Source organism: Novosphingobium sp. BL-S-19 (assembly GCF_055521675.1).
Map to the genome: position 1 here is coordinate 1,579,106 of NZ_CM145497.1, position 230,686 is coordinate 1,809,791.

The following is a 230,686-nucleotide window of genomic DNA, read 5'->3' on the forward strand; positions in this document are numbered from 1 at the left end:
ATGGATCAATCGCCCGGTTCTACCTCAAGATAGCCCCGGCGTTCCCCGGCCCAGGAGCTTGCGGACTTGCATTTCGGTTCCCAGCAACTCGATCCCCATTCTGCGCGCGATTCCGCGCGTGAGCGCGCGCGCGAGTCCCGGCTCTCCCACGACGCCGGCCCTGCGGCCGAAGGGAAAGGCGCCGCGTCCGCCACCGGTCAGAGCGACAAGGTGATAGACTTGGCCTGGATGGCCACGTTGGCCTGGCGGTACAAATGGGTCATGCTGGGCGTGATTGCCGCAATCATGGCGGTGACCATGCTGGCCTACATGCTGGCGCAAAAGGTCTACGACGCCAACGTGATCCTCGCGCTGGATCGCAACGACCAGCAGATCGTGCGGACGGAGCAGAGCGACCGGGATAACGTGATTGATTCGCCCGCCGTCGATACCGAAGTTCAGGTTCTGAGTTCCCCCGAAATCGCGCAGGCCGCCGTCGAACGGGCCAAGCTCAACACCAATCCCGCCTTCCTCCACGCCAAGGCCCGCGATGCCACCGGGCCGATTTCCGTCGAGGCAGCCGCCAACCTGGTCCGTTCAAGCCTGACGGTGGAACGCAAGGGGCTGTCCTACGCGATCAACCTCGCCTTCAGTTCCAACAACCCGCAAGTGTCCGCCATGGTCGCCAATGCCGTGGCGGATGCCTACGTCGGCGGGCAAGTGCAGGCCGCACAGGCCGCGCGGACGGTGGACATCCAGATGCTCCGCACCCGGCTGGATCAGCTGCGGGGCGATGTGCAGAAGGCCGAGGCAGACGTCGCCAGCTACAAGGCCAGCGCCAACCTCGTCAGTTCCAGCAACGACAATACGATCGGGCAGCAGGAACTCTCCACGCTGAATACCGAACTGGCTTCGGCCAAGGGCGATCTTGCCGCCGCACAGGGCCGGGCCAGCGCCAATGCCGGCGAAAGCGGCTCGATCGTCAACTCCAGCCCGGTGATCGCCGACTTGCGCAGCAAGGTCGCCACGCTGGAACAGAAGCTGGCGCAGCAGTCCGCCACGCTGGGCCCCAACCACCCTGACCGTATGCGGACGGAGGCGGAACTGGCCTCCACCCGTGCCTCGCTCAACCGCGAGATCGCGCGCGCCAGCGCCGGCGTAAATCAGGACATCCGCGTCGCCAGCCAGCGCGTCGGCGCGATCCAGAGCGTGATGGGCGGAACGCAGGGCCGTCTGGTGGCCGGCAACAATGCCTCGGTTCGCCTGGCCGAACTGGACCGCGTGGCGGAAAGTTCCCGCCAGCTCTACCAGACCTTCCTTGACCGCTATCGCGTCGAACTGGCCACACGCGGCACGGAAAAGAGCAAGGCCGACATCATTTCGCGCGCGCAGCCGCCCACGCTGCCCACTTCGCCCGATATTCTGGTCTATCTGCTGGCCGGCCTGATCGCCGGGATAATCGCCGCTGTGGTGCTGGCGCTGCTGCTGGAATGGCGTGAGCGCGGCATCCGCACCCGCACCGAAGCGGAGGAGTTCACCGGCTTCAAGGTCATCAGCAGCCTGCCCGATATCGGCACCATGGACGAGCCCGACTTCCACAAGGGCGAATTGCTCTCGGTGCCCGATTTCCTGATCAAGAACCGCGAATCCCCATTCTCGGAATCGGTCCGCGCGATCTGGACGGCCTTGCGCATCGGCCAGAAAGGCCAGTTGGCGCGAACCGTGGGCCTCACCTCCTCGATCCCGGACGAAGGCAAGACCAGCACCGCCATCGCACTCGCCCGATCTGCCGCTTTGGCGGGCCGCCGGACGCTGCTGGTGGACTGCGACTTCCGCCGCCTGGGCACCACACTCGCGCTGGGCCTGTCCGGCAGGTCCGGACTGGTGGAAGTGCTGTCGGGTCATGCCCGCCTGGACGACGTGATCCTGACGGATCCGGCCTCCGGCGCGCATGTGCTGCCGCTCAATACCTCCGGCGCCGGCAATTTCGACATCGTCCAGTCCGACGCAACCGTGGCGCTGCTGGAAAGCTGCAAGCAACGCTACGACCTGATCGTGCTGGACATCGCTCCCGCCATCCCGGTGGCGGAGGCGCGCGCCGTCGCTGCCATGGCCGACGCCGTGCTGATGGTGGTACGCTGGCGCACGACACCGCGCAGCGTGATCAAGACGGCACTACGCGAACTGGAACGGGCAGAGGCACACATCTTCGGCGTGGTGCTGACCCAGGTCGATACCCGCTCCGCCGCTGTGCTGGGCGAGGAAATGGCTTATTATCAGTACTACTACAGCCGGACTGCGACGACCTGAACGAGCCGGCTTAACGTCTTATGACGCCTCACTCGGCTCCGCTGTCGGAGGCGGCGGCCGAGGCGGCGTGCACGCTAGGTTGCCCCGTATCGCCCCCCTCTTCGCCCGCCAGTTCGGTGGCAAGGTCATAGCCGAAGAATGTCAGCACCTCTTCGGCTCCGGAAAGCTCATCCACCACCATTTCGCGCTCGTGCTCGGTCAGTTGGCGCGCGGTGTCAGGGGCGGTTCGCGTCATGCCGGGCGGCAGGGCTTGGGCGCCGCTCACGGGCCTTAGCGGATCGAGGCCGAAAGCTTCCGCGATCGCATCGGGGCGCTGGCAGAACGCCTCGTACGAAAGGCAAGGATAGCCATGGTCCCGCGCGGCCTGCATCAGCAGCCGGCTGCGCCATAGCCAGATCCGTGCGAGATGGCGCACCACCAGCGGACGGCGAGCGCCGTGGTATTCCTTGTACAGGTAGCGGCGGACTTGCGCCGCCACATTGGCCACCGGCCCGCGATTGTTCACCACCACCCGGTGATCGGGGAAGTATTCGAGAAGTTGCCGATGCCGGACAAGGTTCGCGGGGCTCTTTTCCAGCCAGTAGCCGTAGCGCCCTTCAGGATCGGCCTCGGCAATGCGGGCGCTCCACGCGCCCATCACGGCTTCGTAATCGACGAATTTCTCAGGCCACCAGCGGTCGCTGTCCATCAGCCCCTTGATCAGGCGCTGCCCTTCGAAACTGTGATGCAGCCCGCCGATGTCGCTGCGCTGGCTGAGATACCAGGCGATATCGGCAGAGCCCGATCCGGCGGGGTTGAGCAGGAAAAGAAACGGCTTGTCGATGCGTTTGGCCCGTGCTCGCGGCCAGTAGGGACGCTCGTCCAACTGGTCGAGTTCGTAGCCGAGCGGCTTGAGGAGCTTGTTGATGCGTGCCTTCATCGATCCCGGTCGACGGTTTCATCCCGTCTGGCAGGATAGCCCCAGCGGGCACGATCGCCCCTGCTATTGCGAGAAGCGCGCCATCTCTTTCGCGGTAATGGCGCTTTGCGGTCCGCCCCAGGGCGCGGTTTGGAAACGCATTTTCAGGCCGCGGCGACCGCTTCCACCCGAAACAGCGTGTCGGTGATCGACCGCATCTTGAACTGCAGGCGGGCGCCCGCTTCCACCGCGCCGGTCAGCGCCGCCACACGCGCGGGCGGCAGCGTCAGGTCGATCTCGATCCGGTCCTCATAGATCCGGCCGCTGCCCATGATCTGCGAATCCCGGAATGCCGTGCCCGGCGGGTTCAGGAACACGGTAACGTCCACGCCCGCCCGGATCAGACTATTGCCGGCGGCATCGTCCGTCACCCGGCCATCGATCCGCGCCGGCGACATCCGCAGGACGGTGACCTCCAGATCGGGACGATGCATCTGCCCGGCATTCTTCATGTTCTGGTTCTTGGGGCCCCGTGCGAGAATTGCACCACCACTGTCGCAGCAAGTGCAATTCCTTCGCCTAGCAAGCCCGGCAGGAACGAGAAAGTCCCTTCTTCACAATAATGTTCGCGGGGACGGAGGCCGGCCACGGAGGGCGAGCCGGGACGCCTGATTCAGCCAGCCGCCATCGCCGCGCCCACCTTCGCTTCGGCCATGCCGGCTTCGGCACGCCGCAACTGCATCAGTCGCCGTCGGGCCCGGATGGCCCCGGCATCGGTTTCGAGGATCGCCGGACGCGCCGCCCAGAAATCCTGCTCCCCCAGCGCTTCCTGCGCTGCCTCGATCATCGGCTCGTCCTCGTCCACGAAGACCTGACGGGCCAGCGCCTCGGCTTCCGGTGTCGCTTCGTGGTCGTAGAAGTAATGGCTGCTGGCGCGAGTTTCCGGCGTAATGATGTGCGGATTGACCATCATCGGCACCAGCATTTCGCCGCGGTCGGTCCCGGCTCTGGAAAGCCCCACCGTCAATGCCATCGCGGCCGGCGCGTGCCAGCGCATGTGCAGCCATTGATCTACTTGCTCGCCCTCTTTCAGCATGGGCGACGCCCACATCGGCGGCTTGACGGCTTCCATGTCCCAGTTGTTCCAGATCGCCCCGCTCTCGTCGGTGAGCACCGATTGCCGGCCGGCGAAGATGGAACCGTTCACGCCGAAGCTGGTGACATGCAGGAACTCCGCATGCGTCAGGTCCATCAGGTTATCCGTCACCAGTTCGTAGTTACCCTGGATGACAAGGCGGCTGCGCTGCATGCCCTGCCGGTCGACGAAGGCAAAGTCCGGGATCAGGGCGGGGTCGGCGCGGTCAGGATTGCCTGGCCAGAACCACAAGCCGCGATGGCGATGGACCACCGGCATCGTCCGCGCACGCACGTGGGCGGGCGGTGATGCCGGAAAGGGATTGTGCACGCAGGCCCCGGTCCTGTCGAAGCCAAGCCCGTGGTAGGGGCAATGGATCACGTCCTCCTGCAATCGCCCCTTGCTCAGCGGCACGAAGCGATGCGGGCAGCGGTCGGCCAGCATCGCATATGTTCCATCGGACAGGCTGGCGATCAGCCACTTTTCGTCAAGCAAAGTGCGGGACAACATGCCGGTTTGCGGCACTTCATGGTCCCAGGCGGCAAGATACCAGAGATTGCGGACGTAATCGGCCATGGTCTTCTCCCAATCGCTGACGAGGGAGACGGGCCGATGTGTTCACACGTTGCGCCGCCACCCCCGAAAGGGTCGTCCCGAAGGACAAAGCGGCCCGCAGCATGAAGGCGCGACCGGATGAGGCAGCGCCGACTTCCCAAGCGGAGAAACTCCGCTACCAGGCTCAGCCCGAACTCTAAATAGAATGGAAATTCCAGTCAAGCATCATGCTCAGGAAACAAGGGCGCGGGCAGCCGGAGCGCGAGCGCAAAGCAAAGCAGCATCAATCCTTCGATCGCGGCGATGGCAGGAAAGATCGCGCCCACTTTCCCTGTCGGCGCGCCCGCGAAAAAGGCGGTTCCGACCACCGCGATGCCCAGTGCCATGCCCAGTTCCTGCACCGTCTTGATCAGTCCGCTGGCCGCGCCGGCGTGGCTGCGGTCAACCCGCGCAAGGATCACGGGGGTTAGCGGGCCGCTGGTCATGCCCATGCCCGTCCCCGCCAGTGCGAGGCAGGGCAGCGCCCACCAGAACGGCACGCCGCTCTCGATCCACAGCAGCGTCCCGCCGGCGAACAGGGCCATCAGTGCAATACCGCCGACCAGCACCCATTTGCCATGGCTGGTCACCAATTTTCGGCCGAGGAAGGCGATTCCCAGCATGACGCCCGCGCTGAACGGAATATGCAGCAGGCCGGTTTCCAGTGGCGAAAACCCCAGCAACTTCTGCGCACCGAAAGCGAAGACGAACAGGAACCCGCCGGTCGCTGCACCAAAGGCCAGCGCGATGGTGAGTCCGATGGAAAACTGGCGCTGGTGGAACAGTTCGGGCGCGAAAAGCGTCGCCATCCCGGCCTTGGCGCGCCGGCCGGTCCGTTTCCAGACCCACGCCAGCAGCACGGGGGCGGCGATCAGCAGGGCCATATGCCACGGCTGCCAGCCCAGATCGTGCCCGCGCACCAGCGGGTAGAGCAGTGCCGCCATCGACGCGCCGAACGCCGCCGTGCCGCCCCCGTCGATGCCGCGCGCCGTGGCCGAGCGCGATGCCGGAAGCAGTCGCCAAGCCACTATCACTGCCACCACGCCCACCGGCACATTGATCAGGAACACGCTGCGCCAGCCAAGGTCGAACAGGTTCGCATGAATCAAGACGCCGCCGATGATCGGCCCGCAGATTGCCGAAAGACCGCCGATCACCCCCACCCACGCCAGCTTCGCCACGCGTTCGAGCGGTTCGAACAGCACCTGAATGAGCGCCATGACCTGCGGCGCCATCATCGCGCCGGCAGCCCCCTGCAATACGCGCGCAGCGATCAACTGGTCCGGACTGCCCGAGAGTCCGCAAAGCATGGAAGCGACCGTGAATCCTGCCACGCCGCCGATGAATAGCCGATTGTAGCCGAAGGCATCGCCCAACCGCCCGCCCAGCATCAGCAGTAGCGCGAAGGCCAAAGAGTAGCCCGCCGCCACCCACTGCGCCTGCGCCGCGGCGGCGCCGAAGTCCCGCTCGATCACCGGCAGCGCGGTATTGACGATGGTTACATCGACGATCTCCAGAACCAGCGCCACCATCAAGGTCAGGTAGGCGAGCGACTTCTGCCGATCTGTCAGGTCCATCGGGAACGCCGGCGAGGCAACCGCCGTCAAATCACGCCTTCCTTCAACATCGAGACCGCCGTCGCGCAGGCCCGCGCGGTTAGCGCCATGTAAGTGAGCGAGGGGTTCTGGCAGGCGGACGAACTCATCTGCGCGCCATCGGTGACGAACAGGTTCGGGATGTCGTGCGCCTGGCTCAGCCGGTTGAGAACGGAGGTCTTCGGATCCCAGCCCATGCGCGCGCCGCCCATCTCGTGAATGGACGTGCCGCCATGGCCCGGTTTGTCGAAACCCATGATGACATGGCCGCCCGCATCGGTGAGCATCTGCGTCGCTTCCTTATGCGCATCGGCAAGCGCGGCGATTTCCTCCTTGCCGTGCTCGAACGCGATCTCAAGCTGACGCACGCCGCGCGGGTCGGTGCGGTTGCTCAAGCTCAGGCGATTGCTGGCGCGCGGCATCGAATCCGCGAAAACCACCAGCACCATCGTCCAGGGGCCGATCTGGTGGAGCTGCTCCTTGTACTCCTTGCCGATGCCTCCCATCCGCTTGCCGCGTGTCCAGGTGCCCTGAAGCGCGCCGCCTTGGAACGAATAGCCGCGCGTGAAACCGTCTCCGTCAAGCGTGTCGAGATTGCGGAAGCGCGGGATGACGATGCCGGTGGGACGGTTGCCGAAGCTGGTTCGCCCCTCGAACCCCGGCACTACCGCCATGGCCGCCATCGTATTGGCGTGGTCCATGATATGCGTGCCCAGCACGCCGCTGGAATTGGCGAGGCCATGCGGCATCGCCTCATTGGCCGAATTGAGCATGAGGTGGACGGAGTTGAACGCCCCGGCGTTCAGGAACACCACGCGGGCATAGGCCACCTTGTGCTCGCCGGTCTTGGTATCGATCCAGCGCACGCCGGTGACGCGGCCGGTCTTCGCATCGTAATCCATTTTGTGGACTTGCGCATCGGTGACGACGGTGAGCCGTCCGGTCTTCTTCGCCGCCGGCAAGGTGGCCGATTGCGTGGAGAAATAGGCGCCGTAGGAGCAGCCGCGCGCACAGATGCTGCGGTACTGGCAATGCGCGCGGCCCTGTTCCGGCCGCGCCTCGGTAAGATTGGCGGTGCGGCCGATGGTCATCACCCGGTCCGGGTACTTCGCGCGAATACGCTCCCGCATCGCGGATTCGACGCAGTTCAACTCCATCGGCGGCAGAAAGCGCCCGTCGGGAAGCTGCGGCAATCCCTCCGCCGCGCCGGAGACGCCGACGAATTCCTCCACCTTGTCGTACCAAGGGGCCAGATCGGCATAGCGGATCGGCCAGTCGGTGCCGAACCCGTCGCGCTTGTTGGCGCCAAAATCGTAGTCCGACCAGCGATAGCACTGCCGCCCCCAAGTCAGCGAGCGGCCGCCAAGCTGGTAGGAGCGGAACCAGTCAAAATCCTTGCCCGCTGCCTTCTGGTAAGGCTGATCGGCATCGTTGACGAAGTGGCCCTCGGTGAATTCATTGAAGTGCCGGTTCAGCATCTGCACCGGGTATTCCCGTGCATAAAGCTCGGCATCGCCCTGCCCGCGAAACTCCATTTCCCACGGGGCCTTGAGTTCGGTGTCGTAGCCCGTCTGATGCTCGATATTGCGGCCGCGTTCCACCATCAGGACGGTCAGGCCCGCCTCGGTCAGTTCCTTGGCCGCCCAGCCCCCGGTGATGCCGGAGCCGACGACGATAGCGTCGAATTGCGTATTGTTGGTCATTGTCAGCCGAAATCCACTGCGGTCCAGTCGCTGGAAAATGCGCGGTCGCCGGGCTGGATGGGGATGTCCCATTCCCATTTGCCGGGGACCAGTTCGTAACGAAGCTCCTGCGATCCGCCCGCTTCGCTGGTGTAGTAGCCGGTGAGGATCAGCCCCTTGATGGCGTTCCATGGCGAAGGCGGTGCGCCTTGGGCGAAGGCTGCATCGTCGAGAGCGGCCAGCAGGCGCGTACGCTCGGCAAGGTCATGCCGCAGGAAATCGCCGCCCGCCGCGCGGTCCAGCGTGTGTTCCAGCCAGGCGAGATGCCGCAGCGATCCGTCGCGGCGGCGAAAGGGCGCGATGGCCGCCGTCACCATTTCCGACGCCATCGGCGCGCGCGTTCCGGAAAGCCCGTGGGCCAGTGCCAGCACCACGAAATCGCCCACGCCCACGTCCATCGCGCCCGGCGTATCGGTGCGCGGGATGACCAGATCGGAAACGTCCGCGATCAGCCGGCGCTGGCGATCGCTGGGCAGATCGGCCGCATCGAGGTCGGTCAGCTTCACCCCGGCCACCGGAATGCCCAAAGCCAGCGCCAGCAGCGCTGCGCCCGCCGTGAACTCCCGGCGATTCCAGCCCGAATCGGCGCGACTCATATGCCGATTCCCATCGGCCGGGCGCTGAACACCCTATCCATGCCCATCTTCAGGCGCGCTTTCGTCATGCTTCCTCTCGCACAATTTATAATGATAGTTCTAATTTTAGATGAGCCGTTCGGTCAAGGCCTTCGATTGCATTGACCGCGATCAAAATCGTCGATAGGAAACAGGAATAGTAATTCTAATATAGCGCCGGTCAGCGGCGCGGGCGGAGAGGCATGAACCCGGTTTCCCGATTCTTCAGCAAGCTCACCATGAAGCCGCAGGGCATGACGATCGTCATCGCGGCCTTCCTTCCGATCTTCGCGATCGTATCGATGTTCCCGATCGTGGCGTCGATGATCGCGCATTTTCACACCGATCCGGACGCCGCCGCCAAAGTGCCGCTGATGGTCACCGCGCCGGGCCTTACCATCGCCATCCTTGCCCCTTTCGCGGGCTGGTTCGTGGACAAGTTCGGCCGCCGCCGGCTGCTGCTGATCTGCACGTTCTTCTATGGCCTGTTCGGCACCCTGCCGTTCTTCCTGGACGATCTGAACCAGATCTTCGCCAGCCGACTGGCGCTGGGCGTGTGCGAGGCGGGCATCCTGACCATCGTCAACACCCTGATCGGCGACTATTGGGACAATGAGAGCCGCCGCAACTGGCTGTTCCTGCAAGGCGTGATCGGGCCGTTCCTGGCCTCTGGCGTAATCCTGATGTCCGGCCTTGTCGCCTCGATGAAGTGGAACGGCGGCTTCCTTGTCTACCTGGTCGCCTTCCCGATCTACTTTGCGATGCTGGCCTTCCTATACGAGCCGAAGGGCCGCGCCGCGCATGACCACACAGTTGCAGAACCGAGCGGCGAAAAGGCCCGCTTCCCGCTGGGCGCCGCACTGGGCGTTGCCGCGCTGACGCTGTTTTCGGCCGCGCAGTACTACGTCTTCATAGTCAACGGCAGCATCGCTTTCGGCGAAGTGGGCGTGACCAACCCGGCCGACGTCGCCAAGATGAGCTTCCTGCCCAGCCTCTTCGTGATCCTGGGCGCGCTGCTGTTCCGCATCCTTTCGGGCCGTTCCAACGGCGTGCAGCTCGGCGCGTTCCTCGCGATCCTCGGCACCGGCCTTGCGGTAATCGGGCTGGCGCGCAATCCGGGTGAGATGATCGTCGGCCTGGCCATCCAGCAGACCGGCGCGGGCATGGCCGTGCCTTCGCTGATCGCCTGGGCCCAGACCAAGTTCCCCTTCGAACATCGCGGCCGGGGCATGGGCATCTGGACCGGATCGTTCTTCTTCGGCCAGTTCATCTCGCCCGTGCTCGTCCATCAGGCCAGCGGGGCGACGGGATCGATGCAGGGCGCTTTCGTCACGGCGGGCGTGGTATCGCTAGCCGTCGCCATCGGCGCGCTGAGCATGGGCATCACGCGGGGCAAAACGCCGCTTACGGTCTGACGGTACAGACTCGATAGCGGGTGTGGCAATGTCAGCCGCACCCGCTATAGGCACATCCATGGCCCGCAAGCACCGCAAACATGGATCCTTTGACGATTTCGGCAGCGAAGAGGAGGAAGCTCCCCCGCCGCCCGTCCCCTGCTGGCTCTGCGGCCGCCCCACGGGCGAGACCATCGTCTGGCACCATCCCGTTCCCAAGAGCCGGGGCGGGCGCGACGTGGTGCCGATGCACCCGATCTGCCAGCAAACGCTGATCGCCAACTTCACCAATTCCGAACTGCAGCGCCACGGCATGGACGTGGAGGGCCTGCTGGCCGATCCCGCCGTACGCAAATTCGTCGACTGGGTCGCCAACAAGGACCCGGACTTCACCGCGACCATCCCGAAGAAGAAGCGCTGACGCAGAGCGGCGTTTGGACAGACTGATCCGCGCAGCAACGCCAAAGACAAGAAAGGCCCGCCGGGATCGATCCCGACGGGCCTCTCTTTGCCTGCGATCAGCGCCCCCTAAACGAGAGCGGTGATCTCCATCTCGACGGTAATGCCCGCATCCTCGCAGTGCCGGGCGAGGCGCAGTGTCAGGCGGTCGGCAACCGGCTCCCAGCCCCCCTCCCCCCAACGCTGGAGTGCGCGCGGTTCCAGCGGAACGGCCACGCGGCGGCTCTCCCTGGCGGCGAGTTGGACGCGGGCAAAGCCCACCAGCGCGCATTCGGGGCTGTCACGATAGACCTGCACCACGTCGCTGCCCGCGCGATCGGACAGGTTGGTCACGGTCACATGCAGCACGTCGCCCTCGGCCGCTGCATCGAACCATGCGAAGCGCGCATAGCCCATGCCCGAACCGAACGGATGGCGCGCAGCCGTGCCCGCCGCGACCAGACCGCGATATCCCAGCAGAGTGCCTTCGGAATAGGCCAGAGAGCCATCGGCCGCAGGCTGCAGCGCGAAAGCGGGGTAGTCCACCTCGTTCGCCGCGATCGTCACCGGAAGGCGGCCGCCCGGCTCGCGCACGCCCGAAAGCACATCGGTCAGCGCGCGGGCGAAGCCTTCGCCCGGATACCAGACCGAAAGCAACGCCGCCGCCTTGTCTTCCCACGCACTGTCGAATGCATGGCCGACATTCACGATTACTGCCGTGCGCGGGTTTGCCGCTGTCACCGCCTCAATCAGACGCAACTGTTCGGCGGGCAGCAGAGTATCGGGCCGGTCCTTGCTCTCGACGCTTGAGTCGGACGTTTCGCCCACGATCAGGAACACCGCATCCGCAGCGCGAGCGGCATCGACGGCGGCCTGCAGCATTTCCTCCGCACTGCCCGGCCCGCGAAGGCCGTACCAGAGGCCCTGCACGCGCCCGCCGGTCCATGAGAACTCGACGGTGATCGTAACGTCCTGCCCTTCGGCAAGATCGAGGCTGACATGATCGGAATCCCCGCGCTTCAGCACGCCCATCACATCGCCTGCCGGGATCTCTCCACCCGCACGCAGCACTTCCTTGCCATCGACAAGGATGCGCGCCGCGCCGGTCGATCCCAGATGGAGCATGTGCGCTCCGCTGCGTGTCGCCGTGTAGCGGCCGCTCGCCCGTACTGAACCCGGCGTGGTGAAGTCCGCCTGATCGTGGACGCCCACGAACCAGACGAGCGAATTGGTGTCGCGCGTCTCGCGGGTGCGCACCTCGCCCGCGCAGTCCGGCGCGGCGAAGTATTCCAGCGTCATCCCGCGTGTGCAGCCGTCGCCGATATCCAGCGCGGGCGTCACGTTCATGTTCGGCAGGCGCGGCTGCGGATCGACGCCGGGTTCGAACAGAATATCGCACGAAGCACCGTAGGCCGCGCGCAGCGTTTCCACCGGTGTCGGCGCATCGGGAGAGATGGAAATCTTGGCGAACGTGCCGCCCTGAAAACACGGCGCCCAGGCGTTGGGGCCGATCACTGCCAGGGTCTTCACCGATCCCGGCGCCAGAGGCAGCATTTCGCCCTCATTGCGCAGCAGGGTGAACCCGGCCGCCGCCGCCTCGATCAGCAGCGCCTCCGCGTCGCCCTTCGGCATCGGCGGGGCCTTGTCCGCAGTGATCCGGCGCGCGACAGAGGCCACGCGCGATGCCGCGTCCTCGATGCGCGCCGGATCGACCGCCCCGGCAGCCACAGCCGTTTCCAGCTTGCCGCCCATGAACCGCGCCGGGCCCGGCATCTCCAGATCGAGCCCTGCGTTGATCGTGCCCTCACTGGAATGGGTGCCGAACCAGTCGCTCATGATCAGGCCGGGAAAGCCCCAGTCCTGCTTGACCACTTGGGTCAGGACATGCGCCTGTTCGGAACACCACGATCCGTTGACCCGGTTGTAAGCCGCCATCAACCCCACGCAGCCCGCATTGGCGGCATATTCAAAGGGCAGCAGATAGACTTCGCGCAAGGTCCGCTCATCCACGCGCACGTCGACTTCGTCGCGCGAGGTCTCGCTATCGTTGCAGACCATGTGCTTGGCGACCGATCCGGTGCCGGTCGATTGCAATCCCTGCACCCATTCCGCGCCCAGCACGCCGGTCAGCACCGGGTCTTCCGAGAAATACTCAAAGGCCCGCCCGGCCAGCGGGCTGCGCGCAAGGTTCAGGTTCGGCGCCAGCACCGCATCCACGCCGCGCGAAACCGCCTCGCTGCCCACCAGCGCGCCGATGCGGCGGGTAAGATCGCGGTCCCAGGTCGCGCCCAGCAAGGTCGAACAGGGACTGAGCAAAGCGATATCGCGCTCGTCCACTTTGCCGCTGGCAATGCCGAGCGGCCCGTCGGACATGGTGAAAGACGGAATTCCCGCCTCCGGCACTGCCAGCGTGGACCACATGGCGCCGCCGGCAGTGAGCGCGCAGGATTGCTGGAGAGTCACGTCGCTCATGCCGAAAACTCCATGCGGAAACCCATGATCTGCTCTGCCTGCGCACGCACCGCGCGGGCGACGCCTTCGTCGACCATCGATCCATCCGGGCCGAAAGGCTTCTGCTCCACCGAATTGACCGCGACGCCCACCGGCGTCGGCCAACCGCGCATGGCGTGAACGACGTCGCGCATGGCCGAAAGCGTGGTGCCGCAGGCCTGCCATCCCGCTGCCGTGACCACGAGGCCGACCGGGCGACCGTCGAAATAGACGCGCGTATCGCCGCGCAGGTCCTCCAGCAGATCGATGGCATTCTTGACGAGGCCGGAATAGCCGCCGTGATAGCCGGGGCTGCCGATAACGATACCGTCCGCCCCGCGCACCGCCTCTACCAACGCCTGCTGTTCCGGCGTGCGATCCGGGTTCTCGGGATTGAAATGCGGCTGGGCAGCGAGTGCGGGCCCGTCGAACATCGTGGTCTCAGCGCCCATGGCGGCACACTCGGCCAGCACCGCGCGCACGATCCGCTCGCTGGAAGAGGACTGACGGAACGTGCCACCCAGCCCGACGATCCGCCGCGGCGCGGCAGACGAAATCACGGTCATCGCTATCTCCTCAAGCGGCGCGGCCTTCTTGCGGGCCGCGCCGTTGTGTCATTCTTCAGGCCGGAACGACCGCCTTGAACGCAGGCATCACCTTTTCCGCCATCAGGCGCAGCGTCTGATCGCCGTAGGCAAGGCGCTCCTCGGTCAGCGGGCCGGTGGTCGTGCCGCAGAGCACGTTGCCGATGCCCAGTTCGGCATAAGGCGTCAGATGTTCCAGCACCGTTTCCGGCGATCCGTAGAGGCACCAGGTACCGATCCAGTCGTCGGTCAGCGCATCGGGCGTCTTGTCGGTCTTCTTGTTGGCTTCGTCGCTTTCGGCGCGGGCGTTGAACTCGGCCTCCCGCTCGATCGCTTCCTGATAGCTGCGCAGGATCACTTCCAATTCCTCGCGCGCCTGATCGTCGCTCTCCGCCACGTGGACCACCTGATAGGTGTGCGTCGTCCAGTCGAGCGCGGACTTCACAACTTCATCGCTGTGCCCGGCTTCGAGAAGGAAGCCCTTGTAGATATCGAACCACTTCTTCACGTGGATGAAAGGCTCGGTGCCGCCGATCTTGGGCGGGGTGAAGGCCGGGATGAACGCCGGCCAGCCATTCTCTGCCGCGCGGCGAGAACTGGCTTCCTTCATGGCCACCGGCATCAGCCGCGCATGGCCGGGCGAGTACGGCGAAGGCGTGATGCGCTGGAGCACGCGGCCCTTGTAGGGCCCGTTGTCGATCACCACCGCCGGATCTTCCATGCCCTTGGCCCAGAGCTGTTCGGCAATCGCCAGATTGTTCTCGGCAAGGGCGGCGGCGTCGCGGTAGTCCACTGCGAAGCCGATCATCTCTTCCGGCGTGGTGCCTGAACCGACACCCACCAGCAGCTTGCCGTCGGTCAGCTGGTCCAGGATGTTGATCCGCTCCGCAAAGCGCACCGGGTGATGCAGCGGCACCGAGACGACCGAGAAGCCGAAATGCATCTTCGGCATCTGCGCCGCGAGGTAAGCGGCGAAGATGAAGCTGTCGCTGGCCACCGGCATGTAACCGTTGAAGTGATGGTCCGGCAGGAAGATGGCGTCGTAGTCCAGATCGGCCGCCAGTTTCGCGTGCCCCTCAAGGTCCTTCATCAGCTTTCGGTCCTGCTCGGGGCCGAGCGAGCGGGCGTTCAGAAATACGGAAAAGCGCATCTTCCCCTCCCTTGGGGCATTGCCGCCGCCGCGATGGCGTGCGGTTTGTTTGAAACATGACTGAATTAGAATTGACGTTCGTATTTCGATAGGCTGTTTGTTGCTGCCATGTCAACACGCTCAAAACCCAAGGCCGCCAAAAAAGAGCTGGCCGTCGATTCCGTCAGCCGCACGCCGCAGCAGGGGCGCAGCAAGGCCTCGCTCGAACGCATGGTCACGGCCGCCGAAAAGCTGATGCTGGAACGGGGGAGCGAGGAGTTCACGCTTCAGGAGGTGAGCCAGACCGGCAATGTCTCGATCGGATCGATCTACTTGCGGTTCGAAAGCAAGGAGAACCTAGTCCGCGCGGTGATCGGCAACCATCTCAAGCGTATGGAAGAACGCGAAAATGAGATGATGGAGCGGGTGCGCGCGCAGTCCAGTTCGCTCGCAACGGTCGTTCCCGCTTTCGTCGAAAACTACGCCGAACTGCTGCGCGAGGAAGCGCCGCTGCTGCGCCAGAGCATGGCCCGCGCCGCGTTCGACCCGCTGGTGGCCGCACCCGGCCGCGAAAGCGCCAACCGCGCTGCCGCGCTGGGCATCGGGGCCATGCTGGAATATCGCGACCAGTTCGGCGGATCCGATCAGGAGCGCAAGGCCAATGCCGCCTACCAGATCATCTTCGCTACTCTGGCCCGGCAGCTGAGCCTCGGTTCGACCGGCGAGTCGGTGCACCCGCAGGACTGGAAGGAACTGAAGATAGAATTGGGCCGGATGTGCCTGGCCTATCTGACCACCGACCTTTGAAGTCTTGGCGAGGGCCTGCCGTTCACCGCGATCAGGCCCTCACCCCCCGCACGATTCGCGGATCACAAGCTCGGTCGGCAGGCGATCCACCGCCATGCGCGGGCGCGAATCGAACACGCTGGACACCAGTCGCCGCCCGGCAAGCTGGGTATCCTGCCGGATCGTGGTCAGCTTGGGCGTGCTGAGGCGGCTGAGCAGCATGTCGTCATAACCCACCACCGCAACATCGCGCGGGGTATCCAGCCCCGCGCGCTTCAGCGCCTGAATTGCCCCCAGCGCCAGCAGGTCGCTGGAGGCGACGATGCCGTCGAAGGCAATCCCATCCTCGATCAGGTGACTGACGGCGGCATCGGCGTGATCCAGTTCGAACTCCACCGTGACCATCAGCCGGGGATCGACATCGGCCCCAGCCTCCTCCAGCGCCTGCACATAGCCGCGCCGGCGCTGCTCCGCCTCGGGATCGGTGCCGCCCACGAAGACGATGCGGCGGCGGCCCAGCCGCACCAAGTGACTGGTCGCGCGGCGCCCGCCGAACAGATTGTCCGACCCGATCGAGCGATAGCGCTGGCCCGGCAGCTCCGCGCCCCAGACCACGAAAGGATGGTTGCTGTCCGCCAGCCGGTTGAAGGCTTCGTGCAATTCCCCCTGCCCCAGGAAGATCGCGCCCGTCGCCCGGCTGGTGGTGCTGGCGATGACCAGATCTTCGTAGCTGCCCGGCGAAACATGGCTGACGGTGAAATCGCATCCACGCGCGCGCGCCGCCTCACCAATGCTGGCCAGCAGTTCGAGGAAGAACGGGTGCGAAAGCGGCAGCGGCCGGCCGTGGGCATGGGGCGTGACGACAACGATACTGCCTTCCGATCCGATGGGCGCGGCGGGCATGGACATGCGGAACGGATAGTCGTGCTCATGGGCAAGGGCCCAGATCCGCTGCTTGGTACGCGAACTGATGAGCGGCTGATCGTTGAGCGCGCGCGACACGGTGGACACCGAAACGCCGGCCAGCCGCGCCAGATCCTCCAATGTCGTTTTCCGGGCATTCCCAAGTGTCATTCAGCCTCGCCCATACCAAATCGTTTCGACATCCTGTAGCGCATGAGACGGGGAGGATTGCAAGATGACCGATCCTGATCGTGCGCGCGTACCGGTAAAACCGGACGCCGCCCAAATCCGGGACAGTGCCGGAAACTGGGGTAAGGCCAGAATTCTGGACATGAGCGTCGGCCTGTTCGGCGTGCAAGTGGTCTGGGGGCTGCAGAACGTCAATACAAGCCGCATTTTCCAGAGTCTTGGCGCGGACCTGTCTGACCTGCCGCTGCTGTGGATCGCCGCGCCCATCACCGGGATGCTGGTGCAGCCGCTGGTCGGCCACTTCAGCGATCGGCTGGGCGGCGCGGATGCCGGGCGCTGGAGCCGCTGGGCCGGCCAATGGGGCCGCCGCCGACCCTTCATGGCCATCGGCTGCGTGCTCACGGTGATCGCCCTGCTGGTGATGGGCCATGCCACCAGCCTGCCGATGGCCATCGCCGGGCTGTGGATGTTAACCGCCTCCGTCAACCTGCTGATGCATCCCTTGCGCGCGCTGGCGGCGGATCAGCTGACCGCCGACGAACGTGCGCTGGGCTTTTCGATGCAAGTGCTGTTCATCGGCGCCGGCGCGGTTTTCGCATCGACGCTGCCCTGGGTGCTGGTGAACCTTTTCGGCGTTTCCGGAACGGCCGAGGACGGACTGCCCCGTTCGGTGGAACTGGCTTTCGAATTGAGTGCGCTGGCGGTCATCCTGACGGTGGGCTGGGCCCTGCTTCGCACCCGTGAGCAACCGGTAGCGACACCGGCGCACTTGGCCGCTTCGCCGAAGTCGCCTTCGCAAGCCTTGCCGGACGCCGGCGAAGGCGGCCATGTCGGGCTTGTCTCAATCGGGATCGCCATTGTCATCGCGGTAACTGCTGCGCTGGCACCACTGCGGCGGGAGGCCTTTTTGCTGGCGGCGGTGATCGGCGGCTTCGGCATTCTGCGCTTTTTCCGTGCTCGATTGGCAAGGATGGCAAAGGAGGACAGCAACGCCAGCCGGAATCGCGGCGTGCTGGTCATCCTGGATGACATCGCCGCAATGCCGCAGGCGATGCGGCGGCTGGCGATCACGCAGTTCCTCACGTGGTTCGCGCTGTTCATCGTCTGGGTCTATTCGGTGCCGGCGATAGCCCTGCGCCACTTCGGCACCAGCGACCCGCGTTCGGCCGCCTATGCCGCCAGTGCAGACTGGGTGGGCGTGCTGGCGGCGCTTTATGACGGGACGGCGGCCTTGGTGGCGTTGGGCTTTCCGCTGCTGGTCCGCGCCCTTGGCCTCAGGCTGATCCACGGGGCATGCCTGGCAACCGGGGCAATGGGCATTGCCGGGCTGCTGCTGGTCAATGGCCCCGGCATGTTGTGGATGCCGGCTTTCGCCATCGGCGTGGCCTGGGCATCGATACTGGCGGCGCCTTACGTGATCGTCGCCGAATCGGCCCCCGCCGCCAAAGTCGGCGTCTACATGGGCATCCACAACGTGTTCCTGGTGCTGCCACAGCTGTGCGGCGCGGCTTGCCTTGGGCTGGTGGTCGATAGCCTGCTTGGCGGCCGCGCCGACCTGATGCTGGTGGTGGCCACCGTCGCCATGGCCCTTGCCGCGGCGAGCAGCCTGTTGCTTCCGAAAACCGCAGACGGCGTGGCACCCGCCCCGGCGTAAGGCCCCTTCGAGTTATGCAAAACTTTGCATAACGATTTATGCAAAGTTTTGCATAAACATTACCAATAATCCCGAAAAGATTCGCAAATACCTTAGATTATTCGGCTATTTTCCCTCTTGCACGTTGCGCAAAATTGCGCAAATGTTGCAACCAGACCGGAACAAGCCCGGCAAGACAATGGGGAGGAAATATGCTCAGTCTGCAGCAGACGAAGCGTGCGCTCGCGTGCGGCGCATCGGCCACGGCACTGCTTTTCAGCGCAACCATCGCACAGGCCCAGGATCAGGCCGGCGCTCAGGTTGCCGCACCCACCGACAGCGACGCGAACGGCAATGACGGCAATGCCATCATTGTCACCGGCGTGCGCAGCGCGCTGGAAACATCGCAGCAGATCAAGAAAAACGCCGATACCTTCGTCGATTCCATCACCGCGACCGACATCGGCGCCTTTCCGGACAAGTCCGCGGCCGAAGCGCTTCAGCGCATCCCCGGCATCACGGTGAACCGCCTGCAGTCGGCCGACGACAGCACCCACCCCTCGGGCGAGCCGACCAGCGTGCTGATCCGCGGGTTGCCGATGGTGCGCACCGAATTCAACGGGCGTGACAGCTTCTCCGCAGACTCCGCGCGCGGGCTGCAATTCAACGACGTTTCGCCAGAACTGCTTGCCGGCATCGACGCCTACAAGAACCAGACGGCGGACATGATCGAAGGCGGCATCGCCGGCACCGTCAACCTGCGCACCCGCCTGCCGTTCGATCAGAAGGGCCTGCTGGTCACCGGCGTCGCCAAGCTGAACTACGGCACCCTGTCGCAGAAGGTTACGCCGGAGTTCTCCGGCCTCATCAGTAACACCTGGGATACCGACATGGGCCGCTTCGGCCTGCTGGCGGACTATGCCTGGAGCCACGTGATCACGCGCACGGAAAGCGTGATCATGGACAAGATCGATACCTACTGCACCTCCGGCTTCGGCACCCAGGACGCAGGGATCGTCAATTCGGACGGCAGCGTGGCCTGCACCGGCAACCCGTTCGGCGGCACCGGCTGGGCCTATGCGCCCGACGGCGTGCGCTATTCGCAGGTCGATTACGACCGCAAGCGCCACGGCCTTGCGCTTGCCGCGCAGTACGAAAGCCCGGGCGGCGATGTGCATGCCACCGTGCAGTACCTCGATTCCAAGTACAAGAACGCATGGTACGAACGCGCCAGCCACGTCATTTTCGACGGCAACTACTTCGGCACTGCCGCCTTCAATCCGCGCACCAGCACCATCCTCGGCCCGGCGGACGGCACCTCGCCCCTCGTGTTCGGATCGGACGGGATGCTGCAATCGGGCATCCTGACGCAGCCGCACGGCAGCTTCTCCGGCTCCTACGACAGCCTCGAAGCGGCGCTCAACGCCGGCTCGGCCATCCCCGGAGTGCCCTTCGTCAATTACTGCGGTGCCGGTGCGAACTGCTCCACCTTGCGCGACGGCATGTATTTCCAGAACGAGGCGCGCAAGTTCAACCACTCGGAAGGCACCAAGGACCTTTCCGCGCACATCGACTGGCAGGCGAACGACCGGCTGCGCTTCAGCGCCGACGCGCAGTACATCGATGCCTCCACCTACAACAACGACATCCTGGTCGCGACCGGGTCGATGGCCAACTTCGATTACAGCGTGAACAAGGATGGCACCCCGCAGGTTTCCCTGCTGCCGGGTGACAATGTGAACTACGCGGCGGGCGGGCTTGCCAATCCGCACAACTACTGGATCCCGTTCATCCAGGGCCATGTCGAGGATAACGACGCCAAGGAATTCGCCACCCGCGCCGATGCCGAATACAAGTTCGCCGATGGCAGCTGGCTGGACTCGCTTTCGGTCGGCGTGCGCTATTCGAACCGCAATCAGACGGTCCGCTATTCGACCTTCAACTGGACCTCGATCGCGGCGCCGTGGAACTGCAACGGCCCCGGCTTCAATGCCGACAATACCACTGGCGGCGCCTATCCCACCAATACCGGCAACTGCGCCGGCAATGCGGGCCATCCCGATTTCACCGGATACGGCGACGGGATCTGGGAATCCTACAGTTTGGGCAAGTTCTATTCGGGCGGGACCTACCCCAACGGCCAGCTGGTCTACCTCAACCGCAGCACGCTCAACGATTACGACCGCCTGATAAACTCGCTGGGCGGCACGCAGACCCATTCGCCGCTGGGCACCGGCTACACCGGCATTTGCGACCGTCCGGAAGCGACCGTGGACGAATGCTTCACCCCGGGTGAAGTGATGAAGGTGCGCGAAAAGACCTGGGCCGGTTACGCGATGCTGCGCTTCGGCGGGGACGACAAGTACATCGGCGGCATCAACGTGACCGGCAACATCGGCCTGCGCGTGGTCAACACCAAGACCCGTAGCGAAGGCAGCGTCGCTTTCCCGCAGTCCAATATCTTCGACAACCTGCAGCCCTGCGGCACCCCGCTTTCGGGCACCGACATCGTCAATCCCAGCTGCTACCTGACGGACGATGTGCGCAACTTCGCCAACGGCGCGGTTCAGCCGGATACCTACACGGGATCGCACACTGACTGGCTGCCCAGCTTCAACGTGCGACTGGGTCTGGATAGCCGCAACTTCGTGCGCTTCGCCTATTCCAAGGCGATTTCGCGGCCGGACTTCGGCCTGCTGCGCGATACGGTGGCAATCAACGCGCCGATCCTGAACACCGGGCCGGATTCGCCCTATGTGGTGCTCAATTCGCCGAATGCCGCACCGATCGCGGCCAACGTCGTCGGTTACAACTTCGTGTTCCGCGCCAATTCGGGCAATGCCGCGCTGAAGCCGGTATCGGCCGACCAGTTCGACATCTCGTTCGAACACTATGCCGGATCGACCACCTCGTTCACGTTCACGGCGTTCTACAAGAAGCTGAACAACTACATCACCTACGGCCAGTTCGACCGCGAGATCACCAACGGCACATCCACGCAGGAAGTGCAGATCATCGGCCCGCAGAATTCGAAGGGCGGCGGCAAGCTGAAGGGGTTCGAGGCTGCATTCCAGACCTTCTTCACCTTCCTGCCGGGCGCGCTGAAGGGGCTGGGTACGCAGATCAACTATACCTTCGTGGACCAGTCCGGCATCAGCAACTCCAACCTTATCACCGCATCGTCCAGCGGCGACGTGGGCGCATTCGGCGCGGGGCAGCAGGCGCTGGGCGGCACCGGTTCGGTGATCGACTCGCACCGCCTGGCCGGCATTTCGAAGAACACGTTCAACGTGGTGGGCCTCTACGAATACGGTCCGTTCGGCTTCCGCCTCGCCTACAACTGGCGCTCTCGCTACCTGACGCAGAACCTGGATTGCTGCATCGGCTTGCCGGTGTTCCAGAAGTCCGCCGGCTTCCTTGACGGCTCGATCCGCTGGTCGGTTACCGATTTTGCCGAAATCTCGCTGGAAGGGTCCAACCTGCTGGGCACCAAGTCGATCTACCAGCAGCAGATCTTCGGGGACTCGCCGCAGACGCCGGGCGCCAAGGCGGTTTACCGCGATGCCAACTGGAGCCGCGTGGACCGCCGCTTCCAGCTTGGCCTTCGCCTGAAATACTGACGGGCTCTCCCTGCCGCGCCGCCGACCGAACCCTTCGGCGGCGCGGCCCCTTTCCTGACGGGAGGACCGCGTGGATACGAATAGACAGGATCGGCAGCCGGCGGGGCCTCTTCGGGTCGTCATCCTCGGCGGAGGCACGGCCGGATGGATGGCGGCAGCGGGTCTCGCAAGCCAGCTTCCCGCGAACGACTACACGATCACGCTGATTGAATCGGATGAGATCGGCACGGTCGGCGTGGGCGAAGCGACGCTGCCGCACATCAAGCAATTCAACGACATGCTGGGGCTGGACGAAGCCGAGGTGCTGCGCGCCACGCAGGCGACGTTCAAGCTGGGCATCGAGTTCCGCGACTGGGACCGGCCCGGATCGAGCTACATTCACCCCTTCGGTACGTTCGGAGAGCCATGGGGCGGCATCGGTTTTCAGCACCACTGGCTGAGAGCGAAAGAACTGGGCCGCGATCCCGGCTCGCTGGAGGCCTATTCCTTCGCCGTCATGGCCGCGCGGGCAAACCGCTGCGCCATGCCCGATCCTGATCCGCGCGCGATCGCATCGACCTTCAGCTACGCCTATCACTTCGACGCCGCGCTCTATGCCGGATACTTGCGCGACTGGGCCATCGGCCAAGGCGTGACGCGCATCGAAGGCCGCATGTGCGCCGCCGAGCGCGACGGTGACAGCGGCGATCTGCGCGCCCTCACCCTCGCCACCGGCCAGCGCATCGAAGGCGATTTTTTCCTCGACTGCTCGGGCTTTCGCTCGCTGCTGCTGGGGGGCGAGTTCGGCGCGGAATGGGAGGACTGGTCGCACTGGCTCCCTTGCGACCGCGCCTTCGCCGTGCCCAGCGCGCATGGCGAGGCGTTCCTGCCCTATACCCGCGCCACCGCGCGGCTGGCGGGCTGGACCTGGCGCATTCCGCTGCAGCACCGCGTCGGCAACGGTTATGTCTTCTCCAGCCGCTACATCGAAGAGGACGCCGCGCGTGAGGCCCTGCTCGCCGGGCTGGAGGCAGAGCCCTTGGCCGAACCGCGCCTGCTGCGCTTTGCCCCCGGCCGACGCCGGCGGACATGGGCCGGCAACTGCGTGGCGATCGGGCTGGCAGGCGGTTTTCTGGAGCCGCTGGAATCGACCAGCATCTTCCTCATCCAGGCCGCCGTCACCGATCTCGCCCGCCTGATGCCCCGCACACCCGGACGCACGGATCCCGCGCTCGTCGCGGAATTCAACCGCCTGTCCGACCTACAATACGCGCGTATCCGCGATTTCCTGATCCTGCACTACACCGCCAACCGCCGCTTCGGTGAGCCACTGTGGGACCATGTCCGCGCCATGGAACTGCCCGAAACGCTGGTGCACAAACTGGACCTGTTTCTCAGACGCGCCACCCTGCCCGACTATCGCCACGGCCTGTTCTCCCGCGATAGCTGGCTTTCGGTGCTGGTAGGCCAAGGCATCGAGCCGGAGGCGTTCGATCCACTGGCGCAGACCATCCCGGCCGATGCCCTCACCGCCCGGCTCGGCGATCTGCGCGAGCGCATTGCCATCGGGGTTGCCGCCATGCCCGACCACGCCCGCTTCGTGCGCGATTACTGCAGCGCCGCACCGGCCCGCGAAGGATTGCCCGCATGAAGCGTCTGGTTATCGTCGGCCACGACGCCCCCCTGTGGCTCGCCGCCGCCGTGCTGCGCCGGGCGCTGCCGTCGGGCTTGGTGGACCTGACCCTGATCGCCCTTCCCGACCGGGACGGCGCGGCGAAAGTCCATGCCACGCAGCCGCCGCTGGAGGCGCTCCACGCCCGCATCGGGCTGGACGAAAGCACCCTCCTCGCCGCAACGGGCGGCACCTATTCGGCCGGGCAGAACGTGGTCGGCCCTGGTTCGCGACCGTTTTTCCATGCCTGGGCCGCCTATGGCGCGCCGATAGAGGGCCATGCCTTCTTCGCGCAGTGGCTCCGCGCGCGGGCCGACGGGCTCGATGCCGATCTGCAGCAATTCTGCCCCAGCGCGATCGCCGCCACCAATGGCCGCCTGATGCTGCCGGGCGCCGAAAGCGAGCGGTTCGGCCGCTGCGACTATGGCTATCACTTGCCCGCGCGCGCTTACGCCGCGCTGCTGCGCGCGCGTCTTGGCGAACTGACGGTCCACACCGCCAGCAAGGTCGATCCGGTGCTGACCGACGACCGGGAAATGGTCGCCGCCGTTCGGCTGGATGACGGCCAAAACATCGCGGGCGACCTGTTCATCGATCTCACGCAGGAAGCGCTGCTGCTGCGCCACCTGCCGTTCGCTCGGCGGATCGTCGCGGAAGCCCCGGCAACGCGGATGCTCACCGCGCTGGCGCCGCCCTTCACGCGCATTCCGGCATTTGCGGAACTGCGCGCCGGGCCTGAAGGTTGGATGCGCCTGAAACCCACCCGCACTGCGAGCGCGGCCGAATATGTCTTTGACGCCGATGAGGACGACGCCATCGCACTGGAAGCCGCCACCCGCCTCGCCGGCTGTGCAAGGCTGGAGGGCGTCTCCTTCCACGCGCAGGACAGCGCGCGGTTCGAGGATCCATGGGTCGCCAACTGCATCGCCATGGGCCGCGCGGCCGAAACCTTCGACCATTTCCACGATGTAGACCTGCACGCCCTTCAACTCGGCCTCGTCCATTTCCTGTCGCTACTGCCGACGGGACACGGCTTCGCGGCCGAGCGGGCCGAATACAACCGCATCATGGCCTCCTCCTTCGCGCGGATCCGCGATTTCCAGCATGCATTCCGCGCGCTGGCGCCGTGGCCGGGTGCCTTCTGGGAACGGGGCCGCGCCGCTCCCATCTCCGCTGAACTCGCGCACCGCATCGCCCTGTTCCGCGCGCGCGGGGAGATCGCCCCGCATGAAGACGAAAGCTTCTCCGAAGACAGCTGGCGCGCGATGTTCACCGGCCTTGGCCCAACGCCCGAGACATGGCCGCCCGCCGCAGACCGGCTCGATCCTGCACAATTGCGCGAGGGGCTGCGAACCATGCTCCGCTTCATCCGCGACGCCGTTCTGGCGCAACCCGACCATGGCCGGTGCCTGCCCCCTGCCGCACCCGCCGCCATCTGACCCCCTTTCAATAATGGAAAATGGAACCCCGATGATCCTGCGCACCGCGTTACTCCTCAGCGCGCTCGCCGTGCCCCTTTCGGCCCCTCTTGCCGCCGAAGCGCAGCAGCGCGCCTGTGCGCAGTCGCCGGGCAAAGTACTGGAAGTCTGCGTCGAAGTGCGTGACGGTCGCGCGACTTACGAAGTATCGCGCCGGGGCCAGCAAGTGCTCGCCCCCGCCACCCTGGGCCTTGGCTTCGCGGGCGAGGCACCGGTGCGCTATACCACGCTGTCTGATGTCCGCACGAACACCGTGGATACCAGCTGGGAACAGCCCTGGGGCGAGCAGCGCCTGATCCGCGACAACCACGCCGAACTGGGCCTTACGCTCAACGGCGATACCGCGCTCAATCGCCGCGTGGGGGTGACGTTCCGTATCTTCGACGAAGGCATCGGCCTTCGCTATGACTACAAGGACGTGCCCGCCGGCCAGAAGGTCGCCGTGGTCAGCGACGGCACGCAGTTCCGCCCACAGGGCCACTATACCGCCTGGTGGTATCCGGCGCTGGGTCAGGAGCGGGACGAATACCTCTACACCTCCACCGATGCCCGCCGCATCACCACCGCCGAAACGCCGCTGACGCTGGAGCGCGACGACGGCCTTTACCTCTCCTTCCACGAGGCTGCCCTGGTCGACTGGCCCAGCATGTTGCTGGCTGGCGACGGTGCCGGCACACTCTCCGCGCGCCTGATGCCTTGGCCCGACGGCACGCTGGCGTGGAAGACGGGGCCCTTCTCCACCCCCTGGCGCACCATTCTGATCACCGATTCCATCAGCACGCTGGCCGACAGCCGGATCGAACTGAACCTCAACGAACCCAACAAGCTGGGCGACGTTTCGTGGTTCAAGCCGGGCAAATACATCGGCGTCTGGTGGGAAATGCACCTGAAGCGCACGACCTGGGCCAGCGGGCCGCAGCACGGCGCCAACACCGCCAATGTCGAACGCTACATGGATTTCGCCGCGAAGTACGGGTTCGACGGTGTGCTGGTCGAAGGCTGGAACAAGGGCTGGGACGGCGACTGGACGGTGGAGGGTGACAAGTTCAGCTTCACTGAGGCCTATCCCGATTTCGACATGGACGCGATCGCCGCCTATGGACGCCAGCACGGCGTGCGCCTGATCGGCCATCATGAGACCGGCGGCGCGGTGGAGAACTACGCGCGCCAGATGGATGCCGCCTTCGATCTCTACAAGGCGCATGACGTGGGCGTGGTCAAGACCGGTTATGTCCGCCACAGCGGCAATATCGTCGATGCCGATGGCGGCCTGCAATGGTTCGCCGGGCAGTACATGGTCCGCCACGATCTTGCTGTGGTTGAAGCTGCCGCCAAGCGCCATATCGCCATCGACACGCATGAACCGGTGAAAGACACCGGCCTGCGCCGCACTTACCCCAACTGGATCAGCCGCGAAGGCGCGCGCGGGCAGGAATACAACGCCTGGGGCGATCCCACCAATCCGCCCGAGCACATGACGATCCTGCCCTTCACCCGCCTGCTGGGCGGCCCGATGGACTTCACTCCCGGCATCTTCGACATCACCCGTGGCGGCATCGAACTGACGCGCCGCGTGCAGTCCACTCTGGCGGTCCAGCTGGCCGAATATGTCGTGGTCTACAGCCCGGTGCAGATGGCGGCGGACTTGCCCGAGAACTACGAGAAGAACCCCGGCGCCTTCCAGTTCATCCGCGACGTACCGGCGGACTGGGAAATGACGCGCACCCTGCAGGGCAAGATCGGCGACTTTGTCGTGGTCGCCCGCCAGCAGCGCGGCGGCAAGGACTGGTATCTGGGCGCGATCACCGATGAAACCGCGCGCACGCTGCCCCAGAAGCTGGACTTCCTGGCACCCGGCCACCGTTACGAGGCGGAGATCTATGCGGATGGCCCCGGCGCGGATTACCGCACTAAGCCGGATGCGCTGACCATCACGCGCAAGGTGGTGACGGCGAAGGACTCGCTGGACCTGAACCTTGCCCCCGGCGGCGGCGCGGCGATCCGGTTCCGCGCGCTGGACTGATCCGCACATAGAAAAAAGGGAGCATGGATCAGTCGCCATGCTCCCTTTCAAGGTGTCCCGAACGATGATGCCCTACGCGCTCAAGGGGGACTAGAGGAGGAAAATGCACCCTCTCCCGCGCAGGATCGTCCGGAAACTCAGAAGTTCACGCCTCAGAAATTCACGCCTCAGAAATTCACACTGGCCCGCACGCCATAGGTGCGCGGCGGCTGGAACTGATAGTTGTCGGTAAACGACACGAAGTTCTGCTGTGCATAGGCCAGCACGTTCTTGTCGAAGATGTTGCGCACGAAGGCCTGTATCTTCCAGCCGCCCGAACCCGGCTCATAGCTGAGCGAGGCATTGGCCAGGAAGAAATCGTCCGATTCCACGTCCTTCAGGTTGAAGGCGGAGAAATAGAGGCTGGACGAATACTTGCCGTCCACATGCGCGGTAACCTTGCCGCTGCCCACGGCGAAGTCCTGATCGATCGATCCGGTGACGACGAAGCTGGGCGCGTTCGGCAGGCGGTTGCCGCTGATGTCCACCGGATCGCCATTGCCGTCGTTGACCACGATGTCGTCGCCGAACTTGGTGTGCAGATAGGCCGCATTCAGGCCGAGGCGGGTGTGTTCGGCCACCAGCACTTTGGCTTCGGCCTCGACGCCGATAATCTCTGCGCTGCCGACGTTGAAGGTGCCGCTGCCGCCATCGATCACGCTGGAGGTCTGCGATGCCTGATAACCGTCGTACTTCGAATAAAACACGTCTGCATTTAGCTGCAGGGTGTTGCCCATCAGCGAATTCTTGGTGCCGATCTCGAACGCGTCCAGCTTTTCCGGGCCATAGGGCACCGAAGCCGCGCTGCCGTTCGAGTTGAAGCCGCCGGACTTGTAGCCGCGATCGTACTTTGCATAGATCAACGTATCGGGTGTGGGGCGATAGTTCAGGCCCACGTGCCAGGTCGGCTGGCTTTCGCTGAGCTTGCCGTCACCCGGCGTGGTCAGCGTCAGGCCCGGCGCGAAGGGGCTGGCCAGGGCGGGCAGGAACAGAACGGCCTGGCCGGTGCGGGTCTTCTTATCCCACGTGTAGCGGCCGCCAAGGCTCAGTTCCAGCTTGTCGGTCAGGTCGTATTCCACCTGCCCGAATACCGCCTGCGAACGCGTCTTGATCCGGTAGTCGAACTTGATGCCGTACTGATCGGGCTGCCCCAATGCCTCAAGCGGACCGCCGGGGGCGAAATCGCCAGTCATGTCCAGATTGAACAGCCCGGAATCGACCGTGTTGTCTTCCTGGAACCGGAAGTAGCCGGCCTGGAAGAACAGGCGCGAGGCGGAATCGTTGCTGATACGGAATTCGTGGTTCCAGGTCTTCGGCGACTCGCTCTGGCGGAACTGGCGGTTGGCCGGATAGGAGGGCCCGGTCGCATCTAGGACGTTCTTCCAGTGCTGCTCGTCGTAGCCGCCAGCATAGACGAAGTTCAGCTTGCCCGGCGTTTCATAGGCCAGTTCCCAGCGCACCCGGTCGCCTTCGAGGCGGGTGGAGGTCAGCGTATCATTGGGGAACGGGTCGAGGTTCTTGAACGAAGGCTTCGGCCCGCCCAGCGTGGACTTCAACTGCGCATCGCCGTTCACCTTGCGGGAATCGTGCTGATAGGAAACCCAGGCCGAGAAGCCGCCGTTCTGGTAGAGCGCCTGCAGGCGGCCCGATGCGAAATCCTCGTCGTCGCCGTCCTTGGCCGGGCCGTCCAGCTTGCGGTAGCCGTCATGGGTGATGAACGTGCCCGATGCGCGCACCGCGAAGTGATCGCTGATGGCGACGTTGGCGCCCATCTCTCCGGTGAAGGCGTTGTAATTGCCGACTTCGACGGTGCTATAGCCGCCATTGGTGAAAGTGGGGCGGTTGGTGATGATGCTGATCAGGCCGCCGGTGGAATTGCGGCCGTTCAGCGTGCCCTGCGGGCCCTTCAGCACCTCGATACGGGCAAGGTCGTACATCGAGGCATTAATCGAGAAAGGACGGTTGGTGTAGAACCCGTCGCGCGCGATGGGCACCGAGGGGTCGCCGATCTCGGTCACGTCGGTGGAGGCAATGCCGCGGATCGCGACATAGGCCGCGCCGGCGGATGGCGAGATGTTCACGCTGGGATCGATCGCCGCCAGATCGCGCACCGAAGAGATGCCGGCATCGCGCAAGGCATCGCCCGAATAGACGTTGAGCGCGATCGGCGTGTCCTGTGCGGACGATGCGGTGCGGTTGGCGGTGACGATGATCTCGCCGAAGCCGCCCTGTTCCTGCTGCGGCGCCGTGTCGGCAGCCTGTGCGCCCGAAGCGGCTCCAGTAGCGGCCTGCGCATTGGCGGCCACAGGAGCGGCCAGCGCGGACGTCGCAAGAAGCACGAATGCCAGTCTCATTTCTCTCTCCCTCCAGGGCGGCGTCCTGTTTCGGACCCGCCTTTATAAAACCGGAATACGCATTCTAATTACGGAGCGAATCGGATCGCGTCAAGCGGGTGAATTGCGGCCGTTCGGGGCGGCCGGGTTGCAGGCGCACAATGCAACTGGATCGAAAGAAAATTTCGCTGGCGGCGCACAACGCGCAGACGCTGCAACGCCTCAAAAAACGTGCTTATTTACAGCGTGATAGAATAAGATCGGGGGGCTCTAGCATGCAGCGGATTACCCGACATCTCCCGGAATCCCCTCCTCTCGGCATGTGAATTTGCTGCACCTGCGAACCATTGGGATCGTGCGCGGCCTATAACGATTGCATCAGCATCAAACCCCCAAGACCCGCGGCCCCGTCCTGCCAGCCCCCCTCAGGATCTGCATCAAAATGACCCGCCTTCACGCCTTCATCTCCCGCCAGTATCTGTCGACCAAAGTCACCCTGATGGCGGTCAGCGCCCTTGTCCTACTGGCCGCCATCCTGTTCGTCGGCACCCGCATCATGCTGGTCGACAGCGCCCGCAAGCAGGGCTCGGAACAGCTCGATTCCAATATGCGCGTCGCCTGGAACGTGCTCGAAAGCCAAGGCAAGGGCTACAGCCTGCGCGGCGGCGCGCTTTACGCCGGAGACACCCGGCTGGACGGCAACGACGCCGCCGTGGACCGGATCAAGGCGCTCGTCGGTGGCACTGCAACGATCTTTGCCGGCGACACCCGCGTCGCCACCAACGTCAAGAAGGACGACGGCACCCGCGCGGTCGGCACCCGGCTCGATCCCGGCCCGGCCCGCGAGGCGGTGCTGGGCCGCGGCGAGACCTATCGCGGCGAAACCCACATTCTCGACAAGCCCTACTTCGCGGCATATGACCCGATCCGCGATGCGCAGGGTCAGGTGATCGGCATACTCTATGTCGGCGTTCCCAAGGACAGCTTCTACGCGCAAGTGGACCGGCTGGGCTGGAATATCCTGCTGATCGCGCTGGTGCTCACCGCCCTCTGCGCCGCCGTCTGCATGCGCGTGGCCAAGCGCCTGTTCCAACCGCTGGAAACCGCCACCGAAACGATGGCCAGCCTCTCACGCGGGCAGAACGACATTGCCATCGCCGATACCGAACGGCCGGACGAGATCGGCAATATCGCCCGCGCCCTGCTGGTATTCCGCGACGCCGCCATAACCAAGGAACAGGCCGACAGGCAGCAGCGCGAGGTGGTGGAAACGCTTGCCGCGCGGCTGGAGCGTCTGTCCTCCGGCGACCTGACTGCCGAAATCGGGCAAGCATTCCCCGGATCCTACGAAGGGTTGCGGGTGAACTACAACTCTGCGCTGACCGGGCTACGCGGCCTGATCGGCGCCGCCACGGCCAGCACCCATGCGATCCGCGGCGGCTCCTCCGAAATCGCGCAGGCATCCGAAGACCTCGCGCGCCGTACAGAGGCAAGCGCCGCCAGCCTCGAACAGAGTTCGGCCGCACTGGTGGAGATCGACCAACGCCTGCGCGCCGGCTCGTCATCGGCGGCAGCGACGGTCGAGCGGGCCGATCAGGCCATGGCGACGGTCGGCGAAGGGCGCGAGGTTGCCGCGCGTGCCGTCGATGCCATGCGCAGCGTTGCCGATAGCGCGCAGGATATCGACAATGTGATCGAAGGACTGGACAAGATCGCCTTCCAGACCCGCGTTCTGGCCATGAATGCCGCGGTCGAAGCCGGTCAGGCGGGCGAGGCCGGGCGCGGTTTCGCGGTGGTGGCCGATCTGGTGTCCGCACTGGCGATCCGCTCCGAGGAAGAAGCCCGCAACGCGCGGGAGCAGCTCACCATGACGCGCACCGGCATTCTCACCGCAGTCGGTGCGGTCGAGCGCGTGGACGCCGCCTTCACCGGCATTGCCGCGGATGTCGGGCAGGTGCACGTCCTGCTGGGCGGCGTGGCGGGCGACAATGCCGCGGCGTCGAACTCGGTCAGCGAAGTCACTTCCGCCATTGGCGCCATGAACCTTGCCACCCAGCAGAACGCCGCAATGGTGGAGCAGGCCTCCGCCGCCGCGCGCAGCCTGACTGCGGAGGTCGACCGCCTTGCCGCGCAAGCCGCCAGCTTCAAGGTAGCCTGAGAGGCATCACAGCTTCGGAACTTTGTCTTGACGGTGGGTGGACGGGCAATATGCACGCCCCCTCACCGTCATGACCCTGTCCGTCTTCTGCATAGTCCTCTTCGCCGCCGCGCTTCATGCCGGCTGGAACGCCCTTGTCAAAGGGGGCGGGGACAAGCTGATGACCACGATCCTGGTCACCGCATCGGCCGCCGCGATCGCCATGGTCGCGCTGCCGTTCCTGCCGCCTCCCGCCCCGGCAAGCTGGCCGTTCATCGCCGCCTCGGCCGTGCTTCAGGTCATCTACTACAGCCTCGTCGCGCGGACTTATGCGCTTGCAGACATGAGCGCGACTTATCCGCTGATGCGCGGCACGGCCCCGCTGCTGGTAGCGCTGGCGACAGCAGGATTCCTGGGCGAACCGCTGGCGTTGAAGGCATGGCTGGGCGTCGCGGTGATCTGCATCGGCATCCTTTCGACCGCGATCCAGAAACGCGCCGGCCATGGCAGAGGCGTCGCACTGGCCCTGCTCAACGCGCTGGTGATCGCCAGCTATACCCTTGTGGACGGCTTCGGCGTGCGCCGATCCGGCGCGCCGGCCGCCTATACGCTCTGGATATTCCTGCTGACGGGCATCCCTCTGGTCGGTTGGGCCCTGTGGGCAAGGCGCGAGGCATTCCTGCGCCAGATCGCCGCCGGTTGGATGCCGGGCCTCGGCCGCGGTCTCGCCACCGTCGCCTCCTATGGCCTTGCGCTGTGGGCGATGACCTTCGCGCCAGTCGCAATGATCGCCGCGCTGCGCGAAACGTCCATCCTCTTCGCGACCGCGATTGCCGGACTGGTGCTCAAGGAACGGGTGGGGCCGGCGCGGGTAGCCGGCGCCGCCATGATCGCGCTGGGCGCGGTCCTTCTAAGACTAGCTTAGGCCAAGACCACCGTGCCCTTCGCCCCGATATCTTCCGCCACCGCCTCGATCCCCTGCGCAATCCCGCGCGTGAGGGCGGCCGGCAATTCCACCGCGAACCCGCGCGCGATCAGCCCATCGGCGGCCCAGCGCACGCAATAGTCGGCAGCGACCCCGACAACCGTCACTCTGGTGACGCCGGAAGCGGCAAGCCTTCTGAAAAAGCGATCGCGGTCGGCCTCCTCGCCATCAGCCAGCGAGCGAACGTGCAGAGCCGGCTCCTCCCACATGTCGAACACGCCCTTTTCCAGCGTGTAAACCGGGATGGCCGGATCGATCACGCCGGGATCGAGCACCGTTTCCCAGCCTTCGGTGCCACGCTCGCAGTGAATGGGGAACTGCTCCGCCTCTGCAGAGCCTTCGTAGATCGACGGAATATGGGTATCGAACGTCATCAGCACGCCTGCGGTTTCCGCCGGATCGAGCGCCCCCAGCCATTCCGACATGGGCGCAACGATCGCCTCCGCATCGGGGACGGGCAAGGCGCCGGACGCCATCACGAAGTCGTGCTGCATGTCCACCACGATCACGAAATTGCGCGTAAAACCGGGCATAAGACTTTCTCCATTCCGCCTCTCCATTGACTTATATCCGATACGAATATAAGTAAAGCGCAGTCTGCACATAAGGGTGCCGAATGACCGAGAGCGAACCCGCGTTTCTGACCGGATACGATCCTGCCGCCTACGACCGCCCCTCGGTCGCAGTGGATCTCGTGCTGATGTCGGTGATCGATGGCGCGCCCGCCGCGCTGCTGGTTCGGCGCGACGAGCATCCCTTTGCCGGTACCTGGTCGCTGCCCGGCGGTTTCGTGCACATGGACGAAGCGCTGGACGATGCCGCACGCCGGGTGCTGGAGGAAAAGGCGCATATGGCCCAGGTGGCGGGTGCCTATATGGAGCAGCTCTACACTTTTGGCGCGGTTCACCGCGATCCGCGCACGCGGGTGATCGCCATCGCCTATTTCGCCTTGCTCCCGGCGGATCGCTTCGCTGCCGCGCTGAAGGCCGATCCGGGCCTGTCGCTGGCGCGCCTCTGCCTCGATCCACAAGGACGCGCAGTGGCGGATTGCGAGGACGGCGCCCTTCCCCTTGCCTTCGATCACGCCGAAATCCTTGGCCTTGCGATCCAGCGCCTGCGCGGCAAGATCGACTACTCGCCGATCGCTTTCGCGCTGCTGCCCGAACGCTTCACGCTGCGCGCCCTGCAGGACGTGCACGAGGCGATACTGGGCACACCGCTGAACAAGCCCGCCTTCCGCCGCCGCATGCTCGATCGCGGCTGGCTGGAGGCCACCGGCGAACGCGAAACCGGATCTTCCTTCCGCCCCGCCGAACTCTTCCGCTTCCGCCCCTCCCCCACCGTTACCGGCTGAACAGGTTACCCATGGTCTATACCGACATCGCCACGCGCACCTACAACCACAACTGGCGGCTCGATCCGATCGTACGGAGCCTGCTCGATACCGATTTCTACAAGCTGCTGATGCTGCAGATGGTCCGCCATCTCTATCCGGACGTCCACGCCACGTTCGAGCTGATCAACCGCACGAAGACCGTCCGCCTGGCCGACGTGATCGATGAGGACGAACTGCGCGCGCAACTGGACCACGCGCGGTCGCTGCGGTTCGGCAAGAAGGAACTGATCTGGCTGGCGGGCAACAGCTTCTATGGCAAGCGGCAGATGTTCAGCCCCGATTTCATCCAATGGCTCGGTACATTCCAGCTGCCCGAATACGAGCTGCGCAAGGTGGACGGGCAATACGAACTGCGCTTCCACGGCCCCTGGACCCACACGATGATGTGGGAAATCCCGGCGCTGGCCATCGTCAACGAACTCCGCTCGCGCGCGGCGATGCGCGGACAGGGACGTTTCGCGCTGGACGTGCTCTATGCCCGCGGCAAGGCGAAGCTGTGGGAGAAGGTGGAGCGGCTGAGCCAGTTGCCGGACCTTGTGATTTCCGATTTCGGCACCCGTCGCCGTCACGGCTTTCTGTGGCAGCGCTGGTGCGTGGAGGCGCTGAAGGAAGGGCTGGGATCGCGTTTCATCGGATCGTCCAACGTGCTCCTCGCCATGGATGCCGATCTGGAGGCGATCGGCACCAATGCCCACGAACTGCCGATGGTGCTGGCCGCACTCGCCCCCGATGACGCGGCGCTGGCCGCCACGCCGTATCGCGTACTGAAGGACTGGCAGGACCACTATGCCGGAAATCTGCTGGTCGTCCTGCCCGATGCCTTCGGCACCGCCGCCTTCCTGCGCAATGCGCCGGACTGGGTGGCGGACTGGACCGGCTTCCGCCCGGACAGCGCTCCGCCCATCGAAGGCGGCGAACAGATCATCCGCTGGTGGCAGGAAAAGGGCCGCGACCCGCGCGAGAAGTTGCTGATCTTCTCCGACGGGATGGATATCGACAGCATAGAGGCGACCTATCGCCACTTCCACGGCCGCGTGCGGATGAGCTTCGGCTGGGGCACCAACCTCACCAACGACTTCCGCGGCTGCGCGCCCTTCCCCACCGAAGGGCTCGATCCGATCTCGCTGGTGTGCAAGGTGGTGGAGGCCGATGGCCATCCTGCGGTGAAGCTGTCGGACAATCCCGCCAAGGCCACCGGCGATCCGGCCGAAATCGAACGCTACTTGCGCGTCTTCGGCGAGGCGGGACGGCATGCCGCCGAAGTGACGGTGTAGCCCGGCTCTACTTCAGGGTTGCTTAGCTTTTCCGCCTTATTTCCGGGGTCGGGCGGAGGCGAGAGCGACTGTGACGATAATGACTGTCCTGCGAAAAATCATCGGCGCCGCCGTAGCGGTAGCGGCGGTGGTACCTTTCGCATTTCTGATCATGGTCATAGCAGACGTCGTGGCGCCTAGGCGACAGACCGCCGACCTGCAGACCACTATCTTCGCCTGCATCATCCTGATCCACATGATAGCATTTGCCATTTGGGCCGCGTGGATCATGCTGCGCCCCCAAGATACCGAGGCGATGCGAAGGCGGGAGGCATGGCGAACGGCCGAGGGGAAAGCGTTCAACCGGCAATGGTACGCGCTGCCTGTACTTACGCTGATGTTGCCCATCGCAACCGCCATAACAGTGCTGGGCGTTTTCGCGTGGGTCTCTGGGGTGACCCTGATATTCGCGGGAGACTTCAAATTGGGCAGCGGCATGATCGGCTTCGCGATTTGCGCCATCTTGCCGAGCTCTGTGTTGATGAAACAATTTACCCAACAGCTCCGGGGATGGGGCTCGCCGCTTGCCATTGTGGGCTCCAACGGTATCGGATTCCCAAGACAGCAGCCGGACTACTTGCGGTGGGATGACATCACCTCCATAAGCGTTTCCAGTTCCAGCAGGGGCATCAACCTCGTACTGGAACTGGCCGATCCCAGGCGCTTCTTTCCGGAAGAACCACGTCCATGGGGACCATGGTTTCGGCGCAAGGCTGTCATTCTTTCAATAGACGGCCCCGGCCTTCCACTAGCGGATGCCGCGCAGCAGGCTTACGACGCATGGCACGCCCGCGCCGCCAACGCTGACCTGCAAGCATCCGGCTGACAGAACGCCTTCACTTCATAAAATCGAGGGCCCGGACGATCCCGCCCAGGCCCTGCGAATATCGGGTGAATTCAGGAAATCAGGGGCACTTGGCGAACTTGCCCTTGTTCGGGCCGGCCGTGTAGCGGCACTTGCCGTCCTTGCCCTTGGTCACGCCGGTGGTCGTGGCCTTCGCGGTGGTCGCCGGACACTTGATGAATTTGCCGTGCGAATCCCGGCAGGAACTGGCCGCCAAAACGGGTGTCGCAGCGAGCATTCCCGCTGCGGCGGCTATCGCGATCATCTGGCGAATCATGGTTGCTCTCCTTCGATGCGCACCCACGCCGCCTCTGGTGCGCCTCCGGAGCTTTCGTGTCGATGAACTTCCGCTTCAGAACCGTCGGGACACGCCGAGGTAGACTTCCAGATCGTCGGCATCCCGGTCGAGCCCGGCATTGGCGCCCAGGTCGAACTGCATGTTGTCGCGCGGCTGCCAGGCAAGCGACAGGCCGGACAGATGCTGCACATTGTGCCCTGCAGGGTCATGATCGGCCAGCACCTGATATTCCGCGCTGGCCGAAAGCTTGTCGTTGAACGCAAACGAGGCGCCCACCGTCTCCGCCACGGCGAAATGGCGGCCATGGCCGTCTTCATCGACGGCCGCGTCCACTTCGGTGGTGCTGGCAAGGCTCCAGCGGTCGGACAGCTCGTAGGACATTGGCACCAGCGCGCCCGTGCCCCAGTCGCCCGCGCCAAGCGGATCGGTGCCCACCGGCAGCGAGACATAGGGCATCACCGCGATGGAAAAGCCCGATCCGTCCGGATTGGCCAGATTGCGGCGCAGCGCCAGCGTGACGTCGCCGGTGCCGGTCTGGTGCTGAATCGCCCCGGTCAGCTTGTCCCGCGTGCGGGCGAAGCCCACCATCGACCAGCCCACCTGCACTTCGGCATGATCGGCAACGCCGTAGCGCAGCAGCGCGTCGCCCACCGTGAACGTGTCTGTCCGCTGGGTATCGTCCTTGTTCAGCGTCCAGTCGCCCAAGCCCATTTCCAGCGAGAACTGCCCGGGTGACATCGTGCAGGCCGGCGTACCGATGCCGGGGCGATCCGGGCAGTAGTCGCGATCTTGCGCCCATGCCGCCGTGGGCAGGAGGGCAATGCTGAACAGGGCGATGGCAGGGAAACGCATGAACTAAACCTCATGACGGACTGCACGGAAATCCGCGAGGCCGGGCTGAGTTCCTTTATAGGATCACTTGCCCCCTCCCTGGCCCGGCGTTGCCGGCAGAACCGGAATTTCCCAGGACTGCCCGGCATCGAGCGTGCGGAACCGGTCCGCCGCCAAGCTCTGCCGCGCTGCGGCGGCGGCAAGGCGTTTCGGCGCATCGTCCACCGCCTCCTCGCCCAGTTCGAAAGTGCCCCAGTGCACGCCCAGCGCCCAGCCGGGATGGAGGATGCCAAACGCCGTCACCGCGCCATCGGGATCGATGTGGTTGCCGGTTTTCTGTTCGGTCAGCTTGTAAGGCGCAATGGGCAGGATCGCGAGGCGGATCGGGCGATCGTCCTGTTCGGCCTGATGGGCCCATATCATCTGTCCGTCGCCCGTGTCCCCCGCATAGTAGAGATCGCCGCCCGACGGTAAAGTGACACGGAAACCGCACCACAGCGCGCGGTCCCGATCGTCATACCAGCGCGCGCTCCAGTGGTGGGCGCGGGTGATCTCCACATCGATACCGGGACGGAATGCGAAGGACTGGCCCCAGTCCCCCGCCGTGGACTTGATATCGTGATCGGCCAGCACGGTGTCGTTGCCCAGCCCGGTGACGATCATCGGGTGATCGCGGCTGTAGATCTTCTTCAACGCCGTTACATCGAGATGGTCGTAGTGGTTGTGGCTGATCAGCACCAGGTCGATCTTCGGCAGGTCCCGCAGCTTCACGCCCGGCTTGCGCACCCGGACCGGCCCGGCGAACTGCACGGGGGAATCGCGGTGGGCCCAGACCGGGTCGATCAGGATGTTGATCCCTTGCGTCTGCACCAGCGTCGTCGCGTGGCCGATCCAGGTGACGACCATCTGCGCTCCATCGATGCGGCGCGCAGGAACGGTCTGCTCTACCGGAACGGAGGCGGGCCAGGTGTGATGGCCGCCCCTGCCCTCGGCGATGCGCAGGAACGTGCCCGGCCCGTCGCGCTGGGCGCCGCCGCTGCCGTCCTCTCCTTCCGGATTGAAGAAGTGCGCGCCGTCGAAGTGATCGCTTTTCGGCCCGTGGTAGTAGATCCGGGATTGCGGCGTGCGGTTGCGATCAAGGCAGCCGGACAGGATCAGCGGCGGCGCCAGCAGGGCCAATGCCAGAACGGCCCGCTTCATCGGAAAGTGTACTCCACGCCGATGGCCCCGCTCCACTGGTTCGCGCTGCCGACATCGGCAACGATAGGCGATCGCGCATAGACGCCCAGCAGGCGCTGATAGCCGCCAGTCACGAACAGGCCCATGCCGTGCAGCAGGTTGCCCGAAATCGAATGCACCGCCATCATGCTGAGATTCCAGTCCTTCCAGCCGGCCCTGTCCGCCTTGTCGTAGACCGGAAGGCCGCTGGCAAGACTGCCGGCCTGATCCACCGAGTAGTAATAGTTGCCGAACCCCGCCCCCACGTAATCGGCCGAGGCGGAGAGCGAAACGAAGGCATGTTCGGAAAGCGGCGTGTCGTAATCGATCTCCGGGCTGGCGATGTAGCTGGAATGGGCGCCCGCCACGTCATGTTGGTAGGACAGGCTGACCGACAGGGTATCGTAAGGGCTCGTGATTACCCCCGTCCGCTGCAGGCCCAGCGATCCGCCCAGTTCCACGGCCTTGTCCAGCCGGCCCAGCGCGCGCACGGCAACGTCGCCCACCTTGTTCGACCGATCCAGCCGCAGCGCCGCCAGCGGACCGGCTTCCAGTTTCCACCCCGGCTTGCCGCTGGAGGGGATGGCATCGACGTAGATCGCGGTGCCCTGCGTGTTGAAGCTGATGCCGGAAACCTGCCCCTGGATCGCTGCGGTCGGCACGATGGTGGAGGTGTCCGAACCGATGTAGGTCGGTGTCGCCGCCACACCGACGCCCACAGAAATGCGGTCTCCGCCGATCTTCAGATCGTCCGGCTTGCCCGATACGTCCTGCGCCTGCGCAGGCACGGCAAGCAGAGCGCCGAGGGCAATTCCCGCGAGCAAGATCCGCGTTCCGGCGCGCACCGGCCGGGCTGGTTTCGTCGATTTCAAGGCTGTTCCTTCCTTGCCCCGCCAGGCAAAGGTGTGGCGATAGGCGATGACGGCAGACCATCCCTGCCGCCGAATGGAGCGATCGGGTATCGGGTATCGGCTGCCCGCCCCTACCAGCCGCCGTCCGTGGAATTGTCATCCCACGAACCGTCGTCGGCGATCCCGAAATCGCTTCCGCCCATATCCTGATTGGTGCCCGTAAAGCCCGCGCCGAAGCTGCTGTCGGCTGGTCTTCCCTCCCGGCGTTCGCCGCCACCGAACATCCGGTCGATCACTTCCTCACCCGCCGCGAAGCCCGCACCCATGGCGGCCCCGCTGGCCAGATTGCCCAGCAGGCCGGATCCCATGCCGCCTGTATTCATGCCGCCCGCATTCATCCCTCCCGCCCACGGGCTCGGCGCCACCGTCTGCAGCGCCGGGGCGGATCGCCGACGAAACAACAGGAATGCCGCGAAGGCGAGCGCCGCCAGAACCGCGATCGACCCCCATGGCACATGCCGGGGCATTGCGGCCGCCTTCATGTCCACCGGCTGGGCCGGTGCCAAAGAAGGCCCCAGCGAGAGCTGCCGGTTCAGTTCCGCCACCGAATAGACGTCCGCAAAGGGCAGGCCCGGCGAAATCTGCTCCGCCTTGGCAAGTTCGCCGCGGCCCTGCGCCATCCTGCTTTCGCGGGCGTAGAGCTCCGCCTCCACGTAATGGGCCTTGGCGCTGTTCGGGTGGTCCTTCAGCACCCGGTTCATCATGGTCAGCGCCTGATCGACGTGACCGCCGGCGGCAAGGGCGTGGATCTGCTCGATGTTGGGATCGGCGCCCGCCGTATCGGCATCCTGAACGGCGGCAGACGCGGCAGTGGGGGCAAGCGCCAGAAGGGACAGGGCGGCAATCAGGGAACGAACTTCGCGCATGGCGGTCTCGGCATGGTCAGCTGCGTGGCACGGGCGGCCGGGATGGGGCCGCTGCGGCAACAACGGCCGGGGATCGGCCGCTGCCTACGCTGCTGCGCCCCGGAACATTGCCCGAAGATCGCCGCATTCTGAAGAATCCGTAATTTGCAGTCGCAATGCCTATGTCAGCGAAAAAGGCGGCCGCGCATCGACCGGCCAATCGTCACTGCAAGGCCCGCATGACCATCGCGCCAAGGCTTTCGAGCTGCACCGCATCGGCTCCGCCGCGCGCGGCCAGCCGGATGCCGCCGAAACTGGCGACAAGGTACGCCGCCGCCGCTTCGGGATCGACGGTGCCGGCCAGATCGCCTTCGATTTGCGCCTGCCGGATCTGCGAGACGATGGCCGCGCGCAGGGCCCGGTCGGCTGCCGCGTTGATGGCGTTGATGTCCCGGTTGGAACAGCCGAATTCCGCAATGGAACCGACGCCAAGGCAGGCCACCTCCGCCTCGCGCACCACCCGCGCCACCATTGCCGCAATGCCGTCCACCGCCCTTGGCCCGGTTTGCAGAGCGGTGCGATGCGCCAGTCCTTCGGCCAGGACGTAGCGGCGCAGCACCTGCTGGTAGAGCTGCCACTTGTCGCCGAAGGTATCGTAGAGGCTCTGCCGCCCGATCCCCATGGCCGAAACCAGCATCTGCGCGGATGTCCCTTCGTAACCATGCTCCCGAAACCCCGCGATGGCCGCATCCAGCGCGGCGTCCAGATCGAATGTTCTGGGTCTTGCCATCAGGACCGCATAAAGGTAATGGAACGGTCATTCAATAATTCAAACGAGCGATTCGAAACGATGTGATCCGCCCCTGACCGCAACGCTGCAGCCGCCACGCTGCCTTCTGCCTTGCCTTCAGGGAATCCTTGCCTCGTGTCTTCCGTTTCCTCGCACGCGCTTTCCGTGACCGATGTCTCCTGGTCCACGCCCGACGGCCACACCGTCCTTTCGCACCTTTCCGTCGATTTCGCGCGCGAACGCGCCGGGATCGTCGGCCGCAACGGCGTGGGCAAGTCCACGCTGCTGCGCCTGCTGTCCGGCGCGCTGGAGCCGGAGCGCGGGCGGATCGTCCGCGCCGGCACCGTGGGCACCATGCGCCAGATCGTGCAGGTCTCGCCCACCGAAACCATTGCCGACCTGATGGATGTGGCCCCCGCGCTTGCCGTGCTGAAGCGCGCCGAGGCCGGCTCCGCCACCCTGGACGAGCTTGCCGATGCCGACTGGACGCTGGAGGCCCGCATGGCGGAAGCGCTGGCGCAAGTGGGGCTGGACATGGCACCGGACACGCGCCTCGTCACGCTTTCCGGCGGCCAGCGCACCCGCGTCGCGCTGGCGGGCGCGGTCTTCGCGCAGCCCGATTTCCTGCTGCTGGACGAACCCACCAACGATCTCGACCGCGAAGGCCGCCGCGCCGTGCGGGATCTGCTGGCCGGCTGGCGCGCCGGCGCCGTGGTCGTCAGCCATGACCGCGAACTGTTGGAAGCGATGGACGCCATCGTCGAAATGACCACGCTGGGCACGTCCCGCTATGGCGGCAACTGGAGCGCCTATCGTGCCCGCAAAGCCGTGGAACTCGCCGCTGCCGAGGCTGACCTTGCCGTGGCGGAACGGCGCATCGGTGAAGTCCGCCGCAAGGCGCAAGTGGCGGTGGAACGCCAGCAGCGCCGCGATGCTGCCGGCAGTCGCAAGGCCGCAAAAGGCGACATGCCGCGCATCCTCATCGGCACGCGCCGGGATCGCGCCGAGAAATCCGGCGGAGAAAATGCCCGCCTTGCCGATCGGCTGGAAGCCGACGCCGCGCAGGCGCTGGATGCGGCCAAGGGCAAGGTCGAACGGCTGGAAACGCTTTCGGTCTCGCTCGCCTCCACCGGACTGCCCGCCGAACGGCAAGTGGTGAAAGCGCGCGATCTCCATTTCGGCCATGCGCCGGAGGCACCGCTGCTGCGGGGGCTGACCTTCACGCTCACCGGGCCGGAGCGCTTGGCGATCACCGGCCCGAACGGCACCGGCAAATCCACCCTGCTGGCGCTGATTGCCGGACGCCTGACGCCGTGGTCGGGCACGACGGAGGCGCTGGTGCCTTTCGCCTTTCTCGACCAGCGCCTGTCCCTGCTCGATCCAGCCGAAACCATCGAACAGAACTTTGCCCGGCTGAACCCCTACTCCCGTTCGGGCATGGACGAAAACGCCCGCCGCGCCGCGCTGGCCCGTTTCCAGTTCCGCGCGGCGGCGGCGGATCGGATGGTCGGCACGCTGTCCGGCGGCCAGACCCTGCGCGCGGCGCTTGCATGCGTGCTGGGGGGGACACGGCCCCCGCCCCTGCTGATGCTGGACGAGCCGACCAATCACCTCGATCTCGACTCCATCGCCGCGGTCGAAGCGGGCCTGCACGCCTATGACGGGGCGCTGCTGGTCGTCAGCCACGACGAAGCGTTTCTGGACGCGATCGGCATCACCCGGCGCCTGCCGCTATAGTACAGTGCCGGACTAGCCGGTCGGGAAGCCCGATGTCCGCTCTCCCCGACCGGCCGGCAGGCCCGTCAGAGGCCTGACACCGTATCGCGACCAAGGCTCGCGGCCGGGTCCACGCGCAAGTTGTTCTGCACGTGGCGCACGCCGGAAACGTGGTCGGCGATGTCTTCGGCGCGGCGCTTATCCTCACGGGAGTGGACCAGCCCGTCCAGCGTCACTTCCGCGTCGTTTACCGAAACCCGGACATGGCTGGCGTCCAGTTGCCAGTCGCGGGTCAGATCGTCGTTCACATCCTCGCGAATGCGGTCGTCCGACCGGGTGTAGTCGCTCGGCCCTCTGCCGCGATGGTCCTGCCGGTGGTCCTCCTCACGCCGGTGGGCGGCCTCGTGATCGCCGAACCAACTGGCGATTTCGTCGCCGGCGCGCCGCAGGAATCCCCGCCGTTCGCCATATTCGCGCCAATCGCCATAGTCGTCGCGGCGGAAGCTGAACGTCGGGCGGTAACTGTTGCTGGGGTGCATTCCCCCGCCGTACATGCCGCGCGGTGCCGAAAAATCGCGGCCACCGTAATCCTCACTGGTGAAGTCGGCGAAGCTGTTGCCGCCCGAAGCGTCGAAATTGTGCGTCGGGTAGAGCGGCTCTCGCCCCTCCTGCCGGCGTTCCGCCTCTTCAGCCTCCCGCTGGCGAGCGGCGGCGCGGGCCTCTTCCTCAGGATCGCGAAAGCCGCCGGCCTGGCGGCCCGTGTCATCCTGCCACTGGCCGGGTTGGCGGGGCAGGTCCCAGCGTCCTTCGGCGCTGCCGCCCGGTTGACCGTTGCGAGGGTCTGAATCGCGTCTGTTCATCGCTGCTCTCCTCGAATTGCGGCGCAGCGGAACGGGCCGCTCAGGCAGCCCAACAGTCGCTGCATCGTGCTCCAATTGGGAAACGCCGCAGAGGGCGAATCTTTCCTGCAAAAGGGCGCCTCTGGAGAAATTTCCTGGCGCCGCTCGTCGCCCGTTGATCCCGCTCGAACGAGCAAAAAATGGCCGCGCGAGCAATGGCTTCGCAGGATCGCAGTGCTATAGTGCGGCAGACGGCCACCCCCCGGCCGTTTTCCGCAAGGACGCTGATTCATGGCAGACACGACAGACGAAGCGATTCCGGCTGGTCAGACTGTCGAGGGCGTGGGCGATTATTCCGGCCCCGCCGGCGGATGGGGTGCGCTGGGCGCCGTCGCCCGCGCTGTGCGGGAACAGATGAAAGCCAGCACCCACACCCGCGCGCTGCTGGAAATGAACCAGCCCGACGGGTTCGACTGCCCCGGCTGCGCCTGGCCCGATCCCAAGCACACGTCCTCGTTCGAATTTTGCGAGAACGGCGCCAAGGCGGTCACTTGGGAAGCCACCGTCAGGCGGGTAGATCCGGATTTCTTCGCCCGCCACACGGTATCCGAACTGTGGCAGTGGAGCGATCATCAGCTGGAAGATGCCGGCCGCCTCACCCACCCGCTGCGCTACGACGCCGAAAGCGATCACTTCGTGCCGGTGACGTGGGACGAAGCGTTCTCGCGCGCCGGCGCAGCCATGCGCGCGCTCGCCCATCCGGACGAGGCGGAATTCTACTGCTCCGGCCGCGCCTCCAACGAATCCGCCTTCCTCTATCAGCTTTTCGCGCGTGAGTTCGGGACGAACAACTTCCCCGACTGTTCGAACATGTGTCACGAGGCGACCAGCGTAGGCCTGCCCAAGTCCATCGGCGTCGGCAAGGGCACGGTGACGCTGGAAGATTTCGACCATGCCGATGCGATCTTCTGCATCGGCCACAACCCGGGCACCAATCACCCGCGAATGCTGTCCACGCTCGCCGCAGCCTCCAAGCGCGGGGTTCCGATCGTGGTCGCCAATCCGATGCGCGAACGCGGTCTGGAACGGTTCAAGTCGCCCCAGCACCCCACGGAAATGCTGCGCCCGGGCCATGCCACTCCGCTCGCCTCGGCCTATCATCAGGTGAAGATCGGCGGCGATCTGGCCATGCTGAAGGGCATGATGAAGCTGGTGATCGCGGCCGATGCGCTGGACCATGCCTTCATCGCCGAACATACCGAGGGGCTGGAAACACTGCTAGCCGATCTGGACGCCACCTCGTGGGAATGGATCGAGGCATCCTCCGGCCTTGCCCGCGATGCCATAGAGGAAATGGCCGGTGTGTACATGCGCGCAGAGCGCGTGATCGTCTGCTACGGCATGGGCATCACCCAGCACCGCCACGGCACCCAGAACGTGCAGGCCATCGCCAACCTGTTGCTGCTGCGCGGCCATTTCGGGCGGCAGGGCGCCGGCATCTGTCCGCTGCGCGGACACAGCAATGTGCAGGGCGACCGCACCGTGGGGATCACCGAAATTCCCGCCGAAGCCATGCTCCAGCGGCTGGATGCCGCTTTCGGCATCGATAGCCCGCGCAAACACGGGCACAATGCGGTGGAAGCACTGCAGGCCATGCATGCCGGCCAATCGAAAGCGCTGATCTCGCTGGGCGGCAACCTTGCCGTCGCCATGCCCGATCCGGAAACCTGCTTTGCCGCCGTGCGGGGGCTGGACCTTTCGGTCAGCATTCTCACCAAGTTCAACCGCACCTGCCTGCTCACCGCGAAAGAGACGCTGGTCCTGCCTTGCCTCGGCCGCACCGAACTGGATCTTCAGAACGACCGCCCGCAATGGGTGACGGTGGAGGATAGCATGTCGATGGTGCACGCCTCACGCGGGAAGCTGCCCGCGCCGGGGCCGGAAGTGCGCTCCGAACTGGCCATCGTCGCCGGGCTGGCAAAAGCGACGATGCCGGCCAGCAAGGTCGATTGGGACGCGCTGGTCGCCGACTACGATCGCATTCGCGACAAGATAGAGGCGGTCTATCCCGATTTCCGCGATTTCAACCGGCGCGTGCGCGAACCCGGCGGATTCCGCCTGACCATCGCGCCGGACAAGCGCCAGTGGAACACGCCCAGCGGCAAGGCGCAGTTCCTTGCGGCGCCGCATGTCGATGAGCGCGGGGCCGCCCGGCTGCTGCTAACCACCATCCGCAGTCACGACCAGTACAACACTACGATCTACACGCTGGACGATCGCTACCGCGGCGTGACCGGACGGCGAGACGTGATCTTCGCCAATGCGGTGGACCTGTCGCAAATGGGCCTTGCCCATGGCGACGTGGTGGACGTGGAATCTGCTAGTGGCTCGGTGCTGCGCGGCTTCACGATCATCGCCCACGCCATCGCGCGCGGATCGCTGGCGGCCTATTATCCGGAGGCGAACTGCCTCGTCCCGCTCTCCGATCACGACCCCGCCAGCGGGACGCCGGCCTACAAATCGATCCCGGTGACGCTTCGCGCGGCGGCCTGAACGCCGCCGCGCCTTGCGGCATTCCCTGTCACATCTGGGGGACGCTTCTGCGAAATCAGGCCGAAACCGGCTCTCCGCGAACCAGCGGGGCGTGCCGGTCGACCAATATGGCGCTCGCCTCGTTCAGCCCTAAAAGCTCTACGGCAATGCCATGGCGGCGCAGCTTGGCCACCACATCTTCCAGCGCGCCGACGGCGGTAATGTCCCACAAGTGCGCATTGGTCAGATCGATCTGCACGCGGCGGGCGCTGTCTGAAAGGTCGAAACGATCGGCAAAAATGTCTGCGCTGGCGAAGAATATCTGCCCGGAAACCCTGTAGATGCGCGTGTCGCTGACGGCATCGTAGCTGGCCGAGACGTCCATCATCCGCGTAACCTTGAACGCGAAGAACACCCCGCTCAGCAGCACGCCCACGACCACGCCGGCAGCAAGATCGTGCGTGGCGACCGTGACCACCACGGTTGCCAGCATCACCGCACCGGAAACCTTGGGATGGCGGCCCAGATCGCGCAGCGAACCCCATGAGAACGTGCTGACCGAAACCATGACCATGATCGCCACCAACGCCGCCACCGGCACTTGCGCGACCCATGATCGCAGCGGCACCAGCACCACCAGCAGGAACACCCCGGCCGCCATCGTCGACAGCCGCCCGCGCCCGCCATAACGGACGTTGCCCACGGTCTGCCCGATCATCCCGCATCCGGCGATGCCCCCGAACAGGCCCGCCGCGATGTTGGCAAGGCCAAGCCCAGTGCATTCGCGCGCCTTGGAACTGGTCGTCTCGGTCAAGTCATCGACGACGCTGGCGGTCATCATCGATTCCAGCAAGCCGACCGCCGCGATCGCCAGCGAATAGGGGGCGATCACCTGCAGGGTTGCCCAATCCAGCGGCACGACCGGCAGCGCGAAGGATGGCAGCGAAGATGGCAGCTTCCCCAAATCCGATACCGTGTGGAGCGGCATCGGGAATGCCATGGCGATGCCGGTCAGCACGACGATGCAGATCAGCGGAGACGGGATCGCTTTGGTGATGCGCGGGGCCAGATAGATGATCGCCAGACCCAGCGCGATCATGGCGTAAGTATGCCAGGTAACGCCCAGTATTTGCGGCACTTGCGCGGAAAATATCATAATCGCCAGAGCATTGACGAAGCCCGTTCGCACCGACCGCGAAACGAAGCGCAGCAGAACGTCCAGCCGCAGCAGGCCGAACACGACCTGCAGCAATCCACCCAATACCGTGGCGGCGAGCAGATATTGCAGCCCGTGCGCATGAACCAGCGCGCCCACGACCAGCGCCACCGATCCCGCCGCGCCCGAGATCATCGCCGGGCGGCCGCCGGTAACGGCGATGACGATGCCGATCACGAACGAAGCGAAGAGGCCAACCTGGGGATCGACGCCGGCGACGAAGGAGAAGGCAATGACTTCCGGGATCAGCGCGAAGGTCGCCACCAGGCCGGCAAGAAGGTCGCGCAGGGCAGCGCCGGGGCCGCCGAACCACTCGGCGCGATAGCGAGCGAAAGAAGGTGCATTCATGAGTCAGGAAGGTCCGCGAAAATCGCAAGGCGGCCGCGGGCGGCGCGGTATGGCATCAAGGCTTGCGAAGTGCGTTGTCCGGCGGATCGGCGGCCGGAATAGCCACCCGGAATTTCACCGGGTCCTTGCGAATGGCCTTCCCTTAGCCCCTGAATTGGCCGGATTGCAAGCCGGTGCCATCTCCAGCGCGCCGGATTTCGCGCGGAGAAGCCCCGAACGCGGCACGTGCGAAGCGGGACATCACGGACTGTTCGGCAAAGCCCAGCTTCTCCGAAATCCGGGAAAAACGCATGTCCGTCCGCCGCAGGTAATAGAGCATGAAATCGCGGCGAACTTCGTCCTTGATCTCCTGAAAGGCGCAGTTTTCCTCGTGCAACCGGCGATGCAAGGTGCGGGGATGAAGGCCCAGTTCGCGGGCCACATCCTCGTTCGCGCAGTTCCCCGTCCACAGCAGTTGCATGATCACGCCGCGCACCTGGGCGTGAAACGGCGGGCGCTTGCGATCGAAATGCTGGTTCACGTGGCGAACCACCTCGCCCAGCGCGTCGGCATCGGCCGCGACGATGGGTTGCGCCAGATCGTCCAGCGTGAAGACCACGCCGTCCTCATTCTGGCAGAAATGGACGTCGCAGCCGAAGTGTCGCCGATAGGTGGCGCGCGGCGACTGCGCCTCGTGCCGGAAGTGAACGCGGCGAACCCGCGCCCTGCCCCCGGTCAGACCGACCGCGCCCAAATGTCCGGCCAGCAGCGCCTGCTCGATCGCCTGGCTGCGATTGGGCAAGTCCTCTCCCAGCAGTTCGTGCCCCATGAAAACGTGCGCACCCGATGCCGATCGCCCCATCCAGACGCGCACCGCCAGGCTATGCGCGGCATTGTGGGTAGCTACGTATTTCAGCGCATCACCCAAAGTCCGCGAATTGCGCATTACCGCGCCCAGCGGTCCGAACACATCGGAATCGCCCTGTTGGCGGGCCAGCAGCAGGCCGAAATCCGGCTTGCCCAGCACCACCGCCGCGCGTTCGAGCAAGGCCACCCACTGATGACAGGTCGCCGCGCCTACCCGGTCGCAAGCGGCTGCATCCAGCCCCACGCCGGCCAGCAGCGGCGCAGGATCTGCGCCCAGGCTGCGAACCAGCCTGGGAAAATGCCGCAGCAGCCGCGCCTGTAGCGGTTCGGAGGCCGGCTCGTTAACCGCCATACCCCTCGGCCCGGTTCCAGGAGGCGTCGCCCGCCGACCACAGCGGGCTTCCGCGCGTTTCCCGCAGGGAGGGGATCGTGCGGCCGTCCTTGTCGGTCACGCCATATTCCGCGGCGAGTTCGGCATTGATGAAGGTGCCGCCAGACCGCGCCTTGACCGCCGGATCCATGGCCAGCGCGGCGATGATCCGGCCGGGAAACTCGGGCGAGGATCCGGCCGCACTGTTGAGTTGGGCGGCCATGCCGGGAACTGCCTTCAGGTTCTCCGTCGCCCGCTCCGTATATGTGAACCCCTGCCAGAGCGAGACGGCGCTCACGCCGGTATCGCGCAGTTCATGCCCCATGTCGCGCATCATCCGGTCGGTCGCGGTCTTGGTGGTGCCGAACACGACGTCGTAAGTGTAGGTCACGCCCACATAGCCGGACAGCGCGGCGATCAGGCCCGAACCCTGCGGCACCATGATCCGTGCCGCGTGCCAGGCGGCGATATAGGCGGCGCGCATCCCGGTATCCCAGATTTCCCATTCGCTGAACGGCTTTTCCCAGAAACCGTCGCGCCGTGTCATCGCATCGGGAATGGCCATGGCGTTGTTGACCAGCAGGTCGAGCCGCCCCTCGTCACGGCGCACCTGTTCGAACAGCGCCGCGATCTGCGCGTCATCCTTCAGGTCGAGTGCCACGGCCATGCCTCGGCCACCACGAGCGTTCACCTCCGCCACCGTTTCGGCCAGCGTGCCAGGTAGAGGGTGCTGGCCCGCGCCGGTGGTCCGGCCGGTGACGTAGACGGTCGCCCCATGCTCTGCGAGCGCGCAGGCGATGCCCTTGCCGATGCCGCGCGTGGCGCCGGTGACGACTGCAACCTTGCCCAAGAGGCCATCCGAAAGGCGCGTCATCTCGTTCAAGCCTTCGCGGGGTTCTGCGGCGCACGCCGGTTGACGAGCGGGCGCTGATACGAAGGGTCCTCCCGGTTGCGGCTGGAAACGCCGTTCAGCGCGATATCGGGCACATCCGCGAAGGGGATCGGCATCGGCGAAGGCAGGCAGCCCCACTCGATCACATTGGTGCGCAGCGCGATCTTCCACTCGCCGCCGCGCCGCTCCAGCCGGTCGATGTAGCGGCCGCCCGCGATCCACAGGCTTTCATCCCGATTGCGGCCGACGAACTGGTAGTAGGTCTCGCTATGCGCGCTGTCGCCGTCCAGATCGATGGTGGTCTGCAGCAGCGCATGGTGGGTAACGATCTGCCCCGCCTCGTGCATCGGTACCGCCCAGTCCCAGCAATCCGCCGCAGAGCCCACGAAAGGCCCGGCCGCCATTTCGGCATCGTCCCAGAAGGCGGAAAGGTAGACGTCGCGGTCGAACCGATCCATTCCGCGCGAAAAGCGGGCGAGGCATTCGTGGATGTCCTGCTTGTCCAGCAGCGCGTCCAGACGCGCCGCGCGGTCCTGTGCGGCTTCACTTCCCACGGTAGTTCACCTCCGCAATCGGTTTCCAGATCGGCGATCCACGTGTGGCGCGGGCGGACTGGATCACTTGCCCGTCCACATCGGTAAGCCCGTATTCCTGCGCCAGTTCGGCGGTGACGAACTCCCCGCCCGAGCGCTTCATCACCTCGGGATCAGCGGCCAGTGCGGCGATCACGCGGCCGGGATGCTCCACACTGCTACCGTGCATCTGGGTGATGGAGGTAGTCATCCGGTCGCCCATCTTGGCAAGGTTATCCTTGGCCTTTTCGGTCAAGGTCAGCCCCTGCCACAGCGTCAGGGAGGCGACGCCGTGCGGCTCAAGCTCGATCGCCATGTCGCGCGCCATGCGGTCCACGGCGGACTTGGAGGTGCCGAAGATCACGCCATAAGTATAAGTGACCGCCGCAAAGCCCGAAATCGCGACGATCAGCCCCGATTTCTGCGGCGCCATGATCTTCGCGGCGTGCCACGCCGCCACGTAGTTGGAGCGGACGCCCACATCCCACATCTCCAGATTGGAGAGCGGCTTTTCCCAAAACCCCTTGGGCTCCAGCAAATCGTCGGAGAGCGAGAAGGCATTGTTGACGAGGATGTCGAGCCGGCCCTGCTCGGCCGCGATCCGTTCGAACAGCGCGGCGACGGCCGCATCGTCGCGATGATCGCAAGCGACGGCAATACCGCGCCCGCCGCTCTCCGCGCCGCGCGTGTCGCATTCGGCTGCGGTGCCGCCCACGGTTCCGGGCAGGTAATAGTCCCCCTCCCGCACCGTGCGCCCGGTGACGTAGACGGTCGCCCCCTGTTCCGCGAGGACCAGCGCGATGCCCTTGCCGATCCCCCGGCTCGCGCCGGTTACCAGCGCGACCTTACCGGCGAGCGGCGCGGTCATGCCGTCTCTCCGGCGAACCAGCGCTCGCTGAAATCGCCCTTCGCCCGCCCCGGGAAATGCTCCGCCGTGAAGGGATAGCCCATCACGCCCTTCGCCCAGTCGGCAGCAGTGCCCCAGTCCTGCTCCCAATCGTAGAGCATCACGCGGTCTGCGATGCGCCATTCGCCATCGCGCTTCTCGAACGTGTCGAGATAGCGCCCGCCGATGCAGGTATCGCGATCTCCATCCTTGTGCCCTTGGCCCATATCGATGCGGTGATAGGAAAAGACATGGCTTTCGACGCGCGCCTTATCGCCGTCCAGCACGATGACCGATTGGCCGATCAGGTGCTGCGTGTCCTTGATCGCATCGGCGCCGGGCACCACCCAGGCGAGATAAGTTTCGAAATCGCCGGCGTGGACCCCATAGTCGAACCGAGCCTCCGGCCACCAGCATGACCGGATCAGGTCCGCGCTGCGCCGGTCCTCGCCGCGCGCGAGGCGGGCGATGCAATCCCGGATCGCCTCGCGATCGAGCAGGGTCTGGATTTCTGGGGTCATGCGTCCTCTCTCGTTTTCGGCTTCAGGTCCGAATTTCACATTTCGATGCAGATCTTGCCGATCTGCCGGCCCGATCGCATGTGCGCGATGGCGTCCTGCAGACCGTGGAGCGGGAACACGCGGTCGATCGCGGGATGCAGGTCATGCGCCTCGATCGCGCGGACCATCTCGATCTGATCGCGCCGGCTGCCCACCGTCACCGCCTGCAGGCACAGCCGCTTGGCCTGCACCACCGCGAAAGGCATGGTATCGACATCGAACCCCGCAACCGCGCCGATGATCGCGACATGCGCGCCGGTCCGCGCCGCGCGTAAGCTTTGCGCCAGAGTGTTCGGACCGCCCACTTCGATCACATGCTCGGCGCCCAGCCCGCCCGTCAGGTCCAGCACCGCATCGCCCCATTCGGGCGTGGCGAGCCGGTCGATCACGTGATCGGCACCCAGTTCCAGCAGGCGCTCGTGCTTTTCCGGGGTCGATCCAATGGCGATGACCACCGCTCCGGCCGCCTTGGCGAACTGCAGCGCGAACAGCGATACCCCGCCCGTGCCCTGCACCAGCACATGCTGGCCGGGGCTGACGCGTCCGTCAGTGACCACTGCGCGCCACGCGGTAACCGCCGCGCAAGGCAGGCTTGCGGCCTCCACCAGCGAGAGATTGCCCGGCGCACGCGTGAAGTGCGATGCCGGCCGCACCGCCTCATCGCAGGCGAAGCCATCGGCCCGGCCGCCCGGCGAATTGTTCAGTTCCGCGCGGTCGACATGACCGTCACGCCAGTTGGGATGGAACAGGCTGATCACCCGGTCGCCGGGGGCAAGCTCGGTGACGCCCTCTGCCACTTCCACCACTTCGCCGGCCGCATCCGACAGCGGGATCAGTCCGGGCGGAGCGGGAAACACGCCGCCGATTACCAGGCCGTCGCGAAAGTTGACCGACGCGCCGCGCATGCGAACGCGTACCTCGCCGGGCCGGAGCGATACGGAAGGCAGGTCGACAAGTTCCAACCGCCCGTTCGTAAGGCGCATCGCCTTCATTGGGCAGGCTCCGCGCTGGCTTCAACGGCATCCGGCGCGAACACCGCAGCCCTGCGCATCGATTGCGGGCAAACCATCTGGACCTCTCCCATGCGCCGGACTCACGTGGCCGCATTCCCTGCATCGGCGCGCCGACGCGGCAAAAACTTGACCGATCCGGACAAAATGCGCGACCCCAGAGCATTCGCCCCAGCGATGCCCGCAGCAGCGCTCCAATCAGTAGGGCAATTGCACCTCGTTGACCGAAGTGACGACGGTCTTGCCGTCCTGATCGGTCATCCGCACTTCCACGCGCACCACTGGGAAGCCCCATTCGGAATTCTCGATCTTCTCCACGACCTCCCCCTCGATATAGGTGACGTCACCTTCGAAAGCGGGGCCGCGGAACTCGCTCTTGGCGTGGCGCACCATGCCGTCATGACCGGCCCAGAACGCAAGGTAGTCGGTATTCCAGGCCGCCATCGTCGCGCCGTAGCCATAGGCGCGGTGCATCCCGATCTCGCTGGCGCGGCCGTCGTCGATATGCCCGCGAGAGGGGCCGAGGTAGAGCCCGTCGCGCAGGCGCGGATCGGTCATCGCGCCCACTTCGTCGAACGAGAACCCTTCGATCCAGCCCATGTCCTGATTGACCCAGCAATCGGGAACGCCCTCGATCCCCTGCCAGTAAAAGCTGCCCCAGATGTTGAAGATGAAGGCGCGATATTCGGTGGTGAAGCTGGCGATCGAGTGGGGCCCGATCACCCGGCGCGGCAGTTTCTGCCCCACCCAGACTTCCTCGAAATGCGGCGATTTGCCCTCGCGGTTGGAGAGGAACCAGTCGCGGCGCACCTGATCGATTTCTGCCAGTTCGGCCGGCGTCCACTTGCGCGGCGCGCCGGCGCTGGAGGCATACATGCCGCGCTTTTCCGCCTCCTTCGCCAGATAGCGGATCACTGTGGGGCAGGATTTGGCGATCAGATCGCCGCGCTGGTTGCGGTGGATCGTATCGCCGCGCTGGAACAGGGTGGGGCCGGCGAAGCGCGTATCGGTCAGCTTGTAGCCGGTGAAGATCCGCTCATGGCTGAGATGGTCGCCGGGGCGGACATGGGTGCCGTACCACCACCACTCCTCGCCCCCGAAAATCATGTGCTGGCCCTCGATCCGGCCGACGCAGGCCTGATTGTTGCCATGCCCGTAATCGAGCGCGACGCAGATCGACTGCGGCGCGATGATGTCGCCGAACTTGGTCTGCTGCGCGAAACGCTGGTCCCAGTGCAGCGGGTTCACATAGTCCATCGCCATGACCCAGCGGCGGATATCGGTCTTGTTGCAGGGTTCCCACAGCTCCCCGCCGCCCACCTTGTGGCCAAGACGCCATTCGACGTCGCTGATATCCATGGTGACGGTGCCTTCATCGGCCGACATGCCCTGCTCCTTCAGGCGATTGCGCGTGCGGCCATGGTGGCGCAGGCGCAATCGGCAGGACTTGACCGATCGCGACAAAGTTTCCCCGTCAGTTCAGCCCATCAGCGCCCCTGCTTGAGGATGGCCGGGGCGATCTGCCGGTTGGCCACTTCCCGCAGCACGAAGCTGCTGCGGATGCGCGCGACATGCGGCAGGCACGACAGTTCCTTGCGGTAGATCGTGTCGTAGTCTTCCAGCGACTGGACATTGAGGATCATCAGGAAGTCGGTATCGCCGGTCACGAAGGCGCAGAACCGCATGGACGGGCTCTGGAGCACGGCCCGTTCGAAGTCCTGCAAAACGTTCTCTGCCTGCGACATGAGTTCGATGGAGACGACCACGAGGGTGCCGTATCCCAGCGCGCGCACGTCCAGATTGGCGGAATAGTGGGTGACATAGCCCGACTCTTCCAAAATCTTGCGCCGCCGCGCGACGGCGGTGCTGGACAGATGGACCTTTTCGCCCAGGCAGACGTCCGATGCGCGCCCCTCTGTCACCAGCGCGCGCATCAGCCGGTAGTCTGTTTCGTCCAATTGATGGTGGTGCCTTGCATGGGCGTCACCCGCCCCATGCAAGGCACTATGGCCGTGCGAATTATCCATGGCTGATTGCGACCTTTTGCCGTTTTTCGATGCCATGCTAGCCGATCTTCTCCAAAATCAAACCGTCGATTGCAATATTATGTCTCAATCCACCGGTTCGTCGAACCAACCTGTCTCGCCGCCGATAGGCATGCCTGCAGGAATTGCGGGACGGGGACGGCGGCCCTTTTCCAGTTCGGCGGCCAGACGCTGCGGATCGCCGAGGATTGCGGCGATCGAGCGCCGCCAATACCCGTCGTCGGCATTGGCGGAGGCTTTCCCGAAGCTCTTGCCGATTTCGCTGAGGAAGCCTTCCAGTTCTGCCGCGACATCCGCCGGTGTCGACGGATCGCGCGCGACGCCGGCAATGGCCAGGATCGTGCGCTGCGAAATGCGGCGGCCCACGGTGCCGGAATGCGCGGCGATCACTGGGCGCAGCTTGTCCAGCAAGGTGCCCACGCCGGGCTGCGAAGCGTCATAGCCATGCTGGATATGCAGGCGCGTGAGGCGGGCCGGCGCCAGCAGGCTGTCCAGCGTGATCTGCGCGGCAACATCCGCCGCCACCAGTGGGTCGAACACGGCCGAACCGGCACTCTGGAACACCTCCCGTGTCGACTGCACATCCGGCCGCGCGCTGGTGCCGCTGGAGAGCATCATGGCGACTGGGGCGGGAACCGTCAGTTCCTTTTCCGAGAGCGTGCCCACCAGCGCATCGATGGCGGCCAGCTGTTCGCCGGCCGGAACTGCCGTCGGTGCCGGGCGGCCCTCACCCGCCACGGCGTAGTCGTAGCGAACGCCGCCGACCAGCTTGCCCGTGGCGTCGATCGAATAGCGGTGGAACAGCCAGATCGGCACGAATTTCCGGCGCAGTTCCGCAAGCGGCTCACCCGCATGGAGCACGGCCGGGCCGAACGTGCCGAGCGCGATGCGGCGCACTTCCATCGTATGCGCCAGATCTTGCGGCGTATCCTGCCCTTCGGTCCACATGTTCACCCCCGGCAGGCCCAGATCGGCCGCGCGCCCATCGATATCGGTGCCGTAGAGCATGCCCGCCTTGTAAGCCGCATCGGCCTTGGCGGCGGCTGCGGTATCGGCATCGCCCCCCGGCGCGGGCTGGCCGTAGAGCCAGTCGATCGTGAACTTGTCCCACGTGCCGATACCCTTGGCATAAGCGTCGGACAGGTCGAGCTTGCCGTCTGCGATCTTCACCATCGGTCCGGGGTAATCCATCACCGAGGCGCGGTTCTGCAGGCTCGCCATGAAGTTGTGCACGAAGCCCAGCGAATGGCCGACTTCGTGGGCGCCAAGCTGGCGGATTCGGGCCAGCGAGACTTCCACCGGATCGTTGCCTGAGCCGGTATTGTCCTGCGCGGCGCCGACCAGCCCCTCGAAGATCGCGACATCCTGCCGCACGCGCAGCGCACCCAGCACGACGTTGCCCTTGATGATCTCTCCCGTGCGCGGATCGATCACGCCGCCGCCGTAGGACCAGCTGCGGTTCTGCCGGTCCGCCCAGTTGACCATGTTGTAGCGCACGTCCTGCGGATCGGCGCCAGGCGGCAGGATTTCCACCTTGAAGGCATCGAGGAAGCCTGCCGCGTCGAAGGCATCGGCCCACCAACGCACGCCATCGGCCAAAGCGCTGCGGATCGGTTCAGGGGCGGCGCTGTCGATGTAATAGACGATAGGCTTTTTCACACGCGACCGCGCGGCGCTGGGATCGACCTTCTCCAGTCGGAAATGATTGGCGTATTCGACCAGTACCGGGCTGCCCAGCGGCGTGCCGAAATCGTAGATCTGCGTCGCATGCGATCCGGAGCGAATGTCGAAACGGCGCGGCACGAAGCCCGGATCGGGCAGCGCGATGATCGAGGAGTGGACGGTGAAGCTGACCATCCGCCCGTCCGGCGCGATGATCTCCAGCTCCCGGCCTGCCGTGTCTGCCGTGAAAGTCTGCACGGTTTCCAGCTCGACGTTCTTGGGAAAGACCTTGTTCGTCGCCGGATCGACCGCGCTCAGCTTGTCGGACAGTTTGTAGCCCTTGCCGCCCTCTGCCAGCGCACCGGCCAGGTCCATGGCATCGGCCATCAGCAGCGGCGTGACGTCCACCGTCACCGATCCGCCCGCCGTCGCATCGCCCACCACATCGAGCATGGCGACGGTGCTGAACGGAAAGCTGCCGCGTGCGCCCTTGTTCACCTCGGCGTCGCCGGTCGCACGGAAGCGCGGGTTTTCGAAAACGGCGGCCACTTTGTTGCCCATGCGGCGGAACGCCAGCACCTTGGTATCGCCCTGCATGCCGCGATCGATGCGGATATCGGCCGAACCGAGCCCGGTCTTGATCGCCTGCGTGAACAAGTAGCGCCCGGCCACGCCGTCCGCGTCCGCCGGCGGCAGGACCAGCAGCACCTTGCCCTTTTCGGCATCGTAGGAAACCGGCATCAGCGCGCCGTCAGGCGAAGCTGCCACGCGCACCGGCGCCGCCATGGCCGCGGTGGCTGGCATAAGGGCGATCATGCCGGTGGCGGCGGCTCCAAGGACGAGGGCATGCTTGATTCTGACGGCGACGGACATTCGGCGATTCCCTGTTGGTGGATAGGCTTTTGCGGATAGGCCCCGGCCAAGGTCCGCAGGCGAACCTCAGGCGATCGGAACCACGTGATCGACCCCATGATGCCAAGCCTTGGAAGGGGGCGAACGCCCCGGCCCGGCACGATCAGACTAACAGAAAGGCCCGCGCAGGTTCCCCGATCATATCGGGCGATTTCGCGGATATGACGGTGAAATCCGGCGCCATGACCGATTTGTGCGCAGGAATCCAAACTTACGGAACGGAATCATGACGTTCCTGAACACGCGAAGGCCGATGCTGCACTGCATTTCCGAATCAGTATACGATGTTCATGTCAGAAACTGACGCCAGTAATACTCAAGGCGCACGATTGCTGCGCGAAACCTGAAATCTGCGATGACATCTATCAAAACTGTGTGAAAAAAGTGCCATCTTTCGTGGGATCACGCGAAGGTTCCTCGCTAAGATCGACCTGTCTCCGGCAGACGACCAAAGGCGCTGGTGGAGACGGAAGGGGCATCCGCGGTCAACGCGGGCAACGGGGCAATACGGCAGCAAATCATGGCTGGCCACCGCAAATGAGGGCGGTGCCTTTGCTGTGACCGACGGTGCGAACCGGCGGCCGATCTGGCTCGTCCTTCTCAAACCTCACTGGGACGAGGGTGCCTTCCGGCGAGAAGGTTCACGAAGGAGGTTTTTGCCATGTGCTCGATGCAGTGTTCCAAGCTGCCGATTTCCTCGTCCCGCGCCTGGGCACGCCGTTCGCTGCTCATGGCTTCGGTCGCTGTGCCGTTCGCGTTGGCCGCACCGGCCATGGCCCAGGATGCCGCCCACACGGACGATACCCAGCCTGCCAATGAAGTGGTCGTCACCGGCACCCGCATCGTCGGGGACGGCTACAACGCCCCCACTCCGGTCGCCGTATTGGGAGAGGCGGACATCGCCGCGCAGGCGCCCGCCAATATTTCCGACTTCGTGAACCAGATGCCTGCGATCGCCGGCAGCGGCACCTCCGGCACCCAGTCGGGCGGCCTGTCCAACGCGGCGGCGGGCATCAACTCGATCGGCCTGCGCGGGCTTGGCGTCGGCCGTACGCTGGTGCTGGTGGACGGGCAGCGCTCGGTCGCCTCCTCGGTGGGCGGCACGGTCGATATCAACACGATCCCGCAGGATCTGGTGAAGCGTGTCGAAGTCATCACCGGCGGCGCCTCTGCCGCCTATGGGTCGGACGCGGTGGGCGGTGTCGTCAACTTCATCCTCGACACCGGCTACAAGGGCGTGAAGCTGGCCGCCGATACCGGCATCTCGACGTACGGCGATGCGCCCAATTACCGGGTTTCCGCCACGGCCGGCTACTCGCTGCTCGATGGCCGGCTGCACATGCTGACCAACTTGTCCTACTTCCACCAGAAGCGGGAGGAAGGAATCAACCGCGACTGGAACGACAGCGGCTATTTCCAGATCAACAACCCCGCCTACAACGGCACCAATGGCCAGCCCCAGCGCCTTGTCGCCAGCGGGATCGGCCCCAATGGTTATACGGCGGGCGGCCTCATCACCAGCGGCCCGCTGAAGGGTACCTATTTCCTGGGCGCGGGCGAGACGGACCAGCTGACTTACGGCACCGTTTCCAGCCCATGGATGATCGGCGGCGACTGGCAGACCACGCTTGCCGGCCATGTCGGCACCAATACGCTGGTTCCGCTCGATGATCGCATCAGCGCCTTCCAGCGCGTCGGCTTCGATGTCACCCCCGATATCGAGATCTTCGGCCAGTTCTCGTACAACCGATCCAAGAGCGCGAGTTCCTATCAGCAGACCCCCAGCACCGGCGTCGTCATCAAGGCGGACAATGCCTACCTGCTGAGCCAGTACCCCACCGTTGCCGCGCAGATGGCGGCGCAGGGCCTGTCCTCGATCACCATCGGCACCTCCAACGCCGGTTTCCCGATCCCCGGCAGCGACAACAAGCGCGAAGTCTTCCGCTTCGTCGGCGGCGCCAAGGGCAGTGTGGGCCTGTTCGGCAATTCGATGAACTGGGACGCCTATTACCAGAAGGGCGTGACCAAGAGCCGCGAGGCGCTGGTCAACACCTGGAACAACGCCCGCATGGCCGATGCGCAGGACGCGGTGTTCGCGGCGGACGGCAGCATCGTCTGCCGCTCCACCCTGACCAACCCCGGCAACGGCTGCGTTCCCATCGACCGCCTCGGCACCGATGGCCCTTCGCAGGAAGCGCTGGACTACATCTTCTACAACGGCCAGCAGCCGCTGCGCCACCAGACCATCAAGCAGGACGTGGCCGCCGCGACGATCAGCGGCCCGCTCTTTGCCCTGCCCGCCGGCAACCTTTCGGTCGCGACCGGCGTGGAATGGCGGCGCGAGCAGATCAACGGCTCGGTAGACGACCTCTACACTTCCGGCTGGCTCTACGGGAACTACAAGGTCAACAAGGGCAAGTACGACGTCTACGAAGGCTTCCTGGAAGTAGACGTGCCGATCATCGACGGGCTGAACGTCAACGCCGCCGCGCGCGGCACGCATTACTCCACCTCGGGCTGGGTCGGCACCTGGAAGGTGGGCGCCAACTGGCAGGTGGTAGACGCGGTGCGCCTGCGCGGCAATATCAGCCACGACATTCGCGCGCCCAACCTTGAGGAACTGTTCGCCGCCGGCACCGCGCGCACCAACACCGTCATCATTCCCGACGATGCCGGAACCCCGGTCACCGGATCGCAGCAGTTCGTCCAGAACGCCTTCGGCAATCGCAACCTGAAGCCCGAAGTGGCGGATTCCTGGACGGTGGGCGGCGTCTTCACCCCCGGCTTCCTGCCCGGCTTCAGCGCCTCTTTCGACTATTACGACATCAAGATCGACAAGGCGATCGGATCGATCACCGCCCAGCAGACCGTGGATCTCTGCTATGACGAGGGCATCACGCCCTATTGCGACAACATCCACTTCGTGAACGGCGCGCTCAGCACGATCGACCTGATGCCGATCAACTTCGCGAAGCAGAAGACCAGCGGCTTCGATATCGAGGCCAGCTACGCCTTCCCGATCGGGCCCGGCCGCTTCCGCCTGCACGGGCAAGCCACGCACTACATCAAGAACGTGGTGGATGATGGCATCAGCTTCCCCATCGACTATGCCGGGGTGCTGGCGGGCGGCACTTATGCCTCGCCCGACTGGGTCTACCGCGTCAGCGCGTTCTACGACATCGATCCGATGACCTTCAACCTCGTCGCCCGCGGCTTCACCAATGGCGTTTACGGCAACGACTGGATCGAGTGCACCACCGACTGCCCGGCCAGCACCACCCAGTACCGCACGATCAACGACAACCACATCGACGGCGCCGTCTATTTCGACGCCTCGGTGGACTTCAAGTTCCCCGCCCTGAACGGCACCGGGCACCTGACCTTCATCGTCAACAACATGCTGAACAAGGATCCGGTGCTGGTCGGCAACGGGCCGGACGGCAACAACGTGCCCGCCTACGCCCAGACCAACCGCAGCCGTTACGAAGTGGTGGGCCGCACGTTCCGCATTGCCGCCAAGGTAGAGTTCTAAGGGTCGCGAGAGGAGTATCAGGATAATGCGCAAGTTCACCCGCACGATCGCCGCCATGGCGCTCGCCTCGTCCGCGATGGCCTTGGCCCCCGCCGCCCATGCCGAAGCGCCCAAGGCGCTGAAGGATGAAGTGGAGGCCGAGGTCGCCGCCCAGCGCAAGCAGATCCAGGTCATGGTAGACCAGATCTTCAGCTATGCCGAACCCGGCTTTCAGGAGGTTCGGACCAGCGAATACCTGACCGGCATCCTTGAAAAGAACGGTTTCACGGTGACGCGCGGCGTCGCCGGCATTCCCACCGCCTTCACCGCGACATGGGGCAAGGGCGGCCCGAAGATCGCATTGGGCAGCGATATCGACGACGTGCTGGGCGTCTCGCAAATGCCGGGCGTTCCGGTGCTGATGCCGATGGTCGAAGGCGCGCCGGGGCATGGCGAGGGCCATAACTCCGGCATGCCGCTGATGGTCGCCGCCGCCCTGGCGGTGAAGAAAGTGATGATCCGCCACAATATCCAGGGCCAGCTCATGCTCTGGCCGGGCGTGGCCGAGGAACTGCTCGCCACCAAGGCCTATTACGTGAAGGCCGGGTTGTTCAAGGATGTGGACGCGACGATCTTCGCCCACGTCAGTTCCGATTTCTCGACCGGGTACGGCGAGATGGGCGCCAACGGCATGGTCTCCGTCGAATACGACTTCAAGGGCAAGACCGCACACTCCGCCGGCATGCCCTGGGAAGGCCGCAGCGCGCTCGACGGCGCCGAGGTGATGGACGTCATGTGGAATTTCCGGCGGGAGCATCTGCCGGTGACGCAGCGCTCGCACATGGTCATCACCAATGGCGGCGGCCAGCCCAACGTGGTGCCGGACAAGGCCAGCATCTGGTACTACTTCCGCGACCGTACGTTCGAGACGATCCGTTCACTCTACGAAACCGGCAACACCATCGCCGATGCCGCCGCGATGGGCACCGGCACCACCGTCACCCACCGCATCCTCGGCTATGCCGCCCCCAACTTCGGCAACAAGCCGCTGGCGGAGGCCGCCTATGCCAATATCAAGGCGGTGGGCATGCCGCAGTGGAGCGCCGACGATCAGGCCTTCGCCAAAGCCGCGCAAACGTTGAACGATCGCAAGGTGGAACCGCTGAAGGCCGAAGTGGCGGAACTCTCCACCCCCGAAAACCGCGAACGCTCCATCGGCGGCGGGTCGGACGACGTGGGCGACATCATGTGGGCGGTGCCGACGATCACCATCCGCTACCCCTCCAACATCCCCAACATGATCGGCCACAACGCCACCTCCGCCTTCGCGATGGCGACCCCGATCGCGCACAAGGGCGTGGAAGCCGGCGCCAAGGCCGTGGCGATGACGGTGCTGGACCTGATGACGACGCCGCAGCTCATCACCGATGCCAAGACCTACTTCACCGACGTTCAGGCAAAGACGGCGAAGTACGACCCGATCCTCAACGAGAACGAGGGCCCCGCGATCTGGCTGAACAAGCGCGCCATGGACCTCTACCGCCCGCAGATGGAGAAGTATTACTACGATCCGAAGAAGTACGATACGTACCTTGACCAGCTCGGCATCAAGTACCCGACCCTGACCGCCCCCGGCGCCCCTGCCCCTGCCCCTGCGGCGAAGAAGTGAGGGCGACCATCATGAACAGGCATAAGAGAGCCCTCGGTGTCGCTCTGTCCCTCCTAGGTGGGGCTCTCGCGGGGGCGGCGCTTGCGCCCGCCCCCGCCTCGGCGGCGGCCGATCCCGCGCTGAAGAAGGAGGTCGCCGACGCGGTCGAGGTGCAGCGCAAGCAGATCCAGGTCATGGTGGATGAGATCTTCAGCTTCGCCGAACCCGGCTTTCAGGAGCAGCGGACCAGCGAATATCTGATCGGCATCCTCGAAAAGAATGGCTTCACGATCCAGCGCGGCATTGCCGGCGTGCCCACCGCCTTCACGGCATCGTGGGGCAGCGGCGGCCCGAAAATCGCGCTGGGCAGCGATATCGACGGTCTGCTCGGCGTCTCGCAGACGCCCGGCACGCCCGACCTTAAGCCACTGACCGAAGGCGCGCCGGGGCACGGCGAAGGGCACAATTCCGGCATGCCGCTTATGGTCGCCGCTGCCATCGCCACCAAGCAGGTGATGACGAAGCACCACATTCCCGGCCGCCTGATGCTCTGGCCCGGCGTGGCCGAGGAACTGCTGGGCACCAAGGCCTATTACGTGCGCGCGGGCGTGTTCAAGGACGTGGACGCCTCCATCTTCGCGCATGTCGGCACCGGGTTCGGCACCGGCTGGGGCGACCTTGGCCTCAACGGCATGATCTCGGTCGAATACCAGTTCAAGGGCAAGACCGCCCACTCCGCCGCGATGCCGTGGGACGGGCGCAGCGCGCTCGACGGGGTGGAGGTGATGGACGTCATGTGGAACTTCCGGCGCGAACACCTGCCGGTCAGCCAGCGGTCGCACAACGTGATCGTCAATGGCGGCGGCCAGCCCAACGTCGTGCCCGACAAGGCGGTGGACTGGTACTATTTCCGCGAACATGACTTCGCATCCCTGCGCACGCTCTACGAAACCGGCAACACCATCGCCGATGCGGCCGCATTGGGCACCGGCACCACCGTCACCCGCAAGGTGCTGGGCTTTGCCGCGCCCAACTATGCCAACCGCCCGCTGGCAGAGGCGCTTTACGCCAATATCGAAACGGTCGGCATGCCGCAGTGGTCTGCCGCCGATCAGGCCTTCACCAAGGCGGTGCAGACCCACAACAAGCTGAAGGTGGAACCGCTGCCCGACAAGGTCGCGCCGCTCTCCACGCCGGAACTGCGCGGCAAGGTCGGGTTCGGCGCGTCGGACGATATCGGCGATGTCATGTGGACGGTGCCCACCGTCACCATCCAGTACCCCGCCAACATCCCCAACGTGATCTTCCACCACGCCACCGCCGCGATGGCGATGGCCACGCCGATCGCGCACAAGGGCACCGTTGTCGGCGCCAAGGCGGTGGCGATGACGGTGCTGGATCTCATGACCACGCCCCAGATCATCACCGATGCCAAGGCCTGGTTCCACGACGTTCAGTTGAAGGACCAGAAGTACGACCCGCTGATCGCGCCGACGGACATGCCCGCGATCGACCGCAATGCCCGCACCATGCAGGAAATGCGGCCGCTGATGCAGGCCCGGTACTACGATCCCAAGAAGTACGACAGCTATCTGAAGCAGCTCGGCATCGATTACGACGCTGCGAAATATGATGGCCAGTAACGAAACCTGCGCGCGCTGACCTTCACCAGCGCCGACCGGCCGGGGCCATCCACCCGACAGACTGCCCCGGCCGGCCTTTTCCCCCAAATCTCCGCAGCATCGCTGGCGTTTCGACTGGAAATTTCCTGCCGGTTAACCAATTCTACCGGAATTACCCGGAGTATAGTTCGGGAAGGTCGCAAATTCCCAAGAAAGTCAAATGCTTCCCATTCTGCATTGCATTCGCGACGAACATGATTCGCCCCTCGTCCTGCTGGCAGCGCTGGTCTGCGTGCTGTCTACGGTCGGGACCGTCAGACTATGCCGGCAGGTCCGCTGGTCGCACGGGCACGGGCGCATCGGATGGCTGGCAACGGCGGGGCTCGTGGCCGGCCTGGGCATCTGGGCAACCCATTTCATTGCCATGCTGGGTTACAATCCGGGCTTCGTCTTCGGCTACGACCTGGCGGGAACAGTGGCATCGCTGGCCATCGTGCTGGCTACCTCGATCGCCGCGCTTGTCCTGGCCTCCCAATTCAATACCCGTGTCGGCATCGCCCTCGGCGCAGCGTTGATGGGCGGCGGGGTGGCGACCATGCATTACGTGGGCATGGCCGCGCTGGAAATGCCGGCGGTGATCCGCTGGAATCAGGGCTATGTGGCGGCCTCGCTGGTGCTTGCGATCGCGCCGCTGCTTCTGGCCATTCCGCTTGCTCTAAAAGGGCAGACCTTGCGAACCGGGGCCGCTGCGGCGGGGCTGATGACGCTTGCCGTCGTGCTGCTGCACTTCACCGGCATGACCGCGATCTCCCTGATCCCCTCGCGTACCGAGTTTTCGCCGGAAACGATGATGTCCCCCCGCGCGATGTCGCTGTGGGTCTTCGTCGTCGCTGCCTGCACTTTGGGTATAGCGGCTACTGCGGCGATGGTCAGTCGCCGTGCAGAAATCACCCGCCGCAACTCCGAGCGTCTCAACCGCGAACGCGTCGAACTCGTGGGCCGCCGGCTCGACATGGCGCTGGAGAACATGCACCAGGGCCTGTGCCTGTTCGGTGCCGACGGCCGGCTGATCCTGTGGAACCAGCGCTTCGTCGAGATGTACCACATGGCCCCGCACGAAATGCAGGTGGGCATGACCATGCGCGAGATGGCCCGCGTCGCCATCGGCAAGCGTGCGCCGGCCGGCGAACTGGACCACCGGGTCACGAAGGTTCTGCACAATCTGGAAGCCGCGCTGGAAGGCCGCACCCACGCGCCGGACGTTTCGGAATACGAAGACTTCATCGTCTCGGTCCGTTCCCGCCCCCTGCCCGATGGCGGCTGGGTTTCGACCTTCGACGACATTACCGAGCAGCGGAAGACCGAAGCCCATATCCAGCATCTTGCCTTGCACGATGGCCTTACCGGCCTGCCGAACCGCAGCAAGTTCAATGCCCTGGTAGACCGGTCGATAGCGATCGCCGCCCATTCCGGAGAACGGCTGGGCCTTGTCGTCCTGGACCTCGACGGTTTCAAGGAAATCAACGATTCACGCGGACACGCCGCAGGGGACGAGGCGCTTCGGGCCGTGGCAACCGCACTAAGCGGGGCCCTGCAGGAAGGCGAAGGGGCTGCCCGGCTTGGCGGGGACGAATTCGCCGCCACCATCCTGTTCCGCGAAACGCACGAACTGGCGGACTTCGTCCACCGCGTCGCCTCATGCTTCAACGGCGCGACAGCATCGGCCGCCGGCGATTTCGTCATCAAGGCCAGCCTCGGCGTCGCCGCCTATCCGGACGACGGGCAGGACCGCGAGCAGCTGTGCAACAACGCCGACCTTGCGATGTACCGCGCCAAGGACAACCTGGGCGAGCGCATCTGCTATTACGAAAAGGGCATGGACGAAAGCGCACGCCATCGCCGCCAGATGGCGGCTGACCTGCGCGGTGCCGCCGAACGTAACGAACTGGTGATCCTCTATCAGGTCCAGCGCTCGCTGAAGGATGAGTGCATCAACGGCTACGAAGCGCTGGTGCGTTGGCAGCATCCGGTTCGCGGTCTGGTCACCCCATGCGACTTCATCCCCATTGCCGAGGAGACGGGCGAGATTTTCGCGATCGGCGAGTGGGTTCTTCGCGAAGCCTGCCGGGAAGCTGCCCGCTGGCCCGATCACCAGATGGTGGCGGTGAACCTTTCCGCCGTTCAACTGGGTCAGGCGAACTTGCCCGAGATCGTTGCCGGCATTCTGGTGGAAACGGGCCTCTCGCCCCGCAGGCTCGAACTGGAGATCACCGAAACCGCGATCATCGGTGACAAGGTCCGGGCCCTGCATATCCTGCGCAAGCTGAAGAGCATGGGCGTCAGCATCGCCATCGACGATTTCGGCACCGGCTATTCGTCGCTCGACACGCTGAACTCGTTCCCGTTCGACAAGATCAAGATCGACAAGTCCTTCGTCACCGGGTCCGACGAACGGCCGCAGGCACGCGCAATCATCCGCGCGGTTCTGGCCCTGGGCCGCAGTCTGGACGTTCCGGTATTGGCCGAGGGCGTGGAGACGCATTCGCATGTCGATCTCCTCCAGGCGGAAGGGTGCGATCAGGTGCAGGGCTTCCTGTTCGGACGGCCGCAATCCGCGCCTAGCCTGGGACAGGCCGTAGTCAGCCTGAACGGCGTGAACCTGAACGAGCTGGAATTGGACGCCGGCAGCCTGTCGTAAAAGGCTGCGGCCTGATGGCGGCGTCCACACCGGCGAGGTGCTCCGGGCTTGACACCATCGCCGCGCGGTTGCTGAGAGCCGGATAGACCATGCTCCGGGCAGCCCTGCCCGCCAGACGAGGAAGCGCCCTTGCCCACTGCCGTCAGCCTTGCCCAAGGCGTCACTTTCGCCAACGATCGCCCGATGGTGCTGATCGGCGGCATGAACGTCATCGAAGGCCGCGACATCGTGCTGGAAGTCGCCGGGGAATTCGCGCGGCTGACCGGCGAACTCGGCATCCCCTATGTGTTCAAGGCCAGTTTCGACAAGGCGAACCGCTCGTCTATCAATTCATTCCGGGGCCCCGGCCTGGAAGCCGGTCTGGAAGTGCTGGCCGAAGTGCGCGAACGTTTCGGCGTGCCCGTGCTCACCGACGTTCACGAGCCTTACCAGGCAGACGCCGTCGCGCAGGTGGCGGACATCCTCCAGCTTCCGGCCTTCCTTGCGCGCCAGACCGATCTCGTCGTCGCGCTGGCCCGCACCGGCAAGGTGATCAACGTCAAGAAGCCGCAATTCCTCGCCCCGCACGAAATGCGGCACATCATCCGCAAGTGCGAGGAAGCCGGCAACGACCAGATCTTGCTGTGCGAGCGCGGCAGTGCTTTCGGCTACAACAACCTGGTGGTCGACATGCTGGGCATGGACGAAATGAAGGCCATGGCCCCCGTCGTCTTCGACGCGACCCACGCGCTGCAGCGTCCGGGCGGCCGAGAATCGAGTGCCGATGGCCGGCGCACGCAGGCAGCCGTGTTGGCCCGATCCGGCATGGCGGTGGGGATCGCCGGACTGTTTCTGGAAGCGCACCCAGACCCGGACAAGGCCCTTTGCGACGGGCCCTGCGCGCTGCCGCTCGACAAGCTGAGGCCCTACCTCGAACAGATGCAGGCGATCGACCGGCTGGTGAAGCAGTTCCCGGCGCTGGAAATCGACTAACGCGGGGCCATCTCAGAGTCCGTTTGAAAAATGCCCGCAGGGGCATTTTTGAGGCGGCACCGGCCCTCTCCCGTTCCGAAGAACACGAAAAGGTCCGGGGGACCTTTTCGCTGAGGGGGCCTACCACCCATCGGTAGTATCCTGCGGGTAGTAGGGTGGGGGAGAGGGCCGGTGCCGCAAAATTCGCATTTCGCGAATTTTCAAACGGTCTCTCAGGCCTTTGACGCAAGCACCGTTGTGGGCGTCAAAGGCCTATGCGCAGGAAGTCGTGCAAGTGGATGATACCGACCGGAAGCTGGTTTCCGGTCGCAAAACCTTCCTCCACCACGCTTATGCAGCGCTCCTCGTCGTCGGCGATGACGAAGGCGCAGGAAATCTTGGTATCGTTCAGGAAGCGCAGCGCATCTTCGGCCATCATGCCGGTGCGCACCACTTTCGGCCGCCGCGTCATCACGTCGCGCGCGCAAAGCTGATCCAGCGCACGGAAATGACGGCGCAAGTCGCCATCGGTGATGATGCCCACCAATCGCCCCGCCGCATCGACCACCCCGGCAATGCCGAACCCCATGGAGGTCATCTGCGAGATGACTTCTTCCATCGGCAGGTCCAGATCGACCAGCGGCAGCTTGTCCTGCCCGTGCATCAGTTCCCCCACCGAGGCGAGGCGTAAGCCGATCGTCCCGCCGGGGTGCAGTTCCTTGAAGCCATCGCGGGAGAAGCCGCTGGCATCCATCAGTACCATGGCCAGCGCATCGCCCAGCGCCAGTTGCTGCGCGGTGGAACTGGTAGGTGCGATGTTCGAAGTGCAGGCCTCCTTCGCCAGCGGCATCAGCACGCAAACGGTCGAGCGGCGCTCCACCATCGAGCCGGCGCCGGAAGTGAAACCCACCACGGGGATGCCGCGCCGTTCGGCGTGATCGTACAGCACCTGAAATTCGGCGGTATTGCCCGAATTGGACAGCGCCAGGATGACGTCGCCCTCCACGACCATGCCCAGATCGCCATGGGCCGCTTCGCCGGGGTGAAGGTAGATCGCGGGTGAACCCGTTGCCGCCAACGTCGCTGCGATCTTGCGCCCGACATGGCCGGATTTGCCGATGCCAGCGACCACGATGCGGCCGGTTGCGAGCCCCAGAAGTTCGCAGGCTGAAACGAAATTCCGGTCGAGCGACGCAGCCAGATGATCGAGCGTTCGCGCCTCGATGCGGATGACATCGCGCGCCCTCGCCAGAACCCTATCGCTTGCCCCTACGGCCTTCAGGACCACTGAAGATGCCAAAATGAACTCCCCTTTACGTTTCAAAGGAAGATAAGAATTTCGGTCCCCGCAAAAGGCCTGCAAAAAATAAGAAATAAAAGAGGGTGCGTCAGCCAACCAGGTTAACGGACGGCAATTCCAACTAATTACTGCGTAACCCTCACAATACAGTATGTAAATCCCCTCAAACCCTTAGACCGCCCGCTTCGTCGCAATTCCCGGTGCGTCCCTCGCAAACGGAATTGCGGCCATTGGATGCACGGAAGAATGGCTCGACTCGGGGTAAACCTCAGGATTTCTGCGGATCGCCGGTAGGAGTGCGCAGGCCCACGGGCCGCCAGGGCTGGCCGATCCAGCCGGCAAGACGATCCCGTGCCGCCCAGACCCATCCCACCCGGCGTTCGGCGATGCCGGGCAGGCTCAGCAGGTCGCCGCCCAGCCATGGGAGGAACGGGTTGCGCCGGGCATAGGACCATATTTCCACCCGCTCGATCGGCCGTACCGATGCCCCGCGTGCGTGAAACCCGATGGTGTCGGCCACGACCAGCGTATTGCCGGCAACCGCCAGCGCCTCACCATCCGCAAGCCCCATCGCCGCAAGCTCCTCTTCGCCGACGCGGGGCGAACCGCGCCCCGTAAGCCGGCTCATCTCGCGCGGGTCGGCCAGGCTTCGGCGATATTCCCAATCCATGCGCTCGGGCGTCAGGCGATGCGATCCGCGCACGTAAGTGAACGGCGCCTCGTCAGGCTCCACCGCGTTGAGAAACAGCCAAGCCTTCAGCGACGAGTGGAATGCGTCGGCATGCAGCGCCTCCTGCGGATCGACGTGATCGCCCTCGTCATGGGTGACGATCGTCTGGATATAGTGCAGTGGCGTGACGCGAAAACTGGCGACATAGTGGAACAGCGCCCGCAGATCGTCGCGATCGAGTTGTCGACGCAATTCGGGGATCGCGGCGAGCATGTCCGGATCGACCGCGAGCCGGCGCGTCACCGCATCGCCCTGCTGCATTTCGCGCGCCTCTCCCCGATAATCGAGGATTGCCTGCCGCAGTGCAGCGAAGGCATCGGGCGGGATGAAATCGGAAATCGCGACGAAGCCGTCCCGGTCGAACGCCTCACGCCAATCGGCGCGAACATGTCGGGCGAGTCGCCTCCGACGCCAAGCGCAAAGCGCGCCGGCCAGCTGCACGCGCGCCCGGTGAAGGCCGCGCCGATTCAGCCGCTGGGAACCGATCAGGGGATTGTCCAGGAAACTTTTCGCGCCCGTTCCAAGCTGGATTACCCAGATCGGGAACATAAAGAATAACTTGACCGACTTGAAAACAATCATGAAAACAGGACCAATCCTTCGGATCGCTCAATGGCCCCAACAAGGGGTATTTGGCAACTTCTTTCGCGGAGTCCGTCGCACGGAATGCCAGTTCCGTCGCATCGGCCGGTGCGGAAGCATTGTGCAAGGCGACGAATATAGATGACCACAGGCTCAAGCGCAGGGACCATTCTGGCGCTTATCGGCGCAATCGCCGCCACACCCGCCTTTGCCGAAGTTTCAGCTTCACCGGACGGCGCGCAAAACCCTATTTCCAAGCCGCATGGGACCCCGGCCGTCAGCTTGCCCGAGGCGGCAAATCCCGTTCCCTTGATCTCGCCAAAACCGCTTATCGGCATCGAGCCGATAAGCTGGAATCTCGCGCACCTGTCTTCCGATAGCGACGCGCCGGGAGTTTCGAGCGAAGTCACTGCCCTGGTCGCTGCGATGCCGGCTGGGGAAGCCGACAACTTCACGGCAGGAACCCTTCAGGCCGAACCGCAGAGCGATGTCGGGCCGCCTAGCATTGCCGATACACCTGAGCCGCCCCGGATGCGCTGGTCGGACCATCTTCCGCGGAGTGAGGCGCCCTATAACGGGTTCTTCGCGCAGGCGAGCACGGTGAAGACCGAAACCCTGCTGTTCACCGGCTATTTCATGGCCGTCAGCGCGCACAAGTTCTTCGAAGACCCCGTCCCGTTCCATTTCAAGGACGAAGGCTACTTCGGCAAGAACACCGACAATATCGGCGTCGACAAGCTGACCCATGCTTTCGACACTTATCTGATTGCCGAATTCCTACACAACCGCATTCACAACCGAACCGGCGCATCGCAAGGCGATGCCATCACCGCGGCCATCATCGCCTCTGGCCTGATGGCGTTCAACGAGATTTCGGACGCGATCGAGCCGGACAGCGGCTATTCGCTTCAGGATGTGTCGATGAATATCGCCGGCGCCGCCTTGTCCGTGCTGCGCAATACGGTGCCGGGAATGAAGGAGAAGTTCTCCTTTAAAGTGGAGATCATTCCCAACGACAAGATCTGGAGCATCCAGGGCAAGCCGCACTACGCGCAGCAGCGCTACATGTTCTCGCTGAAGGGCGCCGGCTTCGAAAAGCTGCACAACACCCCGCTGCGTTTCGTCGACCTGCAGGTGGGCTATTTCGCGTCGGACTTCCTCAACGAAGATCGTGCGGCGGGCAAGGAACCGAAGCGCCATCTCTTCGTCGGCGTGGGCCTGAACCTTGGCGAGCTTCTCTTCTCGAATTCGCGGTCGAAGATCGGCAGGATGGCCTACTCGGTGCTTGACTACGTCCAGATCCCTTATACTTCGGTGCGATACGACACCACGGGACAGTTCGACTTCTGATCGGTCGAACCTATCTGCCCGCCGGCAACCGACGGGAAGACACGATGACGGACCCGCTTTCGCACGCGGTCGAACAGGCCATGCGCGATGCGGCGCGGCTGGCGATCATGCCGCGTTTTCGCACGGCGGAGGCGCGTGTCCTGATCGACAAGGCCGGCGCGGATGAAGGCGGTGAAGAACCCGTCACCGCAGCCGACCGCGAGAGCGAAGAAATCCTTGCCGACCGGCTTGCAACACTGATCCCGGGCGCCGGCATCGTCGGCGAGGAGGCGGTCCATGCCGATCCCGATTTGCTCCAGCGCCTCCGCAGCGGCACATCGTGGCTGATCGACCCGCTGGACGGCACTGCCAATTTTGCCGCGGGCCAGGGCCCATTCGGCATGCTGGTCGCCCTTGTCGAGGATGGACTGCCGGTGGGCGGCTGGATTTTCGATCCGCTCTCCGGCCGCTTCTGCGCCGCGCGCGCGGGCCGGGGTGCCTGGATCGACGGGGAGGCGTTCACCGTACCGGAACCCGCACGCGAACGCCCGCTGGTTGCCGTGACACGCCTGTTCGCCGACCGGACCCTCCGTGCGGAAATGATCGCGGCTCTGGCGCTGGATCATGAGGTGGTGGACAGCCCGCGCTGCGCCGCCGACCAGTATCCGCGCATCGCGACCGGCGGCAACGACGTCACGCTGTTCACGCGCACGCTGCCGTGGGATCACGCGGCGGGCCTCGTTTTCCTGAACGCCGCCGGCGGGCGCGCCGCCCGGCCGAACGGAGCGCCCTATCGCAGCGATGAAAATGCCGAGGGCCTGATCGCCGCCACCTCCCCCAGGCAGTGGGATGCAGTGGCGCGCAGGCTTGAAGAATTGGGTTACGATCTTACCAAGGCGAATGTAACGTTGTGACCCCCGCGACCGATATTTCCATGAACACCGTTCCGTTCCTGCGCATCCCCCCCTTCCCCGGCCACCGCGCCCAGCCGCTTGCCGTGCCGCGACCGGAAGGCGCCGCACAGCAAGAGGCTAGGCCGGCAGACCTTTCCATCGCCGACAGGCTGGTGGCCGCCTTACGGCAGTTGCGGGTGGGCGGGTCGTTCTGGGGCGCGTGGCCCGCGCTCGCAGCCGACCGCGACGTGATCCTTGCAACCTCTTCAACCGAAAGTCTGTCTGCCTGCGTGGCCAGCGCCCGCTTGGCCGGACTGCTCGATCGGGCCGTTTCGGTCGGCCCGGTCGGTTCCGAGGCGGTCCCCAGCCTGCCTGCCGGCATCGATCCATGGCATGTCTGCGCTGGCGCCAGCCGCGTGATTGCCTCTGCCGATAACGAAATCGCATTGATTGCCGCCGTTCTCGGCCTGCCGCTCACCGTGGTCGGCGCGGGCCGCTTCGCCGCGCTTACCCGGCCCGAAGCGCTGGGGCCCGTGATCGCGCGGGAACTGTGCCAGCATTGGACCTACCGCGACCCGTTCACCGGCGGCGAGATAGACGCCCTCGAAGCCATCACCATCCTCGGCCGCTGGCGCGCGCTTATCGATGCGAACCGCACGGTCGCATCGGTGCTTGGTATTGCGCGCTGGAAGCGGATCACGGCGGACAATCTGCTGTGGGCCGGGTCCGGCCCGGTGCCGCATGATCGCAAGAACGTGTCTACCCCCGGCGCACAGGCGCTCGCCTGGATCACCCGCAGCGATCCTGCGGCCATTGCCGCGCTGGAAGCCAAAGGCGTGCCCGTCGGCGAGATCGAGGACGGGATGATCCGCTCGACCGGGCTCGGCGCCAATTGCGTGCCGCCGCTGTCGATCGTGGTCGATACGCAGGGGCCGCATTTCGATCCCGCGCAGGCCAGCATGCTGGAAACCCTGCTGGAAACCGCCGAGATCGATGCCCCGATGCTGTCCCGCGCCGCCGATCTGCGTCGGCGGCTGGTGCAGGCCGGGATCAGCAAGTACGAGAACGACGGCAACCGGGCCGCCTCCGCCGAAGATGGTCGGCGGGAAGGCCGGCTGGTTCTGGTCACCGGGCAAGTGGAGGATGACCGTGCCGTGCTCACCGGTGGCGGAGGGCTGGGCAATCTCGAACTGCTGCGCCGCGCCCGCGCGCAAGAACCCGGATCACGCATCGTCTTCAAACCGCATCCCGATGTGGAGGCCGGCCACCGCAAGGGCCACGTACCCGATGCGCAGGCGCTGGAATTCGCGGACGAGATCGACCGCACCTCCTCGATCGCGGCGCTGCTGGACCGCGTCGACGCCGTGCACGTCATCAGTTCGCTGGCCGGGTTCGAGGCTTTGATGCGCGGGCGCGAGGTCGTCACCCACGGCGTGCCGTTCTATGCCGGCTGGGGCCTTACCCGCGATCTCGGCCCGGTGCCGGAGCGGCGCACGCGCCGCCGCACGCTGGACGAATTGGTGGCGGCCACGCTCATTCTCTATCCGCGTTATCTCGACCCGGTCACCCGCCTGCCCTGCGAGGCGGAGGTGCTGGTGGAACGCATCGCGGCGGGCCAAGCCGTCGTTCGTTCGCCGCAGATCTGGCTGCGCGAATGGCAGGGTCGGCTGAACCGTTTGCTCGGGCGGCGATGACAGCGGCTCCATCGCTTGCCAATCGGCGCAGGCACTTGCTAAGCGCCTCCGCTCCTGAGGCACCTCCCCAACCGGACCAGATCTTGCCAGAAGCCCGCTCCTCCCGAAGTGACAGCCTTGCCTCTCGGCCCATCGTTCTCGATGTCAGCCGCCTGATCTGGCGTCTTTGGCGCGGGCGGCTGCCAACCGGGATCGACCGCGTGTGCCTGGCCTATCTGGACCATTTCGCCAGCCAGTCCTGCGCGTTCCTGCAATGGCGCGATCGCCGGATCGTGCTTGGGCCGAAAGATAGCGACCGCCTGTTCGCATTGTTGATGAACGGTATCGGCAAGCTGGATAAGCGGCGCCTCGTCCTGCTGCTGGCGCGGGCAATACCCCGCGCGATGCTGTGGGGGCCTGACCTTGCCGGGCGGATCTATCTGAACGTCGGCCATACCGGGCTGCATGTGGACAGCCTTCCCGATTGGCTGCGACAGCGCGGCCTGCGCCCGGTCTACCTGATCCATGACCTGATCCCTATCACCCACCCGGAATTCTGCCGCCCGGGCGAGAAGGACAAGCACGCCGTCCGCATGCGCAATGCCCTGCGCAGCGCCAATGGCATCATCCTCAATTCCGCCGATACCGGCCGGGCCCTGACGGAATTTGCCGAACAGGAAGGCATCGCCAATCCCGCCCAGCTGGTTGCCCATCTCGGCATCGAGCCGGCCGCGCCAAGCGGCAGCGCCGTCCCGCATTCCCGCCCCTATTTCCTCTCGATCGGCACGATAGAGGGGCGCAAGAACCACATGCTGCTGCTCGATGCGTGGGACAAGCTGCGCGCCAAGCTTGGCCCCGACGCGCCCGATCTCGTGCTCGTCGGCCAGCGCGGGTGGATGGCGGAGGCGACATTCGCCCGCCTCGACCAACCAGCGCCGGAACATGGGCGGGTGATCGAACTGGGTTCGTGCGAAGACGCGGAACTGGATGCCTGGATCACCCACGCGCGCGCCGTTCTGATGCCCAGCAAGGTCGAAGGGTATGGCCTGCCGGTGCTGGAGGCCATGCTGCGCCGCACCCCGGTGATCGCTGCAGACCTTGCGATCTATCACGAGATTGCGGCCGGCGTGCCGCTGCTTCTGGATGCCGACGATCCCGCCGCATGGGCCGCCGCCGCCCACGACTATCTGCACGACAGCGCCGATCGCAACCGGCAAACGGCAGCTCTAAAAAAGTTCCCGACGCCTGACTGGATCGATCATATGGCTTTGGTGGCCCCTTGGCTGGCAACCCTCGGGAAACCATAATAAAGCGCAGAATTCTGCGGTCTTCATGCCTAGATTAGGCTTGCTTTATGGTGTGGCCTATCCGTCACAGATTGGCGCCAATACCCATTCTGCGACTAATTTTAATGAAACCAAATCTTCGCCTTTCCAGTTGGGCAGCTAGCGACAACCAAAGGAAGTTGGCCATGATTACCAAATCCCTCACGCTCGCTGCGGTGATGATCGCAGGCATCGCATCTCAATCGGCTGCGGCCCAGGATACGGACACCACCACGACCTCATCTTCTTCCACCTCAACCAGCAGCAACGGCACCTCGTTCCGGGGCATCCGCGTCGAAGGCAACTTCGGTGGCGACCGCTTCCAGTCCGAAGGGACGCACAACGACAAGTTCGGCTATGGTGCCACGGTCGGTTTTGACGGCATGTATGGCGACAGGATCGTGATCGGCGCCGAAGGCAGCTATTGGCGCGCCAACAACTGGAACCAGAACTGCCAGTCGCTCCCCGACGACAACAGCATCTGCCACAAGGCGTTCGAGGAATGGGGCGCCGCCGTTCGCGCGGGTTACCTGTTCACCCCGCAGTTGCTGGTCTTCGCCAAGGGCGGCTACGTCAATTCCGAACAGCGCCGCCGGATCGATGCGCCGGACGGCAACCAGCTGGTCTACGACCACTATCGCGCCGATGGCTACCAGGTCGGCGGCGGCGTGGAATATACGCTGACGCAGGGCCGGATGCCGGTCTACCTCAACGCCCAGTACGTCTATTCGGACTATCACGGCCACACCGCACGCCAGCGCATCATGGGCGGCGTGGGCGTCCGCTTCAAATAGCACCTGCCGAGACGGAGGCATTCGCCCCCGTCTCCGCGCGCGCTCCCTGCCGGCTGGCAATCGTCGCTACCCCCTCGGCAGGGAGCACCGCCCGGATCGCCAATCTGGGCCGGATCGCTACATAGCCTCTCCGATGGCTTCCAGCGAACGCCGCTTGGTCTCCGGGAAGAAAACCGCCACCACCACGAATTGCAGCGCCATCATCGCCGCGAACAGCCAGAACGGCAGGGCCCGCGCATGGGCTGCCGCCAGCGGGAACCCGAAGGCGATCACTGCATCCATGAACCAGTGAACCGACGATCCCAGGCTCTGCCCGCGGGCGCGCACGTCGGTCGGGAAGATCTCGCTGATATAGACCCAGATCACTGCGCCCTGCGAAAAGGCGAAGAAGGCGATGAAGCCGATCAGCAGCCAGAGCAGCCAGTCCTGATGCGTGCCGCTGGAGAAGATCGCCGCCACACCGGCCAGCGCGGCCGTCAGCCCCACGGATCCGATCAGCAGCAGCGTCTTGCGGCCGATACGGTCGATCACCGTCAGCGCCAGTGCCGTGAAGATCAGGTTGCAGGCGCCGATCACGATGGCCTGCCGGTCTGCCGAAACGCCGCTGAAGCCGGCGGCCGCAAAAATGTCGTTGAGATAGTAGAGGATGGCATTGATGCCTGAGAGCTGGTTGAACCCGGCAATCGCAATCGCCAGCAGCATCGGCCGGTGATGACGCTTCCAGTTGAGGCGCGGGGCATGGGTTGCCCCCTCGGCCCGACGCCAACGCTCCATCTCGCCCGCAACGTCCGCATTGCCCAGCCTGCCGAGCACCGCCGCCGCCTCACCCTCTCGCCCCTTGGCGAACAGCCAGCGCGGGCTGTCCGGGATCGTGCGCATCATCACCAGCAGCAGCACCGCCGGAATGGCGGTAACGCCGAATTTCACGTGCCAATCCAGTGCGCCCAGTTGCAGGCTGGATACGAAGTAATTGCTGAGATAGGCGACAAGTATGCCCAGCACGACATTGAGCTGGAACGCCCCCACCATCATCCCGCGCCGCTCGGCCGGAGCGATTTCGGCGATATAGACCGGCGCGAGCACGGACGACGCCCCCACCGCGAAACCGGCAAGCACGCGCATGACCAGCAGCACCGGCCAGTTCGGCGCCAGAAGACAGCCGATGCCCGAAATGAGGTAGAGCAGAGCGATCACCGACAGCGAAGCGCGTGCGCCGAAGCGATCCCCGGGAACACCGGCCAGCAGCGCGCCGGCCAAGGTGCCCCAAAGCGCGCTCGAAACGGTAATGCCAACGCCGGTGGCGTCCAGTCCGAATGCCGTACGAATGCCCTCCGTCGTGCCGGCAATCACCGCCGTATCGAAGCCGAACAACAGTCCGGCCAAGGCCCCCACGAGCACCCCGCGAAACAGCGTAGAATTCATCAAGACATGCCCATCCCAATTAAATTTTTAATTTTGCGTTATAATTTTACCCTACGGGCTAAGCGAACTTCGCCAGTTGGTCAATCGCATCCATCTTCCGGCAATTCGCTAGGGAGACGCATCTTCCGTGTCCATCGTGAATCATGCCGCGATCAGGTTGGAAATTGGCTGGAACGTCAATCACAAACGGGCCCCGTACGTGATGAGCACTGGTCCGCACGGACACGAACCAGATACAGGGCGCGTTTTCGCCGACATTGCTGACATTGATGTGCGTGGTAGGTGGTAGTGATGAGTGAGAGTTACGAAGGCTTGCCGCCCGAAGATCGTGTCGGTTGCATTTCAGCGGCGGCCATTGGCGTACCCGTCCTGATACTCGATCTAGCCCGCGTGATGGGCGATGCAGGGCCGGAGCGAAACGGACTCATCGATCGCATTCCGATTTTCCTGCCCACTCTGTTCATTGTCATAGCCGTCTTTTTCATAAGCCGGGCGGTAGTTCGCCGCCTGAAATAGCGTGCCCGCTTCCCCGCTGCCCCCACCATTGGCAGCAACATTTGTGGCGCATTGCTGATACGTATCAATGCGTTGCTACATTGCAAGGCTTGCTATCCAGGTCATATTGCGAGTGACTCGCGATAGCAATCACTGTATCCGCCCCTGCGAATCAGGGAGCGACCCATTGAAAAACAGACTGTTGAACTCGGCCGGGGCCTTCGGCCTTGCGATCCTTTCCATGTATCCCGCGCAGGCGTGGTCCGAAGAAGCCGCTGAGGCGCCAGAACGGAACAGTGAAGGCGACATCATCGTATTGGGCAAGAGCTATGGCGGAGAGGTGGGCAAGACGGTCACCCCGCTGAAGGACATTCCGAATACTGTCACGCTTGTGGATCGGGAGCAGATCCAGGCGCAGAATCTCTTCACGCTGGAAGACGCGCTGACCGCCACGCCGGGCATCACCGTTACCGGTGTCGGCAGCGAAGACCCGTCCTACATGTCGCGCGGTTTCGCGATCAGCAATTACCTGATCGACGGCACGCCCACCCTTTCCTTCAACTTCCCCGCCGTCGTGCCGGACCTGTTCTTCTATGACCGGCTGGAAGTGCTGCGCGGCCCCGCGGGCCTGTTCAGCGGATCGGGCAACCCGGCCGGCAGCATCAACATGGTGCGCAAGCGCCCGCTGGACGAATTCAAGGCGCAAGGCTCGCTGGGCTACGGCAGCTATCAGAACTTCCGCGGGGAACTGGATATCTCCGCACCGCTGGCGCAGGGCGTGGCCGTGCGCGCGGGCGCCATGGTGCAGGATCAGGACCAGTTCTTCGACGTCGCCCACCGCAATCGTTTGGCGGTGTTCGGCACCGGCAAAGTCGATATCGGTTCGCGCACGACGGTGACTTTCGGCGTCAATTACGATCGCTTCAAGCCCGCGATCCAGTCCGGCCTGCCCGGCATCGCCGGTGGTTGGGATGGCAGCGAAGGTCAATTGCTCGACGTGCCGCGCTCCACCTACCTCGGCGCGGACTGGAACCGGTTCAAGTCGGAAATCTGGTCGGTCTTCGCCGATGTTACGCATCAGATCAGCGACCGGTGGACCCTGCGTGCCAGCGGCCTCTACACCGATACCGACCGTGTCGACGTCTACAGCTACATCGGCAACCAGCCGGTAACGCCCACCAACGGCGTGACCAACCACATCGCCTATCGCGGCGACAGCTTCATGAAGACCCATGCCTTCGATTTCAACGCGGTGGGCAGTTTCCCCGCGTTCGGGCGGGACCACACGCTGATCCTGGGCGTCGATTATCAGAGCAGTTCGTACCAGTCGTATTTCACGCGCCTGTCCAACTATGCGCGGATCGACGTCTACGATCCGGTTTCGCCGCTGGAGCCGCCGCTCAATCCCTATGGCCCGCTGCCCTACTATCCGGTGCAGGGCACCGGCGCGACTTGCCCGGACAGCACCACCGTCATCACCCCTGCCCCCGTCAACTGCGTGCTGCAGAGCTATGGCGGCAGCGACACCAAGGTTGAGCAATACGGCGCCTACGGCCAGCTTCGCTTCAATCCGGTGGAAGGGCTGACAGCCATCGGCGGCGGCCGCCTGACCTGGTGGGACACCGATACGCAGACGCTGCTGCCGGTGCTGGGCAAGAAGTCCGGCTATACCATCGATGCCCGCTTCACGCCTTACGCCGGCCTTGTCTGGGACGTGACGAAGGACTGGAACCTCTATGGCTCCTATGCCGACAGTTTCACGCCGCAGGCCGCCCCGGCAGGCCGCGCGCGTCCGGATGGGCGGCAGATCGAACCGCTGGTCGGCGCGCAGTACGAACTGGGCACCAAGCTTTCGCTGATGAACGACAAGCTGCTGCTGTCCGCCGCCGCCTATCAGATCGAACAGACCAACCGCCTGTTCAACGATCCGGACGACGCCACCGTCGTGCTGCAGATCGGCAAGGTCCGCGCGCGCGGGTTCGAGGCGGAGGCCGCGGGTGAGATCCTGCCCGGCTGGCGGATCAACGGCGGCTACAGCTTCACCAAGACCAAGTATCTGGAAGATGCCAATGCGCAGTTCGAAGGGCTGCCGCTGGTACCGATCATTCCGAAGCACTCGGTGAAGGCCTTCACCAATTACAAGGTGCCCAGCGGCCCTCTGAATGGCCTGAGCGTGGGCGGCGCGCTGACGTGGTTCAGCTCGACTTACGGCGGCAATCCGGCGGTTCGCAATGCGGCGGGCGTCGTCACCACCCGCTCCACCATCGTGCGCCAGGGCAGCTATGCCGTGGTGGACCTGCGCGCCGGGTACGATTTCGACGAGCGCATCTCGCTATCGGTCAACGTCAACAACCTGTTCGACAAGACCTATTACGCGCGCATCTCCTCCACCGGTCGCGGCAATTACTTCGGCAGCCCGCGCACCGTCTTCGCCACGCTGCGGTTCGCCTACCCGTGAGCGCTACGTCGGGCAGCAACCGTGCGGAGGCGTGGCGGCGGCGGGGCGACATGACCCTGCGCATCCTGGCGGCCGTGCCGCTGGGATATGCCGTCGCCAGCCTTTGGGCCATGGCACTGGCGCGGCTGCTGCCCGGCGACCGGGCGGAGGCGACGGTGGCGGCAACGCTGGTCGCCTTCGCCTTCTGCGCAGGCGCAGCGATGTGGGCCTTCGCCGCCCGCAGCGGCTGGCGCGCGGTGTGGACACTCGCGCTTGCCGGCGCCCTTGCCGGCGGGCTGACCTGGCTTTCGATCATGGGAACCGGACGGCTATGAGCAAGAGCTTCCGCCAATCGCAATCGTTCCTGCACACCTGGTCGGGCCTGCTGCTCGGCTGGGTGCTGTTCGTCATCTTCGCGGCCGGTACAATGGCCTTCTGGAGAGAAGGGCTGAACCGCTGGATGCGCCCGGAACTGGACCGGATCGAGCAGCCTTATACCGTACTCGCCGGGGCTCAGCGCTTCCTTCAGCACAAGGCACCGGACGCGAAAAGCTGGTACATTACGATGCCCAGCGACCGTTCGGCCGGTGCGCAAGTCTATTGGCAGCCGCAGCCGGAACCGGGCAAGGAACGGGGCCGACGCGGCGGGCGCCGCAGCCGCGACAATCAGGCGCTGATCGGCGCGGACGGCCAGCCTACGGTCGCCCGCGAAACGCGCGGCGGCGAGTTCTTCTACCGCTTCCATTTCGATCTTCACTACATGCCGGTGCTCTGGGCACGCTGGCTGGTGGGCATTTCGGCGATGGCGATGCTGGTCGCGATCCTGACCGGGATCGTCACGCACAAGAAGATCTTCAAGGACTTCTTCACCCTGCGCCGGGGCAAGGGCCAGCGTTCATGGCTGGACGGGCACAACGCCACCGCCGTGCTGGCACTGCCGTTTCACCTGATGATCACGTACACCGGCGTGGTCACGCTGATGGCGATGCTGATGCCATGGGCCTCGGTCGCCAACTATGCCGATCCCGAAAAGCTCTATGACCGCCTGTTCCCGCACGTCGAGGAACCCCTGCGCACCGGTGATCCTGCCCCCCTGACCCATATCACCCGCCTGGTCCGCGATGCCGAACATCGGCTGGGCGGACCGGCCGGTTCCATCAATGTAGCAGAACCCGGAGACGCTGCCGCCACCGTAACCGTCTCACGCGCGAACACTTCCATGCTGTCATCCCGCACGCCATCCGTGACCTATCGCGGCACCGACGGCGCGGTGATCTGGCAGTCTCCGCCACCGGGCGGCGCGAATGTGACGGCGGGGGCGATGATCGGCCTCCATGCCGGGCGCTTCGCGGACTACGGCCTGCGCTGGCTCTACTTCCTTTGCGGCGTGGGCGGCACTTTGATGGTGGCGAGCGGCCTTGTGCTCTGGACCGTCAAGCGGCGCGAGAAACTGCCAAATCCCGCACGCCCGCATCTGGGCTTTCGCATCGTGGCCTGGCTCAACGTGGCCGTGGTCGGCGGTTTCCCGCTCGGCATCGCCGCGATGCTCTGGGCGAACCGGGTGCTGCCGCTGGCCATGAAAGGCCGCGCGGACTGGGAAATCCACACCTTGTTCATCGCCTGGGCTCTCTCACTCGGGATTGCCGGCGTACTGCGTGAAGGACGGGCCTGGTCGGTGCTGCTGGCGGCCACCGGGGCCTTGCTGGCGACGATCCCGTTCTACGACATGCTGGCCACGCCGCGCGGCCTTCCGGCGACGCTGGCGGCGGGAGACTTCGTGCTGGCGGGCATCGATCTTGCCCTGATCGTCTTCGGCACGGCCTTTCTGGCGACGGCGTGGCGGGTCCACACCTATCGTCCGGCGGAGCGCCGCTCCAGGCGCCAGCGCCCACCGGCAACTGCAACGCGTGCGCCCGTGCTGGAGGCAGCGGAATGACGATTCTCTGCCTTCTCTGCGCCGTCGCCGCGTTCGCGCTGTTCGGCCTTGCCAGCGGCCAGCACTACCAACAACGCCTTGGTGCCCGCCCGTCACCGGAACGCAAGCGCGTGCTGAAATGTCTGGCATGGGTGGGAGTGGTGCTGTGCTTCGTGCTCGCCTTCGCGGCACAAGGCGCTGTCTACGGCGGGGTGCTCTGGCTGGGGGCGCTGAGCTTCGGGGCGGCTGCCGTGTTCCTCTTTCTCAACCTTGCCCCCACCGAGGCTGACCGGTCACGGCGTTCGAAATGACCTTCCCGGCAAGCGCAGGACGTGCAGGCTGCGAGGCGCCGGGGAGAACAAACGACCTGCCGCCGTTCCCCTCAAGGAACGTCCGCTCCGCCCACGCATTAGCAGGCAATGACCCTGCTTCGTCGGCGCATTTCGATTACTCTGGCGGTTCTCGCGGCATGTCTTGCCATCGCCACGCTATTCGCCGCGAGCTTTCCGGTGGGCTGGTTCAAGCAACTTGCCGAACGCAAGCTGAGCGCACAATTTGGCCGCCCGGTGACGATCGCAAGGATGTCGCGCGATAAAGCCTTCTCGTTCACCCCCGTCCTCAAGCTGAATGGCGTCGAAGTTCCGCAGGCGGCGTGGGCCGGTCCGGGCAAGCTTGCCTCGATCCGGCAGCTTCGTGTGCGCGTCGCGATATTGCCGATGCTGATCGGGCGCGGCAGCCCGGAACTGGTTTCCGCGGACGGCGTGATGCTTGACCTCGTTCGGGACGCGAACCACCGCGTCAACTGGAGCGACGGCAACAAGCGGGAAGGCGGATCGGGCCGCGCGATCTCACTTTCCGGGGTGGAATCGGCGCAGGGGCAGATCCGCTATCGAGACGCGCTGCGCAAGCGATCCGTGAACCTCCATTTCACCATCGATCCCCGAGGCGGGCTGGTGGCTTCCGGTCCCGGCGAGATCGACGGCAATGCGGTAGAGGTATCGATCAAGGGTCCGGCCACGGCGTCAAGCGCAGTCTGGCCGTTCGAGGCGCGCATTGCCGGATCCGCGATCGACATGCGCGCCAAGGGAACCATGGCTGGACCGCTGCGCACGGATGACATGCAGGTCGATGTAACGGCGCGGGCAAATGACCTGAAACTGATGGACCGCGTGATCGAGGCTGGCCTCTTCCACACGCAGCCGATCAGCCTGACCGCGCGCGTGCGGCACCAGTCGCAGGTCTGGACGGTCCGCGATCTCAAGGGCACGGTCGGCACCAGTCGGCTTTCCGCCAAGCTCTCGGTGGACAAGACTTCCGCTCGTACAAAACTCGATGGCGAAATCCGGTTCGAAACGCTGGATTTTGCCGATCTGGCGTCCGATCAAAGCCGGGCCGCCGCACACGCCCTCGAAAAGTCCCAGGGGGAGAGATTCGTCCCCAACACCCGGCTCAACATCCGCAAGATCGACAAGACCGACGGACGCATCGCCTTTCGGATCGACCGGATCATCGGCGCCGGCTCTTCACCGCTGCGCAGCGCGCAAGGCGTTCTGACGCTCGATCGCCGGCTGCTCGTCGCCAAACCCCTGACCCTGCGCCTCAGCCGCGGTGTCATCGGCGGCACGGTCACGGTGGATCAGCGACAGGGGCAGACCAAGCCGACGATCGCCCTGGCCCTCGATCTGCGGGGCAGCAGCATCGATGCGCTGGCGGGTGGCAGCGGAGAAATCGACGCAACCGTCGATGGGCGGGTTCGCCTGTCCGGCGTGGGAGACACGATCCGCGAAGCCGTCGGCACGTCTGACGGCACCATCGGGGTGATCGCGCATGACGGTATCCTGCCGGCAAAACTTGCCAGCCTGCTGGGCTTCGATGTCGGTAAAGGCCTCATTGCGGGCGACAATGAGCGGGCCACCTTGCGCTGCGCCGTCGCGCGCCTGGAAATGCATCGCGGAACCGGCACGGCGGCGCCAGTGCTGATCGATACCAGCGAAAGTCAGACGCGCGGCACGGGAACGATCGCCTTTCCCGACGAGCGTATCGCGCTCACGCTTACTGGCCTTCCCAAGAAAGGCGCCGTCTTGCGCCTGCCCGGTTCGATCCATGCGGGGGGGACGATCCGCAACCCGGCCGTTGTCATCCCGCGTGAGGTCAAATCCATCGGCAACGTCATCAAGGCGTTGGGCAAGGCCATCTCCGGCGAGCAATCGCCCAGGGCCGTCGATGCCGATTGCATGGCGCTACGGGCGCAGGCGCTGGCGGCCGAAGGGAACTGAGCACTATGCTCATGCGAAACGGTAGGGCCCGCCCTTCTCCAGCGCTGTTTCATAGGCCGGCCTTGCCTGTATCGTCTCCAGCCAGATATTCGTGATCGGCCGGCCGACCTCCAGGAAACCACGATCCCTTGCGGCTTCGAGCGGAAAGCTCATCATGATATCGGCGGCCGTGAAAGTATCTCCGGCAAACCAGGGCCTTGCGCTCAATTCCCGTTCGACAAAGTCCAGATGTACGTCGATCATGGGCTGAAGACGCTTCTGCGCCGCCTTGCCCACCACCGGTATCCGGCCGAGCACCAGATTGACCAGCAGCGGCGGCATCAGCGATCCTTCCGCATAATGCAGGAATTGGCGGTAACGCATCGCCGCATCCTCACCATAGGGTTTGCCAAGCAGCCCGTCCGCCTTATCGACGAGGTACTCGACGATCGCTCCGGTTTCCACGATGATACGGCTCGCGCCTGACGGATCGCGATCGACCAATACCGGCGATTTTCCAAGGGGGTGCACCGCGCGCAGTTCCGGCGGGGCCAGCATGGTTTTCCGATCGCGCTCATAGCGCTTGACTGTGTAGCGAAGACCAAGCTCTTCAAGCAGCCACAGCACCCGCTGCGACCGCGAATTCTCCAGATGGTGCACGGTAATCATCGCTATTGGGTTCCCCATTGGGTTCCATTGTCGGGCCACGATCGAACCAACGACCGGCCCCGCGCATGGTTGCACGCGTACGATTTGCCGGCGCGGCAAAGGGAACTCCGCCGTTTTCGGAATAGACGGGCTTCCACAAGCGCAATCCGGAGTTTCGCGTAGTCATTCAAGACAAAGACACGCTCTTCGAGAACGATAATGGTAGGTTGCGGCTGCTTGTTCGATCCCTTGTCAAACAAACCGAAATCACCCGCCCGACGATGCTGGCCAATGCCTGCTGTACCTATCCCGCAGGCCGCGCGAAAATCAGCTTTACTTGCCAAGAAATTGGGAAGACAACGGCTTCGTCCAACAAACCCCTTCAAGAGGGACCTTCCATGCCAGACACCGAGCAGACAGAGCTCACCCGCCTGACAGTTGAACTGTTGAGTGCATTCGTCTCGAACAACGCCGTATCGAGCGACGCGCTTCCCGGGTTGATCGAGGCGACGCGCACCGCGCTGGCCGGAAAGTCTTCCGCGGATGCGGATGAAGCCCCGGTGTTCAAACCCGCGGTTTCGGCCGAAGAGAGCCTGGCCTCACCCGATCACATTCTCAGCCTGATCGATGGAAAGCCGTACAAGGCGCTCAAGCGGCACTTGGCCAATAACGGTCTTACCCCAGAAGAGTATCGCGCGCGGTACAATCTTCCGGCCACTTATCCGATGGTTTCGAAAAGTTATTCCGAGCAGCGGCGGGCCTTCGCGAAAGCAGCAGGGCTGGGCGGCAGCAGGATGGCTGCAAGTTCGGTCGCGGCGGCTCCGGCCAAGGCTGCGGAAACTGCCCCCCCAACTAACGTGAAAACGGGCAAGGCAGCTGCGAAGAAAACGCCCGCAAGCGTCGCGGCGGCAACCAAGCCGGCCGCAAAGGCTTTCAGCAAGCGGCCGGGCAAGGCATCGCGGGCAACCGAAACTTTGACTTCGGCTTCAACTTCCGACGCCGCACCGATTACCAAGTCTGCGGGCACAACTTCTGCGCCCCCGAAGCCTCAAACCGCCAAATCTCCCGCCGCCAAGCCCAAAACGGCCGGTAAAGCGGCGCCCCGGTCCGCCGGCAAGCCAGCTCCCAAGGTGTCCGTCGGCGCTGCCGTCTCCAGCCCCGCGAAACGGGAAACCGAAAAGCCGGCTGTAGCGAAGAGCGCATCGACTGGCATCGTGGAACCCGCCAAAAAGCCGGCCCGCCGCATGGCGCGTACGCCGGGATCGGCCCCCGCAGCTGCGGCTGCGGTCAAGACCGAGCCCAGCCCCGCCCCTAAGGCGGTTGCGAAGCCGCGTACCCGTCAGGCTGCCAAGAAAGTGCCAGACGTTGCGGCAACCGCCACGCCGAAGCCTGCGACTGCCGAGCCTGCTGCAAAGAAGGCCGCGCAGACGGCAAAGCCCAAAGCAGTGAAGCCGAAAACCAAGGCGGCGGCCAAGACCAAGTCTTCGGCTTCCGGGAAAAGCCGTTCTAAGCTGGGGATCAAGGTCGCTGCTGTAGAGACGCCGGCGGCGGCTACTACCGCATCTCCGCAGCCGGCTTCGGCCAGCGAACTTGCGAAGGAGTAGACTACGCAAAAGCAGTGTTCGAAGGGCCAGCTCTTGCGGTGCCGGTCAATCGGCGCCGGAAAGCAGCAGCTGCGTATCGTCGTAACCCGGGCAGAGGCAATCTGCCTGGGTCCGGCTCCCCGAACCTGATCTTCTTTGACCGGATTCGGTCATTTCAACCGCCATCCTGCGGACCAATTTGCCTCTGACGCGCCGCCGGCAAAACCCGTCGATAGCGGCGTGACGCGACCTCCGATTGGGGGTAAGGCGCCCATCCCTCGAAGTTCAATTCGATAGGAAACACGTATGAACAACAATGATATCGCAGACGTCATCGCCACCGACAGCGGCCTCACCAAGGCCGATGCGCGCAAGATCGTCGATACCGTGTTCGCAGCAATCGGCGATGCCGCCGCCAAGGGCGAAGAAATCTCGCTCAACGGCTTCGGCAAGTTCAAGGTCAAGGACACGCCCGAGCGCGAAGGTCGCAATCCCGCGACCGGTGAGGCGATGACGATCAAGGCAGCCCGCAAGCTGAGCTTCACGCCTGCCAAGGCCGTCAAAGACAAGCTCAACGGCTGATCCATGGGATGCGGCGGCGCGCTTGCTGTGCCCGCCGCTCACCCCCTCTCCTTCCGCGTCCCGAACTGTTTCGATCGCCTGGAGCGTTCGCAAATCAGGCAAATCACCTGATGACTCGGAAAATACGACAAACCAAAAACTGAGAGCGGTCGAGCCGATGCAATCGGATCGGAAACCGCTCTAGCGCTCGATTTCGAAACAGGAATGCGGGCCCAGTACCTGCGTTCCGTTTATCCCGTGCGATGATGGGAACGCGTCCGGCGCAGAACTGACGGCCGAACTGACGATCGCGCCAATGCAGCTGTTCTGAAGGCCAAAGCCGCCTTCCCAAACCCGGACCATTGCACGCTTACGAAAGGGCAAAACCGCAGAACGGTTGCCCTTTCGTAGCTGATGCACGGAAAATATGCTCAGGCGGCTTTCCTGATGGCGTTTGAGCCGTTGCCCAAACGCCCGGATGGCCAAACCTTAATCCAGGAAAGCGCGCATGATGCGCGACCGGCTCGGGTGCTTGAGCTTGCGCAGCGCCTTCGCCTCGATCTGGCGAATACGTTCGCGGGTAACCGAGAACTGCTGGCCAACTTCTTCCAGCGTGTGATCGGTATGCATGCCGATGCCGAAGCGCATGCGCAGCACACGTTCCTCACGCGGGGTGAGCGACGACAGCGTGCGGGTAATCATTTCCTTCAGGTTCGCCTGAATCGCCGCATCCACCGGGATGACCGCGTTCGAATCCTGAATGAAATCGCCCAGGCTGCTGTCTTCCTCGTCGCCGATCGGCGTTTCGAGGGAGATCGGCTCCTTCGCGATCTTGAGAACCCGCTTCACCTTTTCGAGCGGCATCGACAGACGCTCGGCCATTTCCTCGGGCGTGGGCTCGCGGCCCTGCTCGTGCAGGAACTGGCGGCTGGTGCGGACCAGCTTGTTGATCGTCTCGATCATGTGGACCGGGATGCGGATCGTGCGCGCCTGATCCGCGATCGAGCGCGTGATCGCCTGCCTGATCCACCAGGTGGCGTAAGTCGAGAACTTGTAGCCGCGACGGTACTCGAACTTGTCGACCGCCTTCATCAGGCCGATGTTGCCTTCCTGGATAAGGTCCAGGAACTGCAACCCGCGGTTCGTGTACTTCTTGGCGATCGAGATCACCAGACGCAGGTTCGCCTCGACCATTTCCTTCTTGGCGATGCGCGCCTCGCGCTCACCCTTCTGGACCATGTTGACGATGCGGCGGAACTCGGCCAGCTGCATGCCGGTGGCTGCGGCAATGTCCGAGACTTCCAGGCGGATACGCTCCACCCCATTGGCCTCAGCCTCCGCAAAGGCGGCCCACTTCTTGTCCTTCTTGGACATGTCGGTAAGCCAGGTGTCGTCCAGCTCGCGCCCCATGTAGGAATCGAGGAAGTCGGCGCGCTTCACCTTGTGGCGCTCTGCCAGACGCAGCATCTGGCCGCCAAGGGCGGTCAGGCGGCGGTTGAAGGCATAGAGGTTGTCGACGAGGTATTCGATCTTTGCCGCGTGGAACTTCACCGATTCCACTTGCGCGGTCAGTTCCTCGCGCAGCGACTGGTACTGCTCTTCCTTGGCTGCGGGGAAATCGATACCCAGCGCCAATGCTTCGAGACGCTCCGACTGCAGGCGCTCGAAGGTCTGGAACAGCTCGGTGATGAGCGTGAACTTCTCAAGCGCTTCGGGCTTCAGCGCCGCTTCCATCTGGGCGAGGCTGAGGGTGTTGTCCTCTTCCTCTTCCTCGGCCCGGCGCTTGGGGATCGGGTTGCCGTCCTCGTCCACTTCCTCGGAGTTGTCCTCGTCGGAATCGTCCTCGTCCTTGAACGAGGGGCCGGCAGTGGCTTCGCTGATCTCGGCATCGTCGCCCTCTCCGTCCTCATTGAGGCTTTCGGGCGCGGGTTCCTTGGAAAGCATGGCGTCGAGATCGAGGATCTCGCGCAGCTGCATTTCGCCGTTGTTGAGCGCTTCGGACCACTGGATGATCGCGTGGAAGGTGATCGGGCTCTCGCAGAGGCCCAGGATCATCATATCCCGTCCGGCTTCGATACGCTTGGAAATCGCCGCTTCGCCCTCGCGGCTGAGCATTTCCGCAGCGCCCATTTCGCGCAGATAGAGGCGCACCGGATCGTCGCTGCGACCAAGCGCGTCGGCGCTCTTTTCGGCCACGCGGCGACGGGGCGCTTCGGGGCTCTCCCCGAATTCACCGTCGCCATCAATATCTTCGTCGGCATCGCGCTCAGCGTCGGACTCGGCGGTGTCGTCGTCGTCCTCGTTCTCGACGATCTTGACGCCCATTTCCGAGATCGCGGCCATAATGTCCTCGATCTGGTCGGTGGACATCTGATCCTGCGGCAGCGCAGCGTTCAACTCGTTGATGGATATGACGCCAAGACGCTTGGCCCGCGCGATCAGACGCTGGACCGAACCTCGGCTATTGTCGATCAGCGGTGCGTCGTTGTCCGCGCTGTGATCGTCGTTGCTCATTCATTCACCTTTGTCGGATGCGTCTCTGCCGTCACGTTCGCTCCATCGGCATAAAGGACGAGGGGCGGAAAAGTGCCCTTGCCTGACAGAATCGAAAAGCGCCAGCCGCTTTGCCCGATGAATTGGGCATACCTTGCCCATCTTACGAACTTCGCTTCCGACGTGCGCCAGCAAAACCTGCCGTTACCGATATTGCGCGTAGTCGGCTCGCCCTGCACAGCGCAGCGAAGCCAAACCGACCTTGCGGCTCACTCTTGCATCGCCGGCAACGATCCTTCGTTGTCTACGGCGATGAATTTCGGCTCTGATTTTCGTTTAGGATGAAGGCCTTGGCTCACAAAAGCGAGCCAAGGCCGGAAACCCTTAGCGCTGAACCAGATTCACCGCCGAAGACTTGCCGCGACGATCGATCTCGATTTCGAATTCGATCTGATCGCCTTCGTAAAGGCCGGACAGGCCCGAACGCTCGACAGCGCTGATGTGCACGAATGCGTCGGGCTGGCCATCATCGCGGGTGATGAAGCCGAAGCCCTTGGTCGCGTTGAAGAACTTGACCGTGCCGTTGGCGCGTTCGCCGGTCAGCTGGCGCTGGGCGGGAGCCGATTCGCGACGCGTGGCAACGATAACTTCGCCGACGATCGACAGGTTGGTGGCCGAAACCTTGCCGCCGCGATCGACCAGCTGGAATTCCAGCTGCTGACCTTCGGCCAGGGTCGTCAGGCCGGCATCCTGGACAGCGCTGATGTGCACGAACGCATCGTCACCGCCGTCTTCGCGCTGGATGAAGCCGAAGCCCTTATCCGGATTGAAGAACTTAACCACACCGCTGCCTTCGCCGATGACCTGGGCCGGCGCGCCGCCGCCACGCGGGCCGCCGAAGCCGCCACGCCCGCCGCCGCCACCGAAGCCGCCGCGCGAACCGCCGCCGCCGAATCGGTCACCGCCGCCGAATCGATCGTCACCGCCGAAGCGATCGTCGCCGCCACCGAAACGGCCATTGCCGCCTCCGAACCTGTCGCGGCCGTTACCGCGGTTTCCTCTGTCAAAAGACATGAATAAAAACGTACCTTCACTGCGCTCGGAGAAAATTGACCCGTGCGCGTGAACGCAGCACGCAGGGCGTCAGGACAATCAGCCCAGGCATTTAAATATGCCCTGACTGGATTCAGTGTATCTCATAAAGACGTCATGTTCAAAGGCTGTGATATCTCACCAGCATCTGGCGATCGTGACGTCAATTTTCTTGGGAAATGCAACCTCGGCCATACCGTTTCATAAGGCGGAAAAATTTTCCGCACCTGCGGCGCCTCTTCAGCGCCGGCAATCATCGCCTTGTTATCGTGAACAGTCCTGGAGGGTCGCACCGTAATTTGCGCGCCAGTTGGCGCTTGTCTCGCTGGCCCATAGCACCAACTCGTCGCCGCGGCTATCCCGCCCCATCCGGGGCCGCCCCCCCTGCCCGCCTTCCCTAATTGTCTCAGTCCACCATCGCAGCAACGAGGTGCTGCAAGTGCTGCTTGCTCAGCAGGCCCGTGGCCTGCACCGTCTGCAGCGCAGCAGTCCGCGTGGAATTTTGCGGACGGGTCTTGTGGGGCGCCTGTGCCCCGGTTCTGTAAATATGCATTCTAACCTGTATCGTGCGGCAAAACGCCGCGTCCTTCTTTAATTTAAAACCGCTGCGCGTAACGGCGGACCGGCCCGGAACGCCCGTTCAAGAACGATGCACTCCTTTAAGGCCATAAGACATCATTACTCCGTGGACCCGATCGCCGAGGACCGGCCGGATGCGAACTTGCGCATTTTCCCGCCAGTATGAGGCAATGATCCATGTCGAGGAGAACGGCGAAACGTCTATCGGGAGCAATCTCCACGACAGGCTCGTCCGCCGCTAACAACTCCTGATCAATCCGCGATATCCGTAGAATACCCGGCGAGCCACATTGCGATGCGGCAATCAGGAGTTCCTGCTGATAGATGAAAAAGGCCCGTTCATCAGGCCCATCGTCCGTCATTGACGACGCAGTGACGGCCATATAGCTGCAAGCCGGCGATTTTTCAATGGCCATCGGCGAATATCGATTTTCCGGCCCAGATGACCGGCCCTGCTCACACCTGATCACGCCAACTAACATGCGGCGCGGCGAAAGCGCTCTATGATCCGTCTCGTAGCAAGGAGATGCGTCATGACCGAACAACCGCCCGTCGTCGCCCGGCCCCGCCGCCGTGAGTTCATTGCAGGAGCGGCAACGCTGACCTCCGCCATGATGGCAGGCCTGGTGCCGGCCACAGCCTCCGCAGCAGTGCGCGCGCCGGCAGCGCGCCCCTTCGGGCCGGTGCGGCAGATCGCCGCAGGCGCGCTGAATATCGGCTATGTGGAGGTGGGACCGTCCGCCGGCCCGGCCGTGCTGCTGTTCCACGGCTGGCCTTACGACATTCACAGCTTCGCCGAAGTCGCACCGCTGCTGGCGGCGCAGGGCTACCGCGTGATCGTGCCCCATTTGCGCGGCTATGGCACGACGACCTTCCGCTCTGCCGACGCGGCGCGCAACGGACAGCAGGCCGCGCTGGCAACGGATGGGATCGCGCTGATGGACGCGCTGGGCATCCGGCAGGCGATCGTCGCCGGGTTCGACTGGGGCGCGCGCACGGCGGATATCATGGCAGTGCTCTGGCCGCAGCGATGCAAGGCGCTGGTTTCGGTCAGCGGTTATCTGATCGGCAGCCAGGCCGCCAATGCCAAGCCGCTGCCGCCCAAGGCCGAACTGCAGTGGTGGTATCAGTTCTACTTCGCCACCGAGCGCGGCCAGGAGGGCTACGCGGCCAACACCAAGGCGTTCAATCGCCTGATCTGGGAGCAGGCCTCGCCCCGCTGGGCCTTCGACGATGCGACTTACGACCTGTCGGCCGCGTCCTTCGCCAACCCGGACCATGTCGCCATCGTGATCCACAACTACCGCTGGCGGCTGGGCCTCGCGGAAGGCGAGCACCAGTTCGATGCGGCCGAAGCGCAGCTGGCCGCCGGGCCGCCGGTCACGATCCCGGCGATCACCATGGAGGGCGATGCCAACGGCGCGCCGCATCCCGATCCCTCTGCCTACCGCGCGAAGTTCGCCAGCGCCTACGAGCACCGCCTAATCACCGGCGGCATCGGCCACAACCTGCCGCAGGAAGCGCCAGCCGCCTTCGCCAAGGCCGTACTCGATGCCGGAAAGATGAGCGCATGATCCGCATCTCGACCTGCTGCCTTTTGTTGGCGACGACGGTGCTGGGCCTCTCCACTGTCGTCGCGGCGCGCGGGCGGGAGCCGGAGGCCGCACCCGTCTACGGCGTGAGGCTTCCCGCCGGATACCGGGACTGGAAACTGATCAGCGTCGCGCACGAGGCGGGCAAGAACAACGATATCCGCGCCATCCTTGGCAACGACATCGCAGCGCGGGCCTATCGCGACGGCACTCGCCCGTTTCCTGACGGCGCGGTGATCGTTCGGCTGGCGTGGCGATACGAGTCCTCTGCCCGAAACGACGCGGTGTTTCCCACGCCGCAGTCCTTCGTGGCAGGCGATCCGACCAATGTGCAAGTAAGCGTCAAGAACGCCCGCCGCTACGCCGCCAGCGGAGGCTGGGGCTACGGCCAGTTCGACAACGGCGAACCCAACCCGGACGAGGCGCTGACCCGATCCTGCGCGGCCTGCCATGCGAAGCTGGAGCCTGCGGACGACCAGGTCTTCACCGCCTATTCGCGTTAGGTGCGGAAGGCATTCGGCGGTTGTCAGCGAGTATCCAGGAGGCGCCGAAAGGCTGTAAGGTCAGCGGGAGCGGACAAACCTTCAAAGGTTCAGCACGATATTGTGGCTGTTGAGCCAACTGACCATCACCGGGCCAAGTAGGAATATCACCGCCGGAGCAGCAACCGCTCCGAAAACCGCATATTTCTTGGCATAGCCTTTATTGTCGTCGTTCTGCCAACTTGCTCCAAATGGCAAACGACCCCATCGCCTGACTGTCACGCCTCGTTTGGGCAAGGTGCCAATTGCCAGCCCCATTACTATGAAATTGCTCCAAAACATCAGAGCGCTGCTCGTTGCTTGGAATGCCGAGAAAAAGGTGATCCAGCCGTGCTCGTTATGCTGATATAGCTGGCCCAGTGCTTTGTCTGGGGCCGTGGGTGCCATATGCGCCCACCTCTGTTCTAAGATGATAAAGATGCAGAAAGCAGCTGAGAAATAGCCGGATAGGAAACCGCCCAACTTGTTCCTCAATTCAGAGCTGGGAAGTTGAACAGCCATTTGGCGCAAATTAGCGTCCACGGCAAATGTCCGCAATGTTGGCGGCTCCAAACAGACACTTTTCAGGTTAAAATCTTGAAAAACCGCCCTTCAGTTGAATGAGCGACCGCTCTTGGCTCCCGGATCAGGTGCCCTCAAAGTCGGAAAGGTCGGGGTTTCCGGTCATCCGCATTGGGGGCGCCAAGGTAATGCTCGGCAGCATGAGCAACTATTGTATCCATTTATAATGGTCGCCCGGATTTACTCTTTTTCGCTTCAATTTCCTTGGATGAAATCCCAATGCTGCAAGGTTTGCCAAAATTTCGGATCAAACGTGATGCCGAACTTTGGCTGAGCCGCTTCGGCAGGAGAGCCTTGGACGAGCCACGGAAGTCGACTGCCGATGGTATTGCTAATCCTATCACCAGTTATTTCAATTGCCACTTCGGACAATTCACAATCTCTACCAATACATTCACTGATATTCGAAGGATTTACCTCGATAACCGTGTCGCGCCTGCTAGTATCGTCGACGCACAGCAATGTCGGATATTGGTCACGTTTAAGAACCCCTTTTGTGCCAACCGGAAGAGATGCAAGATTATCAAGTGAAGTGGGGGAGACCATGTTCGATCCACCGATACGACTCGCGAATACAGCGTGCGGCATCGTGTAAGGCCAATCTGGACTTCCTGTTGCTGGTTCACGGAGAGTGAGAAAAAGGGTTCGTGCGCCTGGAATATCGATGGCCACGGCCTCGCCGTGAATCTTCCCGCTAATCCCATTCCACGTCTTAGCGCGAATTATTTCAATTACGCTAAATCCACTGTAATATGCTCCATCGCATTTCACGGAGCCGGTTAATTTGTATTTGTATCGCCATCTCTCTGGCAGCGACTGGCAGGCCGCCAAGTTAGGATATAGAGCTCCAGCTGTGAAAGCCGCCAGCAAATCCCTCCGTCTCATAGATTTATATCCTTGCGATATTTGAGGGATCATCGTTCCCTGCCAGCTTCTTTACGATCATTAACCGCCTTTTATGAGGAAGCCTTCCCATGCGGAATTAATGTCCGCAAAGTCAGCGTGTCCGGAAGAGCCGCTTTCGGATTAAAATCGCACAATCCTGCCATTCCGCTTTCGGGAGCCCTGCTCAGCGTCTCGGATGACCGTTACGTCGGGGGGAAGCACTTGTCCGGTCAGTCACGAAAGAACTTTCGCTCTTCGAAAAGGAAGCGGAATGCCCACACAAAAAAGAAAATTACAAAAGCGATGGATCCCCAGATTGGTACATCTTCGCCCTGATTTCGGAGGAACATAGCAGCCGCCATCACTACCCAAGCCGGGATGCCAACAAACAATTCAAGGCGCCGCGCCCACGACATTCGCAATCCCCCGCTCGACAAGCAGCGAAACACTACGACCTTTCCGAACATCCGCAATGTCGGCGTGTCCGGAACGGCAAGTTTCGGATTAAAACTCTGAAAATATCCCATTCCATTGTCGGGAGTGCCGCTCAGCGGGGCGTATCACCGGGATTAGCGGGAAAGCGCCCTGCCGCATGGGCTTCGACAAGCTCAGCCTGAGCGGGAGGAAAGTGGGCGGGGCTGTCGGCCGCTACCAGTTCTCTCGGTCGCCTGCACACTGATCGCCGCGTACCCGCACCTCACGTAAAACCCCCGGCCAGCCTTGTGGACTGACCGGGGGCAGCTGCGCGCCGCAGGGGGACGGGGGGCGTTGTCGGCGCGCGGCTTTGGCTTATGACGCTTTGGCCGCGCGCTCGATCAGTTGCGCCACCTGAACCGGGTGCGAGACCATGACGACGTGCGAGGCGCCCTTCACCACCACCGTCTCGCGCGCGCCGGCACGCTGGGCCATGAACTGCATCGCCGCCGGGGGAATGTTGCGGTCGGTATCGCCATAGACGAACCACGAAGGCACGTGCTTCCACGCCGGCGCGGTCGAGGCTTCCGAAAGTGCGGCATCGGCGATCGGGCGCTGTCCAGCGGCCATGAGCCGAGCTTCCGCCTCCGGAACGTCCGCGGCGAACTGGGCGGGGAAGCGGCTCTGCTGGATGTAGAGGTCGTTCCCGCCACCGGCCAGCGGCACCGGCGATGCCAGCGTCGGCCCCAGCGTGCTGCCGGGGAACTTGCCCGTCAGGCCAAGCGCGGTCTCGCCCGCCTCCGGCGCGAAAGCGGCGACATAGACCAGCGCCTTGACGTTGGCTGCGCCTTCGGCCGCCTCGCTGATCACCGATCCACCGTAGGAATGGCCGACCAGCACGACCGGGCCGACGATGCCCTTCACCACGTCCGCCACGACATCGGCGTCGGCGCGAACCCCGCGCAAGTTGTCCGGCGCGGCGACGACGGTGTAGCCGTCATGCTGGAGCGCGGCGATCACGCCGTTCCAGCTGGACGAATCCGCAAAAGCGCCGTGGACGAGAACCACGGTGGGCTTTGCGCTCGGCGGGGCGGGTTGCGCCTGAGCCGTGGGTGCGAGCAGGCCGGCGGCGAGCATCAGCCCGCCAGCGATAAGCGATTTCTTCATGGGCTGTTCTCCAATTCAGGCGAGCGTGACGACCGTGTCGATGTTGCCCTTCACCGCCTTCGAATAGGGGCAAGTGCGATGGGCAGCCTCGATGATCTGGCGGGCGAGGTCCGGGTCCAGACCGGGCACGCTGACGTCGAGCCTTGCGGCCAGTGCATAGCCATCGTCACCGTGGCGCAGTTCCACTTGCGCATCGATGGCGAGAGTTTCGGGAAGGTCCACGCCTTTGGACTTCGCGGCGATGGCCATTGCGCCTTCGAAGCAGGCGGACCAGCCGGCGGCGAACAGTTGCTCCGGATTGGTGCCCGCGCCGGATGTGCCGGGGGTGGACAGCTTCACGTCAAGGTGACCGTCGGAACTGCGGGCGGTGCCTTCGCGGCCTCCGGTCACGTGGACATGGGCGGTGTAGAGGGTCCTGGTGTCGGACATGGATTGTCTCCTGTCTTGTGGAGGGATCAGCGGAGCGGGCGGAAGGCGGCGCGCACTTCCTGTGCGAAGAGCGCGGGCTGTTCCCAGGCGGCGAAGTGGCCGCCATCGCGCGCTTCGTTGAAATAGAAGAGGTTCGTGTAGCAGCGCTCGGCCCAGCTCTTGGGCGCGCGGAAGATCTCGCCGGGGAAGACGCTGACGGCGACCGGCAGGTCGATCACGCCGCGTGCGTTGAAGTTGTTGCTGTGGTCCTCCCAGTAGATCCGTGCGGCGGAGGCGCCGGTGGCGGTCAGCCAGTAGAGCGAGATGTCGTCCAGGATCGCGTCACGGCCCAGCACGCGTTCGGGCTGGCCGTCGCTATAGGTCCACTGCGCGATCTTCTCGTACATCCACGCCGCCATGCCGACCGGCGAGTCCACCAGCGAATAGCCGATGGTCTGGGGCCGCGTGTTCATCATCGCGGCATAGGCGGCGTTGTCGCGGTAGAAGCCTTCCAGCTGGTCGAAGGCGGCGCGTTCCTTGGGGGAGAGGCTGGCCGGGGCGGGATCGCCGGCGGCAAGCGTGCGGGCCACATCGGCGGGCACGACCGCGGGCATGTTGAGGTGGATGCCCAGCAATCCCGGCACTTTCTGCAAGGCCATGCGCTGCGAGATCACCGATCCGCAGTCGCCGCCCTGGCTGACATAGCGGTCATAGCCAAGGCGCAGCATCAGCGTGGACCATGCCCGCCCGATCCGGTCCGAACCCCAGCCCGGCACCGTCGGTTTCGCGGAAAAGCCGAAGCCGGGGATCGAGGGGATGACGAGGTGAAAGGCATCCTCCGCCCGCCCGCCATGCGCGGTGGGATCGGTAAGCGGGGCGATCACGCTCAGGAATTCCAGCACCGAGCCCGGCCAGCCGTGCGTCAGGATCAGCGGCATGGCGTTTTCATGGCGAGAGCGGACGTGGATGAAGTGGATGTCCAACCCGTCGATCTCGGTCATGAACATCGGCAGGGCATTGAGCCGCGCTTCCACCTTGCGCCAATCGTAGGCCCCGGCCCAGTACTGCATCAGCGGCTGCAAGGTCTGTCGGCGCACGCCCTGGCTATCGTCGCTGACGGGCTGCGGGTCAGCCCAGCGGGTCTCGGCGATGCGGCGCTTCATGGCCACGATATCGGCGGCGGGAATGGCGATGCGGAACGGGCGGACGCTGCCTTGGGTGATAGCCGCGCGGGCCAGATCGGGCATGACGGTCATTATTCCGGCGAGCGCCACGCCCTCACCGATCCGGGCGACGAAATCGCGCCGCGATGGGGAGTATCCTGCAAACATTTCCTGGTCCTTCCAGCGATCATCCGATCCGATGGCTGGAAGATAGACGGGGTGTGCGCCCGGCGCCCGTTAGGTGGCGTAATGTGCTGTTAGGGTGTGCTTAGGTGCCTTTCAGTCACCTGCTAACGCCGCCCGTCAGCAACTGGCGTGAGGCGCGCGGGCGGACCTCCTAGATCCGTTTCCGGATCAACAGAGGATATCCGCCATGACCACGAACCGCTCGATAGGCTTCATCGCCGCTGCCCTGATGGCGGCGGGCACCACCACCGCGACGTGCTGGCGCGAGGCGCTGGCGCGCGCTCCGGCCGACGACGATGCCATTGCCTCCGCGCCAAGCGATGCAACGCCGCGCCCACTGCAAGTACTGCACGATGCACGCCCTTGGCTGGGCGGGGTCGCGCCCTCGCTGCGCGGCAAAGTGGTGGTGGTCAATTTCTGGACCTATTCGTGCATCAACTCGCTGCGCGCCCTGCCGTTCTTGCGCGGCTGGAACGCGCGGTACGGGGACAAGGGCCTGACCGTCATCGGCGTTCACGCGCCCGAGTTCGATTTCGAGCACGATCCCGCCAAAGTGCGCGCGGCCACGCAGGCGCTCGGGGTGAACTACCCCAACCTTCAGGACAACGACTATGCTGTTTGGCGCGCGTTCGGGAACGAGGGCTGGCCGGGGTTCTACATCATCGACGCCCACGGCCGCGTGCGCGGTTATACCGTGGGCGAAGGCAATTATGCCGAGGCGGAGCGACTGATCCGCAAGCTCCTGACCGAAGCCGGGCATGACATGTCTGGCCTACCCGTAGCTCCGATCGACGCGGCGGGCGTGGAGGCGCAGGCGGACTGGCCGAACCTGCAATCGCCCGAGGCCTATCTCGGCTATGCCAAGGCGCAGGCTTTCGCCTCCCCGGGCGGACTGCGCCGTAACGGTTCAGGCACCTACACTCCCGCGTCGTCGCTGCCGCTGAACCGCTGGGATCTGGCCGGAACCTGGACCGTCTCGCGCGAGTTTGCCCGGCTCGACCAGCCCGGCGGCGCGATCCGCTTTCATTTCCATGCGCGCGATGCCCATGCCGTGCTCGGGGCGCCGGCCGATGGGCAGCCGGTGCGCTTCCGGGTGACGATCGACGGCAAGGCCCCCGGCGCCGATCACGGAACCGACACCGACGCCGCCGGATGGGGTGAGTTGCGGCAGGACCGGCTCTATCAATTGGTCCGCCAGCGCGGGCCCGTTGCCGACCGCACCGTGCGTATAGAGTTCTCGCGTCCCGGCGTGCGTGCCTACTCGTTCACTTTCGGATGAATTGATCCCGTCGCCGATCCCAATAAAGCCCCTCCCACGACCGGCAACCATCGTATAGGTAGCCGGAACATGCCGCTCTGCGGTATGATAAAGTGCGGTATTTTAGTGAGGTAGGGGTAAAACGGCATCGTGGCGCAGGGTGAAAGTCAAATCCCGGATAGACCGGACCTGGGCGAGCAAATGGTCTTCGGCCGTTTCTGCCTCCATCCGGCCAAGCGCCTGCTGACGCGCGACGGGCAACCGGTCGAAATCGGCGGGCGCTCGTTCGACTTGCTCGTGGCATTGGCTGAACAGCCGGGCCGCGTGCTGTCAAAGCGTGAGCTGCTGAAGCGGGTCTGGCCCGACGTCGTCGTCGAGGATGGCAGTCTGCGCTTCCACATGGCGGGATTGCGCAAGCTGCTGGGCGAAGGTGACGGCAGCCGTTTCATCGCCACGCAAGTCGGCGTGGGTTACGCGTTTGTCGCCCCCGTAGAGCGGCTTGAGGGGGAACGGCAGGAGCATGTCGTCGCGGTTGCGCCAGCGGCTCCTGCTCCGGCGGCTTTTGCCACCAATATTCCCCCGCCGCTGCCGCATCTGATCGGCCGCGAGCGCGATCTCGACCTGCTGCTGGCCCGCGTGGTCGATACCCCGCTGTTCACGATTGCCGGCCCGGCGGGGGTCGGCAAGACTTCGCTGATGATCGAGATCGGCCACCGCCTGACCGCGCATTTCGCCGGGCAGGCGGCTTTCGTCGACTTCGGCATGCTGGAAAACCCCGCCCTGGTGCCGCCGATGATCGCCGGCGCCATGGGTATTTCGGTGCAGAGCGGCGATCCCGCCGCCGTCATCCTCGGCCACTTGCGCGGCGGGCCTTTCCTGCTCCTGCTCGACAATTGCGAGCATGTGATCGAACAGGCGGCCGAGATCGTCGAGCGCATCATCGAAGCGGCGCCGCAAGCCCGCATCGTCACCACCTCGCGCGAGCCGCTGCGGGCGCTAGGCGAACATGTCCACCGCCTGGATGCGCTGGACTATCCGCAGGAGGTAAAAGGACTGTCGCGCGAGGAACTGCTCGCCTACCCGGCCGTGGAGCTGTTTTGGGAACGTGCGCACGCCGCCGACAGCACGCTGGAAATCGGCGATGACGACGCCCGCCTGATCGCGGACATGTGCCAAAGGCTGGACGGGATGGCGCTGCCCATGGAACTGGCCGCCGTGCGCGTCGCCACGCACGGAATCGCGGCAACCGCGCGCCAGATCGGCGAGCGTTTCAGCCTGGCCTGGTCCGGCCGCCGCACCGCGCAGCCACGCCAGCAGACCCTGCGCGCGACGCTGGACTGGAGCTACGACCTGCTTTCCCCGATAGAGCGCACTGTATTGGACCGGCTGGGGGTCTTCGTCGGGCCGTTTTCCGTCGACGCGGCACTCGATGTGGTGACCGACGCGGCGCTGGGATATGACGAGGCGGCGATTGCGCTCGACGATCTGGCCGCCAAGTCGCTGATAACGGCGAACCGTGCGCGCGGGTCGGGCACTTATCGCCTGCTGGAAATGACCCGTGCCTATGCCCGCGAAAAACTGGCGGCATCCGGCAACGAGGCACACCGCGCCGCGACGCGCAGGCACGCCATGTTCTTCCTTTCGGAACTGGAAGCCATCGCCGCGCAGGACAGTGCCGCGTTTCAGGACACGCGTTCGCTGCGCCCGCAACTGGGCAATATCCGCAGCGCGCTGGACTGGGCCTTCGGGCCGGATGGCGATATCCGCCTTGCCGTGCGTCTGGCGACGGCGAGTATGCGGGTGTTCCTCAATCTTTCGCACTTGATCGAATGCCGCACCTGGGCCGCCCGTGCCATCGCCGCGCTGGAACCGGAACAGCGCGGCACGGCGATGGAACTGGAATTGCAGGGTGCGCTTGGCATCGCCCTGATGTTCACGCGGGGGAACAGCCCCGAAGCCGGCAAGGCGCTGGCCCGCGCGCTTGAAGTCGCCATTCTGGTGGAAGACCGCTGGAGCCGCCTGTGCATGCTGGGCCGTCTGCACATCTTTCATGAGCGGATCGGCGAATATGCCGTCGCCACGGCCCATGCCGAGCAGGCGATTGCGGTGGCGGAAGAGATCGGCGAACCGGAAGCGCTGGCGGTCGCCTGTTCGCTTTCGGGCATTTCCCATCACTTGGCCGGAAACCAGATCCGCGCGCGGGCCGATCTGGAGCGGGCGTTGGAGAACAGCGCCCCCTCACAGCGCAATCGCACGATCGCTTACGGCTTCGATCATCGCAACCGGTCCGCGATCGCGCTTGCCCGTGTGCTATGGCTGACGGGTGAGCCCGATGCGGCGCAGCGTCTGGCCGAGCAGACCGTGGCGGAAGCCGCGGCGCTGGATCACCCGGTCACGCATTGCATCGCGCTGATCTGGTCGCTGTCGGTTCACTTCTGGATGGGCGACATCGCGCGGGCTGAAATGGCGCTCGGCACATTCCGCGAATGCGCGCAGACCGATGCCCTGGGCCCCTATATCGCGGCGGCACAAGGCTTCGGGGGCGAATTGGCCATCGAACAGGGACGCTATGCCGAAGCCGTCGAAGCGCTGGAGGACAGCCTCTCGCAGTTACGCGGGGCGCGCTACGAACTTCTGACGACCCCGTTCTCGATCGCGCTTGCCCGCGGGCTGGCGGCAGCCGGCCGGCCAGCCGAAGCGCGCCGACTGGTGGAAACCACGATCACCCGGTGTACCGATACCGGCGAATTGATCGCCTTGCCCGAACTGCTCAGGGTCAAGGCGGCCATCGCCGGTGCCGGAGGTGCGGTGGAGGAAGCGCTTGCCGCACTGGAACAGGCGGGGTCAGTCGCCCGCCAGCAGGGCGCGCGCGCCTGGGAAATGCGCGTAGGCGCCGATCGGGCGGGGCTGATCGCCCACGCCGTCAGTCCGGAGCCAAGAGCGCGCTGAGCGCCTCACCTTCGGGGCCGCCGAACACGGTGGCGCGGCTGACGCCGAGCCATCGTGCATGCGCCTCGCGGCGCTCGGTTTCGGCGGCATCGAACGAGGCGAGCGCATCCGTGCCCAGCACCAGATGGGCGGGCACATCATCGCGGCGGGCAAGCTGGAGGATGACCTGCGCGATACGCGCCGGGTCGCCCACTTCGTTGCCCGCATAGGCCCTGATCCGCGCCAGCGTCGCGCCGACCGTTTCCTCATAGTCCGGCAGCACGGTGCTTGCAGCGGCATTGCCCGCGATATCGGCCCAGTCCGTGCGCATCCCGCCCGGTTCCAGCGAGACGATGCGGATGCCCAGATGCGCGACTTCGCCGCGCAGCACTTCGGTGAAGCCGCCGACTGCCCATTTCGCGGCCTGATAGGCCGAAAGCCCCGGCGTGCCGACGCGTCCGCCCACTGAGGACACATTGAGGATATGTCCCGAGCGACGCTCCCGCATGTAAGGCAGCACCGCGCGCGTCATGTTGACGACGCCGAACAGGTTGGTCTCCACTTCGGCGCGGAAATCGGCGGAGGATTTCTGCTCGAACGCTTCGAAATGGCCGTAGCCGGCATTGTTCACCAGCACGTCTATCTGCCCGAAAGCCGCGATCGCGGCAGCGGCGGCAACGCCGGCGCGGCCCTCGTCCGTCACATCCAGTGCGAAGGGTTCCAGGCGGCGGCCGTAAAGCGCCTTGAGGTCGGCAAGCTGCGCCGGGTCGCGGGCGGTGGCGAGCACGTTGTCGCCGCTTTCCAGCACGGCTGTCAGGATGGCGCGGCCAAGCCCGCGGGCACTTCCGGTGATGATCCAAGTCTTTTGCATGTCTTTTGCTTTCTATCGGGGGGACGGTTCAGGCAGCGGGCTTCAGGATCGCGCGCGGTTCGAGAAAGGCGTCGAGACCATAGGCGCCGATCTCTCGCCCAAGGCCGGATTGGCGGAAGCCCCCGAACGGAGCGCGGGGATCGTGCGGCGCGCCGTTGATGACGACGCGCCCGGCAATCAATTGCCGCGCAACACGAAGGGCACGGCCTTCGTCCGCAGAGAGGACATAGGCCTGAAGCCCGAAGTCGGAATCGTTGGCGATCGCGATGGCTTCGGCCTCATCCTCATAGGTGATGACGCTCAGGACCGGGCCGAATATCTCCTCCCGAGCGATGCGCATGGAATTGGTGACATCGGTGAAGATCGTCGGCCTTGCGAACCAGCCTCGGTCGAGCCCGGCAGGCCTCCCCTCACCGCCGGTGAGCAGGCTTGCGCCTTCCTCCAGACCAAGCCGGATCCAGCCCTGCACACGCTCCCAATGCGCGGCATTGGCGAGCGGGCCGATGCGCACTTCCGGATCGGTGGGGATGCCGACCTTGAGCCGTTCCGCCTCTTGCTTCAGCCGCGCGACGATCTCTTCCCGGCGCGCGCGCGGCACCAGAATGCGCGATCCGGCAACGCAGGCCTGGCCGCTGTTGGCAAAGCCGCTCATCAGCGCGATCGGGATCGCCGTGTCGAGATCGGCATCGTCAAGGATGATCGTCGGGCTCTTGCCGCCCAGTTCCAGCACCAGCCGCTTCATCGTCTCCAGCGCCGAACGCTGGATGATCTTCGCCGCCGGCGTCGATCCGGTGAAGGTGATCAGCGCCACATCGGGATGCGCCGTCAACGCCGCGCCGACTTCCGGGCCAGTGCCGTTCACGACATTGAGCACGCCCTTCGGCAACCCCGCCTCATGCAGACATTCGAGCAGAACCTGCGTCTGGATTGCGCTCTGCTCGGCTGGCTTGATGACGATCGTCGATCCCGAGCCGATGGCATGGGCCAGCTTGGTGGCGATGAAGCCGAAATTGCTGTTCCACGGGGTGATCGCCCCGATAACGCCGAGCGGCAGCATCGTCACCGCGCTGGAGCCTGCCATCCGATCGAAGGCATAGTCCTCCACCGACGCTGCCATGACTTCGAAGACCGAGGCGGTGTTCTGCACCGAAAACCCGGTGAAGTAGGCCGGCGCGCCATATTCTTCGGTCATCGCGGCGATCAGATCGCCGGTCCGGGCCGTCACGGCGTCCCGCAAACGATGAAGCATCGCTATCCGCTCCGCCTTCGTGGTGCGGGCCATGCCGGGGAACGCCCGCTTGGCTGCCGCGACCGCCAACCGGACATCCTCCGCGTCGCCCAGCCGCACGGAACCGATCCTGTCTTCGGTGGCGGGATTGAAGAGGTCGAAGCGTTCATCGCCGTGCGGCGTCACGAAAGCGCCGTCGATGTAGATCTTGTCGATATTCCGCATTGTCGGTCTCCATTGCTCGTTGGCGATATGGAACCGGCACGCTGTTCCGATTAGAAGGACAATAAGAGACAGGTTGATAAGGAATATCGCGCAATGCCCAAGGCAAGCCTGGCCGAACTGGAAGCCTTCGCCACCGTCGCTCGCCGGGGCGGCTTTCGCGCTGCCGGGCGCGAACTGGGGGTATCTTCCTCCGGCCTCAGCCATGCCATCGCCGCGTTGGAAGAGCGCATGAACGTGCGCCTGTTCAACCGAACCACGCGCAGTGTCGCACTGACCGCGGCGGGCGCGCAGTTTCTGGAAGACGTCCTTCCGGCGCTCGCCGCAATCGACAGCGCGATCGAGAACGCGGGGGAACATCTGGGCGAACCTTCGGGCCTGCTGCGCCTTAACATGGCGGCGGGCGCGGCGCGGTTCGTCATGGCCCCGCTGATCCGGGACTATCTTGCCCGCTACCCGCGCATGCAAGTGGAGATCGTCAGCGAAGCGGCACTGGTCGACGTCATCGGCAAAGGCTTCGACGCCGGGATACGCCTGCGGGACAGCGTTCCGCCCGACATGATCGCCGTGCCCATCGTTCCGGAGATACGCCTCGTCGTCCTCGGCTCACCGGACTACCTGCGCGATCGTCCGGTTCCGGTCGAGCCACGGGACCTGCTTGCGCACGAATGCATCCGCTACCGCATGGGGAACGGACGTATCTATCATTGGGAATTCGCGCGGGATGACCAGCGATTGGAACTGGACGTTCCCGGTCGTCTGATCCTCGACGACAGCGGGCTTATGCTCGACGCAGCGCTGGACGGGATGGGCCTCGCCTATGTGGCGGAGGAGACGGCAGCGCCGCATGTGCGGGAGGGACGCCTGACGCCGCTGCTCAGGGACTGGATGCCGGAAGAGCCGCCGCTCTGCCTCTACTATTCCGGACGGCGCCACGTTCCCGCCAAGCTGCGGGCCTTCATTGACCTTGCCCGCCTCCATGCCCGGCGGTCCTGACCCTAGAAGCGCAGGCTCAACCAGCCCGCGAGAAAATCCGAACTCCTGTATCCGGCATCGGTCAACGCGGGGCCGGCCTGAAGATGCTCGTAGCGGCCGGTGAACGAAACGCGCGGCGAGATCGTCCAGACGGCCTGCAGCCGCGCGAGTTCGGCGATCTTGCGGGCCCGGCCGTTCTGGGTGCCGGCAAACGGCTGACCATTGGCGCGATAGACGGCATCGGTGACATTGTCGCGCCACGCGAAGCGGTATTCCGCACTCACCTTCACGGACTTGAGCGGCGAAAAGCTGAAAGTGGGGGCGACGGAACGAATGTTCGTGGGCGTCAGATAGAGCTGATAGCTGAAGTAGACGTTGTTGCCGAACGGCGAATAGGCATCGCGCAGCTTGCCATCGCCATAGCCGCCGCCACCGCTGGCATAGTCCGCGCTCACGCCGATACGCGGGGCCGCCTTGTCCGATCCGAGGCGCAAGGACTGGGCGAGCAGAACCTGCCATGCGTCGATTTTCTGGTCCTTGAACTCGCCCCACTGGTGGTTCACCGTCCAATCGAGGTTGATCGGCCCGGCATCGCCATAGACATGTACGCCGCCGTAATAGCGCGTCGCAGGGCCGATCCGCCTTCCCCAAGTGCCAACGCCGTTCCGACGTCGCCAGAGGAAGGGATCGACGAAGATCTTTGAATCGCCAAGGAACGTCTTGGGCACCGCAAACCCCAACGTCACCCCGGAAAAGCGGCGCTCCGGATCGCTCTTGTCGTCGGCCAGGCCGTCCTCGCCATAAGCGGTGGGGCGAAGGTCGAACACATCCGCGCGCACGGATTTGCCGCGCACCCAGGCCCGCACGCCGTTCAGCGTGTAGTGGATCGTGTTATTGTCGCGCTGCGAGGTCAGCAGGTTGGGTCCGTCAACGAATTCCTGCCGGCCATAGCGGACACCTACGTCCAGCCCGGCTAGTTGCGCAGTGGCTTCCGCGAAATACTGCTGGGCGACCAGGCCGTTGCGAAAATTGCTGGACGGAACGCCAAGATTTTCGCCGCCAAGCCCGCCGTGCGCCAGCTCTCCGTAGAAGCGCAAGTGCGGGCCGACATGCAGGTCCGCGCCGGCCACCACGCGGGAGATGTCCTGCCGCTGTGCCTCAGCCTCGCGCAAGTTGGGATTGGTGGTCTGGTTCACGCGCAGGCGCAGTTCGCCCGAAAGTGTGAGGTAGATGTCACCGTCATCGTTCAGCGGCAGGAATTTCAAGCGGTCGAGCGGATCGTCGCGCTTGGTCTTGTCGGCCATGGCCTGCCAGTCCTCGGCCCAGCGAGAGATGCTGTAACCATTGATGACGGCGCCGTCGCCGTTGGCGGAAACCGGGTAGACCGGGGCCTTCACTTCTTCGGCATGGGCTGGCAGCGGCCCTATAACCGAGGCGCAACAAAGGGTGGCGGCAAGCAGCCGCGCAGGCACTGTCTTCATGTCTGTGGTTCCTGTGGGGGGTCTTAGCCCCCCGATCCGGTCAGGTCAGACGAGCGCGGGGCTCATCTCGGCGGCAGGCTCGCGATTGGCGAGCACGGCCTTGAACCGCTCGGTGTCGAGCTTGCCTTCCCATCGCGAGACGACCACCGTTGCCACGGCATTGCCGATGAAGTTCGTCAGGCTGCGGCATTCGGACATGAAGCGGTCCACGCCCAGGATCAGCGCCATGCCCGCGACCGGCACCGACGGCACGATGGACAGCGTGGCGGCCAACGTGATGAAGCCGGCGCCGGTAACGCCCGCCGCGCCCTTGGACGAAAGCATGGCCACGCCCAGCAGCAGGACCTGCTGGCCCAGCGTCAGTTCCACGTTGCAGGCCTGCGCGATGAACAGCGCGGCCAGGGTCATGTAGATATTGGTGCCATCGAGATTGAAGCTGTAGCCCGTCGGCACGACCAGGCCGACGATGCTCTTGGGGCAGCCGGCGCGCTCCATCTTCTCCATGAGCGAGGGCAGCGCGCTTTCAGAAGACGACGTGCCCAGCACCAGCAGCAATTCGGCCTTGAGGTAGGAAATCAGCGAGAAGATCGAGAATCCTGCCAGCCGGGCGACCACGCCCAGCACCACCACCACGAACAGCGCCGAGGTGAGATAGAACGTCGCCACCAGCCCGGCCAGATTGGCAAGGCTGCCGACGCCATACTTGCCGATGGTAAAGGCCATCGCGCCGAACGCTCCGACGGGGGCCGCCTTCATGACGATCGACACCAGCTTGAAGAAAACCAGCGAAATGGTCTCCAGCAGCGAGAGCGCAGGGGCGCCGCGATCGCCCAGCATGGCCAGTGAAATGCCGAAGAGGATGGCGATCACCAGGACCTGAAGGATATTCCCCTCGGTCATGGACGATAGGAACGTGTCCGGGATCATACCCATCAGGAACCCGGTGATCGTCGTTTCGTGTGCCTTCTCGGAGAAGAGTGCGACCTTCGAGGCATCAAGCGTGGCAGGATCGATATTCAGGCCGTGGCCGGGGCGAACCACATTCGCCACGACCAGCCCGACGATCAGCGCCAGGGTCGAGAAGAAGAAGAAATAGCCGAACGCCTTGCCCGCGACACGCCCGACCGAGCAGAGGTCGCGCATTGAGGCGATGCCGGTCACGATGGTCAGGAAGATGACGGGGGCGATCACCATCTTGACCAGCTTGATAAAGGCATCGCCCAACGGCTTCAGCGCCTCACCCGTGGCGGGCGCGAAGTGGCCGATCGTGACACCCGCCGCGATGGCGATAAGCACCTGCACGTAGAGATGACCATACCAGCGCGTGGGCGTGGACGACTCGTGTGTATCGGGCAATGGGGTGTGCATGGGCAGGCCTTTCTTCCTCTCTCTGCACGCGCAAGACTTATGCTTATCGCGGGCTGGGCAGAAACTGTTCGCTTTTACGCTGCGGCCAAAGACATTTTTGCAATCCATTTAAATGGCGGATTTCCGGCGATTTTGGCCTTTTGACGCCCGAGGCACTGGGCTGAAATCGGCACATTGCAGTGCAGCGATGTGCAGAAATTTGCACATCGCTGCGTGCATGTCTAACCTGACGCAGTGACTCGCCGCCTTGGCCTCTATTGGCTTCTTGCCGCCCTCGCCGCCGCGCTGATCGCAGGCGGCGTCGCAGGCGAAATTGTGCGCCGAAGTTCGACCGCCGCCTTCGCATCCTCGGTCAAGGCCGACGCCCGTTTGCGGCAGGCTCTGCTCGACAGTGAGATCGCCAGGTTCCGTCTACTACCGCAGGCCCTCGCCGACGACCGCGATGTGATCGCTGCCGCGCGCGCGGAACCGGGCGCCGTCAAACGGCTCGACGCCAAGTTCGAAGCTTTCGCCAATCGCATCGGCGCCTCTGCGATCTACCTTGTCGGCGCAGACGGCTTCGCGATCTCCGCCAGCAACTGGAACCGTCCCGACAGCTTCGTCGGCCGCGACTATCGCTTCCGGCGCTATTACCGCGACGCGCTGAGGACCGGGAACGGCTCCCAGTTCGCGCTCGGCACGGTCAGCCATCTTCCCGGCCTCTACCTCGCCCGCAGAGCGGCAGGGAACAGCGTGATCATCATCAAGCTGGACTTCGACCGGATCGAAGCTCAGTGGCGCATCGCCGGCGGCGAGACTTTCGTGACCAATTCCGACGGCGTGATCCTCGTCGCCAGTCGCTCCGCCTGGCGCTTCGCCATGACCCGCCCGATCGGAGCCATGGAACAAAAAGCAGTCGCCAGCGACATCGGCGCACCGGAACTGAAGCCCAGACCCTTTGCGATCGACCGCGACGGCCTGCTTCGGATGCCGGAGCGGACCGGCGCGCTTTTGCCTGCCGCCAGCCCACCCAATCGCGACGGATGGCAAGTCAACCTTGCACTGCCGATCCGGGTCGCGGTGACGACGCCAATGCGAAGTGCGCAGATCGTGGCCGCGCTTCTCGCGCTGGTGGCGATCGGTACGCTCCGCTGGCTTGTCCAGCGTAACCGCCAGAGCCGCGAACGCACCGCCGTGCTGGAAGCCGCCGTCACCGAACGCACCGCCGAATTGCGGCGGGAGATGGACGAGCGCGCCACGCTCGAACAGCGCGCGGCCCTGCTGCGCGAGGAACTGCGTCTGGCCAACCGTCTGGCCACGCTCGGGCAAGTGACCGCCAGCGTGGCGCACGAAACCGCCCAGCCGGTCGCCGCCATTCGCAACTATGCGGCGTCGGCGGGGCAGTTGCTGGATCGCGGAGCAGCCGCTGAAGTCCGTGAGAACCTCTCGGCTATCGACCGACTGGCCGAGCGCATCGGCGTCATCACCGCCCAGCTTCGGGGGTTCGCGCGGAAAGGCAGTGCCGGCGGCAACGGCAGCACGGGGATCGTCTCGCTTGCCGAAGTGCTCGACGGCGCCCGCCTGCTGCTCAAGGAACGCCTTGCGGCAGTGACCTTCGAAACGCCTGCAATACCTGAAGATCTCAAGGTCCGGGGTGACAAGGTCCGGCTGGAGCAAATTCTGGTGAATCTGCTCCAGAACGCCACCGAGGCGCTCGCCGGAAGACCCGATCCACATATCGTGCTGTCCCTCGCAACCGAGGGTGAAACGCTGCTGCTCACCATTGCCGACAACGGCCCCGGCATCGCACCGGACATCGCCGACCGCCTCTTCACCCCCTTCGCCACCAGCCGCGCCGAAGGGTTGGGTCTCGGCCTCGTGATCGCGCAGGACATTGCGCAGGAATTCGGCGGCTCGCTGCGCCTGAAGCCGAGCGAGACTGCATCCGATCAAACCGGCGCGACCTTCGAACTCCGCCTGAGACTTGCCTGATGACCGATACGCCGCATCTTGCCCCACGCATCGCACTCGTGGAAGACGATGACGATCTGGCGCGCTCGACCGCGCAGCTCCTGCGCCTTGCCGGTTTCGAGGTGGAGCACTTTCCCGCCGCCGTCCCGGCGCTGGCCGCAATCACGCCGGACTGGCCGGGCGTAGTCGTTACCGATGTGCGGATGCCGCTCGTTTCGGGTATCGACCTGTTCCACCAGCTTCACGAACGCGATCCCGAACTGCCCGTGATCCTCGTGACCGGTCACGGCGATATCGAAATGGCTGTGCAGATGCTCAAGGCCGGCGTGTGGGATTTCCTGACCAAGCCCTTCGCGCCTGACGCCCTGATCGCCGCCGTCAACCGTGCGGCCACCGCGCGCGCGCTCACGCTGGAAAATCGCCGCTTGCGCAGTCTGGCTGAGGCCGACGACGCGCCCGTCTTTCTGGGCGAAAGCCCTGCAATCCGCCGCCTGCGCGAAATGATTCCGGTTCTGGCCAATGCCGATATCGACCTTTTCATCGAAGGCGAAACGGGCACCGGCAAGGATCTCCTCGCCCGCCTGATCCATCGCGCGGGCAAGCGTGCGCGCCACCGCTTTCTGCCGCTGGCCTGTGCCAGCGTTCCCGAGGCGCTGGTCGATCCACTGTTCGCCTCCAGCGGGCATGCCGAGCCCGGCCTTGCAGCCGCGCATCGCGGCACGCTCTACCTCGACGACGTGGACCGCGCCCCACCCCATTTGCAGGAGCGCCTGCTGCCATTCGCCGAACAGCGCGTGCTGCGCCGACGGGACGAAGCGATGCCGATCGACGTCCGGATCATCTCCACCAGCCAGAACGCCGCCGAAGGCCCGCCCGCTGCGCTCCTGCCCCCGCTGTTCTATCGCCTTGCCGCCATGCGCCTGAGCGTTCCGCCGCTGCGCGACCGCCGGGAGGACATCCCGGCGCTCTTTGCCCGCTTTGCCGGCGATGCGGCAAGCCGCTTCGGCCGTGAACTGCCGACCGTTACCGCCCCGGTGCGCGCAATGCTGGAACGCCATGACTGGCCGGGCAACTTGCGTGAACTCGCAAATTTTGCGGAGCAGTTCGTGCTCGGCCTTGGCGACCCCTCCCCCGCGCCGTCACCGGGCACTGCCAAAGGTCTTACCGAACGCGTCGATGCTTTCGAACGCGAGGAAATCATCGCAGCCGTGCAAGCTTCGGGCGGCGAGATCGGCGCGGCCATTCGCGCACTCGATCTGCCGCGCAAGACATTCTATTACAAGGTGAACAAGCACGCGATCGATCTTGGCGCCTTGCGGCGAAAAGACTGACCGCGTCAGAATTCTCGGCCGCGGTAGACGACCACCCGATCGGCGGGCGGGGCTGCAACGGCAGCCGGCAGCGCGTCGGCGTTGACGGCGACAAAGCTGGCCGGCATCCCCACTTCCAGCCGGGGCACTTCCAGTCCGATCGCCCTCGCCGCCTCTTCGGTCGCCATGGCCAATGCAACGGCAAGATCTTCGTCGCGGTAGAAGCCTGAACGGTAGCCGATCAGCATCGCCCGCTGCAGCATGTCGCCATTGCCGTAGGGCCACCAGGCATCGCGGATGTTGTCGCTGCCGGTAAAGACCCGAACGCCATGCTGACGCAAGTGAAGAACCGGCGGGAAAGCGCGGTCTCCCGGTGCATTGGTCATGATCGCCACGCCTGCGTCGGCAAGCGCGCGGGCGGTGCCGTCGAGCACCGGACCGTCCACATCCCCCAGCGCATAGGCGTGGCTGACCACGACGCGCCCGGCTAGACCCAGCGCCTTCGTGCGCGCAGCGATGCGATGCAATTGCGCAATGCCGTCGGCGCCACCTTCATGAAGGTGGATGTCGATCCTGGCGCCGCGCCGGTCGGCAAGGCCGAACACCACATCGAGATGCCCATCGGAATCGCCGTCCATGCCCTGCGGATCGATCCCGCCCACCACCTCGACGCCGTCAGCGATCGCCGCCTCAAGAATTTCTGCCGTGCCCGGGCAGGTCAGGATGCCAGCCTGCGGGAAGGCGACCAGTTGGATGTCCACCCGATCGCGCCACTTTTCGCGCGCCTCCATCACGGCGTGGAGGTGGGAGAGGCCGGTGGTGGCGTCGACATCGACGTGGCTGCGCATGGCAACGGTGCCGAAGGCGGCGACTTGCGCGATCAGCGCATCGGCGCGCTGGGCGGTGGGGCGCATCCCGGCCAGCAGCGCTTTCTCGGCAGCGAGCCGCTCCCGCAGGCTCTCGGCTGGGCGATGGGGTTGCCAGGGCTCGCCGACGAAGCTCTTGTCGAGATGGATATGCCCGTCGACGAAGCCGGGCAGGACCAGCCTGCCGCCCAGATCGACCGTTTCCACCGCTGCGGGCAGGTGGGGCGCGATGGCGGCGAAGCGTCCATCCCGTACTGCAAGATCGACCGAGCGGCCGTCCGGCAGCAAGGCATTGGTGAAGAGGCGGTCGATCATTGCACCGCCCCTTCGGCAGCGTTCCATGCGGCAACCTTGGTGCGGGTTTCGGCCAGCATCCCGTCCAGCGCGGCGCGGTCGTACAGCTTGCCTCGCATCACGACCGCCCCGATCGCGCGCGTCGCGGAAATGTCCTTCAGCGGATCGCGGTCCAGCAGCACCAGATCGGCCGCCATGCCGCTCTTCACCGCGCCATAGCGGTCGAGCAGGCCGAACCATGCCGGCCCGGCGCGGGTCGCGGCGGAAAGTGCCTGCGCGGGGGTGAGTCCTTCCTTCACGAACAGCGAAAGCTCGTCATGCAGGCCGATGCCGGGATAGTTGAAGGAATTGAGGAAGCCCGCGTCGGTGCCCGCGATCACCGTCACGCCGGCCTTTTCCAGCATCGACAGCACGGCAGCCTCATGCTCGAAATGGGCGTGGCGCGCCTCGATCGCCGCCGCATCCGCCTGCGCCGCGCGCTGGATGCGCCAATCATAGGTCTTGCGCAGTTTCGGGCCGATATAGGCGAGGTAAGGGTCGTGGGCATGATCGTCCGCGTCCAGCCACGCGAGCACGCGGCCGCCGTTCAGCGTCGGCGTGACGAAGACGCCCTTCTGCGCAAAGTTGCGGTAGGACGCCATGGCCGTGGCGGGGTCGAACCCCTTGTCGAGCCGCCGGTTCGCTTCCGCCCGGTCGATGCGGCCGGCCGCGAAGTCCGCCGCGATGGCCGCCTCGTCCTTGACGCCGGCCTTGTAGGCATAGTCGATATGCTCGATCGAACTGATCCCCGCATCCACCGCCTGCCCGACGGTCAGCGCCATCGGGATGTGGCCGGAAGTGCGCAGCCCGCGCGCCTTCGCTTGCGATACGGCATAGAGGAACAGCTGCGGATCCAGCGTGCTGTCGGTGATCTTCACGAAGTCCACCTTGTCGCGGTCCTGCAGGCGGGCGAGCGCGGCATCGACATCGGCCTTGCTGCCTACTTCGATGGTGCCCTTCCACACCGGCTTGATGCCTTCGATCTTGGCGCCGGACGTCAGCAGGCGCGGGCCGAACAGCGTGCCATTGGCGATCTCGCCGCGCCACGCGAGAACCTGGTCTGGAAGGTCGCCCGAACAGTCGCGGATCGTGGTGATGCCATGCGCGACATAGAGCGGCAGCAGCGCCTTGTTCTCTTCGATCAGGTCCGGCCCGCCGCCGAAGTGGACATGCATGTCCCACAGCCCGGGAATCAGGAAGCGCCCCTTGCCCTCCACCACGTCCTGCGCGTGCCATTGGCGGGAGACTGCGGCATCGCCGCCCACGGCAACGATGTCCGCGCCGCGCAGTACGACGGCCTGATCCTTCACCTCGCGCGCATGTTCCACGTCGATCACGGTGACGTGGCGGATCATGAGGTCGCCTTCGCTAGCCGCCAGAGCGGGCGATGCGGAGGCCATGAGGCCGGCGATCAACGGGGCGAGAAACTTCATGGGCACCTGTCTCCTTTGTCGCTGTGATAGGAGACTGTGATTTCATTCACAAATTAGATGTCAAAATGCCTATCATTTGATATGTGAATGCTCGTCATGCTCGATCCCAGACTTCTGCGCAGTTTCGTGACCATCGTCGACACCGGCCATTTCACCCGCGCGGCGGAGCAACTGGGAATGACGCAGTCGACGATCAGCCAGCAACTAGGGCGGCTGGAGGAGGCAACAGGCCATCCGCTGATCGACAGGGCAGCGCGCCCGGTGTGCCCCACGGCCATGGGGGAGCGGCTGCTTGGCCATGCGCGGCGCATTCTTCAACTCGATGAGGAGGCACGCAACCTCCTGCGCGATCCGGCGGGAACGGCAAGCGTTTCCATCGGCCTGCCCGAAGATCTGGCGACACCGGCGATGGCGCAGCGCCTTGCCGGCTTCGCGGCGGCCCACAGCCGCATCCGCCTGGATGTCGTCACCGGCCTCAGCCGCGATCTTGCCGCGCGCTATCGGCAGGGCGAATTCGACCTTGTCGTCGTGAAAGAGGACCGCCCGGCGGCCGATTGCCGCGCCAGCTACCCGGAACCGCTTGGCTGGTTCGCCCCGCACGATCAGGCGGTGGAGGACCGCGATCCGGTGCCGCTGGTAACCTTCCCGCCTGGCGGCCTCTATCGCGAGACGATGTTCCGCGCGCTCGAAGCAGCAGGGCAGCGATGGTATGTCGCCTTTTCCGGCAGCAGCCTGCAGAGCGTTCTGGCTGCGACGGAAGCCGGCATGGGACTATCGCTACTGCCGCGCTCGGTGGTGAAAGGCAGGGCATTGCGCCAATTGGCCGGATTGGGCGAAGCGGCGCCGATGGTCGTCTCGCTCTATGCGCGCGAGAATGCAGAGCCGATTGCCGAACTCGTGCACATGACGCAGGCCGTGCTGGAACAGCGCACGCGGGCTTCACCCGGTGCCGGCAATGCTACGCCGGCAGGGCGCTGATCCGGATCGTCGATGCGACGGGCAGTGTGATATTTCAGAACGCGGCAAGAGCAGAGTCCGCGTCTTGTGCGTTTGACATGCGTATCCGATTTCAGAGGAACGCACTCATGACGAAGACGCTCAAGGATCTTTCCGAAAAGATGAAGGACATCGACTTCGCGATGCTGGCCACGCATACCCAGAACGGCGCGATCGCCGCGCGGCCCATGAGCAACAACCGCGAAGTCGAATACGATGGCGATGCCTGGTTCTTCACCGAAGAGAAGACCCGGATGGTTTCCGACATCGCAAGCAATGCGGCGGTCACGCTCAGCTATCAGGGCAAGTCAGGAATTCTTGGCCACCGTCCTTTCTTTCTCGCGGTCGAAGGCCGGGCCAGCCTGATCCGCGAAAGGTCTGCACTTGCCGAACACTGGACAGAAGGCCTCAATCGGTGGTGGCCGGACGGTGTGGAAACGCCCGGCCTCGTGCTGATCAAGGTCAGCGGCGAACGGGCGCACTACTGGGACGGAGAGGAAGAAGGCGAGGTCATGCTTGCCCAGTCCGCTCCTGCTGCTGGGTCTTAGGCTATCGACGCGGGGGGGTTTGATCCCGACAGGCATATGGAAGCAACGGCAGACTTTGTGCGGTATTGGAAATCTGACAAAGCCCGCAGCGTTGATCCATCAAGCTTGCAGCTTGCTTAGCCGCCAACAACAGCTAAGCGGTGGGAATGACTTCCTCCGACCTCGAACTTCTGCTTATCGCCCGCCTTATCCGGGAAAGAGGCGGCACATCGCAGACATGGCGGCGGGCGCTCGGCAAGATCATCGTGCGCGACACACAGACGCATGCTCATTGCAATTGGGATGTCAGGCTTGGTGGCACCGATGCCCAGCGCGCTGCGATTGAGCGACTGCTCGACGATGTGCGACTTGAATATTCCATCGTGTCAGCCGGTTGAACACCCAATAGGTTGCTCTCGCCGACGTAACGGCCGCCTTCATGCAATCTCATGGTCGCAACGCGCAGTGCCCGCCGTCGGATGACGGCGGGCGGGCGCTTGGGGACCACTGGAACCTTGGTCAGATCTGGACCTGACCGCCATCGACGAAGAGTTCCACTCCGTTGATGAAGCTTGCCTCTTCCGAGCTGAGGAACAGCACGGCCTTGGCGATTTCCGAGGGCTGGCCGATACGGCCGGCGGGGATCAGCCCGGCAAGATAGGCCTTCGTATTCTCGGCGTCCTCGCCGCCGCCGAACAGTTCATCGACACCCGGGGTATCGGTGACGCCGGGGCTGACAGCGTTCACGCGGATGCGGCGATCCTTCAGATCAAGGATCCAGTTACGCGCAAAGTTGCGCACGGCCGCCTTGCTGGCGCTGTAGACGCTCAGCGCCGGCGTGCCCGAGATGCTCACGGTCGAGGCGGTCAGCACCACTGAAGCGCCGTCACGCAGCAGCGGGAGAGCCTTCTGCACGGTGAACAGCACCCCCTTCACGTTGGTGTCGAAGGTCTTTTCGTAGTGTTCCTCAGTGATCGCGCCGAGCGGTGCAAACTCGCCGCCGCCGGCATTGGCGAAGATCACGTCGATGGCGGAGTGCTGCTGCTGGACCGCGTCGTAGAGACGGTCGACATCGGCCAGCTTGCTCATGTCGCCGCGTACACCGGTGACCTTGCCGCCGATCACCTTGACCGCCGCGTCGAGGGCTTCCTGCCGCCGTCCGGTGATGAACACCGATGCGCCTTCGTCTGCGAAGGCCTTGGCCGTCGCAAGACCAATCCCCGTCGTGCCGCCAGTGACCACGACGACCTTGTTTTCGAACCTGTTAGCCATGTCATTCTCCATTCGTGCATTCGGTGGGAACCGTTTCCCTGCCGCTGGAGAACAAATGCATCCGGAACGATCTTGGCTGTAGACAGCAAAATCGCTACTCATCGTTCCATCAGAAGAACGATGAGCGAAGGCATATGGCCGACTTCAACGATTACGCCTATTTCGCCGAAGTGGTGAAACACGGGGGTTTTGCGCCAGCCGGGCGGGCCTTGCGCACTCCGAAATCGAAACTCAGCCGGCGCGTTGCCGCGCTGGAGGAGCGCCTCGGCACCCGCCTCATCGAACGATCATCGCGCCGCTTTCGCGTCACCGAAGTCGGCGAGGCCTTCTACGCGCGCTGCCGCGCCATGCTGGAAGAGGCGGAACAGGCCGAGGCACTCGTCGCGCAGGCCCAGGCCGAACCGCAAGGCAGGGTCCGTTTCAGCTGCCCGCGCGGCATGGTGGAAGTGCTCTCGCCCCATATTCCCGCCTTTCTGGCGCGTTACCCCAAGGTGGCGCTGCAACTTATCGCCACGGATCGTGCCGTAGACCTCATCGCCGAGCGTATCGATGTCGCGTTGCGCGTGCGCGTGACGCTCGATACCGACGCTTCGCTCACGATGCGCACGCTCGGTCAGTCCCGGCGTATCCTCGTCGCCGGCCCTGCCCTCGCCGGAAGCCTTCGCGATGTGACGATCAGCCGCCTTGAAACGCTGCACACGCTGGGGTCGAGTGACCATATCGGCGAAGTGACCTGGCACCTCTCCGGCCCCGATGGCGCGACGCTCGACTACCGCCACGAGCCGCGCATGACCTGCGAGGACTTTGCCGCCCTGCGCGAGGCAGCCATGGCGAACCTGGGCGTTGCACTGCTACCCGACCATTCCTGCCGCGAAGATCTCGCCGCCGGCAGGCTGGTGCGGATATTGCCAGAGTGGGGAGGCCAGCTCGGCATCGTCCATCTGGTCTTCACCACGCGCCGCGGCCTTCCTCCAGCCGTGCGCGCCTTCATCGACCACCTCGCAACGACATTCCGCACCTTGGATGCCGTAAGCTGAGCAGCGCGGATCGTTGGCAAGCGGTAGCTCTGCCGATCCTGCCTGCCGCCATGATGCCCGCGACCATAATGAAGATGCAGTAAACCATTCCGGACGGCGGCATGGCCGCCGCCACGAACGGGCAACGTTATCTAAATCGGCATACTCGATTCAATAGATCCGATCTGAATTTTAAACAGATCGTCGATATTTCATTGAATAGATTGTCGTTTTACTCCTATGAAAGGGCGTGATCGACTCAGGACGATCCGATCCGGCATTTCCGATGTTAGTCGCAGGAGGCAGCGTGGCCGAATCGATTTCGCATTCGACAGGTCGAAGCAGAACTCCGCATCCGCGGTTATCCGGACCAGAACCCGCTTTCCGATCGCGCACGAAATTGCGGCAAGCCTTGCTGTGCGCCGCGGCCACCACGGTGCTGCTGCCCGTCGCCGCAGAGGAAGCCTTCGCACAACAATGTGTGTCCATAACCTCCGGCGTGGTGACGTGCTCCGGCTCAGTCGCGGGTGGATATTCGTCAAGCAACATGGATCTTATCGAGGAGATCCTTCCCGGCGCCACGCTGAACGGCCCACTGATCGCGCAGGGAACTGGCGATGTACAGATCAACAACGCCGGATCGATCCTGAATTTCCCTGCCGCCGTCACTCTGGACGGCGCAGGTGGGTTTACCAAGACGCTGAACAACAACGGCGTCATCAACGGCAATCTGGTCGGCACCGGGGCCGGACGCATCGTTTTCAACCAGAACGGGGACATGAACGGAACCGTCCAGATCGACGGCACCGGCATCAACGATATTACGATCGGAACCGGCCACAGCATCCAATCGGTGGACATCGTCGGCAGCGACAATTCGCTGGACAATTCCGGCGTCATCAACGGCCAGTTGTTGCTGGACGGAACCAGCGCGAACCTCGTGGTCAATCGGTCCGTCCTCAACGCGGTCGAAATCGATGGTGACGGGCAGAACACGCTGTTCAATATCGCCACGATCAACGGCACGGTGAACTTCAACAGCAACGGCAGCGTGTTCGTCCAGAATACCGGGCTGATCTCCAACAGCGTCCTCAGCACCGGCTCTTCGGCGGATTTCATCGACAATGCCGGCAATATCAGCGGAGCGGTCGAAACCGGGGATGGCAACGACGTGGTGATCAACCGCGTCGGGACGGTCAATACCACCCTCGGCCCGCAGCGCGGAATCAGCACCGGCGTCAATACCGGCGCCGGCGATGACGTGTTCATGATGCTGGGCGGTGAGATAAACGGCGCCGTCATGCTGGGCGAGGGCAAGGACTTTGCCTTCATGACCGGCGGCACGCTGACCAATCCGCTTCAGACGCAGGACGGGGACGATCTCCTCTATTGGTCGGGCGGCACGATGAATGCCGTCGACATGGGCAATGACAACGATACGGCTCTGTTCTTCCAGCTTACGCCCACCAACATGGCCAACAACATGCCGATCGATGGCGGCCTTGGCGACGACCGGCTGATTTTCGACCAGACCGCCGGGGACAGCGTCTCGCGCTTCTACAATTGGGAAGAGATCGACCTGATCAGCGGATCGTCGCTGACCTTTTCCAACTATGCGACGTTGCGGCTGGGCGATTCCGGCACCGGCACGGGGCAGCTCTATATCGATGCGACCAGCACCGTCTATGCGGGCGGAGGCACGCACAATGTGATGCCCTACCAGTCACAGAGTTTGGTGACGGTGGCCAATTACGGGCTGATCGACCTGACCAACGCCGGCGACAGCGTGACGGACCGCTTCGCGGTCTATGGCAATTACTATGGCGGCAGCGGCCGGCTGGCGATCCAGACGCAATTGGGGGACGACAATTCTCCGTCCGACCGGCTGGTGATCAGCGGCCAAGGTGCGCAAGGATATGGGTCGACCGCGATCAGCGTCACCAATGTCAACGGCCCCGGCGATCTGACGACGGCCGACGGTATCCGCGTCGTGGACGCGGCTAATGGCGCGCAGACCACGAATGGCGCCTTCTCGCTGGCCGCTCCGGTTGCCGCCGGCCTCTACGAATACCAACTCTATCGCGGCGGTGTGACGGCCGGCACCGAAAACAGCTGGTTCCTGCGCTCCGAGATCATCACGCCGACGCCAACGCCTGTGCCGGTACCAACTCCCACGCCTGTGCCGGTTCCAACCCCGACGCCCGTGCCGGTGCCAACTCCGACGCCCGTGCCGGTGCCAACTCCGACGCCCGTGCCGGTGCCAACTCCGACGCCCGTGCCGGTGCCGACCCCGACGCCCGTGCCGGTGCCGACCCCGACGCCCGTGCCGGTGCCGACCCCGACGCCCGTGCCGGTTCCAACGCCAACTCCAACTCCAACTCCAACTCCAACTCCAACTCCAACTCCGACTCCGACTCCGGTCCCAATACCGACGCCTACGCCGACACCCACTCCGCCACCTACCCCAACGCCCGTGCCGGTTCCAACGCCGACGCCCGTGCCGGTCCCAACCCCTACTCCAACGCCGCCGCCAACGCCGGTGCCAACGCCGATTCCGACAATCCGACCGGAGATCCCGTCCATTTCGCTCGTCCCGGCGATTGCGCAGGAATTGGGCCTCGGCGTGCTGGGAACTTTCCATGAGCGGCAGGGCGATCAGTTGATCAAGTCGGGCGACGGAATTGCTCCGTCAGTCTGGGGCCGCCTCTATGGAGACAGTCGCAAGCAAACCGCCGACCAGACCGTCGTGCGCGCCGATTACCAGCTTGCGCCGACGTTCGATGGTCACGTCTGGGGCATCCAGGCCGGTTTCGATGTCTATTCGCGCAACTACGCCGATGGCCAACAGGTGCGCTTCGGCGCGTTCTATGCCCACAGCGAGGCATCCGGAACCACGCGCGGCAACGTGCTGGGCGTGCAGGACGCGCTGGCCGGCAGCATGAACCTGAAATCGGAGAATGCGGGCGGCTATGCCACCTACATCGGCAGCAACCAGTGGTATGTGGACCTCGTCGGGATGTATTCCTGGCTGTCCGGCCACGGCGGATCGTATCGCGATGTGAATGCCCGGTTCAAGGGCCACTCCTATCTGTTCTCCGCAGAGGCGGGCTATCCGTTCAAGCTGGCGGATGACTGGACGCTGGAGGCGCAGGGCCAGTTCATCGTCCAGAATGTCTCGATCGACCCGACGGCGGACCTCTTTGCGGCCATCAATTTCGACGATGTTACCACCTATACCGGCCGCCTCACCGCGCGGATCGAGCATGTGGCGACCACCGAAACGGCATTTTTCCAGCCGTTCCTCCACGTCGATCTCTGGCACAACTTCGCGGGAAAGAACGACATTCTGTTCAACACCAATGTCCTGGAGCTACAGAGCGAGAGCACGACGCTGAAACTGGGAACGGGCTTCACCACCATGCTCCGGCCCGGCATCGAGCTGCACGCCGGTGTTGATTGGGCCAAGGGGCTGGCACAGGGGAAATACGATGCCATCGGCGGCAATATCGGCTTACGTATCGTCTGGTAGGGAGTGAGAGGGCACGGCCCTTTCGTTTACTGCTCACCCGATTACCATGGCGCTGGCTGAACTCGCCGCCGTACCGATTTGGGGATCGTCGCCTGCAATGAAGCTTACGTGTTACGTCTATTCGGGGTGGAAGCCGCGTATTCGCGCCGCGTCCCAGACGCGTGGCTGGATGGATGCCACGCCCGAGCGCTTCGCCTATCGCTGCCTGCCGCTGGACATCGCCAATTCCCATGGCTGGGAGATCTTGAGCCCGGTCGGCTTCGAAGCCGAGTGGAACGGCGGCAGCGACCCTGAAGACGTGATTATCCGCCGCGATCCTGGATACACGCGGGACGCATTGCCGGTCGCGCTATTCGGTACAGGCGTGCTTACCTTCCATGTCGAGGGACTGTTCCGCACCGAACCGGGCATCAATCTCTGGGCCGGCGGCCCGCCCAACGCCGCCAAGGACGGCATCGCGCCGCTTTCCGGCCTGATCGAGACGGATTGGTCGCCCTACAGTTTCACGATGAACTGGCGCTTCACACGGCCCAATCACGTGATCCGCTTCGAGGAAAACGAACCGTTCTGCTTCATCTTCCCGATCGGCCGTGCCGCGATCGAACAGGTAGAGCCGGAAATCCGCCCGATCGAGGAAGCGCCCGAACTCAAAGCGCAATTCGAATCCTGGAGCGCCGGCCGCGATGCCTTTCACGCCCGAATGGCGGCCGATCCTCCCTCTGCGCCGACGGACAAGTGGCAGAAATATTATTTTCGCGGCACTTACGCCTCCGGCGCGCCCGGCCCTGCCGATCACAAGACCAAGCTGCGGCTTGCCGAATTCAAGGGGGCGGAGGCGTTTCATGCCGGGCCGGCTCATGCCGATACGCCGCTGCATTCGAAATGCCCGCACGCCGCCGGCAATGGTACGCAGCAAGTGTCGCGACAGCCGGCCGGCAAGCTGGAATGGATCATGGAATCGATCCAGCGACTGGGCGCCCTTTCCGATAACCGCCAGATCCCGCGCTACGACGCGATCGACAGGCAGGCCTTCCTCGATCGCCACTATGCCGCCAACTGGCCGGCCCTGCTGACCGGAGAGCTTGCCGATTGGCCGGCCCTGCAGCGCTGGACGCCGGAGTACCTGAAAGCGAAGATCGGCGCCGCCCCGGTCGAAGTGCAGGCCGGTCGCAGCGGCAACGCCGACTTCGAACGCAGCATGGATGCGCACAAGACCACCATGCCGTTCGACATGTTCATAGATCGCATCAGTGCGCCGGGCGCGGGCAACGATCTCTATCTCACCGCCTACAATGCCGGGGCGAACGCGGCGGCGCTGGCACCGCTAACCGCCGATCTGGGCTTTCTGGACAAGTTCCTGACGCGGGAGGTCGAACGGCCGCACGGCATGACCTGGATCGGGCCGCTGGGAACCTTCACCCCGCTCCACCACGATCTGACCAACAACCTGCTGCTGCAATTGGCCGGCAGCAAGCGGATCCTGCTCGCCAGCCCGCTGGAAGGGCCGCGCATCCACAACGACTATCATGTCTACAGCGAGATCAAGGACCTGATGGAGCCGGACGTGATCGACCGCTTCCCCTCCCTAAAAGGCATGCGCGTCCATCAGGTCGATCTGATGGCGGGGGAAGCGCTGTTCATCCCGTTGGGCTGGTGGCACCAGGTCACCTCCACCGATTTCAGCGTGACCATCACCCACACCAATTTTCACTGGCCGAACGATTTCTATCGCAATTACCCGCAGGGCTAGATCAGGTAGACGCTCTACCCCAGCTTAGCAGCAGCGCCCACCATTCTTGCCGCCATACCGCGCCTCCTGCCGATCGCGGAAGAATGCCACGCGGTCCATCACCGGGCGCTCAGGATGGTGCGCGCGCATGTGGGCGAGGTAGTCCTCGTAATCGGGCAGGCCGACCATCAGGTGGAGCGACCGGCGCAGGGTGGTGAACGGGCCGCTCATGCCGTCACCACCGTTCCCACGACTTCGCTTGTGGTCGGCACCGCGCTGCGGCGGGAGGCGATGCAGGTGCGCAGGCTGAATATCAGCAACGCCAGCACCACCGCCAGGAACACCCCAACGAGTGCGGCGTCGATGCGGTCGTTGAAGATCACCTGCCGCATTTCGGCAAGCGACTTGGCCGGCGCCAGCACCTGCCCGGCATCGGCCGCCGCTTCGAACTTGGCAGCGTGGGCTAGGAAGCCGACTTTCGGGTCGGTAGCAAACAGCTTCAGCCATCCGGCCGTGCCGGTGCAGAGCAGCAACCATGCCGCCGGCAGTGCCGTCACCCAGACGTAGCGGTCCTGCTTCATGCGGAACAGCACCACGGTTCCCAGCATCAGCGCAATCGCCGCCAGCATCTGGTTGGCGATGCCGAACACCGGCCATAGCGTGTTCACCCCGCCCAGTGGATCGGACACGCCCTGATGCAGGAAGAAGCCCCAGGCCGCGACGCACAGGCCCGTTGCGACAAGGCCTGGGACCATGCCCTCATTCTTGCCGAAGCGCGGAACGGCGATGGCGATCAGGTCCTGCAGCATGAACCGCCCGGCACGCGTACCGGCATCGACGGCGGTTAGGATGAACAGCGCTTCGAACAGGATGGCGAAGTGATACCAGAACGCCTTCATCGCCGGCCCGCCGACCACGTGGGAGAAGATTTCGGCCATGGCGACGGCCAAAGTCGGCGCTCCGCCCGCGCGGGAGATGATCGTGTGCTCGCCCAGATCGCGCGCGGTCTGCACCAGCGTATCGGCGGACAGCGGATAGCCCATGGCGGTGACGGCCTGCGCCACCTGATGCGGGTCCGTGCCGATCACCGCGGCCGGGCTGTTCATTGCGAAGTAGATGCCGGGATCGAGGATGGAGGCACCGATCAGCGCCATGATCGCCACGAAGGCCTCCATCAGCATCGCGCCATAGCCGATCATCGGCGCGTCCGCCTCGGTGGCGATCAGCTTCGGCGTGGTGCCACTGGCGATCAGCGCGTGAAATCCGGAAACCGCGCCGCAGGCGATGGTGATGAACAAGAACGGAAACAGCGCGCCGGACCATACCGGCCCGCCATTGGCGGCAAAAGCGGTCAGTGCGGGCATGCGCAGCGGCGGCGCCATGATGACGATGCCCACCGCCAGCGCACAGATCGCGCCGATCTTCAGAAACGTCGAAAGATAGTCGCGCGGGGCCAGCAGCAGCCAGACCGGCAACACGGAGGCAATCGCGCCGTAGCCGATGAGGATCCAGCAAAGCTGTATCGGTGTCAGCGTGAACAGCGGCCCCCAGAACGGCGACTGTGCGACCCACTGCCCGCAGATCAGCGCGAAGATCAGGCCGATCAGCCCCAGTACGGAGACTTCGCCGATCCGCCCGGGCCGGATCCAGCGGGTATAGCCGCCCATCAGCAGCGCCAGCGGCACTGTCGCGGCGACCGTGAACAGGCCCCACGGGCTGGCCGCCAGCGCCTTGACGACGATCAGCGCCAGCACCGCAAGAATGATGATCATGATCAGGAACGCACCGAACAGCGCGATCACCCCGGCCGCCTGCCCCATCTCCATGCGCACGAGTTCGCCCAGCGAACGCCCGTCGCGCCGCATGGAGACGAACAGCACCATGAAGTCCTGCACCGCGCCTGCAAGCACGACGCCGACGATGATCCAGAGCGTTCCCGGCAGATAGCCCATCTGTGCGGCCAACACCGGCCCCACCAGCGGGCCGGCACCGGCAATCGCGGCAAAGTGGTGCCCGAACAGCACGCGCCGGTCCGTCGCCACATAGTCCAGCCCGTCCGCGCGGTATATCGCCGGGGTAGGCCGCGCGGGATCTATCCGCATGACCTTGCTGGCGATGAAACGCGCATAGAAGCGGTAGGCGACAAGGAAGGAGCAGACCGCCGCGATCAGGATCCACAAGGCATTGATCGGCTCCCCGCGCGACAGGCCGACGACTGCCAGCGAAACCGTGGCCACCAGGGCCATGACTATCCAGCCGATCCTGTGCACGGCGCGTTACCTCTTCCCTTGCCTCTTGAACCTCGGGTTTGCGCAGGAATGCACCGCGCCTGCAAGTGCTTGTGACGCGGAATGGTCAGTTCATCCGTCCGTGCGCTTTTCCAGGAACGGAATCGAAAGGCCCCGCTCGGGTCACCAGTTCATCTTCTTCACCTCGAACCGGGTCACCAGAATTTAGTCCGGCCATCGGCGCCCGGAAGGCGGCGGGACTCTCCCCGTTTCAAACTGTGGCGGCGGAAAACCACGCCACCGCGTCGCGCACCGTTTCGGACAGGGGTCGCGGCTTCCAGCCGAGTTCCCTCTGCGCTTTCTCGTGGCTGAGTTCCCGGAACGCGTCGGAAAGATAGACGGCATCGGTGCTGATCACATAGTCCTTGCGGCGCGTCAGCTTCATCAGGGTCTCTCCGATCCACGCAATGGCATAGGCCGCGCGATAGGGGAGGATGCGCGGCATCGGCAGCCCGCGCTGGGCCACGGCCAGGCCATAGAACTCGCGCGCGTGGACATATTCGTTGGCGATGATGTACCGCTCCCCCACCCGGCCCCGGGTTTCCGCCAGCAGCGCGGCTTCGGCAACGTCGCGGATATCGACCGTCGGCTGGCTGCAACTGACGACAAGCTTGTGCTTGCCTGATGCCACCTGCCACAGCGCACCGTTGTGCGGCGTCGGCTGATAGTCCTGCGGCCCGTAAGTATTGGCGACACACAAGGCCACGCCGGGCAGCCCCTTTTCGCGGCAATAGGCCAGGAAACGCTCTTCCGCCTCCAGACGGGCACGGATGTAAGGCGGCGCCCGGTCTCGCCAGTTGAAGGGGATGTCTTCCGTTACCGGGCCATCGGGATTGAGCCCCAGCGTACCCATCGTGCTGGTGAAGATGAAGCGCTCCACCCCGCAGGCCAGCGCGGCATCCATGCCGTTCACCAGCCCCTCCACATTGTTGCGGTAGATCGGCGTCTGGTCGGTCAACCAGAAGCGCGGGTCCACCACGCTGTAGAACACCGTGGCGCATCCCGTCATCGCAGCGCGCAGGGATGCGGGATCGAGCACATCGCCGTGGACGATCTCCACCGGCAAGCCTTCCAGTGCATCAGTCCGGCTGGTCTTGCGCAGCAGCACCCGCACCTTGCGACCGCGCTGCGTCAGCAGGCGCACGATATGGCTGCCCACAAAGCCGCTGGCCCCCGCCACCAGTACCGGCCTTTCGTCCACTTCGCCCATCGTCGCATCCCCGATCGTTTCGCGGAACTCCTCTTCACCTTGGCGGCCGATGCAATGGAGCATGGCGAACCATCGGTGCGACGATGCGGTTTAGAGTATTTTCTAATCAGGTGGAATCACCTGATGACTCGGAAAATACGACAAACCAAAAACTTAGCCGCAAATTCCCCACCCTCCCGGGCGGCGCATCGCCGTTACGGATATTGATGGATTGCATGACTCATTCCATGCTCTAACCGGATCGGGACAGCGACGGGAGTGGGGACGTGAAGATCAGGAAGCGGGGCGTTATCAATTACCTACTGAGCCCGCGGCAAACCAGCATCGCCCAACCCGGACCTGAAAAGTGATGCGGCGCACTTTCAACCTGGGGCCGTGCGTTGCTGCGATAGGCGCGCTGGCATTCTTCATCTGGAACATCGCACGCTTCTTCCCGAATGGAGCAGGTCGATTAGGGTACGACTACGGCCTGTTCATGCCGTGGTTCACCGCTGGATATTTCTGGCAGACAGTGAATGGCCCGCTGACACCGGCTGAGTACATTCCGTCATTCTGCGGCGGTGTACCGTTCCTTTTCAACCCGCAATCGGTATTCTGGTCACTGCCGCAAGCGCTGATGGCGATATTCACGCCCCTTACCAGCTTTGTCATTTCCTGGGTATTCTTCGGCCTTGCCGGAGCCGGCGGCATGTATGCGCTGCTGCGGCGTGTCTATGCCGTCTCGACGACCTCTGCGCTTTTGGGTTCCGCGCTCTTTCTGCTGAATGGTTTTTATACCACGCGCATGATCATCGGCCACGTGACCTTCCATGGCGTCATGCTTCTACCGCTAATCGCCCTGCTGGTCTTTGCCCGGCCTGTCGGTGCCATAAGTAGCAGTTCTCCCAGCGACGGATTCCGGACCAATGCCGAGCGAATGATCGGCCCTGCCGCGCGCTGTATTCTGGCCGGGTTACTATTGGCCTACCTGTTCTACAGCGGAGGGACCAACACCATCCTTCCGATGATGCTTGCCATGGTCACATTGGCGTTGCTGCTTGTTTACCGTGGAGGCTGGCATCGCGGTATTGCTCCGGTGGCTGTGATCGCCGCGCTGCTTTGCCTTGCCTTGTGCGCTTACAAGCTGCTGCCTGCCCTCGCCTTTGCCGGCCACGTCACGCGGCCAGTAAGCCTGCGCATGACTGGAAATCTCGTTGCCTTGGCAGGCGGGGCCGTCATGTCGCTGTTCGCGCCCCAGGCATTGGCCTTTCTCCCCGCCGACAAGCTTGTGCTTGATCGCGTGGAGTTTGAATATGGGGTCGGCATCGTCCCGCTGCTGGTTCTGGGCGCCGCCATCTGGGCTGCAGTCCGTCGCGGAGATCTGACAGCGCGCAGGGTGTTCAGGTCCTGGCCGCTGATCGTCGCGCTGGCGTTGGTGTTGACCATACCGATCTTGCTGAACTGGGATGCCTTGGGTTTGCGCTGGCTGGTTCTGCATCTTCCAGTTGTTAAGATGATGTCGGTTCTGCTGCGCTTCTGGTTCGTCTACATCCCTTTTCTGTGCGTTCTGACGGCATTGTTGATGGACTACCTCATCGCCGATCCGGACCGGCGCGCCTGGTGGGTCACCGCCGCCATCGCCTTGACGATCGCACAAGCCGCCGCCACCGATATGACTTACTACGAGACCCAGGGCTATGATCCCGCGCCGCTACTGGCCGCCTATTCTCGCGTCGCGGCCGGGGCCGCGGTGCCACAGATCGAACGGATCGCGGACCCATGGATGATCGGTGGACAGATCCGTTCCAATGACGCTGGCAGAAATGCCGCCATGGTCGACGGGACGAGTAGCTTCCCCTGCTATGAGCCGATGTTCGGGTATCGCATGGAGGTGTTCCGAAGGGCGCAGCTCACGACCGGTCCTGTGCTTGAAACGCACGGTCAATGGCTCAATCTCAAGAACCCCGCCTGCTACACCTATCCAACAGAAAACAGCTGCCGCCCCGGCGACGAATTCACATCCAATCAGCGCAAACAGGCAGAGGCATTCCGAAGCTATCGCCCGTTCGAGCACGCCTGGCCGGTGCGCCAGTATGTGGCGGCGTACGTCAGTCTCGCTGCGCTGGTCCTCAGCCTCCTTGCATTAGCGAGCTTCGCTCTAATGGCGATCATTCGCAACGCAGCAGGATCGCCCGCTCAACCGGTCGCCTCTCCTCCGGCCAATTAAAACCAGACAAAGGCGCGATAGGGCGAAGGAAAAACGCCTGTTTATCAATCCCGTCGCATCGCCCCTCGCGCCGACCGAAATGCTCAGAACGGTGCGTAACCGAACGGAGTTCGGCCACTGCCCGCGTCCCTCGTTCATTCCAACCCGTCATACACGGTGAAGGTCTAGACGCGCGCGATGAAGCGCGAATGCAACGTCTGCCTGCCGATCATCCCGCTCTTTTCCCCGCTCTGCGATTGTATCAGATCGACCGGTCCCTAAAAGGCGCTCGCATCGCCGGCACACGTCCCGCCGGGTCTGCAAGAAATGGAGATCGCCCGAATGCTCGCTAAAAGGCTGGCGCTGAAGTTCATGGCCTTGATGCTGATGGCGGTTTGCGTGCCGAGCGCGACGTTCGCGCAATCGTCTCCGCTGACATCCCTATCCTCGAACCTTGCGAAGGCAGAAACCGATATCCGGTCGGTCGATCAATCGATGGACGCGCGGATGAGCGACAGCGACCGGAAGCTGGCTTTGGCCAAGGTTCTGGCCGCCAAATCTTCGGCAGCCGACACCAGTGCCAAGCTGCAGGAACAGCTCACGCTGCTCGACGCGAAGCTGGAGGGCCTCGGTCCCCAGTCGAGCAGCGGGGAAGCGCCTGACATTCAGCGCCAGCGGGCAAGCCTTGCAAAACAGCGCTCCGCCATCGATTCCGCGATCAAGCGCGGTAACTTGCTGGCCGTTGAGGCCCAGCAGTTGGCCGACGAGATTTCGGAGAGCCAGGCGCAGCAACTGGGTGAGAAGCTTTCCGCACGCTCCCCCTCCCCGCTTGCGCCGGGTTTCTGGAACGCCCTTGCCCATGCCTGGCCCAGAGACAGCAGGCGAGTGGCCCTGTTCGTCCATCAGGGCCAAGCGCAACTGGCGTACAGTTTCGAGAAGGGCATGCCCTGGCTTGCTTTGCTAGGTCTTGCAGTCGGTTTTGTCATTCTGGTTCCGCTTCGCGCGATAGTGCGGCGCGCCGGGCGAAAGATGTTGACCGAAGGGTTTCCCGCGCGCTCCGTCCGCCGGTCGGCCAATGCCTTGTGGCGGGTTCTGGTCGGCACGCTTACGCCGCTCCTCGCCGCTCTGTCGCTCATTCAGGGTCTGCGGTGGGCCTCGATGGTACCCGAGGGCTGGGATACGCTGGCGGGCACGTTCGTTGCCGCTTCTGCATTCTCCGGCTTCACCATGTCGGTCTTGGGGGCGCTGCTGATGCGCAGCCAGCCCTCGTGGCGAATTGCGCGGCTCAGCGATGAGGCCGCCTCCCGTCTGCGGCCCTATACGATCGTTCTGGGATGCCTCGCGTTTTGCGCGATCATGCTGGGCGCGTTGAATCAGGCAATGGGGACCAGTGCGACGTCCACGGCCTGCACTCAGGCCATTCTCGCCCTCGGCCATATTCTCCTGATCGGCGCGACACTGATCACCCTCGGCCGTCTACGCTCCGCGAAGTCCGGCGGGGCCAGCGAGCAAGTCAATGCCGGGCTCGGGCTGGTCAACCTGCTGGCCTGGCTGGCCGTGAGCGGCGCTTTTCTGGCACTGCTTGCCGGATACTTCAGTCTCAGCCTTTTCGTGCTTCAGATGATCGCCTGGGCTGTCGTCCTCGCCGCCGGCGTCTACCTGTTGATGACAGCGATCGACGATGTCGCGTCTACGGTTTTTGACCGTTCCAGCCCTTTCGGAAACGCCCTGGTCCGCAGCCTGGGGTTGCGCGGGAGCGCGATCGACCAATTTGGCGTCCTGCTCTCGGGCGTCCTGCGCGTTACGGTTGCGATACTGGCACTCGGCATGCTGCTCTCCCCGTTCGGCGCAGGAAACGTGGACAGCCTGTTCGGCCGCCTTGGTCTCCTGGCACAAGGGTTCGAGGTCGGCGGCGTCAGCGTATCACCCGGTGCGCTGGTACGAGGGGGACTGGTCCTCTTCATGGGCCTTACCCTGGTCAAAGCCTTCATGCGCTGGCTCGATCATCGCTACTTGCCTGCCACCGACCTGGACGGCAGCGGGCGCAATTCGGTCAGTCTCGTCGCGCGCTACGTCGGCGTCGCGCTGGCCGTGATCTGGGGATTGGCGTCGCTCGGGATCGGCATTGAACGCATAGCCATTCTCCTGTCGGCACTCTCCGTCGGCATCGGCTTCGGTCTTCAGGCGATCACCCAGAATTTCGTATCCGGCCTCATTCTCCTCGCCGAACGGCCCATCAAGATCGGAGATCTCGTCCGCGTAGGTACGGACGAAGGCGACGTAAAACGTATCAGCGTCCGATCGACCGAGATCGAACTGGGCGATCACTCCACCCTGATCGTTCCGAATTCGGAACTCATCACGAAGACAGTCCTCAACAAAACGCTCGCCAGTCCACTGGGCCGCCTGCAAATCCAGTTTTCAGTGCCCATCGACGTCGATGCCGACGAAATTCGCAAGATCGTGCTCGAAACCTATGCGGGCGAAGAGAGCGTGCTCAGTGAACCCGCCCCTTCGGTCTTCATCGATTCCATCGCCGATGGGCGTATATTCTTCAACAGCTTCGCCCATGTGGCCACACCGCGCGCCGCCTACAGTGCCCGGAGCAACTCCTTTGCGACTCTCCTTCGCCGATTCCGCCAGGAAGGAATCCAGATCGGCACAGTTCCGCAGCGGCTGGAGCTTGTGGGCGCGTTGGCAAATGAGCAATCCGTCTGAATTCGCCGCTGTCCCGCCGCTTGCGTCTCCTCACTTTTATGTCACCGGGGCATAATCCATGGCTCGCAAGTCACTGAGGATATCTGGCCCGGTCGGCTGCCAGCGAAGCACTTGGCGCGTCCACGCACTGGATGCCGGCATGTCGAGGCTGGCGAACATCGCGAACCAGCCGAAGTGCGCAGCCGCATCCTCCGGCTTCAGCGCAACGAGCGGCAGGCCCAACCCCGTCGCGACCACTTCGGCAATCGACCGTGCGGAGATGCCTTCCTCTGCCACCGCGTGGTAGCGGGCGCCGGCCTCTCCGCGCTCCACAGCCGATACATAGAGCTTCGCCACGTCCAGCACATGTGCCGCCGGCCAGCGGTTCGCCCCCTCCCCGACATAAGCGACGACGCCCTTTTGGCGGGCGATGTCGATATAGGGGGAGATCAACCCCTGCCGCACCGTGTCATGGACCTGCGGCAGCCGCATGGCCGATACGTTCACACCGGCGTCGAGCAGGCCCTGCGCGGTGCGTTCCGATATCGTGCGGGGATTGGGATGGTCCAGATTGAACACATCCTCCCGCGCCAGCCCGCCATCTGCGGGCGTACCCATGCCGGTGCCGGAGGTGATGATCAGCGGACGGTCCGTGCCTTTCAGCACGGTGCCGAGCGCGGCGATTACCCGGCCGTCTTTTTCGCAATTGGCCACGAAGTTGGAAAAGTCGTGATCGAAAGCGGTGTGGATCACGGCGTCGGCATCGGCCGCACCGGCGGCAAGTTGCTCCGGATCCTCCAGCGATCCGAGATGCACTTCGGCACCCGTAGCCTTTAGGGAAGCAGCGCCCGCGTCGGACCGCGTGAGGCCGACAACCTGGCGGCCGGCGGCCAGCAGTTCGGGCACGATGCGAGAGCCGATGAAGCCGGTGGCACCTGTCAGGAATACGCGCATGAATGGAAACTCCGATTGGGGGAGTCGCTCTTTCGGCTTTCGCATCTTCCTGTTAAAGTAGTGACGTTATCATGGTATAGCCGTCAACAGGATCGCCCGTGCCGCAAAAGTCCGCCACCGCTGAAGACAACGCTCTTGGGACTTTTCTGCGCGATCGCCGGATGCGCCTCGACCCGGCAACTTTCGGCTTTCCTGCCGAACGTCGGCGCACGCCGGGCTTACGGCGCGAGGAAGTCGCGCAGCGCTCCAACATCAGCGCCACCTGGTACACCTGGCTTGAACAGGGCCGCGGCGGCGCGCCTTCCGCAGACGTGCTTGACCGGCTTGCCGCCGGCATGATGCTGACCGAGCCGGAGCGTGAGCACCTTTTCATCCTGGCTTTCGGTCATCCACCCGAAGCCCGTTACCGCCAGTCGGAAGGGATTACTCCGCGCCTGCAACGCGTGCTGGACGCCTTTCCGATTAGCCCGGCCATCATCCGCACCGCGACCTGGGACGTACTGGCCTGGAACGTGGCGGCGGCCGCCGTGCTGACCGACTATTCCACGCTCCCCCGCGAAGAACGCAATATCCTGCGGCTGATGTTCTCGAACGAACGCATTCAGGCCGCCCAGGAAGACTGGCGAACGGTGGCCCGATACGTCGTCGGCGCGTTTCGGGCCGATGCCGCGCGCGCCGGCGCAGGCTCGGAGATAATGCAACTGGTGGAGGAACTTTCCCGTCAGAGCCCCGAATTTGCGGCGCTGTGGCGGGACAATGAAGTCGTGGGGCACGGCGACGGCGTCAAGCGTCTTTCCCATCATATGATCGGCCCAATTGAGCTGGAATTCTCGACTTTCGCGGTGGAGGGACGCCCCGATCTCACCATGATGGTCTACAATCCGGCAACGGCGGAAACTGCCGGCCGACTGAAGAGATTGATTCAGGAAACTGCGGAAGCTGGACCAACACTTTCTGTTTGAAACCCGCCGGTCCATGTCCAGCTCGGCAACAACCGCCGACAGAGCGGTCGTTGACCACCTCATCTCGGTTTCCGGATAGCAGCCGTCGTCGTTCACGGGTGCGGCGTTAACAACCCACTTTGGGGCTGTGCCCTAAGCCCCTGAAGCAAACAAGATCACGGCAACCAAAGCCGCAAGCGCCACAAGCGCCAGAACGAGGCCCAGCATTATTGGAAAGAACTGTCGGTGCATCGTGATCGGTGAGCCCACCTGGTCGGAGGAACCCCTGCCAGATATTCTCGCCCGATTTGGGGCGCTCCAGTCATCGGTGGGAGATAGCATATCCGGACCGCTTACCTGACTTACAAGTGCAAGCCTTTCAAACGCGACCGCCATCCTTTGCTCGTCGATGTATTTGCAGATCGCTTGGGCTTCCAGATCATCGTTGGCCGATGTGGGCAGTCGCTGGAGAAGACGGCCGATCTGGGCATCCAGGTCATGCAGCCGGTCGATCGCTTCCAGCACGCCGCGCCTGTCGCCCTTTCTCAGAGCAAGCTGAAGCCGCGTGAGCGACAGACTGTTGGCCCGGCAGATCTGCAGTCCGAGATGAACGTCCTTATGGAGAGCGTCCTCGTCAGTGCGGGGAATATCGCGATCCCGGCGCTCCGGTGAACAGGTGCTCATAGTCGTCTCCGCTTTTCCATGCTCCCGCTAAAGCGAATAGGCGCCTTTGGAGAGACCGAAAGCGGTCTGAGATTGACTGAGCGCTCCTCAGGCCAAGACGGTGTGAATGCCGAAGGCTATCAGCCTCCTCTCTTGCCTTGAAGCGGACGCCTTGGCGGGAACCGGCCATTCATTCGGCAGACGCGGCGCGGGATCTCGCCTCGACAAGCAAAGCCTGCATTTCTTCTCCCGATCGCATCATTCGCTTTCCGTTTCGCTTGCTGGCTTCGCCTTGTCCGGAGAGGTCCCCGTGCCGTCGAAAGCGCTAATCCGGAATGCAAAGCGGGTGGGTTCGAGGCGGGTGCGGTATTGGGGCATGGGCTTGCCGAATTCGCTCCATTGCGTATCGCCGCCTACGCCCCACTGGGCACCGTCGATCAGCAAAGTGCCGTGGTCATGCGGCCTGATGTCGGTGGACTTCCACGTGCCGGGCGCGTGCCGGTCAAGATCCTCATAAGGGAAGGCCAGCGCATTCGCCATCAAAGGGCCGCTCCCTTCGACACGCAGGCCCGTGCCCGTGCCCGTGCCCGTGCCCGATACCTCGATCCAGCGCACGTCCACTTTGTTACCAGTCTCCTGCGGCCGGATGTAGTCATGGTTCTGCCCCGCCAAAGGCCCCCGCCAGAGGCCGATGGGCGCCGATGTCTTGCGGTCGACATAGCTTTCGTGCGGCCCGCGTCCGTACCATTCGACCGTATCCAGATCGGTTGGCAGGTTGAATTCCAGCCCCACCCGGAACGGCGGCGGTAATTGGGGATTGAGCGGTGTGAGTTCGCCCGAAACCGTAACGGAACCGTCACCCTCCATGCGGTAGCTGAGCGCAAAACGCGCGTCGCCCTTGCCCAGATCGTAGGTGACCGCGATCTCCCGCGCGCCGCCATCGACCGCGCGCGCCGTGACGGCCGTGACCTTGCGTTCGTGGCTCAAGGTCTTCCACACCGCCAGTTGGCGCTCTGTTCCGATGCCAATGTCGTTGTCCGTCACCGCACGCCAGAAGTTGGGCGTGCCTCCAGATGCCAACAGCTGGCCATTGCGGGCGTAAGACTTGAGCAACCCCGTCTTGCGGTCCACCGTCAAGCTGACACCGCCTGCCGAGAGTTCGATTACTCCGCCCTTTTCCGAAGTCGATACCGGCCCTGCGACCGCCGGCGCAAGGACACGTGCCCCCGGATTAAGCGCGAACTGCTCCCAGCCGATCACCCGCCCATCCTCCACCGCCGGCACGGCTAGTGCCTTGGCGTGAGCCCGGATGGTCACGAAATACTCCGCCCCGGCGCGGAGGGGGAACGTCCCGATCGGTAGCGTCAGCGTGCCCGCCTGATGAGCGGTCACGCCTGGAGCTGGCAGCACGCCTTGCGCCACGGCAATGCCGTTCTCCAGCAGTTCCCAATCGAACGTAAAGCCCGAAAGGTCGATGAAATCGTGCCTGTTGCGCACGGTGACACGGCCTGTCGCCGGATCGAATCCGTCGAACTGGATCGGCGCATAGACCTTGCGCACTTCGAACAGCGCCGGGTTCGGGGTACGATCCGATTGCAACAGCCCGTCGCCGAATTCGATATCCCCGCCCGGATTGGGGCCATATTCGCCGCCATCGCCCCAATATCGGCGCCCGTCCTTGGTATATCGGTACATCGACTGGTCCACCCAATCCCAGACGAAGCCGCCCTGCAGCTTGTTAGGATAAGCGTAGATCGTGTCCCAGTATTCCTTCAGATTTCCGCCCGAATTGCCCATCATGTGGGCATATTCGCACTGGATCATCGGCTGCTTGAAGTTCCAGTTCGTGGCATAGTCGACCATCTTTTCCACCGGATCGTACATCGGCGCATAGATGTCCGCGTACCAGTTGGGGCGATGGTCGCTGATCCCGTCCCATGTGCCCCACCCCAGATAGCTTACCAGACGGTCCGGATCGCGCGCCTTCACCGCTGCGGCGGCAGCGGCGAAGTTCGGACCGATGCCCGCCTCGTTCCCCAGCGACCAGAAGATGACCGAGGGGTGGTTCTTGTCCCGCTCCACCGTGTTCACCGCACGGCTGACATGCGCGTCCTTCCACGCAGGATCGAAGCCCAGCTGGAATTCCGCCCGATGTTCCGGATGCTTGTTGGCATAGTCCATGTAGGCATGGCTCTCCAGGTTCGCCTCATCCATGACATAGAGGCCATAGCGATCGGCAAGCTCATAGAGGCGTGGATCGTTCGGATAATGCGATGTGCGGATCGCGTTGATATTGTTTTGCTTCATCAACCGGATGTCGCGCTCCATCGACTCCAGCGAGATCACATGGAAGGTTTCCGGATCGTGCTCGTGCCGATTGACGCCGCGAATGGTGATCGGCTTGCCGTTCACAGTGACAAGGCCGTTCCGGATCGCGACATTGCGAAAGCCGATGCGTGCGTAAGTCGATTGGATGATGCGCCCCTTGGCGTCGTAGAGTTCGACCAGCAGGAAATAGAGGTTGGGGGTTTCCGCGGTCCACGGCTTCACGCCCGGCAGGCGGCCGGTGAGCGTGACCGCACGTTCGGCCTGTCCGGCAGAGACCTGCTGCCTCCCTTCCAGAACCGTGCGGTCTCCGTCCATCAGAACATAGCGCGCGCTCGTCGCCGCGCCGGGCGTGACCGCGACGTCGATAGCCAGCGTGCCGGTGGTAAAGCCGTCGTCCAGCCCGGCATGGACGAAGAAGTCTCGGATACGCGTTTTCGGCGCCGCCATCAGGAACACCTCACGCTCGATGCCCGAAACGCGCCAGAAATCCTGATCTTCGAGGTAGGACCCATCGGACCAGCGGAACACCTGGATGGCCACCGTATTGCGGCCCGCGTGGACGAAGCGCGTCACGTCGAATTCGGACGGCAGCTTGCTGTCTTCGGAGTAGCCGACCTTCTGACCGTTCACCCAGACATAGTAAGCCGATCCCGCCGCGCCGATGTGCAGGATCACGTCTTCTCCGCTCCATCCCGCCGGAACGTCGACGTCGCGGCGGTATGAGCCGACCGGATTGGTTGCGTGGGGGATCAGCGGGCGATTGGCCGGAAAGGGATACGTGATGTTGTTGTAGCGCGGCTGGTCGAACCCTTCCGCCTGCCAGTCGGCGGGAACCTTGATCGATTTCCAGCCCGACACGTCGTATTCGGGCTTTTCGAATCCGGCCGGCAGCGCATCGGCGTTGGGCGAGAGAGCGAACTTCCACTCGCCGTTCAACAGCAGGAACCGGGACGAGTGCGTACGATGGCCGGCAATGGCACGTTCGCGGCTTTCGAACGGGAACCCGGTCGCGCGGGGCGGCAGCTTGCCGATCGCGTTGACGGCAGGATTTTCCCAATCCGGACGGGACGGATCGACCTGCACCGGCTGCACTTGCGGCGGCTGGGCCTGCGCCGTGGTTGCAGCCGTCAATGCGATACCGGCTGCCGCCGCGCGCCAATTCCCCATGCGAGACACCTAATTCCCTCCCGTTATCGCAGCTGGCAGATGTCGAGGACGTCCATGTCCTCGTAATCCAGGTTCTCGCCCGCCATGGCCCAGATGAAGCTGTAGTTGCGCGTGCCCGCGCCCATGTGCACCGACCATGGGGGAGAGATCACCACATCCTCGTTTCCCATGACGATGTGGCGCAAGTCGTCCGGCCGGCCCATGTAGTGAAAGACCCGGTCGTCCTGCTCCAGATCGAAGTAGAGGTAGATTTCCGAGCGCCGCTCATGAACGTGCGGGGGCATCGTGTTCCATACGCTTCCCGGTTCCAGCCGGGTCAGTCCCAGGCAGATGGAGGCGCTCTGGCACGTATGCGGCAGGATCAACTGATAGATCGTGCGCGCATTGGAATTCTCCAGACTGCCGCGCTGCATGACATTGGCCTCCGCCGTGCCCACCTTGCGCAAGGGAAATGCCGCGTGCGCAGGCACGCTCAGCAGATAGAAGCGTGCACCCTCGCCTGCGAAGCTAAGCGTTTCGGTGCCCATCGGCACGTAGAGTGCCTCGTACTTGGCCAGCGAAAACGCCTGTCCATCGGCGTTGACCGTCCCCTCGCCCACGCCAATGTTGATCACCGTCAGCTCGCGTCGTTCCAGCAGTGAGTGCCCGGCGGCGCTTTCCGGTTCGGTCTGGCGCGGCAGCACCAGCGGCTCGCCCCCCGGCACGGCGCCGCCGATGATGAAGCGTTCGCCGTGCGAATAGGTCAGCACGATCTCACCCGCGCGGAACAGGCCCGAAACGAGATGCCGTTCCCGCAAGTCCTCGTTGCTAGCGCCCTGCATCATGCCGGGATGGATCCCGTAGTAGGTCTTTTCGAACAAGGATCGTCTCCGTCAGCGCGGCTTGCGGTCGAGTTCCGCCACCGCCGTCGCGGCAAGCAGGAAGGCGCCAACGCCGAAGTACTGGGTGTCGCTGGGCAGAACCTGATCGGGGCGATCGCCCACTTGCTGCACCCAGCCAAGGCGGCCGTCCGGCTGGATCGCGCGTTCCAGCGCCGCCCAGCCCTTGCGCACCACCGGTTCGTACTCATCCCTCGGCAGCAGTCCCTGATTGATGCCCCAGGCGATGCCATACGTGTAGAACGCCGTGCCGCTGGTTTCGGGCGGAGAGTTTTCCGGGGCAAGGAGCGAGGGTGCCCAGTAGCCGTCCGGCTTCTGCAAGCTTTTCACCTTGGCCGCCATGTCCTTGAACAGCGCCTCCATCCGCGTGCGGTCGGCGCTGCCGGTATCGAGTTGCGGGATCACCCGCGCCATGCCGCCGAACACCCAGCCGTTGCCACGGCTCCAGAACACCTTTCGGCCCTTGTCGCGCCGTTCGAAGAAGCGGCTGTCGCGGTAGTAGAGATGTTCGACCGGGTCATAGAGGAAGTCCGTGGTCGCCCAGAACTCCTTCATCGCGAAAGTCAGGTAACGGTTGTCGCCGGTCCGGCGGGACAATTCCACGAAAGCGGGCGGAGCCATGAACAATGCATCGCACCAGCACCAGCGCTTGAGGCACTCGGTCGCCCCATAGCCTTCGGGCGGGATGGCGAAGGCCAGAGTGGTGATCGCGGGCTTGTCTACCACGGTGTCGAAGGCGGCTCTGGTCGGTGCCAGCGCCGCCTCTCCGCCGCCGTGCCCGGCAGCCCAGACATAGGCCTGCGCGATGGCCTGATCGTCGGCGAAGTAGAGGTTGTCGCCCGGACGCCATGCGTTGCGGCGGCCCATCGCCAGCACCGCTTCGGTAATCCGGGGCGGCGCGCCGGCATCGGCGAGCGCAGTCATGCCGACCCAGAATACCGCCTGCTCCCACCCGCGGGTCTTGCGCGTCTCGTCCGTGGCGCGGGGGATGTGCGAGAGATCGTCGAGATGGGCGAGCTGCCAATCGGCGAGCTTCACCGCTGCGGCCAGCGGCGACTTTGCAGGCTGGGCCGCAACAGGCTTAGCAGCAGATTGGGGCGCTTGCGCGGCAAAAGCAGGTGTCGCCATGGCCGCACAGACGATCGCGGCGGGGATCAGGTTTCGGATAGTCACGAGGCAAGCTCTCCTGTCGGGGTCAGGCGGGGGCTGATGAGGTGAAGCGCCACTAGGGCGACGAGGTAGGCGCATCCGGCAACCATGAAGATCGGTGCATAGCTGCCGGTCAACTGCAGAACGGTGCCGACGAACTTGGCGATCAGCATACCGCCTATCGCACCGGCCGTACCGCCGATGCCGACGACCGAGCCCACGGCCGCGCGCGGGAACAGGTCTGACGGCAGCGTCAGGATATTCGCGGAGAAGGCCTGATGCCCGGCAGTCGCCAAGCCGATCAGCAGCACGGCCAGCCACAGATTGTTCACCGACTGGACGGTCATCACCGGCATCACCACCAGCGCGCAACCCAGCAGGGTCAGCTTGCGGGCGGCATTGACGCTCCAGCCCCGCGCGATCAGGCGCGAGGATATCCAGCCGCCCGCCACGCTGCCAAGGTCCGACATCAGGTAAATGACGACCAGCGGCGGGCCGAAGCTCTTGAGATCCAGCCCATAGCGTTTGCCCAGGAAGTCCGGCAGCCAGAACAGGAACATCCACCAGATGGGATCGATGCAGAACTTCGGGATAGCATAGGCCCAGGTCTGGCGCACCGCGAACAGCCGCCCCCAGGGCAGCCGCTCTGCCGGTTGGACGGGATCGCTGCGGATATAGGCCAGTTCTTCCGGCGAGACCCGTGGATGCTCCTCCGGCCGGCGATAGATCGCCAGCCATGCCGCCACCCATACCAGACTGGCCAGCCCCGTGGCGATGAACGCCGCCCGCCAGCCGTACGCGATCGCGATGGCCGGCACGATCAGCGGCGTGGCGATCGCGCCCACATTGGCACCGGCGTTGAACAGGCCGATCGCAAAGGCCCGCTCGCGCTGCGGGAACCAGTCTGCCACGACCTTCAGGCCGGCCGGGAAGTTCCCCGCTTCACCCACGCCCAATGCGAAGCGAACCACGATGAACTGGATGACGCTGCCGACCAGGCCATGCGCCGCATGCGCCAGCGTCCAGAACGTGAAGGCCACCGCATAGCCCAGCCGCGCGCCCACAGCATCGATGAAGCGCCCCATCGCCAGAAAGCCCAGCGCATAGGCGCACTGGAACCAGAACACGATGTCTGCATATTCGCGTTCGCTCCAGCCCAGATCGGCTTGCAGCACCGGCTTCAGCACGCCGATCATCTGGCGGTCGACATAGTTGATCGCAGTCGCCGCGAACAGCAGGCCGCAGATCGCCCAGCGATAGCGCCCGGCCCTGCCCGCGGCCCGTTCGACGACAGGCTGTTCCAAGATTTCCCGCGGCATTTGCTGCATTATCATCCCCTCGCGAAAGAGAGGACGCCCGAACCATGGACCCGGGCGCCCAGTTGGGAGTGGCTCAGAATTTGCCGCGAACCCCGAACGAGACAGTGGTGCCGTTGAAGAACGAATTGTCGCGCCGCGACTTGCCGTTGCCCTTCGGGCCGTCCGGATCGGAGTAGAAGATGTAGACGTTCTCGTTGGTGATATTCAGCGCATCGATCCGCAGCTCGATCATGTCGTTCAGCTTATAGCTGACCGTCCCGTCCAGGAAGCCTTGCGGCGCCGTGTAGGGAATTTGGTCGTTGCCGGTATTCTGCGAAGTAATGCCGGTCTTCGCGCGGTAGTTGTAGGAAGCGCGCACGGCGAAGGGACCCTTTTCGTAGAACGCGGTGGCGCTGTACGAATACTTCGGTACGAACTGGATCGGCACGCGGGTGCCCTCCATCGTGACGAAGTCATCGCCCTTCTGGTCGATCAGCGTCAGGCTTCCGGTGAAGCCCAGTCCGTCGAACGGCTTTGGCAGGAAGGTGAAGTTCTGCTGATAGGCAAATTCCAGGCCCTTCAGCTTCAGTTCGCCCTGATTGACGTATTGAGTCCGGCGGATCAGGAAATCGTCTGGAATATCCCCATCCGGAAAGCCCAACGCCACCGCGTTGAAGGCGCTGTCCGGCAGGCCGAGCGAGCCGAAGGTAACGAAGTCCTGCACCGCCATGGCGCGGTCTACGATGTCCTTCTTGAACGCGCCGATGCTGAGCAGGCCGCCCGGCGCGAAGTACCATTCAACGCCGGCGTCGAACTGCGTGGCCATCTGCGGCCGCAGGTTCGGATTGCCCACCGTCACGTCGGGGTTGAACACATTGGGCACGATGGTGCCGCCGGCAATCGCGGTCAACGCCGCGCGGGTAATCGTCTTGCCCGCGGAAGCGCGTACGACCACCTTGTCGGTAACATCATAGGCAAGGCTGGCAGAGGGTAGCCAGTTATCATAGCCGCCCTCCCGCCGCTGCGGCAGAAACACGCCTGAGCCTGCACTCTGGTAGTTGTGAATGATCGTGCGCGTGTTGGAATAACGCATGCCCACGTTGCCGCGCAGCTCGCGCCCGAAGACCGGCAGCGTGAAGTTGGCTTCGAAGAAGCCGGTCTTGACGATCTCGTTGGCTTTGAACGCGCCGTTGAGATTGACCGGCGCCGCCGCGTTGGCGGCATTGGCATCCAGATCGTCCATCACGAAAGAGCGCGGAAACGTCGCGAATTGTGAGGGATAGCCCGAGTTTCCGCCGTCACGGATCCGGCCGAACTGGATATACGGATCCATGTACGAGAACACATCGAGCCCGGCGAGCTGGGCAGAGGCAATGCTGCTTCCGTCCTGCTGCGAGATTTCCTTGCCGGTATCCACATAGCTGCCGCCCAGCTTGATCGCGAACGTGCGATCGCCATCGTCCACCGGCGTCCAGTCGAGCACGGCGCGGGCGGTCTTCTCCCTGTCGATCTCGCGATTGAGCGAGAAACCCAGCCCCGGCGCGGTGAAGTTGGCGGGGTCGGTAAAATCGACGGGCGAACTGATCGTCGGATACGTGACGTTCACCGTGGGGTCGAACGTGCTGGTGATGCCGTAGATATTGCTGGTGATGCGATTGGCGGTGTAGCGGGCATTGCTGTCGCTGAGATTGCCCTGCGCCGACAGTTTCAGATTGTCTGTCAGGTCGTAGACGGCGCGCACGATCCCATACTTGAACCGGGTCCGCGCGTTGCGGAAGAAGCTTTCCTGGATAAAGCTGGTGTTGCCGAACGTGCCGTAAAGATTGTTGAATTCGTCGATATGTACATCGAGCGGGATGATGCCCGAATTCGTGCCGACACCCGGCGCATTGGTGGTGCCCGGCACCGTGCGCGAATTGCGTACCGCCGCGCCGAAGGTGAATTCGTCCGCCTGATCCTTCAGTTCGGAGAAGATACCGTCCACGCTGACGTCCAGCCGATCGGTCTTGTACTGGATCGATCCGACCACGCCGATGCGTTCGCGCGTATTGTTCGATGTGAACACGCGGTAGAAGCGCGGCAAGTAGGCATTATTGATCTCGTCGCGGGTCAGATCGCCAAAGTTCGCCAGCGGATTGTCCAGGTCCATCTGGAACTGGAACGGACCGCCCACAGTGGTTGGCCCCTGATAGGCGAGGGAACCGATCGCGGACGAGTTGTAGCCGCCGGTCGACTGGAAGCCCGAACGCTCGTTGACGTTCTTGGCATAGGCCGCGCCCAGCAGGACGCCGAAATCGCCCCAGGTATCGCTGAACAACAGCGATCCGCGCGGCTGCCACTTCTTCGACTGGGTGTTGTAGTTGGCCTGCGCGGTATAGCGGATCACCCGGCCCGCGCTGTCGAACGGACGCGGCGTTTGCAGGTCGACATTGCCGCCGATACCGCCTTCCTCAAGATTGGCCAGCGGCGACTTGTAGACGTCCACCCGGCCGAACAGCTCCGACGGGAAGACGTCATAGTTGAAATCGCGTGTGGACGATCCGACGTTCTGCGATGACGTGGTGTGGACCGGCGCGCCATTGATAGTGGTAACGGTGAATTCCGAACCCAGACCGCGGATGCTGATGCGCTGCCCTTCGTTCGACGCGCCATCGCGGGACAGGAACACGCCGGGAATGCGCTGTAGCGAGTCCGCGACGTTCGCCTCGGGGAACTTGCCGATATCCTCCGCCACAATGGAATCGCGCACGCCCACGGCTTCGCGTTTCAGTTCGATGCCTTGCTGAAGGCTCTTGCGAAACCCGGTGACGACGATGTCCTCGGTCGTCGGCGGCGATGCGTCCGCCGATGCCCCGGCAGCCGGATCACCCGATGCCGTTGCCTCTTGCGCATGGGCTGCGTTGCTCGCCGCCAGGATTGCCAAAGCGCTCGCCGTCAATGCTGCGGCAGTAACCACCCTCATGAACATCCTCCCTCATCCGCGATTCGCCGCGTGATGAGAAAGTTGTCATACAACCATACCTATTTGTCAATTGTCGGACTACTTAAGACCTTCAATCGTGTCCGCACCCGTGATGGCATCGCTCAGTTCGGAATGGCGGATAAGGCTCTCCTGCATGTGCAGCCGCGCCGACGTGCGCGCCCCCTCGATGTCCATCCGGATGATCGCCTCCAGCAGCGCCTCGTGCTCGTCACGAACTTTGCCGACATAGGCCTGGTGCGCATCCTCGGACTGGTCGCGCAGATAAAGGCTACGCGGCGGGACCAGCCGCACACCCAGGAACTGTATGAATCTTACGAAATAATCGTTCTGCGTGGCCCGTGCGATCGCCAGATGGAACTCGGTGTCCGCTTGCGCGGAAGCCGTGGGATCGTCCCCAACGTCACGCATGCGACGCAGCGCCGCGCGCATTTCGGTGATATCGGCCTGGGTGCGCCGGGCGGCGGCCAGACCAGCCATTTCAGCCTCGATCGCCTGCCGCATCTCCAGCAGCTTGATAACGTCGGAAAGCTCCGTAAGCTCTTCTTTCGTCACCTGAAAGGCGCGATATTGGGCGTTTTCAGACACATAAACGCCTGACCCCTGCCGTGCCACCGCGAACCCTTGCGCCTCAAGCCGCGCCACCGCCTCCCGCACGACGGTCCGGCTCACTTCCTCGCGCTCGGCAATATCCTTCTGCGAAGGCAGCTTGGATCCGGCAGGTATGACCCCGGAGATGATCTCCTCCTCCAGTTTCGCGTAGAGGATATCGGCCAGGGAGGCGGCTTTTACCATGGGAAGTCTTTCGTCACCGGCGGAAGAAGAACCTCCCGCACTGTCCATTCCTACACGAAGCTCTTGGCAAACGACAGATAGCAATTTATCAGGTTGGCATACAACTTTCGCACATAGTCTTGGAGAGGACATGCGGCAAATTCGAAGATCGGCGCGCACCCTGGTTGCAGCGGGGCTGGCGATGGGCTGGGCATCGAGTGGTGCACTCGCCCAACAGCAGCAGGCTGACATGCAGCTGAAAATGGATAAGCCGCTTCCCGCGCCTGAGAGCAAGACTCCGGCGGCAGTGGCCCAATTCGCCCCCTATCGCTATGACGACCTGCTCTGGGAAAACGACAAGACCGCACACCGGATCTATGGCCGCGCTCTGGAAGCGGCGGAGCCGCCGTCCGGATCGGGCATCGACAGTTGGGGCAAGAACGTGCCCTGGCCGTTCGCAGACCGGCAACTGCGCAGCGGCGACCAGCACGGCTATCACGGCGAGGGTCTGGATTTCTACAACGTCGGCACTGCGCGCGGCGCCGGTGGGCTGGGCATCTGGCAGGACAACAAGCTGTGGACCTCACGCAATTACGTGCGTGCCCGCATCCTGAAATCCGGCGGAAAAGAAGCCGATTTCAGCGTGGACTATGCCCCCTGGCCGGTGGATGTGGATCGCAAGGTATGGGAAACGCGGCGCTTCACGCTGCCGCTGGGCACGCATTTCACCCGGCTGGTATCGACGCTGCAATCGGACTCCCCTGCCCCGCTGGTGGTCGGAATCGGTCTAGGCAAGCGCACGACCGGCGCGCGTGACGGCGAAGTGACCGTGGACCGCGCCAAGGGCCTGATTTCCTGGTGGGGCCCGGAAGACGGCGCGCATGGCCGCATGGCGATCGCGGTGCGCGTGGATCCCGGCATGATCGCCGACATCAGGCAGGATGCGGACAATTACCTCGTCCTGCTCAACGTGCAGCCCGGCAAGCCCTTCGTCTACTATTCGGGCAGCGCGTGGAGCAAAGGGCAGGACAGCTTCACGACGCGGGAGGCGTGGGACGCCTACGCCACTTCCCAGACGCTCGATTTCTCGATTCCGAAGGACTGAACATGACCATGAATCTGGATCGCCGCGCGATGCTGGCCGGCGCCGTGGCCGGCACTGCGGCGCTTTCGACCGGCGCGGCAACCGCCCGTGCCACTGCCCGCGTCGCAGGACAAAAACCGTTCGGCCAGGCCGTGCTTCATTCCGGCACCGAAGATCGCGCCTATATGCTGACGCTGTTGGAACGCATGGCAACGCCGGTGCTCTCACGCATGGCGAACGGGCGGCTCCAGCAGGAATGGACGCCGGAACTCAGCCCCACCTGGGACGGCCGCAATCCCAAGGTCGCCTATCTGGAGGCGTTCGGCCGGTTGATCGACGGGCTGGCGCCGTGGCTGACGCTGCCGGACGATGGCAGCGCGGAATCACGCCTGCGTGCCGGACTGCGCGAACAGGCGCTGGCCAGCTACGTCCACAGCGTCGACCCCAAGAGCCCGGACTACCTGCTGTGGAGCGCGGAGGGCCAGCCGCTGGTGGACTCCGCCTATTTCACCAGTGCGCTGCTGCGCGCGCCGCAGATCCTGTGGGAACCGCTGGACGCAACCACCAAGGCGCGGATCATCGCTGAAATCCAGGGCCTGCGCCGGGTAACCCCGCCCTATACGAACTGGCTGCTGTTCGCGGCCATGAACGAGGCCTTCCTGCTGTCGGTCGGCGCGCAGTGGGACCCCATTCGGATCGACCTTGCCATCCGCAAGTTCGGCGAGTGGTACGTTGGCGATGGCTGGTACGGCGATGGCGAACATTTCCACTTCGACATGTACAACAGCTATGTCATCCACCCGATGTTGACGCAGATACTGGACGTACTCGTCCGCACCGGGGTCAAGTTCAATAAGCTGAACCCCGAGGATAGGCTGGCCACGCAGATCAAGCGGATGCAGCGCTTCGGCGAAGCCCTGGAACGCATGATCGGCCCGGACGGCGCGTTTCCGCCGGTCGGGCGATCGCTGACGTACCGCACCGCGGTGCACCAGCCGCTAGCCTATCTGGCATGGAAGAAACTGCTTCATGCCAAACTGCCCGAAGGTCAGGTTCGCGCCGCCACACTGGCCACACAGCGCCGCATCTTTGCCGATCCCAGCAATTTCAATGCCCAGGGATTCCTGACGATCGGCTTCGCCCGTCATCAGCCCAGCCTGGGCGACGTCTATTCGAATGCCGGCAGCATGTATATCGCCGCCGAAAGCCTGCTCGCGCTCGGGCTGCCAGCCAGCAACAGCTATTGGCAAGCCGAAGGACAGCCCTGGACCATGCGCAAGGCCTATGGCGGAGCAGATTTTCCAAAGGATTATTACGTGGACTTCTGAAATCCTTAGAGACCGTTTGAAAATTCGCGAAATGCGAATTTTGCGGCACCGGCCCTCTCCCCCACCCTACCACCCATCGGTATTATCCTGCGGGTGGTAGGGTGGGGGAGAGGGCCGGTGCCGCCTCAAAAATGCCCCTGCGGGCATTTTTCAAACAGACTCTTAGGGGAGCGCAGGGGAACGCGATGGCGTGAGGTTCACCGCTTTTCGAGCGGCATGACGTAGACGTCCAGATGGCGGATCCGCTCGGCATCGTCGAATTCGTAGATCGTCACCGTGTTCGACACATCGGTTACGTCGCCGCGCGCATTGCGCTCCTCCAGTTCCAGGATCACCCGGCCCGGCTGCTCGGTTACGTGCCGCAGCGTTCCTTCCCAGCACGTTCCAGCAGCATATTGGGTGATATAGTACTTGTACTGGGCCCAATCGATCACTTCGGCCTGCGGGCCCAGGAACACGCCCATGCGGACGTAGCTCTCCACATCGACTAGGCGCTCGATGGCGGCCCAATCGGCGTCCTCAAGGGGTTGCGTCTTGGATTTCTCGACCAGCCCAGAGAACGCCTCGCTATATTCGATCACCTTGCGGGTAAGGCCGGAAAATTCGCTCGCCCCGGGCATTTCGTTCGCCATGTTCCTCTCCCTTTTTTTCCGATTTTTCATGCGGTTACGACATCACCAGACCGCCATCGACATTGATCGACTGCCCGGTGATCGTCCGCGCTTCGTCAGACGCCAGGAACAGCGCCATGCGCGCCACATCCTCCGGGCTGGAGAAAGTCTTCAGCGGCAGTCCGGCAACGAGACCTGCCTCCACTTCCTCATAGGTCTTTCCCTGCTCGCCCGCGACGCGCTTCATGTAGTTGACCATCAGGTCCGTGCCGATCGCGCCGGGCACCACGCAATTGCAGCGAATGCCGAACTCTCCCACCTCGCGCGCGATGGTCTTGGTTAGAATGCGCAGCGCGCCCTTAGCGGCGGAATAATGGCTCTTCCGCACCATCCCGTCCCACCCCGCGCTGGACGAGAAATTGACGATCGATCCTGTCCGCCGTTCCAGCATCGACCGGTTGAGCACCTCGCGCGTGCAGAGCATCGCGGCCATGCAGTCGGTGCGATAGGTGTCCAGGAAATTGTCGGCCGTCTGTTCCCAGATCCACTTGTCGGTGCCGGGAACCGCGGCGTTGTTCATCATCACGTCGACCTGACCCCAGCGGTCCATCGCCGCCTCTACCATGGCGGCAACGTCCGCCTCGTCGGTGACGTCGGCGCGCACCGCGATCGCGGCGGGGCCGATGGCGGCTGCGACTTCCTCCACCAGTTCAAGGCGCCTTGCCGCAAGCACCAATCGGGCGCCTTCCGCGGCCATCATCGTGGCCATGACTGGACCCAACCCGGTGCTGGCGCCGGTGATGATCGCCACTTTGCCCTCGAAGCGGCTCATATCCGCGCCACCTTCTGCATGATCTCGTGGCTGTCCGGCGAACCGTCCAATGCGCGGTTGACGCGTTCGGCGATGCGCCAGCCGTCCTCTGTCCGCACCAGAGTCCAGTGGTTCACCGCCGCGCGCCAGAGGAACCAGCGATCCTCCTCCTTCAGCACGACCACGGAGTAGCCGACGGCCTGCGCCGCATCGCCATCCACGGTGATCTTCGGCGTGGCGGTAAGATGGGCACAGCCGGTGTTCACCAGTTCAAGATGCCCCGGCCAGCTGTACATGTCTGCGATCTCTTCGGGGGCGGAAAGGCGCCGGGTGCCGCCATCGGGCAAAGTGAAGCTGTAGCCGCCGCCCTCCTGCCAAAGATCGGCGGCCGGGCCTGCCGTGGCACTGTCCACCAGCGGGCCGTAGGAGTTCAGCAAGTTGAGGATTTCCAGATGATCCTCTGCCTTGCGGCAGCGCGCCTCAAGCGCGGCCAGACGGGCTTCGACGTCCATTCCCATTCCTCTCCCCGTTTGATTTTGCCGGTTTCGTATCGAGGCTTGCCCGCAGCCTATGTCGCCATCCGCGAACCGTCCAGCACGGCACGCCAAACGGCGAAAACTTCACCGGGGCGGTAAGGGCAGAGTGAAGCGAGCTTGCGGAGATCGGCGATGCAAGGGACGAGCACGCCTCCCGAAGCAGATTTTTCTCTTATGTTTCCAGATTGTAGCGAAAGCGTCATCAACGCGTGGAATAGGCCCGCCCCGGAAAAGCAGCCGCCACGATCCGTGGAATCCATCGGCATTTTCGAAAAACATGGGGGCATGAATGTTGCAGAAGTCCGTTGTCGCGCTGGCGGTCGCCGCCAGTTTCACGGTATCCGTTCAGGCGCAGGCGCAAGATGCGGAGCCGGGCGCCACGGACGGCAGCGAAACTCACGACATCGTCGTGATCGGCAGTGGGCAGACCCGCTCCGTCTCCACCCTGCTGCCGGCAAACCTCGACGTGCTGCCGCCGGGCACCAGCGTGCAGAAGGCACTGAACTTCCTGCCGGGCGTCAGTGCTCAGTCGATCGACGCGCTGGGTGTCAACGAACAGTCGCTTTCGCTGCAAGTGCGCGGCTTCAGCACCACGCATCTGGGCTATACGCTGGACGGCATGCCGCTGGGCGACGGTGCCTACAACAACTACAACGGCCTTTCGATCAGCCGTGCGCTGATCTCCGAAAACCTTGGCCGGGCCGATCTGGCAACCGGCATCGCCGGGCTTGGCATCGCCTCCACCAGCAACCTTGGCGGCGCGCTGATCTACGTCAGCAGCGATCCGCGCAAGGACATGGGCGCATCGTTCAGCCAGAGCTTCGGCAGCGCGGACAGCCTGCGCACCTTCGTGCGTCTGGATACCGGCGAACATGGCGGCTTTTCGGCCTATGTTTCCGGCCAGTACAGCGAACAGGACCTGTTCGTGCACCAGCGCGCCTACAACCGCTCCACCGGCAAGCAGCTGAACGCCAAGGCGAAATACGAATTCACCGGCGGCACGATCACCGCCTTTGCAGACCTTTCGCGCACCAATCAGGCTGACGACGCCTACCTCTCGAAGGACATGCAGAGCCGTCTGGGCTGGGATTGGGGCGGCTATGCGCCGGACTGGGACTCCTACCTTGGCGTCGCCTATTGCTCGGTGACCGGGCCGACCGCGCCGACGAAGTGCGTCAACGCGCCGAAGCCGCAGAAAAATTCGGACGTCACCTTCACCAACGGCCAGATCCTGCGCAACGACAACCTGTTCTATCTCGCCGGCGATTTCGACGTGACCAGCACGCTGAAGGCGCATGCGCAGGTCTATCACCACACGGACAAGGGCGCGGGCAACAACTGGATCGTCGGCTGGTCCAAGCAGGGCACGACGACCACGGCTGACGACGTGCCGGTGCAGATCCGCGACACGCGCTACACCATCAACCGCACTGGCGCGCTTGGCAGCCTGAGCTGGGATCTGGCCTTCAACCACTTCCAGGCCGGCTTCTGGCTTGAGGAGAACAAGAGCAGCGCCGCCCGCTACATCTGGGCCAATGTTACTGGTCCGTTCGACATCGGGCAGTTCCTGAAGGGGCAGCCCGATACCGCGCAGTGGGTGCAGGAAACCAAGTGGAAGACGCGCCAGTTCTACGTGCAGGACACGGTGAATCTGCTGGATGATGCGCTGACCGTCGATTTCGGCTTCAAGGGCACTTATTCCCGTTCGGACGCCGAAGCGCAGAACGGGATCGCCAAGGCCGCGCCGCCTGCCTCCACGCAGTTCGCCACGGGTTCGCTGACCGCCAAGGACTACTTCCTGCCCGAAGTCGGCGTGCACTGGCAGGTCGCCCCGCGCCACGAACTCTACGCCAGCTATGCCGAGAACATGGCCATGTACCAGGGCGGCTTCAAGCTCGGCCCGCAGTCGGTCACCCAGACCGTGTGGGACGCGCAAGGCAAGACGCTGAAGCCGGAAACCTCCAAGAGCGTCGAAGGTGGCTACCGCTATGTCAGCGGCCCGCTGCAGGTGGCGCTCAGCGGCTACTGGGTGAAGTTCGACAACCGCCTGCTGCAGTACAATCCCTGCCCGACCAACCAGCAGCAGAACCCGGGTTGCGGCAACTCCTTCCACAACGCCGGCAGCGTCACCAGCCGCGGCGTGGAACTGGGCGTGCTGTGGAAGCCGGCGCCGTGGATGAGCTGGTACAACTCGGCATCCTACAACAAGTCCACCTACGACGATGACCTGAACTGGTGCACCACCACCTGCGTCGTGAAGGCGACCGCGGGCAAACAGCAGGTAGATACGCCGAAGGAAATGCTGGCCAGCGTGCTGACGCTGACGCAAGGCGCGGTTTCCGCCATGGTGCAGGGCAAGTATACCGGCCGCCGTTACTACACCTATACCAACGACCAGAGCTTCGGCGGCTACACCACGTTCGACCTTGGCCTTACCTACGATTTCGGCACCGTTGGCGTGGTAAAGGGCGCGAAGCTTGCGCTGAACGTCACCAACCTTACCAACAAGCGCTATGCGGCGAACCTCGACAACAGCGTGTTCGCGCCGGACGATGCGGCGGGCACTATCGTGGTGTTCCACTCTTCGGCACCGCGCCAGTTCTTCGGAACGCTCAGCGTTGATTTCTAAGGCACTGACGATCGGGCTTGCCGCATCGGCAGGCCTGTTCATGGCCCTCCCCGCCCTTGCCAGCGGGGAGGAGGCCATTACGCGGCCGCATCTCGATCAGGCTACCGGCGCGCAAGTGGTGACGCTGCGTGGGCGGACATATGCCAACCTGGGGCTGGTAGGCACCGGCACTGTCCCGGCGGGCACGATCGATTTCCTGGGCGACACGCTCGGCTCCTTCTCCTCGCTGCAGATCGCGCCGGGGAGTTGGAAGCGGGTTGGCGATCACTACGAAGGCGTGCTCTGGACGCTGCCGGATCGTGGGCGCAACGATCCCGCCGCGCGTCTCTTCTTCGATTATCCGGCGCGGCTGGAGCGTTTCCGCATCCGTTTTACGCCGGGTGACGGGCGGCTGGATATCGTGCCCGATGGCGGGCTTGAACTGCGGGACTTTCGCGGGCGACCGTTCACCGGGGCCGATCCGGGCACGGGTACTTTGACCGAGCGCGGCGTGTTGTTGCCGGCTCCGGCTGGCGGGACCGGCAGCGGGAAGGTGTCTCTCGACGCGGAATCCCTGCAGTTCACGCGCGATGGCAGCTTCTACGTCGGCGACGAATATACCGCGAATGTCTATTACTTCGATCGGCACGGCAGACTGCGCGGCGTGATCCAGCCGCCACCGGCGGTGGCACCGAAGCGGGGCGGCGCGGCCGATTTCGGTTCGCTGGAACCGCCCGAGACGGGCCGCCGCAACAACCAGGGGCCGGAGGGTATGTCACTCTCCCCAGACGGCCGCACTTTATTGGTAACGCTGCAGAGCGCCCTGATGCAGGACAGCGCCGCCGGCAATGCGGCCGGCCGCACCGCCATCCGCGTGCTGGCCTACGATGTGCACGCCTCACCCACGCCGGTACGGCCAGCCGCGCACTATGTGGTGCAACTGCCTGCCTACAACGACACGGGCGATGGCGGCGCGCCCAATCGCACCGCTGCGCAGAGCGAGATCCGCGCGCTGGACGATCACCGGTTCCTGATGCTTGCGCGCGATGCCGCCGGGCGCGGGGCGGACGGAGACCGGCCGATCGTCTACAAGTCCATACTGCTGGTGGACCTTGCAGGCGCGACGAACATCGCCGGCTCCGAGTACGAAACCGGCGTGGCATCGGTTCTGCAGAAACCGGACAGCACCGTCCTGCGGCCGGGCATCGTGCCTGCCGAGCGGGCCGAGTTCGTGAACTTGCTCAATCCGGCGCAACTGGGCCGCTTCGGATTGAGCATCACGGCGCTTTCCGAGAAATGGGAAGCGATGGACTTTGCGCCCGTGATGGATCCGGACCACCCGGCCGACTATTTCCTGTTCGTCGGCAACGACAACGATTTCATTGCCCGGCATTGCCGGATGTCCGGCCAGCCATGCGATTCCGACATCGACAATGACAACCGGATCCTCGTCTATCGTGTCAGGCTGCCGGAACCCTTGCTTTGATGGGCAGTTGGAAGCAAGGACCAAGCGACAAGCGATCCACCATTTGTCAGTCTTCGGTGCGGACCAGCGTCATTCCTGTATCGTCACCAAGCAGACTGAAGCCCGGCTGACGGATCACGATATCCCTGAAGTTCGCAAACCGCGGCGGCTTCAAGAGGTAACCCGCCGCGCCAAGCTCCGCAGATCGCCGCTGATCGGGTTCGTAGTCGGAGCCACTGCACATGATCACCGTCACCCGGCTCAGCGCAACGTCCTCCCGCATACGTTCCAGCAATTTGAAGCCATCGACATCGGGCATGTTGATGTCGAGCAGTATCAGATCCACGTCATTGTCAGGCTCGTAGAGAATGCGCTGCGCCTCTCTCCCGTCGCGTGCGCTGCGTAAGTTGCATCGCAATTTGGGCCGCCTGAACAGAGCTAGTTCGGTCAGTTCAAGATCCGCCTCCCGATCATCGACAATCAGGACATTTGCCATCGCGTCCCCCTCACTCGGCTGCGGGGCGCGGGGTTCCTCCGCGTCCGGCAGGGAAAATCGAAATTTTGCTCCGGATCCGGGCACGGTTTCACAACCAATCCGTCCACCGTACAAAGCCACAATACGCTGGCAGATCGCGAGGCCGAGCCCCGAGGTTTCGTTGTGATGCGACAGCCGGCGAAAGGGTTGAAATATCTGCTCAAACTGATCCTCGGGAATACCCGAGCCGTCATCACGGACGAAGAAGGCGTAGCCCCCTTCGGCGATCTCACAGCCGATTGTTACCGTCACCCCCGGTTCGTTGTGAAGGATGGCGTTGGCGATCAGGTTCTGGAACAACTGCCGCAAATGTACAGGATCGGCCAGGAGCTGCGGCAAAGGGCCGTGGACTAGCGTGGCGTTTCGCTCCGTGATGATGCGGTCGAGGCTCTGGCGCACCTCGGCGATCACATCGGTTAGCACGCAAACGACAGGCTCGTGATGCTCTGGTCCGTCCAGCCGTGTATACTGCGATACGGAGTCAATCAGCGCGCCCATCCGAATTGCAGATTCGCCAATGTATCGCAGATAAGTATCCTGGCTTTCCTCATCTTCCTGCGGATCGCGGAGCAGATTGGAAAACGAGATCAGCGTCCTGACCGGTTCTCGCAAATCGTGAGCCAATGCACGTGTGAAGACGCCCAGGCTCTCATGCTGCTCGCTGATGCGCTGCCGCTGTTTCTGCAGGGTGTGAACCATGCCCTGCAGACGTGCGTAGAGATCGGCACTCTCCAGCGCCACCGAAGTCGTATCGGCAAGGGCCTGCAGTATTGCCAGTTCCTCGGCAGACGGTATTCGACGACTGGACCAGTAATTGCCGATGGCACCGATTGGGGCGCTTTGGCGAATTGGCACCATCGCAAGACTTTTCACGAAGGTGGGGCGATAGGCTTCCACAGGAACACGCGGATCGTCGTAGATATCTTCGATGACCGCGCATTGCGCATTCAGCATGACCCAACCGCTGACGCAGATACTCATCGGAAATCGCTTGCCCTTCCATAGCGGGGCAATCGCGTTTTCCTCGGCGTAATAGCACTGGTCGCCATCGCGCAAGACGAAGGTGGCCCCATCCGCCCCGGTCAGGTTGCGGGCAGCATCCCGCACGACGGCCGTGACCGCGTTGATATCACGCGCCCGGGAAAGATCCTGAACGGCGGTTACCAGCCGCTCCATTGCCGCGACATATTCGGACGTCGAGCGGATCGAGGTAGCATCCATCGCTTGCGGCCTTGGCATCGACAAAATTGAGTCCAAGCCGAAAGATATCGCCGGGAAACTTCCAGCGATTTAATCAGATATACGCTGTTTTGCGGGGTTCGGGCTCCAGCTCGAAATCGTGCGCGGCTGCCGATGCCGAGCATTCCTCAGCTTCGGCATTGCGAACCCCACTGCCCTCTTAAACGGCCGGAGCGGCGGAAACGGTGACTCGCCTGGCGCGAAACCGGGCAATTTCACTGGCCTCCATCCGTTCGGCAACTATCGCGAATTGGTCGCCTTCCACGAGCACCTCCGGAGGCAACGCCCGGCAATTATACGTCGAGGCCATGGTAGCGCCGTAGGCGCCGACTGTGTGGAAGACCGCAAGATCGCCCGTTTCAACCCTGTCGATTTCTCGACCGATGGCAAAAGTGTCTCCTGTTTCGCAAATAGGCCCGACTATGTCGGCGACGATCCGCCGCCCACTGGGTTGCACGGCGGAAAATTCGTGCAGCGCATCGTAAAGCGCCGGGCGCATAAGATCGTTCATTGCGGCATCGACAATGACGAACCGGCGATTTGCGCCGGGTTTCGTCCAGATTACGCTGGTCAGCAATACGCCGGCCTCAGCGACAACAGACCGTCCGGGTTCGAACATCAAGACAACGTCCCAGCGCTGCGTAACCCGCGCAACCATCGCTCCATATCCTTCGATGTCGGCACCTGCCTCACCGCGGCGATAGCCAACGCCCAAGCCGCCTCCAAGGTCGACGTGGGTCACGCAATGGCCATGCTCCCGCAGCACAAAAAGCAATTCCCCCACCCGCTCGTAGGCGGCTTCCAGCGGAGCAAGGTCGACGATCTGGCTGCCGATATGTACCGCGATGCCCCGCAGATCGAGCCCGCCGAGCGGCGCAAGCCGATCGAATATCTCAAGCGCCTCATCGATCGGAACTCCGAACTTGCTGGCCCGCCGCCCTGTTGTGATCTTGGCATGCGTGCCGGCATCAATGTCCGGGTTAACCCGCAAGGTGACCGGCGCGCGAAGCCCCCGTTCGCTTGCCAGCCGCGAGATAAGGTGCCCCTCCGCCTCAAGTTCCAAGTTGAACTGGCCGATACCGGCATCAAGCGCGGCGGCGATCTCCCGGCGGGTTTTCCCAGTGCCTGAATAGATGATCGCATCCGCCGGTATTCCGGCATCAAGCGCCGCAGCCAGTTCCCCGCCGGATACGATGTCCGCCCCATAACCTTCGTCCGCCAGCAAGCGAAGGATGGCCGGGTTCGGATTTGCCTTTACCGCGAACGCAAGACGCTTCCGCGGGAGGGCTGCCAACGCAGAGCGGAACCGGCGCGCGGCACCCCGCAGCGCGCCAGCGGAATAGACGTAAGCGGGCGTGCCAACTGCCTCTGCAATTGCTGCCAGCGGCACACCTTCGGCGTGCATGACGCCGGCCTCGAAATGAAAGGATTTCATGGAAATATCCTGAAGGGGAGAGGGCCGGTGCCGCAAAATTCGCATTTCGCGAATTTTCAAACGGTCTCTAAGGCCGTCGCCTCATGCGCCGTTCGCGGCGACGCGACCTGATCATCGCCGGGAGCATTCGGTGCGGACTGCTTTCGACCCGCCATGCAAGAGCGACCTTTTTCCCTTGTACAAGCAGCACAAGGCCGAAAATCATCATCGCCATGCAAATCATGGTAACAGCCGTGCCTGCCCCCTCACCATCGGTTGCAGTGGACCACACGATGGACGGCGCTCCGATAAAGAGGAACCCACCCAGCCCGCGCCACAGCAAATCCCGGCGCGTCATGCGTAGCCTCTCTTTGGCGAAGGAGCGACGCGCAGCGTCAGGTCACCTGCCCGCCTTACAGCCTCTCGCAAGTGTTTGCCGGGATGGGCCGAGGCTTCGTACAGCAGGATATCAGCCGGAAATTCTGCCTCCACTTCAAGTTGGGCAAGCGGCTCACGAACCTCAAAGCTCAAGCCGATTGCAGAATCAACCGATCGAAGCGCGCGCTGGCACGCCTCCTCAATGGCATTGCAGTCCCGATCGATACCGAGGCACTCGATCGCGAGAAATCCCAATGAGCGAGCCTTCCTGGCGGCCGCGATAAGCAGGGCGCCGTTCCCGCAATTGATATCGACGATGCGCACAGATCGGCGCCCGCGCTTGCGCAGCGATTTCAAACGACCCAGAAGCGATCTCCAACGCGGATCGCTCTCGGCGGAAAGGGTCGCGCGGGGATCGAGCACGCTGGCTCCGATCGAAACGATCGGCCACGGCGATCCGGTCGGCAGAGATAGAGAATAGTGCATTGCCTTTCCCACCCTTCACGCCGCGCATTCTAGGTTCTGAGCCGATGCCGGCACAGGTTCGAATGGAATGGCCGGCACGATCCAGTCCGTCGTGAAGACGATGACGGCGCCAGGAAAGGCATGAACCTCGTCACGCGCAAATCGCCATGCAGCGTGGCGTGAAATGAAACGGCCTTCTAGAAGACCGTGGTTTTCCTGCACGAGCCAATGCCCGGCTTGATCCTGACCGACGTAAATCACCGACGCGCGTCGGTCAGGCTCCGGAGAGTTTGCGGATTCGATCACGAAGAGCTCCTTAAAGCTACGCAATTGTTCGGCCTGCAACTTAGCGACCGAGGTAGCGAAGTTATAAGTCTCTCCGTTTCAATTCCAGATCGACACCCATGAAAATCCATTGAATTTTTCATATGCCAAGACAGAACTGCCCAGACTGCCGCCATCTATAAAATTCAATGAAAATCATACGGTCCCAATTGGAAGCCTGTCTCGAATTCATATCCTTCCTTTCGTATTTACCCGTCTCCTTGACCCTCAGGAGACGCATTCATGTTCTCGGGCTCTATTCCCGCGATCCCCACACCTTTTCGGGATGACAGAATCGACGAAGCGGCGCTTCGCGATCACGTTGGCTGGCTGATCGAAGAAGGCTCATCCGGATTGGCCGCATGCGGCAGAGCGCTGCGCCCCTGACGCTTAATGTTGGACGAGGCCGTAAACTGGCGACGATTGCGATCGTGGTCCGGGAAGGACGCTTCGAGCAAGCTGGCGCCATGCCCCCAGTACGGAAAAAGAGCCCGGCACTCCTCCTATGCCGGGCTCTCCCCCGTTAGGGCATTTTCTAGTCAGGTGGGATCACCTGATGACTCGGAAAATGCGCCAAACCAGAATCTTAGAGCAGTCCATCCGACGCAGTCGGGTGGAAAACTGCTTTAGAATGCTGCCGTCAGAGAGGCGACGACGGCGGCATCGGCGATGGAACCGGTACCATCCTGGCCCTTGCTGAAGTTCGGCTGCAAGGCGGCCGATTCAGCGCGGGTAATGTCCGTATCGACATAGGAGAGGTTGAAGGTGAGGTTCCGCCACGCGGCATCCATGCCGATCGACCAGTCCCAATACGTGCCGGTCGGCGCCACGCTGGTCCCATTGGGGCCAAGACCGGGATTACCGTCCGAATAGCCGACATGCGCCTTGGCCGTCAGCGGGGTGCCTGCGATCGCAAATGCACCGTCACCCCAGAGGTACAGATTGTCCTCCTTCTGACCGCGACTGTTCGGCGCGTTTGACACGTTGGCAAGCGCGTACTGCTTCGGTGCATAGGCGATGCCGGCGGTCAGTGTTGCCGGGCCAGTTGTGCCCGACAGCTTCACATAAGGTTCGGCGAAGTCGGTATCGTCGGCACCGCCCGGATACATGTACCAGGTCAGGCCAACGTCCAGTGTCGCATGATCGCTCAGCTTGGCCTTGTAGCCGCCGATCAGGTCCAGTTCCATGTTGGCGCCGCCGAAAGTGCCCCAGCCGGAAAGGTTCGAGGCCCAGGTGCCGACATAGACGCCGCTGTCATGGCTTACGGTAAGTCCGCCCTGAATGGCCATGTTCTTGTCTGACTGCGAAACGCCGCGAAAGCGATAGTCCGAAGCGATCGTCGCCGAGCCGGAGACTGTTATGGCGCTGGGCGCCTCTTCCTGAGCCTGAGCGGCGAACGGAGCAAAACCGGCAAAAAGGGCGGCAGCAATAGCGATAGATTTCATTATGTCCTCATGGATTGCCCGCCATCTGGCGCGGCGATTCGAGGACGCCCAAGTAGATCAGTACCGCATTTGATATCGAGAGCGAGCAATCGGCAATCGAATAGTAATTTTATAATTTCACCACTCGCAGCTGAATATTTACGTCATGCAAAAATCCAACCTGAAAGACAGAAAAGGCTTCGATATTTCGAGATTCTATTGAGTATGTTTGCAACTCGAAAGGTCGAAAGAAGCTTGCTGGCTTTCCCGATCGGCACGTAGGGCATTCAGACCAGCAAGTTCATCTTGCCGGCCTTGATCTCACTTTCACGTTTCATGGTCAGGATTCCGCCGGTATCCGCTGAATCGCAGTAGGGGAAGATTTCGAATTCCCGCGACTCCGTGAGCGCCGCATGCCACCGTGCCGGAATCTCGACCTGCTTCCACAGTCCGGGGCCCACGAAGAACAGCGCATTGCCGACTACCAGCAGCATGACCAGAACAAGGCAAAGACCAAGCTCTGCGGCGCTCGCTTGCTGCGGCGGATGCAGATGGACGCGGGCGTAAAGCACCGATCCGACCCAATAGCCCACCCCCAGAACGGCAGCACCGCCCAAGCGCAAACCGATCTGCGCAGCCCAAGTTTCATGCCATCCGGCCATCGAGCGCCTCCCAAAAGAGGCTCTCCAATTAATCGGCAACGCATAGCAATTCGAGAGTGAGGAACGGCGCTCATCGTAGAGATTTCATTACTCTGGCGCCGTCTGAGCACATGAACCGTGCAATCATATGCAAATCATATGCGAATGGGTAACTGTCGAAAGCTGCTCCTGGCGTAGAGATTGCATAGGATTGTCAGTTGCGATTTCCGCCGGTCATTCGTCTTCCGGCAAGCGGAGGCGGTAGCCGATGCCAACGTCGTTGCTGATGATCTGGGGACGCTGGGGATCCACTTCGAGCTTCTGCCGCAATGTCCGCACCAGAACGCGCAGATACTCGACGTGGCGTTCGGATTCGTTCGGCCAGACATGCTGCATGATCTGATCATGCGTGATGACGCGCCCGGGATACTTTGCGAGTTGGGCCAGCACGGCATATTCCTTGGGCGTCAGATGCACTTCCTTGCCCGCCTTCATGATCTTGCGCTCAAGCAGGTTGATGGAAAGATCGCCAACCTCGATCGCCGGCACCCCGCCATCGCGGGTCATGCGGTTGCGCAGCGCCACGCGCACCCGGGCGAGAAGCTCGGCCGTATCGAAAGGCTTGGTCAAATAGTCGTCCGCGCCCAGATCCAGCGCGGTCACCTTTTCTTCGATCGCGTCACGCGCGGAAACGATGATCAGCGTGGTTTCGGCATTCTGCTTGATGATCGGAACCAGTTCCAGCCCGTCGCGATCGGGAAGGCCAAGGTCTAGCAACACGATCTCCGGACGTTCCTGCCGCAACCGGTCCAGCGCCTCTCGCGCATTCTCCGCCTCCAGCGTCGCGTAATCGGCACGGGCGAGCGCGGTCTGGATCAGGCGCCGGATGTGGGGTTCATCATCGACGATGAGAACCTTGTGGCGGATTTTCATAGGACTTCCTTATTGTCGAGGTGCGGTACGACCAGCGCCTCGGGAATGCGAATGGTAAAGCAGGCCCCCAATGGATCGTCATTGTTGCTGGCCTCCACCGAGAGCCCCATCGCCTCGGCAAAACCCTTGACGATCGCGAGGCCGAGCCCGGTGCCGTGGCGGACCCGGTCGGAGCCTTCGAGCCGTGTGAATGTCTCGAAGACGCGCTTTTCCTGACCCGGCGGAATGCCGGGCCCCTGGTCGATCACCGACAGCGCAAGGGCATCCGGCAGGCGGCGGCAGCGGATGAGGATCGGGGTGCCCGAATCGGCGTAACGGCCCGCATTGTCGAGCAGGTTGATCAGGCAGTGGTGCAGCAACACGGGATCGACCCGGACGAGCGGAATGTCCGGAACGATATCCACGTTCACACCGTGATCTTGCAGCGACGCACGCGTATCGTGAACCGCACCTGCCACCGCATCGAACAAGTCGGTCGCCTCCACTTTCAGTGGCAGCGCCCCCGCTTCGACCCGGGCCATGTCGAGCAGGTTGGCGACGAAACGGTTGAGCCGCTGTGCCTCCGTCTCGATCGCATCGGCCAGAGCGGCGGAGGGATGGCGCTTCATTTCCTGTGCAGCGGTCATGATGGTGGTGAGCGGCGTGCGCAGATCGTGGCTGACCGAGGAGAGCAACGCAGAGCGCAGGCGGTCCCGCTCGTCGATCTGGCGGGCGCGCATGTTCTCTTCTTCCAGCGTCATCCGGTCGAACGCGATCGAGGCCTGATCGAGCAAACTCATCAGCAGCGGCACCTGATCGGAGCGCAGAGGATCACGCGCGTCACTGCGCGCAATGCCCAGAACCCCCAGAACGCCGCGCGTGGTGCCCAGCGGATGGAACAGCCAGTCCGAAGCGGTCAGCGTGGCGGAGCTGCGGCCCGCCGGCTGTTCGTTGTCGATCACCCACTGGGCCGCCGCCATTTCGATCTGGTCCAGCTTGTCTTCCGGTGGGTAGGCGGCCCGAAGGTCGGGTCCGTTGGCCGAAGGCAGCAGGACCACCGCGCGCACGTCCAGCAGGCGCGCGACTTCCGCGCAGATTGCCTGCATCAGTTCATCGCGCGTGGGCGCTGTCGTAAGCTGGCGCGAAAAACTGGCCAGCGCAGCATTCTGTCGCGCGCTGGAACCGGCCAGATCCGCTTGCGCCCGAACGCGCGCGGCGAACTGGCTGGTGACGATCGCTACCCCCAGCAGCACCAGAATCGAGATCACGTTCTCGGGATTGTTGACGGTTAGCGTGCCCGTAGGCGGCAGGAAAAAGAAGTTATAGGCAAGGCTGGCCACGAGGCCGGCGAAGAGCCCTGCCCGCAATCCGAATGTCGCTGCCGCAAACATGACCGGGATCAGGAACAGCAACGCGATATTGCCAAGCGCGATCGCCTCTATGAGCAGCCGCCCGAGAATGGTGATGCCGGCCACCATCAACAACGACCAGACATAGTCGCTGGGCTGCCCCCAATGACCGCGCGGCGCCTCGCGCTTCTGCACGGTAGCGCCCTGCTCGGGACCGGAGGGCAGGACATGAATGGCGATATCGCCGACCGAGCGCACCAGTCGGTCCACAACCGAACCGTGGCGTTGCTCGAACCACCACGAGCGGTTCGATTTTCCGATGATGATTTGAGTCGCACGCGCATCGCGCGCAAAAATGCCAAGGCCTTCGACGACCGTTGTGGCGGGAATGCTGGCGGTCGACGCGCCCAATCGCGATGCAAGCGCCAGCGTATCGGCCAGTTGGCGCCTCTCGGCCTCGCTGAAATGCTGGTCGCGCTGGGTTTCGATATGCACCACGGTCCATGGGGCCTTCAGGGCATCGGCCATGCGCTTTCCCGCTCGCACCAATCCGGCGGCATGGGGATATTCGCTGATGGCAACGACGATGCGCTCGCCCGCCGCGAAGGTGCCGGCCAGGGCATTGGCGCGCACATGCTCCAGCATTTGCGCATCCACCGCCTGCGCCGCGCGGCGCAGCGCCAGTTCGCGCAAGGCGGTAAGATTGGATTTGGAGAAAAAGTGGCCCAGCGCCCGCGTCGCCTCATGCGGGATATAGACCTTGCCGTCCTTCAACCGCTCGATCAGTTCATCGGGCGGAATGTCGACGACCTCGATCTCGGCCTGTTCGAGGATGGAATCGGGCACCGTCTCGCGCACCCGCACCCGCGTGAACGAGGCGACGACATCGTTCAGGCTCTCGATGTGCTGAATATTGATCGTGGAATAGACATCGATCCCGGCATCGAGCAGTTCCTCGACATCCTGATACCGCTTGGGATGACGGCTGCCGGGGGCATTGGAGTGGGCCAGTTCGTCCACCAGCACCAGTCCGGGGTGCCGCGCGAGGATGGCGTCGATGTCCATCTCGCCAAGGCTGTGGCCCATGTGATCGACTTCGCGACGCGGGATCACGTCGTGGCCCTGCACCAGCGCCTCGGTCTCGCGCCGGCCATGCGTTTCGACAACGCCCACGATCACGTCCACCCCGGCATTGCGCCTCTGGTGTCCTTCGGTAAGCATTTCCCAGGTCTTGCCGACGCCGGGAGCGGCGCCCAGGAATATCTTGAGTCGGCCGCGGCCCTCCTGCGCGGCAGCGCGCAGGAGGGCCTCTGGAGATGGTCTGTCGTTATCGGTCACTTGCTTTGCTTAATGCCGATTCCGTCCAGTCGTCGATTAAGTTCGAACACGTTGACATGGGGCTCGCCAATGAAGCCGAGCAGCGGCTGCTCTACGCTCTCGTCCACCATATGCCGAAGCGTCCCCGGATCGATGCCGCGCACGCGCGCGACACGGTCAACCTGATAGTAGGCCGCCTCGGGCGTGATGTCGGGATCGAGGCCCGAGCCGGAGGTCGTCACGAGGTCTGCGGGGACGGGCTTGCCCGGCTCAGCCGCCTGCATCGTGGCGACCTGCTCCTTCACACGGTCATGCAACGCCTGCGAGGCCGGGCCAAGGTTCGAGCCGGAGGATGCCAGCCCGTCATAGCCCTTGCCCGCTGCCGAGGGGCGGGTTTGGAAATAGCGGTCGGAGGTGAAGGCCTGCCCGACTACCGTCGAACCGATCACCTTGCCGTTTTCCCGGACAAGGCTGCCATTTGCCTGACTGGGGAACACCGCTTGCCCGATGCCGGTCATTGCCAGCGGGTAAGCGATGCCCAGCAGCACGGCAAAAAGGCCGGTCATGACGAAGGCGGGGCGTAGCGAGGATACGATATCGTTGTTCATGGTTCGCCTCCTCAGGCGAGACCCAGGCCGTTAACGGCCAGGTCGATAAGCTTGATGCCGATGAACGGTGCGACGATGCCGCCAAGGCCGTATACTGCCAGGTTGCGCGCCAGCAGCGGGCCTGCCCCCATCGGCTTGTACTTCACGCCCTTCAGCGCCAGCGGCACCAGGCAGGGAATGATCAGCGCGTTGAAGATGATAGCGGACAGGATCGCGCTCTGCGGCGTGCCAAGATGCATGACGTTGAGCACCGCCAGCCCCGGATAGAGCACGATGAACATGGCCGGGATGATCGCGAAGTACTTGGCAACGTCATTGGCGACCGAGAACGTGGTCAGCGCGCCGCGCGTCATCAAGAGCTGCTTGCCGAGGCCGACAACCTCGATCAGCTTGGTCGGATCGCTATCGAGATCGACCATGTTGCCCGCCTCGCGCGCGGCCTGCGTTCCGGTGTTCATGGCCACGCCCACGTCCGCCTGCGCAAGGGCAGGAGCGTCGTTGGTACCGTCACCGCACATGGCGACAAGGCGGCCGCCTTGCTGTTCCTTGCGGATCAGCGCCAGCTTGTCCTCAGGCGTGGCTTCGGCAAGGAAGTCGTCCACGCCTGCCTCGGCCGCGATGGAGGCGGCGGTCAGCGGGTTGTCGCCGGTGATCATCACCGTGCGGATGCCCATGGTGCGCAGTTCGCCAAAGCGTTCGCGGATACCGGCCTTGACGATGTCCTTCAGGAAGATCGCGCCCAGCAGGCGGCCATCGGCGGCAACGGCAAGCGGGGTGCCGCCGGCGCGGCCGATCTCGTCGGTAATCCGGCGCAGTTCGGTAGCGGCTGCGGTGCTGCCCGCATCCGGGTTTGCCCGCAGGATCGCCTGCACAGCGCCCTTCTGGATCACGCGCCCGCCGGTATCGACACCGGAAATGCGGGTCTGCGCGGTGAACGGGATGATCTCGGTCCCTTCCGGCAGACGGGTGCCGGCAAAGCCGAACTTCTCGCGCGCCAGTACGACGATCGAGCGGCCTTCCGGCGTCTCGTCGGCAAGGCTGGCCAGCAGCGCCGCTTCGGCCAGTTCGCTCACGCTTGCCCCGCCGACCGGGCGGAACTCGGTGGCCTGACGGTCACCGATGGTGATCGTGCCCGTCTTGTCCAGCAGCAGCACATCGATATCGCCCGCCGCTTCCACCGCGCGGCCCGACTTGGCGAGCACGTTGAAGCGCACCAGACGGTCCATACCGGCAATGCCGATGGCCGAGAGCAGCGCCGCGATGGTCGTCGGGATCAGAGTGATCAGCAGCGCCGCCAGGATCGAGACCGGCACGGAGCCGCCCGCATAGCTGGCAAAGCCCGGAATGGTCGCGACGGCGATCAGGAAGATGATCGTCAGACCGACGAGCAGCAGGGTCAGGGCGATCTCGTTGGGCGTCTTCTGGCGCTCTGCCCCTTCGACCAGCGCAATCATGCGGTCGAGGAAGCCCTGCCCCGGATTGACGGTAACGCGCACGCGGATCTCGTCCGAGATGACGCGGGTGCCTGCCGTCACCGCCGAGCGGTCGCCGCCCGCCTCGCGGATCACCGGCGCAGACTCGCCGGTGATCGCGGCCTCGTTGACGGAGGCGACGCCAAGGATGACTTCGCCGTCCGAAGGGATCAGGTCGCCGGTCTGCACCAGCACCACGTCGCCCTTCTTGAGCTGGCTGGCGGCCACGCTGTCGAAGCGGGAACCGTCACCTTTCAGGCGCTTGGCGGTCAGTTCCGCCTTGGTGGCGCGCAGCGAAGCGGCCTGCGCCTTGCCGCGCCCTTCCGCCAGCGCTTCGGCAAAAGTGCCGAACAGCACGGTGAGCCAAAGCCACAGCACCAGCTGGATCTTGAAGCCGGCGGCAAGGCCGTCATGCCCGACGATCAGCAGCACGGTCAGCAGCGTGGCCACCACGGCAGTGGTGAACATCACCGGGTTACGGATCAGTTCCTTGGGATTGAGTTTGCGGAAGGCATCACCGATTGCCGGGGCAATCAGGTCTGCCGTGAACAGGGATTTGTTTTCTGAAGTCTTTGCGGACCGAGCCATATCGGTAAGTCCTTAGAAAAGCTGGCCACGGATCATCGCGAGATGATCGGCGATGGGACCAAGCGCGAGGCTGGGCAGGAAGGTCAGCCCGCCAACGATCAGCACAGTACCGATCAGCAGGCCGGTCCACAGCAGACCCGTGGTGGGGAAGCTGCCTGCAGTCTCGGGCGTGTACTTCTTGGCGGCAAGGCTGCCCGCGATCGCCAGCATCGGGATGATGACGAAGAAGCGGCCGAGCCACATGGCGACGCCCAGCATGCCGTTATAGAACGGCGTGCCCGCAGTCAGACCCGCAAAGGCCGAACCGTTATTGCCCACCGCGCTGGTGAAGCCGTAGAGGATCTCGGAGAACCCGTGCGGGCCCTTGTTCAGCGGACCTGCCAGACCAGCCGGCAGCACCGAGGCGATCGTCGTTCCGCCCAGGATGATCAGCGGCAGCACCGCAATCGCCAGAACGGCCAGCTTGACCTCGCGGCTCTCGATCTTCTTGCCGACGTATTCGGGGGTACGGCCCACCATCAGGCCGGCCACGAAGACGGCCAGGATCGCGAACAGCAGGAAGCCGTAGATGCCCGCGCCAACGCCGCCGACGACGACTTCGCCCAGCTGGATGTTGAACAGCGGGATCATGCCGCCCAGCGCGGTGAAGCTGTCATGCATGGCATTGACCGCGCCGCACGAGGCTGCCGTGGTCACCGCCGCGAAGAGCGAGGAGGCGACGATGCCGAAGCGGACTTCCTTGCCTTCCATGTTGCCGCCAGCGACGCCGAGGCTGTGAAGGATCGGATTGCCTGCAGATTCCTGCCAGTAGACCACGCCCACACCGACGAGGAAGATCGTCAGCATCGCAGCAAGGATCGCCCAGCCCTGGCGGGTATTGCCCACGGCCTTGCCGAAGCACCAGGTGAGGCCGACGCCGATCGCGAAGATCGACAGCATCTGCACCAGATTGGTCAGCGCAGTCGGGTTTTCGAACGGATGGGCCGAGTTGGCATTGAAGAAGCCGCCACCATTGGTGCCGAGCATCTTGATCGCTTCCTGCGAAGCCACCGGGCCCAGCGCCAGCGTCTGCTTGACGCCTTCCAGCGTCGATACGTCGACCGAGGCGGCAAGGGTCTGCGGCACGCCGCTGGCGATCAGATAGAGGCCATAGACGACGCAGAACGGCAGCAGCAGATAGAGCGTGACGCGCGTCATGTCGGCCCAGAAGTTACCGATGCCGGTGGCGCTGCGCCGCGCAAAGCCGCGGAAGAACGCGAAAGCCAGGGCTATGCCGGTCGCAGCCGAAAGGAAGTTGTGAATGGTCAGCGCGAGCATCTGCGAAAGATTGCTCATCGCCGCTTCGCCCGAATACCACTGCCAGTTGGTATTGGTGGTGAAGCTGACGGCGGTATTGAACGCGCCGTCGGCACCTATGCCGGCATAGCCCAGGCCATTGAGCGGCAGCAGACCCTGCGCGCGCAGCAGAACATAGGTCAACAGCAGCAGAGCAGCGTTGAACACCAGCATATGCACCGCATAACGGCGCCAGGACTGATCCTCATCGGGATCGATGCCCGAAAGCTTGTAGAACCCGCGCTCGACGGGGCCGAGAACGGCATGGAGCGGCGTGCGGCGCCCCTCGTAAAGCGCGTGAAGCCACATCCCCATCGGCTTGGTAAGCGCCAGCAGAATGCCGACGAAGGCTGCGATCAGCAGCCATCCCTGAACGGTCATGGAGGCGCTCCTAGAAGCGTTCGGGCCGCGCGAGCACGGCTACGAGATAGACGAGAAGGCCAAGCGCGGTGATTGCCGCCAGCCAGAGGTCGATGGTCATGATCGGGCGCCCCTCATGCCTTGTTGCACAGCGCGACGTAGCCAAGGCTACCCGCTAGCAACGCGAGGGTCAGGCCGATCCAGAGGATGTCCTGCATGGTATTGCTCCTGCAAGCTCACGTCGCGAGAAATACGATATGAGTCGAATGCAGCAGACCCACTAGGACAACTTGCCGTTAAAATTCGAGACGATGATCATCCGGAACACATAGTATTTTCATATGAATTGCCCCGGTATTTGCAGTTGAGCGCAAAAACTGCGGCGGCCGCCGTGCGATCGCCTGCCTCGAAACGGCAGAGCCATTATGAATTTTCTATGAGATCGGCGATTCGCCCGTCTGGAGAAAAAATGCCGGGCTGGGGCATATCGGATGCGTTCCGCCAACCGGCGGCACGAGCTCTCAACATCTTGTCGAGACTCTGATTCTGGACGGTCCGGCGCACAGCCGGCCCTGATGGGAGTTGGTTCATGGCCACGCGCCTACGTGTTCGACCGAAAGCACCTGCTTGCCCCGAAATTTCAACCGTTCTTGACGAGGTTGGCCGAAGCGCAACGGCGCGAGCCTACGATACCATCGGCAAGGGCTATCTCGACTATGCGGGCCGAGGTGCGCGAGGGCTTTTCGATTTCACCGGCCGCAGCAACTATGTCGACCGCCAGGTCTGGCAAAGAATCGACGCCTGCCTGCAGGAACTCTGGGCCGGCGGGCTGCGCCAGATCAGTATCCTGGATGCCGGATGCGGCCCGGGCACATGGCTGATGCGTGCAGTGCATCGCGCGCACGACATCGGGTTCCGCCAGATAACCGCGCGCGGCTTCGACATCTCTCCGGAAATGATCCGCCTTGCCCGCAAGCACATATTCTTCAGTGAGTGCAGCTTCGAGGTTGCCGACATCACCGCCCCGATCGACGCGCAAACCGGCAGCATCGATTTGACGCTCTGCCTTAACGGAGTGCTGAATCATCTGCCCGGAAAGACTCATGCCCAAGTGGCCACGGAACTCGCACGGATCACCGGCGGCCGCTTGCTGCTGACGGCACGCACGGTCGGCAGCCTGCCGACGATCTACATCGCCGACATCGAAAACGCGCGCGACTTCATCCAGGATCATGACCGCGAACAATTCGATGTCGACCTTGCAGATGGCCGGCACATCGAAACATCACTTTTGCGAGATCGTCACTTCGCCAATATCACCTCCCACGAAAGCATAGCCAGGCGCGGCATCGCCAGGATAATCGCCTACCGGTGATCCGCGATCGATCCCGACATCGAATGTCTCATCGATTGTAAAATAGGTCGGCAAGGTCATTGTCAGCTTGCCGGCATCCACCCTTTGCCCGTCGATATTCAAGGTGACGGCCGCCCCGCTCGCGAAGCCCGGCCCCTGATAGGCCACATCGACATCGATCTTATGCGCACCGGCGGAGAGCGGCGCGGCGCTACGAAGATCAAGCGTCTGCACGTCATAGGCCCGATAGCGGAACACCGCATGGTGGTCGGCGTCGAGGAAGATCGTCCAACCGGCGGACTCGCCGCCCACCGCGGCGATCACGCCCCGAGCAGTGGGATCCGTCCGCAAGGTCGCTGAAATGCACCAGGAGCGGTTCTGCACTTTGGGCAAGGCCGTTTCCGGTATTCCTGCGGCGCCGGCGTGGAAGGTTGCCTGTTTGACGCCCGCCGCAAGATCGGGAAGGCCACGGCCGAACAGCCTTGGCCCGGAGATGGGAAGAACCTGGTTGGCAGCCGCCTCCTGTTCGAACAGGCGCTTCATCTCCTCCAGTCTGCCCGGTTCTTTCGTGGCAAGGTCGGTCGATTCCGAAAAGTCGCTACGCAGATCGTAGAGTTGCCACACGTCCTTGGCCGGATCGGTATCCTGCAGCGCCACCTTCCAGGGCACGGGCCCGTGATTGGCCATGGCAAACCACCCGTCATGATAGATCGAACGACGCCCGAACACCTCGAAGTACTGCGTTGTATGCCGCTCCGCGGCCTTGGGCGCATCGAAGGTATACCTGAGGCTGACGCCGTTCATCGGCTTTTGCGCGATGCCATCCACACTCGCAGGCGCCGCGATGCCGACGATGTCCAGCAGGGTCGGAACCACATCGTTGATGTGCCCGAACTGGCTGCGGAGCCCCCCCTTGTCCTTGATGCCGTTGGGCCAGGTGATCACCATCGGATTGCGAATGGCACCAAGGTGCCCTGCCATCGACTTGCCCCATGGAAACGGCGTGTCCGTCGCCCAGGCCCATGCCGCGTTGACGTGGGCATAGGCGTTGCGCGTGCCGATATCGTCCAGTCGGGCATCGGTGACCGGCGGCGCGGGAAAGCCGATAAGGCCGCGCAGATAGCTGAGCGATCCCGCGGTTCCGCCCTCCATGCTCGCGCCGTTATCGCCCACGAGATAGACGATGACAGTGTTGTCGTACTGGCCGCTGTCCTTCAGTGCCTGAACCACTTTGCCGACTTGTGCATCGGTATGGGCAAGGTAGGCGGCATAGGCTTCCATCAGCCGTGAGGAGAATTTCTTCTCCTCGGCACTCAGGCTGTCCCACGCGGGAAGTTCGGCAGGGCGCGGCGTCAGCTTGGCGCCTTTCGGGATGACGCCAAGACGCTTTTCACGCGCGAAGATTTCTTCACGCAGTTTGTCCCAGCCCTGATCGAACTGGCCGCGATAGCGATCGATCCACGCCTTCGGCACCTGGATCGGGGCATGAATGCCACCCGTTGCCAGATAGAGGAAAAACGGCTTGTCCGGCGTCACCGAATGCTGGCGGCGCAGCCAGTCGACGGAGTGCGCGGCAAGGTCTTCGCTCAGGTGATAGCCGGCACCTGTCGGTCGCATAGTGGGCGTGGTCCCGTTGAACAGCGTGGGTTCGAACTCGCTCGTCTCGCCGCCGATGAAACCATAGAAGGATTCGAACCCTTCGCCGGTCGGCCAACGATCGAAGGGGCCGGAGGGCGACATTTCCCAATCTGGGGTCTGATGCCATTTGCCGAACGCCGCCGTACTGTAGCCGTTCTCACGCAGGATCTCGGCGATCGTCGCGGTATCCTTGCCGTGATAGCCGCTGTAGCCGGGGCGGGCGTCGGCCGTGTTCATGACCGCGCCAATGCCTGTGACATGGGGATTTCGCCCGGTCAGCAGCGCCGCGCGGCTTGGCGAGCAGATGCCGGCCGTATGGAAACGATTGAACCGCAGCCCGTCCTGCGCAAGCGCATCGAGTGCGGTGGTCTGGGCCGGCCCGCCGAATGTGGACGATGCCCCGAAGCCGACATCGTCCAACAGCACGATCAGGATGTTGGGCGCACCCTTTGGCGCCGGCTTCTGGATAAGGGGCGAGGCAGCAACCGGCGCCAGAGATGGGGCAGGAGGCGGCGCCGATTGCGCTAATGCACCCGTTATGGGTGTCAGCCCCGCAACGGTTAGCGAAACGGTTAGCAAGAGGCGGCGGCGAAGGATCATGGTTGCTCCCCTGAAGACGCTCCAGTTCCGGCGCATGGCCATGACGGCTCACGCGCGAAGGCGCTGCCGGAAAGGCCGGAACTAGATCGCAAAAATGGTGAATGCGTCTCCGGTGGACCGGTGCGCTGTGCCCCAGACCTAGCAGAGTGGGAGGCAATATCTAATGCATAACGAATGCCAAATTGATAACTTTGGGTAATGGATATCGATCTGACCAAACTTCGGCATGTCATTGCCGTTGCCGATTACCTCAGCTTTTCGAAGGCCGCCCAGGCACTGCGGCTGACGCAACCCGCGCTCAGCCGCAGCATTGCCCGCACGGAACAGCAGTTCGGCGTGACGATTTTCGACCGTGGGCGCAGCGGCGTATCGATAACCGGTCAAGGTGCGACCATCCTTGCGGAAATGCGCGATCTGATCGCCCACGCCCGCGAACTGGAAACCAATCTTCGTATCTACGGCCGTGGCGAGGCCGGCAGGGTCAAGCTTGGCATCGGTTCGCAGCCTGCCAGCATCTTTCTTGCGAAGCTGGCAGCATCCGTCATTAATTCCCGGCCACGGCTGGATTTGCAGGTAGAGATCCGCTCATCCGAACAGCTTTTGGAAGATGTCCGCGCAGATCGCGTGGACGCAGCCCTGATCACCGACTTCAACATGGACGCCGCCGGCTTGATAGTGGAATCTCTTTGCAAGCTTGATCGCGGCATTCTGGTGCGGCGGGATCATCCATTGGCCGGCCGCGTGCCATCGGCCGAAGATCTATATCGTTTCCCGGTCGCCTGCGGATCGCGCATTCCCATGCCCGCACGCCACGCAGGCCTGTTCGTCTGCAACAACGATCACATCGTTGGTGAAGTGGTGAAGCAATCCGACCTTGTGTGGTTCGCGTCGCCCAAGGTTGTCGAAAGCGAGATCGCGCGCGGTCACATCGTGGCGCTGGAACTGGACGACCTCGTGCATGGCACTCTTTCGGCGGTACTCGTGCGCCGAACCCACGGAGCACCTTCCCCCGCGCTGACATTTGTGATCGATGAACTGAAGCGGCTGTCCGGAGCGAATTGCCTTTCGGCCTAACGCTGAGAGCCTTTGTTGACGATGCCCTTTCGCGGAGTCAAATCGGGCCATGGAAACCCGCCCTAAGTTCATCTAACGAAGGGTGGAACGATCTTCCACTACTTGTCAGCGTCCAACTGTCTGAGAGTCCGTTTGAAAAATGCCCGCAAGGGCATTTTTGAGGCGGCACCGGCCCTCTCCCCCACCCTACCACCCGCAGGATACTACCGATGGGTTGGTAGGGTGGGGGAGAGGGCCGGTGCCGCAAAATTCGCATTTCGCGAATTTTCAAACGGTCTCTCAGCTCTCGTCATGACTGCAGGCTGCGGGGCTCGAGGGCTCCGCGGCGCCACTTGGTTAGCACCAACCTCGTCTGTTCATGCTGGTGATCGTATCGAGGAAAGCCGTAATGACCACCTGAAAGACCGGAATGCCGCCTAGGCGGCGTGGACAAATTTGAGCCAGTATCTGGCGGTAGCGATATGAACCATGCCGAGGAAGCTGTTGGCAAGCTGGTCGTAGCGGGTGGCGATGGCGCGATTGATCTTGAGGTGGCCGAACATGCGCTCAATGCGGTTGCGCTGCACGTAGAGCGCCCGGTCATGTTCGATTTTCACGCGGCGGTTTGACCGGCCAGGAATGACGGCCTCGATTTTCCGCTTGGCGAGATCGGCACGGATGGAATCGGCGTCGTAGCCCTTGTCGGCGAGCAGGGCGTCGGGCGTGCGCTCGGGCAAAGCTATGAGCGCATCATACGCCTTGCAGTCTGCCGCTTCCCCGACCGTCAGGTGGAAGGCAAGCGGTCGCCCGAGGGCATCAGCCAGGCAGTGAAGCTTACTGGTGAACCCGCCCCGCGAGCGGCCAAGAGCGCGTCGATGAGTCCCCCTTTTCCGCCCGCTGCCGAGACGTGGGCGCGGACTGTTGTGCTGTCGATGCTGTAGTGGCCGCTGTCCGCCATAATCTCGGCCAGCGTCACCGCCACGATTTCCCAAACCCCGGCTTCGCTCCAGCGCCGGAACCGGCGATAGATCGTGTTCCAACTGCCGTATTTGGGCGGCACGTCGCGCCACGGAGCACCGCAGCGAAGCCGCCAAAGAATACCGTTGATGATCGATCGGTTCTGCTCGGGCGGCCTGCCTCTGCCACGGTTCTCGGACTCGATCGGCAGCAAGTCCTTTAGGATGCGCCATTCCGCCTCGGTAAGATCGCCCCTGCTCAAGCCTGCCTCCAAAAAGCAGCCTTGAATCAACTTCATCGCCTTACGTCAATCGCTGCGCGCCTTTCCAGCGGTTCGATTGCGAAAGCCGCTGCTTTCCGAGATAAGGTGCCTATGATAGCCACGCCAATAGACGAAGCTGTGCCCAAGGCATCGACATTGAAGCTGGCGGTCATGGGCTTTCTGACGCTCTGGTGCCCCTATATCTTTGTCTGGTTCATCCAAAAACCGGAATACCCATCGACGTTCCGCAGGGCCTTCACGGCATGGGCGATCTTTTGGTGCGGGTGCGCAGTGCTGTTCTTCGTCGTGCAATTTGCGACGGGCGATCAACCCAGATAAACGCCGAGCCTCGCACCCTTAATTTGTCAACGCCGCCTAGGACGTCATGCACAAGGTCGCCAGGCCGTATCTGCCACCGGACTTTTCCAGTTGATGCACCAGTGTCATCGTGATCCGCGCGCCCGACATTCCCAAGGGATGGCCGAGCGCAATCGCACCGCCGTTGGCATTGACGCGCTGCGCGTCATCCGCGAGCCCCTGACTGGCAAAAGCCTCATTGAGTTCGATGGCATCGAACTGCGAAATGCCCATGCCAAGGCGGGCGAGCAGCTTCTGTGTCGCCGGTAGCGGTCCGATACCCATCACCCGCGGCTCCACACCCGCCGATGCCATGCCGACGATGCGCGCCCGCGGCGTCAGTCCGTGCGCTCTGGCGGCGGCTTCGCTGGCGATGATCATGGCAGCAGCACCGTCGCTGATGCCCGAGGCATTGCCCGCCGTGACGGTACCGTCAGGACCGAACAGCGGCTTGAGCCTGCCCAGCGCCTCAAGCGTGGTATCCGCACGGGGGTGCTCGTCCTGACTCACCTCGACCGTTTCGCCCCGCTTCTTGCCCGGCACGTGTACCGGCACGATCTCTTCCGCGAAGAAACCACTGCGCTGGGCGGCGACGGCGCGCTGCTGACCGCGCAGGGCAAAGGCATCCTGATCGGCACGGCTTACGCCGTAATCGATCGCCACCCTTATGGCGGATAGCTCACCTGAGAACGACTGACTGCTCCGTAATCTTGGTCAGCGCAGATTTAGCATCCTCGATACGGCCCGGAACAAGCTTGTAGAAGGCCCAGTTCTTGATGCGCTTCGAGGTCACGACCCCCGCTTTCGACAGATATTGCAGGTGATTGGTTACGGTTGGCTGGCTGAGCCCTATCTTGTCCGTGATGAAGCCAACGCACACGCCATCCTCCACCAGATCGCCGTCCCTTTGTTCGGGAAAGTGCGCCCGGGGATCGGATAGCCAGCCCAGGATCGTGAGACGATGCTCATTCCCGAGTGCGCGCAGCAAGTCCGCCATTGACGCGTGCGTCGAATCCATATAGTCAAATCCCTATATAGCCTTCTGGCTATGTAATCTTCGATAGGGCATCATGGACAAGAACAAAAGCGCCGATCGCGTCGTCTCGGCCAAAGACGTTTTCAAGGCGGCGCAATCCATAAATCCGCTGATACGGATCACGCCTTTGGAGCGGTCCGAGGCGCTAACGCGCATGACGGGAGTGGAAATTCGCCTCAAACTCGAAAACCAGCAGAACACCGGCAGTTTCAAGCTGCGCGGAGCGGCCAACGTCATTGCGAATCTCGGACAGAACGAGCGCGAAATCGGGGTGATTGCACCGACCGCCGGCAACCACGGATTGGCGTTGGCCCACGCCGGAAAGGCAGCGCGCGTGCCTGTGACAATCTGCTTGCCGGAGACAGCGGACCCGATGAAAATCGCGGCTATGGAAGCCAGTGGCGCCCGGGTCGAATTCTTCCGTGACATCGAGCAAGCGCGACAAGCGGCGACGACGATGGCGGCGGAGACCGGCGCGACTTTCGTCTCGGCCTATAACAACCCCTTCATGATTGCGGGCGGGGGCACGGTCGGCCTCGAAATCCTGACCGAATGGATCGACGCCGACGTCATTCTCGTCTGCATTGGTGGTGGCGGGCTCGCGTCTGGAATTGCGACGGTGGCAAAGGCGATTAACCCTGACATTGAGGTCTGGGGGATACAGAGTGAAGCGAGCCCCACTTTCATCCGCTGGCGCGAAGCCGGCTCTCCCGTTGCCGTCGAACTATCAACGTCGATCGCCGAAGGTATCAGCGGCCCTATCGAACCGGATACAATGACATGGCCCTTGATCCGCGACCGGGTAGACCGTGTGCTGCCGGTATCGGACGCGGAAATCGCGGCGGCCATGGGCTGGATGCTCGACAATCATCGGCAGATCGTCGAACCTTCCGGAATAGCCGCCGTGGCGGGAGTCATCCGCTACGCAGGCCAACTCGCGGGCCGCAAAGTCGCGGCGGTCGTGACGGGCGGCAACGTCTCCGGACAGCGCTATCGCGCCCTGCTCTAGCCGGCGCCGAACCCCGTCCATGAAACACAGACATCGAAGAGGTGCAACAAATGCCTGCGAATACGATCGACATCGTCGCTAGTCGCGTACTTTCCAACGATTGGGGCACACTCAAGAAGTACGAATTCGATCTGCTGCGCCGCGATGGCAATCGCCAGCGTCAGACAAGGGAAGTCTATGATCGCGGAAACGGCGCCACCTGCCTGTTGCACGATCCCATCAATGATACCGTTCTGCTGACGCGGCAATTCCGGCTGCCCATCTACGTCAACGGAGGCGTCACGGCCCTCATCGAAACACCGGCCGGACTGCTCGACGGCGCCGATGCCGCCGAACGAATGCGCGCCGAGTTGATGGAAGAAACCGGATATCGTATCGAAGCGCTCAGCCACCTTTACGACCTCTACATGAGTCCTGGGTCGGTTACTGAGTATCTCGCGTTTTTCATCGGCACCTATTCCGCCTCGGATCAGATCTCTCAAGGGGGTGGCAAGGTCGATGAAGGCGAGGATATCGAAGTGCTGCACCTGCCGTTCGAAGATGCCCTGGACATGATTGCCAGCGGCAAAATCTGCGATGCCAAGACAATTATCCTGCTGCAACACCTCGCCCTCACGCGCGCATCGGCAACGCGCCCGCACGTTCCCGAATAATCACGCGTCATCAGAACCCTGGAATTGATACGAAACACCGAAAATTCTGAGCACTACAAGTGGGGTGACAACTGCGATGGATGGATACTGGCACCATCGTGCGACATGATGGTCATTCAGGAGCGAATGCCGGCCGGAACCGCCGAGACACGACACTTCCACACACGCGCCCGGCAGTTCTTCTATGTACTGGCCGGCGAGTTGGTGATGGAAATTGAGGGTCGAAGCTATACCGTGCCCGCCATGTCCGGCATCGAGATCGCTCCCGGTCGTTCAGCGGTGATTTTTTGGGAACCTAGAAGCCGACGTTCGTGCTCCAACGATTGACTGCGCCCGGCGCGCATCACCAATTATGCACTTTCGACACAACAATCAGGTGACGATAGGGCATCTAATCGACGGCAATCGAGGGGCGTAACAAGGCGATGGGCCGGGCAAAAGCGCCGGTGCAATCCAGATCAAGGATCCATCCCATGACCCATCGCATCGATCACAACACCGCCGCGCCCGCCGGAATGAAGGCGCTCGGGCAAGTCTACGGCTACATCATGACCAGCGGCCTCGATCCCGCTCTGGTCGATCTCGTCTACCTGCGCGTCAGCCTGATCAACGGCTGCGCCTATTGCATCGACATGCACAGCCGCGACCTGCTGGCAAAGGGAGTAGAGATCGAGAAGCTGGTGCTCGTTCCCGTCTGGCACGAAGCCGGGGCCCTGTTCAGCGAAACCGAGCAGGCGGCGCTGGCCTGGGCGGAAACCGTGACGCGCGTTGCCGACACCGCCGTGCCCGATGCCGCTTACGAAGCCGCCGCGCGCGTTTTCGATGCCAAGCAGCTTGCCGACCTTACCATCGCGATCGGACTGATGAACACCTACAACCGCCTCGCCATCTCCTTCCGCGCGGCGCCTGCGGCCGTGTCCAAGCTGGCAGCCTGAGCCTTGGCGATGAACCAGACATACACTGCGCAGGCAACCGTCCTTGGCGGACGATCCGGGCGCGCACAGAGCTGCGACGGGCGGTTGCGGGTCGATCTTTCGACCCCGGCCGCGCTCGGCGGTGATGACGGGCGCGGCACCAACCCGGAACAGCTCTTCGCCGCAGGCTACGCGGCCTGTTTCCTGACGACGCTGCGGCAGGAAGCGGAGGCGCAAGGCATCGCGCTCGCTCGCGACAGCAACGTCACCGCAACGGTGCGCTTGCAGGCCGGGGGAAAGCTGGCGGTCTGCCTCTCGCTAGACCTCCCGGATCTGGATGCGGTGCTAGCCGAAAAACTGGCGGACATGGCGCACGTGCGCTCCCCATACTCGCGAGCGCTGCGCGGTGAGGCGGAAGTCCGCATCCGCGTGACCTAACCTAGCGCCTCAGCGTTCGATGCCCTGCGCCCAGGGCTGCTGCGCGAAATGCTCGCGCAGAAATTCGAGCAGAACACGCACGCGCGCCGGGCGAGCACGACCCGGCGGCGTCACCAGGAACACGGGCCCCGGCGGCGGTCGCCACTCAGGCAGCAGTTCCACTAGCGATCCTTCGGCCAGTTGCCGCCAGACATAGAACTCCGGCAGGATTGCGAGCCCGATACCGGCCACCAGCGCCGGCACCATCGCAATCGGATTGTTGACCAGGAAGCTGCCATCCATGCGCAGCGCGGTGGCTTCGTGCCCCTCACGTTCGAACACCCAGTCCCGCCCCCAGGCCACGTGTGTGGGGATCACGGCCGGATAGCCGGGCAATTCCGATGGATGGGCGGGCGTGCCATGCCTTTCTAGCAGTGATGGCGCAGCGATCAGCGGTCGCCTGAACGAGAACAGTCGGCTGCTCCGAAGGCTGGAATCCGCGCCCGCGCCGACGTGGATCGCCGCATCGAACCCTTCTCCAACAAGATCGACGTGCCCTTCCCGCAGCGACAGATCGACGCGAACCTCGGGATATTGCGTCAGGAATTCCGGCAGCGCGCAGGCCAGTGCGTCGATGCCGAAGCCGGCCATCGACGCCAGCCGGATCGTCCCTCGCGGGATCGCCGCTTCCTCCAGAATATCGGCCTCGATCGCCGCGCCGTCGGCAAGAATGCGCATGGCGCGTTCCAGCGAAAGCCGCCCGGTCTCGGTCAGCGACAACTTGCGCGTTGTGCGGTGGAGCAGCGTCGTGCGCATCCGCTCCTCCAGCCGCGTCACCGTCTTCGACACAGTGGTCTTGGCAAGGCCCAGATCTTCGGCCGCCTGGCTGAAAGAACCCTTTTCCGCCACTTTGGCAAAGACCGCCCAGGCCTCGAAATCCGGCAGATGCGGTATGGTAGCCCCCTATTTCCCTTGCACGAGCGGGAGGCTAGCACGCCGGCGCCCTCAAGCGGAAGCGGGCGCGGCAATCACGTGGGTCAGGTTGCCTTCGGGATCGCGCACCATCGTCGAACAGACACCCGGTGCCACCTCGATTTCACACCACACCATGTCCGCGCCGCAGCCTTCAAGATGCCGCGTCAGCGCCGTCAGGGCATCCGAATAGAGGACGAGCGCCTTCCAGCCGAGCCGGGAGAGGTGACGCGGAGGTGCCGCGCGGTCCACCGGGAGCGGTTCCGGGTGGCCAAGCGTAATCAGTTCCAGCGTCACGCCGGCCCCGCTGACCAGCGCATAGTCCGCGCCGACCGCGTCGAAGCGCCCGCGGCCCACAAGTTCGAACCCCAGCGCGTCGCCGTACCAGCGCGTCATGGCCGGAAGGTCGGAGACGGCGAGCGCAAATTGGGCGGCACGAAGGCCGGTAAATGGAAGTGGCGTAGGCATGGCAATATCTCCTCATCGAAGTGAGGCTCGCTTTTACGCGGTGCAATCGCCGGGGATTATGCCCTCCGGAGGCAACAATCAGGTGCCGCGCCGCCAGCTAATCGATGGGCCGACGCAGGCATAGAACAGCGTCATCAAACACCAACACACCAGCACCAACAGGGATAAACGCCATGAACATTCTGCACATCGATTCCAGCATCCTCGGCGCGGCTTCCGTAACCCGCCCGCTCGGCCGCCGCCTCGTCGATCGCCTGCTTGCCGCCAACCTCGGCGCCACGGTGACCTACCGCGATCTCGCCGCCGACCCTATCCCGCATCTGTCGGGTGCCTATCTGGCCGCCAAGGGCTCCGGCTCCAGCGAGGAATTCGCCGCCGAAATCGCGCAGAGCGACGAAGTCATGGCCGAATTCCTCCGCGCCGACGCCATCGTCATCGCCTCGCCCATGTATAACTTCAGCGTATCCAGCCAGCTCAAGGCCTGGATCGACCGCATTGCCGTAGCCGGCGTCACTTTCGGCTATACCGAACAAGGGCCCCAGGGTCTCGTCGCCGACAAGCCCGTTTATATCGTCGCTGGCCGGGGCAGTGCATTCGTCGCTGGTTCGCCGGTTGATGGAATGGATTTCCAGGCCCCTTACCTGAAGGCTGTGCTCGGCTTCGTCGGCATCACCGATGTTACCGTGGTCCACGCGGAAGGCCTTGCCCTGTCGCCGGAAGCGCGCGGTTCCGTGATCCCGGCCGCCGAAGCAGCCATAGACGCTCTGCCCTTGGCTCAGACGCGCGATCTGACCCTTGAAGTTTCCTGACCCGGATCGACGGTGAGAGACTGGCCTTTATTCCCCACTATGGCGTTGTTCCTCGTCGATGGACAGGCGGCTCCACCCGCCGCCCATCGCAAGATAGAGTGAAATCCGGCTCAACAGCGCACTGGTTCGTGCCTGAACAAGGCTGAGCTCGACGTTGAGCAAACCGCGCTGGGCGTCGAGTTGTTCGAGGTAGGACGAATAGCCAGCACGGTAACGATTACTGGCATAACGGAAGCTGTCTGCCTGCGCAGCCCTTTGTGCGATAAGGATAAAGACCTGCTCGTCCGCCTGCTGAGCGGAGACAAGGCCGTCCTCTACCTCGCGAAATGCCGTCAGCGCTGTCTTGCGGTAGGCGAGCGCGGCAAGGTCTCTCTGCGCGCCTGCGCTTTCGGCACTGGCCCGAAGACGTCCGCCTTCGAAGAGCGGCGCCAGAATATTCCCGCCCAGCGACCACAGGCTGATAGGGTCGTTGACCAGTAGCGATGACCAGGCCAGCCCCGCCGAGCTGGTACGGCGGAATTGTGGCAAGAACCGCTTGCGCGCGGCCGCCAAGCGAGTGGTCCGCAGCGGCAAGCTGGAGTTCGGCTTGCGCCACGTCCGGACGCCGCGCCAACAGCGAAGATGGGAGGCCATCGGGAATGTCCGGTTCCCTTAATCGTTCCAGCGTCCCCTCACGTTCGACGGGCCCGGGGACATCCCCGGTGAGCAAACGCAGCGCGTTCTCCTGCCGAGCAATCGCCTCGCGCAGAGGCGGGATCAGTTGCGCGGTGCGCCTGATACTCGGCCTGTGCCTGCGCAAGTTCGAGTTTCGACGAATATCCGGAGTCTGTGCGCCGCTCCGCGAGTTGCAATGCCTTGTCGCGAGCATCGAGGGTTTCGCGAGCGATGGCGAGCCGCGCATCAAGACTCAGCAACGCGATATAGCCGCTGGCGGCGGCTCCTGCGACGGAGAGGCGCACTGAGTCCCGCGTCGCCTGACTGGCAAGCCACGCATCGTGGGCGGCCGCTTGTTGATCGCTCAGCCGTCCGAACAGATCTACCTCCCATCCGATCTGCACGGCGGGCTGCCCGGTCTGCTGGATAATCGGTACACCGAATGCATTTATGCTGCGGGAATCCGCCGCCGACACCGATGCATCGAGCGTGGGCAGGAGTTGCGCGCGAGCAAGACTTTCCTGCGCGCGCGTCACGGATGCGGGCGCCGGCCTGGGCGATGTCGATGTTGCGTTCCAGTGCGCGATCGACCAGCGCGGAAAGGGCGGGATCGCCGAAGGCTTGCCACCAGATCCGATCGAGCGGAGCGGTCGGCCCGGCATCGGTTCGCCATGCCGTCGGCGCGACGACTGGATCGACCGGCGCTAAGGCCACCTGCGGCCCGGCGCACCCGACAGTCAGGGCCAATATGCCCGCTGCAATCGGCAAGCCGCGCATCAGTCCCTCGTCGACACGGTCATTTCGACCGACATTCCCGGGCGTAGCCGCTGCGCCATCTCCTGCCCGGGATCGACTTTGATGCGCACAGAAATCCGCTGTGCGACCTTTACGAAATTGCCAGTAGCATTGTCTGCCTTCAGCACGGCAAATTCGGAGCCGGTGGCAGGTGCAATATCTTCGACATGTCCAGTCAGACGGGCACCACCCAGCGCATCGACCTTGAAGTGGGCTTTCTGTCCCACGCGCATATCGCGGGTCTGCGCTTCCTTGAAATTGGCGATCACCCACATGTCATCAGACACGAGAAACATAAGCTGAGTCGCTGCCGCCACGTTGGCACCGCTGCGCACGCCAATTTCCGAAAGGCGGCCATCAACCGGCGCACTGATCACCGTATTGTCGAGATCTATCTGCGCAAGGTGCAACTGCGCCCTTGCCGCCTCGACCGAAGCCTGCAAGCCCCCCGCCCTACCAGGACAAATCGCACATCCTGCTGGCCTATTGCGCGCGAAGCGCCAGCCTGCCGCACCGTGGCCTCCGCCGCCAGCAGAACTGCCAGCGTCTGGTCACGTTCGCGCGCCGAGATCGAGCCATCTGCTACAAGAGCGTCGGCGCGCTTCATGTCGGATCGCGCACGGACGAGTTGAGCCCGGGCGCTGGCGATACCGGCTTCCTGCCCGAGCAGCGCCGCCTCCCGCGAACGCTGGCTCTGCTCGGAGTTTGCCAGCGCAGCGAGTTGGCCGGCAAGATTGGCCTTGGCCTGCTCTACCCGTGCCTCGTAGATTCGCCGGTCGATCGTCGCCAAGACCTCCCCGGCACGTACATGGACAAAGTCGCGCACGGGGACGGCGGTGATGTACCCGTTCACCTGTGGGCTGATTACGGTGACCTTGCCGCGAACATAGGGCCGATGTGCCCGAAAGCTGACCTTCGGCTTCACTTGACGCCGCCCAGGTGAAAGACTGGACCTGGAAAATAGGCGCCACGTCGCCAGGTTTCGGAGTTACGGTCTGTCCGCTCAGCATTCGCTGATGAAATCAATTTGGATTGCGCCGCCCTCAAGTACCGTGTTGCCAGTGAATACAGCGCAGTCGAACGCTTCCATTGGCGAGCCCTCCAAATCCTGCGAATGCAGCATGACAAGGAAGGAAACTCTCGAGTTCGCCGTGACTGTTCCAGGTCCTTGGCGGGCCATCTTTGCGGTAAGCTCGCCGCGTCGGATCATGGCATTGAGATCAAGCACCGGCCCGCCGACGGGTTCGCCGTATATCGGTGCGCCGCCATCAAAGGAAAAGGGTACGCTCTGCGGATCAAGCCGGATGTCCAATCCATCGGCTTCAAGTTGCAAGGTGCCTTCCAGCACCGCAAGTGTCCTATCGATCCCAAGGAAAGTCGAGAATGCGCCGCCATCCTCCACTCTCGCCATGCTAAGGCGCCAGAGGAAATCGTCCATGCCGGCTCCGGGTGGAAAAACCGCGATTTCTCGCGTCGTTCCGCCACCGTTCTTCCACGGCACTTCGGGGCAATCCTGTGTTCGGATAATCTGAACGATGCTCATAGACTGCTGCTAGCGCAAAAAAACGACGGCACCTACCTGAATGCCGTGGCGTGATTTTGATTCCCCTCAGTCGGTTGTCCGGGAATGTGCGTCTGGAGCGGACGTTCCGGCAGACTGGTGCCGACCTCGGGGCGGCAAGCGCCCGATTCCAGCCATCCATCGCAATCGTCACCGAACCTGAAGCCGGCCATTTGTGCACATCCTCACAATTATCGCCCCCTGGCAGATAACCGACATATGAAATACGTCATTTACAGGAACGAATACTGTGAATTTTGCAAATGCGGTTACGTTACCAACCAACGTCACTCACATAAAAATCAATTCTGTAAACTAAACCCCAAAATAGAGCTGTATTTCCGAGGGTAATTCACTAGGTATTATCCACCTGTTGAAGGGCAAATATCCTTACTGACAGAATACCGAGACGCAACGCGGAGACGTTGATGTCCGAGAGGTGCGAATTCTCAATTCGAAGCGCCGTGTCTTTACCCCGGCAAGCAAAGCTCCGCTATGCGCGGCTCCTGCTTTGCACCTCAATGCTCGCCACAGGCGCCGGGACCGGATTTATCTTTTCTACCGCTGACGCTCAAACCTGCCCCACCCCTATTTCGGTCACCGACACGACCTGTACTTTACCGGCTGGAACCACAGTGACAGTGGCAACCGCCAATGCAACGGGCGTCACGGTGGCCGGCACGACCGGACGGATCGACGGAGACACCGTGACGATCAACCTCGCCGCGGCCAGCACGACCGGCGAAGCGGCAACCTCTCACGGAACCATCTTCCTGACCGGAGGCGCGGTAAGGACATCGTCTATCACCGCTGCGGCGAGCACAGGGCAGACCGGCCTGTTGTCCACCGGAGCAGGCAGCCAGCTCAGCTTCCTGAGCGGTTCAGTCGCCATGGGCCCACAAACCGGAACGACGGTCATCAACAACCTGCTGGCGGTTCACGCCGTCGACGGCGGATTGGTGACGCTGACAAGCAGTGCGATTTCCACGCGCGGTGGGGCAACTGGCGTCGGAAACGACGCCCTTGTCGCGACCGGGGAAAATAGCGTGATCGACATGTCCGGCGGGTCGGCCAGCACTCTTTCCCGCGCCTCTACGGTGGCGCGAGCGGAGGGAGGCGGAGAAATCCGGCTGAACAACGTGACGGCTTCCACTCCGGCCAGCGCGAACACCCAACGTGGGTTGGTCGCTACCGGACGTGACAGCGCAGCCGTCGGCAGTAAAGTCACGATGACCGGCGGGACCTTGACGATGGGGTCAGGCACGACAGCTGCCAGCGACATGGTCGCGGCCTATGCCAACGATGGCGGCGACATAACCCTCTCAGGGACTACGGTACTTGTCCAAGGCGGAAACAGCGCGACAACCAGCTTTTCAGATCACGCCCTTTTCGCAACTGGCACAGGGAGTTCCATAACCGTAAACGGCGGATCGATCACCACAACATCGCGCGCTCGGCGCACGCGCGGAAAATGGCGCTCTAATCTCGATCGCTGGCGGCGCCAGCGTCGCCACGACAGGCACGAGTTCGTCGGTGGCGCCGCTGGTGCTCAACACCGGAAGTTACGCCCTGTCATCAACCGGAGCCGGCAGCCATATTGAGGCGCAGGACGCTTCGGTGACGACATCCGGCGCGTTTGCCGATGCCGCACGCGCCGAAAATGGCGGAACAGTGTCGTTAGCCCAGGCCACGATCGGGACCAGCGGAAGCAATGCGCTTAGCTTGTCTGCCCTTGGCAGCGGCAGCGCCATCTCCGGCTCCGCCCTTACGGTTACCACCACCGGTGCAGCGTCGAGTGCGGCGCGGGCGGAAGGCGGTGCTTCCATCACTTTGCGCGACGGCAGCAGCCTCAGCACCGCTGCCGCAAGCAGCCATGGCTTGATCGCCTCGGGAACGGGGAGCCGCATCGGCGGCACTGGAACGGTGGCAGTCGTGGGCGGCGCATCTGCCAATGCGGCACGCGCGGAAAACGGAGCGAGCGTCTTGTTGACCGGCGGTTCGCTGCGCACCACCGGCTCGGGGCCTTCCGAAGCACTCAACGCCGCTGCCGCCGATGTTCGGTCCGGCGGCACCATGGAACTTTCCGGCGTCACGATCACGACCACCGGGGCAAGAGCCGACGGGCTCCATGCCGAAGGCCCCGGATCACAAATTCACGGCAGTAATCTTGTCGTCTCGACGACGTGGACCCAGGGCAACGCCGCCGCCAATGCCGTCGACGTCCAGAATGGCGGCAGCGTTGCTTTGGAAGACAGCCAACTGAGTTCGGTTGTTACGGCCGTCAACGTCGGCCTGGCGGCGGATGCAACGCCAGCTACCTTCAGCGGGACCGACACCCAGATTACGGCAACCGGCCCAACAGCCCCCGGGCTGAACGCCGTCGGAGGAGCGACGGCCCGCCTCACGGGGGGCTCGATCACATCCAACGGGATCAATTCTCCTGCGATGCAAGCAGGCAGCGCAACGATCATCGCGGCGGATGTGGCGATCCATACGACCGGCAATGGTCGCTCGTACGGCGTCCTTTCCGGTGGGAACAGCAATGTGACCGTAACCGGCGGCTCGATTACGACCGTAGGTGAGCCTGAAAACCCCTTCACCGCAAACGCGCGAAGGCCCCAGGGCCTGGTTGCCACCAACCCCGGCGGTCTACTGAGCGCATCGGGCCTGTCTGTCGCGACCAGCGGTGTCGAAGGGTTCGGCGTAGTTGCCGACGATGGCGGCATCATCACGCTTGCGGACAACCACATTGCGACGTCTGGCCTCGCCGCGATCGGCCTTTACGCGGGAATCGATCAGGACGGTGCCCAATTCCTCGTAAGCCTGATCGGCACCAATCAGGTCGTCGAAACGCTGGGCGAGCGTGCTTACGGCGCTTATGTCTCGCGCAATTTCCTGAGCGCGACCGCGACAATGGACCTAACTGGCGGCTCGATATCCACTCAGGGCGACAGCGCAACGGGCCTGCGGGCAATAGGCGGCGGAACTCTGTCGGCACGGCAGGGCAGCGTTACCACGAGCGGCGCACAGGCTTACGGCGTTCAGGCGCGCTACTTCGTCGATGCAGTAGTGGCCGACCCTCGCAGCGAGCCAACCTCGGTCGCACTCGCCGATATGACGATCTCAACCGGCGGAACGGCAGCGCATGGTGCGCTGGTCCAGAACGGCGCTCTGCTCACCGGCAACAACGTCGATATTTCCGCAGGCGGACCTGCGGCGATGGCGCTTTATTCGATCGGTGAACTTGCCTCCACCACGGTCGACTTTAGCGGCAGCAGCCTGGTAAATGCGCAGGGGCCAACAATCGGCGTTGCAGGCACCGCTCAGCTATCGTTCGCGCAGTCCACCATTGGCAGACCGCTGGCACAGGGTGGAAATGCGCAATGGTTACTCGTGGGCTCCGCTGCGGACTTCCCCTCCCTGCTTGCCGAACCCGGGATTCTGGGTGACGTCGATGACGATCCACCCGTGCCCGCCTTTACACTCGCCAGCATAGCATCCCCGGCAGCAGTCAGCGTGCCGGGCGCGACCGACATCGATATCCGGGCCTCCACGGTTACGGGAGCAGCGATCACTCTTCCGGGCAGTATTTCCAACGTCTCGCTGAACGACCAGACGCGCTGGGACATGAGCGGCAGTTCGAACCTCACCAACCTATCGAACGCGCAAAGCGGTATTTTCTACACGCCGCCCATCGGTGATCCGACCAGCGCCGCGAGCTACAAGACACTGACTACCGTTCACTATTCCGGCAACGCCGGGTTGATCGGCCTTCACACCTATCTCGCCGGCGATGGCTCGCCGTCGGACCTATTGGTAATCGATGGTGGCACGGGGACGGGTTCGAGCCGGCTGCAGATCACCAACTCCAACTCCAACTCCAACTCCAACTCCAACTCCAACTCCAACTCCAACTCCAACTCCGACACCCACACCGACGCCAACCCCGACCCCGACCCCAACCCCAACCCCGACCCCAACTCCGACACCAACCCCCGCCCCAACGCCCAGGCCATATTACCGCCAGGAAACCTCGGTCTATTCGGCGGTGCCGGCGATGCTCGCGATTTACGGCAGGCAGATTCTCGATACCTTGCACGAACGGGTCGGTGACGAAGAGCAGATCCGAGACAACCCCGCGCTCGCCGATTCAGACAAGTGGACCAACGGAATATGGGGCCGCACGATTATTCGGCATGGCCATACGAGCGGCGATGCACTCGGCATTTACGGTGACAATGGCCCTTCCTACAAATCGGACATGATCGCATTTCAACTCGGTCTTGACGTCTATCGTCATACCGAAAAGCGCGATGACGGCAGTGAAGGAAACCGCGACCACGCCGGCATCATCGGCAGTTGGGGAACGATGGATGCAGAAATCGACCACAATCTGATCGATTTCAAATTCCGGGCCGGAAAGGTCGGCATGCAAAGCTGGTCGATCGGGGTGTTCTGGACGCACTTTGAACCGAACGGCGCTTACCTGGACCTCGTAGGACAAGCCAGCTGGCACGACATCCGAATGCGCTCGCTCAGATTGCAAAGGGTAAAGACCAACGGCTTCGGCCTGGCGCTTTCTGCAGAGGGTGGCTACCCAGTCCCGATCGACGATGACTGGAAGCTGGAACCTCAGGTTCAGCTGATCTACCAGACCTTCAACATCGACGCCTTTGATGATCCGGCCGCAAATGTCCGCTTCCGGGACCTCGATTCGCTGACTGGCCGCGCCGGCTTCCGATTGGCGCATGAAGGCGATCTCGAAGGATGGCTGCGCGGTAATATCTGGCACGAGTTCCTGGGTGGGTTCAGCACGGAATTCTCCTCCGCAGACGGTTATGTACCCTTCGAAACCCACCCACCCGTCACTTGGTGGCAGGTGGGCGCTGGAATCAGTTTCCTCCTCCATCCGCAACTCACCTTGTTCGGACAGGGCAGTTACGAAGAAGCCTTCAATGCTGACAGCCATGCCTGGACAGGCAAAGTCGGCGTTCGTGTGAATTGGCGGTAAGCTCCTGAGTGATGGAGCGTTAGGAAACCTGGGGTCGCGCACGTTTCCCGGATTGCCGGGGAAACTGCGATTTGATCGACGGCGAGGATCCCGCCAATTCTGATCCGATGCCAAACTGGCGTTCGGCGCCGAACCGGGCAAACGCCATGATTATAAAGGATCACCGCCGCGTATTTGGATACCGGTCTCTCCTTCGCCCAGAGCAGCTGGGCAGATCATGTCCCGAGCTACCGGTCGGCAAGCGCCGGTGAGTTCAAACGGTCATCGCAACATCGGCTAACATCGATCAAATCGGGTAAGTGCTGGCCCTTCTGAGGGTTTCCATCGATCCCCCTGCACGGCAAACTTAGGTAACGTCACATAATCAGTCCCCAAGATGGCGTGACGCGTGACCCAACATATCGATAGCCAAGCCCGAACCCGAAACCGCAGACAATTTATCCGTTGGCTGCGGGTGATGCTCGTCGCCTTGGCACTGCCAATCAGCGTGTCAGGATGCGCCTCGCTAAAGCGCGAGGCTGCGGTTCCTCAGGCGCAAACCACACTTGCTGATCCGGGCTTCGGCAAGATCCGGTTCATGGTGACACGGGATGTTGGGCCATTTGCCGAAGAAGCGATCTCCGCTCAAAAGAAGGAGATAGCTTACCTCGCATCTCAAGGCGGCACCGGCCCACTGCCGCCAGCCTCATATCTGGCAATCTCTGGCGGTGGGGACAATGGCGCCTTTGGTGCCGGCCTGCTCAATGGTTGGAGCGCGTCGGGAACGCGGCCATCCTTTAAGGTCGTAACCGGGATCAGCACCGGCGCCCTTACAGCGCCCTTCGCTTTCCTGGGCCCGGACTACGACAAGCAATTGACGGAGGTCTATACGACCATAACGCAGGCCGACATCATGAAGAAGCGCGGACTGATCAAGGGCTTTTTCAGCGATGGGATGGCAGATACGACCCCTCTGATGCAGCTCGTCACACGCTTCGTTAACAAGCCACTACTGGATGCCATTGCCGCCGAGTACGCCAAGGGGCGGCTGCTGTTGGTTGCAACAACAGATCTCGACACCCTCGAGCCAGTCGTCTGGAACATGACTGCGATTGCGGCCAGCCCCGATCCTGGCGCATCGGAGCTTTTCCGCCGTGTTCTTGTGGCCTCGGCATCCATTCCCGGGGTATTTCCGCCGGTGATGATCAATGTCACCGTCAACGGTGTAGCCCATCAGGAAATGCACGCGGACGGTGGCACGGTCGCGCAGGTCTTTTTCTACCCGCCCTCGTTACGATCAGTGGCCGGCAACGAGTTGCAGCACCGTCAAAGGACCCTGTATATCATCCGCAACGCGCGCCTCGATCCGGATTGGGCAGAGGTAGAGCGCAAGACAATGTCGATCGCAATGCGGGCATTGTCCTCATTGACCCAGACGCAAGGCATCGGTGATCTCTATCGAATTTACACGACTACCCAGCGCGACGACGTCGCCTTCAATCTGGCCTACATACCCAAGAGCTTCGATCACCCCCACGCGGAGGAATTCGACAAGGCGTATATGCAAGCCCTTTATACGACGGGCGAGAAAATGGGGCTCGCAGGGTATCCATGGCAAAGATCGCCCCCGGGTTTTGATGGGCTACCGTGAGTACAAGTTAGGTACCTGCGGTGGTCATTCCCCCCGCCTTTTGATCGCCGTCAATTCGTATTGTTTGTGTTTGGTTGTAGGATTATGGTCGCCAGACAGATCACTTCCGATTCCGCCTCCTTTCCTGAGAGAAATGCGATGAGGGGTAAGGTTACGGTGATCGCGGCAACGGCAATGCTGACCGCGCAGCCAACGAGTTCACTAACCGCTCAATCGTCACCGGACGTGCCGGTCCAGACGCTTCCGGCGCAAGTGGACCGTCCAGCCACGCGCCCTCCCGGAACGCAGCGACCGGTTCCCTTGCCTGAACCCGTACCCACCCCTCCGTCGCGCCCACCGAACCGGCCGGATGGCTTTGCGGGACGCCTGACCTGCGAATCCCGGAACAACCGGATCCAACGATGCAACGCAAGAACGGAAAATCGCGTCGAACTGCTCAGCAACTCATCGGCATGTACGCGGGGACGAAGTTGGGGGTACGACCAGCGCCAAATCTGGGTTTCCCATAACTGTCGCGGCACTTTCGGTTATGGCCGCGGCAACAATTATTGGAACGACCGACCGGGCAGCGGAAACAATAGCAGCGGCGGGGGTCTGAGCACAGGCGCGGTCATTGGCGGCGTGGCTGTCGCCGCCGGGCTTGTGGCCTTGCTCAACAATCGAAACCGATCGTCCACCGGCAGCGCGCCTCCACCTCCGCAGCCGACTACGCCGGTCCCACCCGCACCGACGCCACCCCCGGCAGAGCCCCAGCCGCAGCCTCAGCCTCAGCCTCCGTCTGGGCCGTTCCCACCGGGCCCGCCCGCAGTGGTCGTTGCGGATCTGGGGGCGCTGCCGCCCGATGCCCGCCCGTCGATGAATACCTGCCTGTTGGAGGCCGCACGCCAGGTGGGCATTACCGGTGGGTCCCAAGTCCGCTTCGATCGATTGAATCATATCGAGCCGGGCAATGGCGGCTGGCGCTTCCGCGCCCAACTGATCGCAACCTACCCCGACTCAGAACGGATTCTGCCGCTGTTTTGCCGCGCCACTCCCACACGGGTAGTGGAACTGGATTTTCGAAATTGATCCATGACGACATTAGGCTGCTGCGGCGTTCGCGCTGACTATGCCCATTTGCGCCTCGGAGAGGATGCGCAGCCCCCCTCGCGGGCGCTGTTTGACAAGTGCGGGATCAGCGGCAAACCCGCCAGTCGGCGGCGCGCCCGGACTGATCCGTGTTCTATCGCCAGTTCGCCTAAATCATATCATTCCATGGCTGCACGATTTCGGAGAATTCTGAACCCCGAATAGCCCAGGCAAAGCGTAAGCAAAGGGCTGGCTATGTTGAAGAAGCAGTACGGCAGATAAAGCATCGTCGGGACGCCAAGTACCGCAGCCATATATGCGCCACAGGAATTCCAGGGGATTAGCGGCGATGTTACGCTGCCAGCGTCGCACACCGCGCGCGACAGGTTGGTGCTGGCCAGATTGCGCCGCTCAAATTCTTCCCGGAACAGGCGCGCCGGAAGAACGACGGCGACATATTGGTCGCCGGAAACCAGATTCAGCCCCAGCGCGGTACCCACCACTGTGGCAATAAGGCTGCCGGTCGATTTCGCACGCGTCAGCACCGGAGTGATAAGCTTGGCCATGAGCCCGAACTCATCGAGCAGCGTTCCGAAAACCAGCGCGCCCAGGATCAGCCAGATGGTGGTCAGCATGGAAGACATCCCGCCGCGGGACAGCAAATCGTCGACCATCGAAATGCCGGAGTTTGCCTGATAACCGTTGGCAAGGGCCAGCCAGCCCCCCTTCACGAAAGCGACGGGTGTGCTGATGCTGGAATCGGCCAGGAAGCGCAGTATGGCATCAGGCTGTGTGAAGGGGGCCATCGCCACGGCAAACAGGGCGGAGAGCATGATGGCCAATGAAGCCGGCGCCCTGCGGACGGAAAGGAACACCAGCATCAACAAGGGCAGGAGGTTTAACGGGGTGATCCAGAACAACCCGTTGAGGGCGCCGAGTTCAGAGGAGATTACCGTTTCATCGAGACCACGCGTGCCATCGGTGAAACCCAGCGCGAGGAACAGGAGCACGGCGATCGCCAGGGCTGGCAGCGATGTCCAGGCCTGCTGCCGCAAGTGCGCATAAGTATCTGTTCCGGTGATCTGCGCGCTGAGGATTGCGGTTTCCGAAAGGGGCGACATCTTTTCGCCGACATAGCATCCCGAAATCACAGCGCCGGCTGTAATGGCAGGGGATACGCCGACCATTATGGCAAGCCCCACAAGGCCGACGCCGATCGTTCCCGCAGTGGTCCACGAACTGCCGATCCCCAGCGAAATGCCTGCCGAGACCAGGATTGCCGCGAGGTAGAACCAGTTGGGGTGGATCATCAGGATGCCGTAGTAGACCAGCGTCGGAATCGTCCCGGACATATTCCAGGCGCCGATCAGCGCCCCCACGGCGAAAAGGATGAAGATGGCATCGACGACAGAGGAAATCCCCTGTCGCCCGGCCTTGGCGATGGCTTCCCAGGGATGGCCATTCTTCGCGACGATCAGGGCCGTAATCATGGCCGAAAGGAAGAGGCCCACCTGGATAGGCCCGTTGATGGCTTCAAGACCGAACAGCGCGACCGAGCTAGGCGGCGTTGACAAATTAAGGGTGCGAGGCTCGGCGTTTATCTGGGTTGATCGCCCGTCGCAAATTGCACGACGAAGAACAGCACTGCGCACCCGCACCAAAAGATCGCCCATGCCGTGAAGGCCCTGCGGAACGTCGATGGGTATTCCGGTTTTTGGATGAACCAGACAAAGATATAGGGGCACCAGAGCGTCAGAAAGCCCATGACCGCCAGCTTCAATGTCGATGCCTTGGGCACAGCTTCGTCTATTGGCGTGGCTATCATAGGCACCTTATCTCGGAAAGCAGCGGCTTTCGCAATCGAACCGCTGGAAAGGCGCGCAGCGATTGACGTAAGGCGATGAAGTTGATTCAAGGCTGCTTTTTGGAGGCAGGCTTGAGCAGGGGCGATCTTACCGAGGCGGAATGGCGCATCCTAAAGGACTTGCTGCCGATCGAGTCCGAGAACCGTGGCAGAGGCAGGCCGCCCGAGCAGAACCGATCGATCATCAACGGTATTCTTTGGCGGCTTCGCTGCGGTGCTCCGTGGCGCGACGTGCCGCCCAAATACGGCAGTTGGAACACGATCTATCGCCGGTTCCGGCGCTGGAGCGAAGCCGGGGTTTGGGAAATCGTGGCGGTGACGCTGGCCGAGATTATGGCGGACAGCGGCCACTACAGCATCGACAGCACAACAGTCCGCGCCCACGTCTCGGCAGCGGGCGGAAAAGGGGGACTCATCGACGCGCTCTTGGCCGCTCGCGGGGCGGGTTCACCAGTAAGCTTCACTGCCTGGCTGATGCCCTCGGGCGACCGCTTGCCTTCCACCTGACGGTCGGGGAAGCGGCAGACTGCAAGGCGTATGATGCGCTCATAGCTTTGCCCGAGCGCACGCCCGACGCCCTGCTCGCCGACAAGGGCTACGACGCCGATTCCATCCGTGCCGATCTCGCCAAGCGGAAAATCGAGGCCGTCATTCCTGGCCGGTCAAACCGCCGCGTGAAAATCGAACATGACCGGGCGCTCTACGTGCAGCGCAACCGCATTGAGCGCATGTTCGGCCACCTCAAGATCAATCGCGCCATCGCCACCCGCTACGACCAGCTTGCCAACAGCTTCCTCGGCATGGTTCATATCGCTACCGCCAGATACTGGCTCAAATTTGTCCACGCCGCCTAGTGATCATCACAGTGAGCACGATCAGCGGTGTCAGCGCATCGAGATAGGATGGCGGCCGAACGAGATCGGAGGGTTTGATCGACATGTCCCTGTCTGCCTTGTGCAGCGATGGCGGGATTGGAGCCGTCTACTTCAAGCTTAGTGCGATGCCTTCAATAGCGAACAAATTTGCGCCGACGAATAGGCTCCCCTGTTCGGGCAGAAGTGTTTGCAGTCGGAATGAAAGCTAACGGAGGGAGATTTACCCGTCCATGGTTCAGGCAAGATCAAGACGCAGGCCCTGTCTGCGGGATGCGAAACAGATAAATATGCTTATGGCCGTTCTCGCCCCGGAAGCGCGGCAACTTGCTCAGGAGTCAGCACCGTGATCGTGCGGACTGGACAGCGCTGCTGACTGCGCCGCCTGCAACGGCTCCAGCAACCCCGCCCGCAACATTGGCCGCAGTGCTGCGGCCGATCTGGCTGCCGCCAATGGCACCCAATGCGCCTCCGGCGATCGTTCCCAGTCTCGTCTGGCCCGGCCGAATTTCGACCTCACGAATAGCCGTAACGCTCCCAAACTGGACCTGCGCGACTTGCCCGACCTCATTTTGCGAAAAGGTCGACACGCCGGTCTTGGGAGTGCAGCCCGTCAACATCAAGATCGATGCTGTGCTGACAAGGAAAACAAACTTAAACTCCTTCATCGAACTTGCTCCTAACCAGGCAAAGCGACGCAAGGGCGAAATTTTTCCTATACCTAAGCACTTTACAGTCCGCGCGAGCCCCCGCGCAGCTGCTTCAAACTCACAGGCAGGTTCAACTGCGGCCACTGAAGAGCATCCAATCCGCGCTCAGTCGGAAAACGCACCGCAACGCTCGACGACTGCGATCCAGCGCCGAAGCACTTCGCAGATGAAAATGTGGCGCGCTTTTGCTCACCTGAGAACCGAGGCCACCGTCACTTTGAAAGTCGAAGCATCCCGGCTGCGAGCGGGTGACGCTTCGCCCGACGCCTGCTTGAGGTTATCGTCCATTTTATTCCAAGCTATCGGGAATAACCCCTGCAAGCCTCGGGGTATTTGCCTAATTCCAGTCACCTTGCCGCCACCAAATCGAGCATTCCCATAACGGGTTCGAGCTCCGGAACTGCTGCAGACGAATACCGCGCGGCGTACCTTCAGGCGACTTCCGACAGATCCTACGATCTGAATTCCGCAAGGCCAAGCGTGCGCAGTCCCTTATACATCAAGTGTTTGGTCCCGGCATGTGATGGTGTGAATTTGTCGCCATCGCAACGGAGGCTCCGCGCGTGCCTGGCTGGAAGAGCGCGAGGCCGACCTGCTGCCGGTGGACTACTTCCACCTCGTGCTCACGCTACCGGCAGAGACAGGTGCTGACCTTGCTCTCGGAAAATGGTCCGCCTGCACGGCATGACGCCTTAACCCCTGAAGCTGGCAGATCACTTTGCCGATAACTGTCCGAACGGTAATTGCGGCAATTCGAATTGGATTTGCAGCATGAGGCAGGGATCTGCGTCTGGCCAAACACCGCCGGCCATTCAGCTGCGCGTCCTCCGGCCGATCCCCCCATTCGAGTGTATACGAATGGTTGGTTTCGCCCGCCTCCTGAAAGCAGCCATAAGCTGCACATCAACCAGCCATAGCCGCCGGGCCGCTACCAGCCTTCCACACACTTTTCTATAATCTCGAATTTATCGGTCAATTTTATACGTCTTTTTGGAAAGAGAAATTCTCTCCAAAAGTCTCTCACCGGGCCAATCGGCCAGCAACAGGAGGACACTACCAATGACGCTCACCGCTACCGCCACCCCCGGCAAGTCGCTCATTTCGCCCGACAATCACGCGCTCGTCCTGATCGATTTCCAGTCGCAGATGGCCTTCGCCACGAAGTCGATCTCGGCGGAACTGCTCCGCAACAACGCCGCCCTGATCTCGCGCGGCGCCAAGTCCTTCAATGTCCCCACCATTCTCACCACGGTTGCCGAAAAGAGCTTCTCCGGCCCGATGTTCGACGAGATCACCGAAGCCTTTCCGGGCCAGGAACTGCTCGACCGCACCAGCATGAACACCTGGGAAGACGAAGCTGTCATCTGCGAGATCAACCGTATCGCCAAGCCGCGCATCGTTTTCGCCGGCCTGTGGACCTCGGTCTGCATCGTTGGCCCGGTCGCCTCGGCCATCGATCAGGGCTTCGAAGCCTACGTGATCACCGATGCCTGCGGCGACATCTCGACCGAAGCGCATGAGCGTGCGGTCGAGCGCATGATCCAGCTCGGCGCCGTGCCGATGACCTCCCTCCAGTACCTGCTTGAACTGCAGCGCGACTGGGCGCGGACCGAAACTTACGACAGCACCACCGGCATCGCGAAGAAGTGGGGCGGCGCTTACGGCATCGGCATCAACTACGCCAAGACCATGTTCGGCGCTTCCGAAGGCGCGCACTAAGTTCAGCTCGGGACCGGCAGCCAATCCCCCCATCCGGCCCTCACCGAAGGCCGCCGGTCCCCACCCTTCTATCTCCCAACCCGCTGAAGGATCAGCATCATGGCATACGTAATCACCAAGGACGGCGTCGAAATCTTCTTCAAGGATTGGGGCCCCAAGGATGCACAGCCGATCGTCTTCCACCACGGCTGGCCGCTCTCGTCGGACGACTGGGATGCGCAGATGCTGTTCTTCCTCTCCAAGGGCTATCGCGTCGTCGCCCATGACCGCCGCGGCCACGGCCGCTCGGAACAGGTGAGCGAGGGTCACGACATGGACCACTACGCTGCCGATGCCGCCGCGGTGATGGAGCATCTGGACCTCAAGAACGCGGTCCACATCGGCCACTCGACGGGCGGCGGAGAGGTGGCGGCCTATGTTGCCCGCTACGGCATCCCGCAGGGCCGCGTCGCCAAGGCCGTGCTGGTCAGCGCCGTACCGCCGATCATGCTCAAGACGGAAGCCTATCCGGGCGGCTTGCCGATCGAAGTGTTCGACGGCCTGCGCGCCGGGCTGGCCGCCAACCGCTCGCAGTTCTTCCGCGACGTTGCCGCCGGCCCGTTCTACGGCTTCAACCGCGACGGCGCGAACGTGCTGCCCGCCGTGATCGACAACTGGTGGCGCCAGGGCATGACCGGCAGCGCCAAGGCTCACTACGAAGGTATCAGGGCCTTCTCGGAAACCGACCAGACCGAGGATCTGAAGGCGATCACCGTCCCCACCCTCGTCCTGCATGGCGATGATGACCAGGTGGTGCCGTACAAGAACGCCGGCGTGCTGCAGGCGGAGATCCTGCCGAATGCGACGCTCAAGATCTACGAGGGCTATCCGCACGGCATGCTGACCACCCACGCCGACGTGATCAACCCCGACCTGCTCGCCTTCGTGCAGGCCTAAGCTCAAGACTCCGGGGAGACTGAACCATGAAAGCCTACCTTCTCTCGATCGCTGCTGGGTTGCTGGTTGGTATCGTCTACAGTCTCCTCGGCGTCCGTTCGCCGGCGCCGCCGATGATTGCGCTGATCGGGCTTCTGGGTATCCTGCTGGGCGAACAGATCGTTCCCCTCGCTAAAAAGATCTGGACGCACGAGGAAGTCGCCCAGTTCGTTCAGACGGACTGCCGCAAGCACGTTCTTGGCCGTCTGCCGGGCGACAAGTTCCCTTGCCGCACCGCCGACCACAAGAGCGAAGCGTGATTACCCGCCGCCATACATTCTTGGGAGCGGCGGCCTCGTCGCTCCTGCCCTCTCTGCTTACCAGCCAGACTGCCCGATCCAAGGAAGCCCGCATGACCGACACGATCATCATCAACGCCAAGGTCACCACGCTCGACCGCGAGAACCCGCAGGCCGAAGCCGTGGTCATCCGGGACGGCAAGTTCCTGACCATCGGCAGCGAACAGGAAGCGTGCGAAGCCGCCGCCCCCGGCGCCTCAGTGATCGACGCCAAGGGCCGCCGCCTGATCCCCGGCCTGATCGACAGCCACATGCACATCATCCGTGGCGGTCTGAACTTCAACATGGAACTGCGCTGGGACGGCGTGACCAGCCTGTCGGAAGCGATGGCGATGCTGAAGAAGCAGGTCGACAACACGCCTGCTCCGCAGTGGGTCCGCGTCGTCGGCGGCTTTACCGAGCACCAGTTCGCAGAAAAGCGCCTGCCGACGATTCAGGAACTGAACGCCGTCGCCCCCGATACGCCGGTCTTCATCCTCCACCTCTACGACCGTGCGCTGCTGAACGCCGCCGCGCTGCGCGTCGTGGGCTATACCAAGGACACGCCGAACCCGCCGGGCGGCGAGATCGTGCGCGATGCAAGCGGCAACCCCACCGGCCTGCTGCTCGCCCAGCCCAATGCGACGATCCTCTATTCCACCCTCGCCAAGGGCCCCAAGCTGCCGCAGGAGTACCAGGTCAACTCCACGCGCCACTTCATGCGCGAAGTGAACGCGCTGGGCGTGACCGGCGTGATCGACGCGGGCGGCGGCTTCCAGAACTATCCCGACGACTACGAGATCATCGAGAAGCTCCACGCCGAGGACCAGCTGACCGTGCGCATCAGCTACAACCTCTTCACCCAGAAGCCGAAGGAGGAACTCGCGGACTTCGCCGGCTGGGTGAAGCAGGTCACCCCGGGCCAGGGCGACGACACCTATCGCCACAACGGCGCGGGCGAGATGCTGGTCTATTCCGCCGCCGACTTCGAGGACTTCCGCCAGCCCCGCCCGGACATGGCGCCGAGCATGGAAGGCGACCTCGAACCGGTCATCCGCCTGCTCGCCGAGCACCGCTGGCCCTGGCGCCTCCACGCGACCTATGACGAGACCATCGGCCGCGCGCTCGACGTCTACGAGAAGGTCAACCGCGACATTCCGCTCGAAGGCATCAACTGGTTCTTCGACCATGCCGAGACCATCTCCGACCGCAACATCGACCGCATCGCCGCGCTGGGCGGCGGCATCGCCGTGCAGCACCGCATGGCCTATCAGGGCGAGGACTTCGTCGAGCGCTACGGCGCCAAGGCGGCCGAGCGCACCCCGCCGATCGCCAAGATGATCTCCGCCGGCATTCCCGTGGGCGCCGGCACCGACGCCACCCGCGTCGCCAGCTACAACCCGTGGGTCTCGCTCTCGTGGCTGGTCTCGGGCCGCACCGTGGGCGGCCTGCGCCTCTACCCCAATGCCAACCGCGTCAGCCGCGAGAAGGCGCTGGCCATGTGGACGCACGAGAACACCTGGTTCTCGAACGAGATCGGCAAGAAGGGCCAGATCAAGGCCGGCCAGCTGGCCGACCTCGCGCTGCTCTCCGACGACTTCTTCGCGGTGCCCGAGCACGACATCGTCCACATCCGTTCGGTACTGACCGTGCTCGGCGGCAAGGTGGTGCACGGTGAAGGCGACTACCGCCCGCTCGCCCCGCAGCTGCCCCGCCCGATGCCCGACTGGTCGCCGGTCGCCACCTTCGGCGGCTATTACCAGACGCCCGAAGCCCAGCAGAAGCTCGCTTCGGCCTGCGGCTGCGCCAGCTCCTGCGGCGTCCACGGCCACGACCATGCCGCCGCGCTCGGCGCCAACGTGCCCGCCGCCGATGTCCAGACCTTCTGGGGATCGCTCGGCTGCGGCTGCTGGGCGGTCTGATCCCTTGCGGCCCCTCCGAGCGAGGAGGGGCCGCAAGATCGACTTTTCCATAACTTCGAACATATCGAACGATATTATTCGGATCGATAGCTGTTCGCTCGCGCCCTACACCGTTCCCGGCAAGCCCACTCCCGCCCCTCGCGGCGGATGTGGGCGCATCCGAGACGACGATGAAACTCGCCCCCCAAATTCTCCCAGGAGACCTGTGATGAAGCGCTTTGCCTTCCTCTTCGCCACTGCCGTGATCGCCGCCAGCCCGATCGCCGTCCCCGCCGCCATCGCCAAGCCTGCCGCCGCAGCCGACTACGCGGTCGGCGCGCAGTACGACACTACCCACGTCTACGTGCCGCAGGACCAGTTCGACACCTTCGTTGCCAGCTTCGTCGCCACGTTCGGCGGCACCACCAGCAAGCAGGGCGAGTTCCAGGTGACGCCGACCAAGAGCCTCACCAAGTCGCAGCTCGTGCTGACGCCGGTGGGCACCGTCTCGGTGTTCGGCTTCAAGACGCCGATCCCCTACCCCTTCGGCGATGAGCGCACCGGCTATCTGGTCACCGACCTCGACGGCGCGGTGAAGTCTGCTGTCAGCCACGGCGCGGTGCGCCGCCTGGAAACCTTCCCCGACCCGATCGGCCGGGACTCGGTGATCCAGTGGCCGGGCGGCGTGAACATGCAGCTCTACGGGCACACCGCCAAGCCCAGCTACACCGCGCTTGAAACGGTGCCGGAGAACCGCGTCTACCTGACCGTCGATGCCGCCGACACCTTCATCAAGGGCTGGACCGGCTTCGCCCACGCCAAAGTCACCGCCGACGACAAGGCCGCCGATGGCGCCGAGATCGGCGAGCCCGGCAAAACCATCCGCCGCGTCGCGCTCACCAGCGGCTACGGCAAGATGGTGGTCTACGTCTCGGACGGCCAGCTGCCCTGGCCCTATGGCCGCGACATGACCGGCTATGCCGTCAGCGATCTCAACGCGACGCTCGCCAAGGCATCGGCGGCAGGCGTGGAAACGCTGGTCGCGCCTTATTCGACAGGAAAGCGCCAGGCCGCCATCGTCCGCTTCCCCGGCGGCTACATCGCCGAGATCCACGCGAACGGGGCGAACTGAGCGATGTCCGGCACCGGTACGCCCAAATTCGTCGCATCGGTGCTGGACTTCGCGCCGACGGGCTTCCTTGCCCGCCTCCTGCTGGTGGGGGCCTACCTCGTCGGCGGGCTCACCAAGCTCACCGACTGGCAGGGCGCGGTGGCGGAGCAGGCCCACTTCGGCCTGACCCCGCCCGCGCTCTGGGCCGCGCTAACCATCGCGGTGGAACTCGTGGGTCCGCTGCTGATCCTGAGCGGCCGCCTCGTCTGGCTGGGCGCGGGCATGCTCGGCGTGTTCACCTTCTTCGCCGCGCTGGTCGCCAATGCCTTCTGGGCCATGCCCGCCGGGCCCGAGCGCTTCGGCGCCACCAATGCCTTCTTCGAGCACATGGGGCTGGTCGGCGGCTTCATTCTCGTGGCTATCCTTGCCCACCGGGCGAAGAGCCGTGCCTGAAGCGTCCGTTGCGTGTTCCCAAAATCCCTCGTCGCCCCCGCGAAGGCGGGGGCCCCGCTTCCTTCTGCCACGCACGAAAGAAGGAAAGCGGGATCCCCGCCTGCCCTACCGGCAGTTCACCCTGAGCGGCCGGCCTGCCGGCCAGCCGAAGGGCGGGGATGACGGCGGAAAGCCAAGCGTAAAGACGGCATTTTCGGCGGCAACCTTACTAGCCGCGTGCCTTGCCCCCACACTAGCCCCCACACTGGCCCACGCCGAACCCACCGAAGCCTGGCAAGCCCCCACCCTTTCCATCACCCGCTACGACGAAGACTGGTCCGATCTTGCCGACGCCGAAAAGCGCGGCCACCACTGGACCGGTCCGTTCAAATACATCCCCATCAGCGATGACGTCTGGCTCTCCACCGGTATCGAACTGCGCGCGCGTAACGAGAACCTGGAGAACAACCTCTGGGGCAGTGCCGAGGCTCCCAACGACAGCTATGTCTGGCTGCGCGCCTTGCCCTATGCGGACCTCCATGTCGGCAAGCTGCGCGCCTTCGTGCAGCCCATCGCCTCCACCTCGATCGGCGTCGCTCCTTCGCCCGGCCCAGTGGACGGAAGCGGTGTCGATCTGCTGCAGGGCTTTGCCGAGGCCGACCTTGGCCCCGTGACCCTGCGCGGCGGGCGGCAGATGCTCTCGCTCGGCACCGAGCGGCTGATCGGCACGCGCTACGGCCCCAACGTGCCGCTCGCCTTCGATGGCGTGCGCGCGGACGTAAAGCTGGGCACGGCCAAAGTCAGCCTGCTGGCCGTGCGCCCGGTGCAGGCGCGCAAGGGGGACTTCAACGACCGCACTTCGCCCGACAAGTCGCTGTGGGGCGCCTATGCCACGCTGCCCGATCTCGACCTCTACTACCTCGGCTATCGCAACGATGCGGCGCATTGGGCCACCCGCGAGGGCACCGAAACCCGCCACAGCCTCGGCGCGCGTTGGCACGGCACGCGGGACGATTGGCACTGGAATGTCGAGGGCGTCTACCAGTTCGGCCGCTTCGCAAATGGCCCGATCTCGGCCTGGACGCTGGGCACCGAACTGGGCCGCGCCTTCCCGGCCGCCCCGCTGGCGCCGGACCTGACCATGCGCGTCAACGTCGTCAGCGGCGATGGCAACCGCGCCGACAACCGCCTCGGCACGTTCAATGCGATGTTCCCCAAGGGCAAGTACTTCGGAGAACTCTCCCCGGTCGGCCCCTACAACATCGTCAACGCCTATTCCTCGCTCGGCCTGCAACTGGCGCCGGACGTCTCGGCCAGCCTCGCGGCCATGGCCTACTGGCGCTATTCGCGGGAGGACGGGATCTACGACATCCCCGGCAACCTGATCCGCAACGCCGGAGACAGCCGCGCGAAGTTCGTCGGCAAGGAAGCCGAAGTCACCATCGCCTGGCAGGCCACCGCCGAACTCGAACTGTCCGCTTCGCTATCCGCCTTCGCGCCGGGCGCCTTCATTCGCGAGACCGGATCTGCGAAAACCATCCACATGCTCGGCCTCGAAAGCAACTTCCGGTTCTGACCAGCATTTCCAATTCATCGAACAAACAGAACAATTTTATTCGGATTTCTAAGGGCCTTCCGCGTCCCTAGACCACTGACACATCCAATCCCACCGGAGATCGACATGACCGCAACGCCTGCTACCGGCCCTGCCGCCCCCGTAAAGTCTAGCCTACCCCGCCTTTTGCTGCTGCTGTCCGCAACGACTGGGCTCGTCGACGCTGCATCCGTGCTCGGGCTTGGCAAGGTCTTCACCGCGAACATGACCGGCAATGTCGTCTTTCTTGGTTTCGCGGCGGCAGGAACGCCAGGCTTCAAGGTGATCCCCGCAGTCATGGCGTTGCTGGCCTTTATGGTCGGCGCTTGGGGGGCGGGCCGGCTCGCTCGCTCGCACGTCGACCTCCCGGTGCGTCGCTGGCTGCTATGGGCCGCCGTGATCGAGGCCGCGCTGCTGTGGATCGCCGCTGCCATCTCGACGAAGATCGACATCGCTGCGCAGGCACCCGAGATCGCCGTACTCTCGGTGATCGTGCTTACGGGGTTCGCCATGGGCCTGCGCAACGCCACTGTACGATCGCTCAAGGTGCCGGATCTCACCACCACTGTGCTGACACTGACGATCACCGGCATCGCCGCTGACATGACCGGTCGCGGTACTTCGCCCAACTTCCTGCGCCGCTTCACTGCCGTGCTGTCGATCTTCCTTGGTGCCGCCGTGGGCGCGCTCCTGTTGCTCCATTTTGGCCTTGCGGTTCCCCTTGTCCTTGCCGGCATCATAGTCCTCGGCGCAACCCTCCTGTGTGCACGTGATCCGGGTACAGCTTTCCCCCACAGGTCATGAACTACTCCGTACAATCGCTTGCTTGCCGCGGGCGCATTGCCATGCAATGCGCCCGCAATGCGTTCTTACCGAGGCTTCCGTTCTGACCTTTGTGGCCTTCTTGTTAGCGGAAACATATCCTTGGCGGCTCTACTCAGCGCAGCGATCTGCGTTCCTGCTGCCTATGCCTCCCCGGCCACGGAAATTCCCGGATATGCCAGCCGTCACTGGTCGCTGGCGGACGGCGCGCCGCCTGATATCCGGGCAATCGCCCGAACACGCGACGGTTTCCTGTGGCTGGGATCAGGCGATGGTCTTTATCGCTTCGATGGGCTGAACTTCAAACGCATCGATCCCGAGGACTTTGACAACTTCCGCGCGCGGCAGGTTACGGCCCTGGCAGCGGCGCCCGATGGAAGCCTGTGGGTAGGCTATGCCTTTGGTGGCATCGCGCATCTGAAGGACGGCAAGCTGCGCGGCGCCAACCCGGAAAAGCCGCGCGGGCGCGTAACGGACATCGACGTTGCCCCCGACGGTTCGGTCTGGGTATCCGCCTGGAGCGGTTTCGGGTCGCAGATGCGCCACCTGGTGAACGGCCACTGGGACGTCATCGACGTGGATGGCCCGCTGGTGCGCATGTATCGCCAGAGCAACGGCACCATGTGGATCGCCTCCAACCCGGAATTGCGCCGCCTGCCGCAGGGCAGCCGCTCCTTCGAGGTGGTGCCGGGGCTGATGAACCTTGGCGCCGTCTTCCGCGAGAGCAAAGACGGGCAGATGTGGTTCTTTTCAAGCGATGGACTGCAGCGCCTCACACCTCGCGGCTACGAGAAGACCGGGATTTCCTTTGGCGAGCCGCTGGGCGGCGGCGATGGCGTCCGCGACTTGCTGTTCGATGCCGACAACCTGCTATGGGTGGCTGGTAACGCCTCCGGATTGGCGACAGTGCCCGCCGGCGATCTCTTGATGGACCGCTCGGCCATCTATCCGGTTCAGATTTCCACGCTCATGCGCGACGGCGAAGGCACGATATGGGGCGGCGGGCCGGATGGGCTACACCGCTTCGTGCGCACGCCGGTTGTACGTTACACCGCCATCAAGGGGGTTCGCACCGGCATTGCGACCGGCCCGGATGGCTCTCTCTACATTGGCGGCGACGAGGGACTCTACCGCATCGTGGATGGCAAAGCGCAGCTTATCCTGCGTTCGGGCCTACTTTCCGATATTTGTTCCGTTTCAGGTGTGGGTGCCTACGTCCTCACCTTCAAGAATGAATATCTCGTGCGTGGCTCCACGGTTACGCGCATCATCGGCCCGCTCGAGCGGGAGCGGCAATTCGGGCAGGCCTGCGCCTCCGATCCGCAGGGGCGTTTGTGGGAGTCGGTATCCGCTTCCGGCATGTTCCGATTGGAAGGCTCGCGCTGGGTGAAGGACGAGAGTCTGCCCCCCGCCACGACCTTCATCGCCACCGGGCCAAACGCCTTCATCGTCAACCAGCCGCTGCGCCTGCTGGCCCGCGTGCATGACGGCGTGACGACGCCGATCTGGCCGGGAAACAATGGCGCGGGAAGCAAGGACGGTGTCGGCTTCGTGCGCATGCTCAAGCAGATGGACGGGGAGACCTGGATCGGCGGCGAGGCGGGCCTTGCCCGCTATGACGGTCATCGCGTTCAGCAGTTGAGCGCGCAGACTTACCCCTGGCTGGCCGGGGTGATGGGTATCGTTCGGGTCGGCAGCCATTACTGGCTGATCGCCGCCGGCGGCATTACCCGCATCGCAGCAACCGATTTCGATGCGGCCTTCGCGCACCCCGGAATGCCGATCCCCCGCGCCCGCTACGGCCAAAACGGCGTCATCCGGGCGCGGACAGAGCCCTATTCTGCCAATGACGCCGCCGTCGATGCGCAAGGGCGCCTGTGGTTCGTAACCAGCACCGGTGTGGTGCAGGTCGATCCCGCTCGCATTGGGCCGCAACGGCCGGACATGCCGATACACGTCACCGGGCTGGAAGTGGACGGGCGCCCCTATCCGCTGGCGGGGGCACGCCTGCCTGCGGGGACCACGCGCGTCAGCCTGTCCTATGTCGGCCTCAGCCTCGCCGATGCGGAAGGAAACCGTTATCGCTACCGACTGGACGGCGTGGATGAGGGCTGGGTCGATGCCGAAGGCCGCCGCCGCGTCGATTACGCGGGGTTGGGGCCCGGCACCTACCGCTTTCACGTCACGGCTGCGACCGCCGACGGGCCATGGGCGAGGCGGGAAGCCGATGTCACTTTCGTAATCGCCCCTCATTTTTGGCAAACCGCATGGTTCCGGCTTGCGGCACTCGCGGCGGCGGCACTGGGTATCTACGCCCTGTTCCGCTGGCGCATGCGTCTGGCCATGCGGTCCTTGCGCGACCGTATCGAGGAGCGCGTGGCGGAACGTGAGCGCATTGCGCAGGACCTGCATGACACCCTGCTGCAAGGCTTTCAGGGCCTGATGCTGCGCTTCCAAACGGTCCTGCACCTCACGACGCCGGGCACTCCCGCGCATACCGCCATCGAAGAAGCGCTGGAACGGGCTGACGACGTTCTTCTCCATGGTCGCGAACGCGTACGCGGCCTGCGCCAGGATGCCGAACCCAAATGCATCGCCGAAACCCTGCGCGCCTGTGCGCAGCGCGTGGTGGGCGATGCACTGATATGGGACATCCGCGTGGACGGGCCGGAACAGCTCATCGGCGCGCCCGTGGCCGAGGAAATCGAACTTGCCGTAGGTGAGGCGCTCGCCAATGCGGTGAAGCATGCGCAGGCGACGATGGTGAAAGTGGAAATCCACCATTCTCGCGATCGCCTGTCGCTTCGCGTGTTCGACGATGGCGTCGGCTTGCCCGACGATGTTCGTGCCGCAGGCGGACGTGAAGGGCACTTTGGTCTGACCGGGATGCGGGAACGCATCGAACGATTGGGCGGCTCCTTCGTCATCGCCAATGCCGCCGGCCAAGGCACGTCGATCCGCCTGACCCTGCCTGCAAAGATCGCCTATCGCTAGGGCAGGATCAGAGTTCGATCAGCCCATTGCGCACGGCGATCGCCACCGCATGGGTTCGATCCATGGCGCCCAGGCGGACAAAAATGGCCTTCATGTAGCCCTTCACGGTTTCCTCCGAGAGGGAAAGGCGCACGGCGATCTGCTTGTTGGAGTTGCCTGCTGCCGCCAGTTCCAGCACGTCGCTTTCCCGCGCTGTCAGCCGCTTCGCTTCGCGATCCGCGGCGGGCATGACCTGCGTGTCGAAGTGGGTTCCGCCGTTGTGGATCGACCGGATTGCGTCCAGCAGATCAGTGCGCAGGCTGTTCTTGAGCAGATATCCCGAAGCACCCGCCTTGATGGCCTGCGCCGCGCGTCCATCGCCCGAGTAGGTGGTCAACACCAGGATGCGCGCCTTGGGGAAATCCGCCAGAATACGCGTCATTGCCTCCACCCCGTCGACATTGGGCATTTGCAGATCCAGCAGCATCACGTCCGGCTGCACGTCACGATAGATGCGGACCGCAGCTTCGCCGTCATCGCCCACCGCGACCAGTTCCAGATCGGGCTGGGTGGCGAACACGGCGATGATTCCGTCGCGCAGCAGGGGGTGATCGTCGACGACGGCGATGCGAATGAAGGACTGTAAAGGCAGGGATTCCATGGCCTTTCTCTAGGCCGCGGGACCCGGTTTATGCAATTCCCCCCAAAAGAGGGGATTGCCCGCTGTGTGCACTATCGACCATTCCTGCCCCGTCACCAGGAGTAGTGGAATGTCCTTTTCAAGCCGTCAAACGATGGGAAATTCCGCCAATGACGGCGCGCGTCAGGGCAGAATCCTGATCGTCGATTCCGTTAGCGAAGCCCAGTCGCGGCTGTGTGCCCTGCTGACCGGCGAAGGCTATGCTGCCGAGACTTTCGCTTGGGCCGGAGCGCTGCTTGATGCGCCGTTGCCCGAAGCGCCCTGCTGTGTCGTGGCGAGCGTGGGAGCCTCCGCCGCCGACGGGCTGGAACTGATTGAGCGCCTCAAGAGCCGGGGCGAACCGATCCCGGTGATCTTCGTTTCGGACCACGCCGACGTTCGGCTTTCCGTCCGTGCCATCAAGGCGGGCGCGGCCGATTTCCTGCTCCGTCCTTTCGATGAGATCGACCTGCTCAATGCCGTCGAGCACGCGTTGGAGACCGATGTGGAGCGCCGCTCGACCGCTCAGCGGCAGCGCGCCGTGGCCCAGCGTTTCGACACGCTTACTGAGCGTGAGCGGCAAGTGATGGAAGGCGTCGTGCGCGGGCTGATGAACAAGCAGATCGCGTGGGAACTGAAGATCAGCGAGATAACCGTGAAGCTTCATCGCTCAAGCCTGATGCGCAAGATGGATCTGCGATCGGTCCCCGATTTGGTCCGGGCCTCCTTGTCCCTTTGCGCCTGACGAGAGCGCAACCGTCCCGCTCCAAGCCGCAATCGAAACGCGATCCCATGCGCCGCCGCCGATGGGCGCATGGGATCGTTCAGCCTCTTGGCGGGAAGATCAGTCCGCCGTCTCGGGCACGGGCGACAGCGCGGGATTGATGTTCATCCCCAAAGCCTTTGCAACGCCTTCGCCATAGGCCGGATGGCAGCGTGTGCAGTTGTCGATGTGCCGCTGCTTGATGAATTCCGGCGCGTCGCCCATCGCGCGGGCCGTGTTCGCGAAGAGACGCTCCTTCTCATCCGCGCTGTAAAGTTCAAACAGGGCACGGGGCTGGCTGTAGTAGTCGTGATCATCCTCACGGAAGTCCCAAAAGTCGGCGTTCCCGTCGATCTTCATGGGCGGCTCGCGATATTCGGGCTGCCCCTGCCACTGGCCGAACGAGTTCGGGTGATAGTGCGGAAGGCCGCCATAGTTGCCGTCGACGCGGCCCTGACCGTCTCGGTGGTTGGTGAAGACGGGACAGCGCGCGGCGTTTACCGGGATCTGGTGGTGGTTCACGCCAAGGCGATAGCGCTGCGCGTCCGAATAGGCGAACAGGCGCGCCTGCAGCATCTTGTCGGGCGAGACGCCGATGCCGGGGACGAGGTTGGAGGGCGCGAAAGCGCTCTGCTCGACATCGGCGAAGAAGTTCTCCGGATTACGGTTCAGTTCCATCACGCCGATTTCGATCAGAGGATAGTCGGCATGCGGCCAGACCTTGGTGAGGTCGAAAGGATGGAAACCACAGGTGGTGGCTTCGACTTCGGGCATGATCTGGACTTGCACGGTCCACTTCGGGAAGTCACCGCGCTCGATAGCATCGTAGAGATCGCGCTGGTTGGATTCGCGGTCCTTGGCGACGACTTCGGCCGCTTCTGCATCGGTCAGGAACTCTACGCCCTGCTGGGTCTTGAAGTGGAACTTCACCCAGAAGCGCTCTCCTTCCTCGTTCCAGAACGAGTAGGTGTGGCTGGAATAGCCGTTCATGTGGCGATAGCTTTTGGGAATGCCGCGATCGCCCATCACATAAGTGATCTGGTGGAAGGCCTCAGGCAGCAGGGTCCAGAAATCCCAATTGTTGGTCGCGCTACGCATGTTGGTGCGCGGATCGCGCTTCACGGCCTTATTGAGGTCGGCGAACTTGCGCGGATCGCGCACGAAGAACACCGGCGTATTGTTGCCGACCATGTCCCAGTTGCCTTCCTCGGTATAGAATTTCACCGCGAAGCCGCGAATGTCACGCTCGGCATCGGCCGCGCCGCGCTCGCCGGCAACGGTGGTGAAACGGGCAAAGAGTTCGGTCTGCTTGCCCGCTTCAGCAAGGAATTTGGCGCGGGTATATTTCGAGACGTCGCCGGTGACGGTGAACGTGCCGAAGGCTCCAGACCCCTTGGCGTGCATGCGCCTTTCCGGGATCACTTCGCGGTTAAGGTTGGCCAGCTTTTCCAGCAGCCACACATCCTGCATCAGCAGCGGGCCGCGCGGGCCCGCAGTCATCGAATTGGAATTATCAACGACGGGCGCACCGAACGCGGTGGTGAGCGGCGTGCCGCCAGAGACGGCGCCATGGCCAAAGGGGCATTTTCCGCCGCTGGGGTTCGATCCGTTCATTGCTTCACTCCTTGAATCTGTCGGTCTCGCAAAGGGTTACGAGCTGGATTTAGCGGAGCGGAAGTGATTGCCTAAACTATACGATGATATGATTGTGATCGGCTGAAGCGATTAATCGGAGTGCTTCCGGAGCTGTTCCCCGAATTCCTCAACCGCGCCGGAGAGCCTTGCCGCTCCAACATCGAACACCCAGCGTTCCAGTAAAGGCTTTCGAGCAAGGCCAAGGTCAACGAGCTTTGATCTGGCGCGAAGCGCTGCCAAAAGCCCTTCTATCATCAGACCGCTGGCCCCGGCAGTAACGCTAGTGGCAATGCCGCTATCGAGCATTCCAGGAGCGAATGCCGCGCTTCGGGCGTTGATAGCCAAAGCGAATTCGGCGGCGGCGCGGACCGCCGCCCGCAATCTGTCCACCGCCCAGCCGCTTGGCTCCCCCAATCCGACCAGAAGCAAGCTGCTGGCATTGATACCGCCAGACGGGCACGGCACGAGCAGGCACTCGCCTATCGCTGCCGTGAATATCCCTTGTTCGCGTAAATCCAGAAGCCGACCATTGAGAGCTGCATCCAGGTGAGCGAGGCCGCCGGTCACCTGTATGTCATCCGCCTCCCTGCTGAACATACCCGCACAGGAAAGCTCGACATCGGCGCCGGCTGCGTCCCACGCCGCCACTTCTATCGATACTTGGAAAGCGGACCCAACCTTGGTCATGAGAATGTCCTTTGACGGCATTGTGTGGATCATCACATAGACTGAGAGGCGGCCGAAATGCGGGCGCTAGCAGCCAAAGCCCCTGCCCTGCACGTCGGCTTGTGCGCACACAATGTAATATTTCACTACTTTTGCCTGTGAAATCAAACTGCAATCAAAGTTAAGTCAAACCGCCACAGCGCTTGGCTACCGACCGTGCCGCGCGGTGAACCCACCGCTGGCAAGGTTTGGGGAATACAATCGCATGACGGCAATTCGATCGGCGGCCAAGGCCGCGCGCTGGGCTATGCTCGCTGGCACCGCGCTTACTCTGTGTTCCGCGACGCAAGCGATGGCCAGTGAGGCCGCTGCGGACGAAGCTGCTTCTGTCGATGCCAATCCCGCCGACGGCAGCAACTCGATCATCGTCACCGGAGCCAAGACGACCCGTTCGGCCACGGCGCTCTCCGATGTCGAAATCCAGAAAATTCTGCCTGGCGTTTCCCCCCTGAAGGCGATCCAAACCCTGCCTGGTGTTCTCTACATCACGGCCGATCCCTGGGGGAATAACGAACAGAACGCGCAGATGTTCATCCATGGCTTTGCCAGTAACCAGCTCGGCTACACCATGGACGGCATTCCTCTGGGCGATCAAAGTTATGGCAACTACAACGGCCTTTCGCCCCAGCGCGCCGTCATTTCGGAGAACGTGGGGCGCGTTGTCGTGGCCACCGGTGCCGGTGACCTGGCGACGCCTTCGAACAGCAACCTTGGCGGTACTGTGGAAACCTTCTCCTCCGACCCGGAGAAAGAGTTCGGCGTTCGCGCTGCCCAGACTTTCGGCAGCTACAGCGCATCGCGCACCTATCTGCGCATCGATAGCGGCGACATCGGCGGCGGGAACTCGGCCTACATCTCCGGCGTACGTCAGAGAGCGCGCGCCTGGGATTTCGACGGTATCCAGAAGGGCTGGCAGGCCAACGCAAAGTTCGTGCATGAAAGCGACGCCGGCAAGCTGACGCTCTATTTCGACTACAATGACATGACGCAGCCGAACGAGGATGCGACTGTCTTCTACAAGCCCTCCGCCGGCGGCACGGCCACCCCGGCCCAGCTCTTCACGCCGTATACCAAGCCCTTTTTCTATCCGGATTTCGATGGTTACCGCACGGACTATCTGACGCCGCTGGGCAACACGCCGGCAGCCGAAGGCAGCAACTATCGCAACTACTACTCGGATGCACAGCGTACCGATTATCTCGGTTACGCGCGTTACGATGCCCACCTGACCGACAAGATCACCTGGTCGACCACGGGTTACTACCACCACAACGATGGTGCCGGCGTTGTCGCTGGACCGCTCGGCCAGTCGATCACCACGGCGCAGGCCTATCTGGATCCCAATTACGCAACCCTCCCTAGCAATTGCCGCTTTAGCGCCAATGGCAACGGAATTCGTCCTTCCGCCTGTACGGCGCTGACCGCTGCGCAGGCGGCTGCCTCCGGTGCCGCGCTGGTGGCTGCTACCGGCGGTTCGGGGATGATTACCCGCACCACCGAATACCGCATCGATCGCGTCGGCGTGATTTCGGCAGCAAGCGTTGAGCTGGGCAACCACAAGATCGAATTCGGCGGCTGGTTCGAACACAACAGCACCACGCAATGGCGCCGCTGGTATGCCGTGCCCGTTTCCGATCCTTCGCTGAGCACCCCTTACATCCGCCCCCGTGACGTCATGGAGCCGCTGTTCACGCAGTATCAGGGCGAAGCGCGGATCAAGCAGTTGCAGCTCCATATTCAGGACACTTGGCAGGTGACCGACCGGTTGCTCGTCCAGGGCGGCGTCAAGACCAGCGCCCAGTGGGCGAACGGGTGGTTCCCGGTCCAGCCGCGTGTCGGCTCGCTGGGCGGCACGACGGCGCTTCCCGAAGGCAAGATCAACACCAAGAACTGGTTCCTGCCCGCCTTCGGCGCGACCTATGACTTCAACGGGCACGAGCAGGTCTACTTCAACGTCCAGAAAAACCTGCGGCAGTATCAGGCCTATCTTGCGGGCGGCGGCGGTCCCTGGTTCACCGGCAGCCAGGCGGCGTTCGACGCTTTCGCCGATGAGGGCAAGCCCGAGACGAGTTGGACGTACGAGGCGGGCGTACGCACGAACCGCACATTTTCCAATGGCCTCGCGATCCAGGCGCAGATCAACTACTATCACGTCGATTTCAGCAACCGCCTGCTTGCCATCCCCACCAACCCGGGCGGGATCGCGGGAAGCGGGATCACCGGCGGCACTTCGACGCTGGTGAATGTCGGCGACGTCAAGACGAATGGCGTCGATGCCGCGATTACGCTGAAGGTTGGGCGGATATTCTCGCTCTATAACGCCGTCTCCTACAATCTCTCCAAATACCAGAACGACTACACTTCTACGGCGCTAGGGATCGGCGCGGCTACCGACACCTGCATCGGCGGCTACGTCGTCACCGGCGGCATCGTCCCGACTTGCGGCAAGCAATTGCCCGGTACGCCCAAGTGGATGAACAAGACGGTCGCGACGCTGGACGTGGGCCCGATCGAGGTACAAGCGATCGGCGATTACGTCGGCCGCCGGTTCGCGACATTCACCAACGATGCCAGCGTCTCGTCCTACTTCCTGACCTCGCTGCGCGTTGCGGGACGAGTGCCGGACGGTGTGTTGCCTCTTCAGAAGGTGGAGCTTGCTCTCAACGTTACCAATCTCACCGACAAGAAGGGCGTCTCGACGCTTTCGATCGGATCGGCCACGAACAGCTATTCGGCTTATCCAATCGCACCGCGCCAGTGGTTCCTGACACTGTCGGCAGCGTATTGAGCGTAGAGGTCCCGAAAAACGACGACCGGCAGCGCAGTCCTAATCTGCGCTGCCGCATCGCAGAAAAGCCGGTATCGGGTAACCCGCTTGACGTTACCAACGGCCTTCCCGAAACCGGCCTTTCGTTAAGCGGCTCTAGGTTCCATCTCTTGAGAGAAGGAACACCAGAGACGTCAACGTACATCATTTCATTCTCATCGCGCTTGATCAGTCGCAACTTGCTTCTGGCTGCCAGCCGCCAAGTTTGTCAGTTCCACAAATTCGTTTCGCCAATAATTTGTCTGGGGGCCGGCAAGACGCGCGATATCGGTGTAGTCGAAGTTTCCAAGCCGAGTATCGCCCCGCAGTTTCTGCCCGAATGCGGCCACCGCGATAGCGAATGCAGCATCGCCCGTCGGCATCGTTGCCATCGTGAGACGGCTGGCGGCCACCGGCGCCTCGACAAGCCGGCTTTGCGTCCCATCGGGAAGCTTGTAACGCAGACGCACGGTTGCCGCCTCGGACGCATCGCCAGTCGGTACGGGCGTCGCGGCTGCATTCGCGGCATACTTGCGCGCGGGCAGCCAGCCCTGCTGACCGGCCGGCACGATCTCGTAGATCGCCGTAACCTGGTGCCCGGCCCCGATCTCACCCGCATCCACCTTGTCGTCGGCGAAATCCTCCTCGCGCAGTGCTCGGTTCTCGTACCCGATCAGGCGGTATTCGCTGACCACCGCCGGATTGAACTCAACCTGCACCTTTACGTCCTTGGCGATGGTGAACAGCGTAGAGGAGAGTTCTTCGTCCAGAACCTTGCGCGCCTCCATGGCATTGTCGATGTAGGCGTGGTTCCCGTTGCCCTGGTCAGCAACCGCTTCCATCATCGCATCGTTGTAATTGCCCTGCCCGAAACCGAGCGTGGTCAGCGTGATGCCGTCCTCGCGGTTCTGGCGGACCATGTCCTCAAGCCCCTTCTGGTCAGACAGGCCGACATTGAAGTCTCCGTCGGTCGCCATGACGATCCGGTTGATACCGCCGGGAATGCGATGCGCGCGGGCAAGGTCATAAGCCATCGATAGTGCGGGACCGCCCGCCGTGCCGCCCCCGGCCTGCAGCCCGGACAGCGCCGCCTTTATGGCCGCAGGATCGTGGCTGCCCTCGACCAGCGTCTCCACCGAACCCGAATAGGTTATGATGGAAATGCTGTCGTCCGCCCGAAGTCCATCCGCCAGGACCGACAGCGCCTGCTTGACCAGCGGCAGCTTGTCCGGCTCATCCATGGAGCCGGATACATCGACCATGAACACGAGGTTCGCCGCCGGCCGCTCGGACCGGGCGACGTCGTAACCGCGTAGGCCGATGCGCAGGAGCCGGGTCTGCGGGTTCCACGGCGTGGTGGAAACATCGGTGGTAACGCTGAAAGGCGTGGTTCGGTCTGCGGGCAGCGGATAGTCATAGCGAAAATAGTTGATCATCTCCTCGGTACGCACCGCCCCGGCAGGAACATGTTGGCCGCCCATCAGCATGCGCCGCACATTGGTGTAGGAACCCGTATCCACATCGACCGCGAACGTTGAAACGGGCTCGCTCGCGGCGCGGTGGATCGGGCTGACCGCCTTCCCATCGTACCGATCACCGCTGTCGGCGTTCGCCGCAACGTCCTCGAACCCGGCATCGCCTGCTGGCTTCGCACCACCGCAGGCCGAAAGCATGAGACCCGACATTAAGGGAAGGGACAGGATCACACGAAAACGCATGTGCTTTCTCCACTGTATTGGTGGAGAACAAATAGTTCTCGGAACTGCATCGATACAAGAGGGCCTGGACTGCAGATCCATCGCCTGCACTTCGGTTGATCCGGCACGATAATCAGAAAATGGCGGATCTACGGTGCACTTTCCACTCCCTGCACGGTTTCTGCACAGACTCTGCGCTAACAATTGACCGCGAAGCCACGATAAACTGCGCCGTCTGCCTCGCATAATAACTCCCGTCATTCAGGGAGATACGCAAATGCAGTTCGTCGCCGCCCCCTTGGGCGCAAGCTTCCGATGGAAACTTGCAGTAGGACTGGTCTTCGCCTGTGCAGCAGACTGGCTTGTGCATCGAAGTGCCCCGCCCAATGGCGTGCCGGGCATTCTGGCACTGGCTCTCCTGGCCGGTCTGCTTGCAGGAAGGCCGGCGGTACGGCAAAGCCGGGCCGGCCAGCTGGCGACCCTTGGCGCGACGGTCTTCGCCCTCGCGCTCACCTGGGATCCCGGCATGCTCTCCTGGACGCTTTTCTGGCTTGCCGCGGGAATGGCCACATTGCTTCCCCAAACCGGCAGGTTCGACGACGGTTGGCGCTGGATACAGCGTCTGCTCTGGCAAGGCCTGCGCGCACCGTTCGGTCCCTTGATCGACTTGCGACGCATGGCGAAAGTCCGTGCCGCCGGGCACGGCAGACGCATCGGCCTGCGCCGGGCGGCCTCCCTGCTGACGTTGCCGCTAGTCGGCGGCGCGGTGATCGTGACACTGTTCTGCGCCGCCAATCCCATATTGGCGCAAGCGGTATCTTCACTGCTGTCGATCGACACGACCATCATGGTCATGGTGCCGCGTGCGATGCTGTGGACGCTGTTCTTCGCCATGCTGTGGAGCCTGCTGCGCCCCAGCCTGCTCAAACGCCCCCTGCCATTGTTCGACGGGCGCGGTGATATCGCCCTGCCGGGGGTTTCACCGGCATCAATCACGATCTCGCTGGTGGTCTTCAACGCGATCTTCGCGCTGCAGAACGCGCTCGATGCAGCCTATCTCTGGGGTACCGCTAGCTTGCCGGAGGGGATGACGCTGGCCGATTATGCCCATCGCGGCGCCTATCCGCTGATCGCCACTGCATTGCTGGGAGCGCTGTTCGTGCTGGTTGCGCTGCGCCCGGGTTCGGAAACCGCGCGTTCGCCGGCAATCCGGCGCCTCGTCACCTTATGGATCGCCCAGAACATCATCCTCGTCGCCTCGTCGATCCAGCGCACGGTCGACTATGTGGAGGCCTATTCGCTCACCCGTCTGCGCATCGCGGCTCTCGTATGGATGCTGCTGGTCGGCTTCGGTCTCGCCACGATCTGCTGGCGCCTGCTACGCGATCGCAGTTCAGCCTGGCTGGTCAACGTCAATCTCGCGGCGACGACGATAGTGCTGACAGCGATCTGCTTCCTGGACCTCGGCTCGCTGGCAGCCTACTGGAACGTCCGCCATGCCCGTGAGGTCGGCGGTGCCGGTGCTGCGCTGGACTTGTGCTATCTCGGCCAACAGGGCGAGTCCGCTCTGCTTCCCCTGCTGGAACTCGAACGACGCCGCGATCTCGGCTTCGATTTCCGCCAGCGCGTGCATGCCGTGCGTCTGCAAACGACACGCGATTATAGCATGTACGCCAGCCTGCTCCACGCGCGCCGCCGCGAACAGGCCGAAGCCCTTGCCGCGAGGCTGCCTCCAGTAGACCTTGGCGACGGCGAGCGCGGATGCGATGGATCGCTGATCCCGGAGCCTGCCCCGCCGCCTCCTTCCCCTCCCCCGCCATCACCGGCCCCACAGCCGCAATTCCCACCGCAGGCCACCGCGCCGCGTTGACATGGGCCTTGAGGAAATGAACATGTCAGCCATGCCCGGCACGATCCTTCTCGTCGACGACGATCCCCATATCCGCCAGTTACTCGTCTTCGCCTTCGGCAAGGCCGGTCTCGACACCATTGAGGCCGGCGACGGTGAGGAAGCACTGGCGCAAGTCGCGCGCCATGATCCCGATCTGGTGATCCTGGACATCAACATGCCGCGCATGGACGGGTTGGAAGTCTGCCGGCGCCTTCGGGCAACGAGCGAAGTGCCGATCTTTTTCCTCTCCTCACGTGATGACGAGATCGACCGGGTGCTTGGCATCGAACTGGGCGGCGACGACTATGTGGTGAAGCCCTTCTCACCGCGCGAAGTCGTTGCCCGGTCGATGGCGATCCTGCGCCGCACCGGTTTGCGCACTGCAGCGCTCGCTGGTCCGTCCGACAGCGTCGCCGTGCTGCGCCATGGCCTGCTGAGCCTCGACCCGGAAAGCTGGACTGCGCAGTGGCACTGCCATGAAGTCGCCCTGACGGTGACCGAGTTCACCATCCTGCGCACGCTTCTATCCAGCCCTGCGCGCATCTTCTCCCGCGATCAGATCATCGATCGTCTGCGCGGCCCCGGCTTCGCACTGACGGATCGTACGATCGACAGCCACGTCCGCAATTTGCGCCGGAAATTCGCGGACGTCGGTGCCAGCGACCTGGTTGAGACGCGCGCCGGGATCGGATACCGCCTCGGCGCCTGCATGGGCACCGCGGCAGAGGGATGATCCGCAGGGTCTGGACACGGATCAAGGCCATCGTCGCCTGGCACTGGCCGATCCTGCGCCTGCGCACGATCCTGCTGGGAACGCTGCTGTTCGTCGCCGCACTGCCGGGGTTTGGCGCGATCTTCCTGCGCATCTACGAAAACGCGCTGGTCCGGCGGACCGAGGCGGAACTGGTGGCGCAAAGCGCCGCTCTGGCCGCCAGCGCAGCCGTCGTCGGCAGTGGGATTGCCCTACCCGCCGTGCCCGAACGCTATAACGACCGGATGACCGAAGTGGACTTGCGTTCCTCCCCGGTCCTGCCACCCCGCCCGCGCGCAGCTTCCGTCGAAGGCCACCCCGATCCCGCTGCCGTGGCGCTGGCCTGGCGGATGATGCCGGCTTTTCAGGAAACCAAGGTGACGACCCTGGCCTCGATCCTGATGCTGGATCGGCAGGGCATCCTGCTCAACGGACCTGAGGCCGGCGGCAGTCTGGCCACGCTGCCGGAAGTCCACGCCGCGCTTGAAGGCGTGCCTATGACCGTCCTGCGCGAGAACGCCGGTTATCCAGCCAGCCACGCGCTCGATTGGCTGAGCCGCGCCGCCAACATCCGCTTGCATCATGCGCGGCCCATCGTGGTGGGCGGCAAAGTCGTGGGCTTACTGCTGGTATCGCGCTCGCCGCGCGCCCTGGCCTTGGGCATCTACGAGGATCGGGGCAAGATCGCGCTGGGCGTGGCAGCGATCTTCGCAATGCTCCTGATGCTCTCGGCGGTGCTGTCGCGCGCCATCGTGCGGCCGATCGAAGGATTGAGCCGCGCAACGCGCGCACTCGCATCGGGCCAGCGCGTCTCCGCCCGGCAACCGACCTTGCAGGTGGTCGAGATCCGCGCGCTCTATGAAGATTTCGAGCAAATGGCCGATGCCATCGAAAAACGCTCACGTTACTTGCGCGATTTCGCTTCCTCGGTCAGCCACGAGTTCAAGACGCCGCTGGCTGGAATTTCCGGTGCCATCGAGCTGCTCCAGGATCATGGCGCCCAGATGTCACCCGCGGAAAGCGAACGGTTCCTTGCCAACATGGCTGCGGATGCCCGGCGCCTCTCGCGCCTTGTGGGCCGGTTGATGGAACTTGCCCGTGCCGACGTGCTGGTGGGAATGACCGATGCCAGCATTCTTCCAAGCGCTTTGCTCCTCGCCGTCGCCGATGGACTATCTGGCAAAGACTTCGCGATTTCCGTAAATTTGCCGGAAAAGGAACCTGAGATTTGCATCGACGGCGACGCACTGGAAGCCGTGCTGACCACTCTGGTCGAGAATGCCCGGCAAGCGGGCGCAAGGCACCTGGAAGTCTCTCTGCAGAGCAAGCCGGACGTGGTTGCCATCGACTTGATCGATGACGGCCCGGGCATTCCCGAGGCGGACCACCAACGTATTTTCGAGCCGTTTTTTACCAGCAAACGCGAACTTGGCGGCACGGGACTGGGGTTGCCCATCGCCCGTTCACTATTGCAGGCTTACGGCGGCGAACTGGAACTCATCTCTTCGACACATGGCGCACATTTTCAAATTACCTGCCTTAACGGCAACGCATCGTTTGAGTGACGATTAGAACAACCAGAAGCCTGATCCGATAAACGCGCGTCGCTTGTTACACGCCTCTTTGCAGGTCGCACGTTCGCAACAAGCACGTCTAGGCACACGCTTAGACCAACCGGCTCAATCATCGTTTCCGCCGACGAAGCCGACATTCAGTGCCTCATTCGCGCGGCCTGAAAGCCCACCTTCGTTCACCGATCCGCTAGCGACCGTGGACGGCCAACCTTCGCCGCGAGCTGCCATAATAGCTAACGGCCCCGTACTTGGGCGTCGAAATTCGGCGGCGGAACGGCAAGAATGGGTCGGCGGCGGAAACGATGCAATACTCGTCCAAGTCCAACTGCCGAGAATGGTCTTTAGGATAGCGGACGGTCGGCTGCCGGAGCTGAAAATTTTAGCTCTGAGCGACTGAAATGGGTCGCAGTCGGACAGAGAAACGGATGCTTGCATATCTCGCTCTCTACGCTCTCTCCAGCCATCCGAGATAATGGATCAGTCGTCCTATCACCGGCAGCGCAATGGGGACGTCGAAATGGAAACGCCCGTCTTCGCTCCACTCCTTCGCGGCCGAGCGCGGCGCCATGAATTTCGGCAAAGGCAGCGGGCCGATCCACCACCGCTGCATCACCATGCTCAAACCTTGCGCGTCGCTGGGAAGATCAAAGGCAAAGCGCAGGGGACCGAACCGCTCGACAAGCAGGGAACCGCGCTGACTGAGCTGGCTGTGGAAACGCCGTCCGCTGAAATCGCGCGTCCAGGTTTCTCGCCCGCCGCTCTCCCGGAAATGGACGTGCAGGCGATGGAGGCCAGGTTTTGGAAAACCCACGATCCGGGCGACGAATGCGGCGATGGGGTTCGCGGCGCCGGTCACGTGCGCTTCCCCCGTCGCGCCGCCATCGCGGTGCACATCGTGGATGGCGCGGAGTTCCGGCGGCAGGTGCGCGAAACGATCGCCCATCACGCGCTCATACAAGGAGGGCGATGCCGTCAGTTCCTGCGTGCAGCAGTGGATGGTCAACTGCCTGAACGCATCGGCATAGTCGTCGAGCGTCAGCGCCTCGCCGGCATCGCGCGCGCCCGCCGCCTCCTTGCCCGAAAGGATGCGCGCGACGATCGGCGCGACGGACAAAGTCGGTATTTCCGGCCCATCCCCGCGTTCCGCAATCAGCGTCCATCGCCGCTCCACTCGTTGTCCGTCCGCATCGCCGAACAGGCGCACGATCATGGCGGAGCGATCGCTGCCGAGCGAGCGGGTGAGTGTCTGGAGCGGGTTGAGGAGCCATGCGAACGGCGCAAGAGATGCGACGAGGCGCGTGCGCACCAGCCAGCTCGCGAACCACAGCGCCCAATTCTGAAACCCCAGCTCCGTGCCCGCGCGAAAAACGACGGCGGGACGACCTGCCAGTCTATAGGGAAGGAGAGCAAGGTCAGGCACGTCGACGAGCGCAACGCTGCGCCGCGCGATCGCTTCGGCCCCCGCGCATTCGAACCGCGCGGTATGCATCTCCTGCCATCCGGAGGCTTGCGTCCAGCGCTGCCCCCGCCACAGGCGCAGGGGCTGCCCGACCTGGCCCAGTATCGCCGCCGACACGGCCGGACCCGCCGCCGCCTTGTTCGACGCGCTGATCGCCATTTCGACCGATCGGACCCTGTCCATGCCGCCGGCGAGATGACGCACGGCTGCGCCCGACAAGGCTGGCACACTTGACGCGCCGGAAAGGACGACGACCCCGACCTCTTTCGCCGCAGCGTCGAGTACCGCGATACCGCACACGAAATCGCGGCTGTCGGCGATGTCGATATAATGCACCCCGGCGGCGATGCAGGCCTTGGGAATGGCATAGTCCATCGCCTGGAACGGGCCCGATGCATCCACCACCATGGCAGGCATATGCTGCTCCAGCGCCCCGGCGATCCGGCTTCGGTCCAGCGCCAGCGGTATCAGGCCCGGCGTTTCCCCGCAAAAGGTCTGCGCCTTGCCCAAAGACCTGCCCGCGACCAGCACCTCGTGCCCTGCCGCAGCCAGGCGCCGGGCGATCCGCCCGCCAAAACCGCCATAGCCACCAAGGAGCAGGATGCGGGTCACAGAATGCGGCCGGCTTGCTCGGGCGTCGGTATCCAGCAGGCCGACCTTCGCCCGAAGAGTCGGTAGCGATGCCGCGCAACCCAGCGATAGACCGGATCGCGCACCCAGCGCGGCACGATCCGCAGCACCGCCAGCGCGTTCCACGGACGATCAAGGCCTGCCCAAATGGCCAGCACCGCATCGCTGTCCCGCAAGACCCGGTCGCCCTCAACCACGATTAACGTTTCCGGATTGGCTGGGTCGATCCCGAACCGGCGATAAAGCGCTGCCCCGGCTTCGCCCTGCATCGATGCCAATCGGAAACGCCCGTCCCGGTCGTGCCGCAGGATGAAAGTGGCATTGGCGGAGCACAGCACGCACATCGCGTCGAACACGACGATCGGGTGGTCGCCGCTGTGCACAGTGATGGTCATGCGGCTTCCACGGCCGGCATAGCCATCTGAAGCTCGCCTTCCAGCTCCAGTGGCCGCAGCGGGTTGCCGACCAGTCCACTCACCATTGACGCCTGTATGGCTGTGGCTGGCCATAATTTTGACAGGGGGCCGACAAGACGGTCGCGGATCAATGGCAGCAGACGGCTGTCGGATTGATAGACTGGGGTAAACAGCGCAGTGAGCCATTGATACGTCAGAACGTGGCGGCGGCGCAGCCGGATCCCGTGCCGAACTCCCTCGTCGACGGTGCTCGCGTGTTCCAGACCACGGGCCAGCGCCCAGGCGTCGAGCAGCGCCATGTTGGCGCCTTGCCCCAGCTGCGGGCTGGCGGAATGCCACGCATCACCGATATGGACCAGCGCCGGCTCTGCCGGGGAGGACAGGGTTCGATGCGCGTAGCGAGCGAAGGTCAATTGGTCGGGGTCGGTGATCTGGTCGAGCAGCGCAGCACAATCGGGCCAGAGCGCGGCGACCCGTGCCTTCCACGCGGGCAGCCCAGCCGCGCGCCAATGGTCCAGCCTATCCGCCCGGAGAGACCAGAAGAAAGCCGCCTTGGGCACAGTCATGCCCGGTGGTGTCCCGATGGGTAGTACGCCTGCCATGATGCTCGCCCGGTCGTAGCGTTGGGCAAGAGTGTGGGGATCGAAGCCGGCACCGTCGGGCCAGTCGAGGCTGGCCCACAGCGCCCCATAAGCCAGTTCCCGGCCCGTCGGCGGAGCGAGCGGCGTCCGCGTGCCCAGCGCGTCAACGACGAGTTCGTAGGGGCCGCTCGCCTGGCCATCGGCAAAGCGCAACGCGCGATGCTCCCCAAGCAGCGTACTTCCGGCCAAAGTGCGTCCGGAGTGAAGAGGAATGCCCGACCGCAGCACGGCCTCGTGCAGGACCGCGAACAAGCTGGCTCGGTGTATTCCGATGCCGAACGTGTCCGGACGGCGCAGCGCAGCGTAATGGACGTCGAGCACCACCCGCTTGCCCGCCATCCCGAACAACCGATCGACCCGTGCGCCGCGGGCCAGGACCGCGTCAAGCAAGCCAAGCCTGGCGAGGACTGCCATCCCCGTAGGCTGGATCATCAGTCCTGAACCGATAGGCTGGGGTGTCTCGAACCGCTCGAACAGGGTAACGTGATGTCCTGCACGATGAAGCAGCAGCGCCGCCGCCAACCCGCACGGCCCACAGCCGGCAATCGCAATGTTCAGCCCCCGCATCCTTGCTGCCTACCCCAGGATGAGGATCGCTCCAAGAGGGCCGGCGTAAATGGCCATTCCTCCCGGAAAGCGTCCGTTCATTGAAAATTTTGCCCCTCAGCCTGAATTTTGGCGCTGGCGAGCACCCGGCGGACGTTCAGATGGAAGGCCAAGCGGGCGATCGGCTCCCAATAGGCGATCGGGTCGATGCGCAGCACGGTCCGCGCCTGCAGCGTAATCCTCGTGCCGCCGTTGCGCAGGGGTAGAAGGACGTACTTCGTGTCTCCGGTGACGACATACCCCGTCAGGTGCGGGGTATGCAGATGGCGATAGGGGCTCATCTCTTCCATGGCGGGGGGCTGCGAAAGGACAGTGAAGGCCAGAACGCGGCCAGGTTTCCATTCGGTCACACGTTCCACCGCCGTCCCTGTCGAGAACACGCCGAGGCGCGTGGCGCCGACGCCTTCGCCCTTGAGACTGCTGCGGACGGGGTAAGCCAGCCCCGCGAGTCCGGGGAGCCCTGGCGACAGGCCAATGGGTGCTTCGCTGGTGATCGCCTGCCACACCGCGTTCGGCGAGGCGGCGATGTCGATGCTCTCGACCGTATCGATAGGCACCGCGGGCGGCATGCTTGCTTCGAGCGCGAACAGGGCCGGAAGTACCGCGACGGACATCAGCGGTCTGTTGCCGTCATGTCCGAACAAAGCGATAGCCCGGCCAAAGACGCCGCCGATCGCTGCGGCCGCCAGACCGAGCGGCGCGACCAGGACGATGCACATGAAGCCCTCCAGGGCAAACATGAGCAATGCGAGCCCGCCCAAGGCGCCGGCCACGAGAACCCGTCCCAAGGTCCGCGCGCCGGTCTGCGGGACACGCCGGTTCACGATATACCCGGTCGTCATCCCGACCACGAAGGGCGTTGCGACGAAGAGGCCCCAACCATAGGCGCCCAACGTCAAAGCAGAGATCAGCACGGCAACGACGATGATCGCCACGCCAGCCAGCACGCCTTGCAGGACCTGGGCCCGATCCGCCTCATCGCCTTGTTGCTCCTCCGAACCTTCGGGCAGGCGCGGCATTGCGCAGAGAATTGTAACAACGATTATCTGAATCACGGGAAAGATGGCGAACAGGCTCAGCCTGTGCCCGCGCCCCGACCAGTTCGCGCGGCGGAACGAGAGGGCGGCCAAGGCCCAGGCGACCATGAACCCCAGTGCGAATACCGTCGCGGCCTGCGTGGCCGTAACACCAGGCATCTGTGCCAGACGGCGCAGCGGAAGGAGCCAGAACCCGGCATCGGCTTGGAGCGGTGCGCCTCGCCAACGATAGCAGAGCGCCACCATGAGGTTCTGCGTCAGCAACAGCACCGGCGCGGCCAGAACATAGACCAGCGGTGAGACTTGCCCCTCGAAGGAAAGCAGCTTGCGCATGGCTCAAGCCCTCGCCGCTTGTGAGAACCGTCTTTCGGGCCGGTCCTGCAACGTTACCGGGCGCAGGTCCTTACGCGCGGCCATCGTGTCGGGCGTGACGACGTCCCAGGCAAGGCCCAGCTTCTCCAACCCTTCGATCACCCGATAGCCCCAGTCGCTTTGCCCTGGGTAGAGCCCGATCCGCGCCGAGCCTGGGAAAGCGTGGTGATTGTTGTGCCAAGCCTCGCCCATGGTGGGGATCGCGGCCCAGGGAACGTCGTGCGCTTGCACCCCTGCGGTATCTACCAGCCACGATTGCGGCCCGCGCCTGTGCGCAAGGTGGCCGACGAACCAGTGGCCGGTAACACACACGCTCACCCGGACACACACGCCCCATATCACCCATGGCAAACCTCCGGCGAGATACAGGGCAATTCCCACCGGAACCTGCTGAACCATCCAGGTCTTCTCAAGGAAACGGTAGAAGCGATCCTCCCCGGCCCGCCCAAGATCGAACGCCGGAGGGGCCGCCAAATCGAGATGGCAATGTAACTGCCACCAAGCGTCGACCAACATGGGGCGCCGATGCGCAAGATAGTCGTGACAATCGCTCTGCCGCTGCGCCCAATCTCTCAGGTCATGGGTGCGGATCATCCAGAAGGGCCCGCTCATGCCGACCAGAGTGCCAACCAACACGAGCGCTCGTTCGAGCCACAGCGGACACGCAAAGCTGCGATGGATCAGCAGACGATGGAAGCCGATGCTGTGGCCCAGCAGAAGCGATGCCCCCGTCAGCACAAGGAACGCGCCCAGAGCCGACCAACTGACGAAGACCGGCGCCAGCACGAGCGAGATTGCCATCATGCTCCCGTTCCAAGTCGAATGGACCGGATCCCATCGAACCGCCCCCTCGACCGGGCTGCAACCGGCAATTTCGACCAAACTGTTCACCGTGGTCTCGGTCGACGAGGACGGGGCTTGGCTGGGGAGCACATCGGGCATCGCAACCTCCGAGGTAATTAGTTCATTGCTTAATTACCTAAAGGACCTTGTCAAGTGATTAGCTCATTCCTTAAATAAGGCCTCATGCAGAAAGTGTTCGAAGCCCTGGCGTCAACGCCGCGTCGTAAGATTCTTGCGTACCTCAGCCATGCCGAACTGAGTGCCGGCGATATCGCCTCCCGGTTCGAAATGTCGAAGCCTGCGGTATCCCAGCATCTGGCGGTGTTGGAAAATGCTGGACTGGTCGCGAGCGAAAAGCGGGGGCAGTTCGTGTTCTACCGACTGGTCCCAGATAACCTGCTCAACACGCTCAACAGCTATGCCCAGGAAGTGTGCCCGGTTTCTCGCCCGCTGAAGGCCGAGAGTGCCAAAATCGCTGCAAAAAAAGTGAGCGATGTACGAAAGCGCGACGAACAGGAAACTGACTCGAATTGACGTTTGCGCATCCTGAGATCTGCCTGTCTCAGCGCAAGTCGCCGACTTAAAAGTCGGGCGCTATTTCATCCCGTACATCATCGAGCAGCAGCTTAAGTGAGATTTGCCGTGTCCGGCATGGGGCGTGAATGACCCACTGCGGCGACGGCGCTTTTTGCGCCATTGTCCGCCCTCACTGTCAGGGATTGCAACCGATCGCGATCGATTTCCAGCGTTGCCCGCAGTCGGTCCGCCTGATCCTCAAGCTGCTGGAACCAGGCTTTCATGCGCCTGCTGTAGAAACCGTCTTCGATAGCGATAGCGATAGCGATCGCGTCCGACATGAACAAAATCGGCATTGCCCACTGCACATTTCAACCTGCAATGCAGCGCTTCATTGGAATGGGTTTTTTGTGATTGGTTGCGGGGGCTGGATTTGGCCGATCCCGACATTCGCTCACTGCCGTGATCTAACCATCCTGGGCCGCAGCGGGACGTATGCCTAGCCACAAAGCTCGGGTGAACTGTGCACAGCCGTTGGCGGGATGACATTGCTGACCTGTGTGGCTCGCTATAGTTCTCTCAGCGGAATTCAGTCATCACAGCAGGAGAATACGACCATGAACAATTCGGACCTCGCCGATAAGCTGGCTGCGGAAGCTGGCGGCACGAAGGCTGATGCAAAGAAGGCTGTAGATGCGATCTTCGCTGCGATTGCTGAAGCCGCGGCTGCGGGCGAGGAAATTTCGTTGAACGGCTTTGGAAAGTTCAAAGTGAAGGACTCCCCGGCTCGCGAAGGCCGCAATCCTTCGACGGGCGAGACCATCCAGATCGCAGCTTCGAAGAAGCTGGCGTTCGCCCCCGCCAAGGCCATCAAGGACAAGTTGAACGGCTAAGGCAACGCTGTGTGAATAGGACGGCAGGTCATCTCCAAGCGGCATGCCGTCCTATTCCATGTGCCTAGAGCATCGGCACCACCGCATCTCGCCGTTGCATCCGCTTTGCCGCCGTCAATCAGTCTAAAGTTGCTCAGGGACGACTACCTCGATCGGTGAGATTCTCACAGGTTCGCGAACTGCCAATACCGCCCTACCCCGCCGAGGATGTCCGCCGACAGAGCCGCCCTAGAGCAGGTCGTTTCATATCCCCGATTAGCGGCCGTCCATTCACCCAGTTTCGGATGAACCTGAACGATTTGTCGTTTCCAATTGTCGTGATTTGCGGTCGAGACGGCCTCAAAAATCTGAGGCCGGGCTGGTACGCAAACGGCTCCAGCCCGGCCCGGGGCTACATATCTGCGCCCTTTGCGACCCTTCAGGGTTCTCCGAAGATATAATGGCCGTCCTTGACGGTCCCCAGAACCTTTACCTTGAGTAGGTCTTCCGGCGGGACCGTCAGGGGATCGCTGTCGAGAATGACCAGATCCGCGATCTTGCCCGGCTCAAGCGTACCCTTGGCGGCCTCTTCGTGGATTTCGTAAGCGGCATTGCGCGTCACTTCGGTGAGCGCCTCGTAAGGCGTCACCCGCTGCTCCGGGCCGAGGATATCGTTCGAACGCGTGCGTCGCGTGACCGCGGACCAGATCAGGCGGATCATGTCGGGCGGAACGATCGGGGAATCGTTGTGGATCGACGGTTTGAGGCCAACGTCGAAGGCATCGCGCTGCGGCGAAATCCGGTCTGCACGGGCCGAACCAAGCGTCACTTCGCGGTGCCAGTCACCCCAGTAATAGGTGTGCGAGGCAAAGAAAGTCGGCTCGATATCGAGCGCTTTCATCTCCTTGAGTTCGTCCAGCGTCGCCGTCTGCGAATGGATGGCGATGGTCCGGCGCATGGGTGTGCCGCTCTGCTGGCCCACCGCGCGAACGGCATCGATCAACTGCTGGATCGCAGCATCGCCGTTGACATGGATATAGGCCTGCCAGCCATGCTCGTCCGCCTTGGCCAGCATCGCCCGCAGCGCTTCGTCCTTCAACTGCGGATAACCGGCATAATCCGCGCCCTTGCCTTCGGGCGGCACATGATAGGGATGGCTCAGCCATGCGGTGCGACCTTGCGGCGAGCCGTCGGCGATGATCTTCACACCGGCAGCGCGCAAGTGATCGACGTAAGGCGCGTTGAAGGGGATCGCATCGAAGCCGTCCCACGGCTGGTTGAGCAGCGGCAGCGCATGAACGTCGAGGAACAGAGCCTTGCGCCGGGCGGCGGCCTGCAGCAGATCCCAGGCCGCGTGCATGGTCGCCCCGTCCTGCGCCGTGGTGAGCCCGTAGCTGGCATAGACCTGCTGGGCCTTGGCCAGTTGCTCCAGTTGCCGATCGAGCGTGGGCTGCGGCATCAGCCCGTAGAGCTTGAACAGCGCGCCTTCCTCGATCACGCCCGAAGCGGTCTTGCCGTCCGCTTCCCGGCGAATGACGCCGCCCGGCGGGTCCTTGTCCGGGTGGAGCAGTCCGGCCATCTCCAGCGCCTTGGTATTGGCGGCGGCAAGATGGCCGGAAGCATGCATGATCAGGATCGGCCGATCCGTCGACACTGCGTCCAGTTCCTGCCGGGTGGGATGGCGCTTTTCGGCCAGTTCCGCATCGTCATAGCCGGAGCCGATTATCCAGCCCTGGGGATGCGCCGTGATATAGGCGCGCAAGGCTTCCTGAAGCCCGGCGATGCTCGACACCCCGCCCACCGGCGGCGGCGACAGCGCGACAAGGTCCGCCTGCTGGGCCAGCATGGTGATATGGCCATGCGCGTCGATGAAACCGGGCAGCAGGGTTCGCCCAGCAAGGTCGACAACCTGCGTCGCCTTGCCTTTCAACTTCCCGACCTCGGCATCGCTACCGACGGCCAGGATCTTACCGTCCTTGACCGCCAGCGCGCTGGCTTTCGCATCGGGCGCGGTCATCGGAATGACCGTGCCGTGCAGGAAAACCATGTCCGCCACCGGGCCCGGCGCGGCCAGCGCCGTGCCGCTCGCCAGCAGCGCCAGCGAGAGCGCCGCAGTTCCCCGGATCGCCGTCCACGTGGTCTTGGCGTTCATGCGAGAGCCTCTTTCATCAGAAGTTGTAGTGGAAGGTTGCACCGATCGTGCGCGGCTCACCGTACATCAGCGCCCGGTTGCTCAGCAGCGCCGTCACATTGGCGAACTTGATATAATCCTTGTCGAACAGGTTCTTGGACCAGACCGACACGGACCAATCGCCGCCCTGTTCGGCGAGTGTCAAATTGGCGTCCGCAAGGTCGTAACCGGCCATCGAATAGGCTTCCCGATAGAGCGGGTTCACCACCTTGGGATCGAAGTTCTGCGAGGACACGACGCTATAGCCGAAATGTCCGGTGAGCTTCAGGTCGGCAATGCCCAGCGCTGTGGTATAGCTCGCCGAGAGGTAGGCCTTGTGCTTGGGCGCATAGGGCGCCTGCGAGCCGTCGGCATCGAGCAGCATGCCGTTGTACATGCCGCCGCCGCCAGGATAGCTGGTGAACTCGCTGAGGTTGTAGGTGTAGTTGCCCGAGAGCGTGAGGCCGGTGACCGGCACCAGCGTGGCGTCAACCTCCACGCCCTTCGACACCAGCTTGCCGGCATTGTTAAGGCTGGTGGTCAGGCGCGTGGCACCGGCGAACTGCGTCTCAACGAACGTGAAGACCTGATAGTCGTCGAACTTCTGATAGAATCCGGTGACGTTGAGCCGGGCGCGGCGGCCGAAGAACTGGCTTTTGAGGCCCAGTTCATAGCTGACCACGGTTTCCGGCTTGAAATTGATCCCGGCGGCAAACGTGGTAGCCGAAGTGCCTTCGGTGTTGAAACCCCCGCTCTTGAAGCCTTTGCCCACGGCGCCGAACACCAGCACGTCGTTCGACAGATGTAGGTTCACACCGCCCTTGGGAGTGAAGAAGGTATCGCCCATCTTCTGCGAATAGCCGTCCAACGGCGTCGTAAAGATACCGTATGGATCGAAGGTCGTCAGGTTGTCGAGTGTCTTCTTCTCATAGGTGAGGCGACCGCCGACGAAAAATTCGATCACGTCGTTGATGCGGTAATTGGCATTGAGGAAGCCCGCGTAAGACTTCGTCGTCACCGAAGCATAGGAGGGCATGTCGAGCCCGGCATAGAGCGAATATGGATAGCCGAAATAGGCAAGCCCCGCGCCATAAGACGACACCGTGCGGTCGACGTTCCGGCCCCAGAAGTAATAAAGCCCGGCAACAAAATCGAAGTGCTCGCCCACCGGCGAGGCGATGCGCAGTTCCTGCGAAAACTGGTCCGTGCTGGGTTTGAAGTGGACGGTCAGATAGGGCACCGTACCGGTCTCGTTATTAAAATCGATATCCTGCTTCCCCGAACGGAAAGCGGTGATCGAAGTCAGATCGTAGCCGCCGCCAAGCTCCACTTCACCGGTTACCGAAATGCCGCCCATCTTCCGGTTGGCGCGGTCATCATAGTAGGAATTGAAGTGATAGGGGTTCGTCCCCGGCGTCGGCACGTAGGTATAGTGCAGCGTGGAATTATGGTCCGCCACATAGTCCGCAGCAATCGTCACCCGCACGCCTGCCGCAGGCTCGACCAGAAGCTGGGCGCGCAAGGCATCGGAATTCACGCC

The 230,686-nt window shown here is 63.6% G+C and carries 181 protein-coding genes, 6 pseudogenes and 1 other annotated feature (2 of these 188 cut by a window edge); of the genes and pseudogenes, 88 read left to right on the forward strand and 99 right to left on the reverse strand.

Going from position 1 to position 230,686, the window contains the following annotated elements; translation table 11 throughout:
- Both ACZ1JV_RS06685 and ACZ1JV_RS06690 read left to right on the forward strand, forming a co-directional pair.
- On the forward strand, positions 1-33 hold the final stretch of the coding sequence (locus tag ACZ1JV_RS06685) for a glycosyltransferase (RefSeq protein WP_465148894.1). It extends 1,017 nt beyond the left edge of the window; the window shows 33 of its 1,050 coding nt (coding positions 1,018-1,050); its start codon lies beyond the left edge, outside the window; its stop codon occupies positions 31-33.
- A gap of 33 nt (positions 34-66) precedes the next feature.
- Positions 67-2,289: a GumC family protein gene (locus ACZ1JV_RS06690; protein ID WP_465148895.1), complete on the forward strand. Its 2,223-nt coding sequence runs from the start codon at positions 67-69 to the stop codon at positions 2,287-2,289.
- Between the two features lie 28 nt (positions 2,290-2,317).
- On the opposite strand, the gene ACZ1JV_RS06695 is transcribed toward ACZ1JV_RS06690, so the two are convergent.
- The 6 genes from ACZ1JV_RS06695 to ACZ1JV_RS06720 form a co-directional block, all read right to left on the reverse strand.
- Positions 2,318-3,208, reverse strand: a complete 891-nt coding sequence (locus ACZ1JV_RS06695) for a hypothetical protein (RefSeq protein WP_465148896.1) — start codon at positions 3,206-3,208, stop codon at positions 2,318-2,320.
- 143 nt (positions 3,209-3,351) lie between these two features.
- The gene (locus tag ACZ1JV_RS06700) at positions 3,352-3,699 is read right to left on the reverse strand and encodes a hypothetical protein (RefSeq protein WP_465148897.1); all 348 of its coding nucleotides are present in this window, start codon (positions 3,697-3,699) and stop codon (positions 3,352-3,354) included.
- Between the two features lie 161 nt (positions 3,700-3,860).
- Positions 3,861-4,898, reverse strand: coding sequence for a Rieske 2Fe-2S domain-containing protein (locus tag ACZ1JV_RS06705; protein WP_465148898.1), 1,038 nt, complete (start codon positions 4,896-4,898; stop codon positions 3,861-3,863).
- Between the two features lie 197 nt (positions 4,899-5,095).
- Positions 5,096-6,493 carry an MFS transporter gene (locus ACZ1JV_RS06710; RefSeq protein WP_465148899.1) on the reverse strand — a complete coding sequence of 466 codons (1,398 nt, stop codon included), beginning with the start codon at positions 6,491-6,493 and terminating at the stop codon, positions 5,096-5,098.
- Positions 6,494-6,519: 26 nt separating this feature from the next.
- The gene (locus ACZ1JV_RS06715) at positions 6,520-8,214 is read right to left on the reverse strand and encodes a GMC oxidoreductase (protein ID WP_465148900.1); all 1,695 of its coding nucleotides are present in this window, start codon (positions 8,212-8,214) and stop codon (positions 6,520-6,522) included.
- 2 nt (positions 8,215-8,216) lie between these two features.
- The gene (locus ACZ1JV_RS06720; RefSeq protein WP_465148901.1) at positions 8,217-8,849 is read right to left on the reverse strand and encodes a gluconate 2-dehydrogenase subunit 3 family protein; all 633 of its coding nucleotides are present in this window, start codon (positions 8,847-8,849) and stop codon (positions 8,217-8,219) included.
- A gap of 221 nt (positions 8,850-9,070) precedes the next feature.
- On the opposite strand from ACZ1JV_RS06720, the gene ACZ1JV_RS06725 reads away from it, so the two are divergent.
- Both ACZ1JV_RS06725 and ACZ1JV_RS06730 read left to right on the forward strand, forming a co-directional pair.
- Positions 9,071-10,282, forward strand: coding sequence for an MFS transporter (locus ACZ1JV_RS06725; protein ID WP_465148902.1), 1,212 nt, complete (start codon positions 9,071-9,073; stop codon positions 10,280-10,282).
- 58 nt (positions 10,283-10,340) lie between these two features.
- The gene (locus tag ACZ1JV_RS06730) at positions 10,341-10,682 is read left to right on the forward strand and encodes a hypothetical protein (protein ID WP_465139500.1); all 342 of its coding nucleotides are present in this window, start codon (positions 10,341-10,343) and stop codon (positions 10,680-10,682) included.
- A 107-nt stretch (positions 10,683-10,789) separates the two neighbouring features.
- On the opposite strand, the gene ACZ1JV_RS06735 is transcribed toward ACZ1JV_RS06730, so the two are convergent.
- Genes ACZ1JV_RS06735 through ACZ1JV_RS06745 form a run of 3 tightly spaced genes read right to left on the reverse strand, consistent with a single transcriptional unit; the run spans position 10,790 to position 14,923 of the window.
- A complete protein-coding gene (locus ACZ1JV_RS06735) occupies positions 10,790-13,171 on the reverse strand; it encodes a beta-glucosidase (protein ID WP_465148903.1) in 2,382 nt (793 codons plus the stop codon).
- The gene (locus tag ACZ1JV_RS06740) at positions 13,168-13,755 is read right to left on the reverse strand and encodes an NADPH-dependent FMN reductase (RefSeq protein ID WP_465148904.1); all 588 of its coding nucleotides are present in this window, start codon (positions 13,753-13,755) and stop codon (positions 13,168-13,170) included. Before ACZ1JV_RS06740 ends, ACZ1JV_RS06735 begins: the two co-directional genes overlap by 4 nt.
- Positions 13,756-13,810: 55 nt before the next feature.
- The gene (locus ACZ1JV_RS06745) at positions 13,811-14,923 is read right to left on the reverse strand and encodes an LLM class flavin-dependent oxidoreductase (RefSeq protein WP_465148905.1); all 1,113 of its coding nucleotides are present in this window, start codon (positions 14,921-14,923) and stop codon (positions 13,811-13,813) included.
- Positions 14,924-15,031: 108 nt separating this feature from the next.
- Between ACZ1JV_RS06745 and ACZ1JV_RS06750 the strand changes: the two genes are divergently transcribed.
- Positions 15,032-15,709, forward strand: a complete 678-nt coding sequence (locus ACZ1JV_RS06750) for a TetR/AcrR family transcriptional regulator (protein WP_465139496.1) — start codon at positions 15,032-15,034, stop codon at positions 15,707-15,709.
- A 39-nt stretch (positions 15,710-15,748) separates the two neighbouring features.
- Here the strand turns inward: ACZ1JV_RS06750 and ACZ1JV_RS06755 are convergent, their stop codons facing one another.
- Positions 15,749-16,762: a LacI family DNA-binding transcriptional regulator gene (locus ACZ1JV_RS06755; protein ID WP_465139495.1), complete on the reverse strand. Its 1,014-nt coding sequence runs from the start codon at positions 16,760-16,762 to the stop codon at positions 15,749-15,751.
- Positions 16,763-16,826: 64 nt separating this feature from the next.
- On the opposite strand from ACZ1JV_RS06755, the gene ACZ1JV_RS06760 reads away from it, so the two are divergent.
- The 5 genes from ACZ1JV_RS06760 (at position 16,827) to ACZ1JV_RS06780 (ending at position 27,185) form a co-directional block, all read left to right on the forward strand.
- On the forward strand, positions 16,827-18,434 hold the full coding sequence (locus tag ACZ1JV_RS06760) for an MFS transporter (RefSeq protein ID WP_465148906.1): 1,608 nt from the start codon (positions 16,827-16,829) through the stop codon (positions 18,432-18,434).
- 191 nt (positions 18,435-18,625) lie between these two features.
- Positions 18,626-22,033, forward strand: coding sequence for a TonB-dependent receptor (locus ACZ1JV_RS06765; RefSeq protein WP_465148907.1), 3,408 nt, complete (start codon positions 18,626-18,628; stop codon positions 22,031-22,033).
- A gap of 70 nt (positions 22,034-22,103) precedes the next feature.
- Positions 22,104-23,663 (forward strand): tryptophan halogenase family protein, encoded by a 1,560-nt coding sequence (locus ACZ1JV_RS06770; protein ID WP_465148908.1) that lies wholly within the window; start codon positions 22,104-22,106, stop codon positions 23,661-23,663.
- Positions 23,660-25,123 (forward strand): tryptophan 7-halogenase, encoded by a 1,464-nt coding sequence (locus ACZ1JV_RS06775; RefSeq protein ID WP_465148909.1) that lies wholly within the window; start codon positions 23,660-23,662, stop codon positions 25,121-25,123. Before ACZ1JV_RS06770 ends, ACZ1JV_RS06775 begins: the two co-directional genes overlap by 4 nt.
- A gap of 31 nt (positions 25,124-25,154) precedes the next feature.
- The gene (locus ACZ1JV_RS06780) at positions 25,155-27,185 is read left to right on the forward strand and encodes a glycoside hydrolase family 97 protein (protein WP_465148910.1); all 2,031 of its coding nucleotides are present in this window, start codon (positions 25,155-25,157) and stop codon (positions 27,183-27,185) included.
- Positions 27,186-27,352: 167 nt separating this feature from the next.
- Here ACZ1JV_RS06780 and ACZ1JV_RS06785 read toward each other — a convergent pair whose 3' ends face one another.
- A complete protein-coding gene (locus tag ACZ1JV_RS06785; protein WP_465148911.1) occupies positions 27,353-29,578 on the reverse strand; it encodes a TonB-dependent receptor in 2,226 nt (741 codons plus the stop codon).
- A gap of 421 nt (positions 29,579-29,999) precedes the next feature.
- On the opposite strand from ACZ1JV_RS06785, the gene ACZ1JV_RS06790 reads away from it, so the two are divergent.
- Both ACZ1JV_RS06790 and ACZ1JV_RS06795 read left to right on the forward strand, forming a co-directional pair.
- The gene (locus ACZ1JV_RS06790; RefSeq protein WP_465148912.1) at positions 30,000-31,715 is read left to right on the forward strand and encodes a methyl-accepting chemotaxis protein; all 1,716 of its coding nucleotides are present in this window, start codon (positions 30,000-30,002) and stop codon (positions 31,713-31,715) included.
- A gap of 160 nt (positions 31,716-31,875) precedes the next feature.
- Positions 31,876-32,619: an EamA family transporter gene (locus ACZ1JV_RS06795; RefSeq protein WP_465148913.1), complete on the forward strand. Its 744-nt coding sequence runs from the start codon at positions 31,876-31,878 to the stop codon at positions 32,617-32,619.
- Here ACZ1JV_RS06795 and ACZ1JV_RS06800 read toward each other — a convergent pair.
- On the reverse strand, positions 32,616-33,212 hold the full coding sequence (locus tag ACZ1JV_RS06800; RefSeq protein WP_465148914.1) for a cysteine hydrolase family protein: 597 nt from the start codon (positions 33,210-33,212) through the stop codon (positions 32,616-32,618). The two genes, ACZ1JV_RS06795 and ACZ1JV_RS06800, sit on opposite strands and share 4 nt — an antisense overlap.
- 83 nt (positions 33,213-33,295) lie before the next feature.
- Between ACZ1JV_RS06800 and ACZ1JV_RS06805 the strand changes: the two genes are divergently transcribed.
- From ACZ1JV_RS06805 to ACZ1JV_RS06815, 3 genes are all read left to right on the forward strand, one after another.
- The gene (locus ACZ1JV_RS06805; protein WP_465148915.1) at positions 33,296-34,033 is read left to right on the forward strand and encodes an NUDIX hydrolase; all 738 of its coding nucleotides are present in this window, start codon (positions 33,296-33,298) and stop codon (positions 34,031-34,033) included.
- An 11-nt stretch (positions 34,034-34,044) separates the two neighbouring features.
- Positions 34,045-35,349: a nicotinate phosphoribosyltransferase gene (pncB, locus tag ACZ1JV_RS06810; RefSeq protein WP_465148916.1), complete on the forward strand. Its 1,305-nt coding sequence runs from the start codon at positions 34,045-34,047 to the stop codon at positions 35,347-35,349.
- Between the two features lie 70 nt (positions 35,350-35,419).
- Complete coding sequence (locus ACZ1JV_RS06815; protein WP_465148917.1) at positions 35,420-36,214, forward strand: hypothetical protein; 795 nt, start codon at positions 35,420-35,422, stop codon at positions 36,212-36,214.
- A gap of 79 nt (positions 36,215-36,293) precedes the next feature.
- Here the strand turns inward: ACZ1JV_RS06815 and ACZ1JV_RS06820 are convergent, their stop codons facing one another.
- The 6 genes from ACZ1JV_RS06820 to ACZ1JV_RS06845 all read right to left on the reverse strand — a co-directional run bounded on the left by ACZ1JV_RS06820 (position 36,294) and on the right by ACZ1JV_RS06845 (position 41,125).
- Positions 36,294-36,509 (reverse strand): hypothetical protein, encoded by a 216-nt coding sequence (locus ACZ1JV_RS06820; RefSeq protein WP_465148918.1) that lies wholly within the window; start codon positions 36,507-36,509, stop codon positions 36,294-36,296.
- A gap of 75 nt (positions 36,510-36,584) precedes the next feature.
- Entirely contained in the window at positions 36,585-37,382 is a 798-nt protein-coding gene (locus ACZ1JV_RS06825) for a transporter (protein ID WP_465148919.1), read from the reverse strand.
- 63 nt (positions 37,383-37,445) lie between these two features.
- Positions 37,446-38,561: an MBL fold metallo-hydrolase gene (locus ACZ1JV_RS06830; RefSeq protein WP_465148920.1), complete on the reverse strand. Its 1,116-nt coding sequence runs from the start codon at positions 38,559-38,561 to the stop codon at positions 37,446-37,448.
- Positions 38,558-39,451 (reverse strand): MipA/OmpV family protein, encoded by an 894-nt coding sequence (locus ACZ1JV_RS06835; RefSeq protein ID WP_465148921.1) that lies wholly within the window; start codon positions 39,449-39,451, stop codon positions 38,558-38,560. The genes ACZ1JV_RS06830 and ACZ1JV_RS06835 overlap by 4 nt, the downstream gene beginning before the upstream one ends.
- Before the next feature lie 110 nt (positions 39,452-39,561).
- Entirely contained in the window at positions 39,562-40,356 is a 795-nt protein-coding gene (locus ACZ1JV_RS06840; RefSeq protein WP_465148922.1) for a tetratricopeptide repeat protein, read from the reverse strand.
- A 202-nt stretch (positions 40,357-40,558) separates the two neighbouring features.
- Positions 40,559-41,125 carry a TetR/AcrR family transcriptional regulator gene (locus ACZ1JV_RS06845; RefSeq protein WP_465148923.1) on the reverse strand — a complete coding sequence of 189 codons (567 nt, stop codon included), beginning with the start codon at positions 41,123-41,125 and terminating at the stop codon, positions 40,559-40,561.
- Between the two features lie 135 nt (positions 41,126-41,260).
- On the opposite strand from ACZ1JV_RS06845, the gene ACZ1JV_RS06850 reads away from it, so the two are divergent.
- Positions 41,261-42,862: an ABC-F family ATP-binding cassette domain-containing protein gene (locus ACZ1JV_RS06850; protein WP_465148924.1), complete on the forward strand. Its 1,602-nt coding sequence runs from the start codon at positions 41,261-41,263 to the stop codon at positions 42,860-42,862.
- A gap of 65 nt (positions 42,863-42,927) precedes the next feature.
- On the opposite strand, the gene ACZ1JV_RS06855 is transcribed toward ACZ1JV_RS06850, so the two are convergent.
- Positions 42,928-43,701: a BON domain-containing protein gene (locus ACZ1JV_RS06855; protein ID WP_465148925.1), complete on the reverse strand. Its 774-nt coding sequence runs from the start codon at positions 43,699-43,701 to the stop codon at positions 42,928-42,930.
- Between the two features lie 270 nt (positions 43,702-43,971).
- Here ACZ1JV_RS06855 and ACZ1JV_RS06860 point away from each other — a divergent pair, with 270 nt between their 5' ends.
- Positions 43,972-46,233 (forward strand): FdhF/YdeP family oxidoreductase, encoded by a 2,262-nt coding sequence (locus ACZ1JV_RS06860; RefSeq protein ID WP_465148926.1) that lies wholly within the window; start codon positions 43,972-43,974, stop codon positions 46,231-46,233.
- A gap of 55 nt (positions 46,234-46,288) precedes the next feature.
- Here ACZ1JV_RS06860 and ACZ1JV_RS06865 read toward each other — a convergent pair whose 3' ends face one another.
- The 10 genes from ACZ1JV_RS06865 to ACZ1JV_RS06910 form a co-directional block, all read right to left on the reverse strand.
- Entirely contained in the window at positions 46,289-47,776 is a 1,488-nt protein-coding gene (locus tag ACZ1JV_RS06865) for a SulP family inorganic anion transporter (RefSeq protein ID WP_465148927.1), read from the reverse strand.
- Positions 47,777-47,848: 72 nt separating this feature from the next.
- Positions 47,849-47,904, reverse strand: a sequence feature (sul1 is cis-regulatory element that is thought to sense ions involved in sulfur or methionine metabolism; They are found in Alphaproteobacteria).
- A 14-nt stretch (positions 47,905-47,918) separates the two neighbouring features.
- Positions 47,919-48,974, reverse strand: a complete 1,056-nt coding sequence (locus tag ACZ1JV_RS06870; protein WP_465148928.1) for an AraC family transcriptional regulator — start codon at positions 48,972-48,974, stop codon at positions 47,919-47,921.
- Positions 48,964-49,866 (reverse strand): SDR family NAD(P)-dependent oxidoreductase, encoded by a 903-nt coding sequence (locus ACZ1JV_RS06875; RefSeq protein ID WP_465148929.1) that lies wholly within the window; start codon positions 49,864-49,866, stop codon positions 48,964-48,966. Before ACZ1JV_RS06875 ends, ACZ1JV_RS06870 begins: the two co-directional genes overlap by 11 nt.
- A 5-nt stretch (positions 49,867-49,871) precedes the next feature.
- Positions 49,872-50,438, reverse strand: coding sequence for a nuclear transport factor 2 family protein (locus ACZ1JV_RS06880; RefSeq protein ID WP_465148930.1), 567 nt, complete (start codon positions 50,436-50,438; stop codon positions 49,872-49,874).
- On the reverse strand, positions 50,428-51,324 hold the full coding sequence (locus tag ACZ1JV_RS06885) for an SDR family NAD(P)-dependent oxidoreductase (RefSeq protein WP_465148931.1): 897 nt from the start codon (positions 51,322-51,324) through the stop codon (positions 50,428-50,430). The genes ACZ1JV_RS06880 and ACZ1JV_RS06885 overlap by 11 nt, the downstream gene beginning before the upstream one ends.
- Positions 51,321-51,863, reverse strand: a complete 543-nt coding sequence (locus ACZ1JV_RS06890) for a nuclear transport factor 2 family protein (RefSeq protein ID WP_465148932.1) — start codon at positions 51,861-51,863, stop codon at positions 51,321-51,323. The genes ACZ1JV_RS06885 and ACZ1JV_RS06890 overlap by 4 nt, the downstream gene beginning before the upstream one ends.
- 35 nt (positions 51,864-51,898) lie before the next feature.
- Positions 51,899-52,894, reverse strand: coding sequence for a zinc-dependent alcohol dehydrogenase family protein (locus ACZ1JV_RS06895; RefSeq protein ID WP_465148933.1), 996 nt, complete (start codon positions 52,892-52,894; stop codon positions 51,899-51,901).
- 216 nt (positions 52,895-53,110) lie between these two features.
- Positions 53,111-54,376, reverse strand: coding sequence for an FAS1-like dehydratase domain-containing protein (locus tag ACZ1JV_RS06900; RefSeq protein ID WP_465148934.1), 1,266 nt, complete (start codon positions 54,374-54,376; stop codon positions 53,111-53,113).
- A gap of 23 nt (positions 54,377-54,399) precedes the next feature.
- A complete protein-coding gene (locus tag ACZ1JV_RS06905) occupies positions 54,400-54,975 on the reverse strand; it encodes an Lrp/AsnC family transcriptional regulator (RefSeq protein ID WP_465139466.1) in 576 nt (191 codons plus the stop codon).
- 48 nt (positions 54,976-55,023) lie between these two features.
- Entirely contained in the window at positions 55,024-57,492 is a 2,469-nt protein-coding gene (locus tag ACZ1JV_RS06910; RefSeq protein ID WP_465148935.1) for a zinc-dependent metalloprotease, read from the reverse strand.
- A gap of 700 nt (positions 57,493-58,192) precedes the next feature.
- Here ACZ1JV_RS06910 and ACZ1JV_RS06915 point away from each other — a divergent pair.
- The 5 genes from ACZ1JV_RS06915 to kdsA all read left to right on the forward strand — a co-directional run bounded on the left by ACZ1JV_RS06915 (position 58,193) and on the right by kdsA (position 67,982).
- Complete coding sequence (locus ACZ1JV_RS06915; protein WP_465148936.1) at positions 58,193-61,063, forward strand: TonB-dependent receptor plug domain-containing protein; 2,871 nt, start codon at positions 58,193-58,195, stop codon at positions 61,061-61,063.
- A 25-nt stretch (positions 61,064-61,088) separates the two neighbouring features.
- On the forward strand, positions 61,089-62,711 hold the full coding sequence (locus ACZ1JV_RS06920) for an amidohydrolase (protein ID WP_465148937.1): 1,623 nt from the start codon (positions 61,089-61,091) through the stop codon (positions 62,709-62,711).
- 11 nt (positions 62,712-62,722) lie between these two features.
- Positions 62,723-64,333: a peptidase dimerization domain-containing protein gene (locus tag ACZ1JV_RS06925; protein WP_465148938.1), complete on the forward strand. Its 1,611-nt coding sequence runs from the start codon at positions 62,723-62,725 to the stop codon at positions 64,331-64,333.
- Positions 64,334-64,532: 199 nt separating this feature from the next.
- Complete coding sequence (locus ACZ1JV_RS06930; protein ID WP_465148939.1) at positions 64,533-67,010, forward strand: EAL domain-containing protein; 2,478 nt, start codon at positions 64,533-64,535, stop codon at positions 67,008-67,010.
- A gap of 183 nt (positions 67,011-67,193) precedes the next feature.
- Complete coding sequence (gene kdsA, locus ACZ1JV_RS06935) at positions 67,194-67,982, forward strand: 3-deoxy-8-phosphooctulonate synthase (RefSeq protein WP_465149789.1); 789 nt, start codon at positions 67,194-67,196, stop codon at positions 67,980-67,982.
- Between the two features lie 244 nt (positions 67,983-68,226).
- Here kdsA and ACZ1JV_RS06940 read toward each other — a convergent pair whose 3' ends face one another.
- Entirely contained in the window at positions 68,227-69,261 is a 1,035-nt protein-coding gene (locus tag ACZ1JV_RS06940; protein WP_465148940.1) for a KpsF/GutQ family sugar-phosphate isomerase, read from the reverse strand.
- A 268-nt stretch (positions 69,262-69,529) separates the two neighbouring features.
- On the reverse strand, positions 69,530-70,573 hold the full coding sequence (locus tag ACZ1JV_RS06945) for a phytanoyl-CoA dioxygenase family protein (protein WP_465148941.1): 1,044 nt from the start codon (positions 70,571-70,573) through the stop codon (positions 69,530-69,532).
- A 141-nt stretch (positions 70,574-70,714) separates the two neighbouring features.
- On the opposite strand from ACZ1JV_RS06945, the gene ACZ1JV_RS06950 reads away from it, so the two are divergent.
- The 5 genes from ACZ1JV_RS06950 (at position 70,715) to ACZ1JV_RS06970 (ending at position 76,587) form a co-directional block, all read left to right on the forward strand.
- On the forward strand, positions 70,715-71,923 hold the full coding sequence (locus tag ACZ1JV_RS06950) for a DUF2279 domain-containing protein (protein WP_465148942.1): 1,209 nt from the start codon (positions 70,715-70,717) through the stop codon (positions 71,921-71,923).
- A 44-nt stretch (positions 71,924-71,967) separates the two neighbouring features.
- Positions 71,968-72,816, forward strand: coding sequence for an inositol monophosphatase family protein (locus tag ACZ1JV_RS06955; protein ID WP_465148943.1), 849 nt, complete (start codon positions 71,968-71,970; stop codon positions 72,814-72,816).
- 20 nt (positions 72,817-72,836) lie between these two features.
- Positions 72,837-74,489 (forward strand): capsular polysaccharide export protein, LipB/KpsS family, encoded by a 1,653-nt coding sequence (locus ACZ1JV_RS06960; protein ID WP_465148944.1) that lies wholly within the window; start codon positions 72,837-72,839, stop codon positions 74,487-74,489.
- 83 nt (positions 74,490-74,572) lie between these two features.
- Positions 74,573-75,775 carry a glycosyltransferase family 4 protein gene (locus tag ACZ1JV_RS06965; protein ID WP_465148945.1) on the forward strand — a complete coding sequence of 401 codons (1,203 nt, stop codon included), beginning with the start codon at positions 74,573-74,575 and terminating at the stop codon, positions 75,773-75,775.
- Positions 75,776-75,939: 164 nt separating this feature from the next.
- Positions 75,940-76,587, forward strand: a complete 648-nt coding sequence (locus ACZ1JV_RS06970) for an outer membrane protein (protein ID WP_465148946.1) — start codon at positions 75,940-75,942, stop codon at positions 76,585-76,587.
- A 117-nt stretch (positions 76,588-76,704) separates the two neighbouring features.
- Here ACZ1JV_RS06970 and ACZ1JV_RS06975 read toward each other — a convergent pair whose 3' ends face one another.
- On the reverse strand, positions 76,705-78,009 hold the full coding sequence (locus tag ACZ1JV_RS06975) for a sugar porter family MFS transporter (RefSeq protein ID WP_465148947.1): 1,305 nt from the start codon (positions 78,007-78,009) through the stop codon (positions 76,705-76,707).
- A gap of 291 nt (positions 78,010-78,300) precedes the next feature.
- On the opposite strand from ACZ1JV_RS06975, the gene ACZ1JV_RS06980 reads away from it, so the two are divergent.
- The 6 genes from ACZ1JV_RS06980 to ACZ1JV_RS07005 all read left to right on the forward strand — a co-directional run bounded on the left by ACZ1JV_RS06980 (position 78,301) and on the right by ACZ1JV_RS07005 (position 85,132).
- Positions 78,301-78,525: a hypothetical protein gene (locus ACZ1JV_RS06980; RefSeq protein ID WP_465148948.1), complete on the forward strand. Its 225-nt coding sequence runs from the start codon at positions 78,301-78,303 to the stop codon at positions 78,523-78,525.
- Positions 78,526-78,691: 166 nt separating this feature from the next.
- On the forward strand, positions 78,692-80,962 hold the full coding sequence (locus ACZ1JV_RS06985; RefSeq protein ID WP_465148949.1) for a TonB-dependent siderophore receptor: 2,271 nt from the start codon (positions 78,692-78,694) through the stop codon (positions 80,960-80,962).
- A gap of 50 nt (positions 80,963-81,012) precedes the next feature.
- A complete protein-coding gene (locus ACZ1JV_RS06990) occupies positions 81,013-81,276 on the forward strand; it encodes a hypothetical protein (RefSeq protein WP_465139449.1) in 264 nt (87 codons plus the stop codon).
- Entirely contained in the window at positions 81,273-82,877 is a 1,605-nt protein-coding gene (locus tag ACZ1JV_RS06995) for a PepSY-associated TM helix domain-containing protein (RefSeq protein ID WP_465148950.1), read from the forward strand. The genes ACZ1JV_RS06990 and ACZ1JV_RS06995 overlap by 4 nt, the downstream gene beginning before the upstream one ends.
- The gene (locus tag ACZ1JV_RS07000; RefSeq protein WP_465148951.1) at positions 82,874-83,167 is read left to right on the forward strand and encodes a DUF3325 domain-containing protein; all 294 of its coding nucleotides are present in this window, start codon (positions 82,874-82,876) and stop codon (positions 83,165-83,167) included. Before ACZ1JV_RS06995 ends, ACZ1JV_RS07000 begins: the two co-directional genes overlap by 4 nt.
- A gap of 108 nt (positions 83,168-83,275) precedes the next feature.
- On the forward strand, positions 83,276-85,132 hold the full coding sequence (locus ACZ1JV_RS07005) for an AsmA family protein (protein WP_465148952.1): 1,857 nt from the start codon (positions 83,276-83,278) through the stop codon (positions 85,130-85,132).
- Between the two features lie 9 nt (positions 85,133-85,141).
- Here ACZ1JV_RS07005 and ACZ1JV_RS07010 read toward each other — a convergent pair whose 3' ends face one another.
- The gene (locus ACZ1JV_RS07010; protein WP_465148953.1) at positions 85,142-85,780 is read right to left on the reverse strand and encodes a glutathione S-transferase family protein; all 639 of its coding nucleotides are present in this window, start codon (positions 85,778-85,780) and stop codon (positions 85,142-85,144) included.
- 377 nt (positions 85,781-86,157) lie between these two features.
- Between ACZ1JV_RS07010 and ACZ1JV_RS07015 the strand changes: the two genes are divergently transcribed.
- Positions 86,158-87,363 carry a Ros/MucR family transcriptional regulator gene (locus ACZ1JV_RS07015; RefSeq protein WP_465148954.1) on the forward strand — a complete coding sequence of 402 codons (1,206 nt, stop codon included), beginning with the start codon at positions 86,158-86,160 and terminating at the stop codon, positions 87,361-87,363.
- A gap of 285 nt (positions 87,364-87,648) precedes the next feature.
- A complete protein-coding gene (locus ACZ1JV_RS07020; protein ID WP_465139444.1) occupies positions 87,649-87,924 on the forward strand; it encodes an HU family DNA-binding protein in 276 nt (91 codons plus the stop codon).
- 468 nt (positions 87,925-88,392) lie between these two features.
- Here ACZ1JV_RS07020 and rpoD read toward each other — a convergent pair whose 3' ends face one another.
- The 3 genes from rpoD to ACZ1JV_RS07035 form a co-directional block, all read right to left on the reverse strand.
- On the reverse strand, positions 88,393-90,417 hold the full coding sequence (gene rpoD / locus ACZ1JV_RS07025; protein ID WP_465148955.1) for an RNA polymerase sigma factor RpoD: 2,025 nt from the start codon (positions 90,415-90,417) through the stop codon (positions 88,393-88,395).
- A gap of 363 nt (positions 90,418-90,780) precedes the next feature.
- Entirely contained in the window at positions 90,781-91,470 is a 690-nt protein-coding gene (locus ACZ1JV_RS07030) for a cold-shock protein (protein WP_465148956.1), read from the reverse strand.
- A 424-nt stretch (positions 91,471-91,894) separates the two neighbouring features.
- Entirely contained in the window at positions 91,895-92,041 is a 147-nt protein-coding gene (locus tag ACZ1JV_RS07035) for a hypothetical protein (RefSeq protein ID WP_465148957.1), read from the reverse strand.
- Positions 92,042-92,600: 559 nt separating this feature from the next.
- On the opposite strand from ACZ1JV_RS07035, the gene ACZ1JV_RS07040 reads away from it, so the two are divergent.
- Both ACZ1JV_RS07040 and ACZ1JV_RS07045 read left to right on the forward strand, forming a co-directional pair.
- Entirely contained in the window at positions 92,601-93,641 is a 1,041-nt protein-coding gene (locus tag ACZ1JV_RS07040) for an alpha/beta fold hydrolase (protein WP_465148958.1), read from the forward strand.
- On the forward strand, positions 93,638-94,162 hold the full coding sequence (locus ACZ1JV_RS07045) for a cytochrome P460 family protein (RefSeq protein WP_465148959.1): 525 nt from the start codon (positions 93,638-93,640) through the stop codon (positions 94,160-94,162). Before ACZ1JV_RS07040 ends, ACZ1JV_RS07045 begins: the two co-directional genes overlap by 4 nt.
- 81 nt (positions 94,163-94,243) lie before the next feature.
- On the opposite strand, the gene ACZ1JV_RS07050 is transcribed toward ACZ1JV_RS07045, so the two are convergent.
- The 5 genes from ACZ1JV_RS07050 to ACZ1JV_RS07070 form a co-directional block, all read right to left on the reverse strand.
- On the reverse strand, positions 94,244-94,723 hold the full coding sequence (locus tag ACZ1JV_RS07050; protein WP_465148960.1) for a hypothetical protein: 480 nt from the start codon (positions 94,721-94,723) through the stop codon (positions 94,244-94,246).
- 234 nt (positions 94,724-94,957) lie between these two features.
- Positions 94,958-95,434, reverse strand: a complete 477-nt coding sequence (locus ACZ1JV_RS07055) for a hypothetical protein (RefSeq protein WP_465148961.1) — start codon at positions 95,432-95,434, stop codon at positions 94,958-94,960.
- A gap of 1,002 nt (positions 95,435-96,436) precedes the next feature.
- Positions 96,437-97,228, reverse strand: coding sequence for an alpha/beta fold hydrolase (locus ACZ1JV_RS07060; protein WP_465148962.1), 792 nt, complete (start codon positions 97,226-97,228; stop codon positions 96,437-96,439).
- Positions 97,229-97,243: 15 nt separating this feature from the next.
- The gene (locus tag ACZ1JV_RS07065) at positions 97,244-97,657 is read right to left on the reverse strand and encodes an organic hydroperoxide resistance protein (RefSeq protein WP_465148963.1); all 414 of its coding nucleotides are present in this window, start codon (positions 97,655-97,657) and stop codon (positions 97,244-97,246) included.
- A gap of 26 nt (positions 97,658-97,683) precedes the next feature.
- Positions 97,684-98,967, reverse strand: a complete 1,284-nt coding sequence (locus ACZ1JV_RS07070; RefSeq protein ID WP_465148964.1) for an epoxide hydrolase family protein — start codon at positions 98,965-98,967, stop codon at positions 97,684-97,686.
- Positions 98,968-99,172: 205 nt separating this feature from the next.
- Here ACZ1JV_RS07070 and ACZ1JV_RS07075 point away from each other — a divergent pair, with 205 nt between their 5' ends.
- Together ACZ1JV_RS07075 and ACZ1JV_RS07080 are read left to right on the forward strand one after the other, a co-directional pair.
- Positions 99,173-100,264, forward strand: coding sequence for a redoxin domain-containing protein (locus tag ACZ1JV_RS07075; RefSeq protein ID WP_465148965.1), 1,092 nt, complete (start codon positions 99,173-99,175; stop codon positions 100,262-100,264).
- A gap of 180 nt (positions 100,265-100,444) precedes the next feature.
- Positions 100,445-103,192 (forward strand): ATP-binding protein, encoded by a 2,748-nt coding sequence (locus ACZ1JV_RS07080; RefSeq protein WP_465148966.1) that lies wholly within the window; start codon positions 100,445-100,447, stop codon positions 103,190-103,192.
- Here ACZ1JV_RS07080 and ACZ1JV_RS07085 read toward each other — a convergent pair.
- Both ACZ1JV_RS07085 and ACZ1JV_RS07090 read right to left on the reverse strand, forming a co-directional pair.
- Complete coding sequence (locus ACZ1JV_RS07085; protein WP_465148967.1) at positions 103,167-104,042, reverse strand: SDR family NAD(P)-dependent oxidoreductase; 876 nt, start codon at positions 104,040-104,042, stop codon at positions 103,167-103,169. The two genes, ACZ1JV_RS07080 and ACZ1JV_RS07085, sit on opposite strands and share 26 nt — an antisense overlap.
- 28 nt (positions 104,043-104,070) lie before the next feature.
- Positions 104,071-105,495, reverse strand: a complete 1,425-nt coding sequence (locus ACZ1JV_RS07090; protein ID WP_465148968.1) for an aldehyde dehydrogenase family protein — start codon at positions 105,493-105,495, stop codon at positions 104,071-104,073.
- Between the two features lie 93 nt (positions 105,496-105,588).
- Here ACZ1JV_RS07090 and ACZ1JV_RS07095 point away from each other — a divergent pair, with 93 nt between their 5' ends.
- Positions 105,589-106,488 carry a LysR family transcriptional regulator gene (locus ACZ1JV_RS07095; RefSeq protein ID WP_465148969.1) on the forward strand — a complete coding sequence of 300 codons (900 nt, stop codon included), beginning with the start codon at positions 105,589-105,591 and terminating at the stop codon, positions 106,486-106,488.
- A 2-nt stretch (positions 106,489-106,490) separates the two neighbouring features.
- Here the strand turns inward: ACZ1JV_RS07095 and ACZ1JV_RS07100 are convergent, their stop codons facing one another.
- Both ACZ1JV_RS07100 and ACZ1JV_RS07105 read right to left on the reverse strand, forming a co-directional pair.
- On the reverse strand, positions 106,491-107,948 hold the full coding sequence (locus ACZ1JV_RS07100) for an alginate export family protein (RefSeq protein WP_465148970.1): 1,458 nt from the start codon (positions 107,946-107,948) through the stop codon (positions 106,491-106,493).
- A gap of 45 nt (positions 107,949-107,993) precedes the next feature.
- The gene (locus tag ACZ1JV_RS07105; protein ID WP_465148971.1) at positions 107,994-109,316 is read right to left on the reverse strand and encodes a dicarboxylate/amino acid:cation symporter; all 1,323 of its coding nucleotides are present in this window, start codon (positions 109,314-109,316) and stop codon (positions 107,994-107,996) included.
- Between the two features lie 234 nt (positions 109,317-109,550).
- On the opposite strand from ACZ1JV_RS07105, the gene ACZ1JV_RS07110 reads away from it, so the two are divergent.
- Together ACZ1JV_RS07110 and ACZ1JV_RS07115 are read left to right on the forward strand one after the other, a co-directional pair.
- Entirely contained in the window at positions 109,551-111,287 is a 1,737-nt protein-coding gene (locus ACZ1JV_RS07110) for a sensor histidine kinase (protein ID WP_465148972.1), read from the forward strand.
- A complete protein-coding gene (locus ACZ1JV_RS07115) occupies positions 111,287-112,597 on the forward strand; it encodes a sigma-54-dependent transcriptional regulator (protein WP_465148973.1) in 1,311 nt (436 codons plus the stop codon). Before ACZ1JV_RS07110 ends, ACZ1JV_RS07115 begins: the two co-directional genes overlap by 1 nt.
- A 5-nt stretch (positions 112,598-112,602) precedes the next feature.
- Here the strand turns inward: ACZ1JV_RS07115 and ACZ1JV_RS07120 are convergent, their stop codons facing one another.
- Complete coding sequence (locus ACZ1JV_RS07120; protein ID WP_465148974.1) at positions 112,603-113,757, reverse strand: amidohydrolase family protein; 1,155 nt, start codon at positions 113,755-113,757, stop codon at positions 112,603-112,605.
- Positions 113,754-115,208: an amidohydrolase family protein gene (locus ACZ1JV_RS07125; protein ID WP_465148975.1), complete on the reverse strand. Its 1,455-nt coding sequence runs from the start codon at positions 115,206-115,208 to the stop codon at positions 113,754-113,756. Before ACZ1JV_RS07125 ends, ACZ1JV_RS07120 begins: the two co-directional genes overlap by 4 nt.
- Before the next feature lie 96 nt (positions 115,209-115,304).
- On the opposite strand from ACZ1JV_RS07125, the gene ACZ1JV_RS07130 reads away from it, so the two are divergent.
- The 3 genes from ACZ1JV_RS07130 to ACZ1JV_RS07140 all read left to right on the forward strand — a co-directional run bounded on the left by ACZ1JV_RS07130 (position 115,305) and on the right by ACZ1JV_RS07140 (position 117,129).
- Positions 115,305-116,186 carry a LysR family transcriptional regulator gene (locus tag ACZ1JV_RS07130; RefSeq protein ID WP_465148976.1) on the forward strand — a complete coding sequence of 294 codons (882 nt, stop codon included), beginning with the start codon at positions 115,305-115,307 and terminating at the stop codon, positions 116,184-116,186.
- A 107-nt stretch (positions 116,187-116,293) separates the two neighbouring features.
- Positions 116,294-116,752: a pyridoxamine 5'-phosphate oxidase family protein gene (locus ACZ1JV_RS07135; RefSeq protein ID WP_465148977.1), complete on the forward strand. Its 459-nt coding sequence runs from the start codon at positions 116,294-116,296 to the stop codon at positions 116,750-116,752.
- A 146-nt stretch (positions 116,753-116,898) separates the two neighbouring features.
- On the forward strand, positions 116,899-117,129 hold the full coding sequence (locus tag ACZ1JV_RS07140; RefSeq protein WP_465148978.1) for a hypothetical protein: 231 nt from the start codon (positions 116,899-116,901) through the stop codon (positions 117,127-117,129).
- A gap of 121 nt (positions 117,130-117,250) precedes the next feature.
- Here the strand turns inward: ACZ1JV_RS07140 and ACZ1JV_RS07145 are convergent, their stop codons facing one another.
- Positions 117,251-118,003 (reverse strand): SDR family NAD(P)-dependent oxidoreductase, encoded by a 753-nt coding sequence (locus ACZ1JV_RS07145; protein ID WP_465148979.1) that lies wholly within the window; start codon positions 118,001-118,003, stop codon positions 117,251-117,253.
- A gap of 134 nt (positions 118,004-118,137) precedes the next feature.
- Between ACZ1JV_RS07145 and ACZ1JV_RS07150 the strand changes: the two genes are divergently transcribed.
- The 3 genes from ACZ1JV_RS07150 (at position 118,138) to ACZ1JV_RS07160 (ending at position 124,298) form a co-directional block, all read left to right on the forward strand.
- Complete coding sequence (locus tag ACZ1JV_RS07150; protein WP_465148980.1) at positions 118,138-119,040, forward strand: LysR substrate-binding domain-containing protein; 903 nt, start codon at positions 118,138-118,140, stop codon at positions 119,038-119,040.
- A gap of 526 nt (positions 119,041-119,566) precedes the next feature.
- Positions 119,567-122,548, forward strand: coding sequence for an autotransporter family protein (locus tag ACZ1JV_RS07155; protein WP_465148981.1), 2,982 nt, complete (start codon positions 119,567-119,569; stop codon positions 122,546-122,548).
- A gap of 97 nt (positions 122,549-122,645) precedes the next feature.
- Positions 122,646-124,298 carry a DUF6065 family protein gene (locus tag ACZ1JV_RS07160; protein WP_465148982.1) on the forward strand — a complete coding sequence of 551 codons (1,653 nt, stop codon included), beginning with the start codon at positions 122,646-122,648 and terminating at the stop codon, positions 124,296-124,298.
- Between the two features lie 24 nt (positions 124,299-124,322).
- Here ACZ1JV_RS07160 and ACZ1JV_RS07165 read toward each other — a convergent pair whose 3' ends face one another.
- From ACZ1JV_RS07165 to ACZ1JV_RS07175, 3 genes are all read right to left on the reverse strand, one after another.
- Positions 124,323-124,508: a YbdD/YjiX family protein gene (locus ACZ1JV_RS07165; RefSeq protein ID WP_465148983.1), complete on the reverse strand. Its 186-nt coding sequence runs from the start codon at positions 124,506-124,508 to the stop codon at positions 124,323-124,325.
- Entirely contained in the window at positions 124,505-126,523 is a 2,019-nt protein-coding gene (locus tag ACZ1JV_RS07170) for a carbon starvation CstA family protein (protein WP_465149790.1), read from the reverse strand. The genes ACZ1JV_RS07165 and ACZ1JV_RS07170 overlap by 4 nt, the downstream gene beginning before the upstream one ends.
- Before the next feature lie 253 nt (positions 126,524-126,776).
- Positions 126,777-127,838, reverse strand: coding sequence for an NAD-dependent epimerase/dehydratase family protein (locus ACZ1JV_RS07175; RefSeq protein ID WP_465148984.1), 1,062 nt, complete (start codon positions 127,836-127,838; stop codon positions 126,777-126,779).
- A 286-nt stretch (positions 127,839-128,124) separates the two neighbouring features.
- Here ACZ1JV_RS07175 and ACZ1JV_RS07180 point away from each other — a divergent pair, with 286 nt between their 5' ends.
- Together ACZ1JV_RS07180 and ACZ1JV_RS07185 are read left to right on the forward strand one after the other, a co-directional pair.
- Entirely contained in the window at positions 128,125-129,981 is a 1,857-nt protein-coding gene (locus ACZ1JV_RS07180; protein ID WP_465148985.1) for a hypothetical protein, read from the forward strand.
- A gap of 306 nt (positions 129,982-130,287) precedes the next feature.
- On the forward strand, positions 130,288-132,678 hold the full coding sequence (locus tag ACZ1JV_RS07185) for a DUF3772 domain-containing protein (RefSeq protein WP_465148986.1): 2,391 nt from the start codon (positions 130,288-130,290) through the stop codon (positions 132,676-132,678).
- Between the two features lie 36 nt (positions 132,679-132,714).
- Here ACZ1JV_RS07185 and ACZ1JV_RS07190 read toward each other — a convergent pair whose 3' ends face one another.
- Positions 132,715-133,611: an SDR family oxidoreductase gene (locus ACZ1JV_RS07190; protein WP_465148987.1), complete on the reverse strand. Its 897-nt coding sequence runs from the start codon at positions 133,609-133,611 to the stop codon at positions 132,715-132,717.
- A gap of 161 nt (positions 133,612-133,772) precedes the next feature.
- On the opposite strand from ACZ1JV_RS07190, the gene ACZ1JV_RS07195 reads away from it, so the two are divergent.
- Positions 133,773-134,573: a helix-turn-helix transcriptional regulator gene (locus ACZ1JV_RS07195; RefSeq protein ID WP_465148988.1), complete on the forward strand. Its 801-nt coding sequence runs from the start codon at positions 133,773-133,775 to the stop codon at positions 134,571-134,573.
- A 132-nt stretch (positions 134,574-134,705) separates the two neighbouring features.
- Here the strand turns inward: ACZ1JV_RS07195 and ACZ1JV_RS07200 are convergent, their stop codons facing one another.
- The 7 genes from ACZ1JV_RS07200 to ACZ1JV_RS07230 all read right to left on the reverse strand — a co-directional run bounded on the left by ACZ1JV_RS07200 (position 134,706) and on the right by ACZ1JV_RS07230 (position 145,810).
- Positions 134,706-135,236: a hypothetical protein gene (locus tag ACZ1JV_RS07200; protein WP_465148989.1), complete on the reverse strand. Its 531-nt coding sequence runs from the start codon at positions 135,234-135,236 to the stop codon at positions 134,706-134,708.
- A gap of 237 nt (positions 135,237-135,473) precedes the next feature.
- The gene (locus tag ACZ1JV_RS07205; protein ID WP_465148990.1) at positions 135,474-138,710 is read right to left on the reverse strand and encodes a glycoside hydrolase family 2 TIM barrel-domain containing protein; all 3,237 of its coding nucleotides are present in this window, start codon (positions 138,708-138,710) and stop codon (positions 135,474-135,476) included.
- Between the two features lie 23 nt (positions 138,711-138,733).
- Positions 138,734-139,570, reverse strand: a complete 837-nt coding sequence (kduI, locus tag ACZ1JV_RS07210) for a 5-dehydro-4-deoxy-D-glucuronate isomerase (protein ID WP_465148991.1) — start codon at positions 139,568-139,570, stop codon at positions 138,734-138,736.
- 12 nt (positions 139,571-139,582) lie between these two features.
- Positions 139,583-140,761, reverse strand: coding sequence for a glycoside hydrolase family 88/105 protein (locus ACZ1JV_RS07215; RefSeq protein WP_465148992.1), 1,179 nt, complete (start codon positions 140,759-140,761; stop codon positions 139,583-139,585).
- A complete protein-coding gene (locus ACZ1JV_RS07220; protein WP_465148993.1) occupies positions 140,758-142,056 on the reverse strand; it encodes an MFS transporter in 1,299 nt (432 codons plus the stop codon). The genes ACZ1JV_RS07215 and ACZ1JV_RS07220 overlap by 4 nt, the downstream gene beginning before the upstream one ends.
- Positions 142,057-142,129: 73 nt before the next feature.
- Positions 142,130-144,997 carry a TonB-dependent receptor gene (locus ACZ1JV_RS07225; RefSeq protein ID WP_465148994.1) on the reverse strand — a complete coding sequence of 956 codons (2,868 nt, stop codon included), beginning with the start codon at positions 144,995-144,997 and terminating at the stop codon, positions 142,130-142,132.
- 78 nt (positions 144,998-145,075) lie between these two features.
- A complete protein-coding gene (locus ACZ1JV_RS07230) occupies positions 145,076-145,810 on the reverse strand; it encodes a FadR/GntR family transcriptional regulator (RefSeq protein ID WP_465148995.1) in 735 nt (244 codons plus the stop codon).
- Between the two features lie 130 nt (positions 145,811-145,940).
- Here ACZ1JV_RS07230 and ACZ1JV_RS07235 point away from each other — a divergent pair, with 130 nt between their 5' ends.
- On the forward strand, positions 145,941-146,894 hold the full coding sequence (locus ACZ1JV_RS07235; protein ID WP_465148996.1) for a DUF4861 family protein: 954 nt from the start codon (positions 145,941-145,943) through the stop codon (positions 146,892-146,894).
- A 2-nt stretch (positions 146,895-146,896) separates the two neighbouring features.
- Positions 146,897-148,201, forward strand: coding sequence for a DUF2264 domain-containing protein (locus tag ACZ1JV_RS07240; RefSeq protein WP_465148997.1), 1,305 nt, complete (start codon positions 146,897-146,899; stop codon positions 148,199-148,201).
- Between the two features lie 197 nt (positions 148,202-148,398).
- Here ACZ1JV_RS07240 and ACZ1JV_RS07245 read toward each other — a convergent pair whose 3' ends face one another.
- The 3 genes from ACZ1JV_RS07245 to ACZ1JV_RS07255 are packed head-to-tail and all read right to left on the reverse strand — an operon-like array spanning position 148,399 to position 150,135.
- A complete protein-coding gene (locus tag ACZ1JV_RS07245; protein WP_465148998.1) occupies positions 148,399-148,833 on the reverse strand; it encodes a hypothetical protein in 435 nt (144 codons plus the stop codon).
- 34 nt (positions 148,834-148,867) lie between these two features.
- Positions 148,868-149,644: an SDR family NAD(P)-dependent oxidoreductase gene (locus ACZ1JV_RS07250; protein WP_465148999.1), complete on the reverse strand. Its 777-nt coding sequence runs from the start codon at positions 149,642-149,644 to the stop codon at positions 148,868-148,870.
- Positions 149,641-150,135, reverse strand: a complete 495-nt coding sequence (locus tag ACZ1JV_RS07255) for a nuclear transport factor 2 family protein (RefSeq protein WP_465149000.1) — start codon at positions 150,133-150,135, stop codon at positions 149,641-149,643. Before ACZ1JV_RS07255 ends, ACZ1JV_RS07250 begins: the two co-directional genes overlap by 4 nt.
- Positions 150,136-150,448: 313 nt before the next feature.
- Here ACZ1JV_RS07255 and ACZ1JV_RS07260 point away from each other — a divergent pair, with 313 nt between their 5' ends.
- Together ACZ1JV_RS07260 and ACZ1JV_RS07265 are read left to right on the forward strand one after the other, a co-directional pair.
- A complete protein-coding gene (locus ACZ1JV_RS07260) occupies positions 150,449-152,788 on the forward strand; it encodes a TonB-dependent receptor (protein ID WP_465149001.1) in 2,340 nt (779 codons plus the stop codon).
- Complete coding sequence (locus ACZ1JV_RS07265; protein WP_465149002.1) at positions 152,778-154,253, forward strand: esterase-like activity of phytase family protein; 1,476 nt, start codon at positions 152,778-152,780, stop codon at positions 154,251-154,253. The genes ACZ1JV_RS07260 and ACZ1JV_RS07265 overlap by 11 nt, the downstream gene beginning before the upstream one ends.
- Positions 154,254-154,299: 46 nt before the next feature.
- Here ACZ1JV_RS07265 and ACZ1JV_RS07270 read toward each other — a convergent pair whose 3' ends face one another.
- The 4 genes from ACZ1JV_RS07270 to ACZ1JV_RS07285 form a co-directional block, all read right to left on the reverse strand.
- Positions 154,300-155,988, reverse strand: coding sequence for an ATP-binding protein (locus ACZ1JV_RS07270; RefSeq protein WP_465149003.1), 1,689 nt, complete (start codon positions 155,986-155,988; stop codon positions 154,300-154,302).
- A 178-nt stretch (positions 155,989-156,166) separates the two neighbouring features.
- Entirely contained in the window at positions 156,167-157,441 is a 1,275-nt protein-coding gene (gene lysA / locus ACZ1JV_RS07275) for a diaminopimelate decarboxylase (RefSeq protein ID WP_465149791.1), read from the reverse strand.
- 333 nt (positions 157,442-157,774) lie between these two features.
- Positions 157,775-158,284, reverse strand: coding sequence for a methyltransferase domain-containing protein (locus ACZ1JV_RS07280; protein WP_465149004.1), 510 nt, complete (start codon positions 158,282-158,284; stop codon positions 157,775-157,777).
- A gap of 15 nt (positions 158,285-158,299) precedes the next feature.
- Positions 158,300-158,569: a hypothetical protein gene (locus ACZ1JV_RS07285; RefSeq protein ID WP_465139393.1), complete on the reverse strand. Its 270-nt coding sequence runs from the start codon at positions 158,567-158,569 to the stop codon at positions 158,300-158,302.
- A gap of 261 nt (positions 158,570-158,830) precedes the next feature.
- Here ACZ1JV_RS07285 and ACZ1JV_RS07290 point away from each other — a divergent pair.
- Positions 158,831-158,956 (forward strand): annotated as a pseudogene (locus ACZ1JV_RS07290) (dihydrodipicolinate synthase family protein); the annotation flags it as partial.
- A gap of 257 nt (positions 158,957-159,213) precedes the next feature.
- Here ACZ1JV_RS07290 and ACZ1JV_RS07295 read toward each other — a convergent pair.
- From ACZ1JV_RS07295 to kdpF, 8 genes are all read right to left on the reverse strand, one after another.
- A complete protein-coding gene (locus ACZ1JV_RS07295) occupies positions 159,214-160,032 on the reverse strand; it encodes a TorF family putative porin (protein ID WP_465149005.1) in 819 nt (272 codons plus the stop codon).
- 266 nt (positions 160,033-160,298) lie between these two features.
- Entirely contained in the window at positions 160,299-160,673 is a 375-nt protein-coding gene (locus tag ACZ1JV_RS07300) for a hypothetical protein (RefSeq protein ID WP_465149006.1), read from the reverse strand.
- Between the two features lie 213 nt (positions 160,674-160,886).
- Positions 160,887-161,585, reverse strand: coding sequence for a response regulator transcription factor (locus tag ACZ1JV_RS07305; protein WP_465139390.1), 699 nt, complete (start codon positions 161,583-161,585; stop codon positions 160,887-160,889).
- On the reverse strand, positions 161,582-164,251 hold the full coding sequence (locus ACZ1JV_RS07310) for a DUF4118 domain-containing protein (protein WP_465149007.1): 2,670 nt from the start codon (positions 164,249-164,251) through the stop codon (positions 161,582-161,584). The genes ACZ1JV_RS07305 and ACZ1JV_RS07310 overlap by 4 nt, the downstream gene beginning before the upstream one ends.
- A complete protein-coding gene (kdpC, locus tag ACZ1JV_RS07315; RefSeq protein WP_465149008.1) occupies positions 164,248-164,838 on the reverse strand; it encodes a potassium-transporting ATPase subunit KdpC in 591 nt (196 codons plus the stop codon). The genes ACZ1JV_RS07310 and kdpC overlap by 4 nt, the downstream gene beginning before the upstream one ends.
- 11 nt (positions 164,839-164,849) lie before the next feature.
- Positions 164,850-166,898, reverse strand: a complete 2,049-nt coding sequence (kdpB, locus tag ACZ1JV_RS07320) for a potassium-transporting ATPase subunit KdpB (RefSeq protein WP_465149009.1) — start codon at positions 166,896-166,898, stop codon at positions 164,850-164,852.
- Positions 166,899-166,910: 12 nt separating this feature from the next.
- Complete coding sequence (kdpA, locus tag ACZ1JV_RS07325; protein ID WP_465149010.1) at positions 166,911-168,614, reverse strand: potassium-transporting ATPase subunit KdpA; 1,704 nt, start codon at positions 168,612-168,614, stop codon at positions 166,911-166,913.
- A gap of 10 nt (positions 168,615-168,624) precedes the next feature.
- On the reverse strand, positions 168,625-168,714 hold the full coding sequence (kdpF, locus tag ACZ1JV_RS07330; RefSeq protein WP_232493295.1) for a K(+)-transporting ATPase subunit F: 90 nt from the start codon (positions 168,712-168,714) through the stop codon (positions 168,625-168,627).
- 468 nt (positions 168,715-169,182) lie between these two features.
- Here kdpF and ACZ1JV_RS07335 point away from each other — a divergent pair, with 468 nt between their 5' ends.
- Positions 169,183-169,968 (forward strand): class I SAM-dependent methyltransferase, encoded by a 786-nt coding sequence (locus ACZ1JV_RS07335; protein ID WP_465149011.1) that lies wholly within the window; start codon positions 169,183-169,185, stop codon positions 169,966-169,968.
- On the opposite strand, the gene ACZ1JV_RS07340 is transcribed toward ACZ1JV_RS07335, so the two are convergent.
- Entirely contained in the window at positions 169,879-172,185 is a 2,307-nt protein-coding gene (locus ACZ1JV_RS07340; RefSeq protein WP_465149012.1) for an arylsulfatase, read from the reverse strand. The two genes, ACZ1JV_RS07335 and ACZ1JV_RS07340, sit on opposite strands and share 90 nt — an antisense overlap.
- Before the next feature lie 198 nt (positions 172,186-172,383).
- On the opposite strand from ACZ1JV_RS07340, the gene ACZ1JV_RS07345 reads away from it, so the two are divergent.
- Complete coding sequence (locus ACZ1JV_RS07345; RefSeq protein WP_465149013.1) at positions 172,384-173,259, forward strand: LysR family transcriptional regulator; 876 nt, start codon at positions 172,384-172,386, stop codon at positions 173,257-173,259.
- Positions 173,260-173,675: 416 nt separating this feature from the next.
- Here ACZ1JV_RS07345 and ACZ1JV_RS07350 read toward each other — a convergent pair.
- Positions 173,676-174,493 (reverse strand): annotated as a pseudogene (locus ACZ1JV_RS07350) (IS5 family transposase).
- A 75-nt stretch (positions 174,494-174,568) separates the two neighbouring features.
- Here ACZ1JV_RS07350 and ACZ1JV_RS07355 point away from each other — a divergent pair.
- Complete coding sequence (locus ACZ1JV_RS07355; protein WP_465148548.1) at positions 174,569-174,796, forward strand: hypothetical protein; 228 nt, start codon at positions 174,569-174,571, stop codon at positions 174,794-174,796.
- Between the two features lie 36 nt (positions 174,797-174,832).
- On the opposite strand, the pseudogene ACZ1JV_RS07360 reads toward ACZ1JV_RS07355, so the two are convergent.
- Together ACZ1JV_RS07360 and ACZ1JV_RS07365 are read right to left on the reverse strand one after the other, a co-directional pair.
- Positions 174,833-175,477 (reverse strand): annotated as a pseudogene (locus tag ACZ1JV_RS07360) (acetyl-CoA C-acyltransferase); the annotation flags it as partial.
- A gap of 16 nt (positions 175,478-175,493) precedes the next feature.
- Positions 175,494-175,832 (reverse strand): ArsR/SmtB family transcription factor, encoded by a 339-nt coding sequence (locus tag ACZ1JV_RS07365; protein ID WP_465139302.1) that lies wholly within the window; start codon positions 175,830-175,832, stop codon positions 175,494-175,496.
- A gap of 52 nt (positions 175,833-175,884) precedes the next feature.
- Here ACZ1JV_RS07365 and ACZ1JV_RS07370 point away from each other — a divergent pair, with 52 nt between their 5' ends.
- The 5 genes from ACZ1JV_RS07370 to ACZ1JV_RS07390 all read left to right on the forward strand — a co-directional run bounded on the left by ACZ1JV_RS07370 (position 175,885) and on the right by ACZ1JV_RS07390 (position 178,864).
- Positions 175,885-176,859 (forward strand): threonine ammonia-lyase, encoded by a 975-nt coding sequence (locus ACZ1JV_RS07370; RefSeq protein ID WP_465139301.1) that lies wholly within the window; start codon positions 175,885-175,887, stop codon positions 176,857-176,859.
- Between the two features lie 50 nt (positions 176,860-176,909).
- Positions 176,910-177,512 carry an NUDIX domain-containing protein gene (locus ACZ1JV_RS07375; RefSeq protein WP_465149014.1) on the forward strand — a complete coding sequence of 201 codons (603 nt, stop codon included), beginning with the start codon at positions 176,910-176,912 and terminating at the stop codon, positions 177,510-177,512.
- Positions 177,513-177,617: 105 nt separating this feature from the next.
- Positions 177,618-177,839 carry a cupin domain-containing protein gene (locus ACZ1JV_RS07380; protein ID WP_465139299.1) on the forward strand — a complete coding sequence of 74 codons (222 nt, stop codon included), beginning with the start codon at positions 177,618-177,620 and terminating at the stop codon, positions 177,837-177,839.
- Positions 177,840-177,985: 146 nt separating this feature from the next.
- Positions 177,986-178,447 carry a carboxymuconolactone decarboxylase family protein gene (locus ACZ1JV_RS07385; protein WP_465139298.1) on the forward strand — a complete coding sequence of 154 codons (462 nt, stop codon included), beginning with the start codon at positions 177,986-177,988 and terminating at the stop codon, positions 178,445-178,447.
- Between the two features lie 9 nt (positions 178,448-178,456).
- Complete coding sequence (locus tag ACZ1JV_RS07390; protein ID WP_465149015.1) at positions 178,457-178,864, forward strand: Ohr family peroxiredoxin; 408 nt, start codon at positions 178,457-178,459, stop codon at positions 178,862-178,864.
- Between the two features lie 9 nt (positions 178,865-178,873).
- Here the strand turns inward: ACZ1JV_RS07390 and ACZ1JV_RS07395 are convergent, their stop codons facing one another.
- Positions 178,874-179,752, reverse strand: a complete 879-nt coding sequence (locus ACZ1JV_RS07395; protein ID WP_465149016.1) for a LysR family transcriptional regulator — start codon at positions 179,750-179,752, stop codon at positions 178,874-178,876.
- A 96-nt stretch (positions 179,753-179,848) separates the two neighbouring features.
- On the reverse strand, positions 179,849-180,283 hold the full coding sequence (locus tag ACZ1JV_RS07400) for a VOC family protein (protein ID WP_465149017.1): 435 nt from the start codon (positions 180,281-180,283) through the stop codon (positions 179,849-179,851).
- A 173-nt stretch (positions 180,284-180,456) separates the two neighbouring features.
- On the opposite strand from ACZ1JV_RS07400, the gene ACZ1JV_RS07405 reads away from it, so the two are divergent.
- Complete coding sequence (locus ACZ1JV_RS07405; protein WP_465139295.1) at positions 180,457-181,092, forward strand: FMN-dependent NADH-azoreductase; 636 nt, start codon at positions 180,457-180,459, stop codon at positions 181,090-181,092.
- A gap of 27 nt (positions 181,093-181,119) precedes the next feature.
- Here the strand turns inward: ACZ1JV_RS07405 and ACZ1JV_RS07410 are convergent, their stop codons facing one another.
- From ACZ1JV_RS07410 to ACZ1JV_RS07430, 5 genes are all read right to left on the reverse strand, one after another.
- Positions 181,120-181,725 (reverse strand): TolC family protein, encoded by a 606-nt coding sequence (locus tag ACZ1JV_RS07410; protein ID WP_465139294.1) that lies wholly within the window; start codon positions 181,723-181,725, stop codon positions 181,120-181,122.
- Positions 181,726-181,763: 38 nt separating this feature from the next.
- Positions 181,764-182,282 (reverse strand): TolC family protein, encoded by a 519-nt coding sequence (locus ACZ1JV_RS07415; RefSeq protein ID WP_465139293.1) that lies wholly within the window; start codon positions 182,280-182,282, stop codon positions 181,764-181,766.
- A gap of 240 nt (positions 182,283-182,522) precedes the next feature.
- Positions 182,523-182,984, reverse strand: coding sequence for a hypothetical protein (locus ACZ1JV_RS07420; protein WP_465139292.1), 462 nt, complete (start codon positions 182,982-182,984; stop codon positions 182,523-182,525).
- Positions 182,933-183,466 carry an HlyD family secretion protein gene (locus tag ACZ1JV_RS07425; RefSeq protein ID WP_465139291.1) on the reverse strand — a complete coding sequence of 178 codons (534 nt, stop codon included), beginning with the start codon at positions 183,464-183,466 and terminating at the stop codon, positions 182,933-182,935. Before ACZ1JV_RS07425 ends, ACZ1JV_RS07420 begins: the two co-directional genes overlap by 52 nt.
- A 78-nt stretch (positions 183,467-183,544) precedes the next feature.
- Complete coding sequence (locus tag ACZ1JV_RS07430) at positions 183,545-184,084, reverse strand: HutD/Ves family protein (RefSeq protein WP_465149018.1); 540 nt, start codon at positions 184,082-184,084, stop codon at positions 183,545-183,547.
- Between the two features lie 653 nt (positions 184,085-184,737).
- On the opposite strand from ACZ1JV_RS07430, the gene ACZ1JV_RS07435 reads away from it, so the two are divergent.
- From ACZ1JV_RS07435 to ACZ1JV_RS07460, 6 genes and pseudogenes are all read left to right on the forward strand, one after another.
- Positions 184,738-185,703 carry a hypothetical protein gene (locus ACZ1JV_RS07435; protein ID WP_465149019.1) on the forward strand — a complete coding sequence of 322 codons (966 nt, stop codon included), beginning with the start codon at positions 184,738-184,740 and terminating at the stop codon, positions 185,701-185,703.
- Positions 185,704-187,729: 2,026 nt separating this feature from the next.
- Positions 187,730-187,921: pseudogene (locus ACZ1JV_RS07440) on the forward strand (hypothetical protein); the annotation flags it as partial.
- 4 nt (positions 187,922-187,925) lie between these two features.
- Positions 187,926-189,113, forward strand: coding sequence for an autotransporter family protein (locus tag ACZ1JV_RS07445; protein ID WP_465149020.1), 1,188 nt, complete (start codon positions 187,926-187,928; stop codon positions 189,111-189,113).
- 388 nt (positions 189,114-189,501) lie between these two features.
- A complete protein-coding gene (locus ACZ1JV_RS07450; protein ID WP_465149021.1) occupies positions 189,502-190,743 on the forward strand; it encodes a patatin-like phospholipase family protein in 1,242 nt (413 codons plus the stop codon).
- Positions 190,744-190,917: 174 nt separating this feature from the next.
- Positions 190,918-191,226 (forward strand): annotated as a pseudogene (locus tag ACZ1JV_RS07455) (hypothetical protein); the annotation flags it as partial.
- A 324-nt stretch (positions 191,227-191,550) separates the two neighbouring features.
- The gene (locus tag ACZ1JV_RS07460; protein ID WP_465140314.1) at positions 191,551-191,811 is read left to right on the forward strand and encodes a hypothetical protein; all 261 of its coding nucleotides are present in this window, start codon (positions 191,551-191,553) and stop codon (positions 191,809-191,811) included.
- Between the two features lie 179 nt (positions 191,812-191,990).
- Here ACZ1JV_RS07460 and ACZ1JV_RS07465 read toward each other — a convergent pair whose 3' ends face one another.
- Complete coding sequence (locus ACZ1JV_RS07465) at positions 191,991-193,484, reverse strand: Na+/H+ antiporter NhaC family protein (RefSeq protein ID WP_465149022.1); 1,494 nt, start codon at positions 193,482-193,484, stop codon at positions 191,991-191,993.
- A gap of 227 nt (positions 193,485-193,711) precedes the next feature.
- Here ACZ1JV_RS07465 and ACZ1JV_RS07470 point away from each other — a divergent pair.
- A pseudogene (locus tag ACZ1JV_RS07470) lies at positions 193,712-194,529 on the forward strand (IS5 family transposase).
- 356 nt (positions 194,530-194,885) lie between these two features.
- On the opposite strand, the gene ACZ1JV_RS07475 reads toward ACZ1JV_RS07470, so the two are convergent.
- Positions 194,886-195,215 (reverse strand): hypothetical protein, encoded by a 330-nt coding sequence (locus tag ACZ1JV_RS07475; protein WP_465149023.1) that lies wholly within the window; start codon positions 195,213-195,215, stop codon positions 194,886-194,888.
- A 1,101-nt stretch (positions 195,216-196,316) separates the two neighbouring features.
- On the opposite strand from ACZ1JV_RS07475, the gene ACZ1JV_RS07480 reads away from it, so the two are divergent.
- The 9 genes from ACZ1JV_RS07480 (at position 196,317) to ACZ1JV_RS07520 (ending at position 207,083) form a co-directional block, all read left to right on the forward strand.
- The gene (locus ACZ1JV_RS07480; RefSeq protein WP_465149024.1) at positions 196,317-196,976 is read left to right on the forward strand and encodes a hydrolase; all 660 of its coding nucleotides are present in this window, start codon (positions 196,317-196,319) and stop codon (positions 196,974-196,976) included.
- 99 nt (positions 196,977-197,075) lie between these two features.
- The gene (locus tag ACZ1JV_RS07485) at positions 197,076-197,912 is read left to right on the forward strand and encodes an alpha/beta fold hydrolase (protein WP_465149025.1); all 837 of its coding nucleotides are present in this window, start codon (positions 197,076-197,078) and stop codon (positions 197,910-197,912) included.
- A 26-nt stretch (positions 197,913-197,938) separates the two neighbouring features.
- Complete coding sequence (locus tag ACZ1JV_RS07490) at positions 197,939-198,211, forward strand: DUF1427 family protein (protein WP_465149026.1); 273 nt, start codon at positions 197,939-197,941, stop codon at positions 198,209-198,211.
- Between the two features lie 92 nt (positions 198,212-198,303).
- On the forward strand, positions 198,304-200,151 hold the full coding sequence (locus ACZ1JV_RS07495) for an amidohydrolase (protein WP_465149027.1): 1,848 nt from the start codon (positions 198,304-198,306) through the stop codon (positions 200,149-200,151).
- A gap of 208 nt (positions 200,152-200,359) precedes the next feature.
- The gene (locus ACZ1JV_RS07500) at positions 200,360-201,262 is read left to right on the forward strand and encodes a glyoxalase (RefSeq protein WP_465149028.1); all 903 of its coding nucleotides are present in this window, start codon (positions 200,360-200,362) and stop codon (positions 201,260-201,262) included.
- Positions 201,263-201,265: 3 nt separating this feature from the next.
- Complete coding sequence (locus ACZ1JV_RS07505) at positions 201,266-201,694, forward strand: DoxX family protein (protein ID WP_465149029.1); 429 nt, start codon at positions 201,266-201,268, stop codon at positions 201,692-201,694.
- Complete coding sequence (locus tag ACZ1JV_RS07510) at positions 201,612-203,249, forward strand: alginate export family protein (protein ID WP_465149030.1); 1,638 nt, start codon at positions 201,612-201,614, stop codon at positions 203,247-203,249. Before ACZ1JV_RS07505 ends, ACZ1JV_RS07510 begins: the two co-directional genes overlap by 83 nt.
- 105 nt (positions 203,250-203,354) lie before the next feature.
- Positions 203,355-204,071, forward strand: coding sequence for a YoaK family protein (locus tag ACZ1JV_RS07515; RefSeq protein WP_465149031.1), 717 nt, complete (start codon positions 203,355-203,357; stop codon positions 204,069-204,071).
- Between the two features lie 120 nt (positions 204,072-204,191).
- Complete coding sequence (locus tag ACZ1JV_RS07520) at positions 204,192-207,083, forward strand: sensor histidine kinase (RefSeq protein WP_465149032.1); 2,892 nt, start codon at positions 204,192-204,194, stop codon at positions 207,081-207,083.
- A 7-nt stretch (positions 207,084-207,090) separates the two neighbouring features.
- Here ACZ1JV_RS07520 and ACZ1JV_RS07525 read toward each other — a convergent pair whose 3' ends face one another.
- Complete coding sequence (locus tag ACZ1JV_RS07525) at positions 207,091-207,723, reverse strand: response regulator transcription factor (RefSeq protein ID WP_465149033.1); 633 nt, start codon at positions 207,721-207,723, stop codon at positions 207,091-207,093.
- Between the two features lie 109 nt (positions 207,724-207,832).
- Here ACZ1JV_RS07525 and ACZ1JV_RS07530 point away from each other — a divergent pair, with 109 nt between their 5' ends.
- On the forward strand, positions 207,833-208,486 hold the full coding sequence (locus ACZ1JV_RS07530; protein WP_465149034.1) for a response regulator transcription factor: 654 nt from the start codon (positions 207,833-207,835) through the stop codon (positions 208,484-208,486).
- A 99-nt stretch (positions 208,487-208,585) separates the two neighbouring features.
- On the opposite strand, the gene ACZ1JV_RS07535 is transcribed toward ACZ1JV_RS07530, so the two are convergent.
- On the reverse strand, positions 208,586-210,118 hold the full coding sequence (locus tag ACZ1JV_RS07535) for a catalase (protein WP_465149035.1): 1,533 nt from the start codon (positions 210,116-210,118) through the stop codon (positions 208,586-208,588).
- Positions 210,119-210,229: 111 nt separating this feature from the next.
- The gene (locus tag ACZ1JV_RS07540) at positions 210,230-210,826 is read right to left on the reverse strand and encodes a M17 family peptidase N-terminal domain-containing protein (protein WP_465149036.1); all 597 of its coding nucleotides are present in this window, start codon (positions 210,824-210,826) and stop codon (positions 210,230-210,232) included.
- A gap of 244 nt (positions 210,827-211,070) precedes the next feature.
- Between ACZ1JV_RS07540 and ACZ1JV_RS07545 the strand changes: the two genes are divergently transcribed.
- Positions 211,071-213,653 (forward strand): TonB-dependent receptor, encoded by a 2,583-nt coding sequence (locus tag ACZ1JV_RS07545; protein ID WP_465149037.1) that lies wholly within the window; start codon positions 211,071-211,073, stop codon positions 213,651-213,653.
- Positions 213,654-213,847: 194 nt separating this feature from the next.
- Here ACZ1JV_RS07545 and ACZ1JV_RS07550 read toward each other — a convergent pair whose 3' ends face one another.
- Entirely contained in the window at positions 213,848-215,389 is a 1,542-nt protein-coding gene (locus tag ACZ1JV_RS07550) for a vWA domain-containing protein (RefSeq protein WP_465149038.1), read from the reverse strand.
- Between the two features lie 256 nt (positions 215,390-215,645).
- On the opposite strand from ACZ1JV_RS07550, the gene ACZ1JV_RS07555 reads away from it, so the two are divergent.
- The 3 genes from ACZ1JV_RS07555 to ACZ1JV_RS07565 are packed head-to-tail and all read left to right on the forward strand — an operon-like array spanning position 215,646 to position 219,575.
- Positions 215,646-217,238, forward strand: coding sequence for a DUF4153 domain-containing protein (locus ACZ1JV_RS07555; protein WP_465149039.1), 1,593 nt, complete (start codon positions 215,646-215,648; stop codon positions 217,236-217,238).
- A gap of 22 nt (positions 217,239-217,260) precedes the next feature.
- Positions 217,261-217,992 (forward strand): response regulator transcription factor, encoded by a 732-nt coding sequence (locus ACZ1JV_RS07560; RefSeq protein WP_465149040.1) that lies wholly within the window; start codon positions 217,261-217,263, stop codon positions 217,990-217,992.
- Positions 217,989-219,575 carry a sensor histidine kinase gene (locus tag ACZ1JV_RS07565; protein ID WP_465149041.1) on the forward strand — a complete coding sequence of 529 codons (1,587 nt, stop codon included), beginning with the start codon at positions 217,989-217,991 and terminating at the stop codon, positions 219,573-219,575. Before ACZ1JV_RS07560 ends, ACZ1JV_RS07565 begins: the two co-directional genes overlap by 4 nt.
- 454 nt (positions 219,576-220,029) lie before the next feature.
- Here ACZ1JV_RS07565 and ACZ1JV_RS07570 read toward each other — a convergent pair whose 3' ends face one another.
- The 5 genes from ACZ1JV_RS07570 to ACZ1JV_RS07590 all read right to left on the reverse strand — a co-directional run bounded on the left by ACZ1JV_RS07570 (position 220,030) and on the right by ACZ1JV_RS07590 (position 225,687).
- Positions 220,030-221,655, reverse strand: coding sequence for a DUF4166 domain-containing protein (locus tag ACZ1JV_RS07570; RefSeq protein ID WP_465149042.1), 1,626 nt, complete (start codon positions 221,653-221,655; stop codon positions 220,030-220,032).
- The gene (locus ACZ1JV_RS07575) at positions 221,652-222,068 is read right to left on the reverse strand and encodes a thiol-disulfide oxidoreductase DCC family protein (RefSeq protein WP_465149043.1); all 417 of its coding nucleotides are present in this window, start codon (positions 222,066-222,068) and stop codon (positions 221,652-221,654) included. The genes ACZ1JV_RS07570 and ACZ1JV_RS07575 overlap by 4 nt, the downstream gene beginning before the upstream one ends.
- On the reverse strand, positions 222,065-223,297 hold the full coding sequence (locus ACZ1JV_RS07580; protein ID WP_465149044.1) for an FAD-dependent oxidoreductase: 1,233 nt from the start codon (positions 223,295-223,297) through the stop codon (positions 222,065-222,067). Before ACZ1JV_RS07580 ends, ACZ1JV_RS07575 begins: the two co-directional genes overlap by 4 nt.
- Before the next feature lie 77 nt (positions 223,298-223,374).
- On the reverse strand, positions 223,375-224,706 hold the full coding sequence (locus ACZ1JV_RS07585) for an SRPBCC family protein (protein WP_465149045.1): 1,332 nt from the start codon (positions 224,704-224,706) through the stop codon (positions 223,375-223,377).
- A gap of 3 nt (positions 224,707-224,709) precedes the next feature.
- Entirely contained in the window at positions 224,710-225,687 is a 978-nt protein-coding gene (locus ACZ1JV_RS07590; RefSeq protein ID WP_465149046.1) for an acyl-CoA desaturase, read from the reverse strand.
- 84 nt (positions 225,688-225,771) lie between these two features.
- Between ACZ1JV_RS07590 and ACZ1JV_RS07595 the strand changes: the two genes are divergently transcribed.
- Positions 225,772-226,122, forward strand: coding sequence for a metalloregulator ArsR/SmtB family transcription factor (locus tag ACZ1JV_RS07595; RefSeq protein WP_465149047.1), 351 nt, complete (start codon positions 225,772-225,774; stop codon positions 226,120-226,122).
- 92 nt (positions 226,123-226,214) lie between these two features.
- Here ACZ1JV_RS07595 and ACZ1JV_RS07600 read toward each other — a convergent pair whose 3' ends face one another.
- Positions 226,215-226,445, reverse strand: a complete 231-nt coding sequence (locus tag ACZ1JV_RS07600) for a hypothetical protein (protein ID WP_465149048.1) — start codon at positions 226,443-226,445, stop codon at positions 226,215-226,217.
- Positions 226,446-226,721: 276 nt separating this feature from the next.
- On the opposite strand from ACZ1JV_RS07600, the gene ACZ1JV_RS07605 reads away from it, so the two are divergent.
- Complete coding sequence (locus ACZ1JV_RS07605; RefSeq protein ID WP_465139191.1) at positions 226,722-226,997, forward strand: HU family DNA-binding protein; 276 nt, start codon at positions 226,722-226,724, stop codon at positions 226,995-226,997.
- A 418-nt stretch (positions 226,998-227,415) separates the two neighbouring features.
- Here ACZ1JV_RS07605 and ACZ1JV_RS07610 read toward each other — a convergent pair whose 3' ends face one another.
- A complete protein-coding gene (locus tag ACZ1JV_RS07610) occupies positions 227,416-229,128 on the reverse strand; it encodes an amidohydrolase (protein WP_465139190.1) in 1,713 nt (570 codons plus the stop codon).
- A gap of 16 nt (positions 229,129-229,144) precedes the next feature.
- Positions 229,145-230,686, reverse strand: partial view of a TonB-dependent receptor gene (locus tag ACZ1JV_RS07615; RefSeq protein ID WP_465140302.1) — the 3' portion only. Its footprint extends 645 nt past the window's final position; the window shows 1,542 of its 2,187 coding nt (coding positions 646-2,187); its start codon lies off the right edge, out of view — the gene reads right to left on this strand; it ends in the stop codon at positions 229,145-229,147.

Bases quoted from the DNA above. Each gene is read 5' to 3' on its own strand.
- ACZ1JV_RS06695 (WP_465148896.1), bottom strand. From the start codon at position 3,208: ATGAAGGCACGCATCAACAAGCTCCTCAAGCCGCTCGGCTACGAACTC.
- ACZ1JV_RS06700 (WP_465148897.1), bottom strand. From the start codon at position 3,699: ATGAAGAATGCCGGGCAGATGCATCGTCCCGATCTGGAGGTCACCGTC.
- ACZ1JV_RS06705 (WP_465148898.1), bottom strand. From the start codon at position 4,898: ATGGCCGATTACGTCCGCAATCTCTGGTATCTTGCCGCCTGGGACCAT.
- ACZ1JV_RS06710 (WP_465148899.1), bottom strand. From the start codon at position 6,493: ATGGACCTGACAGATCGGCAGAAGTCGCTCGCCTACCTGACCTTGATG.
- ACZ1JV_RS06715 (WP_465148900.1), bottom strand. From the start codon at position 8,214: ATGACCAACAATACGCAATTCGACGCTATCGTCGTCGGCTCCGGCATC.
- ACZ1JV_RS06720 (WP_465148901.1), bottom strand. From the start codon at position 8,849: ATGAGTCGCGCCGATTCGGGCTGGAATCGCCGGGAGTTCACGGCGGGC.
- ACZ1JV_RS06725 (WP_465148902.1), top strand. From the start codon at position 9,071: ATGAACCCGGTTTCCCGATTCTTCAGCAAGCTCACCATGAAGCCGCAG.
- ACZ1JV_RS06730 (WP_465139500.1), top strand. From the start codon at position 10,341: ATGGCCCGCAAGCACCGCAAACATGGATCCTTTGACGATTTCGGCAGC.
- ACZ1JV_RS06735 (WP_465148903.1), bottom strand. From the start codon at position 13,171: ATGAGCGACGTGACTCTCCAGCAATCCTGCGCGCTCACTGCCGGCGGC.
- ACZ1JV_RS06740 (WP_465148904.1), bottom strand. From the start codon at position 13,755: ATGACCGTGATTTCGTCTGCCGCGCCGCGGCGGATCGTCGGGCTGGGT.
- ACZ1JV_RS06745 (WP_465148905.1), bottom strand. From the start codon at position 14,923: ATGCGCTTTTCCGTATTTCTGAACGCCCGCTCGCTCGGCCCCGAGCAG.
- ACZ1JV_RS06750 (WP_465139496.1), top strand. From the start codon at position 15,032: ATGTCAACACGCTCAAAACCCAAGGCCGCCAAAAAAGAGCTGGCCGTC.
- ACZ1JV_RS06755 (WP_465139495.1), bottom strand. From the start codon at position 16,762: ATGACACTTGGGAATGCCCGGAAAACGACATTGGAGGATCTGGCGCGG.
- ACZ1JV_RS06760 (WP_465148906.1), top strand. From the start codon at position 16,827: ATGACCGATCCTGATCGTGCGCGCGTACCGGTAAAACCGGACGCCGCC.
- ACZ1JV_RS06765 (WP_465148907.1), top strand. From the start codon at position 18,626: ATGCTCAGTCTGCAGCAGACGAAGCGTGCGCTCGCGTGCGGCGCATCG.
- ACZ1JV_RS06775 (WP_465148909.1), top strand. From the start codon at position 23,660: ATGAAGCGTCTGGTTATCGTCGGCCACGACGCCCCCCTGTGGCTCGCC.
- ACZ1JV_RS06780 (WP_465148910.1), top strand. From the start codon at position 25,155: ATGATCCTGCGCACCGCGTTACTCCTCAGCGCGCTCGCCGTGCCCCTT.
- ACZ1JV_RS06785 (WP_465148911.1), bottom strand. From the start codon at position 29,578: ATGAGACTGGCATTCGTGCTTCTTGCGACGTCCGCGCTGGCCGCTCCT.
- ACZ1JV_RS06790 (WP_465148912.1), top strand. From the start codon at position 30,000: ATGACCCGCCTTCACGCCTTCATCTCCCGCCAGTATCTGTCGACCAAA.
- ACZ1JV_RS06795 (WP_465148913.1), top strand. From the start codon at position 31,876: ATGACCACGATCCTGGTCACCGCATCGGCCGCCGCGATCGCCATGGTC.
- ACZ1JV_RS06800 (WP_465148914.1), bottom strand. From the start codon at position 33,212: ATGCCCGGTTTTACGCGCAATTTCGTGATCGTGGTGGACATGCAGCAC.
- ACZ1JV_RS06805 (WP_465148915.1), top strand. From the start codon at position 33,296: ATGACCGAGAGCGAACCCGCGTTTCTGACCGGATACGATCCTGCCGCC.
- pncB (WP_465148916.1), top strand. From the start codon at position 34,045: ATGGTCTATACCGACATCGCCACGCGCACCTACAACCACAACTGGCGG.
- ACZ1JV_RS06820 (WP_465148918.1), bottom strand. From the start codon at position 36,509: ATGATTCGCCAGATGATCGCGATAGCCGCCGCAGCGGGAATGCTCGCT.
- ACZ1JV_RS06825 (WP_465148919.1), bottom strand. From the start codon at position 37,382: ATGCGTTTCCCTGCCATCGCCCTGTTCAGCATTGCCCTCCTGCCCACG.
- ACZ1JV_RS06830 (WP_465148920.1), bottom strand. From the start codon at position 38,561: ATGAAGCGGGCCGTTCTGGCATTGGCCCTGCTGGCGCCGCCGCTGATC.
- ACZ1JV_RS06840 (WP_465148922.1), bottom strand. From the start codon at position 40,356: ATGCGCGAAGTTCGTTCCCTGATTGCCGCCCTGTCCCTTCTGGCGCTT.
- ACZ1JV_RS06845 (WP_465148923.1), bottom strand. From the start codon at position 41,125: ATGGCAAGACCCAGAACATTCGATCTGGACGCCGCGCTGGATGCGGCC.
- ACZ1JV_RS06855 (WP_465148925.1), bottom strand. From the start codon at position 43,701: ATGAACAGACGCGATTCAGACCCTCGCAACGGTCAACCGGGCGGCAGC.
- ACZ1JV_RS06860 (WP_465148926.1), top strand. From the start codon at position 43,972: ATGGCAGACACGACAGACGAAGCGATTCCGGCTGGTCAGACTGTCGAG.
- ACZ1JV_RS06865 (WP_465148927.1), bottom strand. From the start codon at position 47,776: ATGAATGCACCTTCTTTCGCTCGCTATCGCGCCGAGTGGTTCGGCGGC.
- ACZ1JV_RS06870 (WP_465148928.1), bottom strand. From the start codon at position 48,974: ATGGCGGTTAACGAGCCGGCCTCCGAACCGCTACAGGCGCGGCTGCTG.
- ACZ1JV_RS06875 (WP_465148929.1), bottom strand. From the start codon at position 49,866: ATGACGCGCCTTTCGGATGGCCTCTTGGGCAAGGTTGCAGTCGTCACC.
- ACZ1JV_RS06885 (WP_465148931.1), bottom strand. From the start codon at position 51,324: ATGACCGCGCCGCTCGCCGGTAAGGTCGCGCTGGTAACCGGCGCGAGC.
- ACZ1JV_RS06890 (WP_465148932.1), bottom strand. From the start codon at position 51,863: ATGACCCCAGAAATCCAGACCCTGCTCGATCGCGAGGCGATCCGGGAT.
- ACZ1JV_RS06895 (WP_465148933.1), bottom strand. From the start codon at position 52,894: ATGAAGGCGATGCGCCTTACGAACGGGCGGTTGGAACTTGTCGACCTG.
- ACZ1JV_RS06905 (WP_465139466.1), bottom strand. From the start codon at position 54,975: ATGGCATCGAAAAACGGCAAAAGGTCGCAATCAGCCATGGATAATTCG.
- ACZ1JV_RS06910 (WP_465148935.1), bottom strand. From the start codon at position 57,492: ATGTCCGTCGCCGTCAGAATCAAGCATGCCCTCGTCCTTGGAGCCGCC.
- ACZ1JV_RS06915 (WP_465148936.1), top strand. From the start codon at position 58,193: ATGTGCTCGATGCAGTGTTCCAAGCTGCCGATTTCCTCGTCCCGCGCC.
- ACZ1JV_RS06920 (WP_465148937.1), top strand. From the start codon at position 61,089: ATGCGCAAGTTCACCCGCACGATCGCCGCCATGGCGCTCGCCTCGTCC.
- ACZ1JV_RS06925 (WP_465148938.1), top strand. From the start codon at position 62,723: ATGAACAGGCATAAGAGAGCCCTCGGTGTCGCTCTGTCCCTCCTAGGT.
- ACZ1JV_RS06930 (WP_465148939.1), top strand. From the start codon at position 64,533: ATGCTTCCCATTCTGCATTGCATTCGCGACGAACATGATTCGCCCCTC.
- kdsA (WP_465149789.1), top strand. From the start codon at position 67,194: ATGGTGCTGATCGGCGGCATGAACGTCATCGAAGGCCGCGACATCGTG.
- ACZ1JV_RS06945 (WP_465148941.1), bottom strand. From the start codon at position 70,573: ATGATTGTTTTCAAGTCGGTCAAGTTATTCTTTATGTTCCCGATCTGG.
- ACZ1JV_RS06950 (WP_465148942.1), top strand. From the start codon at position 70,715: ATGACCACAGGCTCAAGCGCAGGGACCATTCTGGCGCTTATCGGCGCA.
- ACZ1JV_RS06955 (WP_465148943.1), top strand. From the start codon at position 71,968: ATGACGGACCCGCTTTCGCACGCGGTCGAACAGGCCATGCGCGATGCG.
- ACZ1JV_RS06960 (WP_465148944.1), top strand. From the start codon at position 72,837: ATGAACACCGTTCCGTTCCTGCGCATCCCCCCCTTCCCCGGCCACCGC.
- ACZ1JV_RS06970 (WP_465148946.1), top strand. From the start codon at position 75,940: ATGATTACCAAATCCCTCACGCTCGCTGCGGTGATGATCGCAGGCATC.
- ACZ1JV_RS06975 (WP_465148947.1), bottom strand. From the start codon at position 78,009: ATGAATTCTACGCTGTTTCGCGGGGTGCTCGTGGGGGCCTTGGCCGGA.
- ACZ1JV_RS06980 (WP_465148948.1), top strand. From the start codon at position 78,301: ATGAGTGAGAGTTACGAAGGCTTGCCGCCCGAAGATCGTGTCGGTTGC.
- ACZ1JV_RS06990 (WP_465139449.1), top strand. From the start codon at position 81,013: ATGACCCTGCGCATCCTGGCGGCCGTGCCGCTGGGATATGCCGTCGCC.
- ACZ1JV_RS06995 (WP_465148950.1), top strand. From the start codon at position 81,273: ATGAGCAAGAGCTTCCGCCAATCGCAATCGTTCCTGCACACCTGGTCG.
- ACZ1JV_RS07000 (WP_465148951.1), top strand. From the start codon at position 82,874: ATGACGATTCTCTGCCTTCTCTGCGCCGTCGCCGCGTTCGCGCTGTTC.
- ACZ1JV_RS07005 (WP_465148952.1), top strand. From the start codon at position 83,276: ATGACCCTGCTTCGTCGGCGCATTTCGATTACTCTGGCGGTTCTCGCG.
- ACZ1JV_RS07010 (WP_465148953.1), bottom strand. From the start codon at position 85,780: ATGATTACCGTGCACCATCTGGAGAATTCGCGGTCGCAGCGGGTGCTG.
- ACZ1JV_RS07015 (WP_465148954.1), top strand. From the start codon at position 86,158: ATGCCAGACACCGAGCAGACAGAGCTCACCCGCCTGACAGTTGAACTG.
- ACZ1JV_RS07020 (WP_465139444.1), top strand. From the start codon at position 87,649: ATGAACAACAATGATATCGCAGACGTCATCGCCACCGACAGCGGCCTC.
- rpoD (WP_465148955.1), bottom strand. From the start codon at position 90,417: ATGAGCAACGACGATCACAGCGCGGACAACGACGCACCGCTGATCGAC.
- ACZ1JV_RS07030 (WP_465148956.1), bottom strand. From the start codon at position 91,470: ATGTCTTTTGACAGAGGAAACCGCGGTAACGGCCGCGACAGGTTCGGA.
- ACZ1JV_RS07035 (WP_465148957.1), bottom strand. From the start codon at position 92,041: ATGCATATTTACAGAACCGGGGCACAGGCGCCCCACAAGACCCGTCCG.
- ACZ1JV_RS07040 (WP_465148958.1), top strand. From the start codon at position 92,601: ATGACCGAACAACCGCCCGTCGTCGCCCGGCCCCGCCGCCGTGAGTTC.
- ACZ1JV_RS07045 (WP_465148959.1), top strand. From the start codon at position 93,638: ATGATCCGCATCTCGACCTGCTGCCTTTTGTTGGCGACGACGGTGCTG.
- ACZ1JV_RS07060 (WP_465148962.1), bottom strand. From the start codon at position 97,228: ATGAAGAAATCGCTTATCGCTGGCGGGCTGATGCTCGCCGCCGGCCTG.
- ACZ1JV_RS07065 (WP_465148963.1), bottom strand. From the start codon at position 97,657: ATGTCCGACACCAGGACCCTCTACACCGCCCATGTCCACGTGACCGGA.
- ACZ1JV_RS07070 (WP_465148964.1), bottom strand. From the start codon at position 98,967: ATGTTTGCAGGATACTCCCCATCGCGGCGCGATTTCGTCGCCCGGATC.
- ACZ1JV_RS07075 (WP_465148965.1), top strand. From the start codon at position 99,173: ATGACCACGAACCGCTCGATAGGCTTCATCGCCGCTGCCCTGATGGCG.
- ACZ1JV_RS07080 (WP_465148966.1), top strand. From the start codon at position 100,445: ATGGTCTTCGGCCGTTTCTGCCTCCATCCGGCCAAGCGCCTGCTGACG.
- ACZ1JV_RS07085 (WP_465148967.1), bottom strand. From the start codon at position 104,042: ATGCAAAAGACTTGGATCATCACCGGAAGTGCCCGCGGGCTTGGCCGC.
- ACZ1JV_RS07090 (WP_465148968.1), bottom strand. From the start codon at position 105,495: ATGCGGAATATCGACAAGATCTACATCGACGGCGCTTTCGTGACGCCG.
- ACZ1JV_RS07095 (WP_465148969.1), top strand. From the start codon at position 105,589: ATGCCCAAGGCAAGCCTGGCCGAACTGGAAGCCTTCGCCACCGTCGCT.
- ACZ1JV_RS07100 (WP_465148970.1), bottom strand. From the start codon at position 107,948: ATGAAGACAGTGCCTGCGCGGCTGCTTGCCGCCACCCTTTGTTGCGCC.
- ACZ1JV_RS07105 (WP_465148971.1), bottom strand. From the start codon at position 109,316: ATGCACACCCCATTGCCCGATACACACGAGTCGTCCACGCCCACGCGC.
- ACZ1JV_RS07115 (WP_465148973.1), top strand. From the start codon at position 111,287: ATGACCGATACGCCGCATCTTGCCCCACGCATCGCACTCGTGGAAGAC.
- ACZ1JV_RS07120 (WP_465148974.1), bottom strand. From the start codon at position 113,757: ATGATCGACCGCCTCTTCACCAATGCCTTGCTGCCGGACGGCCGCTCG.
- ACZ1JV_RS07125 (WP_465148975.1), bottom strand. From the start codon at position 115,208: ATGAAGTTTCTCGCCCCGTTGATCGCCGGCCTCATGGCCTCCGCATCG.
- ACZ1JV_RS07130 (WP_465148976.1), top strand. From the start codon at position 115,305: ATGCTCGATCCCAGACTTCTGCGCAGTTTCGTGACCATCGTCGACACC.
- ACZ1JV_RS07135 (WP_465148977.1), top strand. From the start codon at position 116,294: ATGACGAAGACGCTCAAGGATCTTTCCGAAAAGATGAAGGACATCGAC.
- ACZ1JV_RS07140 (WP_465148978.1), top strand. From the start codon at position 116,899: ATGACTTCCTCCGACCTCGAACTTCTGCTTATCGCCCGCCTTATCCGG.
- ACZ1JV_RS07145 (WP_465148979.1), bottom strand. From the start codon at position 118,003: ATGGCTAACAGGTTCGAAAACAAGGTCGTCGTGGTCACTGGCGGCACG.
- ACZ1JV_RS07150 (WP_465148980.1), top strand. From the start codon at position 118,138: ATGGCCGACTTCAACGATTACGCCTATTTCGCCGAAGTGGTGAAACAC.
- ACZ1JV_RS07155 (WP_465148981.1), top strand. From the start codon at position 119,567: ATGGATCTTATCGAGGAGATCCTTCCCGGCGCCACGCTGAACGGCCCA.
- ACZ1JV_RS07160 (WP_465148982.1), top strand. From the start codon at position 122,646: ATGAAGCTTACGTGTTACGTCTATTCGGGGTGGAAGCCGCGTATTCGC.
- ACZ1JV_RS07165 (WP_465148983.1), bottom strand. From the start codon at position 124,508: ATGAGCGGCCCGTTCACCACCCTGCGCCGGTCGCTCCACCTGATGGTC.
- ACZ1JV_RS07170 (WP_465149790.1), bottom strand. From the start codon at position 126,523: ATGGCCCTGGTGGCCACGGTTTCGCTGGCAGTCGTCGGCCTGTCGCGC.
- ACZ1JV_RS07175 (WP_465148984.1), bottom strand. From the start codon at position 127,838: ATGCTCCATTGCATCGGCCGCCAAGGTGAAGAGGAGTTCCGCGAAACG.
- ACZ1JV_RS07180 (WP_465148985.1), top strand. From the start codon at position 128,125: ATGCGGCGCACTTTCAACCTGGGGCCGTGCGTTGCTGCGATAGGCGCG.
- ACZ1JV_RS07185 (WP_465148986.1), top strand. From the start codon at position 130,288: ATGGAGATCGCCCGAATGCTCGCTAAAAGGCTGGCGCTGAAGTTCATG.
- ACZ1JV_RS07190 (WP_465148987.1), bottom strand. From the start codon at position 133,611: ATGCGCGTATTCCTGACAGGTGCCACCGGCTTCATCGGCTCTCGCATC.
- ACZ1JV_RS07195 (WP_465148988.1), top strand. From the start codon at position 133,773: ATGCGCCTCGACCCGGCAACTTTCGGCTTTCCTGCCGAACGTCGGCGC.
- ACZ1JV_RS07200 (WP_465148989.1), bottom strand. From the start codon at position 135,236: ATGAGCACCTGTTCACCGGAGCGCCGGGATCGCGATATTCCCCGCACT.
- ACZ1JV_RS07205 (WP_465148990.1), bottom strand. From the start codon at position 138,710: ATGGGGAATTGGCGCGCGGCGGCAGCCGGTATCGCATTGACGGCTGCA.
- ACZ1JV_RS07220 (WP_465148993.1), bottom strand. From the start codon at position 142,056: ATGCCGCGGGAAATCTTGGAACAGCCTGTCGTCGAACGGGCCGCGGGC.
- ACZ1JV_RS07225 (WP_465148994.1), bottom strand. From the start codon at position 144,997: ATGAGGGTGGTTACTGCCGCAGCATTGACGGCGAGCGCTTTGGCAATC.
- ACZ1JV_RS07230 (WP_465148995.1), bottom strand. From the start codon at position 145,810: ATGGTAAAAGCCGCCTCCCTGGCCGATATCCTCTACGCGAAACTGGAG.
- ACZ1JV_RS07235 (WP_465148996.1), top strand. From the start codon at position 145,941: ATGCGGCAAATTCGAAGATCGGCGCGCACCCTGGTTGCAGCGGGGCTG.
- ACZ1JV_RS07240 (WP_465148997.1), top strand. From the start codon at position 146,897: ATGACCATGAATCTGGATCGCCGCGCGATGCTGGCCGGCGCCGTGGCC.
- ACZ1JV_RS07245 (WP_465148998.1), bottom strand. From the start codon at position 148,833: ATGGCGAACGAAATGCCCGGGGCGAGCGAATTTTCCGGCCTTACCCGC.
- ACZ1JV_RS07250 (WP_465148999.1), bottom strand. From the start codon at position 149,644: ATGAGCCGCTTCGAGGGCAAAGTGGCGATCATCACCGGCGCCAGCACC.
- ACZ1JV_RS07255 (WP_465149000.1), bottom strand. From the start codon at position 150,135: ATGGACGTCGAAGCCCGTCTGGCCGCGCTTGAGGCGCGCTGCCGCAAG.
- ACZ1JV_RS07260 (WP_465149001.1), top strand. From the start codon at position 150,449: ATGTTGCAGAAGTCCGTTGTCGCGCTGGCGGTCGCCGCCAGTTTCACG.
- ACZ1JV_RS07270 (WP_465149003.1), bottom strand. From the start codon at position 155,988: ATGGATGCTACCTCGATCCGCTCGACGTCCGAATATGTCGCGGCAATG.
- lysA (WP_465149791.1), bottom strand. From the start codon at position 157,441: ATGAAATCCTTTCATTTCGAGGCCGGCGTCATGCACGCCGAAGGTGTG.
- ACZ1JV_RS07280 (WP_465149004.1), bottom strand. From the start codon at position 158,284: ATGCACTATTCTCTATCTCTGCCGACCGGATCGCCGTGGCCGATCGTT.
- ACZ1JV_RS07295 (WP_465149005.1), bottom strand. From the start codon at position 160,032: ATGAAATCTATCGCTATTGCTGCCGCCCTTTTTGCCGGTTTTGCTCCG.
- ACZ1JV_RS07300 (WP_465149006.1), bottom strand. From the start codon at position 160,673: ATGGCCGGATGGCATGAAACTTGGGCTGCGCAGATCGGTTTGCGCTTG.
- ACZ1JV_RS07305 (WP_465139390.1), bottom strand. From the start codon at position 161,585: ATGAAAATCCGCCACAAGGTTCTCATCGTCGATGATGAACCCCACATC.
- kdpC (WP_465149008.1), bottom strand. From the start codon at position 164,838: ATGAACAACGATATCGTATCCTCGCTACGCCCCGCCTTCGTCATGACC.
- kdpB (WP_465149009.1), bottom strand. From the start codon at position 166,898: ATGGCTCGGTCCGCAAAGACTTCAGAAAACAAATCCCTGTTCACGGCA.
- kdpA (WP_465149010.1), bottom strand. From the start codon at position 168,614: ATGACCGTTCAGGGATGGCTGCTGATCGCAGCCTTCGTCGGCATTCTG.
- kdpF (WP_232493295.1), bottom strand. From the start codon at position 168,714: ATGACCATCGACCTCTGGCTGGCGGCAATCACCGCGCTTGGCCTTCTC.
- ACZ1JV_RS07335 (WP_465149011.1), top strand. From the start codon at position 169,183: ATGGCCACGCGCCTACGTGTTCGACCGAAAGCACCTGCTTGCCCCGAA.
- ACZ1JV_RS07340 (WP_465149012.1), bottom strand. From the start codon at position 172,185: ATGATCCTTCGCCGCCGCCTCTTGCTAACCGTTTCGCTAACCGTTGCG.
- ACZ1JV_RS07345 (WP_465149013.1), top strand. From the start codon at position 172,384: ATGGATATCGATCTGACCAAACTTCGGCATGTCATTGCCGTTGCCGAT.
- ACZ1JV_RS07355 (WP_465148548.1), top strand. From the start codon at position 174,569: ATGATAGCCACGCCAATAGACGAAGCTGTGCCCAAGGCATCGACATTG.
- ACZ1JV_RS07365 (WP_465139302.1), bottom strand. From the start codon at position 175,832: ATGGATTCGACGCACGCGTCAATGGCGGACTTGCTGCGCGCACTCGGG.
- ACZ1JV_RS07370 (WP_465139301.1), top strand. From the start codon at position 175,885: ATGGACAAGAACAAAAGCGCCGATCGCGTCGTCTCGGCCAAAGACGTT.
- ACZ1JV_RS07375 (WP_465149014.1), top strand. From the start codon at position 176,910: ATGCCTGCGAATACGATCGACATCGTCGCTAGTCGCGTACTTTCCAAC.
- ACZ1JV_RS07380 (WP_465139299.1), top strand. From the start codon at position 177,618: ATGATGGTCATTCAGGAGCGAATGCCGGCCGGAACCGCCGAGACACGA.
- ACZ1JV_RS07385 (WP_465139298.1), top strand. From the start codon at position 177,986: ATGACCCATCGCATCGATCACAACACCGCCGCGCCCGCCGGAATGAAG.
- ACZ1JV_RS07390 (WP_465149015.1), top strand. From the start codon at position 178,457: ATGAACCAGACATACACTGCGCAGGCAACCGTCCTTGGCGGACGATCC.
- ACZ1JV_RS07400 (WP_465149017.1), bottom strand. From the start codon at position 180,283: ATGCCTACGCCACTTCCATTTACCGGCCTTCGTGCCGCCCAATTTGCG.
- ACZ1JV_RS07405 (WP_465139295.1), top strand. From the start codon at position 180,457: ATGAACATTCTGCACATCGATTCCAGCATCCTCGGCGCGGCTTCCGTA.
- ACZ1JV_RS07410 (WP_465139294.1), bottom strand. From the start codon at position 181,725: ATGGCCTCCCATCTTCGCTGTTGGCGCGGCGTCCGGACGTGGCGCAAG.
- ACZ1JV_RS07430 (WP_465149018.1), bottom strand. From the start codon at position 184,084: ATGAGCATCGTTCAGATTATCCGAACACAGGATTGCCCCGAAGTGCCG.
- ACZ1JV_RS07445 (WP_465149020.1), top strand. From the start codon at position 187,926: ATGGTGGCACGGGGACGGGTTCGAGCCGGCTGCAGATCACCAACTCCA.
- ACZ1JV_RS07465 (WP_465149022.1), bottom strand. From the start codon at position 193,484: ATGGGCGATCTTTTGGTGCGGGTGCGCAGTGCTGTTCTTCGTCGTGCA.
- ACZ1JV_RS07475 (WP_465149023.1), bottom strand. From the start codon at position 195,215: ATGAAGGAGTTTAAGTTTGTTTTCCTTGTCAGCACAGCATCGATCTTG.
- ACZ1JV_RS07480 (WP_465149024.1), top strand. From the start codon at position 196,317: ATGACGCTCACCGCTACCGCCACCCCCGGCAAGTCGCTCATTTCGCCC.
- ACZ1JV_RS07485 (WP_465149025.1), top strand. From the start codon at position 197,076: ATGGCATACGTAATCACCAAGGACGGCGTCGAAATCTTCTTCAAGGAT.
- ACZ1JV_RS07490 (WP_465149026.1), top strand. From the start codon at position 197,939: ATGAAAGCCTACCTTCTCTCGATCGCTGCTGGGTTGCTGGTTGGTATC.
- ACZ1JV_RS07495 (WP_465149027.1), top strand. From the start codon at position 198,304: ATGACCGACACGATCATCATCAACGCCAAGGTCACCACGCTCGACCGC.
- ACZ1JV_RS07500 (WP_465149028.1), top strand. From the start codon at position 200,360: ATGAAGCGCTTTGCCTTCCTCTTCGCCACTGCCGTGATCGCCGCCAGC.
- ACZ1JV_RS07505 (WP_465149029.1), top strand. From the start codon at position 201,266: ATGTCCGGCACCGGTACGCCCAAATTCGTCGCATCGGTGCTGGACTTC.
- ACZ1JV_RS07510 (WP_465149030.1), top strand. From the start codon at position 201,612: ATGCCTTCTTCGAGCACATGGGGCTGGTCGGCGGCTTCATTCTCGTGG.
- ACZ1JV_RS07515 (WP_465149031.1), top strand. From the start codon at position 203,355: ATGACCGCAACGCCTGCTACCGGCCCTGCCGCCCCCGTAAAGTCTAGC.
- ACZ1JV_RS07525 (WP_465149033.1), bottom strand. From the start codon at position 207,723: ATGGAATCCCTGCCTTTACAGTCCTTCATTCGCATCGCCGTCGTCGAC.
- ACZ1JV_RS07530 (WP_465149034.1), top strand. From the start codon at position 207,833: ATGTCCTTTTCAAGCCGTCAAACGATGGGAAATTCCGCCAATGACGGC.
- ACZ1JV_RS07535 (WP_465149035.1), bottom strand. From the start codon at position 210,118: ATGAACGGATCGAACCCCAGCGGCGGAAAATGCCCCTTTGGCCATGGC.
- ACZ1JV_RS07540 (WP_465149036.1), bottom strand. From the start codon at position 210,826: ATGACCAAGGTTGGGTCCGCTTTCCAAGTATCGATAGAAGTGGCGGCG.
- ACZ1JV_RS07545 (WP_465149037.1), top strand. From the start codon at position 211,071: ATGACGGCAATTCGATCGGCGGCCAAGGCCGCGCGCTGGGCTATGCTC.
- ACZ1JV_RS07550 (WP_465149038.1), bottom strand. From the start codon at position 215,389: ATGCGTTTTCGTGTGATCCTGTCCCTTCCCTTAATGTCGGGTCTCATG.
- ACZ1JV_RS07555 (WP_465149039.1), top strand. From the start codon at position 215,646: ATGCAGTTCGTCGCCGCCCCCTTGGGCGCAAGCTTCCGATGGAAACTT.
- ACZ1JV_RS07560 (WP_465149040.1), top strand. From the start codon at position 217,261: ATGTCAGCCATGCCCGGCACGATCCTTCTCGTCGACGACGATCCCCAT.
- ACZ1JV_RS07565 (WP_465149041.1), top strand. From the start codon at position 217,989: ATGATCCGCAGGGTCTGGACACGGATCAAGGCCATCGTCGCCTGGCAC.
- ACZ1JV_RS07575 (WP_465149043.1), bottom strand. From the start codon at position 222,068: ATGACCATCACTGTGCACAGCGGCGACCACCCGATCGTCGTGTTCGAC.
- ACZ1JV_RS07580 (WP_465149044.1), bottom strand. From the start codon at position 223,297: ATGCGGGGGCTGAACATTGCGATTGCCGGCTGTGGGCCGTGCGGGTTG.
- ACZ1JV_RS07585 (WP_465149045.1), bottom strand. From the start codon at position 224,706: ATGCGCAAGCTGCTTTCCTTCGAGGGGCAAGTCTCACCGCTGGTCTAT.
- ACZ1JV_RS07590 (WP_465149046.1), bottom strand. From the start codon at position 225,687: ATGCCCGATGTGCTCCCCAGCCAAGCCCCGTCCTCGTCGACCGAGACC.
- ACZ1JV_RS07595 (WP_465149047.1), top strand. From the start codon at position 225,772: ATGCAGAAAGTGTTCGAAGCCCTGGCGTCAACGCCGCGTCGTAAGATT.
- ACZ1JV_RS07600 (WP_465149048.1), bottom strand. From the start codon at position 226,445: ATGTCGGACGCGATCGCTATCGCTATCGCTATCGAAGACGGTTTCTAC.
- ACZ1JV_RS07605 (WP_465139191.1), top strand. From the start codon at position 226,722: ATGAACAATTCGGACCTCGCCGATAAGCTGGCTGCGGAAGCTGGCGGC.
- ACZ1JV_RS07610 (WP_465139190.1), bottom strand. From the start codon at position 229,128: ATGAACGCCAAGACCACGTGGACGGCGATCCGGGGAACTGCGGCGCTC.